The organism is Mucilaginibacter sp. NFX135 (genome assembly GCF_048565145.1).
Lineage (GTDB): Bacteria > Bacteroidota > Bacteroidia > Sphingobacteriales > Sphingobacteriaceae > Mucilaginibacter.
Map to the genome: position 1 here is coordinate 230687 of NZ_CP183412.1, position 230686 is coordinate 461372.

The 230686-nt window shown below is 43.4% G+C and carries 198 protein-coding genes and 1 tRNA gene (1 of these 199 only partly in view); 101 read left to right on the forward strand and 98 right to left on the reverse strand.

The window, feature by feature from the left end; translation table 11 throughout:
- Positions 1–170 precede the first annotated feature (170 nt).
- The 9 genes from ACNURT_RS00965 to ACNURT_RS01005 all read left to right on the forward strand — a co-directional run bounded on the left by ACNURT_RS00965 (position 171) and on the right by ACNURT_RS01005 (position 7424).
- Complete coding sequence (locus ACNURT_RS00965) at positions 171–1118, forward strand: FAD:protein FMN transferase (RefSeq protein ID WP_419700152.1); 948 nt, start codon at positions 171–173, stop codon at positions 1116–1118.
- A gap of 191 nt (positions 1119–1309) precedes the next feature.
- On the forward strand, positions 1310–1639 hold the full coding sequence (locus tag ACNURT_RS00970) for a hypothetical protein (protein ID WP_370998401.1): 330 nt from the start codon (positions 1310–1312) through the stop codon (positions 1637–1639).
- A 27-nt stretch (positions 1640–1666) separates the two neighbouring features.
- The gene (locus ACNURT_RS00975) at positions 1667–2545 is read left to right on the forward strand and encodes a hypothetical protein (protein ID WP_419700153.1); all 879 of its coding nucleotides are present in this window, start codon (positions 1667–1669) and stop codon (positions 2543–2545) included.
- Positions 2546–2551: 6 nt separating this feature from the next.
- Positions 2552–3235 carry a response regulator transcription factor gene (locus tag ACNURT_RS00980; protein WP_370998399.1) on the forward strand — a complete coding sequence of 228 codons (684 nt, stop codon included), beginning with the start codon at positions 2552–2554 and terminating at the stop codon, positions 3233–3235.
- A 3-nt stretch (positions 3236–3238) separates the two neighbouring features.
- Positions 3239–4573: a sensor histidine kinase gene (locus ACNURT_RS00985; protein WP_419700154.1), complete on the forward strand. Its 1335-nt coding sequence runs from the start codon at positions 3239–3241 to the stop codon at positions 4571–4573.
- A 232-nt stretch (positions 4574–4805) separates the two neighbouring features.
- Complete coding sequence (locus ACNURT_RS00990; RefSeq protein WP_370998395.1) at positions 4806–5486, forward strand: OmpA family protein; 681 nt, start codon at positions 4806–4808, stop codon at positions 5484–5486.
- A 147-nt stretch (positions 5487–5633) separates the two neighbouring features.
- The gene (locus ACNURT_RS00995) at positions 5634–6023 is read left to right on the forward strand and encodes an HYC_CC_PP family protein (RefSeq protein WP_419700155.1); all 390 of its coding nucleotides are present in this window, start codon (positions 5634–5636) and stop codon (positions 6021–6023) included.
- A 78-nt stretch (positions 6024–6101) separates the two neighbouring features.
- The gene (locus ACNURT_RS01000) at positions 6102–6602 is read left to right on the forward strand and encodes a heavy-metal-associated domain-containing protein (protein WP_419700156.1); all 501 of its coding nucleotides are present in this window, start codon (positions 6102–6104) and stop codon (positions 6600–6602) included.
- Positions 6603–6623: 21 nt separating this feature from the next.
- The gene (locus ACNURT_RS01005) at positions 6624–7424 is read left to right on the forward strand and encodes a hypothetical protein (protein ID WP_419700157.1); all 801 of its coding nucleotides are present in this window, start codon (positions 6624–6626) and stop codon (positions 7422–7424) included.
- Positions 7425–7523: 99 nt separating this feature from the next.
- Here the strand turns inward: ACNURT_RS01005 and ACNURT_RS01010 are convergent, their stop codons facing one another.
- Positions 7524–8438 (reverse strand): hypothetical protein, encoded by a 915-nt coding sequence (locus ACNURT_RS01010; RefSeq protein WP_419700158.1) that lies wholly within the window; start codon positions 8436–8438, stop codon positions 7524–7526.
- A gap of 350 nt (positions 8439–8788) precedes the next feature.
- Here ACNURT_RS01010 and ACNURT_RS01015 point away from each other — a divergent pair, with 350 nt between their 5' ends.
- Positions 8789–10351: a glycoside hydrolase family 10 protein gene (locus ACNURT_RS01015; RefSeq protein WP_419700159.1), complete on the forward strand. Its 1563-nt coding sequence runs from the start codon at positions 8789–8791 to the stop codon at positions 10349–10351.
- Positions 10352–10372: 21 nt separating this feature from the next.
- On the opposite strand, the gene ACNURT_RS01020 is transcribed toward ACNURT_RS01015, so the two are convergent.
- From ACNURT_RS01020 to ACNURT_RS01030, 3 genes are all read right to left on the reverse strand, one after another.
- Positions 10373–11161 (reverse strand): DUF1835 domain-containing protein, encoded by a 789-nt coding sequence (locus ACNURT_RS01020; protein ID WP_419700160.1) that lies wholly within the window; start codon positions 11159–11161, stop codon positions 10373–10375.
- Positions 11162–11359: 198 nt separating this feature from the next.
- A complete protein-coding gene (locus ACNURT_RS01025) occupies positions 11360–12100 on the reverse strand; it encodes a carboxypeptidase-like regulatory domain-containing protein (protein WP_419700161.1) in 741 nt (246 codons plus the stop codon).
- A 1259-nt stretch (positions 12101–13359) separates the two neighbouring features.
- The gene (locus tag ACNURT_RS01030) at positions 13360–16686 is read right to left on the reverse strand and encodes a vitamin B12-dependent ribonucleotide reductase (protein ID WP_419700162.1); all 3327 of its coding nucleotides are present in this window, start codon (positions 16684–16686) and stop codon (positions 13360–13362) included.
- 272 nt (positions 16687–16958) lie between these two features.
- Between ACNURT_RS01030 and ACNURT_RS01035 the strand changes: the two genes are divergently transcribed.
- A complete protein-coding gene (locus ACNURT_RS01035; protein ID WP_370998381.1) occupies positions 16959–17453 on the forward strand; it encodes a thioredoxin family protein in 495 nt (164 codons plus the stop codon).
- 326 nt (positions 17454–17779) lie between these two features.
- Positions 17780–19231, forward strand: a complete 1452-nt coding sequence (locus ACNURT_RS01040; protein ID WP_419698415.1) for an IS1182 family transposase — start codon at positions 17780–17782, stop codon at positions 19229–19231.
- A 218-nt stretch (positions 19232–19449) separates the two neighbouring features.
- Here ACNURT_RS01040 and pyk read toward each other — a convergent pair whose 3' ends face one another.
- Both pyk and ACNURT_RS01050 read right to left on the reverse strand, forming a co-directional pair.
- Positions 19450–20886: a pyruvate kinase gene (gene pyk / locus ACNURT_RS01045; protein WP_419700163.1), complete on the reverse strand. Its 1437-nt coding sequence runs from the start codon at positions 20884–20886 to the stop codon at positions 19450–19452.
- 70 nt (positions 20887–20956) lie between these two features.
- On the reverse strand, positions 20957–21376 hold the full coding sequence (locus tag ACNURT_RS01050; RefSeq protein ID WP_419700164.1) for an IPExxxVDY family protein: 420 nt from the start codon (positions 21374–21376) through the stop codon (positions 20957–20959).
- 154 nt (positions 21377–21530) lie between these two features.
- Here ACNURT_RS01050 and ACNURT_RS01055 point away from each other — a divergent pair, with 154 nt between their 5' ends.
- The 3 genes from ACNURT_RS01055 to rnc are packed head-to-tail and all read left to right on the forward strand — an operon-like array spanning position 21531 to position 23778.
- Positions 21531–21767 (forward strand): acyl carrier protein, encoded by a 237-nt coding sequence (locus ACNURT_RS01055; RefSeq protein WP_031266521.1) that lies wholly within the window; start codon positions 21531–21533, stop codon positions 21765–21767.
- A gap of 19 nt (positions 21768–21786) precedes the next feature.
- Positions 21787–23040 (forward strand): beta-ketoacyl-ACP synthase II, encoded by a 1254-nt coding sequence (gene fabF, locus ACNURT_RS01060; RefSeq protein ID WP_419700165.1) that lies wholly within the window; start codon positions 21787–21789, stop codon positions 23038–23040.
- 12 nt (positions 23041–23052) lie between these two features.
- Positions 23053–23778 (forward strand): ribonuclease III, encoded by a 726-nt coding sequence (gene rnc, locus ACNURT_RS01065; protein ID WP_419700166.1) that lies wholly within the window; start codon positions 23053–23055, stop codon positions 23776–23778.
- Positions 23779–23958: 180 nt separating this feature from the next.
- Here rnc and ACNURT_RS01070 read toward each other — a convergent pair whose 3' ends face one another.
- Complete coding sequence (locus ACNURT_RS01070) at positions 23959–24756, reverse strand: hypothetical protein (protein WP_419700167.1); 798 nt, start codon at positions 24754–24756, stop codon at positions 23959–23961.
- A gap of 236 nt (positions 24757–24992) precedes the next feature.
- Between ACNURT_RS01070 and ACNURT_RS01075 the strand changes: the two genes are divergently transcribed.
- The 9 genes from ACNURT_RS01075 (at position 24993) to ACNURT_RS01115 (ending at position 31796) form a co-directional block, all read left to right on the forward strand.
- Positions 24993–25868: a YicC/YloC family endoribonuclease gene (locus ACNURT_RS01075; protein WP_370998374.1), complete on the forward strand. Its 876-nt coding sequence runs from the start codon at positions 24993–24995 to the stop codon at positions 25866–25868.
- A 90-nt stretch (positions 25869–25958) separates the two neighbouring features.
- Positions 25959–26528: a guanylate kinase gene (gene gmk, locus ACNURT_RS01080; protein ID WP_419700168.1), complete on the forward strand. Its 570-nt coding sequence runs from the start codon at positions 25959–25961 to the stop codon at positions 26526–26528.
- Between the two features lie 87 nt (positions 26529–26615).
- Positions 26616–26933, forward strand: coding sequence for a four helix bundle protein (locus ACNURT_RS01085; protein ID WP_419700169.1), 318 nt, complete (start codon positions 26616–26618; stop codon positions 26931–26933).
- Positions 26934–26983: 50 nt separating this feature from the next.
- Positions 26984–27556, forward strand: a complete 573-nt coding sequence (gene nadD / locus ACNURT_RS01090) for a nicotinate (nicotinamide) nucleotide adenylyltransferase (protein WP_419700170.1) — start codon at positions 26984–26986, stop codon at positions 27554–27556.
- Positions 27557–27720: 164 nt separating this feature from the next.
- Positions 27721–28320, forward strand: coding sequence for a tRNA-(ms[2]io[6]A)-hydroxylase (locus ACNURT_RS01095; protein ID WP_419700171.1), 600 nt, complete (start codon positions 27721–27723; stop codon positions 28318–28320).
- Between the two features lie 69 nt (positions 28321–28389).
- Complete coding sequence (locus ACNURT_RS01100) at positions 28390–29586, forward strand: sensor histidine kinase (RefSeq protein ID WP_419700172.1); 1197 nt, start codon at positions 28390–28392, stop codon at positions 29584–29586.
- Between the two features lie 2 nt (positions 29587–29588).
- Positions 29589–30290 carry a LytR/AlgR family response regulator transcription factor gene (locus ACNURT_RS01105; protein WP_419700173.1) on the forward strand — a complete coding sequence of 234 codons (702 nt, stop codon included), beginning with the start codon at positions 29589–29591 and terminating at the stop codon, positions 30288–30290.
- Positions 30291–30417: 127 nt separating this feature from the next.
- Entirely contained in the window at positions 30418–31155 is a 738-nt protein-coding gene (locus tag ACNURT_RS01110) for a hypothetical protein (protein WP_419700174.1), read from the forward strand.
- A 107-nt stretch (positions 31156–31262) separates the two neighbouring features.
- A complete protein-coding gene (locus tag ACNURT_RS01115) occupies positions 31263–31796 on the forward strand; it encodes a hypothetical protein (RefSeq protein WP_419700175.1) in 534 nt (177 codons plus the stop codon).
- A gap of 69 nt (positions 31797–31865) precedes the next feature.
- On the opposite strand, the gene ACNURT_RS01120 is transcribed toward ACNURT_RS01115, so the two are convergent.
- Both ACNURT_RS01120 and ACNURT_RS01125 read right to left on the reverse strand, forming a co-directional pair.
- A complete protein-coding gene (locus tag ACNURT_RS01120) occupies positions 31866–33464 on the reverse strand; it encodes an FAD-dependent oxidoreductase (protein WP_419700176.1) in 1599 nt (532 codons plus the stop codon).
- A gap of 7 nt (positions 33465–33471) precedes the next feature.
- Complete coding sequence (locus ACNURT_RS01125; protein WP_419700177.1) at positions 33472–34182, reverse strand: SAM-dependent methyltransferase; 711 nt, start codon at positions 34180–34182, stop codon at positions 33472–33474.
- A gap of 56 nt (positions 34183–34238) precedes the next feature.
- On the opposite strand from ACNURT_RS01125, the gene ACNURT_RS01130 reads away from it, so the two are divergent.
- The 13 genes from ACNURT_RS01130 (at position 34239) to ACNURT_RS01190 (ending at position 44413) form a co-directional block, all read left to right on the forward strand.
- Entirely contained in the window at positions 34239–34955 is a 717-nt protein-coding gene (locus ACNURT_RS01130) for a hypothetical protein (RefSeq protein ID WP_370998364.1), read from the forward strand.
- 166 nt (positions 34956–35121) lie between these two features.
- Positions 35122–35502, forward strand: coding sequence for a glycine cleavage system protein GcvH (gene gcvH / locus ACNURT_RS01135; RefSeq protein WP_370996865.1), 381 nt, complete (start codon positions 35122–35124; stop codon positions 35500–35502).
- Complete coding sequence (locus tag ACNURT_RS01140; RefSeq protein ID WP_370996866.1) at positions 35503–35898, forward strand: VanZ family protein; 396 nt, start codon at positions 35503–35505, stop codon at positions 35896–35898.
- A gap of 406 nt (positions 35899–36304) precedes the next feature.
- Entirely contained in the window at positions 36305–36520 is a 216-nt protein-coding gene (locus tag ACNURT_RS01145; protein ID WP_370996867.1) for a FeoA family protein, read from the forward strand.
- A gap of 11 nt (positions 36521–36531) precedes the next feature.
- Positions 36532–38646 (forward strand): ferrous iron transport protein B, encoded by a 2115-nt coding sequence (gene feoB, locus ACNURT_RS01150; RefSeq protein WP_419700178.1) that lies wholly within the window; start codon positions 36532–36534, stop codon positions 38644–38646.
- A gap of 158 nt (positions 38647–38804) precedes the next feature.
- Positions 38805–39416, forward strand: coding sequence for a SprT-like domain-containing protein (locus ACNURT_RS01155; RefSeq protein ID WP_419700179.1), 612 nt, complete (start codon positions 38805–38807; stop codon positions 39414–39416).
- A 160-nt stretch (positions 39417–39576) separates the two neighbouring features.
- The gene (locus ACNURT_RS01160; protein ID WP_419700180.1) at positions 39577–40215 is read left to right on the forward strand and encodes an MBL fold metallo-hydrolase; all 639 of its coding nucleotides are present in this window, start codon (positions 39577–39579) and stop codon (positions 40213–40215) included.
- Between the two features lie 67 nt (positions 40216–40282).
- The gene (locus ACNURT_RS01165) at positions 40283–41509 is read left to right on the forward strand and encodes an FtsX-like permease family protein (RefSeq protein ID WP_419700181.1); all 1227 of its coding nucleotides are present in this window, start codon (positions 40283–40285) and stop codon (positions 41507–41509) included.
- Positions 41510–41608: 99 nt separating this feature from the next.
- On the forward strand, positions 41609–41986 hold the full coding sequence (locus tag ACNURT_RS01170; protein ID WP_419700182.1) for a hypothetical protein: 378 nt from the start codon (positions 41609–41611) through the stop codon (positions 41984–41986).
- 113 nt (positions 41987–42099) lie between these two features.
- Positions 42100–42471, forward strand: coding sequence for a 30S ribosome-binding factor RbfA (gene rbfA, locus ACNURT_RS01175; protein WP_172333987.1), 372 nt, complete (start codon positions 42100–42102; stop codon positions 42469–42471).
- A gap of 8 nt (positions 42472–42479) precedes the next feature.
- Complete coding sequence (locus ACNURT_RS01180) at positions 42480–43166, forward strand: peptidoglycan DD-metalloendopeptidase family protein (RefSeq protein ID WP_419700183.1); 687 nt, start codon at positions 42480–42482, stop codon at positions 43164–43166.
- 63 nt (positions 43167–43229) lie between these two features.
- A complete protein-coding gene (locus tag ACNURT_RS01185; RefSeq protein ID WP_419700184.1) occupies positions 43230–43901 on the forward strand; it encodes an energy transducer TonB in 672 nt (223 codons plus the stop codon).
- 26 nt (positions 43902–43927) lie between these two features.
- The gene (locus ACNURT_RS01190) at positions 43928–44413 is read left to right on the forward strand and encodes a hypothetical protein (RefSeq protein ID WP_419700185.1); all 486 of its coding nucleotides are present in this window, start codon (positions 43928–43930) and stop codon (positions 44411–44413) included.
- An 18-nt stretch (positions 44414–44431) separates the two neighbouring features.
- Here the strand turns inward: ACNURT_RS01190 and ACNURT_RS01195 are convergent, their stop codons facing one another.
- Positions 44432–44998 carry an RNA polymerase sigma-70 factor gene (locus ACNURT_RS01195; RefSeq protein ID WP_370996876.1) on the reverse strand — a complete coding sequence of 189 codons (567 nt, stop codon included), beginning with the start codon at positions 44996–44998 and terminating at the stop codon, positions 44432–44434.
- 243 nt (positions 44999–45241) lie between these two features.
- Between ACNURT_RS01195 and ACNURT_RS01200 the strand changes: the two genes are divergently transcribed.
- From ACNURT_RS01200 to ACNURT_RS01215, 4 genes are all read left to right on the forward strand, one after another.
- Positions 45242–46303 (forward strand): FecR family protein, encoded by a 1062-nt coding sequence (locus tag ACNURT_RS01200; protein ID WP_419700186.1) that lies wholly within the window; start codon positions 45242–45244, stop codon positions 46301–46303.
- A gap of 234 nt (positions 46304–46537) precedes the next feature.
- Positions 46538–50011 carry a TonB-dependent receptor gene (locus ACNURT_RS01205; protein WP_419700187.1) on the forward strand — a complete coding sequence of 1158 codons (3474 nt, stop codon included), beginning with the start codon at positions 46538–46540 and terminating at the stop codon, positions 50009–50011.
- Between the two features lie 23 nt (positions 50012–50034).
- Positions 50035–51816, forward strand: coding sequence for a RagB/SusD family nutrient uptake outer membrane protein (locus tag ACNURT_RS01210; protein ID WP_419700188.1), 1782 nt, complete (start codon positions 50035–50037; stop codon positions 51814–51816).
- A gap of 105 nt (positions 51817–51921) precedes the next feature.
- Complete coding sequence (locus ACNURT_RS01215; protein ID WP_419700189.1) at positions 51922–53052, forward strand: acyltransferase family protein; 1131 nt, start codon at positions 51922–51924, stop codon at positions 53050–53052.
- A gap of 63 nt (positions 53053–53115) precedes the next feature.
- On the opposite strand, the gene ACNURT_RS01220 is transcribed toward ACNURT_RS01215, so the two are convergent.
- A complete protein-coding gene (locus tag ACNURT_RS01220; RefSeq protein WP_419700190.1) occupies positions 53116–53478 on the reverse strand; it encodes a hypothetical protein in 363 nt (120 codons plus the stop codon).
- 267 nt (positions 53479–53745) lie between these two features.
- Here ACNURT_RS01220 and ACNURT_RS01225 point away from each other — a divergent pair, with 267 nt between their 5' ends.
- The 3 genes from ACNURT_RS01225 (at position 53746) to ACNURT_RS01235 (ending at position 57249) form a co-directional block, all read left to right on the forward strand.
- The gene (locus tag ACNURT_RS01225) at positions 53746–55194 is read left to right on the forward strand and encodes a circularly permuted type 2 ATP-grasp protein (RefSeq protein WP_419700191.1); all 1449 of its coding nucleotides are present in this window, start codon (positions 53746–53748) and stop codon (positions 55192–55194) included.
- Positions 55195–55332: 138 nt separating this feature from the next.
- Positions 55333–56268: an alpha-E domain-containing protein gene (locus ACNURT_RS01230; RefSeq protein WP_076373942.1), complete on the forward strand. Its 936-nt coding sequence runs from the start codon at positions 55333–55335 to the stop codon at positions 56266–56268.
- A gap of 15 nt (positions 56269–56283) precedes the next feature.
- Entirely contained in the window at positions 56284–57249 is a 966-nt protein-coding gene (locus ACNURT_RS01235) for a transglutaminase family protein (protein ID WP_419700192.1), read from the forward strand.
- Between the two features lie 96 nt (positions 57250–57345).
- On the opposite strand, the gene ACNURT_RS01240 is transcribed toward ACNURT_RS01235, so the two are convergent.
- The 13 genes from ACNURT_RS01240 to ACNURT_RS01300 all read right to left on the reverse strand — a co-directional run bounded on the left by ACNURT_RS01240 (position 57346) and on the right by ACNURT_RS01300 (position 72604).
- Positions 57346–57834 carry a TlpA family protein disulfide reductase gene (locus ACNURT_RS01240; RefSeq protein WP_370996884.1) on the reverse strand — a complete coding sequence of 163 codons (489 nt, stop codon included), beginning with the start codon at positions 57832–57834 and terminating at the stop codon, positions 57346–57348.
- A gap of 41 nt (positions 57835–57875) precedes the next feature.
- Positions 57876–58895: a Gfo/Idh/MocA family oxidoreductase gene (locus ACNURT_RS01245; protein ID WP_419700193.1), complete on the reverse strand. Its 1020-nt coding sequence runs from the start codon at positions 58893–58895 to the stop codon at positions 57876–57878.
- A gap of 523 nt (positions 58896–59418) precedes the next feature.
- The gene (locus ACNURT_RS01250) at positions 59419–60003 is read right to left on the reverse strand and encodes a DUF4142 domain-containing protein (protein WP_370996886.1); all 585 of its coding nucleotides are present in this window, start codon (positions 60001–60003) and stop codon (positions 59419–59421) included.
- A gap of 210 nt (positions 60004–60213) precedes the next feature.
- Positions 60214–61470, reverse strand: a complete 1257-nt coding sequence (locus ACNURT_RS01255) for a pyridoxal phosphate-dependent aminotransferase (RefSeq protein ID WP_419700194.1) — start codon at positions 61468–61470, stop codon at positions 60214–60216.
- A gap of 343 nt (positions 61471–61813) precedes the next feature.
- Entirely contained in the window at positions 61814–62548 is a 735-nt protein-coding gene (locus ACNURT_RS01260; RefSeq protein ID WP_172334005.1) for an acyl-CoA desaturase, read from the reverse strand.
- 315 nt (positions 62549–62863) lie between these two features.
- Positions 62864–63874 (reverse strand): LLM class flavin-dependent oxidoreductase, encoded by a 1011-nt coding sequence (locus ACNURT_RS01265; RefSeq protein ID WP_419700195.1) that lies wholly within the window; start codon positions 63872–63874, stop codon positions 62864–62866.
- Between the two features lie 217 nt (positions 63875–64091).
- Positions 64092–64553 carry a MaoC family dehydratase gene (locus ACNURT_RS01270; protein ID WP_419700196.1) on the reverse strand — a complete coding sequence of 154 codons (462 nt, stop codon included), beginning with the start codon at positions 64551–64553 and terminating at the stop codon, positions 64092–64094.
- A gap of 64 nt (positions 64554–64617) precedes the next feature.
- Entirely contained in the window at positions 64618–66234 is a 1617-nt protein-coding gene (locus tag ACNURT_RS01275; RefSeq protein ID WP_419700197.1) for an ATP-dependent DNA ligase, read from the reverse strand.
- Positions 66231–67349, reverse strand: coding sequence for a ligase-associated DNA damage response exonuclease (locus ACNURT_RS01280; RefSeq protein ID WP_419700198.1), 1119 nt, complete (start codon positions 67347–67349; stop codon positions 66231–66233). The genes ACNURT_RS01275 and ACNURT_RS01280 overlap by 4 nt, the downstream gene beginning before the upstream one ends.
- A gap of 183 nt (positions 67350–67532) precedes the next feature.
- The gene (locus tag ACNURT_RS01285) at positions 67533–69674 is read right to left on the reverse strand and encodes a carboxy terminal-processing peptidase (RefSeq protein WP_370996893.1); all 2142 of its coding nucleotides are present in this window, start codon (positions 69672–69674) and stop codon (positions 67533–67535) included.
- Positions 69675–69859: 185 nt separating this feature from the next.
- Positions 69860–70483 (reverse strand): tetratricopeptide repeat protein, encoded by a 624-nt coding sequence (locus ACNURT_RS01290; protein ID WP_370996894.1) that lies wholly within the window; start codon positions 70481–70483, stop codon positions 69860–69862.
- Positions 70484–70639: 156 nt separating this feature from the next.
- The gene (locus ACNURT_RS01295) at positions 70640–71482 is read right to left on the reverse strand and encodes an isoaspartyl peptidase/L-asparaginase (RefSeq protein ID WP_419700199.1); all 843 of its coding nucleotides are present in this window, start codon (positions 71480–71482) and stop codon (positions 70640–70642) included.
- A 201-nt stretch (positions 71483–71683) separates the two neighbouring features.
- Positions 71684–72604, reverse strand: a complete 921-nt coding sequence (locus ACNURT_RS01300; RefSeq protein ID WP_419700200.1) for a cyanophycinase — start codon at positions 72602–72604, stop codon at positions 71684–71686.
- Positions 72605–72871: 267 nt separating this feature from the next.
- Here ACNURT_RS01300 and cphA point away from each other — a divergent pair, with 267 nt between their 5' ends.
- Positions 72872–75505, forward strand: a complete 2634-nt coding sequence (gene cphA, locus ACNURT_RS01305; RefSeq protein ID WP_419700201.1) for a cyanophycin synthetase — start codon at positions 72872–72874, stop codon at positions 75503–75505.
- A gap of 79 nt (positions 75506–75584) precedes the next feature.
- Here cphA and ACNURT_RS01310 read toward each other — a convergent pair whose 3' ends face one another.
- On the reverse strand, positions 75585–76232 hold the full coding sequence (locus ACNURT_RS01310; RefSeq protein WP_419700202.1) for a DNA-3-methyladenine glycosylase family protein: 648 nt from the start codon (positions 76230–76232) through the stop codon (positions 75585–75587).
- A 198-nt stretch (positions 76233–76430) separates the two neighbouring features.
- On the opposite strand from ACNURT_RS01310, the gene ACNURT_RS01315 reads away from it, so the two are divergent.
- The 3 genes from ACNURT_RS01315 to ACNURT_RS01325 all read left to right on the forward strand — a co-directional run bounded on the left by ACNURT_RS01315 (position 76431) and on the right by ACNURT_RS01325 (position 80097).
- Entirely contained in the window at positions 76431–77711 is a 1281-nt protein-coding gene (locus ACNURT_RS01315; RefSeq protein WP_419700203.1) for a replication-associated recombination protein A, read from the forward strand.
- Between the two features lie 159 nt (positions 77712–77870).
- Complete coding sequence (locus ACNURT_RS01320) at positions 77871–79346, forward strand: DUF5687 family protein (RefSeq protein WP_419700204.1); 1476 nt, start codon at positions 77871–77873, stop codon at positions 79344–79346.
- 1 nt (position 79347) lies between these two features.
- The gene (locus tag ACNURT_RS01325) at positions 79348–80097 is read left to right on the forward strand and encodes an ABC transporter ATP-binding protein (protein ID WP_419700205.1); all 750 of its coding nucleotides are present in this window, start codon (positions 79348–79350) and stop codon (positions 80095–80097) included.
- A 154-nt stretch (positions 80098–80251) separates the two neighbouring features.
- Here ACNURT_RS01325 and ACNURT_RS01330 read toward each other — a convergent pair whose 3' ends face one another.
- Both ACNURT_RS01330 and ACNURT_RS01335 read right to left on the reverse strand, forming a co-directional pair.
- On the reverse strand, positions 80252–81496 hold the full coding sequence (locus ACNURT_RS01330; RefSeq protein ID WP_419700206.1) for a peroxiredoxin family protein: 1245 nt from the start codon (positions 81494–81496) through the stop codon (positions 80252–80254).
- Between the two features lie 330 nt (positions 81497–81826).
- A complete protein-coding gene (locus ACNURT_RS01335; RefSeq protein ID WP_419700207.1) occupies positions 81827–82966 on the reverse strand; it encodes an acyl-CoA dehydrogenase in 1140 nt (379 codons plus the stop codon).
- A gap of 400 nt (positions 82967–83366) precedes the next feature.
- Here ACNURT_RS01335 and ACNURT_RS01340 point away from each other — a divergent pair, with 400 nt between their 5' ends.
- Together ACNURT_RS01340 and ACNURT_RS01345 are read left to right on the forward strand one after the other, a co-directional pair.
- On the forward strand, positions 83367–83609 hold the full coding sequence (locus tag ACNURT_RS01340) for a helix-turn-helix domain-containing protein (RefSeq protein ID WP_076373966.1): 243 nt from the start codon (positions 83367–83369) through the stop codon (positions 83607–83609).
- Positions 83610–83693: 84 nt separating this feature from the next.
- A complete protein-coding gene (locus tag ACNURT_RS01345) occupies positions 83694–85745 on the forward strand; it encodes a M13 family metallopeptidase (protein WP_419700208.1) in 2052 nt (683 codons plus the stop codon).
- 374 nt (positions 85746–86119) lie between these two features.
- Here ACNURT_RS01345 and ACNURT_RS01350 read toward each other — a convergent pair whose 3' ends face one another.
- The 3 genes from ACNURT_RS01350 to pepT form a co-directional block, all read right to left on the reverse strand.
- Positions 86120–86677 (reverse strand): hypothetical protein, encoded by a 558-nt coding sequence (locus ACNURT_RS01350; RefSeq protein WP_370996907.1) that lies wholly within the window; start codon positions 86675–86677, stop codon positions 86120–86122.
- 63 nt (positions 86678–86740) lie between these two features.
- Entirely contained in the window at positions 86741–87235 is a 495-nt protein-coding gene (locus ACNURT_RS01355; protein ID WP_419700209.1) for an N-acetyltransferase family protein, read from the reverse strand.
- Positions 87236–87245: 10 nt separating this feature from the next.
- Positions 87246–88496: a peptidase T gene (pepT, locus tag ACNURT_RS01360; RefSeq protein WP_419700210.1), complete on the reverse strand. Its 1251-nt coding sequence runs from the start codon at positions 88494–88496 to the stop codon at positions 87246–87248.
- Between the two features lie 78 nt (positions 88497–88574).
- Between pepT and ACNURT_RS01365 the strand changes: the two genes are divergently transcribed.
- The 5 genes from ACNURT_RS01365 (at position 88575) to ACNURT_RS01385 (ending at position 92555) form a co-directional block, all read left to right on the forward strand.
- Positions 88575–89327 carry a hypothetical protein gene (locus ACNURT_RS01365; RefSeq protein WP_419700211.1) on the forward strand — a complete coding sequence of 251 codons (753 nt, stop codon included), beginning with the start codon at positions 88575–88577 and terminating at the stop codon, positions 89325–89327.
- Complete coding sequence (locus ACNURT_RS01370) at positions 89324–89677, forward strand: MmcQ/YjbR family DNA-binding protein (protein ID WP_370996911.1); 354 nt, start codon at positions 89324–89326, stop codon at positions 89675–89677. Before ACNURT_RS01365 ends, ACNURT_RS01370 begins: the two co-directional genes overlap by 4 nt.
- Before the next feature lie 33 nt (positions 89678–89710).
- Positions 89711–90112: a ribonuclease E inhibitor RraB gene (locus tag ACNURT_RS01375; protein WP_419700212.1), complete on the forward strand. Its 402-nt coding sequence runs from the start codon at positions 89711–89713 to the stop codon at positions 90110–90112.
- A 67-nt stretch (positions 90113–90179) separates the two neighbouring features.
- Positions 90180–91925 carry a M14 family zinc carboxypeptidase gene (locus ACNURT_RS01380; RefSeq protein ID WP_419700213.1) on the forward strand — a complete coding sequence of 582 codons (1746 nt, stop codon included), beginning with the start codon at positions 90180–90182 and terminating at the stop codon, positions 91923–91925.
- A complete protein-coding gene (locus tag ACNURT_RS01385; RefSeq protein WP_370996914.1) occupies positions 91926–92555 on the forward strand; it encodes a rhomboid family intramembrane serine protease in 630 nt (209 codons plus the stop codon). It abuts the gene before it with no gap.
- On the opposite strand, the gene ACNURT_RS01390 is transcribed toward ACNURT_RS01385, so the two are convergent.
- On the reverse strand, positions 92524–93513 hold the full coding sequence (locus ACNURT_RS01390) for a hypothetical protein (protein ID WP_419700214.1): 990 nt from the start codon (positions 93511–93513) through the stop codon (positions 92524–92526). The two genes, ACNURT_RS01385 and ACNURT_RS01390, sit on opposite strands and share 32 nt — an antisense overlap.
- A gap of 22 nt (positions 93514–93535) precedes the next feature.
- Complete coding sequence (locus ACNURT_RS01395) at positions 93536–93736, reverse strand: hypothetical protein (RefSeq protein ID WP_419700215.1); 201 nt, start codon at positions 93734–93736, stop codon at positions 93536–93538.
- A 109-nt stretch (positions 93737–93845) separates the two neighbouring features.
- Between ACNURT_RS01395 and ACNURT_RS01400 the strand changes: the two genes are divergently transcribed.
- Complete coding sequence (locus ACNURT_RS01400) at positions 93846–94856, forward strand: dipeptide epimerase (protein WP_419700216.1); 1011 nt, start codon at positions 93846–93848, stop codon at positions 94854–94856.
- A gap of 261 nt (positions 94857–95117) precedes the next feature.
- On the opposite strand, the gene ACNURT_RS01405 is transcribed toward ACNURT_RS01400, so the two are convergent.
- The 5 genes from ACNURT_RS01405 to ACNURT_RS01425 all read right to left on the reverse strand — a co-directional run bounded on the left by ACNURT_RS01405 (position 95118) and on the right by ACNURT_RS01425 (position 98419).
- Positions 95118–95912 carry an alpha/beta hydrolase gene (locus ACNURT_RS01405; protein ID WP_419700217.1) on the reverse strand — a complete coding sequence of 265 codons (795 nt, stop codon included), beginning with the start codon at positions 95910–95912 and terminating at the stop codon, positions 95118–95120.
- Positions 95913–96016: 104 nt separating this feature from the next.
- A complete protein-coding gene (locus tag ACNURT_RS01410) occupies positions 96017–96868 on the reverse strand; it encodes a helix-turn-helix domain-containing protein (RefSeq protein ID WP_419700218.1) in 852 nt (283 codons plus the stop codon).
- 133 nt (positions 96869–97001) lie between these two features.
- On the reverse strand, positions 97002–97904 hold the full coding sequence (locus ACNURT_RS01415) for a prohibitin family protein (RefSeq protein ID WP_419700219.1): 903 nt from the start codon (positions 97902–97904) through the stop codon (positions 97002–97004).
- A 9-nt stretch (positions 97905–97913) separates the two neighbouring features.
- Complete coding sequence (locus tag ACNURT_RS01420) at positions 97914–98102, reverse strand: DUF6358 family protein (protein ID WP_419700220.1); 189 nt, start codon at positions 98100–98102, stop codon at positions 97914–97916.
- Between the two features lie 2 nt (positions 98103–98104).
- On the reverse strand, positions 98105–98419 hold the full coding sequence (locus ACNURT_RS01425; protein WP_370996922.1) for a rhodanese-like domain-containing protein: 315 nt from the start codon (positions 98417–98419) through the stop codon (positions 98105–98107).
- Positions 98420–98627: 208 nt separating this feature from the next.
- Here ACNURT_RS01425 and ACNURT_RS01430 point away from each other — a divergent pair, with 208 nt between their 5' ends.
- A complete protein-coding gene (locus ACNURT_RS01430; RefSeq protein ID WP_419700221.1) occupies positions 98628–99746 on the forward strand; it encodes a DUF4407 domain-containing protein in 1119 nt (372 codons plus the stop codon).
- 70 nt (positions 99747–99816) lie between these two features.
- Here ACNURT_RS01430 and ACNURT_RS01435 read toward each other — a convergent pair whose 3' ends face one another.
- The 9 genes from ACNURT_RS01435 to ACNURT_RS01475 form a co-directional block, all read right to left on the reverse strand.
- Positions 99817–100161, reverse strand: coding sequence for a four-helix bundle copper-binding protein (locus ACNURT_RS01435; RefSeq protein WP_419700222.1), 345 nt, complete (start codon positions 100159–100161; stop codon positions 99817–99819).
- A gap of 156 nt (positions 100162–100317) precedes the next feature.
- Positions 100318–101400: an SGNH/GDSL hydrolase family protein gene (locus ACNURT_RS01440; RefSeq protein ID WP_419700223.1), complete on the reverse strand. Its 1083-nt coding sequence runs from the start codon at positions 101398–101400 to the stop codon at positions 100318–100320.
- Positions 101401–101558: 158 nt separating this feature from the next.
- A complete protein-coding gene (locus ACNURT_RS01445; RefSeq protein WP_419700224.1) occupies positions 101559–102647 on the reverse strand; it encodes a DUF6515 family protein in 1089 nt (362 codons plus the stop codon).
- Between the two features lie 162 nt (positions 102648–102809).
- A complete protein-coding gene (locus ACNURT_RS01450) occupies positions 102810–103382 on the reverse strand; it encodes a thiamine diphosphokinase (protein WP_419700225.1) in 573 nt (190 codons plus the stop codon).
- A gap of 232 nt (positions 103383–103614) precedes the next feature.
- Positions 103615–104238 (reverse strand): thiamine phosphate synthase, encoded by a 624-nt coding sequence (locus ACNURT_RS01455; protein ID WP_419700226.1) that lies wholly within the window; start codon positions 104236–104238, stop codon positions 103615–103617.
- 110 nt (positions 104239–104348) lie between these two features.
- Complete coding sequence (gene pafA / locus ACNURT_RS01460) at positions 104349–106022, reverse strand: alkaline phosphatase PafA (RefSeq protein WP_419700227.1); 1674 nt, start codon at positions 106020–106022, stop codon at positions 104349–104351.
- A gap of 167 nt (positions 106023–106189) precedes the next feature.
- The gene (locus ACNURT_RS01465; RefSeq protein ID WP_419700228.1) at positions 106190–107275 is read right to left on the reverse strand and encodes an acyl-CoA dehydrogenase; all 1086 of its coding nucleotides are present in this window, start codon (positions 107273–107275) and stop codon (positions 106190–106192) included.
- Positions 107276–107440: 165 nt separating this feature from the next.
- Positions 107441–108061, reverse strand: a complete 621-nt coding sequence (pnuC, locus tag ACNURT_RS01470) for a nicotinamide riboside transporter PnuC (protein ID WP_419700229.1) — start codon at positions 108059–108061, stop codon at positions 107441–107443.
- Between the two features lie 197 nt (positions 108062–108258).
- Positions 108259–110715: a TonB-dependent receptor gene (locus tag ACNURT_RS01475; RefSeq protein WP_419700230.1), complete on the reverse strand. Its 2457-nt coding sequence runs from the start codon at positions 110713–110715 to the stop codon at positions 108259–108261.
- A 422-nt stretch (positions 110716–111137) separates the two neighbouring features.
- On the opposite strand from ACNURT_RS01475, the gene aspS reads away from it, so the two are divergent.
- From aspS to ACNURT_RS01510, 7 genes are all read left to right on the forward strand, one after another.
- Complete coding sequence (gene aspS, locus ACNURT_RS01480) at positions 111138–112883, forward strand: aspartate--tRNA ligase (RefSeq protein ID WP_419700231.1); 1746 nt, start codon at positions 111138–111140, stop codon at positions 112881–112883.
- A gap of 85 nt (positions 112884–112968) precedes the next feature.
- A complete protein-coding gene (locus tag ACNURT_RS01485) occupies positions 112969–113430 on the forward strand; it encodes an FKBP-type peptidyl-prolyl cis-trans isomerase (RefSeq protein ID WP_419700232.1) in 462 nt (153 codons plus the stop codon).
- A gap of 114 nt (positions 113431–113544) precedes the next feature.
- The gene (locus tag ACNURT_RS01490; RefSeq protein ID WP_419700233.1) at positions 113545–114024 is read left to right on the forward strand and encodes an FKBP-type peptidyl-prolyl cis-trans isomerase; all 480 of its coding nucleotides are present in this window, start codon (positions 113545–113547) and stop codon (positions 114022–114024) included.
- 92 nt (positions 114025–114116) lie between these two features.
- Positions 114117–115421, forward strand: a complete 1305-nt coding sequence (locus ACNURT_RS01495; protein ID WP_419700234.1) for an amidohydrolase — start codon at positions 114117–114119, stop codon at positions 115419–115421.
- A gap of 27 nt (positions 115422–115448) precedes the next feature.
- A complete protein-coding gene (locus ACNURT_RS01500; protein WP_419700235.1) occupies positions 115449–115961 on the forward strand; it encodes a nuclear transport factor 2 family protein in 513 nt (170 codons plus the stop codon).
- 25 nt (positions 115962–115986) lie between these two features.
- Positions 115987–116652 carry a hypothetical protein gene (locus ACNURT_RS01505; RefSeq protein ID WP_370996942.1) on the forward strand — a complete coding sequence of 222 codons (666 nt, stop codon included), beginning with the start codon at positions 115987–115989 and terminating at the stop codon, positions 116650–116652.
- Positions 116653–116666: 14 nt separating this feature from the next.
- Positions 116667–116981, forward strand: coding sequence for a low molecular weight protein tyrosine phosphatase family protein (locus ACNURT_RS01510; protein ID WP_419700236.1), 315 nt, complete (start codon positions 116667–116669; stop codon positions 116979–116981).
- Between the two features lie 544 nt (positions 116982–117525).
- Here ACNURT_RS01510 and ACNURT_RS01515 read toward each other — a convergent pair.
- The 4 genes from ACNURT_RS01515 to ACNURT_RS01530 all read right to left on the reverse strand — a co-directional run bounded on the left by ACNURT_RS01515 (position 117526) and on the right by ACNURT_RS01530 (position 123421).
- A complete protein-coding gene (locus ACNURT_RS01515) occupies positions 117526–120420 on the reverse strand; it encodes an SNF2-related protein (protein WP_419700237.1) in 2895 nt (964 codons plus the stop codon).
- Positions 120421–120578: 158 nt separating this feature from the next.
- Entirely contained in the window at positions 120579–121697 is a 1119-nt protein-coding gene (gene dinB, locus ACNURT_RS01520; protein ID WP_419700238.1) for a DNA polymerase IV, read from the reverse strand.
- Between the two features lie 201 nt (positions 121698–121898).
- Entirely contained in the window at positions 121899–122462 is a 564-nt protein-coding gene (locus ACNURT_RS01525; RefSeq protein WP_419700239.1) for a DUF922 domain-containing protein, read from the reverse strand.
- Between the two features lie 20 nt (positions 122463–122482).
- Positions 122483–123421, reverse strand: coding sequence for an SPFH domain-containing protein (locus ACNURT_RS01530; RefSeq protein WP_419700240.1), 939 nt, complete (start codon positions 123419–123421; stop codon positions 122483–122485).
- 91 nt (positions 123422–123512) lie between these two features.
- On the opposite strand from ACNURT_RS01530, the gene ACNURT_RS01535 reads away from it, so the two are divergent.
- Positions 123513–123698, forward strand: a complete 186-nt coding sequence (locus ACNURT_RS01535; RefSeq protein WP_419700241.1) for a hypothetical protein — start codon at positions 123513–123515, stop codon at positions 123696–123698.
- Positions 123699–123999: 301 nt separating this feature from the next.
- On the opposite strand, the gene ACNURT_RS01540 is transcribed toward ACNURT_RS01535, so the two are convergent.
- The 4 genes from ACNURT_RS01540 to ACNURT_RS01555 all read right to left on the reverse strand — a co-directional run bounded on the left by ACNURT_RS01540 (position 124000) and on the right by ACNURT_RS01555 (position 129306).
- Positions 124000–124995: a glycoside hydrolase family 5 protein gene (locus tag ACNURT_RS01540; protein ID WP_419700242.1), complete on the reverse strand. Its 996-nt coding sequence runs from the start codon at positions 124993–124995 to the stop codon at positions 124000–124002.
- Between the two features lie 12 nt (positions 124996–125007).
- Entirely contained in the window at positions 125008–127353 is a 2346-nt protein-coding gene (locus ACNURT_RS01545; RefSeq protein WP_419700243.1) for a DPP IV N-terminal domain-containing protein, read from the reverse strand.
- Between the two features lie 77 nt (positions 127354–127430).
- A complete protein-coding gene (locus ACNURT_RS01550) occupies positions 127431–128621 on the reverse strand; it encodes a CapA family protein (protein ID WP_419700244.1) in 1191 nt (396 codons plus the stop codon).
- Positions 128622–128718: 97 nt separating this feature from the next.
- The gene (locus ACNURT_RS01555; protein WP_076376454.1) at positions 128719–129306 is read right to left on the reverse strand and encodes a C40 family peptidase; all 588 of its coding nucleotides are present in this window, start codon (positions 129304–129306) and stop codon (positions 128719–128721) included.
- Positions 129307–129803: 497 nt separating this feature from the next.
- On the opposite strand from ACNURT_RS01555, the gene pdhA reads away from it, so the two are divergent.
- Positions 129804–130799 carry a pyruvate dehydrogenase (acetyl-transferring) E1 component subunit alpha gene (pdhA, locus tag ACNURT_RS01560; RefSeq protein WP_419700245.1) on the forward strand — a complete coding sequence of 332 codons (996 nt, stop codon included), beginning with the start codon at positions 129804–129806 and terminating at the stop codon, positions 130797–130799.
- A gap of 120 nt (positions 130800–130919) precedes the next feature.
- Positions 130920–132590 (forward strand): 2-oxo acid dehydrogenase subunit E2, encoded by a 1671-nt coding sequence (locus tag ACNURT_RS01565; protein WP_419700246.1) that lies wholly within the window; start codon positions 130920–130922, stop codon positions 132588–132590.
- 71 nt (positions 132591–132661) lie between these two features.
- On the opposite strand, the gene ACNURT_RS01570 is transcribed toward ACNURT_RS01565, so the two are convergent.
- On the reverse strand, positions 132662–133192 hold the full coding sequence (locus ACNURT_RS01570; RefSeq protein ID WP_419700247.1) for a DinB family protein: 531 nt from the start codon (positions 133190–133192) through the stop codon (positions 132662–132664).
- Positions 133193–133435: 243 nt separating this feature from the next.
- Here ACNURT_RS01570 and ACNURT_RS01575 point away from each other — a divergent pair, with 243 nt between their 5' ends.
- The 6 genes from ACNURT_RS01575 to ACNURT_RS01600 all read left to right on the forward strand — a co-directional run bounded on the left by ACNURT_RS01575 (position 133436) and on the right by ACNURT_RS01600 (position 139330).
- Positions 133436–133864 carry a cytochrome B gene (locus tag ACNURT_RS01575; protein WP_370996958.1) on the forward strand — a complete coding sequence of 143 codons (429 nt, stop codon included), beginning with the start codon at positions 133436–133438 and terminating at the stop codon, positions 133862–133864.
- A 232-nt stretch (positions 133865–134096) separates the two neighbouring features.
- Positions 134097–135506: an anthranilate synthase component I family protein gene (locus tag ACNURT_RS01580; RefSeq protein ID WP_419700248.1), complete on the forward strand. Its 1410-nt coding sequence runs from the start codon at positions 134097–134099 to the stop codon at positions 135504–135506.
- 62 nt (positions 135507–135568) lie between these two features.
- Positions 135569–136138, forward strand: a complete 570-nt coding sequence (locus ACNURT_RS01585; RefSeq protein WP_419700249.1) for an anthranilate synthase component II — start codon at positions 135569–135571, stop codon at positions 136136–136138.
- 193 nt (positions 136139–136331) lie between these two features.
- Positions 136332–137114 carry an indole-3-glycerol phosphate synthase TrpC gene (gene trpC / locus ACNURT_RS01590; RefSeq protein WP_419700250.1) on the forward strand — a complete coding sequence of 261 codons (783 nt, stop codon included), beginning with the start codon at positions 136332–136334 and terminating at the stop codon, positions 137112–137114.
- Between the two features lie 368 nt (positions 137115–137482).
- Positions 137483–138220: a DUF4184 family protein gene (locus ACNURT_RS01595; protein WP_419700251.1), complete on the forward strand. Its 738-nt coding sequence runs from the start codon at positions 137483–137485 to the stop codon at positions 138218–138220.
- Positions 138221–138484: 264 nt separating this feature from the next.
- Positions 138485–139330 (forward strand): NmrA family transcriptional regulator, encoded by an 846-nt coding sequence (locus ACNURT_RS01600; RefSeq protein ID WP_419700252.1) that lies wholly within the window; start codon positions 138485–138487, stop codon positions 139328–139330.
- Between the two features lie 696 nt (positions 139331–140026).
- On the opposite strand, the gene ACNURT_RS01605 is transcribed toward ACNURT_RS01600, so the two are convergent.
- Positions 140027–140929 carry a M57 family metalloprotease gene (locus ACNURT_RS01605; RefSeq protein WP_419700253.1) on the reverse strand — a complete coding sequence of 301 codons (903 nt, stop codon included), beginning with the start codon at positions 140927–140929 and terminating at the stop codon, positions 140027–140029.
- Positions 140930–141160: 231 nt separating this feature from the next.
- Between ACNURT_RS01605 and ACNURT_RS01610 the strand changes: the two genes are divergently transcribed.
- Both ACNURT_RS01610 and ACNURT_RS01615 read left to right on the forward strand, forming a co-directional pair.
- Positions 141161–141574, forward strand: coding sequence for an SRPBCC domain-containing protein (locus tag ACNURT_RS01610; protein WP_419700254.1), 414 nt, complete (start codon positions 141161–141163; stop codon positions 141572–141574).
- 129 nt (positions 141575–141703) lie between these two features.
- A complete protein-coding gene (locus ACNURT_RS01615) occupies positions 141704–142462 on the forward strand; it encodes a hypothetical protein (protein WP_419700255.1) in 759 nt (252 codons plus the stop codon).
- Here ACNURT_RS01615 and ACNURT_RS01620 read toward each other — a convergent pair.
- On the reverse strand, positions 142437–142727 hold the full coding sequence (locus ACNURT_RS01620; RefSeq protein ID WP_419700256.1) for an EamA family transporter: 291 nt from the start codon (positions 142725–142727) through the stop codon (positions 142437–142439). The two genes, ACNURT_RS01615 and ACNURT_RS01620, sit on opposite strands and share 26 nt — an antisense overlap.
- A gap of 173 nt (positions 142728–142900) precedes the next feature.
- Between ACNURT_RS01620 and ACNURT_RS01625 the strand changes: the two genes are divergently transcribed.
- Both ACNURT_RS01625 and ACNURT_RS01630 read left to right on the forward strand, forming a co-directional pair.
- Positions 142901–143722 (forward strand): SDR family oxidoreductase, encoded by an 822-nt coding sequence (locus tag ACNURT_RS01625; protein ID WP_419700257.1) that lies wholly within the window; start codon positions 142901–142903, stop codon positions 143720–143722.
- 89 nt (positions 143723–143811) lie between these two features.
- Positions 143812–144702 (forward strand): helix-turn-helix domain-containing protein, encoded by an 891-nt coding sequence (locus ACNURT_RS01630; protein WP_419700258.1) that lies wholly within the window; start codon positions 143812–143814, stop codon positions 144700–144702.
- On the opposite strand, the gene ACNURT_RS01635 is transcribed toward ACNURT_RS01630, so the two are convergent.
- From ACNURT_RS01635 to ACNURT_RS01655, 5 genes are all read right to left on the reverse strand, one after another.
- The gene (locus ACNURT_RS01635) at positions 144699–145280 is read right to left on the reverse strand and encodes a TetR/AcrR family transcriptional regulator (protein ID WP_419700259.1); all 582 of its coding nucleotides are present in this window, start codon (positions 145278–145280) and stop codon (positions 144699–144701) included. The genes ACNURT_RS01630 and ACNURT_RS01635 overlap by 4 nt on opposite strands.
- A 172-nt stretch (positions 145281–145452) precedes the next feature.
- Positions 145453–146202, reverse strand: coding sequence for an SDR family NAD(P)-dependent oxidoreductase (locus ACNURT_RS01640; protein WP_419700260.1), 750 nt, complete (start codon positions 146200–146202; stop codon positions 145453–145455).
- A gap of 308 nt (positions 146203–146510) precedes the next feature.
- Entirely contained in the window at positions 146511–147809 is a 1299-nt protein-coding gene (locus ACNURT_RS01645) for an HlyD family secretion protein (protein WP_419700261.1), read from the reverse strand.
- A 130-nt stretch (positions 147810–147939) separates the two neighbouring features.
- Positions 147940–150117, reverse strand: a complete 2178-nt coding sequence (locus tag ACNURT_RS01650) for a peptidase domain-containing ABC transporter (RefSeq protein WP_419700262.1) — start codon at positions 150115–150117, stop codon at positions 147940–147942.
- 309 nt (positions 150118–150426) lie between these two features.
- Positions 150427–150957 (reverse strand): dihydrofolate reductase family protein, encoded by a 531-nt coding sequence (locus tag ACNURT_RS01655; protein WP_419700263.1) that lies wholly within the window; start codon positions 150955–150957, stop codon positions 150427–150429.
- Between the two features lie 203 nt (positions 150958–151160).
- On the opposite strand from ACNURT_RS01655, the gene ACNURT_RS01660 reads away from it, so the two are divergent.
- Positions 151161–153791 (forward strand): DUF5686 family protein, encoded by a 2631-nt coding sequence (locus ACNURT_RS01660; protein ID WP_419700264.1) that lies wholly within the window; start codon positions 151161–151163, stop codon positions 153789–153791.
- A 160-nt stretch (positions 153792–153951) separates the two neighbouring features.
- Here ACNURT_RS01660 and ACNURT_RS01665 read toward each other — a convergent pair whose 3' ends face one another.
- The 7 genes from ACNURT_RS01665 to ACNURT_RS01695 form a co-directional block, all read right to left on the reverse strand.
- Positions 153952–154332: a VOC family protein gene (locus ACNURT_RS01665; protein ID WP_419700265.1), complete on the reverse strand. Its 381-nt coding sequence runs from the start codon at positions 154330–154332 to the stop codon at positions 153952–153954.
- A 297-nt stretch (positions 154333–154629) separates the two neighbouring features.
- Positions 154630–155679, reverse strand: a complete 1050-nt coding sequence (locus ACNURT_RS01670; protein ID WP_419700266.1) for a metallophosphoesterase — start codon at positions 155677–155679, stop codon at positions 154630–154632.
- A gap of 72 nt (positions 155680–155751) precedes the next feature.
- On the reverse strand, positions 155752–157290 hold the full coding sequence (locus ACNURT_RS01675) for a RagB/SusD family nutrient uptake outer membrane protein (RefSeq protein WP_419700267.1): 1539 nt from the start codon (positions 157288–157290) through the stop codon (positions 155752–155754).
- A gap of 28 nt (positions 157291–157318) precedes the next feature.
- Positions 157319–160711, reverse strand: a complete 3393-nt coding sequence (locus ACNURT_RS01680) for a SusC/RagA family TonB-linked outer membrane protein (RefSeq protein ID WP_419700268.1) — start codon at positions 160709–160711, stop codon at positions 157319–157321.
- A 128-nt stretch (positions 160712–160839) separates the two neighbouring features.
- Positions 160840–161784 carry a FecR family protein gene (locus tag ACNURT_RS01685; protein WP_419700269.1) on the reverse strand — a complete coding sequence of 315 codons (945 nt, stop codon included), beginning with the start codon at positions 161782–161784 and terminating at the stop codon, positions 160840–160842.
- A gap of 71 nt (positions 161785–161855) precedes the next feature.
- Positions 161856–162446: an RNA polymerase sigma factor gene (locus ACNURT_RS01690; RefSeq protein ID WP_419700270.1), complete on the reverse strand. Its 591-nt coding sequence runs from the start codon at positions 162444–162446 to the stop codon at positions 161856–161858.
- 206 nt (positions 162447–162652) lie between these two features.
- Positions 162653–163315 carry a hypothetical protein gene (locus tag ACNURT_RS01695; protein WP_419700271.1) on the reverse strand — a complete coding sequence of 221 codons (663 nt, stop codon included), beginning with the start codon at positions 163313–163315 and terminating at the stop codon, positions 162653–162655.
- 898 nt (positions 163316–164213) lie between these two features.
- Here ACNURT_RS01695 and ACNURT_RS01700 point away from each other — a divergent pair.
- The 6 genes from ACNURT_RS01700 to ACNURT_RS01725 all read left to right on the forward strand — a co-directional run bounded on the left by ACNURT_RS01700 (position 164214) and on the right by ACNURT_RS01725 (position 175142).
- Positions 164214–168242 (forward strand): PKD domain-containing protein, encoded by a 4029-nt coding sequence (locus tag ACNURT_RS01700; RefSeq protein WP_419700272.1) that lies wholly within the window; start codon positions 164214–164216, stop codon positions 168240–168242.
- A 32-nt stretch (positions 168243–168274) separates the two neighbouring features.
- Entirely contained in the window at positions 168275–172021 is a 3747-nt protein-coding gene (locus ACNURT_RS01705; protein WP_419700273.1) for a DUF6443 domain-containing protein, read from the forward strand.
- A gap of 6 nt (positions 172022–172027) precedes the next feature.
- Complete coding sequence (locus ACNURT_RS01710) at positions 172028–172423, forward strand: hypothetical protein (protein WP_419700274.1); 396 nt, start codon at positions 172028–172030, stop codon at positions 172421–172423.
- A 316-nt stretch (positions 172424–172739) separates the two neighbouring features.
- Positions 172740–173717, forward strand: coding sequence for a hypothetical protein (locus ACNURT_RS01715; RefSeq protein WP_419700275.1), 978 nt, complete (start codon positions 172740–172742; stop codon positions 173715–173717).
- A 7-nt stretch (positions 173718–173724) separates the two neighbouring features.
- Complete coding sequence (locus ACNURT_RS01720) at positions 173725–174138, forward strand: hypothetical protein (RefSeq protein ID WP_419700276.1); 414 nt, start codon at positions 173725–173727, stop codon at positions 174136–174138.
- A gap of 362 nt (positions 174139–174500) precedes the next feature.
- Entirely contained in the window at positions 174501–175142 is a 642-nt protein-coding gene (locus ACNURT_RS01725) for a hypothetical protein (RefSeq protein ID WP_419700277.1), read from the forward strand.
- Positions 175143–175881: 739 nt separating this feature from the next.
- Here ACNURT_RS01725 and ACNURT_RS01730 read toward each other — a convergent pair.
- The 3 genes from ACNURT_RS01730 to ACNURT_RS01740 all read right to left on the reverse strand — a co-directional run bounded on the left by ACNURT_RS01730 (position 175882) and on the right by ACNURT_RS01740 (position 179373).
- Entirely contained in the window at positions 175882–176781 is a 900-nt protein-coding gene (locus ACNURT_RS01730) for a HEPN domain-containing protein (RefSeq protein ID WP_419700278.1), read from the reverse strand.
- A gap of 68 nt (positions 176782–176849) precedes the next feature.
- Positions 176850–178301, reverse strand: a complete 1452-nt coding sequence (locus ACNURT_RS01735) for a hypothetical protein (RefSeq protein ID WP_419700279.1) — start codon at positions 178299–178301, stop codon at positions 176850–176852.
- A 241-nt stretch (positions 178302–178542) separates the two neighbouring features.
- Positions 178543–179373 (reverse strand): HEPN domain-containing protein, encoded by an 831-nt coding sequence (locus tag ACNURT_RS01740; RefSeq protein ID WP_419700280.1) that lies wholly within the window; start codon positions 179371–179373, stop codon positions 178543–178545.
- 172 nt (positions 179374–179545) lie between these two features.
- Here ACNURT_RS01740 and ACNURT_RS01745 point away from each other — a divergent pair, with 172 nt between their 5' ends.
- Together ACNURT_RS01745 and ACNURT_RS01750 are read left to right on the forward strand one after the other, a co-directional pair.
- Positions 179546–179965 carry a helix-turn-helix transcriptional regulator gene (locus ACNURT_RS01745; RefSeq protein WP_419700281.1) on the forward strand — a complete coding sequence of 140 codons (420 nt, stop codon included), beginning with the start codon at positions 179546–179548 and terminating at the stop codon, positions 179963–179965.
- A 31-nt stretch (positions 179966–179996) separates the two neighbouring features.
- Positions 179997–180383, forward strand: a complete 387-nt coding sequence (locus ACNURT_RS01750; RefSeq protein WP_419700282.1) for an RNA recognition motif domain-containing protein — start codon at positions 179997–179999, stop codon at positions 180381–180383.
- Positions 180384–180694: 311 nt separating this feature from the next.
- Here the strand turns inward: ACNURT_RS01750 and ACNURT_RS01755 are convergent, their stop codons facing one another.
- The 8 genes from ACNURT_RS01755 to ACNURT_RS01790 form a co-directional block, all read right to left on the reverse strand.
- Positions 180695–181621: a DUF5712 family protein gene (locus ACNURT_RS01755; RefSeq protein WP_419700283.1), complete on the reverse strand. Its 927-nt coding sequence runs from the start codon at positions 181619–181621 to the stop codon at positions 180695–180697.
- Positions 181622–181633: 12 nt separating this feature from the next.
- Positions 181634–182188, reverse strand: coding sequence for a BfmA/BtgA family mobilization protein (locus tag ACNURT_RS01760; protein ID WP_419700284.1), 555 nt, complete (start codon positions 182186–182188; stop codon positions 181634–181636).
- Positions 182189–182539: 351 nt separating this feature from the next.
- Positions 182540–182857 carry a hypothetical protein gene (locus tag ACNURT_RS01765; protein ID WP_419700285.1) on the reverse strand — a complete coding sequence of 106 codons (318 nt, stop codon included), beginning with the start codon at positions 182855–182857 and terminating at the stop codon, positions 182540–182542.
- Positions 182854–183123, reverse strand: coding sequence for a helix-turn-helix domain-containing protein (locus ACNURT_RS01770; RefSeq protein WP_419700286.1), 270 nt, complete (start codon positions 183121–183123; stop codon positions 182854–182856). Before ACNURT_RS01770 ends, ACNURT_RS01765 begins: the two co-directional genes overlap by 4 nt.
- 207 nt (positions 183124–183330) lie before the next feature.
- Positions 183331–184092 carry a hypothetical protein gene (locus ACNURT_RS01775; RefSeq protein ID WP_419700287.1) on the reverse strand — a complete coding sequence of 254 codons (762 nt, stop codon included), beginning with the start codon at positions 184090–184092 and terminating at the stop codon, positions 183331–183333.
- A 168-nt stretch (positions 184093–184260) separates the two neighbouring features.
- Positions 184261–185229 carry a hypothetical protein gene (locus ACNURT_RS01780; RefSeq protein ID WP_419700288.1) on the reverse strand — a complete coding sequence of 323 codons (969 nt, stop codon included), beginning with the start codon at positions 185227–185229 and terminating at the stop codon, positions 184261–184263.
- A gap of 6 nt (positions 185230–185235) precedes the next feature.
- A complete protein-coding gene (locus tag ACNURT_RS01785) occupies positions 185236–186414 on the reverse strand; it encodes a hypothetical protein (protein WP_419700289.1) in 1179 nt (392 codons plus the stop codon).
- Positions 186415–186447: 33 nt separating this feature from the next.
- Complete coding sequence (locus ACNURT_RS01790) at positions 186448–186852, reverse strand: hypothetical protein (protein WP_419700290.1); 405 nt, start codon at positions 186850–186852, stop codon at positions 186448–186450.
- A 229-nt stretch (positions 186853–187081) separates the two neighbouring features.
- On the opposite strand from ACNURT_RS01790, the gene ACNURT_RS01795 reads away from it, so the two are divergent.
- Genes ACNURT_RS01795 through ACNURT_RS01810 form a run of 4 tightly spaced genes read left to right on the forward strand, consistent with a single transcriptional unit; the run spans position 187082 to position 190100 of the window.
- A complete protein-coding gene (locus tag ACNURT_RS01795; protein WP_419700291.1) occupies positions 187082–188014 on the forward strand; it encodes a hypothetical protein in 933 nt (310 codons plus the stop codon).
- A gap of 14 nt (positions 188015–188028) precedes the next feature.
- A complete protein-coding gene (locus tag ACNURT_RS01800) occupies positions 188029–188697 on the forward strand; it encodes a hypothetical protein (protein ID WP_419700292.1) in 669 nt (222 codons plus the stop codon).
- Entirely contained in the window at positions 188670–189455 is a 786-nt protein-coding gene (locus tag ACNURT_RS01805) for a sensor histidine kinase (protein WP_419700293.1), read from the forward strand. Before ACNURT_RS01800 ends, ACNURT_RS01805 begins: the two co-directional genes overlap by 28 nt.
- A 3-nt stretch (positions 189456–189458) precedes the next feature.
- Complete coding sequence (locus tag ACNURT_RS01810) at positions 189459–190100, forward strand: response regulator transcription factor (RefSeq protein ID WP_419700294.1); 642 nt, start codon at positions 189459–189461, stop codon at positions 190098–190100.
- Positions 190101–191223: 1123 nt separating this feature from the next.
- Here the strand turns inward: ACNURT_RS01810 and ACNURT_RS01815 are convergent.
- From ACNURT_RS01815 to metG, 5 genes are all read right to left on the reverse strand, one after another.
- A complete protein-coding gene (locus ACNURT_RS01815; RefSeq protein ID WP_419700295.1) occupies positions 191224–191877 on the reverse strand; it encodes a nucleotidyl transferase AbiEii/AbiGii toxin family protein in 654 nt (217 codons plus the stop codon).
- Entirely contained in the window at positions 191835–192341 is a 507-nt protein-coding gene (locus ACNURT_RS01820) for a DUF6922 domain-containing protein (protein WP_419700296.1), read from the reverse strand. The genes ACNURT_RS01815 and ACNURT_RS01820 overlap by 43 nt, the downstream gene beginning before the upstream one ends.
- A gap of 102 nt (positions 192342–192443) precedes the next feature.
- Positions 192444–193739, reverse strand: a complete 1296-nt coding sequence (locus ACNURT_RS01825; protein WP_419700297.1) for a site-specific integrase — start codon at positions 193737–193739, stop codon at positions 192444–192446.
- Between the two features lie 259 nt (positions 193740–193998).
- Positions 193999–194070: transfer RNA gene (locus ACNURT_RS01830), tRNA-Arg, on the reverse strand.
- Positions 194071–194213: 143 nt separating this feature from the next.
- A complete protein-coding gene (metG, locus tag ACNURT_RS01835; RefSeq protein WP_419700298.1) occupies positions 194214–196286 on the reverse strand; it encodes a methionine--tRNA ligase in 2073 nt (690 codons plus the stop codon).
- Positions 196287–196843: 557 nt separating this feature from the next.
- Here metG and ACNURT_RS01840 point away from each other — a divergent pair.
- Together ACNURT_RS01840 and ACNURT_RS01845 are read left to right on the forward strand one after the other, a co-directional pair.
- The gene (locus ACNURT_RS01840; RefSeq protein WP_419700299.1) at positions 196844–197800 is read left to right on the forward strand and encodes a S66 peptidase family protein; all 957 of its coding nucleotides are present in this window, start codon (positions 196844–196846) and stop codon (positions 197798–197800) included.
- A 344-nt stretch (positions 197801–198144) separates the two neighbouring features.
- Complete coding sequence (locus tag ACNURT_RS01845) at positions 198145–198552, forward strand: DoxX family protein (RefSeq protein WP_419700300.1); 408 nt, start codon at positions 198145–198147, stop codon at positions 198550–198552.
- Between the two features lie 83 nt (positions 198553–198635).
- Here ACNURT_RS01845 and ACNURT_RS01850 read toward each other — a convergent pair whose 3' ends face one another.
- The 6 genes from ACNURT_RS01850 to ACNURT_RS01875 all read right to left on the reverse strand — a co-directional run bounded on the left by ACNURT_RS01850 (position 198636) and on the right by ACNURT_RS01875 (position 210734).
- The gene (locus tag ACNURT_RS01850; protein WP_419700301.1) at positions 198636–200075 is read right to left on the reverse strand and encodes a SusD/RagB family nutrient-binding outer membrane lipoprotein; all 1440 of its coding nucleotides are present in this window, start codon (positions 200073–200075) and stop codon (positions 198636–198638) included.
- Positions 200076–200080: 5 nt separating this feature from the next.
- Entirely contained in the window at positions 200081–203401 is a 3321-nt protein-coding gene (locus ACNURT_RS01855; protein WP_419700302.1) for a SusC/RagA family TonB-linked outer membrane protein, read from the reverse strand.
- Positions 203402–203907: 506 nt separating this feature from the next.
- On the reverse strand, positions 203908–204861 hold the full coding sequence (locus tag ACNURT_RS01860; protein WP_419700303.1) for a carboxypeptidase-like regulatory domain-containing protein: 954 nt from the start codon (positions 204859–204861) through the stop codon (positions 203908–203910).
- Between the two features lie 173 nt (positions 204862–205034).
- Positions 205035–205982: a DUF1735 domain-containing protein gene (locus ACNURT_RS01865; protein WP_419700304.1), complete on the reverse strand. Its 948-nt coding sequence runs from the start codon at positions 205980–205982 to the stop codon at positions 205035–205037.
- A 19-nt stretch (positions 205983–206001) separates the two neighbouring features.
- Positions 206002–207495, reverse strand: a complete 1494-nt coding sequence (locus ACNURT_RS01870; RefSeq protein ID WP_419700305.1) for a SusD/RagB family nutrient-binding outer membrane lipoprotein — start codon at positions 207493–207495, stop codon at positions 206002–206004.
- A gap of 11 nt (positions 207496–207506) precedes the next feature.
- Complete coding sequence (locus ACNURT_RS01875; RefSeq protein WP_419700306.1) at positions 207507–210734, reverse strand: SusC/RagA family TonB-linked outer membrane protein; 3228 nt, start codon at positions 210732–210734, stop codon at positions 207507–207509.
- A gap of 183 nt (positions 210735–210917) precedes the next feature.
- Here ACNURT_RS01875 and ACNURT_RS01880 point away from each other — a divergent pair, with 183 nt between their 5' ends.
- The 3 genes from ACNURT_RS01880 (at position 210918) to ACNURT_RS01890 (ending at position 215993) form a co-directional block, all read left to right on the forward strand.
- A complete protein-coding gene (locus tag ACNURT_RS01880; RefSeq protein WP_370996992.1) occupies positions 210918–211250 on the forward strand; it encodes a PadR family transcriptional regulator in 333 nt (110 codons plus the stop codon).
- A gap of 24 nt (positions 211251–211274) precedes the next feature.
- Entirely contained in the window at positions 211275–212948 is a 1674-nt protein-coding gene (locus tag ACNURT_RS01885) for a PspC domain-containing protein (RefSeq protein ID WP_419700307.1), read from the forward strand.
- Positions 212949–213542: 594 nt separating this feature from the next.
- Positions 213543–215993 carry a TonB-dependent receptor domain-containing protein gene (locus ACNURT_RS01890; protein WP_419700308.1) on the forward strand — a complete coding sequence of 817 codons (2451 nt, stop codon included), beginning with the start codon at positions 213543–213545 and terminating at the stop codon, positions 215991–215993.
- A gap of 121 nt (positions 215994–216114) precedes the next feature.
- On the opposite strand, the gene ACNURT_RS01895 is transcribed toward ACNURT_RS01890, so the two are convergent.
- Complete coding sequence (locus tag ACNURT_RS01895) at positions 216115–218619, reverse strand: M14 metallopeptidase family protein (RefSeq protein WP_419700309.1); 2505 nt, start codon at positions 218617–218619, stop codon at positions 216115–216117.
- A 204-nt stretch (positions 218620–218823) separates the two neighbouring features.
- Between ACNURT_RS01895 and recQ the strand changes: the two genes are divergently transcribed.
- Complete coding sequence (recQ, locus tag ACNURT_RS01900; RefSeq protein ID WP_419700310.1) at positions 218824–220161, forward strand: DNA helicase RecQ; 1338 nt, start codon at positions 218824–218826, stop codon at positions 220159–220161.
- Positions 220162–220214: 53 nt separating this feature from the next.
- On the opposite strand, the gene tnpA is transcribed toward recQ, so the two are convergent.
- Positions 220215–220655, reverse strand: a complete 441-nt coding sequence (gene tnpA, locus ACNURT_RS01905; RefSeq protein ID WP_419699343.1) for an IS200/IS605 family transposase — start codon at positions 220653–220655, stop codon at positions 220215–220217.
- 49 nt (positions 220656–220704) lie between these two features.
- Here tnpA and ACNURT_RS01910 point away from each other — a divergent pair, with 49 nt between their 5' ends.
- On the forward strand, positions 220705–221550 hold the full coding sequence (locus ACNURT_RS01910) for a helix-turn-helix domain-containing protein (protein WP_419702105.1): 846 nt from the start codon (positions 220705–220707) through the stop codon (positions 221548–221550).
- A 137-nt stretch (positions 221551–221687) separates the two neighbouring features.
- Positions 221688–223040 (forward strand): UDP-N-acetylmuramoyl-tripeptide--D-alanyl-D-alanine ligase, encoded by a 1353-nt coding sequence (locus ACNURT_RS01915; RefSeq protein WP_419700311.1) that lies wholly within the window; start codon positions 221688–221690, stop codon positions 223038–223040.
- Between the two features lie 78 nt (positions 223041–223118).
- Here the strand turns inward: ACNURT_RS01915 and ACNURT_RS01920 are convergent, their stop codons facing one another.
- Positions 223119–223859, reverse strand: a complete 741-nt coding sequence (locus ACNURT_RS01920) for an SDR family NAD(P)-dependent oxidoreductase (RefSeq protein WP_419700312.1) — start codon at positions 223857–223859, stop codon at positions 223119–223121.
- Between the two features lie 94 nt (positions 223860–223953).
- Here ACNURT_RS01920 and ACNURT_RS01925 point away from each other — a divergent pair, with 94 nt between their 5' ends.
- Positions 223954–224346 (forward strand): winged helix-turn-helix transcriptional regulator, encoded by a 393-nt coding sequence (locus ACNURT_RS01925; protein WP_370997000.1) that lies wholly within the window; start codon positions 223954–223956, stop codon positions 224344–224346.
- Between the two features lie 138 nt (positions 224347–224484).
- On the opposite strand, the gene ACNURT_RS01930 is transcribed toward ACNURT_RS01925, so the two are convergent.
- Positions 224485–225624, reverse strand: coding sequence for an NAD(P)/FAD-dependent oxidoreductase (locus tag ACNURT_RS01930; RefSeq protein ID WP_419700313.1), 1140 nt, complete (start codon positions 225622–225624; stop codon positions 224485–224487).
- A gap of 144 nt (positions 225625–225768) precedes the next feature.
- Between ACNURT_RS01930 and ACNURT_RS01935 the strand changes: the two genes are divergently transcribed.
- Positions 225769–226497 carry a zinc metallopeptidase gene (locus ACNURT_RS01935; RefSeq protein ID WP_419700314.1) on the forward strand — a complete coding sequence of 243 codons (729 nt, stop codon included), beginning with the start codon at positions 225769–225771 and terminating at the stop codon, positions 226495–226497.
- A 496-nt stretch (positions 226498–226993) separates the two neighbouring features.
- Here ACNURT_RS01935 and ACNURT_RS01940 read toward each other — a convergent pair whose 3' ends face one another.
- Positions 226994–228670, reverse strand: a complete 1677-nt coding sequence (locus ACNURT_RS01940; protein WP_419700315.1) for a GMC oxidoreductase — start codon at positions 228668–228670, stop codon at positions 226994–226996.
- A 368-nt stretch (positions 228671–229038) separates the two neighbouring features.
- Between ACNURT_RS01940 and ACNURT_RS01945 the strand changes: the two genes are divergently transcribed.
- Positions 229039–230070 (forward strand): YXWGXW repeat-containing protein, encoded by a 1032-nt coding sequence (locus ACNURT_RS01945; protein ID WP_419700316.1) that lies wholly within the window; start codon positions 229039–229041, stop codon positions 230068–230070.
- Positions 230071–230174: 104 nt separating this feature from the next.
- Here the strand turns inward: ACNURT_RS01945 and apaG are convergent, their stop codons facing one another.
- Both apaG and dusB read right to left on the reverse strand, forming a co-directional pair.
- Positions 230175–230561 carry a Co2+/Mg2+ efflux protein ApaG gene (gene apaG, locus ACNURT_RS01950; protein WP_166095331.1) on the reverse strand — a complete coding sequence of 129 codons (387 nt, stop codon included), beginning with the start codon at positions 230559–230561 and terminating at the stop codon, positions 230175–230177.
- Positions 230562–230607: 46 nt separating this feature from the next.
- A protein-coding gene (gene dusB, locus ACNURT_RS01955; RefSeq protein ID WP_419700317.1) for a tRNA dihydrouridine synthase DusB crosses the window boundary here: on the reverse strand, positions 230608–230686 show its end. It continues 914 nt past the right edge of the window; only the last 79 of its 993 coding nucleotides appear in the window; the start codon falls outside the window, past its right edge; its stop codon occupies positions 230608–230610.

Sequence of the window (230686 nt, forward strand, 5' to 3'; positions counted from 1 at the left end):
GAAAACTATCGCGGTGCGATAATTACGCCCCCTTTTTCATCTTATTTTCATATAAGGGGGCTACTTTAGTTTTTGTACAGCGATAATGTAGCGCTTTTAAGAACAGGTTCGTATTGCTTTTAGCGCTTTGTAACACTGTTTATTTTTTTGACAATAACTAAATTTTATTTATGCTGGCAGTAAAAACTTTAACCAATAATTTAACCACTTACAGGCGTAGTGTACGCTTAATGGGTGATAAATTTGAAATTAGTGTAGTTGGGAATGATCCTCTACTGGCCGATGAACAAATTGATATTGCCATTAACGAAATTAACCGCGTTGAAAAATTACTGTCGGCTTTTAGCGAAGACAGTAATATTAACCAGATTAACCGTAACGCGGGTATTGAACCCGTAAAAGCGAACGCTGAAATTTTTAGACTGATTGACAGGGCGCTTCAAATATCAGAGCTTACACACGGAGCATTTGATATGACTTACTTTACCGGCACTGGCTATACCGGTGATGATACCGCGTTTGCCGAAAATGCCGATGTTAAAATAGCACCATCGCCGGTAATGCTTACCAACTATAAAAATGTGGTGATTGATGCCGCTAAACAAACCGTTTTTTTAAAGGAAAAGGGTATGCGTATTGGCTTTGGCGCCAACAGTAAAGGCTATGCCGCCGACCGAGCCAAATATATTTTGCAAATGAACGGTGTAAGCAGCGGGGTTATTAATGTGGGCGGCGATCTGCTAACCTGGGGCACACAGCCTAACCAAAAACCATGGACGGTGGCTGCAGCTGATCCTGAACAAAAGAAACAACCATTTGCTCATTTAGATATCAGCAATATGGCTTTTGCTACATCGGTGAATGCCGAAAAATATGCCAGCATCAGCAACAAAAAATTTGTAAGCGTGATGACTGCCAAAAAAGGCTTTCCCGTAAGTGAGATCACCAGCGTAAGCATCATCAGCCCAACAGCCGAACTATCAGATGCCATGGCTTCACCACTGATCAACATCGGTGTTAACGCGGGCCTGTATATGATCAACCAGCTAAATCAAATTGCCTGTATTATTATTGACGACCAAAACCGTATTTATACGTCAAAGGATGTTAGTATCTAATACAAGCATTTATACAAAACATATCATAATTATTCTGGCCAACCTACAGCTTCATTACTCATCTGCCCTAACATTTTGTGTGCAAAATATTAAGGCAGATGTTATTTTTATTAACAGCATCCCCTCCCCTCGGATTTAACTGTTTAAATTGACCGATATTTGACAACAATTTTAAGTTTTTCTTCCCCTCAATGATAAAGTGGTTTGCGTATATTGTCCTGATATTAATATTTGCACCATGTTTATCATTTGCCGGCGCTAAAAACAGTCTGTCAGACCCCGTTTATAGTAAAATCGTAATCATTCAGCACAATAAAATTCCTGTAGATACGATATTGGCAAAAAACGCGAAGGATGAAAAAAATAAAATTAAAGAGGTAGCAAAACCAAAAAAGCAGGCTAAGCCCACAAAGGTTGATGATTCAGGGGAACCCGTTACCTCTAAACCCAAACCCAAAAGACAACGCCGGCCCGAGGGCATGGAACGCCCGCCGGAGATACCCCGAAGAAATGGCAATTAACAGGTTAATAAAAAATTTCAATTGTTGATGAAGTACCTTTGCTTACTTTTTTTTATCGCCGGCAGCAATGCCTTATACGCTGCAGGTATTGACCGGAACCTTCTGGTGACAGGTCGCGACTACCGGCTTACTGCCGATACCGATACCATTGTCAGAAAAAAATCGGTTTCTGTAGGTGTAAGTTATGGCAGCGACGCTTTGTTTTTCGGTCGCACAGGGCCTATCAAGTATCCGTTTGTTACGGGTGATGCCATATATAACAGTAAATCGGGCGTGTTTGTATACGGTTCGGTGCTCAAAGTATTAGGCTATGCACCGGTTGATGAGGTTGATTTGGGCGGTGGTTACTTTTACAAGTTTTCAAAATCATTTTCGGGCGCCGTTAGCTACACGCGGTTCATATTTAACAAAAATGCCAATGTGATCAAGTCGGCATCATCAAATGATATCAACTTCAAAAACGCTTACGACTGGAAACTCTTTAAAACCACCGTTGTTCTGGATTATCTTTTTGGAAAATCGAACGACTTTTTTACCACTGTAAGCACCTCTAAATATTTCGAAAGCAGCTGGAGCATTTTTGACGATAATGACTATCTATCGTTCAACCCTTCATTTAATGTGATCCTGGGAACACAGAATTTTGTGCAGCGTTATGAAGTCGATCACAATTATCAGCATGTTTTACCTCCTTCTGTATTAGAGAATCTCAACCTGAGCGCCGCGCGCCGGAACAGGGTATTTAACGTACTCAATTATAGCTTTAAGGTACCGGTTGCCTATAACCGGCCGCATTATACGCTGGAAGCTTCCTGGCGATATTCTATGCCTGTTAATGTGGAGGGAACGCTCGAAAACAGACGCGAATCATTTTTTAACTTTACATTTTACTACCTTTTTTATTAACGGCGCATGAATGTACTGATTATTGAGGACGAGCGGGCACTTGCACAGGAATTGGAAATATTTTTAACCAATTATAACTATATCTGCGATGTATGTTTTGACGGCTCTTCGGCTTCTGAAAAGATCGCGGTTAATCTGTATGATTTTATTCTGATAGATCTGGGGTTACCTGATTATGATGGCCTGGATTTGTTAAAAGAAGCCAAAAAGATAGATTCTGAAGCCGCATGCATCATACTCACCGCCCGTGCCGAAATTAATGACCGTATTACAGGGCTTGATCTGGGAGCCGACGATTATTTACCCAAACCATTTTCGCTGCTTGAGCTTCAGAGCCGCATGCAGGCCATTATCCGCCGCAAATTTGGGGTAAAAAATAACACCATTGAACTGGGAGATTTTCTGATCGATCTTACTAATCGTACTATATCGCATGGTAACAACGTTGTAAATACAATCACCAAAAAAGAATTTGACCTGATAGCCTATTTAATTTTACACAAAAACAGGACCTTAACCCGTATGCAGTTAAGTGAGCATATCTGGGGCAGCGTGGTAAATAACGATTACGACTCCAATTATATTGATGCACATATCAAAAACATACGGAAAAAGTTAAACGCCTTTGGCTCTCCTGATTGGCTGGAAACTGTAAGGGGTTTAGGTTATAAAATAAAGATCAACGCTTAAGCATTGAGACTCAGAACAAAACTTACGCTTTTTAATGCCATATCAAAATTGGTTATTGTAGTACTGTTTGTATTGCTGTTACCCGTATTGATCAAAAATATAAGCAGTAATTATGTTGACAATAAACTCATTAAACAAAAAAACAAGCTGCTGCAAATAGTAAAAAGCCGGGGAATTGAAGCCTACATCGAAAACGGCGAAGCTTATGGCAGCTACCTCCCTCTTAAAGAAGAGTTCATCAGCTTGGATGAAGTTGAACCCGATTTCTTTTTAGATACCATTAAACTGGGCAAACGCAAGTTTACCGAAGGTGATACACTGGAATATCGTATCCTAAGCCATACTTTTAAAGTTAAAAACCACAACTACCTGCTGGAGATAGGTAAAAGTGTAGATACGCTTGATGAAACCAGCGCCCCGTTGCAAAATATCGCGTTCCAGGTATTGCTGGGTATGATATTATTAACCATTCTGGCCGATCAGTTTTATTCAAACTATGTACTTAAACCATTGCGGCTCATTATTAAAACCAAGCTTGTTGGTCAAAAGTTTCCCAACTTTAACTCCTACCGAAAGGTGCGAACTACTACAAGCGATTTTGAATACCTGGATATCAGTATCCACAAAATGGTGGAAACCATTGCCGATAAGTTCCAAAAAGAACGTGAGTTTATATCCAACGCTTCGCATGAGCTGATGACCCCGATATCTATCCTGCAATCGAAGATCGAAAACATGTTTGAAGAGGAGGACATCAGCGACGACCTGAAGGTGCGTTTGATCGAGATGCAAAAAATATTGAACCGTTTAAAAAGCATCACCAAAACCCTGTTGCTGATATCACAAATTGAAAACGAACAATTTTTAAAAGAAGACAAGGTTACAGTAGTTGAATTACTACAAGACGTGTATGACGAAATTTCTATACGCCTGCAGGATAAAAACATCGATTACAGTATCGACATTCCTGAAAATTGGAACCTGGTAAATATTAACAAGTTCCTATTATTCAACCTATTTTTTAACCTCATCAATAACGCCACCAAATACAATAACGAAGGCGGCTATATCCAAATAACCGGAACAGCGGGCCATAATAACTTTATTATCAGCATAGCCGATAATGGTATCGGCATCAACGCAGAGGCCATCCCTTTTATATTTAACCGTTTTAAAAAGTTCAGGCAATCGCTTCAGCAGGATAGTTTTGGTTTGGGTTTGCCCATCGTAAAGTCCATAGCAACTTTTCATGATATCGATATTGAGGTAACCTCTGTTAAAGATACCGGCAGTACCTTTAAATTGATATTTCCAACTACGCTCATTGTGGTTGGTTAAATTACTCGCCGCCACGATGCTTGTATCGACAATTTTACATTCCTTGTACTAAAAATAAGCCATTTTTTCGGCTTTAGCCAAAATGGCCGCTGCATGGTCGAAAATTACTTTCCTAAACATTAAAAAAATATAGCGATAGTACGCTTTTACGTGCTTTAAAAAACAATCCCCGTTTTTTGTTGTTTTTGGCATTGGCTTTGCCAATGATATATAAAACATATCATAATTATATATGAAAACTCTTAGAATTAAGGTAGCCACCCTGAGTTTGGCTTTAGCCACTGTCGGTATTTTAGGCTCAGGTTGCGATTCATTGACCAAAACACAAAAAGGTGCGGCAATTGGTGCAGGTGCTGGAGGTACAATAGGTGCTTTTATTGGTAAAGCAGCAGGTAATACCGCACTGGGGGCCATTATTGGTGGCGCTGTAGGTGGTACTGCGGGTGCGTTTATAGGTCGTAACATGGACAGACAGGCTGCCGAAATAAAACAAACCGTTCCTGGCGCTACTGTTACGCGTGAGGGCGAAGGTATTTTGGTTAAGTTTGATTCAGGTATATTATTTGACACCGATAAGTCTGACGTTAAACCAGCCGCGCAAGCCAACCTGCAAAAACTGGCTACTTCATTACAAAACAATCCTAATACCAACATTTTAATAGTAGGCCACACCGACAATACCGGTTCTGATTCCTATAATATGAATCTTTCTGTGAAGAGGGCCGAATCTGTAAAATCATACATTGTGGCAAATAATGTGAGCTCATCACGTCTAACCACTTCCGGCAAAGGCGAAAGCGAACCTATTGCGGATAATACAACAGTTGAGGGCCGTGCTCAAAACCGCAGGGTGGAGATAGTAATTGTAGCCAATGATCAAATGAAACAGCAAGCTAAACAAGCTGCCCAATAATAACCATATAATAAGATCAAGTTAATTTATTAAAGAACCCGGCCGCGAGGGCCGGGTTCTTTGTGTTTATACCAACCGGTTGGTCATATTTTCATAATATCTAAAAACAATTTGTAATCAAGGAGTTAATCCATTATTTTTGTTATTATGATAAAAAGATCAGGAGCTTTATTATTGACCTTACTGTACACCGTTACAGTGCTGGGCTTTGCTCTAAATCTGCATTATTGTGGTACACAGATAGCTTCTGTTAAAATTGATTCGCCCGCCATTAGTTGCAAAATGGATCAGGCTTGCGGCAAAACTAAATGCTGCAAGAACAAGCAACTACAGATCAAAGTAAAGGATGCACACCAGATTGAACCGGTTTCTATTCTCTCCAAGCTTTTTGGATTTGATGTACCCCGTTTATCATTTAATGGACTATTTACACCATCCAGGCAATCATTCGCCAGCCCATCCCTTGAGCGCGGGCCACCTGGTATGCCCTGGCAAGGTATAGCTACATTTATTAAAAACTGCATTTTCCGTATTTGATCAACATTAATTGTATACTGCTTACCCGGTAAAAACTACCGGTAATTTATTTTTCCAACAATTAATTAAAAGATCAAAATGAAAACTTTAAATATATTCATCGTACTTTTTGCACTTACTATTACAGCTGCAAAAGCTCAGTTTACCAAAGCCGAACTGCAAGTTAGCGGCCTTACCTGCGCACTATGTGCAAAATCAACCGAAAAAGCATTACGAACCCTTCCCTTTGTAAGCGAGATCAAAACAGATCTGATGCATAATTTATACCTCATTACTTTTAAAAGTGATGTACCGGTAAATTTTGAGCAGATCAGCAAAAAAGTTCAGGGCTCAGGATTCTCGGTAAATAGCTTAAAGGCCACCTTTAACTTTGATAATACCAAAATTGCGGATAACGTTTTCAGCTATGGAGGCGATACCTACAGGCTGTTGAACCCTGCAGATAAAGCCATCACAGGCAATGTAAATTTCACTATAGTTGATAATGGCTTTGCCCCAAAATCTGTATCCAAAAAATATCTGGGTCAGGTTACTGATACTGCTCCGGCAAGTGGCCGCATCTATCATTTAGCTATATAATCTTCATTAAGTAAAACGATCATGAAGAAATTGATATTGGCTATCGGCCTCATGGCTTTGGCATGCTCCGCGTTTTCGCAGGAACTGTATGTAAATACCGAACCGGCCAGCAACATGGCCACCGGCTCATTAGGCCTCCGTTTAGAAAACCAGGGATTTTTTAAACCCGATTATAAAAACCGTACAAGTTTTGAAGCGATGTACGGTGTAAGCAGGCATTTAATGGTGCACGGATCGTTGTACGCATCTGATTACTATAGCAATAACCAGCATTTTGAAGGCGGCAGCATATATGCTAAATACCGTTTTTTATCAATAGATACCGTACAGAAGCATTTCCGTGGAGCTTTTTTCCTGAAAGCATCCAGCATCAATAATCCTATCGTTAACCAGGAAATAACGTTAGAAGGTGATAACTCCGGCCTGCAAAGCGGTGTGGTGTTCACTCAGCTTTTGCATAAGTTGGCGTTATCCGGCTCGGCAAGTTATCTGCGTGCTTTTGATAATCGTGGTGGATATGACCTTACACCCTTACAGGCCCGCAACGCGGTAGCCTATACTTTATCGGCCGGATATCTGCTGTTCCCTAAAAATTATAAGGACTATCAGCAAACCAATGTTAACCTGTATGCCGAGCTACTGGGTAAAACTAATCCAGGTCACGGGCAAAGCTACCTGGATGTGGCACCGGCAGTCCAGTTTATATTTAACAGCGTTTGCCGCCTGGATCTTTCATACCGCGCCCCACTCTACAACGATATGATCCGCAATAGCAAGAATATGTACCTGGTAAGGCTGGAGTATAATTTTTTTAACCTGTAAAGCCCTGGCTTTTGCTATCGCTCTGATGACCTAAGCAAACAAAAAGCCCTGTTCCGGATATCGGAACAGGGCTTTTCTATTTCTGTTAAATAAGCAAGCTTATTTAAGTGTAAAACCTGTTTTACCCATGGTACCGCCATCTGCATAAAGCAATACGGTGTAAGTACCTTTTTGGAAAGGCAGGTTAGGGTTCACCCAATCAATAGTGTACTGGCTGCCATCATCCTTAAAGTCAATAGATGTTTTATAGGTATATTGCAGATCCTGATTATCAGCGTTAAAAGTTCCGCCATCGGCAGGAGTTATCAGGTTGCCGGTTGGGTCAATAATACGCACATAAATATCATGCAGGCCCTTTATGGCAATGCTATTGCTGGCCACTGTAAAGTTGATCTTGATCTTTTTAGCAGGACCGGCGCGGGTAACATCAACTTCCTTACCGCTGTTTTTAACCTTATAGGCAACTACATTTGCCTGAGCCAGCTTGAGCGCCTGCGCCACTTTCACTTTGGCATCCAGATCCTGGTTTTGCTTAGTGAGCGTATCGGCCTTTTTAGCTACCGTAGCCAGGTTGGTTTTTAGCGTATCCCTTTCGGTTGTTAACGATTGATTTTGTTTTTTCAGCTCCTCTATATCAGCGGTATATTTGGTTACAAAATAACGTAGTTGTTTTACATCTTCCTGAGCTTTAGATAATTCGGCTTTAGTTAATTTACCTTTAGCCAATTGGGTTCGTAATACTTTGATCTTGGCGACCAGCGAATCGTTTTTGGCCTGCATTTGCTGTGACAGCTTGGCTTTTCCTGAATTTACCTGCTGAATTTGCGACTCCAGACTGTCCAATTCTGTTTGCAGGCGGGTTTGTTCATCATGCTGGTACACAATTTTAGTGTCCGACTTGTTTTTTTGCAAGTACAGATACACATCAGTACCCAATAGAGCCAATACCACCACGATGAGGAAATAAATGACGTTGGAGTTTTTCTTAGATGGTTGACCGGATTGATTTTCCATAGCAATTAAATGTTTAATGTTTTAATACAGTTAAAAAGCAAAGCTGTTTTAAAAAAATGCAGCTATTTAACTATTGTGATTAATTTACAAGCAAATCTAAACAGATAGATATTGCGCGCTTTACCTGTATTTACCCTTTATCAGCACTTTCATGCCCAACGATATTTAAACGTTGAAACACTAAAAATATGATTTTTAAAAGAATTTCAGGTAAACAAATACAGTTGGCAACAGTTAAAAGTAAATACAATATGCTAAAATCACAATAAACCATCAAATTTTATACTTCATAATAAAAATGCAACGTTATGAGTTTTATATCTTTGCAACTTTTACTTTAATACCCATTAATGCATATATTTCGCCGCTTTATACTACTGATCATACCCCTGCTTACCATCGCAACTGTTTATGCGCAACCCGCCGAACCTGTTTCTGATGAACCAATAGTTAAAACCGAGCCCAAACGGGAATTCAGAGGAGTATGGATAGCAACAGTAGTCAATATCGACTGGCCCACAAGCACTAAGTTTACAACCGACAAGCAAAAACAGGAACTGATAGATATACTCAACTCGCATCAGGAAACAGGTATCAACGCGGTAATGCTGCAGGTAAGGCCTGCCGCAGATGCTTTTTATGCCAAAAGCCGCGAACCCTGGTCGAAATATTTAACCGGTAAACAGGGTCAGGGGCCCACTCCTGCTTATGACCCCCTGGAGTTTGCCATAACCGAGGCCCACAAACGTGGGATGGAACTGCATGCCTGGTTTAATCCCTATCGGGCTACATTTGATGGAAATTTTGCTGCTCTGAGCCCGCAGCACATTACCAAAGTAAAGCCCAATTGGTTTTTTACTTATGGCGGTATCAAAACTTTTAATCCTGGTTTGCCGGAAGTGCGCGAATATATTGTACAAGTTATACTCGACGTGGTTGATAATTATGATATAGATGGTGTGCACATGGACGATTATTTTTATCCGTACCCTATTGCCGGTCAAAAGATCAATGATGAGGAAACTTTTAGGCAGTATGGCCAGGGATATGATAATATTAAAGACTGGCGCCGCCACAATGTAGATCTGCTGATAAAAATGATAGGCGACAGCGTACACGCGCACAACCCTGATATCAAATTCGGTATCAGTCCGTTTGGTATATGGGCCAATAAGGCGCAGAACGACGAAGGCTCTGAAACCAGTGGTGGTTCTTCTTTTTATGAAAATTACGCCGATTCACGCGAATGGGTAAAACAAGGCTGGATAGATTATATCAATCCGCAGCTTTACTGGCCCATCGGGAACCGGGCGGCCGATTTTGAAAAGCTGCTCGACTGGTGGAGCGACAATACCTATGGCAGGCACCTGTATATCGGGCAGGCGGCTTATCGCATCAATGAGCGAAAAACAGCTGCCTTTAAAAACCCTAAGCAACTACCCGACCAGATTAATATGATGCGTGAGAATCCGAGGGTTCAGGGTAGTGTTTACTTTAGCTCCAATTCATTAACCAATAATCCTTTGGGTTTTACGGATTCACTTCGCGAAAATTATTACAAGTACCCGGCCCTGCCGCCCGTGATGCTTTGGCGCGACTCCATTGCCCCTAATGTACCCCGGGAATTCACCGCAAAACCTGTACAGGGCCATGTACAATTAAAATGGATGGCACCCACGCTGGCCCGCGACGAACAGCCTGTTTATGGCTACGTGATCTACCGGTTTACCGATGGCGAAAAGATCAATATCGACGATCCCAAGAACATACTGCGTATTCAGTATAATAATGGCTTAGCCTTTGAGGATGCCACGGTACAAAGAGGCAAAACCTATATGTATGTGATCACCGCGCTCGACAGATTAAAGAATGAGAGCGACCGATCGCCGACTATCGCGGTAACGGTTCGCTAAGCAGTTGTTCATTATCATGTTTTATAAACTAATGAATTGTTTTTGCTGTAAACGATCAAGGTAAATATCTATCTCCGCATCGCCCATACCGAATATTTTATCCTCGTTCCAAAAGGTGGCGTATATGGACGAACGCGTTTTAGCACCGCTATTGTAAATATCCAGCAGTCGTTGTTCAATATAACTCAGGCCAGCTTCATTCACCTGCAAGCGTTTCAAATGGGCCTGTAAAGCAGGCTTTAGTAAGGGTATGCCGCCCCAAAAATTATTTTTGTTGAGCCATTTTTCCAGTTCGGCGGCATCACCCTGCACATATAACTGCCAGGCTTCGGTGGCCAGCTCAAACTCCCATTCGTTCAGGCGTTCACGGCCATCATATAGTTCCTCAAACTGCTCACCGTTGAGTTCGCCCAGGCCTTTGGCAAAATTAAACTGTACACAATCAGCCAGGCAAATCAAATAAATAGCCGGTGCCGACATATCAGTTTTGCGGCTAAGCATCTGTAAAACACCCAGTAAATTCACCTGGCAATGCAGGTCGAACTCAAACCAGAGGTTAATTTCAGTATAGTCGCTGTTGAGTTTGCCCAATTCCTCAATTACTTTATGCTGATAGGTATCAATGTCCTCTTTAAACGTTTGGCTGATCCATTGGGCACGCGCGCTCCAGAAACTGCCCGAGAGGATATTTTCCTGCAAAGGCCCCTCAGAAAGCACTTCGCGCCATACCAGTACATCACCATCCAGGCCGGTTTCGTTAAATCCCGACAGAGCGGCATCTCCGTTTAAAATATGCAATATGTTACTCATAGGTTTTTGGAATTAGTAGCGAGGCAACAGCTTTAATGGCCGGAGCATCCTGATGGTAAAAATAAATTTAAAAAATCAGCAATTATATTTCGCCAAAAATTTAAAGAAAATTCTGAAAATAAAATGACGCCGACCTATTAGGATAAACTTCTTCTGTCCTGAAAACTTTTTTAAAAATGCTGGGATGGGAAGGAAGGCCTACTTAGTTTTTCCCAAACTATCGTCCATAAACTTTTGCTGGCTGGTTTTGATATATATCCTGATATCATAATCAGACATTTTTTTGATGTGTTCGATACCCGGGCGGTATTTATCCATAAAATCCAACAGGGAATCGCCTTTAAGGTTGGTGATGGCGCTGACCAGGTTTTCGCTGAAGCGGCTGTCGATGTACCTGTTTTGTTCGTCCCTGATGAGTACTTTTTTAAATTTATACTCCCGGCTGTGTTTGTAAGTTAAGGCCCGGATAAACTGGGAGGGAACAATCGTGACACCAGCCACCGGTAAAAGTCCCGCATTACTACCAGATACTACGATGATGTCCTTCAACTTTGGCGCAGAGGCATTAAACTCCTTCGCGAACATTTTACGGTTATTCAATGAATCTTTAACGCGGTCTCTTTTGGCGGTTACATGAACTTCATGGAGTTCAATAATCGCCGCTTCTAAACCGACCCGGATATTTTTATTATTTGCCAGATTAAGCGGCAGTACACATAATTTATACCCCTGCATTTTTACCCAAAGCGTATCATTTGTTTTGGCTCCAACGACACTAAATTCACCTTGTATACCAGTAATTACATTCGCTTTAGATGTGGCTATCCAGGCGCCGGTAAGTGGCCGTCCTGTTCTTTCATCGGTCACAACACCGTTAACTGTTTGCCCGTAGGAGCATAAGCAGACATATATCAGGAGCAGGGTAAGCAGGCTGCGCATTAGTTTATATGTTTTGATAATCAAATCATTACAAACATAACTACCATGCGGGGCTGATGAAATTAGTTTAACGTTTTTTAACTTATGGCGTTAAATTCCCTTCCCATGGGAAGCGTGCGCGGGTTTGTGTTGTGGCAGGAAGGGAATCGCACCAAGCCAACGCTTCGTATAGGAAAAGTATATGGTAAAGTGTTAAAGATGGTTTAAAATATGAGGTAATTGATTGAAATATTGGTGGTTGATGGCTAAAAATTTCCGATATTTAATCACCATCAAAAAACCAAAGCCATGAAAAGTATCTATATCACGATCGTATTCCTTATGGCGACTGTACCATTGATATTGGCACCGCCGTCACCTACTACGAATAAAAAAGGTATACATCAATCCACCATTTGTAAAACGGGTATGATTTTGAAAAAAGGAGGAAAATCTGGGTGTTGCAAACATCATTGCCCAAAGACCCAGCATATTTAATAATAGCTCCTTCGCTTCGCACGGGGAGGCCGCGTTTGAAGTCCTGCCGAACTCGGCCCCATAAGCAGAGTGTATAACAGGGCTGTAAGCTTGTCCTGTGGAATCCTGGATAAGTTCAGGATGACTGGGTTTGTTTGAACCTATCGCGTGTAAAAGATCTCTCCTCATACTTCGTTCGGGATGACAACCGTTTTAATTTACTTTCCTCTTTTCTTCCGTCAGCAGAGCAGCTTCGGGCGGTTTTTAATTATTGAATTACTGATTTAGTGAATTATTGATTTTTACGCTATTAAGTAATTCTTCTTTTCCCCGTCAGTAGAACAGCTTCGGGCGAAAGCGGGCAGAACGATGGTGGATTGTGCGGCTGTAGGGGCATTGCGAACCTTACCTGAAGGAAGGATGATGAGCAAACGAAGTAGAGGTAAGGTTTAGCAGCCTGTGGTTCTGCCCACTTTGCAGCGTAGAGGCCCGTGCGGCAAAGAAGCATTTCTGCTGAAAGCCCTTTGGTTACTTTGTGGCTACAAAGTAACTGGCCCCCCGCAGCCAAGAGCGGGTATACGCCAGGTAAAGCGCCTCTGTAATGGTGAGCTTCGTGAGGAGATTATTAATGCTGTTAATTTATTTTATTCGTATTAATGAACTCTCTCCGGTCGGTTGTCCACGCTACGCAATGACAAGGTAGTTATAGGATGATAGTGCTTAAACAAAAAACCCTGCCTTACGACAGGGTTCGCACATTTAACTATTTATACTGAACAAAAACTTCATGGGTTTAACCCAACTTACGAACAACCCATGGAGTTGCCGCAGTTAAGGCATTTGTAACAGGTGCCCGAACGCAGGGTGGTGTGCCCGCATACGTTGCAGCTGGGAGCATCGCTTTGTACACCCATACTCAAATCGACGGAAAGGCCTTGTCTTTTGCCGTTGTTAAAACCAGCCGGGTTATTAACCGGTACGTATATATTACTTTCATCGGCATTAAAATCCTCATCACCCATTTGGGGGTTGCCGAGAGTAGCATTATTTTCGGTAAGCACGTGTACCAGGTCGGTACGGTTTTGGTATTCGTAGCCCAGCATCCTGAAAATATAATCGATAATACTCGTGGCGCTTTTGATATTGGCATGTCCCGATACCATACCAGCAGGTTCAAAGCGGGTAAAAGTGAATTTTTCTACATACTCTTCCAGTGGCACGCCGTACTGCAAGCCCACCGAAACGGCAATGGCAAAACAGTTCATGAGTGAGCGGAAGGTAGCGCCTTCTTTGTGCATATCCACAAATATTTCGCCCAGGGTACCGTCCTCATATTCGCCGGTGCGCACAAATACGGTTTGTCCGTCGATAATGGCCTTCTGCGTAAATCCACCACGTTTAAAGGGCAGGTTCTTTTTCTCTACCACGCGTGATAGCTGCCGCATAAAGTTGGTATCCTTCGATCTTTCCATAATGGCCATGGCCGCTTCGATCACCTGCTCGGGCGTCAAATCGCTTAGTTTTACGTTAGCGGCTTCGCCCAACACCTCCTCCACGGTTTCCAATTTATCATCGACCTCTTCCTTAGCATCGGATTTGGTGGATAGCGGCTGACTCAGCTTGCAGCCATCACGGTAAAGTGCATTGGCTTTCAGGCCCAGTTCCCATGATAGTTGGTAACAATCCTTGATCTCGTCAACTTTGGCCTCATTAGGCAGGTTAATGGTTTTTGATATAGCGCCAGACAGAAATGGCTGTGCGGCGGCCATCATTTTAATGTGGCCATGCGCGTGAATATAACGCTCGCCTTTGGCGCCGCACTTATTGGCGCAATCAAATATGGGGTAATGCGCTTCTTTTAAATAAGGGGCTCCTTCAATGGTCATGGTACCGCAGATGTATTCATTGGCTTCGGCTATTTGTTTTTTACTGAAACCGAGCGCGCGCAATACGTTAAAGTCGGGCGCGTTGTATTGGTCGGCAGTAATACCCAGGCGTTTCAGGCACTCTTCGCCCAGCGACCAGATATTGAACGCGAAGCTGATCTCAAAGGCCGATACCAGTCCTTTATCGAGCTTTTCCAGTTCATCATCGGTAAAACCTTTGGCTTTCAGGCTGTCGGTATTCACATGCGGCGCGCCTTTTAAGCTGGCCGAGCCTTTGGCATAGTTTACAATGGCCGTAACTTCATGCTCGCGATAGCCCAAATTACGCAGTGCTTCCGGTACAGCCTGGTTAATGATCTTGAAGTAACCACCACCCGATAGCTTTTTGAATTTTACCAGCGCGAAATCAGGTTCGATACCGGTAGTATCGCAATCCATCACCAAACCAATGGTACCAGTTGGGGCAATAACAGTGGTTTGGGCATTACGATAACCATATTTCTCCCCTATTTCCACTGCCTTATCCCAGGCATTGCAAGCAGCAGACAACAGGTAATCGGGACAATATTTAGGGTCGATGCCCGGAGGAGCGATCTCTAAATTCTCGTAATTTTCGATAGAGTTATAGGCCGCGTAGCGGTGGTTGCGCATCACGCGCAGCATGTGTTGTTTGTTATCATTGTATTTGCGGAAAGGCCCCAGCTCACGTGCCATTTCGGCCGAGGTGGTGTAGGCTGTACCCGTCATAATAGCCGTGATGGCTCCGCCAATAGCACGGGCTTTGTCGCTGTCATAAGGGATGCCGTTCACCATTAAGGCCGAACCCAGGTTGGCATAGCCCAGACCCAGGGTACGGTAATCATAGGATAGCTGCGCTACTTCTTTAGATGGGAATTGCGCCATCAGCACCGAGATCTCGAGCACAATAGTCCACAAACGGCAGGCATGTTCAAAACCCTTTACATCAAATACGCGGGTTTGCGGATTAAAGAAATACGCCAGGTTAATAGAGGCCAGGTTGCAGGCCGTATTATCCAGGAACATATATTCTGAGCAGGGATTGGACGCGTTGATGCGGCCACCCTCCGGACAGGTATGCCACTCGTTAATGGTGGTATCAAACTGCACACCCGGATCGGCACAGGCCCAGGCCGCGAAAGCGATATCGTCCCAAAGTTTTTGCGAGGCTACGGTTTTGGTCACCTTCCCGGTAATGCGACTGGTGAGTTCCCAGGGCTTTCCACCTTTGAGGGCATGAAAAAAGCTATTGGGTACACGCACCGAATTATTAGAGTTTTGGCCCGATACCGTACGATAAGCCTCGCCTTCATAATCAGATGAATAACCGGCGGCAATCAGCGCGGCCACTTTCTTTTCTTCCTCTACTTTCCAGTTTACAAAACCTTCTATCTCGGGATGATCCAGATCAAGGCAAACCATTTTGGCTGCACGGCGGGTAGTACCGCCCGATTTAATGGCACCGGCGGCCCTATCGCCTATTTTGAGGAAGGACATTAAGCCCGATGAATAGCCGCCACCGGCCAGCTTTTCTGTTTCGCCGCGAATTTTGGAGAAGTTGGTACCCACGCCCGAGCCATATTTAAATATGCGGGCCTCACGAACCCATAAATCCATGATGCCGCCCTCATTCACCAGGTCGTCATCAACGGATAGGATAAAGCAGGCATGCGGCTGCGGGCGTTCGTAAGCCGAGGTTGATTTACTCAGCACTTCGGTGAGCGGATCCACAAAATAATGCCCCTGCGGCTTGCCGGTGATGCCATACGAGGTATGCAAGCCGGTATTGAACCATTGCGGCGAGTTTGGTGCAGCCAATTGCCCAACAATGGTGTAAACTATTTCATCATAAAAAATATCAGCGTCTTTTGGGGTAGCGAAGTAGCCGTAACGTACGCCCCAATCTTTCCAGCAGTTGGCCATGCGGTGGGCCACCTGCTTAATGCTTTTTTCGGATCCGGTACTGCCATCAGCCTGTGGAACACCGGCCTTGCGGAAATACTTTTGTGCCAAAATATCAGTTGCCACCTGGCTCCAGGTGGTCGGCACTTCTACATCGTTCATTTCAAACACGGCATCGCCTGATGGGTTACGGATCACCGACGATCGTTTATCGTATTTGAATAGATCAAATACGTTAGTTCCTTCTTTAGTGAAGTAGCGTGTTGTTTTAAGCCCTTTCCCGCTGCTGGTGGCGGACATTTTGGAGGTAATGTTTTTGGCCATAGTATAATAGATTGGAGATAAGTGTGGTATTTCCAAAACACTAAGGGTGTTTTAATCAAAGCTATTAGTATAGGTATTATCTTTTATTTCAGAGTTTTCCACACATGTCAGTTAATAGGCCTTCACATTGTATATTTATTTTTAAATAGCTAATTATCAATAATTTATACGTGTTAATAATTAAATTTTTACCATTTTATATCATTTTTTTGTAGCTTACAGGGTATTGGTCAGCTATATTAAACTGTCAATTAAATTACCAATCCCTACACATGAAAAAATTAATTCTGATAGCATTTATCTCCGCTTTTACGCTGAGCGCCTACGCGCAGGAGCAACCAAAAATATACAACCCAGATGCCGATGCCAAAGCAGAGATCACAGCCGCCGTAAAACAGGCGGCGCAGCAGCATAAAAACGTGCTTTTACAAATTGGCGGTAACTGGTGCGTTTGGTGCCTGCGCTTTAACGACCTGGTGACTAAAGATGCCGATCTGAATAAATACCTGAATGATAATTACGTGGTTTTGCATGTAAACTACAGCAAAGAAAACGAGAATAAAGCTGTACTGGCCGGGTTGGGCTATCCACAGCGTTTCGGTTTCCCGGTATTTGTGGTGCTTGATGGTAAGGGCGCCCGCCTGCATACCCAAAACTCAGGCTACCTGGAAGAGGGTAAGGGCCATAGTAAAGAAAAGGTGATGGACTTTTTGAAAGACTGGTCGCCTACCGCTCTTGATCCTAAAACTTACGAAAAGGCGAAGTAAGACCTCTCCCAACCCTCCCCCAAGAGCAATAGCCGAAAAAAGAAAAACGCGAAAAAAGTGGGTGTCATCCTGAGCTTGTCGAAGGACGCGCGCAGAGGCTTCTCACCATGCTTCGACGGGCTCCACCATGACGCCTTTTTTGGATAGCTGTCTCTTCATGAGCTACTACTCTCCAAAGGATAGGCTGTGATTAGCAGATCAACCAACAAAAAAGGCTCACCATTACGGGAGGGCACTGAAAAAGTCCATTTAGGCTATAGGGGTAGAAAATTTAGTTTTTCTGCCCCATTTTTTGTATCTTAAAGTGTCGAAAGAAAGATACCAAGATGCTTATTCAACAACAGCAGATCCAGTTCAGTGCATATTCAGGGTTATACGATCTGATCGTTCCGAAAGACAATCTTTTGCGGAAGATCAATGACCTGGTCGATTTTACCTTTATCTATGATGAACTGGTTAGTAAGTATTGCATTAATAATGGCAGGACAGCAGAAAGTCCTGTACGGATGTTCAAATATCTGCTATTGAAAACGGTCTACACCGTTTCAGATGTTGATGTGGTGGAACGTTCGCAGTATGATATGTCCTTCAAATATTTCCTGGATATGTCGCCCGAGGAAGGGGTTATCGATCCCAGTTCATTGACCAAGTTTAGAAAGCTGCGACTAAAGGATAATGATCTGTTAAACCTGCTCATCAATAAAACAGTCGCAATAGCCATTGAAAAAGGGATCATCCGTTCCAAGTCCATTATCGTCGATGCCACGCATTCCCTGTCAAGGTCAAATCCCTATTCAGCATTGGAGGTATTACGGGAGCGTTCAAAGCTGCTCCGCAAAGCGGTGTATGCCATAGATGAAGATATGAAGGCCGGTATGCCGGAAAAGAACACCACGGGCGAATTGGAAAAAGAACTGGCCTATTGTAGTGCATTGGAAAAGTATATTGAAGCCGATGGGCCGTTAAGCCAGATACCTGCGGTAAAAGAAAAGCTGAACCTGTTGAAGGAGACGGTGGCAGATACGCAGGAGCACTATACGTTATCCAAAGACAAGGATGCCAAAACAGGCCACAAATCGGCTGATAGCTCTTTCTTTGGTTACAAGACCCATTTGGCGATGACCGAAGAACGCATTATTACCGCTGCGGTGGTCACATCTGGTGAAAAGGGAGACGGCCCGGAACTTTCCAAACTTTTGAAGATCAGCCAGCAAAATGGCATTGAAGTAGAAACGATCATCGGCGATTCGGCTTATTCGGGAAAAGAAAATCTTGAAATGACAGGCGAACAAGATATCAAGATGGTGGCTAAACTAAACCCATCCATCACTCAGGGGGGCAGAAAAGAAGAAGACAAGTTCGATTTCAACAAAGATGCTGATATGTTCGTCTGCCCGGCAGGGCACCTATCCATTAGGAAATCGCGCGGAGGCAAAAAACACACCGGTACGAATCAAGTACATACCTATTACTTTGATGTTGAAAAATGCAAAGTCTGCCCATTGAGAGAAAACTGTTATAAACCCGGGGCAAAAACGAAGACTTATTCGGTCAGTATCAAATCAGACACACACCTTGGGCAAATGGCTTTCCAGGAAACGGAAGAATATAAAGCGGGCATCAAACACAGATATAAGATCGAAGCCAAGAACAGTGAGCTAAAAAACGTTCATGGTTACGACCGGGCGATAGCCTATGGCATTGAAAATATGCAGATGCAGGGTGCATTGGCTATCTTCACAGTCAATCTGAAAAGGATCATCAAACTGATAGCTTAAAACCCTTGAACAGAGATGATTAGCCATCCTCCAGCACCAAAATTGGCCCATATCAGCCTCAATGAATTACCTCCGCAAAATAATCAAAACAAAAAAAGCGACCAAGTAAAAGTTGCCTTTCTCTTGATCGCCTTTAGTGATCTTTATTATTGTATTACTTTTTCAGTGCCCTCACATTACGGCGAGCCTTTTTCCATTAAAAGTATATTTAAATAAGGTTATTCAACAATGCTTACTTTAAGCATATTGGTTTTACCTTGTTTAATAATAGGCACAGCGGCAGTGTTAATCACTACGTCGCCGGCTTTGATGAGGTCTTCTGATTTCAGCATAGCGTTTACATCGGCAATGGTTTGGTCGGTACTTTCCAGTTTATCATAGAAAAAAGCACGTACACCCCAAACCAAACTCAAAGCATTTAGTAGTTGCTTGTTGGATGTAAATATATAGGTACTTGCCTGTGGTCTGTGGCTCGAGATCTGGAAAGCGGTATAACCCGATGTAGTCATGGATACGATACCTACCGCATTAGTATGCTGCGCCAGGTGAACCGCCGATTCGCAAACCGCGTTGCTCAGGTAATCTGGCGATGATGGGTCGGTATCATTTACCTTAGCGGTATTAAAGCTGTAACCAAATTCTTCTACGTTACGCACAATTTTGGCCATCGTTTCAATAACAATAACCGGGAACTCACCAACCGAGGTTTCGCCGCTAAGCATCACCGCGTCGGCGCCATCCAGTACAGAGTTGGCTACGTCATTTACCTCAGCACGTGTCGGGCGCGGGGTAGTGATCATAGATTCCAGCATCTGGGTAGCCACAATTACCGGTTTTGAAGCCGCACGACATTTAGTAGCGATCATTTTTTGCAGCAATGGCACTTCTTCCAATGGCATTTCCACGCCAAGGTCGCCACGGGCTACCATCACACCGTCGGTTGCGGCAATAATTTCGTCAATGTTATCAATAGCTTCCGGTTTCTCCACTTTAGCTATAACCTTGGCTGCTTTGCCGCTTTGAGCAATAATACGTTTCAGTTCTATAATATCCTGACCGGTACGTACAAATGATAAACCTATCCACTCCACATCATATTTCAATGCGAATTGCAGATTGATAAGATCTTCTTCGGTTAAGCTTGGGATAGATACTTTGGTGTTGGGCAGGTTAACGCCTTTACGTGAAGTTAAGATACCGCCGTGTACCACTTCGCAGATAACCGTGTCTTTTTTGTTGGTTTCAATAACGCGCAACTGCAGTTTGCCGTCATCCAATAAAATAATTTCATTGGCCTGTACATCCTGAGGGAAGGTATCATAAGTAATGTAGATCTGCTCGTCGTTACCGATACATTCCTGAGTGGTAATTTTAATATGAGTTCCGTTAACCAGGTGTATGCCCCCATCTTTTACCAAACCAATACGGATTTTAGGGCCCTGCAAATCGGCCAGGATGCCAACGTTGGTTTTGTATTGTTCGTTAATTTCGCGAATGATGTCAATTACGGCTTTATGATCCTCCGGTCTTCCGTGCGAAAAATTAAGGCGGCAAACATTAACACCGGCTTTGATCATGGCTAATAAAACATCTTTTTTAGCTGAGGCCGGGCCCATGGTGGCTACAATTTTAGTACGATTATAGTATAGTTTCATATTGTTCGGGTTAAACTGGCTTACATTATATATTTAGTGTAAAACCAACACTCTTTTTTTAAATTTTGCGCTAAAATAACAGATTTTCCCGTGATTTTATTTTTTTCGGATCAATCTTTACGGCGGCCACAACTTCGGGTATCTTATTAACGGTTGATATCAGGGTGTCCAGGTCGTCGTCGTCAATGTAATTGCGGATCATGATAAAGTAATCGGCGCTCCTTATCTCGGGCACCAGATAACCATCAGATCCCTTATTACCAATAAAATAGAAGTCGGTTTCGGTGGTTTCCCACTGGTAATGGAACAGGGAGAACAATACAGGTTCGGCCCCTTGATAAATATCAACGGCGAGATCGTTTGACCTGGTGAAATTAAAATTTAAAGATTTGTTGATAAGGTAACAAATGCGGTAATCTTTTAATGATGTGGTTATCGCGATAAGCACAAAATCAAAATCGATCTCAAACTTTAAAAATTTCCTGTTCAAAATCATTACTTTTACAAACGTCAAAATTACGAATACAAACCGTTTGAATAAAATTTTGTTACCGAAATATATTGTAAAAGTTTTAGATTTGATAATTGACAGAATTTATTTTTCTTTGCACTGAATTTTTATTAATCATTAAACTATAAAGACTATGTCTGATATCGCTTCAAGAGTAAAAGCTATTATCGTAGAAAAACTGGGTGTTGACGAAAGTGAAGTTACACCAGAAGCGAGTTTCACCAATGATCTTGGTGCCGACTCGTTAGACACCGTGGAACTAATCATGGAGTTTGAAAAAGAATTTAACGTGGCTATTCCTGACGATCAGGCAGAAACTATTGGTACTGTTGGCCAGGCAGTTGCTTATCTTGAAAAAAACGTTAAATAAGACTCCCTAACTGGATTAAATGGAGTTTAAAAGAGTTGTAGTAACCGGGCTTGGAGCACTTACTCCAATTGGCAACACGGTTTCAGAGTACTGGAACGGTTTGATCAATGGGGTAAGTGGCGCTGCCTTAATCAAAAGTTTTGATACTGAAAAGTTCAAAACTAAATTCGCATGCGAAGTAAAGAACTTTGATGCGGATGGTTTTTTGGGTCGTAAAGACGCCCGTAAATTAGATCCCTTTGTTCAATACGCTCTTTTTTCAACTGAAGAAGCCGTAAAAGACGCGGGATTGGATTTTACAAAATTAGATACCAGCCGTATAGGAGTTATCTGGGGGTCAGGTATTGGTGGTTTAAAAACGTTTTTGGATGAAGTAGTTAACTTTGCCAAAGGCGACGGTTCACCCCGTTTTAACCCCTTCTTTATCCCTAAAATGATAGCAGATATTGCTCCAGGCCATATTTCTATCAAATATGGTTTACGTGGGCCAAATTTCTCAACCGTTTCTGCCTGTGCTTCATCAAACAATTCCTTGATCGATTCATTTAACTATATCCGTCTGGGTAAAGCCAATATGTTCATCAGTGGTGGTTCTGAAGCTATTATTAATGAAGCGGGTATCGGAGGCTTTAACGCCATGCACGCTTTATCAACCCGTAATGATGATCCGGCAACGGCATCACGTCCGTTTGATTTGGACAGGGATGGTTTTGTGGCCGGCGAAGGTGCAGGTACCATAATTTTAGAAGAACTGGAGCATGCAAAAGCCCGTGGCGCTAAAATTTATGCCGAAATGATGGGCGGAGGTATGAGCGCAGATGCTTACCACATGACAGCACCACACCCCGAGGGGCTTGGCGCCGCATTGGTTATGCGTGCCGCTTTAGAAGATGCCAACCTTACCCCTGAAGATATTGATTATGTAAATGTTCACGGAACATCTACACCAATTGGCGATCCTCAGGAAATTAAGGCTATACATGATGTTTTTGGCGATGATATTTACCGTATCAATATCAGCTCAACCAAATCAATGACAGGCCACTTGTTAGGCGCGGCTGGCGCAGTTGAAGCGATAGCGTCAATATTAGCTTTAAAAAATGGTATCATCCCCCCTACTATTAACCATTTTACAGACGATCCTGCTTTTGACCCCAAAATCAACTTTACCTTTAACACCGCCCAAAAGCGCGAAATAAGGATAGTTCAAAGCAACGGATTTGGTTTTGGTGGCCATAATGCTTCTGTTATATTTAAAAAGTACGAAGATTAATTGTGGTTGTGAATGCCTATCAGTCAGTTTTATAAGCTATATCTATCCCCCAACAGGAAATACGTTAAGATTTTAAAGAATTTGCTCGGTTTTGTGCCGGGCAATTTGTCTTTATACCGTTTGGCTTTCCGGCATAAGTCGGTTGCCCAAAATGTAAAAAAAGGGGTAAAAAACAGTAACGAACGCTTGGAGTTCCTGGGTGATGCCGTGCTGGGCAGTGTAGTGGCCGAAGTGCTTTTTAAGCTGTATCCTTATGAAGATGAGGGCTTTTTGACCGAACTCCGCTCCAAAATAGTAAGCCGGGTAAACCTTAACCAGCTTGCCCGAAAACTGGGTTTTGATAAACTGATTGAGTATGATAGCCGCATGCTTAACTCAAGCCGACAGGGATCATTACTGGGCGATGCCTTTGAAGCACTGGTTGGTGCCGTTTATCTGGATAAAGGGTATGATTTTACCAAAAGCTTTTTGATTAACCACATCATTAAATCGCATATTGATATCCATAAACTGGAGCAAACCGAAACCAACTTTAAAAGCAAGCTGATTGAATGGTGCCAGCGCCATGGCCGCGACATTCTTTTTGAATTAGTGACCAACCAGGATGGCGAAAATGCCAAACTTTTTACCGTACAAGCCAGTGTTGATGGCGAAGTAGTAGGTGAAGGCAAGGAATTCAGTAAAAAGAACGCCGAAAAACTGGCCGCAGAAAAAGCCTGTGAATCCTTGGGGATTTAAGGGACTTGGGAGCAAAGACTTTGGGATTAAGGACTTTTAGATCAATCTTAGGATTAAGAAACCCTCGTCTAAAAACCTTTAATTAATTATTCCTCTTCTTTTTCTATCCTTACTCTTTGCTCTAAAGATCTTTGTTCTATCGCATCCTTGCTCTTTGTTCCCAAGTCCTTACTCCCAAAATCAATGTTTTTCTTTTTTCAAGGTTTCACCGGGCTGTGACAGTTGCAGTGTGCTGTCCCTCTTGATAAATGTTGGCGAGTTCAATCCCTCCAGCATATCTTTTTCGCCGCTGTTTTTATAATACTCATACGACTTTTGCATGTGTTTGATCAAGTCATAATCAGTCCAGCCTTTCAGGTCTTCGTATGATGGGGTATAGTAATTCATAAACCGGCGGGCAGCACTGTCAGTTGGCAATTTGGTATACTGTTTTACAAAATAAACATTGTACCGTCTGTTAATTTCGGCCTGCTCGGCCTCGCCTTTGGCAAAGTTGGCAAAACGACGTGCACGGCCCGGGGTTTTGCCAAAAAGTTCATAAAGCCCCGTGATCGGACTGCTTAAAAATGAGAGTACAGGGGGCTTACCATTGTAATAAGTACCCTGTTTACGGTAATCCTTCATCACATCATTAAGTTCCTGCTTTTTGGTTTGGCCAAGCACTTTTACTTCGGCCAGCTTAATAACCGGCTGCATATATACCGGCATATCGCTGTTATTCAACACTACAATTTTTTGTGGGGTAAACTCATCTTTAGTAAAAAGCAAGGTATCGCCGGCAGAGGCCTTTATCGAAAACCAACCCAGGTCATCGCTGATCATCAGGCTGCTTGTTTTGAGATTTTTGATCAAAACCTGCCCCATACGTTCGGGCGTGTTCTTTTTTGAGATCACTCCTTTGAGCGTAAATTCCTGAGCTGAGGCTATTAAAGCAGAACAAATACAGGCAATAAGAAGCAGGGGAAAACGATAATGCATGTGTGATATTGAACGCAAAGATACCAACAGTATTTTACACCAAATGTAAAAAAGTGTTAAAGTTCTGTGATAAAAAGAGTCCGAAAGTGGGGAAAGTCAGTAAAGTCCGAAAGTTTTAACACGTAAGTATTATTCCAGCTAAATATATTTTCAGCTTTTCGGATTTCTCGGACTTCCTGACTTTCGGACTTCTCCCTCCCCTTTCAAACTTCAAAACAAAAACCCTATCTTTGCACATGATAAAATCCATGACAGGGTATGGAATTGCCAGTTTTGACTCCGGTAATACTAAATATACCGTTGAGATCAAATCCCTGAACAGCAAATTTCTTGAGTTATCTCTCCGCTTGCCCAAAATATTCTCCGAAAAGGAGTTTCAGCTGCGTAATGATTGCAGTAAGCAAATTGAGCGTGGTAAAGTAAACCTGTCTATCAATATTGAGCAGGTAAATGCCGCGGTAAAGGCTGCAGGTATTGATAAAGATCTGCTTAAACAATATTATCTGCAGTTAAAAGAGGTAAGTCAGGAGCTTAATGAACCCACCACCAACCTGTTGCAACTTGCTTTGGGCTTACCAGAAGTGGTAAAATATGATGATGAAACCGCATCAGAAGATGAATGGAAGCTGGTTGAAAAAACCTTTCAGCAGGCTTTGGCTGCTTTTCAGCAATTCCGCGCAGATGAGGGAAATGTGCTCGAAAACGATGTAAAACACCGCATCAATATCATTCTGAAAAACCTGGAACTGGTAGAATTGGAAGACCCTAAACGCGTACCCCTGATACGTGAGCGCCTGAATACTTTTTTAAGTGAAGCTGCCGACAGGGAAGCTATCGACCAAAACCGCTTTGAGCAGGAGCTGATTTATTATATTGATAAACTGGATATCACCGAAGAAAAAATACGCCTGAAAACACATTGTGAATATTTTATCGAAACCCTGAAAAATGCCGACGCCAATGGTAAAAAACTCGGTTTTATCTCACAGGAAATCGGTCGCGAAATAAATACTCTGGGCTCCAAAGCCAATGATGCCAACATTCAAAAGCTGGTAGTAGGCATGAAAGAAGAGCTCGAAAAAATTAAAGAACAACTGTTAAACGTTTTATAGTTTACTGGTTAATTGGTTCATTAGTTCATTGGTTTCATGCTGATGGAAAACTGCACCAATGAACTAATAAGCAAATGAACTAATGAACTAATGGCCAAAGAAGGTAAACTCATTATATTCTCAGCCCCGTCCGGAGCGGGTAAAACCACTATAGTACATCACTTACTTGGCAAAATGCCCGAGTTGGAATTTTCCATTTCGGCAACTACCCGCGAATGCCGCGGCGAAGAGGTGAACGGGAAAGATTACTACTTTATCAGCAAAGAAGAGTTTTTGCACCGTATTGCCAAAAAGCAGTTTGTGGAGTTTGAAGAAGTTTACTCCGGTACATTTTACGGCACACTGCGTACAGAAATTGAACGCATCTGGGAAAAAGGTAAAACCGTGATATTCGATATCGACGTAGAAGGCGGCATGCACCTAAAACGTAAATACGACGGGCAGGCACTGGCTATATTTGTACAACCGCCATCATTGGAGGTTTTGATAGAACGCCTTACCGGCCGGGGTACTGATAGTGAAGAAAAACTAAAAGAACGCTTTGCCAAAGCCGAAAAAGAACTAAAGTACGCCCCTCAGTTTGATATTATCCTTAAAAATTACGATCTTGATACGGCTTGCAAGGAAGCTGAACAACTGGTAAGAGATTTTATTGGGTAGATTGCAGTTCTCTGTTAGCAGTTAGCAGCATTATAATGGGAAACTATAAGGATTTACTATTATAATAAAAAGAGTTTCTCCCTTGCTATGGAAATCTATGTTGTTACTAAACAATTTCCAAAAGAAGAAACATATTCGCTAACAGATCAAATTCGCAGATCATCGCGCTCTGTAAATATTTGCACTATTGAGGCCTACCGGAAACGCAGGTACCCAAATCATTTTGTGAGCAAGCTAACAGATGCTGATATGGAAAACAGCGAAACCCAAGGATGGCTGGAATTTGCGTTAGCTTGCAACTACATCACAAAAGAACTTTATGATAAGCTATACGCTCAGTCTGATGAGGTTGGGCGAATTGTACAATACATGATGAGCAATCCCGAAAAGTTTGGAGCCGCTTGATTAGATAATAAAAATTCAACTGCTAACCGCATACTGAAAACTGCTAACTGATGAAAATAGGCTTACTGTTTGGTTCATTTAATCCCATTCATATTGGGCACCTGATTATTGCCAATTATATGGCCAACCATACCACACTGGATAAAGTTTGGCTGGTGGTATCGCCGCAAAACCCGCTTAAAAAGTATGGCGACCTGATTAATACTTACGACAGGCTGGAAATGGCGAAACTGGCTACAGACCATGCTACCAATATCAGCGTAAGCGATGTGGAATTGAAACTGCCTCAGCCATCCTACACTATTGATACTCTTGCTCATCTAAAAGAAAAATATCCGGAGCACGAATTTGCGCTCATTATGGGATCAGACAACCTGGGAACACTGCACAAATGGAAAAATTATAAGCTGATATTGCGCGATTACAAAATATATGTATATCCCCGCCCCGGTTATGAAAACGCCGAACTGGCCGATCATCCCGCGGTCACCATTACCATGACACCGCAAATGGAGCTATCGGCAACCTTTATCCGCAAATCTATCGCCGAAAAAAAGAACGTGCAATATTTTGTACCTGACCCGGTTTTAAATTTTATTGAAAGCAAGGGACTATACAAATAAGCTTAAAGCCCAAAGCAAAAAGCTTAAAGCTTTCTTTTACTTTGTTGATCTTTCATAGCTTTCAGCTTTGAGCCTTTCGCTTTCAGCTTTCTTTACCTTGCTCATCTTTCATCGCTTTCGGCTTTGAGCTTTTTGCTTTCAGCTTTTCCCCCTATCTTTGCCCTGTGAGCGAAAAAACCATACTTAAACTGCAGCTGCCTACCGATCCGCTTTGGGTTAAAAACGTGGTGGAAAGCAATATTGAGGAGCTACTGACCGATCATGCTTTTTGCGAGCAAAAGGCGGCCAGCAATGCCATTACCCTTATTGTGCAAAACCCTAACCTGAATGATCTGGTACAGGAAATGGCCCTGTTGGTTCAGGAAGAAATGGATCATTTTAAACGTGTACACGATATTATACTACAACGCGGTTTTGTACTGGGCCGCGAGCGCAAAGATAATTATGTGAACGAGCTACGTAAATTCATCATCATAGGTGGCGGTCGTGAAGCTCAACTGATCGATAGGCTATTGTTTTCGGCTATGATCGAGGCCCGCAGTTGCGAACGGTTCAAGGTACTATCAGAAAATATAGGCGACACTTATTTATCTCAGTTTTACCACGAATTGATGGTAAGCGAAGCCACACACTATGCCATGTTTATTCGCCTGGCTAAAAAATACGCTGTTGAGATAGATGTGGAAAAACGCTGGAAAGAATTTCTGGAATATGAAGCACAAGTAATTCAGAATTACGGCAAAAGTGAAACCATACACGGGTAATTCATCTATACAAACAGGCTAAATACCGATACATTTTTTATTACTGGCTTTGAATGCGTTACTTTATGTATGTCGCGCTTTAAAGCTTTTTCTGTTATCATACATATTGCCGGCTGGCTGCTGTTCATGGCCTTCCCGCTGTTGTTTCTAAATAACCGTGGGCAAAATGATATTACCTGGTCGTTGCTGCAAAAGCACAGTTACTGGTTGTTTTGCTATACCTATATTTTTCTTTTTTACAGTAACGCTTACTTTTTTATCCCTCAGTTCTTTTTAAAAAGGAAGTACGTGTTATACAGCGTTATTGTGCTGCTGCTATTTGGCGCGGTGTATTATCTGCAACCATTTGACAAGCTATTGCACAGTATAGGGAACCGGGAAAGAGGCTTTTACAGAAATAACCGACCACCATTTGAATCATTCGCCCCAGGTTATCCAGGCCCCGGGACTCCGCCCCCTGATGGAAAAATGGGACCGCGCGCAGGATCTCAGGCCGATGGACCAGGGCAGTTCCCTCCACCCACACCGTTCAATGGGCAAGGCCTCGGTAAGCACCGTTTGCTGCACTTACGACCAATGGATAGCATCAGTCTGTTCATATTTATGATGATCATGGCACTAAGTACCGCTATCAGGATCATACAGCAATGGCGGCTCACCGAACGACGCGCCATACAAGCCGAGGCCGATAAAACCACCGCCGAGCTTTCCTTTTTAAAGGCCCAGATCAATCCGCACTTTTTATTCAATACGCTCAACAATATTTACACGCTTGCCGTTATAAAGGATGATCATGCTGCCGATAGCATCATGAAACTATCAAACATTATGCGTTACGTAACCGATGATATAGTGGCCGATCAGGTACCACTGCAAAACGAAGTGGATTGTATCAGTGACTATATTGAATTACAGCGTTTACGTATTGGTAGTAATACCAGGGTAAATTTTATTGTGACGGGCGATGTTGAGAACAAAAAAATAGCGCCACTTGTTCTGATGACCTTTATTGAAAACGTATTTAAATACGGTGTAAGTAAACATGAAAAAACAACCATCGATATTAAGATCGGCGTAAGTGATACGGATATTTCCTTCTTCTGCAGAAACCACATTTTTGTGCACCGGGAGGCAAATCAGCGTGGCGGAATAGGCATCAGGAATACGCAACTGCGCTTAAATCATTTATACCCAGACAAGCATTTACTCAACATTTGGAATGAGGATAATGAGTATTCGGTACAGCTAATAATTAATCAAATATAGTTATGACATTGCAATGTATAGCTATTGATGATGAACCACTGGCCTTACGGCTCATAAGCGAATATGTATCACGTTTTCCGGCATTGCAGCTGATCAAAACATTTGATGATGCCATATCCGGCGCCGAGTTTTTAAAGACCAAACCAATCGATCTGCTTTTCATCGATATTAATATGCCCGATATTACAGGTATCGACCTGGTGCGGTCCCTACAGGTAAAACCCATGGTAATATTTACCACCGCTTATAAAAACTTTGCTTACGAAGGCTTTGAACTGGAAGCGTTGGATTACCTCCTGAAACCCATTGATTTTAAACGCTTTGAAAAAGCAGTAGAAAAGACCATTGATTATCACCGTTACAAGAGTCAGACAGACACCGAACAGCCCGAAGAGAGCCTGTATGTATATTCAGAATACCGCATGGTAAAAATTGACCTGAGCGCCATTGAATATATTGAAAGTATGGAAGATTATATCAAGATACATCAAACCAATGCACCAACGGTACTTACACTGTTGTCATTAAAAAAAGTACTTGAAAAACTGCCTGCCGATAAATTTCAGCGCATACACCGCAGCTATATTGTACCGCTCGGTAAGATCCGTTCTATCCAGAACCGCAAAATTAAACTAACCGACGTAGAGCTTCCCGTAAGCGACAGCTATCATGAAACCATCCGTAACTGGATGAAATTCAGATGAAAAAAACGTATCTATCGGCACAAAACCTCCATTTACCGATACATTCCGCCTCCAGATAGCTTCGTCACCTACATTTACTGGAGTTAATAAAACACATTGTTTAACCCCTTATTAATCCCTGTAGATCATGGAACGTAAAAGCTTTCTTCGCACCTTTGCAGTAGCCGCAGCAGCTGGCCCTTTGCTTATTGAAGCCTGTAAAAAAGACGCCTCATCAACCCAAACAGAAACCACCACAACTACCACATCAACTAATGGCACTACGTGCATTACTACGGCAACAGAAGAAGAAGGTCCGTTTCCTTACCCCAGCGGTGAGATCAACAATCCGCTTAACCGGGTAGATGTTACCGGCGGACAAACCGGTGTACCTCTATCTATCAGCTTTGTGGTGGTGAACACCAATGACAATTGTAATGTGGTAAGCGGGGCACGTATCGACATATGGCATTGTAATAAAGATGGTTATTATTCTGGTTATGGTAACCAACCTGGTATACTGGGCACCAAAAGTTACATTGGCGAAACCTGGTTAAGGGGTTATCAGCTTACTGATACTTCTGGTGTGGCCAAATTTACCACCATTTACCCGGGATGGTACTCCGGGCGGGCCACCCACATCCACATGGAGGTATTTATCAATAACGTGCTCAAGAAAATAACGCAGATGGCTTTTTCAGAAACCATATCTGACGCAGTACATGTCTCAACGCTGTACGCCGCGCATGGTATAAATACCACCCGAAATGCTACCGATCAGGTTTTCAGTGATTCAGCGACCGACCTGGCCAATGAAACCATCGCCTTAACAGGTAGTGTCTCTGCCGGCTATTCCGGAACCTATACTATTGGTGTAGCACTTTAAAGTAATGAGTTGTGGGTAGTGAGTTTTGAGTATAAAAAGAAATTTCTGCTCAATCTCCAATAAACCCAACTCAAAACTCATCACTTATAACTCAAAACTAAAGGAAAATGGCACTCATCAAATTAGCATACAAACAGATCATTGATGCATCGGCGCAGGGCCGGTTTGAAAAAAGCATATTACAGGCATCATATCAGGAGTTTTTACTCAAAATGCAGACTTACAACCCTAACCGGGAGTTTAAAACTTTTACCGCGTTAAAGGCACATGATGGCAGGGCCAATTCGTTGCATTACAAATTGAGTTTCGCGGTTGGACATTTTATACAGGCTCTGGATAATAAGATACCCGGATTGACCGATAACCTGGGTAATCCAGTCAAATTTGAGCAGCCGCAATTTGAACTGATTGAATCGCACATCGATGATATTTCATCGCACAAGGTGGCTATCATTTATACCACCGGTATTTTAACACTGGTCAATCAACTGGCGGAGTTTATGGTATTGGCAGAGGGTGATGTATCCGAAAAGTTTGTAGCCGATACCTTTATATTAAAAATGCAGCAGGGGCTTTCCATCACCAGTTACCAGGAATATCAGCCCGAGCCTATCTTTAAAGATACTTTTCAACAGGCTTAATCTTATTTATCCCCTTTTTTTCATCATGTCAGGTTGGCGTCTGTGTGTTTACATGCAGGCGCTTTTTGGTTATGCTTTTACAAAGCCTACCACGTTTTGCAGGTAGTTATCCATCATATCAATATCTACCACATCATTAATAAAACCGATATGCATATCCGGGCGAACGATGATAGCTTTCTTCTGTTTCTCTTTAATACCAAAGGCATCAAATACGTGCTGGTTTTTAGCTGATGGCGGCAGGTAAAAAAAGTTAAGGGTTCCCGTATAGTTTTGGGTGATCCATTTGGCCAGGGTAAACAGATCGAGCTCTTGTAATTTACCCAGGGTTATCATTGTAAAACCAGGCTTACTGCACCACTCATGCAGGTCAGTTTCCTGCTGTTTCTTTTCGTCGAACACTTTGAGGTACGGCAACCTGTCGCCTGCTTTTACGGGTGAATCATGACTCAGGTGCAAATTGATCTGACTTTCGCAATAGTTGATACCGGTTTGAGATATCCGCTTAAAAAAAGCTTCACGTAAGGCAGGTTTGCCCCAAACATTCTTCAGAATAGCCGGCAATGCCCATTTTTTGAACAGGCCCACAAACCAATTTCGCGATAGTATCAATTTAAAAATACGATCGGTGGTGTTCAGCAGGTCTTTGGCTACAGGCATCCGCTCAACAGCATAGCTGTCCAGTATTTTTTCCTGCAGTTGGTTATTTACTACGCCTGCCAGTTTCCAGGCCAGGTTATAGGCATCCTGCAAACCGGTGTTCATGCCCTGCCCGCCTACCGGCGAATGGATATGCGCTGCATCACCAATTAAAAAGCACCTGCCTTTCCTAAAACTATCGGCCATGCGGTGATGCAGCCGATAGGTAGTAAACCAGTTGGTTTGTTTTACTTCGATAGTTTGCCCGGTAATAGTATTCAGAAAAGGCAATATCTCTTCTATCTGTAAATCTTCATGTTGATCGAGTCCTACGGGTAACTGGCCAACAATGCGATAGCACTGCTCCTCGGGCATTGGGAAAAACGCCGCGAACTCTTTTTGGGCTAAAAACAAATTCACCTTATCGCCAAAAGGGTTGGCTATTTTCACATCGGCCAGGTAAAACTGGTGCTGATAGGTATCGCCATTAAATGGTATGTTTAATTGTTTACGCACCAGGCTGTGTGCCCCATCGGCGCCGATGAGCCAGTCGCAGGTCATGTGCCGGGTTTCCTCAGCGCTTTGTAATTGCACTATCAGCTTACCGGCTTGCTGTTCAATCGTCAATAACGAAGTATTCCAGTAAACGGGGCAGCAGTTCAATGTTAAAAAATCGAGCAAAAGACGTTCGTTCTTGTTTTGCTGATACAGATGCACAAATGGGAAGGCGGTTTGCCCCCCGCCCACATTACTTAATGATAAGGAGGCTACCTCTTTACCTTCCTGGTTGAATGCAACCCCTGAAGCTTGTTTGCCCCCTTTTATAATGGTATCAATAACGCCCATTTGCCGGTAGATCTCCAGCGAACGAGCCTGCACAGCCAAGGCTTTGGAATGGGTGGTTGGTCCCTGTTTACTATCAATAATTACAGGCTGCACACCATAACGCAATAATTGGGCGGCCATCATTAAACCCGATGGGCCTGCTCCTACTATCAATACGCTGGTATGCTGCTGCGTAACCGTCATTGTTTATTTATGGATGAAAAAGCAGGAAAATTGTTGGCCGTTTATGCAACTCGGGTACTTTTTTCTGCCACTCGGCAATGGTTTTGGTTTGTACAAATTCTGTAGGGGCTGTCAAATCTGCGGCTATGCAAAGTTTTGTTTTAGGGTTGGCGGTCTTTAATATTTCTTCCAGCATAGGGTTATTGCGGAACGGCGTTTCAATAAACAACTGCGTTTGATCGAGCTTAATGGCTGCAGCTTCCAGCTCTTTGATCTTTTTGCTGCGTAGCGCTTTATCAATGGGCAAATAGCCGTGAAAAGTAAAACTTTGCCCATTAAAGCCAGAAGCCATCAGTGCCAGCAAAATAGAACTTGGGCCTACCAGAGGCACCACTTTAATACCCATGCGGTGTGCTTTATCAACAATTTCGGCACCGGGATCGGCTATGCCGGGGCAACCTGCTTCGCTCATTAGTCCCACATCATTACCGGCCTGCAAACCTTTAAAAAAATCGGCCTTACCCATATCCCGGTTATGCTTGCTATAATCGTGAATGAGGAGTTCGCTTTGCGGCGTTTTTAAACCGGCCAGCTTTAAAAATTTGCGGGCGGTTTTTTCATTCTCCACAATGTATTCTTTGATACTGTTAATGGTATCAACCAGGTAAGGGGTAAATGATTGGGCAGCCGTTTCTTCGGCCAGCGGTACGGGTATTAAAAAAAGGGTTCCATAGGGCATATTGCAAAGTTGGTGTTTTTTGTTTAATTTAAGCTATTGAAAGGAGCCTGAAAAAAATGAATTCATTAGGCGTAAACTGGTTTATTGAGGGATATATTGATTTTGAGCAAAAAAAGTATGTCCTGCTGAGTTACTTACAGGAAATTAACCGCCATTTTGATAAGAGCCGGCTGTATCCCAACCTGGCCGATCTTATTTTTCATTACAACAACCTGATTGATTTTAGAAAGAACAAAACGGTGTTGCAACAGGCCTTCCCGCAGCGCTTAACGCAGGCAGACATCGACGCGGTAAAGCTCACTTACCAAAAGATCGTTCAAGACGATCAAAACATGCAGGAGATTGAACAGATTATTGCCTATGCCTTGTCAAAAATGGATCCTGCGATACAAACCGGTAAAGAGATATATGACTTTGTGGAGAGTCGCCTTAATATCGACCCGGTAGGTATTGTGCCCCTGATGCCCTATCATGGTTATTTTTCGTTACGGAATGGCAAGGAACGCACCAACCGGATATATGAATATCACCTTACTATTTTCGAGGATAAAGATGATAAGTACCGGGGCATCAACATATCGTTTATTGATACCTACGAGCACAGCATCACCAACACGCCCGAGGCTATGAAGCTGAGCCTGATCAACCGTAACAAATTTTTACCCAATCCGGCGGTATATTATATGCATTGCGATATTACTTTTCCGCTGGAGCAAACCTTGTTACCGATAGCCAAAAGATGCCTGGTAAAATATATTTCGAACGCGGCGTAAATCGTTTCTGAACCATAATTTCCCGATTTAAGGATTACCAAGATGGCGGTTAATGAAATCCAGTAATCATGTGCATCATGGTTCAGACAAATCCCCGGTACAATAAATCTTAAAATATTGGGATAGCCCAAAGTTTTACTATTTTTGGGCTCACAAAATTAACGATATGAATTTTCCAGCTGAGTTAAAATACACTAAAGATCATGAGTGGATACGGGTTGAAGGACAGGAAGCAACTGTAGGTATTACCGAATTTGCACAAGGCGAGTTAGGTGATATTGTTTATGTTGATGTTCCTACCAAAGGAAAAGCACTCGAACAAGATGAAGTTTTTGGAACGATAGAGGCTGTTAAAACAGTATCCGACCTGTTTTTACCCGTTGCCGCTACCATTATAGAAGTGAACCCGGCTTTAGACGGGGAACCCGAGCTGGTGAATACAGATCCTTACGGCGACGGTTGGATAGTAAAGGTTAAACTTGCTGATGCAAGCGCTGTTGATTCACTTTTATCGGCTAAAGATTACGAGGCTTTGGTAAATGCTTAAATGAAAATATTTCTAAAATTTCATGGGCTCACTATTTTGTGGGCCTTATTTGTTTTTACGATGTGCGCGGTTAATTTAGGCGATGTAGATAAGGAGCCCATGTTTTTTCCGGGCTTTGATAAACTGACGCATACCGGCTTCTTTTTCACGCTGGTAGTACTTTTTTGCAACGGAATAATAAGGCAACAAAAACCAGAACGATTCTCGTATAAACAAATAGTTTTAGTTACAATAGTTGCCATTTTTTTTGGTGGGCTGATAGAGATCCTTCAGCTCACCATTTTTACTTGGCGCAGCGCCGATTGGAGTGATCTTTTTGCAGATACCCTGGGTACCTGCATGGGGATGTTTGCGGTACTGGTTACATTAGGAGCAACGGGTTATGGTAAAAAATAAATTCATTGTATTAGGGGCACTCTTATTAGTGACGAGCCTGTCATCATGCGGCATATTCAAAAAAAGCTGTAATTGCCCCCATTTTTCTGACGTGCAGATGTGCAAATATGCAGATGTGCAGATGATGGGATAGATTTTACCCATCTTAGACGGCTTTTACCTCGCGATTCGTCATTGCGAGGTACGAAGCAATCTCTATACTGTACAGAGTGACTCTGCCTATCGGGGATTGCTTCGTACCTCGCAATGACGCGTGTATGTAATCTGAAATCCGCATTCCCTTGTCATCATTTTATCATTTCGCATCTGCATATTTGCACATCCGCACATTTGCACATCAATTTCACTGTTGTTATTTGGATTTAATATAAATAAGATTACATTTGCTGTGGTTTAAAATTATACGATGACACTTTCACAACTTGAAGTAGGCGAAATAGGAATTGTAAAGGAATTTACTGATCTGGAAATGTCGGTAAAGCTGATGGAAATGGGTTGCCTGCCTGGCGAAGAGATTAAGATTTCACGCATTGCGCCGCTTGGCGACCCGATTGCTATCCATGTTTCGGGCTACCAGTTAAGTCTGCGTAAATTTGAAGCCTCCACCATCGTGTTGCAGTAGTTTTGTAAAAATTGAAAGCCGATATAAGAGTTGCACTTGTAGGAAATCCCAACACCGGTAAATCAACTCTCTTTAATATACTAACCGGTCTTAATCAAAAAATAGGAAATTTTCCGGGGGTTACTGTTGATAAAAAAACAGGCTTTTGCCAGCTGCCTGATGGCCGTACTGCCGAGATTATTGACCTCCCAGGCACTTACAGCATCTATCCTAAAAGTAAAGACGAATCCATCGTATTTTCGGTTTTGGCGGATAAAGCCAAAGGACTGACACCTGATCTGATCGTGGTGATACTGGATGCCTCCAATCTTAAACGCAACCTATTGCTTTATACTCAGATAGCCGATTTGAAAATACCCATAGTGGTAGCTTTAAACATGATCGATGTATCTAAAAAAGCGGGTATTGATATCGACATTGATCAGTTCGCTAAAAAATTAGGAGTGCTGGTTGTTCCCATTTCGGCACGCAAGATCAAAGGGATCGATCAGCTTAAAAACGCGATCGCCTACACCAATAAAATTGCACTGCAGCAAGATACCATTGATGTTGAAGCTATTGCCCCGCAAATTATAGCACAGATCAAGAACGATCTGAAAATCGATAACCCATATCTGGCCCTGCAGCTGGCGCATCAGCATGAAACGCTGAGCTACCTTTCGGCCGAGCAAAGCGACCGTATTGAGAAACTGGAACATGAATTTTCTTTCCATTCGCAAAAATCACAGGCGGCAGAAACCATTGCACGGTATAGTTTCATCAACGATTTACTGTATGATACCGTTAAAAAGCCCGAAACGGCTCATGACGAAACCGTAAGCAATAAAATTGATAAGATACTTACGCATAAAGTATTCGGCTTTGTGATCTTCTTTGCCATATTGATGTTCATTTTCCAGGCTATTTTTTCCTGGTCGGCCTATCCTATGTCATTGATCGAGGATCTTTTTCTCTGGCTGCAAAGCCTAATCACTAAGGTTCTGCCGGCCGGTCCGCTGGTAAGTTTAATAGTTGATGGTGTGCTGGCGGGGTTAAGCGGCGTAATGGTATTTATACCGCAGATAGCTATTCTCTTCGCCCTGATATCTATACTGGAAGATACCGGCTACATGTCGCGTGTTACATTTATGATGGATAAGGTGATGCGTAAGGTTGGCCTCAACGGCAAATCGGTTGTACCACTTATCGGTGGTTTTGCCTGCGCGGTACCATCTATCATGAGTACACGCAACATCGAAAACTGGAAAGACAGGATGATTACTATTATGGTTACCCCTTTGGTAGCCTGTTCTGCTCGTCTGCCTATTTATACCCTGATGATTGCGCTGGTGGTACCCAACCGTAATGTATGGTGGATCTTTAACCTGCAGGGCCTGGCACTTACGGCTATGTATCTGCTCAGCATTGTATCGGCAGTTACGGTAGCCTTTGTTATGAAATTTATTTTAAAGGCCCGCGAACGCGGTTACTTTATCATGGAACTACCCGTGTACCGCATGCCCCGGTGGAAAAATGTAGGCTTTACCATGTATGACCGTTCCAAAACATTCGTGCTGCAGGCTGGCAAGGTTATTATAGCCGTATCGGTTATATTATGGGTATTGAAATCATACGGTCCGGGGGATACTTTTGCCAGGATCGATCAAAAATATCATCAAACACAATACACCAAAACCATGACGCCCGATAGTTTGACTAAGGTTATCGCCTCAGAAAAACTGGAAGGCTCCTATGCCGGCGTATTTGGTCATGTGATAGAGCCAGTGATCAAACCACTGGGTTTCGACTGGAAGATTGGCATTGCGCTCATCAGCTCTTTTGCTGCCCGCGAAGTGTTTGTAGGCACCATGGCTACCATTTACAGTGTGGAAGGCGACGCAGATAAAATGGAATCGGTACAGCAAAAAATGCACAGTGCCACTAACCCTGATACCGGGAAGCCGGTGTTCACTCTGGCGGTAGCATTCTCGCTCATGATGTTTTATGCCTTTGCCATGCAGTGCGCCAGCACCGTTGCCGTGGTATACCGCGAAACTAAAGACTGGCGCTGGCCCGCAGTGCAGTTTGCCTACATGACGGCTCTGGCCTATACAGCCAGCTTTATCGTTTACCATTGGCTGAAATAATATTTGGTTCATGGCTGATAGATCATAGTTCATAACTATTTGATCTCCAAATCATAGAAAAAATAATCTCTTGGTAATTACTTAAAAACTTCTGGCTATGATCTATGAACCATCAACTATGAACTGATGAAATCCCTATATTTGTGTTGAGGTAAAAATTGGATAAAGTAAAAGTTTTAGAAAAGTATCTTCCGCCAGACGCTGCGCCCCTGATTGGCCGCTGGATTGATTACTTTAAATGTGAGTTTAAAATTTCGCGCAACCGTGGTAGTAAATTTGGCGATTATCGTTCACCTTACGACGGTAAAGGGCACCGTATCTCCGTTAATTATGATCTTAACCCCTACGCTTTCTTGGTAACTACAGTGCATGAATTTGCGCACCTGCATACCTGGAACGAGCATAAGCATAAAGCCAAACCGCACGGTAGCGAGTGGAAAGCTAACTTCAAAAAAATGATGCAACCATTTTTTGAAAAGGATATTTTCCCCGTCGATGTAAAACATGCCATCACCAGCTATCTGAATAATCCGGCGGCCTCCAGCTGCTCAGATCTGAACCTGTACCGGTCCCTGCGCAAATATGACGCGCCAAAAGAATCTGTGCTTACCGTAGAGAAAGTCCCTCTGAAAGCCTTGTTCAAAATAAAAGGCGGCCGTATTTTCCGTAAGGAAGAACAGTTACGCAAGCGTTTTAAATGCACAGAGATAGCCACCAAAAGAGTTTACCTGTTTAGTCCGGTTGCCGAGGTGGAGTTGGTGGAAGATTAAATTTATGATTTTGGATTCCGGATGTCCAATTTCGAATTTGCCTTTAAGACGCAGTAATAAATCAACTCTCCTTTAGTTGGAGATCATCAAGGCTCAGCCAAATAAATCCGAAATCGAACATCCGAAATCCGAAATCAAAAAACATCCTTACTTTTGCGGCATGGCAAAAGTTAAATCATTTGTAAATAACCCTTACCAGGAAAACACCTACCTTTTATACGATGAAACCGGCGAATGTGTGATCATTGATCCTGGTATGTATACCGCCTCCGAACAAAATGTGGTAACCAATTTTATAAAGGATAATAATTTAATGCCGGTAATGCTCTTAAACACCCATTGCCATATTGACCACGTACTGGGTAACAAATTTGTATTTGACACATACGGGTTAAAACCAAATTTTCATATTGGTGAGTCGGAAGTTTTGGCAGCGGTGGTAACCTATGCACCACAAATGGGCATCCGTTATGAAGTATCACCCCTGCCCGATGAGTTCCTGCCCGAAACCGGCAGCATACAGTTTGGCCATACCACACTCCATTTGATCTTCGCCCCAGGCCATTCGCCCGCCTCACTGTGTTTTTATGATAAGGAAGCCAATATCCTGATAGGCGGCGATGTATTGTTTAGATTAAGCATTGGCCGGTATGACCTGCCCGGCGGAAGTTTCAGCACATTGATGGATAGCATTACCACCAAACTGTTTCGCCTGCCCGATAATTGTACGGTTTATCCCGGCCATGGCCCCGAAACTACCATCGGTTACGAAAAACAAAACAACCCGTTTTTAAACTAAAAGTCGAAATTAAAAAGTCAAAAGTCCTTCGCAACTCATAACTTGCAACTTACAACTCCAAAACTAAGTGAACACTTCGGTATATATAGCTAAACGGTACCTGTTTTCGGGCAAAAAAATGCACGCTATAAATATCATTTCGGGTATTTCGATGCTCGGTGTTTTAATTGGCAGCGCGGCGCTGATCATTATTTTGTCGGTATTCAACGGTTTCGAAAAAGTGATCCTTTCGCTGTATAGCAACTTTACACCCGAAATAAAGATAGAACCACGTCTTGGTAAAACTTTTAATCCGGATACTATCTACTTCAATACCCTACATCAGGATAAACGCCTTATTTCCTACACTGAGGTACTGCAGGAAAAAGCCTTGATCAAATATGGCGACAAAACTTTTTTAGGAACCATAAAAGGTGTAAGTGATGATTTTTTGAAGAATAAACAATTGGATAGCACCGTACAAGTCGGTTCCTTCACTTTAAAAAGCGGAGGGCGCAACTTCGCGGTTATTGGCGCCACTATCCAAAATAACCTGGGCATTAATGTTCATGATGAGCTTTCACCCATACAAATATATTCGCCAAGGCGAGGGACAGAAAGTTCGGATAATCCACTTAATGAGTTTGTGGTTCGCTCTATAAATCCATCCGGTGTATTTGGTATACAGCAGGAGTTTGATGATATAGTGGTAACACCCCTGGAGTTTGCCCGTGATTTGCTCGATCAGCCCAAAGAAGTATCCTCCATCGAACTTACCTATAAAAAAGGTACAGATCTGACATCGATCCAAAACAAATTAACAGATGATATCGGCACTAAATTCACCGTTAAAAATCGGAAGCAGCAAAACACCGAATTATATAAAACGTTGAATTATGAACGCTGGTCGATATTCATGATACTTACCTTCGTGCTCATTATAGCAATATTTAACATCATTGGTTCGTTAACCATGCTGGTGATTGATAAGCGCAAGGACATTGCCATATTAAGCAGCCTGGGCGCCAACAAACAGACAATACAAGGCATTTTCTTTTTTGAGGGAATGATGATATCATTAATCGGCTGTATTGCCGGTATTGTTTTAGGCCTGATATTCTGCCTGCTGCAACAGCATTTTGGCTGGATAAAAATGGGCGCGCAGATGTCGGTAATTGATGCCTACCCGGTTGATATTAACCCCGTTGATGTTGGCCTGGTGTTTTTAACGGTTGGCATCATTTCTGTAATAGCATCGGGCATCAGCGCACGATTAAGTATTAAAGGTTTAGATGAAATCAAACAGGATTTGTAAATTTGTGGTATGAGGATAGTATCAAGCCAACAGTCTTTAGTCGGAAGTACTAAGCCGAAAGTTCTTTTTCCCGGGCTTCGGACTTATAACTTTAGACTTATGACTAAACATGTTGGGTGTATTAAATATTTCGCGTTCTTAGTTGTTTTAATTGCTGCATGCTCATGTAACAGAAACCCGTCAAAAACCAAAGAATCAACGGTTTATAAAGGCCTGTACAGTTTTGGCCCCGAAATAAAATCATTTAAGGATTGTGATAGTGGTCGTGAGTTTTGGGTTGCCGACAGTTCGGCCCAGTTAGAACTGCAATATTCGCAGCTTAATTTCGAAAAACCTTACGAGCCTGTGTATGTTGAGGTAGAAGGCATCAAATCAAAATCAGGAAAAGAAGGTATGGGGTCTGAGTATGACAGCACGCTGGTTGTAAAAAAAGTTATAAAAATAACCAAAGAGATACCCCAGGACATTTGCAATTAATGATTAAATAGTATCAAGTAGTTAGTATCAAGTATCGAGACTACTTTTGCTATTGATAACCTTTTAAATCTTGATACTTGATACTAACTACTTGATACTGAAAACCAATTATTATGGAATCAAAACGTCAGCAAAAATTCGCCGGAGTAATACAGCAGGACCTGGCCGCCATATTTCAGCGCGAAGGCATGAACTATTTGCCCAATACCCTGGTAACCATTACTAAAGTACGCGTAACCCCCGATTTGGCCATTGCTCGTATATTTTTAAGCTTCTTTGGCAACAACAATCTGCAGCTGGCCCTGCAAACCATCAAATCACACGCCTCCGAGATCAGGTATAAACTGGGTGCCCGCATTAAAGACCAGGTAAGGATCATTCCTCAGTTGGAATTTTTTGTGGATGATACCAGCGAATACGTAGAGCGCATGGACAAGATATTTGAAAAACTAAGCAAAGAAGAGCGCCAGCCCGATACCGAATAATATTCCGGATGGACCCGCATGCCCGTTTAAAAACTTATTTGCAAAACAACCCCACTGCCATTGGCAAAGTGGTTGACTATAATGCCGGCACCGACCGGCTTTTTCCGTTGGACTTTACCGCCGCCAACACAGAGCTCAACATGACCATTATTGCAGATACGAAGCAATTTAGTGGTTGGGTAAGTGAAAAGTTAAAAACCAATAATTGCCGCTATGGTATTGGCGGCTATATGGAACATCGCACCATTTATGCGGTGAGTCCGCATTTTGATACGGAGGATGAGCCACGCCGGCTGCACCTGGGTGTTGATATTTGGGGCGATGCCGGTACGCCCATTTATGCACCGTTTGATGGTATAGTGCACAGCTTTCAGGATAATAATAATCTGGGCGATTACGGCCCCACCATAATATTGCAGCACAAGCTTGATAGCTTAACCTTGTACAGCCTATATGGTCATCTGAGCCGCAAAAGCTTGAACGGCTTGACCATTTGTATGCCTGTCAATAAAAATCAGCAGATAGCCACGCTGGGTAACAACCAGGAGAATGGCCAATGGCCACCACACCTGCATTTCCAGCTCATGTATGATATGGAAGGTAAATATGGCGATTACCCCGGTGTATGCAAATACTCTGAAAAGGAAAAGTACAGCTTGAATGTTCCTGATCCGGGACTCGTCCTGGGATTTTAAGACCCTAATAAAAGCGACTTTTGAATTAAACTTTATATCCGTTTTATTGTCGATATTTATATTATGATAAAGCGTTTATTTATATTCGTCTTGCTCACAGCGGCCACCGCGCTTACGGCTGTTGCCCAGCCCGCTTTTACGGGCGGCCAAAATGCGCTGATGGATTTTTTAAGAACAAAAATTGTCTATCCCGAATATTCCAGCAGAAATTGTATTTCAGGTACCATCGATGTATCCTTCCGGCTTGATCACAAAGGTAATGTTACCAGTGCCAGCGTGCAACGTGGACTGGGTATTGATCTGGATGATGAGGCTCTTAGGGTTATTAAATTAACATCTGGTCATTGGACTATACCAACTGACTACAACGAGAATACCAACCTGGTACAACCTATTCGTTTTGATCCCGACAGAACCCACTGTGGCGTTATTGACGCTAACAATATGCAAGCCGCTATCGACGATTATAAGAACCGACAGGAACTGGAGAACGCCGTTACCAATTATTATATCAACAAATATAAAGGCAAGGCCGATACCAGTAAGGAGCTTACCATTATAGCCTTAAAAAAACAATTGGGTTTTGGTGACGAGTTGATCAGCGACCTGCTAAAACAAGCCGATCAGAAATTAAAACAGGGCGATAAAGAAGGCGCCTGTACCGACTGGACCTTTATCCGCAACATAGGAAGCGATAAAGCCGACAGTTTTATTAAGAAATACTGCGGGCAATAATTTTATAAAATCTCTACATTCACTGCATGGTTCAACACGAGCAGCAATTACGTAAAAAGGTAAAAATCTGGATCATTATATTCATCATCGGCTTGGTATTGAGTGGAGTAACGGCCTTCCCTATTGAAACCGAACTGGGCTTTTTTGCAGCACATGTACAGTCGTTCCCGGCATTTATGCAGCCCTGGATCATGAAGGTATACTTCGCTGTAAAAACCACTAACCAAACATACCCTTATTTAAGTTATGGCACCGATTGGCTGGCATTTGGCCACCTGGTAATAGCCCTGGCATTTATCGGGCCATTAAAAGATCCTGTAAAAAATATCTGGGTTATACAGTTCGGGATGATCGCCTGCGTTATGGTGCTTCCGCTGGCTTTCATCGCCGGCCCTATACGTGGCATCCCTATTTATTGGCGTTTTATTGATTGCTGCTTTGGCATTTTCGGCATTATCCCGCTTTACATCTGCTATCGCGATATTAAAAAGCTGGAAGCTTTAACTTACTGAAGGAAGAATAATTGTCTGCTATAGAAAAAACATGTAGGTAACATGTTTTAAGGTTTGCCTTAATTTTTCAAGCGCGATGCTCACCTGGCGTTCAACAGTTTTTGGTGAAATATTGAGTTTACTGGCAATCTCCTTATATTTCATATCGCTGAAACGGCTCATTACAAAAATTTCACGGCACTTTTCGGGCAGCGTATTGATAGCCGCGTTAATTTGGCGGGTTAATTCTTTTTCTTCATACCCGCTTTCTACGGTGTTGCGCACTTCATCAAAAAGATTATTCTTTTCCAGATAAGCCACGTATAGGTTCTCTATTTTTTGATGTTTCAAATAATTCAGACTCCGATTTTGCACCATTTTAAATAAATAAGAGCCTACGGAACTTGAAAAAGTAACCTCATGGCCTTTTTCCCATAAAAGTGTGAAAACATCAGCAACAATTTCTTCAGAAATCGAGAGGTCATTTACAAAACGGTTGCAAAAAAGCGTAAGTCGGGTATAGTAAAGTTTAAATAAAGCCTCAAAAGCTTTTGTATCGCCTTGCGTAAGATTAGTAATAAGGATTTCGTCGCTTTTAGTAATCATTTATTCATAATCAGATCAAAATGAAGCACTTTTTAAAAAACTTTAACAAGTTAGATAAAAAAATTTAAATGTTTCAAATTTAATATGGGAATAATGATAAAGTAATTATAGAACATTCTGGACAGTGTAGTACAAACACAATTATTCCGGGCTTTTAAAGCCCCCTGCCGAATATTTATAAAAAATATTTTCTAAGTCTTTGAGGGTAAGCCATTTTTTAATTGTCTTGCTATTATAACAAGAATGGATAACGAAGAGATAAAACAATTATTAGTAAAGTACATTACCCGCGAGGCTGATGAACAGGAAACAGACCGGGTAAGAGAATGGGTTAAAGCACATCCGGAAAATGAGCAGTATTTTGCACAGTTGTATGAAGCCTGGCAGAATATGATGTACCTGAAACCAGAGCTTGTTGATGAAGAAAAAGCATATCAAAAATTTTTGTCGACAATACCACAGGAAACAAAGTACAGGCAATTATATAAATGGGGTAAGGTAGCTGCCGTTGTAGCAATATTTAGCGTGCTTTCAGTTTTTTTAATAAGGTATTATTCACAAAATGCCCAAAGCATTCGGTTGGTATCTGCCAGCAAAGGGGGAATTAAAAAGATTGTTTTAACAGATGGTACGCTTGTTTGGTTAAACGCGGGCAGTAAGCTGAACTATAACACTGATTTTGGTAAAAAGAACCGGACAGTTTATTTGGAAGGCGAGGCATTTTTTGAAATAGCACCTGGCAAAAAAACTATTCCTTTTATTGTTAACACAAAAAATTATACCATCAGGGATATCGGTACCAAGTTTAATCTGAAATCATACCCGAACGACTCTTTCTTTGAAACAACGGTTGTTAAAGGAGAGGTTTCAGTTGAAGGCAATATTGATAACAATGCCCGCGAAATGAGCCGTATATATGTTAAGCCGCGGCAGGTATTGCGCATATATTATCAGCAGCAGAAAGAAAAATACACTTATAAGCCCGATGATCAGCATGATCTTAAAGATCTGAATGAGATTCAGGTTTTACAGATCGATTCGGCCAAAATGGATAAATACGATGGATGGAGAGAAAATCTGCTGGTATTTGATGGTAACACACTCGACGAAATATCCAAAGTGCTGGAACGCCATTATAACGTAAAAATAGTTATGGATGATGCCAGCCTGCAAGGCATTAGGTACTCCGGAAGTTTTAAGAATGTGGCCTCGATTGATAAAGTGCTGAATCTGATAAAGGGAAATACCGAGATTGATTATACCATAAACGGAAATACCGTAACCATTACCAAAAACAATAACTAATCAACCATAAAAACTTAACCATTAAAAAACAATATATGGCAAAAAAATAACTCCCTCGCTTTTCAATAAAAAACCCGGTGTGCGCTAACACTCCGGGCTATGTAAAAAATTAATAGCTAATACCCTACGCTTGGGGAAGCATAGTATTAACTAATTAACAAACACAAATTTATGATAAATTTTGACAGAAAATCTGTATGGCCTGCGCATGCATGGCAAAAAACCATTAAAATTATGAAGCTTGTTACTGTTTTGCTCTTTACGGGTATAATGCACATACATGCTGCTGTTTATTCTCAAAACGTTTACAATTTTAATCTTAACAACATCTCGGTAAAACAGATGTTCAAGCAGATAGAAAAAAACAGCAAATACACCGTTTTTTATAGGCTTGACCAGGTAAATGCCGATAAAAGGATAAACGTGGAGTTACAGGACGCAAGCATCGAAACGGTGATGAAAAATGTACTTCAGAACCAGCCATTAACTTTCCAGGTGGTTGATGATATCATTATTATTAAACCGGCGGATGGTAAAGTTATTGCAACAGTTACCGTAACCGGTATAGTGAAGGATGCAAGTGGCACCCCACTACCCGGAGTAAGTGTTAAATTGGCAGGCAGTTCATTAGGTACTGTAACTGATCTTAACGGCAAGTACAACCTTACGCTTCCTGATGGTAACGGCACGCTGGAATTTACTTTCCTGGGATTTACAACGCAACGGGTAGCTGTTAATAACAAAACTTCCATCAATGTAATCCTGGCAGAAGAATCAAAATCATTGAATGAAGTAGTTGTAGTAGGTTATGCCACCCAAAAGAAAAAGGACCTGACAGGTGCTGTAGCTGTTGTAAACGTAAAAGATCTGAATAAACAAGCCTCATCATCGGTAAATAGTCAGCTACAAGGCCAGGCATCAGGTGTTACCGTTACGGGCTCGGGCCAGCCGGGCGAAGAACCACAGGTGCACATACGGGGGTTTAACACTTTTGGCAATAACACTCCGCTTTATGTGGTTGACGGGGTTGAAACTTATGACATCAGCACCATTAACCCTAATGATGTTGAATCATTGCAGGTATTAAAAGACGCCAGTTCTGCTTCCATATACGGAGCTAGAGCTGCAAACGGCGTTATCATCATTACAACTAAAAGAGGCAAAGGAAAGGTAAACATCCAATACGATGCCTATTATGGCTCGCAGGTACCCAAAGGAGGCAATGTTTGGAACACTATTACTCCGCAACAAATGGCCGACCTTAAGTTAACCGCAACAAAAAATTCAGGTATTACTGATCTTACAGACCCTTTATATAACCCTTCAGGCACAGCATCAACTTTTACCCTTCCTGATTATATTACTCCGGCAGGGGCTAAAATAGGTGACCCATCTGTTGATCCATCAAAATATTACGTAAACCCGCTCTACACATCGGCCAGCGATTTTAATAATTTTTACAGGATAACCAAGGCCAATAAAGCCGGTACCGACTGGTATCATGAGATCTTTAAATCGGCCCCGATGACCAGCCATAACATATCGTTAAGCGGCAGTACAGAGCAGGCCAGCTACCTGTTCTCCTTAAATTACTTTAATCAGCAGGGTACTTTGATAGATACCTATTTAAAACGGTACAGTTTACGCTCAAATACAAATTTTAATATAACCAAACACATCAGAGTAGGCGAAAACCTTTCTTATTCTATCACCAGGAATCCACAGGTTAGTACCAATAACCCCGATGGTGTAATTGCACACGCGTTAAGGGAGCAACCCATTATACCAGTGTACGACATTATGGGTAATTACGCAGGCAGTTATGGCACTGGGCTTGGCGATGCCAACAACCCGGTAGCCATACAACAACGCACTAAAAATAATGCAACAACCAGCTATCGTTTATTGGGTAATGTATTTGCCGAAGCCGACATCATCAGGGGTCTAACCTTGCGTACAAGTTTTGGTGGTGACATTGTGAACAGTAATGACCACTCATTTACCTACCCAACTTATGAAAACGTTGAAAATTCAACCATAAATACTTATACCGAAAACGCTAACAACAACTATAGTTACAACTGGACAAATACACTTACCTATAAAAGGACATTTGGCAAGCATGATCTGACAGTGGTAGTGGGTACAGAGGCTATTGACAATCATGATAGCAGCTTAGGGGGTAGCATACAAGGCTTTTATACTTTTGACCCCAACTACGTAAGCCTTTCAACAGGAACAAACAATAAAAATACGTATAGCAGCAAAAGCTCATCGTCCCTATTCTCTGAGTTTGCCCGGTTAGATTATATTTATAATGACAAGTATTTGTTTAATGCCACAGTCCGTCGCGACGGCGCTTCTGTATTCCCGGTGAACAATCGTTATGGTTATTTCCCTGCCTTTAGCGCGGGCTGGCGGATATCGCAGGAAGATTTCATGAAAAATATCAAATGGGTTACCGATCTTAAAATAAGAGGTGGCTACGGTATCATGGGTAATCAGATCAATATGGGATTGCAAGACCCTTATATTACTTTCAGCAATAACATCGGACAATCCTATTATCCGCTGGATGGAACAGTTAATCTGACGCCTGGTTTCTATCAACAACAGATTGCTAACCCTAATGCCGTATGGGAAAAAGATGGCAATTCCAATTTTGGGTTTGATGCCACTTTGTTTGATGGCAAAATTTCTGTAACTGCCGATTACTATCGAAAAGATATTAAAGACCTGCTATTCCACGCTACCCAATTAGCTACCGCAGGTAACGGCACACTGCCTCAACAAAATGTTGGTAAAATGAAAACGGACGGTTTAGACCTTTCCATTACCGGCAACTTTAGAGCTAACAGCGATCTTAACTTTAACGCTACAGGAACTGTAACAACTTATAACAATAAAATTTTAAAAGTATCTGACGATGCCGACTACTTTACAGGCACAGCGACAAGCCGTTTCGATGGCCCTATCACCCGCAACCAGGTTGGGCATTCCATGGGCGAATTTTATGGCTATCAGATAGAAGGTTTCTGGAATAACCAAGGCCAGATAGACGCTGCTAACGCCAGCGCCCAAAAGATCAGCAATGATCCAAATGCTGTTTATCAATCAGATGTAAAAGTTGGCCGGTTTAAATATAAAGATGTTAATGGAGATGGTATGATCACATCTGCCGACCGTACTTTTATAGGCAATCCCAACCCCAAGGTTACAGCAGGCTTAAACCTGGGAGTAAACTATAAAAACTTTGATGCAAGTGTATTTTTATATGGTTCATTTGGCAATAAGATCTGGAACAGCGTAAAATACTGGAGAGATTTTTATGCTTCATTCGGAACTGCTAAAAGCTACACTGCCCTTAACGATTCATGGACACCAACGCATCAAAATGCATCAGCCCCTATACAGGAACTGGATGCATCAACCAGCAGCGGCGCTACTCCAAATTCTTATTTCGTAGAAAACGGCACCTATGTACGTATGCGTAACGCTCAGGTCGGTTACACCTTTAATCTGACTTCACTAAAAAAAGTAGGGATCCAAAAGCTAAGGATCTATGTATCGGGAACAAACCTGTTTACATTAACCGGCTACAAAGGAGTTGATCCGGAACTTGGCGGTACAACAACAGATTTTGGTATTGACGAAGGAAGCTACGCCAGTCCGCGCACTTTCTTGTTTGGAGTTAATTTTTCATTATAACATTATTACTACGGAGGATTACAATGAAAGCTAAAAGATATATATCAGCAGCCTTGTTAAGCGTTTTAGCGCTTGGCGCCTGTAAAAAATCATACCTTGATAAACCAATTACCGGAGCATTGCTACCACAATATTTACAAACCGAAGCCGGCGCTAACCAACTGCTTGTTGGCGCTTATGCAGCTTTAGATGGGCAGCAAGGCGGCGACGCAGCCATTGGCGGCGGCGGCGCATGGGAAGCTTCGCCTGATAACTGGATATACGGCGGTGTTGTAGGCGGCGACGCGCACAAAGGCAGTATAGCCGGCGACCAACAGCAGATTGAGCCTATGGCAAAATATATACCTGATGCCAGCAACGGATTTTTCAATAGTAAATGGAAAGCTGATTATGAAGGCATATCGCGTGTTAACAACACCATAAAGGCTACAAATGCTATACCTTCCATTACAGATGCGGCTAAAACCAATATACTGGCCCAGGCCCGTTTTTTAAGGGCTCATTACTATTTTGATCTGAAGAAGATGTTTAATATGGTACCTTATGTTGATGAAACTACGGTGAATATTAACCAGCCCAACAACGCCGATATCTGGCCAAAAATTGAAGCTGATTTTAAATATGCCTATGATAATTTACCCACGACCCAATCCGAGGTTGGCCGGGCTAATAAATGGGCGGCAGGTGCATACTTAGCTAAAACCTACCTGTATGAGCATAAATATACCGATGCCAAACCTATTTTTGATGCTGTTATAGCTCAGGGCGTAACCCCTACGGGCCAAAAATATGCATTGAATGCACATTTTAATGACAACTTCAGAACAGCTACTAACAATAGTGCCGAATCGGTATTTGCGGTACAGGCTGCGGCGAATACCGATCCTAACGGCCCTTCAAATGCCAATAATGGCGATATGCTGAACTTTCCATATGGTAACAGCAGCCCGTTCAGTTGCTGCGGTTTCTACCAACCAACTATTGACCTGGCAAACCATTTTCGCACCAACCCAACTACTGGATTACCTTACCTGGATGATTATAACAGCCATGCTATAAAAACTGACATTGGCGTACCTTCAAGTGCCGATTTTACTTTAGATGCCGGAACAATTGATCCCCGCCTTGACTGGACTGTTGGCCGTCGTGGTATACCTTATCTTGACTGGGGTAACCACCCTGGCGCCGATTGGGTAAGGGATCAAAAATTCGGGGGCCCATACTCGCCGATCAAAAACGTATATGGCCAGGCCGAGCAGGATGTTAACGGCGATAATACTTCATGGGCGCCTGGTTCAGGCATCAACTACAACCTTATCCGTTATGCCGATGTGTTGTTGATGGCTGCAGAAGTTGAAGCACAGCTCGGCAACCTGGATAAAGCTGAAAGCTATGTTAATATAGTACGTAACAGAGCTGCAGACCCTACCGGATTCGTACACACCTATAAAGATGACAGCAAACCAACCGGTGGCTTTACAGCTGATCCTGCAGCCAATTATAAAGTTAGCCCTTACCCGAGCGGAGCTTTCTCAAGCCAGGCATTTGCCCTTAAAGCCATTTATTTTGAGCGCAAAATTGAGCTGGCTATGGAAGGGCACCGCTTTTTTGACCTGGTTAGATGGGGCATTGCCGATACCGAGCTTAATGCGTATATAGCTTATGAAAGCACACTAACCACTGATTTAAACGGAGGTAAATTCATTAAAGGCAAGAGCGAGTATTACCCTATACCGCTAAGCCAGATAGACTTAAGTTCAAGCGGCGGCACACCGCAGCTTAAACAAAATCCGGGATATCATTAATAAAAATTCAACCAAAACTTACCGGAATAGTTCATTCCGGTAAGTTTTTTTAACCATCGCTTACCACCTTCCTGTTTTAAGCATTCAAAACCTAAATAATAAATTATGAATAAATCATCAACGCGGTTTTTGTCGCTCGATGTGTTTCGTGGCATGACTATCTGCTTTATGATCATCGTAAATACGCCAGGTAGCGGCGCTGCTCCGTTTTCGCCATTAGAACATGCTGCCTGGCATGGCTTTACGCCCACTGATCTTGTATTCCCTTCTTTTTTGTTTGCAGTGGGTAATGCCATGAGTTTCTCCATGAAACGTTACCAGGAAATGGGTAATGCCGCGGTTTTAGGCAAAATATTTAAACGTACCCTGCTTATTTTTTTAATAGGTTACTTCATGTATTGGTTCCCGTTTTTTAATTTAAAGGGTGGTCACATTTCCTTATCGCCTATTGCAGATACCCGCATCATGGGCGTATTACAGCGCATAGCTTTATGCTATTGTTTCGCCTCGCTCATGATTCACTTTCTGTCAAAGCAGTCGGTGGTTGTTTTATCTGTTCTGTTATTAGTTGGCTATTGGATCTTGTTACTGGTTTTTGGCGACCCGAATGATCCCCTGAGTATGACCGGCAATGCCGGTATTTTCCTGGACAAGTTTATTCTGGGCGATAGTCACATGTATCACGGCGAAAAAATCGCCTTTGATCCCGAAGGCATCCTGAGTACCCTGCCCGCAATTGTGAATGTAGTTATTGGTTACTACGCCGGTAAATTCATACAGCAAAAAGGCAAAGGTTATGATACCATCGCTAAAATGTTGCTTACCGGAGCGCTGTTCATATTTCTGGCCCTATGCTGGAACATGGTATTCCCGATCAATAAAAAACTGTGGACAAGCTCATTTGTGTTGGTGACTACCGGACTTGACCTGGTGATCCTTTCGTTCCTTGTTTACGCACTTGAGATCAACAACTGGAACAAAGGGAATTGGACCCGCTTTTTTACCATTCTGGGTAAAAACCCATTACCCATTTATGTATTATCCGAGATACTGGTGATATTCTTTTATATGCTCAGCGTAAAAGGAACCAGTTTTTACGATTGGATAAATACTTCTGTTTACCAGGTAATAGTTCCTGGCGCTATCGGTTCGCTATTGTTTGCTATAAGCTATATGCTTATTTGCTGGTGCGTGGGCTGGATATTGGATAAAAAGAAGGTCTATATCCGTGTTTAAATTTTCAACCTAAATATATTACTCAAAGGGTAGCTGTTAATACGGCTGCCCTTTGTTGTATTTTCATCCCCGGTTTGCCAGGAGCTTATAGCCATCAGCCATATCCGGAATTTGCTCAAAACCCAATCCTGGATAACGTTTTTCAATCCTGCCAATATGTGTACAGGCATGCTCCAGGTACTCATCGTCAATTATTTCCTGTATAGCTTCCCTTATGGTTTCATGGCCCAGACTTCTAACAATGATCATATCAGAGGCCCAGAAACTTGCCGAATTAAACTGGGCGATCATTTTTTGAATATTGGGTAATGTAAACAAAGTAGCCACAAACACATCACCGCTTTCCAATATGATGTGTACATCAATATTACCATCAAGTTCGTTGATTTCGTTATATCCCGCCGGAAAAGTGATCTTAAAATTCATCGTACATTTAAAAATGTAAAGATAAAAACTTGACCGATTATTAATTTCAACTAATCCATTCTATAACTTATCTAAAATAAAAGCCGATAACTACGTAAATAGCAAGTTAAAAAATGAAATTATTAAGTATAAATTCGTCTAAAATGAAAATTTGATATAAATAATTGATTTTTTTTAATAAAAACTTGCTTTTTTATCAAAAACACTTCATAAATTACATTTTTAAAAATAACTGATTGATATATTTCTAATTAATTGTGATTTTATATGGAGGAATCAGCTTATTTTAACCAATACAATCCCATTGGCGGCGTATGGGACGAAATGTATGGTGCCAATTGCAGCGTCCGTGACCATTATTTGAAAGTAATCGAGTATATTTCAAAAGAATCGGCCGATGACCTGAACAAAAAGGAAGAACTGGCCAAGAGCCTGTTCATGAGCCAGGGTATTACTTTTACGGTTTATAACAGCGGTGAGGGTATCGAAAAGATATTCCCTTTTGATATCATCCCCCGTATTATTACAGCAAGCGAATGGGCCTTTGTAGAGAAAGGCATCAAACAACGGCTTACCGCCCTTAACCTATTCCTGAAGGACATTTACAACAACCAATTTATTGTAAAGGATGGCATAGTACCTATTGATATTATTTACTCCTGCCCGCATTTTTTGCGCGAGATGTATCAGCTCAAAGTGCCTTATGATATTTATGTACACATATCTGGCATTGATCTGATCCGAGATGAGGACGGTACTTTTTATGTGTTGGAAGATAATCTGCGTACTCCATCCGGCGTAAGCTACATGCTCGAGAACCGCGAGATTACCAAGCGTTTATTCCCCGATCTGCTGCCGCAATGTGGGGTTCGCAGCGTAACCGAGTATCCAACCATATTGTATAAAAACCTTTTGGCGCTTTCACCCAGGCAAATATCAAACCCAACCATTGTTTTGCTGAGTCCGGGTATATACAACTCGGCTTATTTTGAGCATACTACTCTGGCCCGCCTCATGGGGGTTGAACTGGTGGAAGGGCGCGACCTGGTGGTTAATAATCATAAGGTATACATGAAAACCACTACCGGCCTGCAACAGGTAGATGTAATATACCGCCGTGTTGACGACGAGTATCTTGACCCGCTGGTGTTTAATCCCGAAAGCATGCTGGGCGTTGCCGGCATTATGGGCGCATACCGCAAAGGTAATGTAGCCATAGTAAATGCTATTGGTACCGGCGTTGCCGACGATAAGGCGGTTTATGCCTATGTTCCGGATATGATACGCTACTATCTGAACGAAGAACCCATCCTGAAGAACGTTCCTACCCACCAATTAGGTAACCCAGACGAGCGCGAACATGTATTCAAAAACCTGAATAACATGGTGGTTAAAAAAACCAATGGCAGCGGGGGTTATGGTATGCTCATGGGTCACGCCGCTACTGAACAGGAGATTGACGACTATAAAAAAGAGATCCTGAAAGATCCGCGTAATTTTATTGCTCAGCCCACCATCAGTCTTTCGGCGGCGCCTTGTTATATGCAAGGTTTATTAAAACCCCGCCGTGTTGACCTTCGCCCCTATGCCCTTTATGGTCCGGACGGCATCGAGATAGTTCCCGGTGGCTTAACACGTGTTGCCCTCAAAGAAGGCTCACTGGTAGTGAACAGCTCGCAGGGAGGTGGTAGTAAAGATACCTGGGTGCTGGCCTGATTTGGGATTTCGGAATTTTGATTTCGGATTTAATGGATATCCATTCCTTCCTTATTTAATTCCGCAATCAAACAGGCATCGTAAATAATTGAAAATAAATCCGAAATCGAAAATTCGATATCCGAAATAAAAAGATATATGTTAAGCAGGGTTGCAGCAAGTTTTTATTGGTTAAGCCGTTACATTGAGCGCAGCGATGGCATGCTGCGAATGCTCAAAATAAACTACGCCTCATCGCAGGATACCGTACAGGAATTTACCTGGGAACCGGTGATCAGGATATTTGTCGGTCTGCATGAAACCGATGCCGATACCCTGGATAACGATAGCCGGTCGGTTTTAAAATATATGGTTACGGGTAAAAACAACCCTAATTCCATACTCAATATTATTACGCTGGCCCGTGAAAATGCCCGCGGCGTTCAGGAACATATCACCAAGGATCTGTGGCAATGCCTCAATGAGTATTACCATACGGTAAAAGACCCTCGGATTGAGCGTGCCCTACAACGGGAAGACCCTATAGGTGTGCTGGATGTTTTAATAAAACAGGTAATGTTATATTATGGCACTGTGGAGATTACGATGGAGCGCGGTGAAGGCCGCAGTTTTATGAACATTGGCAAATACCTGGAACGGGCCATACAATCGGTTGATATCCTGGATACCAAGTTCAGCTCCGTAAGTGATAATCCCAACCTGCTCACCGATACCACTTATTGGAAACACCTGTTACTTTCCTTAGGCGGTTATGAGTTGTACCTGAAAACCTATCGCGAGGGCTTTGAGGCCGAGAATATCCTGGAACAGGTAGTACTGAATAATGATTTTCCGCGATCGGTTATTTATGCGGTCAACAATATTCAGCGTTACTTTGACAGATTGAAGAATGACACCAATGTGGATACCTACCGGGAAATGTCGTTCCAGATAGGGCGTTTGCAAAGCCGTATCAAATATAGTTCGGTACGCAGTATTAAACAGGAAGGCCTGCACGGTTTTTTGACCCAGATCCGGACCGAATTATACAACGTAGGGAACTCCCTGAACGAATATTATTTCGCCAATTCATAATTTAATTTGAAGATCATGCCTGAATTTAAAATACAACATATAACCCGCTATACTTATGAAGGCCTGGTACGTGACAGTGCCAATCAGATCATTCTTTTCCCCATAAAAGATGAGTACCAGGATGTGGTAAAACAGGAACTCCATATAACCGGCAACCCGGTTGTTGACACTCATATTGATTATTATGGCAACGAGGTAGGCAGTTTTACCTATAGCGAGCAGCATTCTCAGCTGCTCATCAACTCCAAACTGGATGTGATCACTCGTCAGCGCCCTTTGCCCGTGAACGATATTTTCCCCGAGCAGCAATGGGAAGATCTGAAACGCCTGCAATATATGGTGCCTTATATTGATTTTTTAAAGCAGGAATATTTTGAAGGCTTGCCCGAGCTGCAGGTTATTGTAGACCAGGAACGCTCAAAGGATGATACGCCTTACCAGATAGCCCTCCGTTTTTGCAATTATGTTTATCAGAACTTTGAATACATTAAAGGCGTTACCACCGTTGAAACCACGCTCGACGAGGTTTGGAAATTAAAGGCCGGCGTTTGCCAGGATTTTGCCCATATTTTAATGGTGATGCTTCGCCTGCTCAAAATACCGGCACGTTACGTAAGCGGCTATATCTGCACTCACAGCAGCTCCATGCGAGGTGAAGGTGCAACCCACGCCTGGGCCGAGGCCTATATCCCGGATTATGGCTGGCTGGGTATCGACCCTACCAATAACTGCATTGCTAATGAAACCCACGTACGTCTGGCTGTTGGCCGCAGTTTCCCGGATTGCTCACCTGTAAAAGGCGTTTATAAAGGATCATCAGGGCACAAACTGGAAGTTTCTGTAACAGTTGATGATGAAAACTCCCCTGCTTATGATAACCATACCCTACAGGAAACTGCTCCGCTACAACAGGTAACCGAATACACCAAAAACAGCTATCAGCGCCATATGGAGATTATTCAACAGCAACAACAGCAATGAATTGATGTGCAGATTTCAGATATGCAGATAAAAAAGTGAATGAAAATCTTCCAATCATCTGCACATCTAAAATCTGCACATTCGCACATCCGGGATTTAAACTTTTTTAAGAGCCGCCATCAGTACTGGGATTCTTGGTACCATTGGATAGGACTGCGATAATTTGCCATTACGGTTATAAATAGCAATATATGGTGTGTTTTTTATCTGGTAATATTTTTGCACCAAATAAGTATATCCTTCGGTACCTATAATGATATTGTGATATTTGGCTAAATCAAAATCGCGCTGAAAAACCTGGATTGCCTTTAGCTGCGTAACAAAAGTTATCATCACGATCTGTACATCCTGCAGGTTTTTTAACTGCGGTTTCAGATCATACATCAAGTGCTGGCAATGGCCGCAATCAGGTTGAAAGTAAATCACCATTACAGGCTTATTCTTTTTCAGGTTGGCCGGGGTAACATACACGCTATCAGTAGTCAATATATGATATGGTGGAATGCCCGTATTAGCACCAAGGGTTTGGGCCTGTGTACAGCCAGCCGCTACAAGCAAACAAAGGAACAGATATATCTTCTTCATTAGATTAATATAGATTTCATTTAAGCATATTTACGATATTTTTAACTTTCCAGCAACTCCAGCTGCCAGGCTATCTGCTCTTCGGTTATTGGGAATAACGCGTTTTCGCGCACGGTATGATAAACCGCGTCAAATAAACCATTATAATTACCCTTGTCTGACACTATCCACTCCACTGTTTTCTGATTATCAACTCCCATCAGCACCAGTTTACCTTCACTGCCTTCGGGTTCAATACCAAAACCTTCGTCGGTTGGCTTCATGCCGGCATCCAGTTGTGCTTCCTGCACATCGGTACGCAGCTTTACAAAGCTACCCAGCGTGCCGTGGATCACAAAACCAGGCAAGTGTTCGGCTATCAGCAAACCCGATGTTAAATATACGTTCAGTTGGTTAGGGTACGACAAGTGGATGTTAAAATAATCATCAACCTGCGAGCCAGGGCGGTGCGAAGCTGTTGTTTTTACATAGCTCAGCGGTTTGCCAAATATGCTGATAGCGTTATCCACCAAATGCGCGCCCAAGTCATAAGTAAGCCCATTGCCTGGAGTGTCTTTGGTTTCTTTAAAAACCTTAGGGCCAATAGGCATGCGGTATCTATCCAGCCTGAAATGCACTTCGATCAGTTCGCCCAGCCTGCCGCTTTCAATTACCTTTTTTACCGAGATAAATCCACTATCATACCGGCGGTTTTGGTAGATCATTACCTTGAGATTCAACTTTTTACCCAAGTCGAACATGGTTTTTACTTCCGCCGATGTTACAGCTGCCGGCTTTTCTATCAGTACATGTTTACCTGCGTTAAGGGCTTGTAGGGCATAGTCAAAGTGAGTATTGTTAGGGGTATTAACGATGATCAGTTCAATTTCGGCATCGTTCAGCAATTCATTGGTGGTATTGTAGCTGATCACATCGGGATATACCTTGCCGGCTTTTTTTTCATGGCGCTCAACCACTGCTTTAAAGGTAAAACCAGGTTTGGTGGTTAAAAATGGTGCGTGGAATATCCGGCCCGACATGCCGTAGGCCATAAGGCCGGTAACGATTGGTTTTGATGACATAGATAGAATTTATTCAAGCTGAAAGCTCAATGCCCAAGGCCGAAAGCTTTTGCTTATTTATTTTTTAGCCTTATTGCAAAAATCAAACAACGTGTATCTCAAAAATACTTTTCAAACCTCAAATTTTAACAAATTTCTGATCAAAACCGGTACAAAAACGGCTCAAAATTCATTCAAAACCATCGATTTTAACACTTTTTAACAAATTTCAATGCGATTTTAACGCGTTTTGAAAACTTTAAAAAGTATTTGATTATTGACAATCAATGAACTGCGTACCAAACGATCTGTTTTGAACCTTTTTATTCCTTTAACCAAACGGCCCTGCTTACAATTTTCAAAGCAAGCAGGGCCGTGGGTGTGATACACCTAAAGATACACAATTATTTCTGATTATTTTTGTCTGAATCAGAATTTACAGAATTTAGAATTAACAGAATGGCTTACATAATATGAAACTGTGAAGTATTCAATGAAGCTCATCTGCACATGCGCACATTTGCATATCTGCACATCTATCAGTTTATTTCAATCCTTTTTGAATAGACTCTATTTCGGTAAGGTGACCTTTTATTACCGGCAGGGTGTTAGTGGCAAAAGCCTTCAGATCGGCATCCTTGCAGTTTTTGGAGGCATCCTCAAATAATGTGATGGTTTTTTTATGATCATCGATCATGGCATCTACATAAGCCTTATCAAAATCGGTTGCTGATTTGGCCGAAAGATCCGACAACTTTTTTTGATTATCGTCGCTTGGTGCGGCGGGCAGGGTAATATTTTTGGTTTTGGCGATGCCTATCAATTCCTCGTTGGCCTTGCTGTGATCTTTCACCATCATTTCGGCAAATGCCTTTACTTTCGGGTTAACGGCTTTTTGTTCGGCAACTTTGGCTACGGCCACTTCGGTTAAGCCCCCGTTTGCCGCATCGGTAGCAAATTTGGCGTCGCCCTGGTCAACGGCAATACCGGTTGCTCCGGTTGTTGTGGTATCTTTGGTGGTATTTGCACTGTCAGCATTGTCTTTGCTGTCGGTTTTGGCACCGTTGTTACATGCCTGAAATATCCATGCCGATAGCACGAACATCATCATTAAACTTAATCTTTTCATAGTGAATATATGTTTATATTGTTTTTATAGTCAACAATTTTCACCTGGATAAGTTTTATTTTCTTATTTGTAGAATAATTTAACATAAAATAATGCACCATATCTGCCACGTCAATTGCGAGGCACGAAGCAATGACACGTGAAAGAAGGGGTATAAAAAAGGCCATCATGCTTGCATGATGGCCTTTTGCAACACTATAATATTATTAACTATTTCAATTTAGTCAGCGCGGCTTTTACACGCGGTATCAGTTCCTTAATATCTTCGGCAGTGATAGTACCAACCGAGGCGCGGAACCAGTTTACATCATCGCCGGTACCAAAGGCCGAAAACGGCACCAGGGCCACTTTGGCTTCCTTAATAAGGTAGAAGTTAATATCGGCAGAGTCTTTTAGTATAGTACCGTCGGGCGTAGTTTTGCCGGCGTAATCAATTTTTAAGGTCAAATAGATGGCCCCCATTGGCTGGATAGAATCTACCTGAAAACCTTCGGCTTTTAATGACTGGAAACCTTCGTGCAATGCATTCAGGCTGGATTGAATTTTGGCTTTGAAAGCGGCCAAGTAAGTACCTACAGCGGCATCGTTAGTAATGAAGCTGGCCATAGCCACTTGCTCGGCCTTAGGCGACCATGCGCCCATGTGGCCTACAATAGCCTTCATATTATCAATAACATGTGCCGGACCAAAACCCCAGCCTACCCGTACCCCTGTAGAGGCGAAACATTTGGAAGCACCATCGATAAATATAGTATAGTCCTTCAGTTCAGGACGCAGGGTAACCGGATCAAAATGTTGAAAGCTGCCAAAGGTTAATTGCGAATAGATTTGATCATACATTAGGTACAATGGCTTTTCGCCTGCTGCACGGCTTTTATTTTCGGCTATCACCAGGTCGCAAATTTCTTCCAGGTCCTTTTTGGCAAACATGGTACCGGTTGGGTTCAATGGCGAGCATAAAGCCAGCAATGCCGCGCCTTTTAAATGCGGACGGATCTCATCGGCCGTAGGCATAAAGTTATTTTCGGCAGTAGTTGGTATCATGATAGCCTCGGCACCTAACAGATCGCTGTAGTGGTTATTGTTCCATGATGGTAAAGGGAATACTACCTTTTCGCCGGGGTTAACAACAGCCAGAAAGGTAGAATAGATCAAAGGACGTGAACCACCGGAGATCAGTATTTCATTAGCAGAATAATCCAGGTTAAAGCTCTTTTTTAAAAATGTCGAAACGCTCTGGCGCAGGTCAAGCATACCATCAGCCGGTGGATAATTGGTTTGGTTGTGGTTATATGCTGCAACAATTCCATCCTTCAATTCGGCAGGAATGGGGTAAATATTAGAGTCAAAATCGCCGATGGTTAAATTGGCAATATTCTGGCCTTGTCTTTTCAATTCGTTTATCTCGCCTGCAATCTTGATGATCTCAGAGCCGCGCAGATTTTGAGCTAATACAGAAATACTCATTGGAAATATGAATTTTATGAGCGGCAAATATAGGTATTTGGGTGGATTAAGGATAGAAGGAACAAAGATAAAGGACTTTAGGAGTATGGATTAAGCAACCAGCAGTTAGACTTACCCAATCATCGCTACGTTCTTAAAAAGTCGTCATTGCGAGCGCAGCGTGGCAATCCCTGACTTACAGAGTCGCTCTGCATATCGGGGATTGCCACGTCGTTCCTCCTCCTATGACGCGCCGGGGAGGAATGCATCAGCCTTAAGTCCGAAAGCCATAAAACAAAAAAGCGAAAAGTAACATCCGGAGATCTTACTTTTCGCTTTCAGTTTTGAGCCTTCGGCTTTCAGCTTACAAATATGCTTTTCTTAATTTAATAATGCGCATCCAGTGCATCAGCTTCATTACTGGGTAAACCGGATCAATCTCAAACCATTTGGCGCCAAAGTTGGCCCTGTTAGGGTGTTTATGGTGATTATTCTGAAATAATTCGCCCAGCATTAAAAAATCGAAAGGAGTTGTATTTTTTGATTTGTCGCCATTGTCAAAATTGGCGTAACCGTATTTGTGACCACACCAGTTTACGATAGCGCCATGGATAGGGCCCATTAAAAAGTGAATGGGGATTAACAGGTACATCCACCATTGTGTGGCAAATACCACGTAAAAAGCGATATACAATATGCCAAATGAAATACGCGATACCATGGATGAACCTACGTAGTCAACAAAACGCCACTCGGGGATATTTCCTTTAAAACGCTCTTCGGGATTTGACAACCTCTTAACGTGCATGCTGTAGCTTTTTGAGGTGTAGATCATCATTTGAAAAACATCCTTAAAAAAATGCGGCGAATGCGGGTCTTTCTCGGTATCGCTGTAAGCATGGTGCTCGCGGTGCATAATGGCATAAGCCCGTGGGTTTAAAAACGAGGAGCCCTGGCAGATATAAGTAAGCAGGTAAAATACCCCTTCGTAAAACTTGTTCGTAGTGAACATTTTGTGAGAAGCGTACCTGTGTAAAAAGAACGTTTGGAAGAATAGCGACAAAAACCAGTGCGCTATAAAGAATATAATGATTACCACTGAATTGAATGAATTAGAATTTGAATGTTATTTATAATCTTTCCAAAGATACGATTAAAACCGAAATAAAGTTTTTACAGTTTCAGAATGATTACTATTTAACGCAAGAAAGGCAATTCTATGTTTAAAAGAATGGCCTTTTTTGAAATAATTCAGAATGGGTAATTGCCTCTCAGATCTTCCCTATTCTGCTATCTCTCTCCACGCGTCATTGCGAGGGACGAAGCAATCCCCGATCAGCAGAGCCACTCTGTATAGTTAGGGATTGCTTCGTACCTCGCAATGACGTGTGAAGTTTAATTGACACTCAGCGCATTATAATTCAAATTGCCGGGCAAGCAATTCGTATGATTTTAAGCGATCGTCAAAATTTTCGGTGATGGTTACGGCCATAATTTCGTCCACATCATAATCTTCGGCCAGCCAGGTTAATTTTTTCTTTATTTCCATAGGTGTACCGGTAATTACGCGATAGCTGTTTTGCCTGATGCGCTCCAGTTCGCTCGGGGTATATACCTCATCTTTTACATCGGCATAACTTAATGGTACAATGGGGCCGCCTTTTTCAAACTGTAAAAAGCGGTGGTCCATCACAGCCCGGTGCTGTTTTATTTTCTCCTCATCTTCTGAGCAAAAAACAAATATGGCTACGTTCACCTCCGGCTGCGCCAGATCATCTGATGGCTGAAAACGTTCGCGGTATAGCTTTACGTTAAGCGGGCCGCCGTTGGGATTTATAAAATGCGCGAAGGAGAAGCCCATACCAAAGTGCGCGGCAAATAAGCCGCTTTGTCCACTGGAGCTCAGCAGCCATTTGTTGGGTACAGTTTTCACCTGCGGGATGGCCCTTATCCTGGCTTGTACGGTACCTGGCTCATAAGTATCATGAAAATAATTGTTCAGATCGGTCAACTGTTCTACAAAATCATCTTCCCTGAATTGGTTTGAGGGATTGAGCACAGACGCCGTAATACGGTCGGTACCCGGCGCGCGGCCCATGCCCAGATCAATACGACCCGGAAAAAGCGCTTCCAACATCCTGAAGTTTTCGGCAACCTTTAAAGTACTATGATTAGGCATCATGATACCCCCCGAGCCAATACGCATGCGCTGGGTTTGTGAAGCCAGGTAGGCAATGAGCACCTCGGGTGTTGAGCCAGCCAGGATGCCGGTGTTATGATGCTCGGAAACCCAGTAACGGGTATAGCCAAGCTGTTCGGTATATTTTGCTAATTCGATGGTTTCTTTTACGGCCTGCTCGGCAGTAGCCCCTTTTCTTATCGGCGACTGATCGAGCACGCTTAAACGGATTTTCTTTGTGTCCATAATATGATAAACACAAATGTAATGATAGGGTTGATGCCAGGGTTTATGAGGGGCTTTTTATGGCATTGGGATTACTTTGTTAGTGTGGGAGTGGGTGTCGGTGCCAGAGCGGGATTGGGTATGAGATGCGCGACTGAATGAGAGTGGGGTGCCGGTGTGAGAGTGAGGCGCATAGCTTTCTCTTCACGCACCTGACTCTCGCACTCACACACCTCAACTAATCAATAAAATGATAAAGGAAAACCACATCGCCGGAAAAGGCGGGTTTCTTTTGGCCTTCAATTTCCAGTTCAACGGCCATGGTGGCTTTGGTAACGCCACGCAGGTTAATGAGGTTGAAAAGCCTTACCTTCAATCGTACCTTGTCATTCACCAGCACCGGCTGTGCAAAGCGCAGGTTTTCTATACCATAATTGATCTCCATTTTGAGGTTACGGATATCGGCCACTTGTTTCCACAGATATGGAATAAGCGACAGCGTCAAATAGCCATGGGCAATGGTTGTTTTGAAAGGGCTTTCGACCGCGGCTTTTTCCGGATCGGTATGGATCCATTGATGATCGAGCGTGGCATCGGCAAATTTATTGATCTGTTCCTGCGTAATGATATGCCAGTCGGATACGCCCAGTTCATTACCTAATTGCGCTTCAAACTCGTTATAGTTATTTACAATGATCATCAGTATGCTGTTATAATTTGTACAGCAAAGTAATAAATTAATTATGTGAACTGGTATAAAATTATCAATCGCCCAAAAGAGCCCTTAAACTATCTAAAGTATCGGCTTCCTCTTTGGGTTTGTCATGCCGCCATCGCAATATCCGTGGAAAACGCAGGGCTATGCCTGATTTATGCCGCGTTGATCTGTTAATCCCTTCAAAGCCTATCTCAAACACCAGCTCGGGCTTTACGGTACGTACCGGGCCAAATTTTTCGATGGTGTTGCGCTTGATAAAATAATCAACCTTGCTGATCTCGGCATCTGTAAGGCCGGAATAAGCTTTGGCAAAAGGCACCAGTTTATCTCCATCCCAAACAGCAAAGGTATAATCGGTATACAAGTCCGCCCGGCGGCCGTGCCCTTTCTGCGCGTAGATCATCACGGCATCAACCGACAGCGGATCGATCTTCCACTTCCACCAATCGCCCCGGCGGCGGCCTACCTGGTAAGCGGCGTTTTTTCGCTTGAGCATAATACCTTCGGCAATCATGGCGCGCGACTGCTCCCGGATGGTTCCCAGTTCATCCCAGGTATCAAATTTTATTAATGCCGAAATCCGGAACACTTCCGGATATGGGGTAACTGCCTGTAGCTGCTCCAGTATGGCCCGTCTTTCCGTTTGGATTTTATAGCGGATATCTTCGCCCTTGTATTCCAGGCAATCATAAGCTATCACAGCAACCGGGCTCTCTTCCAGTATCTTTTTACTCAGATTTTTGCGACCGATACGGGTTTGCAGCACATTGAAGGGCATGGGTTGCCCGTTTTGAAAACTCAGGATCTCGCCATCTATCACCGTACCATCGGGCAGGGCGTTTAAAAATGGATGCAGCTCCGGAAACTTTTCGGTAGCCAGATCCTCACCCCTGCTCCATATAAATATTTCGCCGCCTCTTTTGATGAGTTGGGCACGTATCCCGTCCCATTTCCATTCGGCCTGCCAATCAGCGGCATCGCCCAGGGCAGCGCCAACCTCGGCAGGTGTTTTCTGTTTTTCGGATGTTTCCTGTATGGGATAGGCCAGGAAAAACGGATATGGCCGTGATATATTTTCGGCAGTATCCTGTTCATCCATCAATTGGGCGTATTGATAGGTTTCGGGCATCCAGCTACCCATAATGCGGTGGGTAAGTACGGTAGCTTTCAGTCCGGAAATATCAGCAAGCGCTTTGATCACCAGGTTTTGTGATACCCCCACCCTGAAGCTGCCCGTCAGCAGTTTATTAAATACAAACCGTTCCTGGCTATCCAACATGGCCCATGAATCCAGTAGCCAGAGCTTTTTTTCGGCTTCAGTTTTATCATTCAGCGCGTTGATCTCGGCTATCCATTCGGTGAGGGTTTTATTACTGCTGTTGGCAGTTTCGGGCATAAGCAGCGCCATGGTTTCGGCCAGATCGCCCACTACATGATAACTTTCCTCGAACAGCCAGGCCGGTATATTTGATGCTTCGATGGCCCAGGTACGCACCAGGGTGGAATTGATCTGCCGCTTGGGTTTACGCCCGGTAAACAGGGCGAGCATGTGCATTTTGTCGGTATCGGGCACAGAATTAAAATAATCCTTCAATACCCTTACCTTTTCATTGGTCTTATTGGTTTCATCTAACGATAAGAAGAGTTGGGCGAAGGCTTTCATGAAACCCCTCCTAAATCCTCCCCAAAGGGGAGGATTTCATTAGCATTTTTATCAGAACTGTCAAACTCATCCTCCTTTGGGGGAGGCTGGGAGGAGGTTTCCCCTTCGGGGAGGTTGGAGGGGCCTTCATCGTCCCCGTATAAAGTATGCACCTCATGAGCATCAAAGCCTATCTCATTTAAATACCTGGCGAATGTGGCGGTATAGCCATGCGTAAGGTAAACGCTTTCGCAACCTGTATCATCGATGGCGCTGATCAACCCGTTCCAATCAGCGTGATCCGAGAGTACAAAACCGCGATCTGCAGCCCGCCGGCGTTTGGCCCCGCGAATGGCCATCCAACCCGAGCAATAGCCAAAACTATAGGGATGGAACTTGCGCATCCAGGGTGTACCCACGGATGATGGCGGCGCCAGGATAATGCCTTTTCTCACCTCCTCCTTAACAGAGTCAGGCGTAATTCTTTCTGTTGGATTTAACAATACTCCGTTACGGCGCAAGGCTTCGTTTGTATTTTCGATAACGCCATGTGTGTATACTTTGCCATTAAACAGGTCCAGGTTTTGCAGGATGCGCTGCGCTTTGCCTAACGAATAGCCTACCAGCACAGTAGCTACGCCGTTGTGTAAATTAGCGCGCCACCAGTTATTGATATCTTCAAATACCTGCACTTGCGGTTTCCAGGTATAAACCGGCATGCCGAAGGTACATTCCGAAATAAAGTGATGGCATTTTACAGGTTCAAACGGCGCCGAAATGCCATCGTCCTCTACCTTATAATCGCCGGATACGACCCAAATCTCACCCTGGTATTCAACCCTAACCTGTGCCGACCCGATCACATGGCCTGCCGGGTATAGCGAAATGGATACGCCGTTCTTCATTACCGTTTCGCCGTATTCCACGGTTTGCAGCTTTATTTCGCCCAGCCGGTAAAGCAATACTTCTTTTGATAAGTGATGTGCCAGGTAACGTTTGTTTCCCGGATAGGCATGGTCGGCATGTGCGTGAGTGATCACGGCGTCGTCAACCGGTTTCCAGGGGTCGATATAGAACTTGCCCCGGGAACAGTAAATCCCCTGGTCGGTAAACTCTAATAATGGTTTCTTAGCCATGGTGTTAACATAACCTACGGAAAGCAAATTGGTTTGCCCCTATTCCCCTGAAGGGGGAAACAAAAATGTGCAGATATGCAAAATTTCAGATATGCAGATTTTTATATTCTGCTTTTCTGATCATTTGCATATCTGCACATCTACAATCTGCACATCCCAACTCCCTTTAGGGGGCTGGTGGGCTTATGGCTTTGTGCTTGTTAGCTTGGGCTCCAGACTAATGTAATCGGTCATGATCTGACCGGCCTCGCGTTTTACAAAGTCAAGATCTTCGTCTTTTGGTTTGGCCTGTCCTTTTTTAAGAGCCGGTAATCCTAAAGCTATCCTGCGCAGGTTATTGCGTTCAAAGGCTTTCTTCTCGTCGGCATCGCGTTGTTTCTTTAAGGCCGCTTCGTTCAAGGTTACGCTATCTTCAGCATCGTGTTTTTTGAAATCGGCTATATCTTCCAGCATGTATTTATAGCTGTCGCTGGTGGTCATACGCTGATCGTGCAATTTCTGCAATTGCGGTAAAACCGTGTTAAAGTTGCCTACTTTAGTAAAGTCTGTTTTGGGAATGATGTCAAATGGCATAGCCGAAGGCTCGGTATCTTCACCATATTTATCCAGCGGAATTAATGATGGGAATGAAATATCCGGCGTTACACCTTTATGCTGTGTGGAGTTACCACTAATGCGGTAAAATTTGGCGATGGTTAAGTTAAGCTGCCCATAGGTACTTTGGCTACCGGTTGATATGGCTTTTTTCCCTCCGGTTGCCGCACCGGCCAGCTGGTTAATTTTATCGCGTATCGGCGAACCTAAGATGCGGTCTAGATCAATAGCGCTTTGAACCGATCCTTTGCCATAAGTTTGTGTACCCATGATAATACCACGGCCATAATCCTGTATCGCGCCAGCAAATATTTCGGATGCAGAAGCGCTGAAACGATCAACCAGGATACTTAGCGGACCAGAATAGGCCACTGCCGCGTCATCGTCTTTATCAACCTCTATCTGTCCCTGGGTATCTTTTACCTGCACTACCGGACCGGTTTTGATGAATAAGCCGGTAAGCTCAATAGCTTCCATTAAGGAACCACCGCCATTTTCGCGCAGGTCTATAACTACACCGTCTATATTTTGTTGTTTCAGGGAGTCAAGTATCAGCTTCACATCATGTGTGGTGCTCTTGTAATTGGGGTTACCTGCTTTATAATCGTTAAAGTCGATATAAAAAGCAGGAATGGATATTACTCCTATTTTAACCGTTTTACCGTTGCTGTTGTAAGTTCGTATTTCTTTTTTAGCCGATTGATCTTTCAAGATGATCTTTTCGCGTACCAATTCTACAACCTTAGGTTTGGCTCCTGCACTTGCACCAGCAGGTAATATCTCCAGCTTAACCACAGTTCCTTTTGATCCGCGGATGATGGCAATAGCGTTATCAACCCTCCAGCCTATGATGTTTTGAAATTCACCGGTTTTACCTTGTGCTACGCCAACTATACGGTCGTTAATGTTAACCTGGTGACTTTTATCGGCCGGACCGCCTGGTACTATGGTTTTAATGGTTACATACTCGTTCTCTGTCAGCAGCGATGCACCGATACCTTCTAACTGGCGCGACATTTCGATATTAAAGTTTGCCGCGTTTGATGGATTAAAGTAATTGGTATGCGGGTCGATAGCCTCGGTAAAGGCATCCATAAAATACTGAAAAACATCCTGGTTGGATAACTTATTGGCTTGCGTTAATAAATTCTGGTAACGCTTTTTTAGTGTTTCCTTGTTTTTAGCCATATCGCTGGTGGCCAGTTTCAGGTTCAGCAGATCGTATTTTACACGTTGTGTCCACATGGCATCCATGTCGGCTTGTGTAGCGGGCCATGGCAACTTGTCGCGGTCATAAACAAAGTTTTCGTTTTTATTGAAGTCAAAATTGTTATTGATCTGTGCCAGGGAATAATTCACATGCTCCAGATATCTTTTTTGAAAAACATTAAAGATATAAAACGCATCGTTCAAGTTGCCGCTTTTCAGGTCGTCGTCTAAAACGGTTTTATATTTTTCAAAATCTTTGATATCGGATGCTAAAAAATAGCTATGGTTCTCATCAAGCAGTTTAATATAACGGTCAAAAACAACGGTCGAAATAGAATCATTCAGATCAACCTTTTTATAGTTATGGTTTAATATCAATGAGGTGATCTGCTTACAAACAACGCTTTGCTGTTCGTCAGGTTGCAGATCGGTGGAGCCAGGGACTTTTATTGGTTTTGACGGCGACGCTTTACAAGCAAGCGCGGCAGCCAGTAGCAATACTAAATATACTTTCTTCAACATATCTTTTACTGTAGTTAAATCGGGGTTTGTGTAAAACATCAATACTTGTGCCTTTTATTAATTTGCTAATGTAAATAAAAAGAGACAGTGAAATACTGTCTCTTAATTACAATAACAATTATACGATAATGTTTTGCTTGTAGTATATAACTACCAGCATTTTACGCTATTGTTACATAAAAATTTTACTTTATAGCCGGCGTGGCGTCAGTGTCGGGGGTTTCGGCGTAGCGGATCTCGGTTTTTAAACGGGTCTTGTTCTCTTCCAGATAGCGCATTTGTTTATCAACCGCCGCTACATCCATGGTAAGGCCCAATGAATTGGCAATGGTGCGGGCCTCCAACAGATCCTGTTTGGCCTGGGGAAAATCGCCATAGCCTGTTTTTACCGCGGCCAGGTTAATGAGGTTAGTGATAGTATGCCGGTTATCATTTTGCTGGCGCGAGATCTGCAAACTTTGCAGCAAATACCATTTAGCCTCAGATAGCCTATTCTGTTTCAGATACATCTGAGCCAGATCACTAAAGTTATAACTGGCCGAATTATAAACCCTAAAACGCATATTATGCTGGGCCGTTTTCATGACTGATGCTTCCATCAGGAAAAGCGCGTACGGAGTACGTTCAATTTTTGCGTACAAGATCTTTGGTTTCGCAATCTGGGAAACAGGCAGTCTTTTGATAGAATGATCTTTCAAAAGCGCGATCTGCGGATAGCGTTCATGCTTTCTGAAAGGGTTGTACTTATACCACTGTGCAGATGCAGAAAGGCTAAGTGAACATAAGAATACAAGTAAAATGATCCTCATTTAATCTTTTTAACTGGGCTTAATTTAAATTAATCAGTAAACAAATATAATAATATAAATATTATTATATGCAATACCCTGTATGTGGGCTGTTTATGCAGACAGTTCCTTTAACGCAGTAATCCTACCTAATGTTATAATTAATTATTTTAATTTTTATTCAAAAACCTCTACATCGCCGTCATGCAGGGCCCAAACCATATAGGGGTGGGTATCGGCATGATAAATATGACCGTCGGCTGATATTCCGACGATGCCTGCAAAACCGTTAAAAGGCTTTAATTCATCCAATGATTTATCGGTGGCAGCAGATATAGGCAGACCATCGGTAACCCGGGTAACAATTTTTGAAGCGACTGAACCGCTTACAATATCTTCCCCAACACCGGTACAGGATATACCTGCATGAGCATTGGCATAATTACCGGCAGTAGTGGCCGAATCACTTACACGGCCCGGTATTTCAAAACCTTTGCCCCCGGTGGAAGTAGCTGCGGCCAAATCGCCATAAATATCAAGGGCTACGCAGCCTACGGTACCCAGGCGGATAGAATCGCGCAATTTTTGTTCATATTCATGCCTGCGCTGTGGTGTTTCAGGATTATAATACCCAATGCCATTTTCGGTAGCAAAATCACGGGCACCCTTGCCGCTCAGCACCCTATCATCATAGGTTAATAACTTTTCGGCTATACAAATGGGGTTTTTAACATCCTCGATATTAATCACGCCCGAAAAGCGCTGCGTTTTACCATCCATCAGCGAAGCACTCAGTCTGATCTTGCCATCGCTCTGGATCTGTGAACCGGTACCTGCATTAAAAAGATCACAATCTTCCAGCAGCCTAACCGTGTATACCACCGTTTCCAGCGCATTGTGTGTTTGCAGATATTTATGGCCGGCCTCTACTATTTCTTTTAAAGCCTGTTGTTTGGCCTGCTTTACTTCCTGGTTGGTTCGCGATTCGCTAAAGAAACCGCCATGTATAATGATCTTCATATTAAACTGAGTTAATTGATCAATGTTGTATAAACTATAACTCTTTTGTGATGGGTTTATTTTGGGTGTATCCGGTAAGCCTATCGGCGATCGACTCACCCGGTCGTTGCTTCGCTCGACCACCCTCTCTTCGCCTTCGGCGGAAAGAGGGACGCTTTTTTTATTTTAGCCCTCCCCCTCCGGGGAGGGTTGGGTGGGGTTTTATTGCAACAAATCGCTATCCGGAGCCTGTATAAAAACGCCCTCTTCTACTTTCACCGTTTTTTTGATGATCAAACGGTGCTGAGAAAGATCATATATATCAAATATAGACATTACGTGTACTTTGAGGTTATCGATAGATACCGGCGAGCCCATCTCTACATCATAAATATTTGTAGCTACGATATTACGGCCATCTACCAGGATAATCAATCCCGAACCAATAGCTTCCATTATATTGCCTTCAGTGATCAGCAAACCAGTATCCTCGCCCAAACCAATACCTAAAATGCCGGGATTAGTAGCTACGGCGTACATTAACCGGCCAATACGACCACGCTGTACAAAGTGTGTATCAACAATTACCGAGTCGATCAAACCCAAACCGGCAGTGATCTGCACTTCGCCTTTGATCAGGGCTTCATTACTTTGCCCACGGTATATCATGTGTGTGGAGGCCGCTGCCGCTCCCGCCGAAGTACCGGCTATCACAAAGTTTTCGTTCTGATAACGCCGCTTCAGGATCTGTAAAAATTCGGTGCCGCCAAAAATGGCTGTAAGCCTCAGTTGGTCGCCGCCACTAAACATCACCACATCGGCCTTGCGAATCCGGTCGAGATATTCAGGGTTACCGGCATCCTCCCGGCTTTTAATATGCAATACATTTACATTGGTTACATTCAGCTGCCCAAAAGCCTTCACATACTCATTGCCAACAAGCTCCGGGATCTGCGAGGCTGTGGTTATTACTTCAATTAATGAGCCTTCGTGTTTGTCAGATTCGGTAATAATTCGCTTTAAAATTCCCTGTTCAAAAAATTTAATATAGTCGGGCTGCATGATGTGCTCCTGGATGGTCACATTACTCCCCATGTCTACAGCGCCGCCTATAATGATTAGTTTTCCTTTCGGGACAGTCATAGTTCTTTTGTTTAGTTGCAGGGGTTGATTAGGCTATATCAGGCCGACCGAGTTAGCCTAAATTGGGCAATATGCCATAAATAACCATTTACTCCGTCAACTTTTTCACCTAATCAACCGGTTTTAAATACAAATTAAGATAAAAACCCCCACAAACGTAGGCTGTTGTGAACATTTAATGCTTTTTACCTTCAAAAGTTTTATTTACACTATTAAGTTTTATAGTTTTAGAGAAATTAAGCCGGCTTAAATTTTTGTAAACAAGGTATGAAGATCGAGAATATACAAGTGTTACGTGGACCAAATATTTGGAGCATCCGTCGTAAAAAATTAATACAAATGCGGCTTGACCTGCAGGAGATGGAGCATAAGCCCACCAACGAAATTGAGGGCTTTTATGACCGGCTGGAAAAACTGCTGCCCAGCCTGTACAGCCATCGCTGCTCGCCCGGCGTACCCGGTGGATTTTTTCAGCGGGTGGTAGCTGGTACCTGGATGGGCCATGTGATAGAGCATATCGCTTTGGAGATCCAGACCCTGGCAGGCATGGATACCGGCTTTGGCCGCACACGCGAAACCAAAACCAAAGGTGTATATAATGTAGTGTTTGCCTACCTGGAAGAAAAGGTGGGTGTTTTTGCAGCCGAATCGGCAGTCCGTATAGCCGAAGCCCTGATAGCAGGTGAAGATTATACCCTGCAATTGGAGGCCGATATACAGCAAATGCGCGAGATACGGGAGAATACCCGTCTGGGGCCGAGCACGGGTTCTATTGTAGAAGAAGCTATTGCCCGCGATATTCCCTGGATCAGGTTGAACAACCAATCGCTGGTTCAGTTGGGTTATGGCAAAAACCAGGTCCGTTTCCGGGCTACCATGACCGAAAAAACCAGCAGCATAGCTGTTGACATTGCCAGCAACAAGGACGAGACTAAACGTATGCTGCAGGAGCAGGCCATCCCTGTTGCCAAAGGCATCACCATATCCTCTTTGGAAGGCGTGGCCGAGGCGATACGAAAAATAGGTTTTCCATTGGTATTTAAGCCGCTTAACGGCAACCATGGTCGCGGAATCTCCATCAACATTAAAACCGAGGAAGACGCCATTGCCGCGTACCAGCATGCCGCCAAAATATCATACAAAGTAATTGTAGAACGTTTTGTTACGGGCTATGATTTCCGTGTACTGGTGATCGACAACAAAATGGTAGCAGCAGCCCTGCGCGATCCGGCCCATATTATAGGTGACGGATCACTCACCATACAGGAACTCATCGACAAAGAAAATGCCGACCCGCGCCGTGGTTACGGGCACGAGAAGGTTTTAACGCTTATCGACATTGACCGTGATACCCTCGACCTGCTGGAAAAGAAAGGTTATACACTGGAAACCGTACCAACCAAAGGCGAAAAGGTATTTGTAAAATCAACCGCTAACCTGAGCACCGGCGGCACCTCTGTCGATGTGACCGACCATGTGCATCCGCAAAATATTTTTATCTGCGAGCGTATCTCCAAAATTATTGGTCTGGATATATGTGGTATCGATATCATGGCCGAAAACCTGACCGAGCCGTTAACCGAAAATGGCGGTGTAGTACTGGAAGTAAATGCAGCGCCAGGCTTCCGGATGCACATTGCACCCAGCGAGGGCCTGCCTCGCAACGTAGCCGGCCATGTGCTGGATATGCTTTACCCTACCGGCAAATCGGCCCGAATTCCTATTATTGCTGTTACCGGTACTAATGGTAAAACCACTACCACGCGCCTCATTGCCCATATAGTAAAAAACAATGGTCATCGTGTTGGTTTTACCACTTCAGATGGCATTTACGTACAGAACAACATGATGCTGAAGGGCGATACCACCGGCCCGGTAAGCAGCGAATTTATATTACGCGACCCTACAGTTGATTTTGCCGTTTTGGAAACCGCCCGTGGCGGTATCCTGCGTTCGGGCCTGGGTTTTGGCTTTTGCGATATAGGTGTGGTGACCAACATCCAGGAAGACCATTTGGGACTGGCCGATATCCATTCCCTTGATGACCTGGCCCGTGTAAAAAGCGTAGTGCTCAATTCCGTTAAAAAAGATGGGTGGGGTGTTTTAAATGCCGATAACGAACATTGTGTACGCATTGGCAATAAGGCTGATTGTAACATCGCCTATTTCAGCTTAAACGAAAACAACCCCATCATTAAATCACATTGCCGTAAAGGTGGTATAGCCGCTATCTGCGAAAATGGTTTTATCACCATTCAAAAAGGTGATTGGAAGATCCGCGTACAGCGTACTATACTTATTCCTTTAACTTTTGGTGGCACCGTGCCTTTCATGATCGAGAACGTATTGGCTGCTACATTGGCCTCGTTTTTATGGGGATTCAAGACCGAGGATATCAAAATGTCATTGGAAACCTTTATCCCTTCTGCGGCACAAACGCCAGGCCGGATGAACATCTTTGAGTTTAAAGATTTCCGCTTTATGATCGATTTTGCGCACAATCCTGATGGCTATAACGGTATTAAAGCTTTTTTAAGTCATATCGATTCTCCGCTCAAAATAGGCATTATAGCCGGCACCGGCGACAGGCGTGATGACGACATCCGTGAGTTGGGCAAATTGTCAGCCGAGATGTTTGATTATATCATCCTGCGCCAGGAAAAACACCTGCGCGGCCGTACCGCCGAAAACATCATCGGTTTACTCAGAGAGGGCATCGAATCTGTTGATGCCAACAAGCCGGTAGAAGTAGTCCCCAAAGAAGTTGACGCGATAAAGCACGCCATGAGCCTGGCCAAACCCGGCACCTTCATTACCGCCCTGAGCGATGTGATAGATAACGCCATCGAAACCGTACAAAACTACCAGGAACAGGAACGGAATGGGCTGTTTAACGTGTAGAGCCACACCCTGCCCTCTCCAAAGGGGAGGGTTCTAATAGAACCTTGAAAGCCATTTTGTAAATAACAAAATGGCTTTTTTATAAAGTCCTCTCCTTTGGAGAGGATTTAGGTGAGGCTAAGTAATAATGCCACAATAACATACTGGCCACCGTGCGGTATGGCGCCCATTTTTCGGCTACAGCTATCAATTCTTCCCGTGTGGTTTCTTTGGGTAATGATTTTACTCTTTTCAGCGCATTTACCGCCGCCAGATCGCCTATGGGGAAAATATCGGCATGTTGCAGTACAAACATGAGGTATACATCGGCAGTCCAGTTGCCTATGCCTTTAAGGGCGGTTAATTTGGCCCGGATAACATCGTCAGGTAATTGTTCCAGTTCGGTCAGGTTGATCTGTCCGCTGATGATAGCCTCGGCCAGGTATTTGGTATACATGGTTTTTTGGCGGCTGAAATAACAGGCTTTAAATTCTTCGTCCGTTAAAAGCAATACCCTTGCCGGGGTGATCTCCTGTATGTACTCCCGCAATTTATTTAATGCTGATAAAGCGGATGCCAGCGAAACCTGTTGCTCCAGAATAATATGTACCAAAGTTTCAAAAGTATTGGGCCGCGACCATAAGGGCGGATAACCGTGCGCCTTGATGATATTGGCCAGGTCTGCATCAGCTTGCGCCAGTTTATCACAAATGGAATGGTAGTTAGAATGGTTAAACTGTTTTAACATAGGGATGTGGTGTATTAGATAGAAAGCGTGTCATTGCGAGCGCAGCGTGGCAATCCCTAACTTTACAGAGTAGTAATGCAAGTTGGCTCTACCTATCGGGGATTGCCACGCTGCGCTCGCAATGACGAATTGGATATAACGCCGATTAAATTACTAATTTTTTTAGGATTTAGCATTTAGTTTTCTGAATTTTACTTTATGAACAATCTGCCTCCTTTAGCCGAACGTATGCGCCCGGGATCGCTCGACGATTATGTGGGGCAAAAACATCTTGTAGGGCCGGGCGCGGTTTTACGTAAAGCCATTGAATCGGGCTCGCTGCCATCCATGTTATTCTGGGGACCTCCGGGGGTTGGTAAAACAACTCTGGCTTATATTATTTCGCAGTCATTATACCGGCCGTTTTTTTCTTTGAGCGCCATTAACTCAGGTGTAAAAGATGTACGTGAGGTGATCGAAAAAGCCTCGCAACTGAAAGAGCTGGGCGAAACATTACCTATACTGTTTATCGATGAGATCCACCGCTTTTCCAAATCACAGCAGGACTCGCTATTGGGCGCTGTGGAACGCGGTATCGTAACCCTTATTGGCGCCACTACAGAAAACCCATCGTTCGAAGTGATCTCGGCTTTGCTGTCGCGCTGCCAGGTATATATCCTGCAACCATTGGCCGAAGAAGACTTGCTTAACCTGCTGGACAAAGCCATGCAGGAGGATGTAGTATTAAAGGATAAAAAGATCGTCATTAAAGATCATGAGGCACTGCTCCGCCTTTCCGGCGGTGACGCCCGTAAGTTGCTCAATATATTCGAGCTGCTGGTAAATGCCTTTGATACACCCGAAATAGTTTTAACCGATGAAGTAGTATTGGAACATGTGCAGCAAAACATGGCCCTGTACGATAAAACCGGCGAACAGCATTATGACATTATTTCGGCCTTTATTAAATCTATGCGTGGTTCTGATCCTAACGGCGCGGTGTACTGGCTGGCCCGCATGATCGTAGGTGGCGAAGACCCCCTGTTTATTGCCCGGAGGATGCTTATCCTGGCCTCTGAAGACATAGGCAACGCCAATCCCAATGCACTCTTATTGGCACAAAGCTGTTTTGAGGCTGTTAATAAGATCGGTATGCCCGAATCGCAATTGATCTTATCGCAAACGGCTATTTATCTGGCTACGTCGGCCAAAAGTAATTCGGCTACAACGGCCATTGGGGCGGCTATAGCACTGGTGCGCCAAACCGGCGATCTGCCTGTACCGCTGCATTTGCGCAATGCGCCAACCAAATTCATGAAGAATATAGGCTATGGTAAAGACTATAAATACGCCCACAGCTACGAAGGCAATTTTACCGATCTTGATTTTTTACCCGATGCTATCCGCGGCACCCAGATCTATCAACCCGGCAACAATGCCAAAGAGAACGAATCAAAAGAAAAACTAAGAAAGCTCTGGGGCGACAGATATAAATATTAGTGATGAGAGAATTAAGAAATAAACGTCATGAATTAAGACAGGAGAAAAAGTTAAGCGTTTTTATTTTCACACTCTTGACTCTTATTTCTTGCCTCTAAAATATCTTGTTTCTTATTTTGTATATTGAGCCCAATCTTAACCTAATACTTTAAACAGCCCATGGTATCTACTTTCATCAGGCATGAACTAAAAGCTTTCTGGCGATCAAAAAACACAGGTAAGAGCATAGCCGTGCGCGTAGTGATGCTTTTTTTGATCGCTTACCTGTTTGGTTGCGTATTATTGGCAGGAATCGGCATGGATAAAATGCTCGAGTTTGCATTTCCTAATGAAGATCTGGTAAAATCCTTTTGCGGCATTCTTCTCATTTACTTTTTGGCCGATCTGCTAATGCGCCTGCAATTACAGGAGTTACCCACGCTTAGAGTACAGCCTTACTTGCACCTGCCTATCAAAAGAAACATACAGGTACGCTACCTGTCGGTTACTGCGGTACTATCCATGTTCAACCTGTGGCCGTTCTTATTATTTTTCCCCTTTATTTTTAAAATAATAGCAACAGACTCCGGACTTTTAGTAGCATTAGCTTTTGTTGTTGCCATTGTTGGTGTATCCGTTTTCAACAACTATCTGGCATTATATCTGAAAAGAAAGTCGAACCTTAATGGCTGGATATTCCTGATAGCCGCTGCCGTTCTAATATTGATCATCACTGCCGATTTTGCCTGGCACCTTTATTCGTTGCACAATATATCTTATGCGTTTTTTGGACGTCTGCTTACTGCTCCCGCGCTGTCACTGATCCCCGTGATACTGGGGATAGTGATGTATTATTTTAATTTTTTATACCTTAAACAAAATCTATACCTCGAAAAACTTACCGCCCACAAAGCCAGGCAATACAAAAGCAATACCGAAATTCCATTCCTCGCAAACTTTGGCACTATAGGCGATCTGGCTGCCAATGAAATTAAACTGGTACTACGCAATAAACGATCGCGGTCATCACTGATCATCGGTCTGTTTTTTATGTTTTACGGGCTCATATTTTATACCAATAAAAGTCTGGGCCAGGGATGGTTCCTTTTTGCCGGCATGTATATGACTGGGGCATTTATTATGAATTACGGGCAGTTTATGTTTGGCTGGCAGGCCTCCCATTTTGATGGCATCCTGGTGAGCAAAACAAGCTTTAGTGATTTCGTAAAAGCCAAATACCTGTTATTTACACTTGTATCTATCATTGCATTTTTACTCACAACTCCTTATGTTTATTTCGGGTGGCATATCCTGCTGGTACATTTTGTAATGTGTGTATGGAATATTGGAGTGACAACTACCATTGTACTGTTTTTTGCCAATCGCAATTATAAACGTATCGATCTGTCAAAAAGCGCTACCATGAACTGGGAGGGAGTTGGCGCTACACAGCTACTATTAACATTTCCGCTTATACTTACGCCGTATATTATTTATGCTCCATTTGCCGTTTTTAAACATCCCGATATCGGACTACTCTTACTGGCAATAATAGGATTGATAGCTATACTAACCCGTAATTATTGGATAAAACAACTGGAGGTCGACTATTACTCCAAAAGATACCAGATAGCCGAGGGCTTCAGAAATAAATAATATGATTGAGATAAAGAACTTAAAAAAAGTATATAACGACGTTACCGTTGTTGACATTCCGCACCTCAGTATAGCCAAAGGTGAAAGCGTTGGCCTGGTGGGTAATAATGGCGCGGGGAAAACCACCCTATTCCGGATGATACTTGACCTGATACTACCCGAAAGCGGTGAAATAACATCAAACGGCGAAGTAGTGGCAGGGCACGAAAACTGGAAATCCTACACGGCATCATACCTGGATGAAGGCTTTTTGATTGAATACCTTACTCCGGAAGAGTACCTGTATTTTATCGGCGGCCTACATCAGCAAAACCGTGCACAGGTGGATGAAACGCTGGCTGGTTTGGGCGATTTTTTCAATGGCGAGATATTAAACCGGGGCAAATACATTCGCGACCTGTCAAAAGGAAATCAATGTAAAGTTGGTGTGGCATCATGCCTGCTTCAAAATCCGCAATTATTAATGCTCGATGAACCTTTTGCGAATATCGACCCCAGCACACAGTTCAGGCTGAAAAATATGCTGAAGGACGCGAATAAGAATAAAGGTATTACCACCATTGTATCCAGTCATGATTTAAATCACATCACCGATGTGTGCGACCGGATCTTGTTGATGGAAAAAGGCGTGATCATTAAGGATATCGCCACCAATTCATCAACCCTAAACGAGCTGGAAAGCTATTTTGGGGTTGGACAAACGGTGGGATCTGCACCGGTTGTAGGTATTGACCAGGAAGAGAATCATTAGGAGGAGCTAAAAGCCGAAAGCATAAAGGCTTTTAGCTAAAAAAGGCCTGTCAGTCTGAGCTTGTCGAAGACTCGTGGGCAAAGGCCTCTACGAGCGCCCTTCGACAGGCTCAGGGTGACAGGCCCTAATATTTGATTGATAACAGCTTTAAGCCTTACTTTGAAGCCTCTGCCTTCTCCGCAAGCAAATCATTGGTCAGCTTCTCAAACTCGCTGATAAATTCGGTATAGTATTCGCCGGTGCCGGGGCCACTAAAACCGGTGTGAATCTTACGCACATCGCCGCTTTTGTCAATAATAATGGTTGTGGGAAAGCCTACTACTTTGGCCAGCATGGGCAGGCTTTTAGCCGTTTCGGCTTTGTTACTGGTGTAACCCGTTATCAGTAAGGGATAAGGCACATTGAAACGGCTTTTTACCTGTTGCAATGCTTTTTTTGACTTTTCAAAATCATTGGTACGTTCGTAAGCCAAACCGATAACCTCTACACCTTTGGCATGGAATTTTTTATAATAGTTTACCATAAAGGCGGTCTCATCCATACAGTTGGGGCACCAGGAACCTAATATCTGCACAATAACTACCTTATTTTTATAGCGGGCATCCTGTAGTGAAACTTCTTTGCCGTTCATATCCTTAAAGGTAAAATCTATTTTCTTATACCCCGGATTCAATGCGGTAAGGGAATAGGCATCGGGTAGTTTAGCATTAGCATCTTTCACCGCTGTCCATGATTGGGCCGACGCTACACTTACAAATTTACCTTCGGTTATAGTTTGCGCATCCTTAATAGTTGCGGTAAAAGTATAAGCATGTCCACCGTCAAAGCAGGAAAGATATAATTGATTACCCGATACCGATCCTTCCAGAAAACGATAGTCGCCTGTTGTGGTTAAAAAGGTACCGGTTAATTTGTTGCCGGTTTGCTTAAATTCGCCAACCGTAGTATCGGCCCGGTCACCCTCACCAATCACAGCAGACCATCGTCCGCTAATATCAAAGGCAGGCTTTTGGGGCGTTGCGGTAAAGCGCCATGATGTATTTGGCTCTGCCGAAAATTCGATCAAAGCATCCCGTTCGCCCAGGTGCCTTACCCAATTTCCTTTTAAATTACCGGCTTCCTGCTTCAGCTTAAATTCTGAATCGAATAGGGGCATGTGGATAAATACAGAATCGCCTTTGGTAACTACATCGGTTACTTTCAAGCGTTCGGTACTATTTAACACAAACAACTCTTGTTTGCCTGCATTATCTTTTACCTCAAAGTTGAAAGGTATATCTATACCCGACTTCGATTTAAGGGCACCACGCCATATGCCGGTTTTAAGTTTGGTTTGCGCGAATGATGCCTGTAAAATTAAAACGGGTATCAGTGTTGTAACGATGGATCTATAGTTCATCTTTAAAATAGTCTACTAAGTTGATATACTTTGTCAAAAGTATAAAAACTGGCAGCTATTTCAAAACTATTTACCTGTGGGGGACTATAGCGTATGAAAAGATATGACAAATAAGTAACGCTCAAAAAAAGAATGTCACCCTGAGCTCCGTCGAAGGGTAGAGCGCGGAGGCCTACCCACCATGCTTCGACGACGTTACTAATGACGCGTGGCCCTCGTGTCATTGCGAGGAACGACGAAGCAATCGCGAACAATGCAAGACGGCCTTGTATTCTACGAGATTGCCACGCTGCGCTCGCAAATGACATATTCTTTATAAATAATAAGGCACTACTTCAAAACTTCGCGTGAAATTACAATCCGCTGTATTTCTGATGTCCCTTCATATATCTGGGTGATCTTGGCATCGCGCATCAATCGTTCTACGTGGTATTCTTTCACAAAACCATATCCGCCGTGTATCTGCACAGCTTCTACTGTAGTGCGCATAGCCACTTCTGATGCAAAAAGCTTGGCCATGGAGCCTGCCTGGGTATATGATTTGCCATGATCTTTTAACCAGGCCGCTTTAAGGCATAGTAAACGGGCGGCTTCAATCTCTGTAGCCATATCGGCCAGTTTAAATTGGATGGCCTGCAAATCGGCAATGGTTTTACCAAAGGCTTTACGCTCCTTGGCGTATTGAACAGCCAGTTCATGAGCGCCAGAGGCTATTCCCAACGCCTGCGCGGCAATACCGATACGGCCGCCTTCTAAAGTGCTCATGGCAAACTTAAACCCGAAGCCTTCATCGCCAATACGGTTTTCTTTAGGCACTTTTACATCGGTAAACATAAGAGAGTGCGTATCAGACCCACGGATACCCATCTTATTTTCTTTGGGCCCAATCGTAAAACCTTCCATGCCTTTCTCAATAATAAGGACATTGATGCCATGATGCTTTTTAGCGGCATCTGTTTGGGCCATTACAATGTAAGTTGATGCAGAATTTCCGTTGGTGATCCAGTTTTTGGTGCCGTTAACCAGGTAATGGTCGCCCATATCAATGGCGGTAGTGCGTTGCGAGGTGGCATCTGAGCCTGCTTCCGGTTCCGAAAGACAGAACGCGCCTATCACCTCGCCTTTGGCTAATGGTACCAGGTATTTTTGTTTCTGAGCTTCGGAACCATATTTTTCCAGGCCATAGCAAACCAGCGAATTATTGACAGAAACTACTACCGATGCCGATGCATCAACTTTGGATAGTTCTTCCATCACCAGCACATAAGATATAGCATCCATACCGCTTCCCCCATATTGTGGCGAAACCATCATTCCCAAAAAACCAAGTTCCCCCAGTTTTTTTACCTGCTCGGCCGGAAATTTTTGGTGCTCGTCGCGTTCTATCACTCCCGGCTTTAATTCTGTTTGTGCAAAATCGCGGGCCGCCTGGCGAATCATTAATTGTTCTTCTGTAAATTCGAAATGCATGATATTTAAAAAAATAAATATAGTAATTACTATGCACGCATAGCAAATTTATTACATAAAAAAAGAGAGCTTTTTTCAAAGCTCCCTTTCCCCTAATTAATTTAAACTATTGATTAAACCCAAAACAAAGAACAAAAAATCTCAACTTGGGCGTCTGAGAATTCAAAAAAAGTTTTTCATTGGTAGATGATTTTTTAATTTTTTCACAGATCAAATGCAGGGCGAGTTGTACTAAACAATTTTGTTGCCACAATTTTTTATTTTCCCTAACTTAAACGTCAGTAAATATTTGTTCCGACATATATTATTATCAATATTTTTACGCAATTTTAAATACTTATAGTTATTTATTTTTTTATAAGAGTAATTTCCCAATCTACAATCCAAGCCGACACCATCTATGCTACTTACTGATTTTGAATACCTTAACAATTCTGACGAAGCTTTTAAGAAAAAAGTAGCGCTGCAAATCAAAAACCTGAGAAGGCAGAATCAGGTAACCCAGGAAAAATTCTTTACCGAAACAAACATCAATATTGCCCGCTTAGAATCCGGAAAAATTGATATCAGGCTGGACACATTAAGGAAGGTTTGTTACTATTTTGATGTTTCATTGGCAGGTTTTTTTCAAGGCATTTATTAAACAGGTATTTTTTTTATTAAATTGCTATTTCAAATTCTATTATTCCATACATCCGTTGTATTTTATAACATACACTAAATCTTTATGATCAAAAAAAAATCGCCGGTGGCCCTTATCCTATGCGCCATGAGCATGCTTGTACTTAACGCATGTAATGATAAAACTAAAATTTATGCCGACAATGACCCTGTGTTTAAAAACATGGATACTTCCGTAAAACCCGGCGATGATTTTTTTAAATATGCGAATGGTACCTGGCTCAAAAAAAATCCCATTCCTGCGGCCTATTCAGCCTGGGGAATAGGGAATGTGGTAGAAGAGGAGTTACGCAACCGCATGAAAAAAATAAATGAGGATGCGCTTAAAGCTGGCGCCCCCAAAGGCAGTAATACCCAAAAAATAGGTGATTTTTATTTCAGCGGAATGGATACTGTTGATATCGAAAAGCAAGGATTATCACCTCTTAAAGACGAGCTGGCCAAAATTGACCAGGTAAAAGATATCAAAGGATTAATAGAAGAGTTTGCACACTTGGGGACTATAGGCGTTACTACCCCCCTGGGTACCTATGCCGGGCAGGATGCTAAAAACAGCGCTAAGATCCTTTTGCAGCTTGGTCAGGATGGTATAGGCCTGCCTGATCGTGATTATTATTTTAATACAGATGCACATAGCGTTGCTGTACGGAACGATTATCAGCAAAAACACTTACCTGCAATATTTAAACTGATCGGTTTGCAGCCTGACGCAGCTACGTTGGCTACCAAACAAACATATGCCCTTGAAAAATCGCTGGCCGATAGCAGCCGTAAACTCGAAGATCTGCGCGACCCTTACCACAACTATAATAAAATGCCGCTGGCTGGTTTAAGTAAGCTGGTGCCAGAGGTAGACTGGGAGCCGACATTTGAAAAAATAGATTACAAAAATGTGGATACCGTTATAGTTGGTCAGCCTGAATATTACCGGGCGTTCAGCAAGGCTCTTCACACCTATAGTATAGACGACTGGAAAAATTACCTCCGCAAAAACCTGGTCTCCAGTTTCGGATCATTTCTGAGTAAACCTTTTGACAGGGAGCTATTTCGTTTTTACGGTACGATCCTTAACGGCAAAAAAGAACAGCTACCCCGCTGGAAACGTGTACTGGATACCGAAAACGGAGTCATGGGCGAGGTTTTGGGGCAGATATTTGTAAAAGAGTATTTCCCCGAAAAAACCAAAGAGCGCTATGTAAAACTGGTAGAAACCATGCGTGCCACCTTTAAGGAACACATTGAAAAACTGGACTGGATGAGTCCGCAAACCAAAGAAAAGGCTTATTATAAACTGAGCAAAGTAATGCCTAAGGTGGGTTATCCCGACAAATGGAAGGATTTTTCGACCCTGGAAATTAACCGTGGTCCTTATGCTTTAAATATAATGCGGGCCAATAACTTTTGGCATAAATACAGTGCCGCCAAACTGGGCAAACCGGTTGACCGTACTGAATGGGGTATCACACCACAAACTTATAATGCCTATTATAATCCATCAAACAATGAAATTGTATTACCAGCTGGTATATTTACTATTCCGGGCGCTAAGGATGAAGATATTGATGACGCGGTGATATATGGTTATGCAGCGGCCTCAACCATCGGTCACGAGATGACTCATGGTTTTGATGACGAGGGTCGCCAGTTTGATGCCGAAGGTAATTTGAAGGCATGGTGGCAGCCACAGGACTCGGTGAAGTTTACCCAACGGGCACAAATGCTGGTGAACCAGTTTAACGGTTACAGTATTTACGGCCTGCATGTGAACGGTAAAGCTACACAGGGTGAAAACATTGCCGATCTCGGTGGTATTGTGATAGGGCTCGATGCTTTTAAGAAAACCGAACAATATAAAGAGGGAAAAACTATCAACGGATTAACTCCTGTACAACGCTATTTTCTGGGTTATGCATTAGGTTGGCTTGGGCAGGATCGTCAGGAATCTTTATCTAACCAAATATTGACCAATCCACATGCTCCCGGCTTTATGCGCGTAAACGGGCCATTTACGGATGTACCTGAGTTTTATGAAGCATTTCACATTAAAAAAGGCGATAAAATGTGGTTGGATCCTGATAAACGGGTTAAGATCTGGTAGGGTAGAATATATAAATAATGTCATTGCGAGGGACGACGAAGCAATCTCCTCGCATATATAAACGCGAAGAGATTGCCACGCTATCGCTCGCAATGACATACGTTTATTACTTATAATTCCTTTCGCATTACGTAATCATTCATCCAATACGGACCAATGGCTATATCTTCTTCATAAGCAACGGTGAAGCCCATTTTTTCATAAAAGGTTTTGGCGTTCAGCTTAAGGTCGGTGTTATCACCGTACCATAAATGCGATGTTAATAACGAACGAACATAAAAGTGGTACGGTGATAATACCGATCGCGGGCTGAAAAATAATCTGATAAAGAATCGACCTTATCGGGCTATTCTCTTTTAATTTTTATAAAGTCATTATTCAACAGCCGAAATGTTTACATCAGCTTGAGGAGTCTTGTCCGTACTCAGGTTTTCAAAACTTTCACGTTCGGCATTTAAAGTCTTTCTTAGCTTTTCAATGTAGTATAACCAAGCGATAGCCACAAGGTTAATTGCTAAAACGAATGATCTGTCACTGGTTCCAACTGACAGTTGCCAAGTGGAGTTAGTAAAATTGAAATTAAAAATCAAATTGAACCCTGGTTTTTTGCTCATTCCGATTTCAAAAACTAAACCAGATACGTATTGGTAAGCGTATCCGAGCATAGAAAAATGAGCTATTTGAAGTATTTGATTAATCACAGATAAATTAAGCCCTTTATCATAGTTTGTAAATAACAGCCGACCGCAGTAAATAGAAAAACTATAAAGCCCAAAGACAATCAAAAGCAACAACAATATTAGCCCGTTTATCTGGCCGATATGAGCTAAAAGCCAAATGGTAATTAATAATCCAACGATGCCTCCTACTATCTGATACCAACCTAATATTTTTAACTTTAGTTTAGATCTTGAACTTGTGAATGGCTGCATAAAATTCAGGTTAATAGCACTAATCTATTCATTATAAGTGGCATTCCAAAAGCCTTACTTTACCTATAATTCTTTTCGCATTACGTAATCATTCATCCAATACGGACCAATGGCTATATCTTCTTCATAAGCAACGGTGAAGCCCATTTTTTCATAAAAGGTTTTGGCGTTGTTGTAGCGGTTTACATTCAATTCCAGCACTTTTTTGCCGGCATCTGTAGTTCTTTGGATCACCTCATTGATCAGTACTTTGCCATAGCCTTTGCCCTGCGTTTTGGGCAGGCAGTATAATTTATGCAATTTATAAATGTCGGCGTTTTCTTCGCGTGGCGAGTAGGAGGCAAACGCTACCGGCTCTTCCTCTTCTAATAAGAATATAAAAGTTTGCTCACCGGTTTCAATCTGCTTCCTGATCTTATCTGCCGAATAGATCTCATTCAGCATATAGGTGATCTGCTCTTTTTCTAATATCGGACCATAAGTTACCCACCACGTTTGGTCGGCAATTTGTATGATGGTTTCTACATCGCTTACGGTAGCTTTTCTTATAGTATACATATTCAATTTATTAACTTTTTTCTTCCCAAATCATACACAGGTGCAATATGGTTTCTACGGCTTTCTGCATGTCCTGTACCGATACCCATTCCTGTTTGCCGTGAAAAGCATGTTCACCGGCAAATATATTGGGACAAGGCAAACCCATGAATGATAACCTGGATCCATCAGTACCGCCCCTGATGCTGCATAATTTAGCGGTAAGGCCGGTACGGTTTATCGCTTCCATAGCATACTCCACAATTTCCGGATGCTTATCCAATACGATCTTCACGTTGCGATATTGCTCACTTACAGTCAAACTATAAGTTGATGCCGGATATTTTTTCAGCACCTCATTCGCCGTTTTACGGATTACATCAGCATGATCGTTTAGTTTTTTGGCATCAAAATCACGAATGATAAAATCAATACCGGCGGTTTCTACATGTCCCTCAATAGCTACGGGGTGGATAAATCCTTCCATCCCTTCGGTATGCTCTGGCGACAAGTCGTCAGGTAAAGCCTCGATGATCTCACCGGCAATCTTGATGGCGCTTTCCATTTTCCCTTTGGCAAAACCAGGGTGCGAACTTACTCCGTTGATGGTCAGTCTTGCGCCATCGGCCGAGAAAGTTTCGTTCTCCATATTACCCGCGCTTTCGCCATCCACGGTATAACCGGCATAAGCACCCAGCTTGGCAATATTTACATAATCCACGCCATGGCCTACCTCTTCATCAGGGGTAAACAATATGCGGATATCCCCGTGTTTTATTTCAGGATGGTTTATCAGTTGGTAACAGGCATCCATAATCTCGGCAACACCGGCTTTATTATCCGCCCCCAATAGGGTGGTACCACTGGCGGTTATAACATCATTACCCACCTGATTTTTCAGATCGGGGTGTTCCGTCTGCTTGATGACTTGCGTGCCATCATCAGGTAATATAATATCCTGTCCCTGATAATTTTGATGAACAATAGGTTTTACGTTTTTCCCGCTGCAATCAGGCGCGGTATCCATGTGCGAGCAAAAACAAATTACAGGTACTTGTTTGTTTGTATTGGAAGGTATAGTAGCGTATACATAGCCGTACTCGTCCATATGCGCATCGGCTACACCAATAGCCAAAAGCTCATCAACCAGCAGGCGGGCCAGGTCTTTTTGTTTTTCTGTTGATGGAAATGAAACAGAAGAAGGGTCTGATTGCGTATCAATGGTAACGTAACGTAAAAAGCGTTCGGTTACAGTGAAGTTTAGTGATGAATTAAAATTCATAAAGCTCTATATTAGTAAAGTTTTACCGGCAACCGTATCCGGCATGTTCCATTTGTAAATATTCATTAAAATTTAGCTTTGAAAAAATTTATTCTGTTTTTTGTTTTAACGGTTGCGGGGCTTACAGCAAAGGCGCAGGACGGATACAACTATTATGAATGGGGTATTGGCGGAGGCATTGGCTATGGCAGGGCTTATGCCGATACTAAAAGACAGGACAGTCACCCTATTTATAACTTTAACATAGCTTATAATTTTAATCCCTACGTACCTATTGCGCTGGAGTACCAGTTTGGCACGCTTTCGGGCGGTGGCCGCACGCCTGATAAAGATGCTTTTGGCCGTATCTATAAAAACGCGTATAAAGCTTTATTGATCCATGCCGATGTACAGCTGGGGAGTTTTATTGATTATGCTGATAATGGTTTTTTAAACGTGATCAAAAGTTTTTATGTAGGCACAGGGATAGGCGCTATCTCCAACAACATGAAGGATATACAACGGACCAACTTACCCGCGTATGCTCAAAATGGCCCGGTGGGCAGCACCAATGGTTTTCAGGGGAAAGACAAAAGCACCAATGTGGTGTTGCCATTGCGATTTGGCTATGAGTTTAAAATTTATGATTCTTACGAGCAGGTAGGTTATACCGTTACCCTGGGCTATGAACATAGCTATGCTTTTGGCGAAGGACTTGATGGATACAATGACCCTCCGGCCCAGTTTAAAAACAATGCCCCCGACCAATATGCTCACTTCACCATAGGTTTCCGGTACAATTTTGGTAATTCGGTGTCTTATAATAAACTTGTTAGAAACTACGGATTTTGAATATAGAAGAGTTACGTGATTATTGCCTGCAAAAGCCAGGAGTAACAGAAGGTTTCCCTTTTGGCGAGGATACCCTTGTTTTTAAAGTTGCCGGTAAATTGTTTTTACTCATCGGGCTGGGGAGCGGTAACCGGTTTAATGTTAAGTGTGAGCCCGAGCTTGCCGTTGACCTGCGCGAGCGTTATCCTGAAGTACAGCCCGGCTACCACATGAACAAAAAAATGTGGAATACCGTTTATATGGATGGTTCGCTAACTCACAGGCAACTTTGCGAAATGATAGATCACTCTTATGAACAGGTGATTCTTGGATTACCCAAAAAAGCGCAGGCCGAAATTAAGGGATCATAATAAAAATGCAAGTATATTTTTAATCGTAGATATATGGGATTATTTAGCTTTCTTAAAAAACAAAGTGACAAACAGTTTTTATCTGAAGATACTTTTGAAAATAGCAAAGCTAAGCAGATGAGTATGGCACCTCTGACTATGACTGAACTAAGGAAAATTGAAGTAAAAGACGATGATTACCTTAAACTTGAATTCTTTTTTTACACAAATACTGACCAAAAAGCGAATGCCTTAGCCAACGAGCTCCAAAAACTAAACTACGAAGTTGGATTTGGTCCATCCGCGGCTGATAAAAAACTCTTTGTCATTACCGGCTGGACCACAAGGATGCAAATGGGGGATGCTGTTGTGGTAGCCTGGACAAAACAAATGTGTGAATTAGGAAATGATTTCGACTGTGAATTTGATGGGTGGGGCACAACACCTGATCAATAGTAAAAATACCTTTGCATCTCCGCCCTCTTTTTATACATAATCTTATATTTGGGCAATAACGTACCCTATGAAAATCGTTTTCTCTATTTTATTTATTTGTTTTACTGCCCTTTCAGTTAAAGCCCAATTAAGCCCATTTGAGCAACATCAAGACCACAACTATACAGCTACCTATGCCGAGGTTATAGCTTATTACCAAAACCTGAATAAGCTATATCCACAACAAATGCAGTTGATCAACTACGGCACTACTGATGTAGGAAAACCGCTTACACTCATTGTGCTGTCGCGAGATAAGGTTTTTGATCCGGCGTTGATCAAAAAACAAAACAAACGGGTATTGCTCATCAACAATGGCATACATCCAGGTGAGCCCGAAGGTATTGATGCCAGCATGATGCTGGTGCGCGATCTGCTCAAAGACAATAAGCTACCCAAAGATGTGGTGATCTGCCTCATTGCTTTATATAATATTGATGGCAGCCTGAACCGTGGCCTTAGCCGGGTGAGTCAGAACGGACCAGTGGCTTATGGCTTCAGAGGTAACTATCGTAACCTGGACCTGAACCGTGATTTTATCAAGGCCGATAGCCGCAATGCTATGGCATTTACACAAATACTGACTACCTGGAAACCGGAGATCTTCCTGGATAACCATACCAGCGATGGTGCCGATTACCAGTATGTAATGACGCTTATTGAAACCCAAAAGGATAAGCAAAACCCACTCCTGGCTAATTATACCACCAAAACGCTTACGCCTTATATGTATAACAACATGAAAAGGGCTGGCTTTGAAATGATCCCCTACGGTGCCGGCGAAGAAGGTTTACCCGACTCGGGCATTGTAAGCTTTTTGGAAACCCCGCGTTTCGCGACAGGTTTTGCCGCCCAGCATAACATCATCAGTTATATTACCGAAACGCATATGCTCAAGGCTTTTGACAAACGGGTATATGCCACTTATAATTTTATGCAACACCTCATTGATATCAATCAGCGTGATGCTAAACTGATAGGGGAATTGAAGCAAAAGGCCGATGAACAGGTGGCGCAACAAAAAACCTTCGCGCTGAATTGGACTGTCGACCGGCAAGCTATAGATACCATTACATTTAAAGGCTATAAAGCAGATTATAAAACTAGCGAAGTAAGCGGCTTAAACCGCCTGTACTATGACCGGACCAAGCCCTACACCAAAACCATTAACTACTGGAACACCTATAAGGTTACTGCTACGGCTGATAAACCGGTGGCTTACGTTATACCACAGGCCTGGGGCAAAGTGATCGATCTGTTTAAACTGAATGGGGTTAAAATGCAGCAGCTGGTGCATGATACCACATTGGCTTTACAGATGTATTATATTGAAGATTATAAAACTCCGCAAAAGCCTTATGAAGGGCATTACCTGCACTCGGCAGTTAAGCTAAACCCGGTGGATATGCGGGTTAAATTTTATGCCGGCGATTATGTGGTGTATACCAACCAGCCCATTAACCGTTATATTGTGGAAACTTTGGAACCGCAGGGTGTCGATTCCTTTTTTGCCTGGAACTTTTTTGATTCGATACTGGGCGAAAAGGAATACTTTTCTGATTATGTATTTGAAGATATCGCTGCTGATTTGTTGAAAAAAGACCCTGAACTGAAAAAGAAACTGGATGACGCGAAAAGTAAAGATCCAAAACTGGCCGGCAGCGCCCAGGCACAATTATTCTTTGTTTACCGCAATTCTCCCTATTTTGAAAAAACTTTTATGCGCTACCCGGTGGGCCGGCTGCTAACCGATACAAAACTCGATCTTAAATAAATGGAATATCTTATAGTAACGCCTGTAGCATCTGTCATCTTTGTTATTACGCTCATCACCTCTTTATATGCGTTTTATAATCAAAACGTATATGGCAAAATGATGCTGCACCCTTATACAGTTTCGCGCGGTAAAGACTTGCATTCGCTTATCACTAGCGGACTCATTCACCGTGATACCATGCACTTGCTGTTCAATATGATGTCCTATTACTTTTTCGCTTTTAGGCTTGAGCAGCAGATGGGGCATTGGCAATTTGGGCTGTTGTATGTTGTGAGTTTGATATTGAGCGACATGCCTTCAGTGATTAAACATAAGGAAAATTACAATTATTACAGCCTTGGCGCTTCCGGTGCAATAAGCGCGGTTATTTTTGGTGCAATATTGTATTCCCCACTTGATCGAATGGGCCTGATATTTTTGCCCATCCTGATACCAGCTTATGTATTTGGTATTCTGTATCTGATCTATTGTAGTTATGCCTCCAAATACAGTAACGACAGCATTAACCATGATGCACATTTGTACGGAGCTTTAAGTGGTTTGCTGATCACCATTTTACTTAATCCTCCTGTATTACCGAAGTTTATAGAGCAAATTACCGGGGCAATTCAATCGATGCTGCACTAATGGTATTACCATCGGCGTCAAACAGGAAGCTCATGGGCTCTTCGGGGTTTTTGATGATCTCGAATAACAGGAAGCCCCAGTTTTTCCAGAAGTTTTCCAGCACCTGTCCGTAAACCTTGGGTACCCAATCATCAAACAAAGGTTTGGTACTGGTGCCGCGCAGGGGCATGGCTTCTATGTAAATGATATCTTCAACGGGTAATATATTATACTCTGGCAGGCGGTTAAACAGGTATGCCGAATAAAAAAAACGCGCGTTAACTTCTTCAAACTGTATGGGATGCAGGGTCTGGCCTTTTATTTTGTCCAAAGCAACCTGGTGATAGCTGGCATTGGCGCCATTATCCTGCAAACAAATGATCAAGCCAAAATCTTTAATCCGGAGCGAGAATGTCAGCGTATTGATCTCATCCCGATAACCAAAAATATCTTCTGAGTTATCTACCTTAAACAGAACAAGACTGAAAGGTTTAAAACCATCCAGCTCGATAGGCAGGTTCAGGCTTTGCAGCATCAGGTGCAGGTGGCTGAACTTATGAATAATAGCCTGCGACATGTTAAACTCCTCACCTTGCGCATGCTGCAATTTAATCCCTGATTGTATCTCATTAAAGATAATACCATACAGCAACTTGCCCGCCCATTGAAACAGTTTCAGTTCGTCCAACTGCTTTACAGCATCATAACCCGCGTCAAAAGCAGCAGCTATTTCGGCTTCCAGTGGCTCCAGGAATTGTTCGTTGATGGCAGCGGTGCAGGGCAGCTTCAGGTCTTTGTAGGTTGCCATGCTTTCGTCGAGCAGTTTAAAAGGTTTGTCTTCCAGGCTATATCTGCTCATGAGCCATTGCGGAAAAACCTGTATCTTTTCTTCTTCAGAATTTAAGGGCTGGCCGCTCAGGAAACACTTATTATTACTGAAATTAAAACGCTCGAACGGTGAATAAATTTGTGCCGACATGGGCGCAAAGATAAGGATGGTTTTATATGTGCGGATGTGCAAATGTGCAGATGTGCAGATTTTTTACATAAAACAGGGTTTTATAGATGTGCGGATGAACACAGATGTGCGGATGTGCAAATATGCAGATGTGCAGATGAACACCGTCTGATAAATATTCTGATAATTCTAAAAATTCTGTAAACGGCGAAGCCTTCAACGGAGTTAATCCTGATTCAGACATTATCTACACATCTAAAACCATCTGAAATTAATTTCTTATATCCTCTGCACATCTGCATATTTGCACATCCGCACATCTGAAGTTTTCACATTCGCACATCTGTTATACCATGGAACTGACATATCAACCCTTTGAACTACAATTAAAACACGCTTTTACCATAGCCAAGTTTTCGCGCACCTCTACTCCTGTTATGCTGGTACAAATTAAGCACGAAGGTTATACCGGTTATGGCGAAGCATCTATGGTTCCTTACATGGGCGAAAGCCATGAAACTGCTTCCGCTTTTTTGAGTAAGATTAATATCAGCCAGATCAGTTATCCCATTGATTTTGGCACGGTGATTAATTACCTGGACAGCATTGCTTCGGGCAATCCGGCCATTAAAGCGGCTATTGATATTGCCCTGCATGATCTGGATGGAAAGATCAAACAACAGTCCTGCTGGCAACTGCTTGGCAGCGATCCCGCAAAAATGCCGGTGACCAGTTTTACCATCGGTATTGATACCACTGAAATGATCATCAAAAAGGTAAAAGAAGCCGAAGGTTTTAAAGTGATCAAAGTAAAATTGGGTAAGGATAACGACAAAGAACTCATTACCACCATCCGCTCCGTTACGGATGTACCCCTTTATGTAGATGCCAACCAGGGCTGGACAGATCTGCAACAAAGCCTCGACATGACCTACTGGCTGCAGGAACAAGGTGTACAACTGATAGAGCAACCCATGCTCAAAACAGATCCCGACAGCAATGCCTGGCTCACCGAACGCAGCCCCATCCCTATTATTGGTGACGAGGCGGTACAACGTTTTGAAGATGTATATAAGGCCAAAGGCGTTTACACGGGCATCAATATCAAACTGATGAAATCGGCAGGTATATATGAGGCCACCCGGATGATCAAAAGAGCCCGGGAACTTAATCTGAAGATCATGATAGGCTGTATGACCGAAACCAGCTGCGCCGCTCTGGCTGGATTAGCCATTGCTCCGCAAAGTGACTGGGTTGACCTCGACGGCCCATTTTTAGTAAGCAACAATCCCTACCAAATGCCTGATTTTGCTGATGGTAAATATATATTGAATAATGATGTGGGTTTGGGGATAAGGGAATAAGCACGAATTTTTTCTAATTATTGCGAACTTCACGAATGGCCTGTCCTCCTGAGCTTGTCGAAGGATCACGCGCAGAGGCCTGCTCACCATGACAGCCTTAACTTAATTTGTCATCCTGAGGAACGAAGGATCTTCTTCAACATACTGGTCACATAACAGATGCTTCACTCCGTTCAGCATGACAATCTTTTATAAGTTGAAGGTCCAACAAAAAAGGCCGCATACCTTAACGATATGCGGCCTTTTTAATGATACTAAGATTTATTTCCCAGCAGCGTTATTTGCAGCATCAATAATTACTTTGGCAACGGCATCAGGGTGTGAGATGAATACTACGTGGCTGGCTTTTATTTCGGTTACTTTGGCGCCGGCACGTTTATACATGTTACGTTCAATATCGGGGTTAATGGCTTTGTCTTCGGTGGCTACTATACCATAGCTGGGTTTGGTTTTCCAGGCGGCTTCGGTAATTGGGGCTACAAAACCTTGTGCGGCGATAGGACCTTGTGAAGCGTACATAAAGTCGGCTAATTCTTTGCTCAGGTCGGCAGCAAAACCGGCATGGAATTTTTCTTTACTAAAATAAACAAAGCCTTTATCGTCCGGAGGCAATATGCCGTTTTCGGGTGCTGCGGGTAATGATTGAACCAGTTTTAAAGTAGTTTCGCCGTTATCTGGTGCAAAGGCGGCTATATAAACCAATGCTTTTACTTTAGGATTTGTACCGGCTTCGGTAATTACTGTACCACCCCATGAGTGACCTACCAGAATCACTGGTCCGTCTTGTTTATCGATAACACGGTTGGTAGCATCCACATCATCTTTAAGTGATGTTAAAGGATTTTGAACAACAGTTACATTATAGCCTTTTTTAGTAAGGATATCGTAAACACCTTTATAGCCAGAACCATCGGCAAAGGCGCCATGCACTAATACTATATTTTTTACGGGTGCCTGGGCTTGTGCTTTAGGAGCTGAACCAATAATAGTTGATAAAATAATAGCGGAGGCAGCTAAGCCTGTTTTTAATGCGTTTTTTAAAGTTTGAGTTTTCATTGTCGTGTATGTTGATGTTTGTTGTTTGAATCAACGATACAAAGGTGCAGCAACTATTGCACCTGCGGAATGAGTATACTTCCCGACAACTTGTAATTTTTTCCCTATGCTACCATTTTCTTACTATTCCTAAAATCAGAGGGCGATAAAGCGGTATGTTTTTTAAAGAAATTACTGAAATAGGCTGCATCGTCAAAACCCAGCTCATAGGTAATTTGCTTAGCCGATTTATCAGTGTAGAACAACAGGCGTTTAGCTTCTATCAGGATCCGCTCCTGAATGATCTGGATAGGTGTTTTATGATTATACAGCGCAAACAGGTTAGATAGGGTTTTGGGCGATTTATTTAACCTGCCTGCATAATAGCTCACACTATGTTGCGAGCGGAAATTCATCTCTACCAGTAAATTAAATTTACGCAAAATGTGGAAACGATCATCGTTAAGCTTCACTTCCGGGAAACTACCGGCTCGCGCTAATCGGGTGATCATGATAATGAGCCGCTTCAGCAACATGATAAGCAGATCGGTCTGGATATCGTCCCTGGTGTTCAGTTCTTCAATAAATACATCCAACAGCACCTTCAATTTTCGTTGCGTATCTGCATCCAGGTCGATGAATACATTATCATTCATCCCGAACAAAAAGCCAACACAGCTTACTTCGGTATCGTGGTCAACAATACAATAAAACTCGCGGTTAAACTGCCAAGCCACTACATCGGCAGGTTTATCAAAATAAAACGATTGGTTAAACATGAGCGGCAGTACCGTATTCGGCATAAAATCATAGGCCGAGCCATCAATGGTTACCGTTTGCTTTCCGCCCCGGTTCCAGGCAATGGTAAAGTATTTATAATCGTAATCACGTGTGTAAAACAAACGGTCGAGCTGTGGTTCGTTATGGTGAAGCAACAGATCGCCGCCGGTATTCTGGTCTGATACTGATAATTTCATGCCCGAAGATATTATAAAATCACAGCAATATACTTAGGAAAATAACATTGACTACTTTGCTTTGAACGGTTATATGGCTTACACTTTTATGGTTAACATGTATTTATATAATTGATAACCAACAGATTATGTATCACTTATCACTCAGCATAATCGGATTACCCTTACCGCCAATAATGATCACTTTGGCATTGGGCGAAAGCGCAATCTCTTTCTGAGCTTTGATAGCTTCGTACTGGAGTTGCTTGTCTGAAAGACCGGTTGAAAGGATCTTTTGATAGTCGGCAATACCCTGAGCTTCTACACGCTTACGTTCGGCTTCCTGGCGTTCCTTCTGCAGTACGAATTGCATTTTCTGAGCGTCCTGTTCGGCGTTGATCTTTGATTCAATACTGGCCCTTACCGAAGCCGGCAGGGTAATATTGCGCACCAGGATCTGCTGTAGTTCCAATCCCCTTTTGGCAAAATTTGCAGTAATGTACCTGTTTATTTTATCCTGGAACTCCTGTCGTTTGGTAGAGTACAGATCAACAGCGGCATAATTAACTGCATTGTCGCGTATGGCCGTCCGTGACACCGGGCGAACAATCTTATCCAGATAATCTTCCCCAATATTCTGAAGAATAAAAGGGGCTTTGTCTGCGGTTACTTTATACAATACAGAAAGATCAATAGTAACCTCCAGCCCATCGCTCGACAGCACCCGGATGGCGTCGTCACCCTCCTTCTGGCCCTCGTTACTCACGGCGCTCATAGTGTAAGTTTGGGTTTGTATATCAAAGGTGGTGATATCAACCAGTGGGTTAATGATGTGCAAACCGCTCTCGAGTACATTATCTTGTACCTTACCAAAAAGGGTTTGCACACCCACTTTACCGGGCTCAATTACTTTAAATATGGATAGCAGCAGGCCAACTGCTACTATGGCTAATCCAACAACGGTTGCCGTACCGCTAAAACGGCCGGCAGGTTCAGGTGAGCGTTTGAGCACTATACCCACAACGAGCACAATAACTCCTAAAATTGCTATAAACATGCAATGAAGTTACAGCTTTTTTTGCGAGTTCCTTACGTCTTTTAATAGTCTTATTTTTAATACAATAACAACCCCGGCCACCAATATGGCTGCGCCCAAAAGGGTGAAGTTTTTGGCCGCATTAGCCTGGTATGCCACAAACAGGCATAATACAATACCTATAGTGTACAGTACATTAAGCACTAACTTAAAGCCCATAATTAATATACATTAAGTGTAGGGTCAATTTCGGCTGCCCAGGCCAAAATACCACCCTGTAAATTGGTCAGGTTGTTATAGCCTAATTGCTGTAATTGCATAATGGCTGCCGCGCTGCGCTTGCCGCTGCGGCACATCACCACTACGGGTTTATCTTTACTTACTTTATCGGCTTCAATTAAAATGCCCCCAAGCGGTATTAATTGTCCGCCCAGGTTTGAGGTTTCATACTCAAACTCTTCCCTTACGTCAATCAGTTGAAAATCTTCGCCTTTGTCCAGTTTTTCTTTTAGTTCCTGTACGGTTATCTCATTCATGTTAATAAAATTATAATTCAAAGGTAGCTTTTTTTCTATATCAAATAATTAAGCCCGATTTTTGTAACAATCGATGTCTAAGTGCGTTTTATGTATAATATTGCACAATATTTGTGTTTTGTTACGTTTACGTGCAATAAAAAAAGAGATGAGCGCTGAAAAGGTTACATTAACCCAACACGATCGTCTATAAAATGGATCATAATAGATGAAAAAAGTAACACGCTTTTTCTGGTTTTGTTCGGGAGCGCATATTGATACCCTAAAAAAATATCCTATTGAACATAATAAATATGTGGGCATTGGTGCCACCATATTTTTCACCGCATTGTTTGCTTCGCTATCAGGCGGGTATGCTATGTACTTTGTTTTTAACGGCGATGCCTTTGCCGTAGGCTTTGCCATTTTGTTTGGTTTGATTTGGGGTACTGCCATTTTTAATATGGACAGGTACATCGTATCCAGCATTAACAAGGAGGGCAGCACCAATCAGCAGATATTACAGGCTTCACCGCGTATTTTGCTTGCCATTATGATAGGTGTGGTTATTTCGCGCCCGCTGGAGCTCAAGATCTTTGATAAGGAGATACGCCAGAAATTAAAAACCGCTTATCTGAAAGGTCAGCACCGTAAGATTGACACCCTCGAAAAAACCTATCAGCAAAAATACGCGATGGAGATGGGCAAGAACGGCGACCTTAAAAAGGAAAAGGATTCCTTAGAAAAGGATATTAACCGTTCGCGCTACCAGCTTAACCAGGAGGTTTTTGGCGACAAAACCAATCAAACATCGGGCATTACCGGCTATGGCACTTACGCCAAACAGAAGCAGGCCGTACTGGCAGAAAAAGAGAGTCGCCTGAAGGAGGTAACCCAGAATTTAGGACAGATGGACCAGTACCTGGCCGCGCGAAAGGACTATGAAGGGCTGAACAGTACCCGGCTTTTCTCGGAACATCAACTGGACAGCCTCACCAATATAGCTGGCTTTAGCGACCGTAACTGGGCCCTGGGACAGTTAACTTATAACGAGAATGGCACCCGTGACCTGGATACCTACCTGGCTATATCATTTATAGGCTACCTGTTTATCCTGTTTGAGTGTTTACCGGTATTTGTAAAACTGATGTCGCCAAAAGGGCCTTACGATGTCGCCATAGCCAAAACGGCTGAGGCCAACATCCATTTCGCAGAGCGGGATAAAGAACGAGATATCACCGTTACCGACAATATTTATGATCACTCCGTGGGTACCGATATTGAACGGCGAAAGAAGATCATTACCTCACAATCAGATTATGATTTTGAACGGCACAGTTATGAATAAGACTTTCATTTAGACAATTAATTACATTAAAAAGCCCGATTGCTGAACCAACCGCAATCGGGCTTTTTAGTTAATCCTGCGTTACAGGCGCATGATGTTCATGACAAGCATCGGCACAAATCAAACATGTTTCTGCACATTGGCGGCAGTGATCGTTATCGTGTTTGCTGCACTCATCGGCACAAAGCCGGCATATTTCCTCACATATAACCAGGTACTGATAGGCAACCGCCGAATCCCGTTGTAATAGCCTGGCCGCCTGGTTACAAATGTCGGCACAATCCCTGTCGAGCCTGATACATTGAGCCATCATTTTTACATCCTCTTCATGCAAACAGGCGTTTGCACAATGTTCACAAGCAAGCACGCAATTAAACAACTTTTGAATTAATTGCTGGTGATCATGATTTTTCATAGCTATCTTATTATTGGTATATAAATAACAATAGCCCAAAAACCGAAAAGTTTTCTTTATTTGAAACCATCATGAGCTAAGGTTCGCAAACCGGAATGAGTAAACCGGCTCATGATAGCTTCATCACCATTAAAAAACAAATTACTCCGATGAAAATTACCAGTCCTTCAACTGCTTCAAATAAGCGGTTAGTTCATCGGCAATAAACTCATGTTCTTTCATATCGGGATGTGTACCGCAGCCCTGGTAATATCGTCGCGAAAAAAAGTACTTATATACCTTTTTGTCACCGCTATTATTGACCTCGGTAGTAATAGCGGTGAGATAATTTTGCAGGGCGGCTGATAGTTTTTCATCGGCCATGGGGCTGCTCAAGCATACAATATCAGCTGCAGGATACTTCTGCCTTAATGTTTTAATAAACCTGGTATAAATATCGCAATAGCGGATAGAATCGCCGACGCCATCATTTTGCCCCAGACAAATGGTTACTACATCAGGCTGGTAATGTTTAAAATTCCAGGTAATGGAATCATTGCGCAGAAAAACTTTATCAAACACAAGGGGCATGGTGATATCCATATTGCAACAGCTGTGTATCATACCAATACCTGCCACCGAAGTAAGCTGCCATTGCGCGTTTAAGTTGCGCGATGTACGAGGTCCATAGCTCATGTAGGCATTATGCTGATCATACCATTCGCCTTTACCACATGGGGTGGTTGACTGGTCCATACCAGCCCCGCTGGTAATGGAGTCGCCAATGTATTCAATTTTTCGTGCCGGCTGAGCAGGCGGCGGCAAAAGTTTAGCGCACCTGACACCCACAAAATCAATATAACCTATCTGCGACTCGGTGTCCTTACAAATAACAACGGTATGTTCGCCTTCAGAGATTTCTTCGCCTATGGTGATCACATTGGTTTTACCTGTAGTTTGCACCCGGTATGGTGCATTATTATCAACTGCTATTTCCAGGTAATTATGGTTTTTTCCATACAGTACTTCATCATTGATCAGCACCTCGCATTTTTTGCCTTCAAAACGTAGCTTGATATAAACTCCCGGCGACCACATTCTGGGTTTTAGCGGATTTGCGAAATCAATACGTCCTACGTATTGTATGTTGGTATTATTGGCCTTGTATAATTTTAAGGCCTCTTTGGGGATAGCTGCATTGGAGCCATAGGATAGCTGCAGCAGTAGGATAAAAAATAAACCAGCTATATATTTTATCATATCGGGTTAATAGTGTAACACAAATATTAGCTTTCCGGATACCGGTTAAATATTCCTATAACGTTTTTAGCGCATGAGTGTTCCCTGAATTTATAAAAAAAACGGGCTACCCCAGTTAAGAGGCAGCCCGTTAAATGCTGTTTAAGGTAATTTATCCCTTACTGTTGATTCTGATCTGCAGGATCGTCGGCTGGTGTACCTACAATTTTGTAAGCCCTGTTACCATTATTGTCGGTAGCATCCTGGTAGTAATAACCATCAGGAGATACATACAATTTTTCGCCGTTAATCTTTATTTTTCTGCTGTCTTGTGGCAACTGGCCAACTATGTCACCTATTTGAGGTGCTTGCTGAACATCACCATTACCACCCTGGTCAGTATTCAATTCACCGTCTTTACCTGCAATTACGTAAGTGGCGGTTCCGTCGTCTTTAGTAATTGGCTGATAGTAAACACCGTTTGATTCATAATACTGTTCGCCGTTGATCATGATACTCTGAGCATCTTTAGGCAGCGTTTTAATCTCGGCACCTACAGGTGGCTCAACTACAGTATACTGATCATTGATTTGTTGGTAATACAACCCATCGCTGTAGTAGTACTGATAATCGCCCCACCAGAAAGGATAGTATCCGTAAGGTAAAAACCCTATACTGAAGCCTAATCTTGGCAGGTAATATGAATTATAGTAGTTACGGTATGGATACCAATAGTGATTGCCGAAGTAACCGCCACGGCCACCGTAACGATAGCTTGAATAACCACGACCTGCATAACCGCTACCACCAGCAGTCCTGTAATAGGTACCACGGCCACCAGCATATGCATTTCTGCTTACACTCGCATATCCACGGGTTCCGTAACCATAGGTACGAGTAGCTCCTCCAACACTAGTACGGCCTGGTGCTACTGCAACATTCCCATTAGTACGCGTTGCGGCACCATAAGTACGCTGCGGGGCAGTTGTTACGTTAGTACGTGAAGCAAAGCCGCTGCTACCATAAGTGCGCTGAGGAGCAGCTATTGCCGACCGTTGCGCACCGCCATTAAACGATGGACGGGAAAAGCTGGCATTACCACCAGATGGACGGGAATAACCACCGCCTCCGCCACCACCGCCGGATGATCTGGCGCCACCGCCTCCGCCGCCACTGGTTCTATGCTGTGCATCGGCGGTAAACGCTAAAGACAAACTCAACAGAGTTCCTAAAGCAAGTGTGAATAATTTTTTATATGTGCGTTTCATGATGAAAAATTTTTAACTAATCAGCCCGGTATTCTTTGCTGATATAGGTATATAGACTAATAAATGATTAAACGGTTTAACGCGTATTTAATTATATTTAACAAAAAGTACACCAATAAAGCAACTTGCTGTAAAAACAGCTCAATTATACACTTTTCTGACTTAATCCAACGCTTCTGCAACCCATAAAAAGGGTTGTTCAAAGCTCAGGGTGAAAAAGCCGTCTTTTATAGTTTTAAAACTTCCTGGTCCGGTTTGTTCCAGGCCTGTGTAATTTAACCCTTTTGTATTGTTTAGCACCCGTATCTGCTCGCCTGCCGGTTTCCATTTGCTAAAACCGGAACTTATGGCATAAATTTTTTGTTGTCCCTGAAATACCACCAAGTCAATTTTCCCGGTATAGTTTAACAGATCATCCAGTACCGGTTCATCTGTTATTACGTTTACAGCCGGATAATGGTTGGCCACCAGGTAACTTAATGCCGTTGCTGCCCATGTATTATCGCCGGGAGGCATCAGTTTTATATCTGATTGTACAATTCCTTCCTCCCCGTTGCTGATCACCCAATCAACCTTGATACCCAGCATGTTGAGCTTTTCGGCGGTATGCGGTGTGGTTATCACTGTCGGGCTCCACTCCAGTAACTGACCAAGCAACTCTTCCGGAAAATCATCAAGTCCCAGCACCAGTAATGCCGGCTCCTGTTTTTCTCTTACAATATGGTGAGAAGACATCGATTAAAAGTAGATAGAATAAATGAATATTTAATGAAATGTATCTTCACTATTATTGCTCTGGGTCCGTTAATTGTATAAAAACTTTTTAAACGCTGCTGCTGGCTTTCAGCCCGTAGTGAACATGGCTTCGGCTTTAACCATGCTGCCCACGAGATACGCTGTGCTAATCTCGCGGCGGCAGCGGAAATCAAAAAGTCTCACCTAAGACTTTGGGCTCAAGACTTTGTACTCAATAAACCTTCCTGTAAAACTCTTTTAACGCCGACCCGGGATTGAGCGCCAGGTTAACAGCTCCGGATACGGCTATACCATAAATACCTGTTTGCAGCAGGCGCTCTACATCGTTCAGCAGTACACCACCTACGGCTATCACCGGGATATCGATAGGTAATTTTTCCAATTGGCGGTAACCATCAAAGCCCAGCAGCGGATAATCATTGTGTTTGGTATGGGTATGCGCAAAAGGACCATAGCAACAATAGTCGGCAACGCCCAGGCTTTGTATTTTCATTAGAGTATCCGGGTTGCTGGCCGAGGCGCCTAACGTTTTTTCATCTGTTATTGTGGCGCGAATGGCTGTCAGATCGGCCAAGGGATCTTCTATGTGTACGCCCTGGGCATCTACCTTATCCAGCAAATGATAATGATTGGTGATGATGAGTGTGGCTCCCCAATCATCGCAAATGCCAGCTATTTCGTTGAGTTCATCAATCAGCTCATCTTCGGGCTTGGTCATGCAGCGGTATTGCACCCAGTTGGCACCGGCTTCACAGGCTATCTGTACCTGCTGCACATGACTACGATCGGGCAGGTCTTGCGTGAGATAGTGAAATTTGGAGATGTATTTTTTCATGGTTTATAGTCCGAAAGTCAGTAAAGTCGGAAAGTCCGGAAGAAACTCAATAAAGATAACTGTTTTAAAACTTCCGGACTTTACTGACTTTCGGACTTTCCCGACTAATGCTACAATTTCTCCTGTGTCAGGGCCTCGCTGATGGTTTTGCCAATATTGCCGTTTGGCGCCTGTATGTGTAATAACGAAGCTACGGTAGGCGCAATATCCGTCATGTGTGTTTGGCGGGTAAGGCTGCCGTGCTTAATGCCCCAGCCCATAAATACCAGCGGGATGTGCGTATCATAAGGATTCCAGGAGCCGTGCGTTGTTCCGGTACTACCGTGCCCTGTAAAATATCCCGGCTTCAGGATTATCTGTATCACACCGCTATGCTCCACATTGTACCCGTTGATGATGCGGCTGCGCAGTTCTTCGGGGATGTTAGCTGTTTGGGCCTTTTGCATATCCACAGCAAAGGCAATAGCCGGTTGTGTTTGCAGGTAATCGATACAAATTTGTTTCATCACGTCAATATTTAAACCTTCCTTTTTAATAATGGGGTTATTAAAAGTCACCTGGTAATTGGCCATACTGCGGATGAGATTTTTTACTTTGAACTTATCTTCCAGCAGCTTTTCCATATCCACAACGGCTTTTCCGTCGTCCCAAAAACCGGCCGGTATTTGATGATCGGTTAAAAAAGTAGGGTTATGCGCGGCGCCATGATCGGCAGTTAAAAAAACCGAATAGTTGCCTTTACCCACGGCAGCATCCAGGTAGCCAAAAAAGGAAGCCAGGTCTTTATCCAATCGTAAATAAGTGTCCTCAGCCTCTACCGAGTTGGGGCCAAATTGGTGACCAACATAATCTGTAGAAGATAAACTTACCGCCAAAAAGTCGGTTACGGTATTTTTGCCTAATTGCTCGCCTTCAACAGCGGCGCGGGCCAGGTCGAGCGTCATGGTGTTACCGAACGGGGTAGAACGGATCAAACCTGCTTTACCTTTGTATAACTCAGATGTTTTGATGGGGAAGGTTGGTGTTTCTGTTCCGCCAAATTTACCTTCATAACGGGGGCTGTTATCAGGAGTACTTTGTACGTAAGTACTGATCGGGTATAGCGTGTTCCAATCTTGTTTCAGGTATTTTTCGGCTATTTTCTGATCATTAAATTTCTTAACCCAGTCCGGCAGATCGTTCATATAATAAGTGCTGCTTATCCAGCTGCCATTCGCGTCATCAAACCAGTAAGCAGCATTAGCGGTATGCCCGGCGGGCAGGATACCGCCCCTGTCTTTCAGGGCTATGCCGATCACTTTGGAGCGGAAGTTGGTAGCCAGTCTTAATTCGTCGGTAACGGTGGTCACCAGTAAATTGCGGGGCGACATTTCGCCGGCTTTGGAGGTACTGCCCACTGCATGTACGGTGCTGTCGTCTGTACAATACATGGATTTTCCGGTGGCCTCTATAATAAAATCATTGCCCGCTATGCCATGCAGGGCCGGCACCGAACCGGTGTAAATGCAAGTATGGCCAGCAGCCGTTACGGTTGGTATGTAGTCGATATTGGTGTTTTCGCAGGTAAAACCTTCGTTAAGTAAACGCTTAAAGCCTCCTGCCTCATAGCGATCGTAATACCGGTACAGATAATCCCAGCGCATTTGATCAACCACAAGACCTACTACCAGTTTTGGGCGGGGCAATGATGCGGCAGCCGGAGCCGCGCTGATTTTCTTTTTTTGTGCCGATACCGAAATGGCAGCAATGCATAAAGGAACAAGGAGCAGATGTTTAAGCTTCATTTTTCATTGTTTTGGAGAAGCTCAAATATCAACAATGCTTTTAAAATGCGTTATAGTTTTTTGTTAATTATCATTTTTGTTGTAAAACTCCCTTGCTGCGCTATATGCCATCAGGAGCTTATGCACTGAGCACTTAAATTGTAGATGATCGCTGACAAATTATTGAATCAGCCCTCAAACACCAGCAACGAATGCTGACTGGCAGTATGCAAATCACGCCATACCTGATTGAGTTCGGTGTCGGGATTGGCAGCCTGCAGGCCGCAGTAAGGATACAGCTCATCTACACATTCACGGGCGGTGCGGGCCAGTTTTCGACTGCTTTGGCCAATTTGATGTAGTTGTGAGGCTTTCCCCATTAACGCGCCTTGCCAGGAGGCATCGACCGAGCTGTAAAATTTGAGGCGTACTGTGTTTAACTTATTGGTCAATTTTTCATGCAGTTGTTTGATGATCTCCCTCCGATCTTTTGTCAAGTGTTTATTCTCTGATCTTTCATCAAAAATAGTAGCACACAGATCTGTAAAATGAACCGCCATGCCCGATATGTTGGCCGCCAGCGTAGCCTCGGCCAGTTGTATAAAGGGGTATTGGTATAAAGGTCCGGCAATTACTGCGTTGTCAGGATCAATTTTAAAACACCTGTTGTTTTCCACAAAAAGATCACGCACTTCATAGGCGTCGCTGCCGGTGCCCATCATACCCATAAATTTCCAGGCAGATATCAGGGTGACATCTTTACGGTCAAAAATAAAGGGCAATATCCGCGGTGAACCATCATCATTCAACACCGTTTCATCGCCTTGTTTGATGACGCAATTAGCGGTCAAATGCGTGGCGTGGTGCACCCCGCTGGCATATTTCCAGCGGCCGTTGACGAGATACCCGCCATCGGTTATGGTTGCCGTACCCGTGGCGGCTCCACTACCGGCCAGGCATAGTTTTGGATTGTCAAAAATCCCCGGTGCCATTTCGGGTGATAAAAATCCGCCAAACCATCCTGCTCCAGCGCAAAGCGTAACTACCCAGCCCAGGCTGCCATTGGCCCAGGCCAGGCTTTCTTCCAGCCTAACCATATCTGGCAGCGAAAGTTGCAAGCCGCCGTAAGCCTGAGGCACCAGAAATTTAAACCAGCCCTGCTCGTGCACCAGCGCCAATTGCGCTGGCTGCAGCATCCCCGCCTTTTCTGCCGCGGGTACTGCTTCCCTGATGATATTTACCCATTCGGGTTTGAGGTGGGTTGATGGATGCATTTTTTTGAGCTTAAAGCTAAAGGCGAAAAGCCTAAAGCAATTTTCATATTTACAAACGTTTAGCCAATCAAAAGTCCTCTCCTTCGGAGAGGACTTTTGATTGGCAGGATCTTTCATATTTTCCAGCCCTTCTCCAAAGGAGAAGGGCTGGAATAAGACTTTTTCTTACAAACTTTCGGCTTTAAGCTTTGGGCCTTGGGCTCTTCTCCGCCAGTCAAAATATCCAAAACAGGCCACAATGAATAAAAATATGGTGAGTACGGCAAACATGGGCAGTTTTTTATAAAACAACAGCGGTACGGCAAACAGGTTGGATATGTTTAAAAATATCCAGTTCTCTATTTTTCGTCGTGCCAGCAACCACATGCCCGCCCATGCGGTTGAGGATACAAAGGCATCCCATAACGACACGTTTGATGGCGTAAAGTACCGGAGCAAAAAATACAGGACCGCCCAGCCGCCCAATGATATGGATAAGCTGATAATCCACTCTGTTCGGGTTGACCAGGTGACTTTTACGGGCGGCTGATCACGTTTTTTTACCCAGTATACCCAGCCATAAACACTCATTACGATATAATACACGTTGAGCAGCGATTCGGCATACAGTTGTGCTTCCATCAACAACAATATGGATAAAGCAGTGCCCAATATCCCCGCAGGGTAAAGCCAGATGTTATTCACCCGCGCCAGCAGCACTTCGGCAACGCCCAAAGCCACGGCAAGCCATTGCACCCAGGTAGTTTCCCGTATTTGTTCAATAAACAAATTTAATAAGTTATGCATGGTCAATTTTTTCTCAGTTCATTCAAATCCCCTCTTGAGCGGGGGCGCGTAAGACTGAGCGTTGGCTGGGGTGTGTTATTCTGCGTCGATAAACACACCCCTCCACCCCTCTCAAGAGGGGAATCGCACAAGCCCGGCCCCAATGCTTACTCCTTCCTATTCGTAAAATCCGTACTCATTCGTGCAATTAGTGTCCATTAAAAACTCAAACTTACCGAGGCCATAAAATTGCGTGGTGCCTGTGGGAAAAAGTAGTTATAATTCAGGATATTACTCCCCTTAACATTGGCATAAGTAGCGCCATTGGCTTCATATTTTTCGCTGAAGATGTTGTTCACCTGCAAGCCCAGTCCAATATTTTTTACACCCTTTACTTTAAAGTTATATCTTATCCGCACATCGTTCACAAAATAACTTTTCAGCAGGCGGTTAGCCGCATAGGTATTATCCAGGTTTTCCGGAGCTATGGTATAACCCTGCGGATTTTGGTTGGAGGTATTATCAATATACTGCTGACTTACATATTTACTGATAAAAGCGATCTCGCCACCTTTTACCGGGCTGTAGCTTATCACACTTGAACCGGTTAACGATGGTGAGAAAGCGATATCGGTTTTCTTAAAACTTTCACCTACTAAAGGGCCGCCATCTTCATCGGCAAAAAACTGTTGATAGTTCTTGATCTTGTTGGCGCTCCAGGTAGCGGTTAAGCCCCAATTGAGCTGATTGGTAATTTTCACTTTGCCATCAAACTCCACACCGACACGGTAGCTGTCCTTCACGTTGGTACGCACCGGGCTGCCTACATCATTCAAGGCACCGGTTAATACCAGCTGGTTTTTGTACAACATATAAAAGCCGTTGATTCCGCCTGTAAATATAGGGCCGCTGATACGATAACCTGCTTCAAAATCTTTCAGGTTTTCTGATTTGGGGCGATTCTGCGGCGGCGAATCGACATAGTCATCGCGGTTGGGTTCATGGTTACCTACCGCGAACGAAGCGTATACGTTGCTATGCTCGTTAAATTGGTAAGTGATACCTGCCTTGGGGTTAAAAAAGTTGAGCTCGGCGGTTTGCTGCGCGTTATTCAGGTTTTTATCTATCCCGTAAAAAGAGTAATAAATATGGCGGTATTGCATATCGGCATACAGCAATACTTTATCCAGATGCCACTCAGCACGGGCAAATATGTTAAAGTCGTTCTTTTTGGCGTTATCGCGGTAGTATTCATAATTAGATGGCAGACCGATAGGCGTAAAGACATCAATCACATCTCCATAATGCGCACCCTTGTACTGGTTATAAGCGCCGCCCAGGGTCATGTTCAGGTTGGTTTGCGGCTGATATTTGAGGGCATAAGTTACGCCATAAAAATCGTTATTGAGCCAAAGCCTGCGTACCAGATCAGTAGCGCTGATGGTATTAGGACCAACCACAACGGGAGCTATCCCATAATTTTTCAAAGAGTCGGCATTACGGTATTCCTCGTAATAGCCTTTACCTTTGGTATAATGCAGGGCCCCGCTAAAGGATAGCTTGTCTGATATTTTTTTATCGTACAATAACTGGTAATGATTTTGGGTATAATGGTCTACCTGGTTTTTATAGAACGAGTTAGTTGCATCTATATATCCCAGTTCGTTATAGGTACGGTTATCTGAGCGGGTATTATCGCCTATCACATAATCGGCAATACCGTTCCAGGCCTGATAAGTAGTTTCGTAACCCGAAAACACATTGGCCCTTAAAGTACTGTTTTTACCATACCAGGCACCACTTACAAAAAACGATTTAAGGTTTGATGTAGCCCTGTCAATATACCCATCAGAATGGATACGCGACACGCGGCCATCCAGACTAAAATGGCCGCCCAGTAAGCCCGTACCCGCGCTAACGGTAGTTTTGATGGAACCGTATGAACCTGCCGAAGCGTTGATATCGGCATAAGCGGTATCGCGGCGAGTGGTGGTTTGGATATTGATACTGCCGCCAAAAGCACCCGCACCATTGGTGGAAGTACCCACCCCACGCTGGATCTGGATATTATCTACAGATGAAGTAATATCGGGCAGGTCGACAAAGTACGAACCCTGGCTTTCCGAATCATTATACGGGATGCCATTGATAGTAACGTTGATACGAGTAGCATCCGATCCGCGGATACGGATACCCGTATAACCAATACCCGCCCCGGCATCAGAAGAAACCACTACCGACGGGGTTTGGTTGAGCATATAAGGCAGATCCTGCCCAAAGTTGTTCTTGGCCAGATCCTTTTTACTCAGGTTGGTATAAGCCGTCGGTGAATTTTTACTGGCCCGGGTAGAGCTTACGGTTACTTCTTCGGCGGTAAGCGCACCGTTGTTCAAGGTGATGTTGATCACCTCGTTTTTATTTAAGCTGATACTTTTACTGATAGTCTGATAGCCGATATAACTGGCCTTAAGCACATAAGTACCGGCTTTGAGATCGGTAAAGTTAAATTTTCCGGTAACATCAGCAACGGTGCTCAATGCGGGGTTGTTAATGGAGATAGTAGCGCCGGGCAAAACCTCGCCTGATGTGTTGGTGATCTTTCCGCTGATGGAAAGCTGGGCCGATGCCACAACAGGCAACAGCAAAGCAGCGATAGCCGCAAACAAATTTTTCAAAATAACGAATACAAAATGTAGTTAAACCATCTGCCCATCAGGGTAAATACGCAGTACACTTAACTTATTACCTATCCCTACGCCGGCATTATCCGGATCAGGTGCATGTCAAAGTCTTTAGTCGGGGGTCTTTAGTCGAAAGTCATGAATGACTTAGAACTTAGGATTTAGAACTTAAGACTTAAACAATGGGTTTGATCTCAGCCTGTCTTTCAGTTTGATTGCTCAAAGCAAGGCACCCCCTTGAGAAAATTATACGGCAAAGATAGGGTTTTAGTCCGAAAGTTGAAAAAGTCCGGAAGCCCCGGAAGAAAAGCAACTAATCATTAAAAGATCAAAACTTCCGGACTTTCCGTCTCTCGGTCTTTCGGACTTCCAACTAAAAACTTACTTTTGCAGACTTTTATAAAACTATTGCTATTATGCTTAGAACTCATACCTGCGGCGAATTAAATATCAGCAACTTAGGCCAATCGGTTACTTTATGCGGATGGGTACAAAAATCGCGCGACCTGGGCGGTACCACATTTATTGATGTGCGCGACCGTTATGGTTTAACTCAACTGGTGATCAATACCGATACCAACGCTGCCGTACGTGAAATTGGCCGCGGTCTTGGTCGCGAGTTTGTGATCAAACTTACCGGCAAGGTTCTGGAACGTACGAGCAAAAACAACAAGATACCAACCGGCGAAATTGAAATTGCCGTTGAAAATATCGAAATTCTGAACGCGGCCAAATTGCCCCCGTTTTTAATTGAGGATGAAACCGATGGCGGCGAAGAACTTCGTGCTAAATACCGTTACCTTGATCTGCGCCGTGCGCCTATCCGTAACAATTTGGTACTGCGCCACAAAATGGCACAGGAGATCCGTAAGTATTTAGACAAGCTTGATTTTATTGAGGTGGAAACCCCGGTGCTCATCAAATCCACTCCTGAAGGAGCTCGTGACTTTGTGGTGCCAAGCCGCATGAACCCGGGCGAGTTTTACGCCCTTCCGCAATCACCGCAAACATTTAAGCAATTGTTGATGGTGAGCGGCTTCGACCGTTATTTCCAGATCGTGAAATGTTTCCGTGACGAGGATCTGCGCGCTGATCGTCAGCCGGAGTTTACCCAGATAGATTGTGAGCTTTCCTTCATTACCCAGGAAGATATATTAAACATTTTTGAGGGATTAACCCGCCATCTGTTTACCACTGTAAAAGGTATTGACCTGGGTGATTTCCCACGGATGCAATATGCCGATGCCATGCGCTTGTATGGATCAGACAAACCCGACGTTCGTTTCGGGATGGAGTTTGTGGAGCTGAACGACATTGTAAAAGGCAAAGGTTTTGGCATTTTTGATAATGCTGAACTGGTAGTAGGTATCAACGCCAAAGGCTGCGCCAGCTACACCCGCAAACAAATTGACGAACTGACCGAATGGTTAAAACGCCCGCAGATTGGCGTTACCGGTATGATCTATTGCCGTTATAATGAGGATAGCACGTTAAAATCATCGGTTGATAAATTTTACAGCGAAGACGAGCTCACCAACTGGGCGGCAGCTTTCAACGCTGAAAAAGGCGACTTGATGCTGGTATTGGCCGGCAATACCGATAAGGTACGCAAGCAACTGAACGAGCTGCGCTTAGAGATGGGCAGCCGTTTGGGCCTGCGCGATAAAAATAAATTCGCGCCGTTATGGGTGCTGGATTTCCCGCTATTGGAATGGGACGAAGAAACCAGCCGTTACCATGCCATGCACCACCCCTTCACTTCGCCCAAACCGGAGGATATTGCCCTGCTGGATACCGATCCCGGAGCAGTACGCGCCAACGCGTATGACCTGGTGATCAACGGCACCGAAGTAGGCGGCGGTTCCATCCGGATCCATGATCGTGGTATGCAATCGCTGATGTTCAAACACCTGGGATTTTCGCCGGAAGAAGCGCAAAAACAATTCGGCTTTTTAATGGATGCTTTTGAATATGGCGCTCCACCACATGGTGGTTTAGCGTTGGGATTTGATCGTTTGGTATCTATTTTTGCCGGCTTGGATTCTATCCGCGACGTGATCGCTTTCCCGAAAAACAACTCGGGCCGTGATGTGATGATCGATTCGCCATCCACCATCGCCGATGCGCAGATGACCGAACTCAAGATCAAAACAACAGTTTAAGTAAAACCATCAATAAATAACCAAAGCTCTCTTCAAATTCCGCTCTTTAGCTGATATTTGGAGGGAGCTTTTTGATTAAACTATTATGACTAAATACTTTTTACTATTAAGCGCCATTGTGCTCTTTCTGACCTCATGCGGCGGTTCTATGTCGGGTCAGATGGCGCAGCAGGCCAAAGTCGATGACTCCCTGATCCGGGTATACCTGAAAGCCAATCCGCAGATCAAAGCCGTGAAAGATCCATCGGGATTATATTATCAGATCATAAAACCGGGGACAGGCATTACCCCTACCGAAGGTTCAACCGTAACCGTTAATTATACCTGTTCCCTCATGGGCGGGCAGTTGTATGATAAAGGCAGCAATTTTTCGAGACCCTTATCGAGCCTGGTTAAGGCCTGGCAAATAGCGGTACCGCATTTAAAACCAGGTGGCAACATGGTGCTGTACGTACCATCGCATCTGGCTTACGGCGCTGGCGGCGCCGGCCCCATTCCCGAAAACGCGGTGTTGACATTTGATATCGATCTTGTTAAGGTTCAATAGAAAATACGATGATCCTGTTTCAATATTGTATCTTATTTATTACTATTTAGCTTTAGTCCATAGTTAAATCTATATTAGATGCACTCAAACTACTACTATTAACGACAGATGAACATGAAAAGATACTTTTTACTATTGGGTTTGGCCATCATCACCCTGTCATCCTGCCTGAAAACAGAACAACAGAAACCACCTGTTGTGGTTGATCCTGCGGTACAGGCTGTTACCGATGATGCCGCTATAAAAACATATCTTGCCGCGCACACCGATATCACCGCTACCAAGGATACTTCGGGCATATACTATCAGATCGTAACTCCCGGCAGCGGCCCAAACCCATCTGGCGGTTCAACCGTTACCGTTAACTATACCGGTAAGTTGCTTAATGATAACCCATTCGATTCAAAAACAAGTTATCAAACCAGCCTGTCGCAAGTTATACCCGGTTGGACTATCGGCGTACCCTTTATTAAAGCCGGCGGACGCATCATTCTGCTTATCCCCTCCAGGTATGGTTATGGCCCTTATCCAAACGGTCCGATACCGGCAAATTCGGTATTGATATTTACGATAGACCTCATTAGTATTAATTAAAAACCACATCATAATATTTGTAAAAAACGATAGCATTCAACATGCTATCGTTTTTTATTGTTTATACTTATATTTAGCGTAAATAATCTGGCATGAAGCAACTTTACACCCTATTACTGTCCTTAACCAGTCTGCAAGCGCTTGCACAAACTGATGTGTCAAGCACAGTAAGCACCAAAGCCGATGCTTTGCAAAGCAAGATAGTTGCCTGGCGGAGGGATTTTCATGAACACCCGGAACTGGGGAACCATGAGGTACGCACATCGGGTATTATTGCCAAACACCTGCAGTCCTTAGGCATACAGGTACAAACTGGTATTGCTACCACCGGTGTAGTTGGTATTTTAAAAGGCGATAAACCCGGACCGGTTGTTGCTTTGCGGGCCGATATGGATGGCCTGCCGGTAGTTGAACGTACACCTGTTCCCTTTGCATCCAAAGTAAAAACCACTTATAACGGACAGGAAGTTGGTGTGATGCATGCCTGCGGGCATGATTCGCATATGGCTATTCTGATGGCCGTGGCCCAGGTGCTATCAACCATGAAAAGCGAGCTCCACGGTACCGTAAAATTCATTTTTCAGCCCGCAGAAGAAGGGGTGGAACCCGGCCAGAAAGGCGGCGCCGAAGAAATGGTAAAGGAAGGTGTATTGGAAAACCCAAAGGTTGATGCCATATTTGGTCTGCATATCAACTCTCAAACCGAAGTTGGTAAGATCACTTATCGCCCAGGCGGAACAATGGCCGGGGTAAACGACATGCAGATCATTGTAAAAGGGCGATCGGCTCACGGCGCTTATCCATGGTCGAGCGTTGACCCGATCGTAGTTTCGGCCGAGATCATTAACAACCTGCAAACCATTGTGAGTCGTAATGTTGACGTGACCCAAAACCCGGCAGTGGTAACCATCGGTGCCATTAAAGCCGGCAACCGCTCTAATATTATTCCGGAACGGGTAGAAATGCTGGGTACACTACGTTCTTTTACCCTTGCCGATGAAAAACTACTGATTGAGCGCGTTAAACAAATAGCCACCAAAACCGCCGAAGCACAAGGCGCTACCGCCGAGGTGAAGATTCCATACAGCAATCATTACCCGGTTACTTTTAATGATGTTAAGCTAACCGAAAAAATGCTGCCCAGTTTACAACATACCGCCGGAGCCGAAAATGTGCTGCTGCGCCCGCCCGTTACCGGCGCCGAGGATTTTAGTTTTTACCAGGAAAAAGTACCCGGATTATTCTTCTTTTTAGGCGGAATGCCTAAAGGTCAGGATCCGTTAAAAGCGCCATCGCACCATACGCCCGATTTTTTTATTGATGAAAGCGGATTTACATTAGGAGTTAAGGCTCTTTGTAACTTAACTTTGGACTATATGAATAGCTATGGCAAATAGTACAGATCATATTAACAGCTTCGTAAGATGAAAAACATATTTACTATAGCATGTGTAGGTTTGCTCTTAACCTTTTCGGTTGTGAACAAAACGCATGCTGCAGGTATTAATAGCGTAGACACTGCAAAAACTATAAAAACATTAAAGCCCGAAGTGTTGGAAATTGTAAATACGGTACTCAAGGCTTCGTATACTTTTAATATCGAAAAAATAGCTGAATTTTATACCCCAAATGCTGTAATAAGCGACGAGCAGCAGCCTTTTTCGTGGGCTGGCCCACTGGCAGGCGTGCAATGGATAAACTCGGTACAGAAGGCGGTAAAGGGTTTTAAAATAAAAGATTTCAAGGTTGAAGTTAAACGCATCAAGGTTTTCCAGCAAACCGAAGAAGTAGCTTATCTGGTAGTACCCGTTGAATACACCGGCACCATTAACGGCGACGCATTTAATGAGGAGGGGGCCTTTTCATTTGTGCTCCGTCTTGTCAGCGACAAATGGCTCATCAAAAGCCAGGCCTGGGTACCCAAAAACGGACTTTGATCTATGATACTTTAGCTCTACCCATATGCAACCTGACCTTATTACCTTTCAAACCTTTAATGACCCGGCTTTAGCAAGTGAGCTTACCACGCTGCTGGATCAACATCATATTCCACATGGGGTAGAAGAAAGCCAGTTTTCCTTTAATCCGGCATTTGTTAACAGCGAGCTATCTAAAGATTACATTGTAAAAATACGAGCCGTAGATTTTGAGTTGGTAAACCGCTTGCTGAATGACAGCGAGCGTACAAATATTGACCAGGCCGATCCGGATCATTACCTGTTTGGCTTTAGTAACGAAGAGCTCATAGATATTTTGGCCAAAGCTGATGAATGGAGCCCGTTCGACTATCAGCTGGCCAGAAAAATACTTACCGAACGCGGAGTTGAAATTAATGATCAGAAATTATCCGGGCTGCATAAAAGCCGGATAGAAGCCCTTAAACAACCGGAACCACCACAAACCACCTGGATTATCTTAGGATATATATTCGCTATCGCAGGCGGGCTATTAGGCATCTTTATTGGCTGGCACTTGTCATCCTTCAAAAAAACACTGCCTGATGGCGAACGGGTTTACAGCTATAGCGACAACGACCGAAAGCAGGGAAAACGAATATTTTACTTATCCATTGTGTTCTTTGTCATCAGTGTTATATTCAAATTTTCAGCAGCGCTTAGTTCAACCTGATATTAGATCACTCCTTGGCCAACTTATTTTTCATCTGCAGTAAAAACCAATGGCGAAGCCCTACAGCCGAGCTTTTATTTAAAAACCATCCGGTGCACCTGGCATACTCTGCCGGTACCAGCGATAAGGCACGTATCCGCATCAGTCAGAAAATGATCGATCGGGCCGATATAATATTCGTGATGGAGCGTAAACATCAGCAACTATTAAAACAGCGCTTTGATATGACCGGCAAGCAGCTGGTGGTACTGGATATTGAAGACAACTATCAATTTAATGATCAGGAGCTGGTTGCTATTTTGGAAGAGGTTTTGCGGGAATATTTGTAAAAGTAATCATTAAAACAACACACGCGCCATTGCGAGGTACGAAGCAATCTCTACACAGGCAGGTCAATTATGCAGGTTCATCACTTAGTAATTCTCTCTGTACAGCATAGAGATTGCTTCGTACCTACCCATGACATGTTTATATGTAATATAGTCTGCTTTTTGCAGAATATGTGGTGAGATAAAACCATAACAATCTATCTATTAGACACTTAAATACTCAGCATTTACCTGAGGGTAGGCCAATAAAAAACCACAACCGATATCAACCTCGATTGGGGACATTCAGATTCCTAAATGCCTTATTAAATATAAGCTGCACCCGAAGGAGTTTAAAAAAAATGACAGGCTACCCATCGGACAAACCCTTTTCAGGGTCGTACCAAACTTTCAGACTCTTTTCTTCGGAACCATACTCGCAAACAGGCATTAAGCACTATATTGACTTCGGCCACGCTGTACAGCTTATGCAAAGATATGTCATTTCACACTTTCAGAGGCCTAACGGATTTTTAATCTCGCAATGACGCGTGTAGAGGGAAGATTACCCCAATATCTCCCTGATATCATCAGCAGTAAGCGATTTAATAAAGCTTTCCTCGGTAGTAATGAGCGCGCGGCTCAGGCTTAATTTGCGTTGCTGCAGGGCCAGGATCTTCTCTTCTACCGTATCCTTGGTGATAAATTTGTAGATGAACACGTTTTTGGTTTGGCCGATACGGTGCGTACGGTCAATAGCCTGCTGTTCCACAGCCGGGTTCCACCACGGGTCGAGGATAAATACATAATCAGCCTCGGTTAAGTTTAAGCCTACACCACCTGCTTTTATCGAGATCAGGAAAACGCGTGTTTTCTGATCTTCCTGGAATTGTTTCACCACATCGCCACGGTTCTGGGTACTACCATCCAGGTATACATAAGGTATGCTTTCGCGCTCAAAATGCTCACGGTAAATGCTTAGTTGTTTTACAAACTGCGAAAATATCAACACTTTATGCCCACCATCCAATACGTTGGCCAGGGTATGCACCACGTTTTCAAACTTGCCACTATCACCCTCATAATCATCGTCGATCATAATAGGGTGATTGGCTATCTGCCGTAGTTTAATCAAACCTTGCAGTACCTGGATCTGGGTTCTGGCAAAGGTGCCGTCCTCCAGACTTTTAAGCAGTTCGTTGCGATATTCTGATTTTACTTTTTCGTAAACCGAGGCTTGTTCTTCGCTCATTTGGCAATAGAAAAGGTTTTCGGTTTTTGGCGGCAACTCGGTAGCTACCTGTTCCTTGGTACGGCGTAATACAAAAGGTTTTATTAATGCCTGTAGTTTGCGGGCTTTGTCCTCGTCCTTTTTCTTTTCAATAGGTGTTACAAATTCATTCTGAAAAAACTGCTGACCGCCCAGCAAACCCGGGTTAATGAATGACATTTGTGTCCACAAGTCGTTCACCGAGTTTTCAACCGGGGTACCGCTCAGTATCAGCTTAAAGCGCGATTTCAATTGCTTAACCGCCTGGAACGATTTGGACGACGGATTTTTGATATTCTGACTTTCGTCCAGTATCACATAATCAAAAAAGTATTCCTTAAACATGCCAATATCAATCCGGCTGATGCCGTAAGTAGTTATCACTACATCGTAATTGGCAAACACATCGGCCGAGCGGTAGCGCAAGGTACCTGTATGCACCATGAGTTTAAGCTGTGGCGCAAACTTTTTAGCCTCGTTAAGCCAGTTATAAATGAGCGAGGTGGGCATGATCACCAGCGATGTAGCTTTGCTGCCTGCGGCCTCGGTATCTTCTTTGTGTTTTTGCAGCAGGGCCAGGGTCTGTATGGTTTTACCAAGTCCCATATCATCAGCCAGACAGCCGCCAAAATGATAGTTCTTTAAAAAGTGGAACCAGTTATAGCCTGCCTTTTGATAGGGCCTTAAATTACCGGCAAAATGCTGCGGCATATCTACCTCTTCCAGCTCCTCAAAATCGGTTAGCTTTTGCAGCTTGCGGGTCATGGTCACGTTGACCATTTCGCCTTCGGCCAGGTCATTTACCAGGCCTATATGGTGGCGGCGCAACTTTAGATCGTTACTACCTTCAGAAAAGTGCAGCAGGTTACCATACTGCGAAAACCATTTTTCGGGTATCACGGCAATCTCGCCCGATGGCAGCGTAAATTCCTTTTTACGGTTAAGAATATGATTTCGGAGCTGGATAAATGGTATGCTGTACGGCCCGAACCATACAATGGCATGAATATCAAACCAGTCGTTATTTTCTTTTACTTCCAGGTCAATTTTGCTGTTGCCAAATACATAGCGTTTTTGGCCCTCTGGCTGCTCCAGTTCAAAACCCTGCTCAATCAACTCGTCATGATGCTGGTTAAGCCATTCAAAAACCGAAAAAGAGTGATCGGCGTCCTCATCATGGTTGTCAACCTCCAGGTTTTGGAACAGGCTCGACGTCGTTTTGAGGCCCATCTGCTCCAACTGCTGCATCTTGTTCTTTTCCCAGGTGATAGAGCGTTTAATGCGATGGAAGATATATTCGTCGCCATTTTTTTCCATCCGGACAGATACATGCCTGCCATCGCCATATGGGAAAATATAGCCGGCATATTTAAAATATAGCTGTAACTGCGAGGTACCGCCTTCAATATAAATAGGTTTCAGCGCGGCCTGCGCATCGTATTTTTCAGTATTGATGACAAAACCTTCGGCATAAACGTTATGCTTTTCAATCAACGGCGCAACAAACTTTTCAAAGTAGGATTGCTCTGACGACCGGGGAATAGCGATATATCGCTTATTAAGGAATGGCTGCAGCTTTTTACCTTCTATTTCTTTATCAAAATAATACAGGGTATCATCCAGCAGCATCCAGGCGGGGTGGTTGCAAATGATCTCGGCGTTTTTGAACATGAACTCAATGCGCATGCCCTGGTATTTGATGGTGGGGAAATACCTGATCTCCTCCTCATTACGCCTAAAATGGAACAATACCGAAGCGGCTTCGGTGGCTATCTGCAGCTTGCGTTCGGCAGGATAGCCCTCTTTGCTCATCTGGTATACCTGTTTACTGGACAGCAAAGCTAATGCTTCGGCCATACGCCTTTCCATTTTGGGGCGAATGGTATCAAAAAGCTGCTCGTTAAATATCTTAGAGAAAAACTCAAAAGGGCGGATTGGCTTTTTATAATAACGTTTGATCACGTTGCCCTGCTCCATTTCTTCGAGGATCTTGATGAGCTTGATATCTGTATCGTCCAAACAATGGATAAATTCCTTGGCTGTATTGGAGAATAAACGCTGGTGGGTTAGTGAAAATTCGCCGTTTGGATTAAGCTGAACTATATGTGGCTCAATAACGTACGACAAATACTCATGCCGGGCAATGGCATAAATGATCTGGCATGGTTTGGTACTGTCGACGCGTAACATTAACTTTTGATAAAAAATTAATAGAAGTTACATCAACAAAAAATTCAAACGTAATGAGAATTTACTTTATTTGAAAGTGTTTTCTGTTAAATAATTGTTAACACAACTCATTATTTAATTAAAAGTTGATTTTGATTCCCCTTTAGGGGCTTAGGGGGCTAAAATTCCAGTGCCAGCTGATCGCCCGGGCCGGCTTCTTTTTCCTGTTTTGATTTAACCACTGCATCACCAAAGTTTGATAGAGATATACCCAATAGTCTCACTTTGGCATCCTCTGTATAATTAGCAGCCATGATATGTTTAGCCGTTTGGCTGATGGTTTCCAAGTCATTAAATACCTCCGGGAAAGATTGGTTCCGGGTGATCTGCTTAAAGTCGCTGTATTTTACTTTGAGGGTAAGGGTACGGCCTTTAAGATCATATTTAAGCAGGCGGTTATAAACCGTGAGCGCTATTTTGTCGAGTTCGGCATCCATTTCTTCCAGCGTGGTGAGGTCGTACGCGAAAGTATCCTCAGCCCCTAACGATTTGGTTTCGCGGTGGGGCTGCACCTCTCGGTTATCCACACCCCGTACAATCTGGTAATAAAACCTGCCGGTTTTGCCAAAGTGCCTTACCAATTCATCCTCCGTCAGTTTTTTCAGGTCGGCGCCGGTATGCAGGCCCATTTGTTTCATTTTTTGAGCGGTCACCTTACCCACACCAAAAAACTTTTCAACAGGTAATTGCTCCATAAAATCTTCGATGCTGGACGGACCGATGAATTTTAAACCGTCGGGCTTATTGATATCCGATGCTATTTTGGCTACAAACTTATTGATGGATACACCTGCCGAGGCAGTAAGCTGCAATTCATCTTTGATAGCCTGCTTAATCTGTTTGGCTATTTCAATGGCCGAACCTACGTTCAGCTTATCATTGGTTACATCCAGATAGGCTTCATCTAACGACAGTGGTTCGATCAGGTCGGTATACCGACTGAATATTTCCCTGATCCTTTGTGATACTTCACCATAGGCCGCAAAACGAGGCCGTACAAATATGGCATCCGGACAAAGCTGCAAGGCTCTTTTTGATGACATGGCCGAGCGCACACCAAATTTACGCGCTTCATAACTGGCTGTAGCTACCACGCCACCCCTGCCTTGCGGCGAGCCACCCACCACCAAAGCCTTGCCCCGGTACTCGGGAAAGTCGCGCTGCTCAACAGACGCGTAAAAAGCATCCATATCAATATGGATAATTTTACGGATGATCTGAGTGAACTCGTTTGGCATTAGGACAAAGATACGTAGAGGCTTTGCTAAAATGAATAGCTGAAACGCAGCCTTTAATTTGTGTCAAATAAAAACACCCGTCATTGTGAGGAACGAAGCAATCTCTACGGAGGTCAATCCGTCATGCAAAGTTTAATACTTGGTTATTCGCTCTGTACAGCATAGAGATTGCTTCGTACCTCAATGACGTGTTGGTTGGGTTTATCGCCCCTCCCTATCCTCCACCGGCATAAACTGTAATTGCTTTTGAAAATATACATCCCAGCTGTGCTGCTGCACGCGGTCGGTCATGTGCTGGGTGTCCTCATCATAGTCGGTATTCATCTGCTTGTATTTGTTATCAATGCGATTAAACAGGTTCATGGCCTCGTATTGATAATTGCGACTAAAACGGGTTCTGCCAATTTCACGGAGTAATTCCTGCTGTTCCAGGTAGGCAATGGTATAATGCCCCTGTTCATGTTTTAATACTTCTGACAGTACCTGGTTGGATGTTATCCGGCTCCTGTCGAGCCAGGATCTTTCGGTATTTAGTATCAGCTTTACAAAGGCGTTGAGCATAAAGCCACCGTTTACCCGGTTGGCCTGATATTTAAAATCAATGGTGCAGTTGGTATAAGCAACTACGCCGCGTGCATTTACACGCGGCGCGCCGCCAAAATCGTTAATGGTTAGTTGATGGAATTGTTGTTGGGCCTGTGCCCTGGTTATCGTTATTAAAAACAGGGCGGCTATGAGCGCCTCTTTAAGCCATCTTACATTCATGAAATACGCAGGTTAAACTTTTACTTTTTGACTTTGTCATTCTGTAAAAGGTTTAAGCCCATCATTTCTTTTAAAGTATGCTGCATCTGATCGGTTGATCCGTCAAGGAATATCACGTTGCCTTGCGAATTTTCGGCGAAGTGTTTGATAGATTCTGTCCACATGGTAAACATGATCACCGAGGTATCCATATTGGCCTCGGCCATTTCTTTAGCGGCAACAGTCATACCACGGGCTACTTCCTCACGGAACAGGGCGATACCCTGACCACGTAACTGGGCTGCTTCCCGTTCGGCCTGCGCCGAGATCTTGATGGCGTTACCTTCGGCCTCCGCCGCTTTTGTTTTGGTGATCAGTAATGCCTGGCCTTCGTTTTCGGCGGCTGCTTTCAGGTTGTTGGATGCCACTACCTGGCTCATGGATTTCATGATCACATCATCAAAAGTAATATCATTCAATTGCAGATCCTGTAGGTGATATCCCCAACTCTCGAGTATCTGATCGAGCTGTTCTTTTACATGCTCTACAATATCGCGGCGCAATATCAATACCTCGCTCTGGCGCTTGGTGGCTACAAAGGCGCGAATAGAACCTTCAACCGTGCGGATAAGGGCCTGCATGAGGTTACGCTCATCAACAAATTTAAAGGCTACGTTTTTTATGGTTTCTTCCTGCTGATCAAGCACCGAATACAGCAGCATGGCCTTGAAATAAACATTGGCCTGATCAAAAGTTACTGCCTGAAACTCCAGCTCGACCGAACGGTTCTGGATAGATATTTTGGAGTATACATTTTCGATAAATGGCAGTTTAAAATTCAGGCCCGGTGTTAGTATCCGCCGGTATTTTCCAAACACCGTGATCACTACTATAGTGCCCTGTTTTACAGACACAAAAGAGGTTGATAAAACAATAAGGAGAATGAGTACAATTATTCCAAAAGTAATTTCGGCTGTCATGGTTGATAATATTTAGTAAATAAATGTAGTATTAATTATTGGTGTGTTATTTGTTTTTATAAAAATGCTTTATAAAACAGCAATAAAAACCATGAACCTAAAACGAACTTTTGGAGCCATATTAACTGTACTCGGTATTATTGGCTTAATTTATACCGGGCTGGGTGTCATCAATCACAGCAGTCAAACCACAACATTGGTTGTTGTAGGTATTATATCCATACTATTTTTCTTTACGGGGATAAGCCTCATCCGTAATACCAAAGACGAAGCTTAGGCTTCGTCTTTGGTATTCTGCTTTTTTTAGTTTAGAAAAACCCGAGTGTCATTTCGAACGGTACGAGGAGAAATCTTCTGCTGAATAAAGGGAAAGCGTACAGATAGAAGATTTCTCTTTCGCCCCTCTCTTTTGGCGCAAGTCTTGCGTTGCAGTTTTGTGGGTAAAGGCTGACTTGTGATTTCAATACAGCCCGATGAACGAGCACAGCTCATCAGCCTACTAACAACCGCATAAGACTTGCGCTAAAGGAAGAATGGACAACACCAACAAAGCAAAAATACTAATATCGCTAACCCAACTACTGGTCACCGGATGATGATGTTATTACCTCTTGTACACCACCAATCCATTTACGGCCCGTCCTATCGTAAGTTTTGAAATCACCCCCATCGTCCCACGCAAAAGACCCAAAACCATGCGAGCGGATATTTTCGACGTAAGTTTTATAAAATAATACACGCCACTCCTGCAATTTACCTGCCGGACAACCATATTCATTTACCATAACCGGTATGCCTTTAGGAGCAAAAAAGTTATGGACCCTGTCAAATATTGCCTTAATCTCGTTCTTCTCGGCTGGTGTGCCCCAGGAAATATTCTTATCTTTTCCAGAAACCCAGGTCCAGGGGCTATAGCAATGAAAATTCGCGATCAGATATTTATCCTTAGGAATGTCGGCCTTTAATAACTCAGAATCACTGCTCCATTCTGTGCCCGCATAAACGATGATGCGTGTAGGATTGCTCTTTCGGATAACTTTAAAGATGCGCTTATTCAGATCATTAAGATTTGCCAAACTGAGCGGGTGTGGCTCATTCAATATTTCAAATAATAAATGATCGGATTTATCTTTAAAACGAGTGCCAATCTGGTTCCATATAGCTTCAAAACGGGCAACATTTTTAGGCGAATAATCCTTTTTAATGAGATCCTCGTGGTGACAGTTTAATATGATATATAAGCCCCTGCTCAAACCCCAGTCAACCACCTGTTCTACGCGTGCAATAAACTCAGGATTGATAGCATACGGGGCTATGCTATCAACATGTCTTTCCCAGGTAACCGGAATACGAATTGCCGTGAATCCGGCAGCTTTGTAATCATCAAAATAATAAGGTTTAATCAGGGGTTGTCCCCAACTGGTTTCACCGCCGGGAGCATCTAATGTATTACCTATATTGATCCCTTTCTGTAAATGAGCAATAGCCTGCTGCGGCGTGATTTGAGCATTAACCCGCTCAATCTGAAAATACGCCAGCAGTAATAAGAATACCTTTAAAAATGTTTTTTCCATTTTTTTGAATGTTTATTTCATACTATCCCGTGGATCAGTTTTAGCTTTTAGCAAATACTCCTGCGGTGGCTCAGCGCCTGCCAGGTTCTTCACAAAATAATCCCAGCGGCGGCGCATCATATAGTATGAATTCTGACCATAACCATGGGCGTTGTTCGGGAATACCACCAGGTCATAATCTTTATTGGCTTTCTCCAGGGCTTCAATAACCAGCAAGGTATTGTAGGGTGGTACATTATCATCCATTAAACCATGGGCAAGCATGAGTTTCCCTTTCAGGTTTTTAGCATAATTTTGATTGGCCTGCGCTTCGTAGTTGGATGTACCATCAGCCTGCGGGGTTAACAAACCAATATAACGTTCGCCCCAATCATCCTCATAATTACGGTTATCATGGTTACCCGATTCGGATATTCCCACTTTAAAAAATTCTGGGAAACGGAACATAGCTGCGGCGGTCGCAAAACCACCACCGGAATGGCCCCAGATGCCTGCTTTATTGATATCGATATATGGATATTTTTGAGCCAGTTGCTGCATGGCGGTAACCTGGTCGGGCAGCGTATTTTCAGACATGTGACCATAATTCATATCATGGTAGCTTTTGGAACGCAGCGGATTACTGGTGCCTTCTATTTTAACAACCACAAAACCCAGTTCGGCTAAAGCCTGGCAATCGCCATGGGCTGATAAGAAGCCCCAGCTGCCTACACTTCCGCCCTGTGGGCCTGGGTAAATATTATTAATGATGGGGTATTTTTTATTGGGATCCAGATGGGTTGGCACAAACATTACTCCATAAATATCGGTTTGGCCGTCATGTGCTTTAACCGTTACCTGGATAGGCGCTTTCCAACCCGAAGCCAGTAGCCTGCTAATGTCGGTTTTCTCCAAGGTGCTGATCAGCTTACCATTCAGATCGCGCAGCACGGTTACTGGCGGCGCATCAGTTTTCGAATAGCTATCAATAAAATAGTTCTCATCTGGCGACAAAGTAATCTGGTGAGTGCCTTCGCCAGGACTAAGCAACGTTAGCCCCTTGCCATTAAATCCTACTTTGTACAGATAGCTAAAGTACGGGTTACCGGGTTCACGGCCATCAGCCAGGAAATAGATCTGGCGATTCTTTTCGTCAACTTTTAACAGTTCGGTTACGGCCCAATCGCCTTTGGTGATCTGGTTTTTAACCTTGCCGGTTAGCGCGTCATATAAATACAGATGCCCCCAGTTGTCGCGTTCAGAAAACCAGATGATCTCGTTAGTTTTAGCCAGATATTTCCAGTTGATAGCACCCTGGCCCGACTCATATTGCGTAGCTACGGCTTCCTCAAAAACCTCTTTTACGGCACCAGTGGAGGCATCGGCAATACGGAATTTTTCCTGTTTGTGATCGCGTGAGGTGGATACAAAAGCCAGCTTGGCAGCATCTTCTGTCCAGTCCACATCATCAAAAGTACCGCTGCTGGCAATATCGTCGCTCAGCGTAGCACGGTGCGGATCAGGCGCGACCTGGATATTGATCACTTTGGGTTCATCTACATTAATGATCACCCGTTGTATAGTGGCTATTTCCTTATCCCCCGGCAACGGGTATTTCCAGGATTTCAATGTAGGATGGCCAACATTGGTAGTTACCAGGTACATATCGCCCACATTACGCTGATCCTGCTTAAAGGTGGCTATCTTTTTAGAATCGGGCGACCAGCGAACGATAGGTCCGTCTGATGATTTCCAGCCGGCATTATCAGTAGCATAACCAAAATCCTTTACTCCATCGGTAGTGAGTTGTGTCTCTTTCCCTGTTTTTATATTACGTACCCAAAGGTTATAATCTTTAATGTAGGCTACCTGGCTACCATCCGGAGATGCAACTTCGTCATCGCCGCCCCTTCTACGGGAATGTGCGGTATGCTTACCAATTATGGCATTATCTGGCGTACATTGATAAGTTTGCAGATCACATTTCCAGGATTTTCCATCGGCCGCAAAAGAGATCGATTTCAGATCGTCTGAAAAACTGAAGGTCTGAAATGGCAGCTTATCCGCTTTGTAAGTTTTACCTGTAGCGGTTGATATAGCCACTGCTAGTTTTTGCTGGTCAAATGCCCCTACACGTGTTTTTTTTGCAGGATCAACTAAAATAAATTCGCTTCCTTGTGGTGTTAGTATCCGGTACCAGAATTTATCGCCCAGAAGCCAGTTAGGCATCACTTTGCCATGATCAACTAATTGCTCGGTATTATAGCTCAAGAAGCTTTCGGCATGGGCATAATCTTGAGCGGTTAAGGTTGGGGTTTGCTGTGCATTTGCTGTCCAAACAAATGCCGCGGCAGTTAATGATAATAAATATTTATTCATACGCTGTTGAAGGTGCGGAAAATAAGATGTTAATAGTTAAAGTTTAAACCATGCAAATTAATGCTTTTTTTAATAGGCTATTGATTGGGCTCTGTAACTTTTGTGAGTGAATTATCAAAGTGGGGAATGGTGGTTATTTCTCCGCTATCGGCAATGCTTAAACCGGCATCAGGAAAGTCTGTTTCAGTTAGCATGCGGATGCGGCGCGTAGCTTGGTCCAGGGTATCTCTTACCAATCCTTTATCATGTGCCTGTTTAAAGGAAATAATACGACCACTTAAAAATTCACCCCGCTTATTTACGTAAACCTTAAGCAAGGGAGCCATGCCGCAAATACCGCTTACGCTTACACATTTGTAGGTACAGAAATTGCCAAGACTATAGGCTATCAGCCTGTTCTTATACATTTCCATTGCGCGGTTCACGTGCGGGCCGTTACCAAATATCAAATCGGCACCGGCATCAATGGCATTATGGGCAAAGGCATGCACGTCACCCCGCTTTTCGCCAATGAATGACTCTACCGCAAAAGGCACATGCTCATAATCTACTCCTTCGCCGCCACCATGAAATGATACGATAACAATATTGCAACGCTGTTTCAATTCTCTGATGATCCGCGCTGCACCTTTCAAGTCATGTATAGATACGGTATTAGCATTGGGTGCGAAGGAACAAAAGCCATAGCGCACACCATTTACCTCAAATACCGTTGAAGGCCTGATCTGTAATCCGGCATAGTTTATACCCAGGCTGTCCAAAGTTTTGGTAGTGCTTTTGCGACCATGCGCGTCAAAATCATTAATGTGGTTATTAGCCAGGCTCAGTAAATTAAATCCCGCGTTTTTTAAAACCGAGGCGTACTGGGTAGGCATCCGGAATAAATAGGCTTTACTTTTTTGATGAAGCTTGAAATGAGCCGGTCCCCCGGTATCAACAAGTGCGCCCTCCAGGTTTCCAAATGCTACGTCTGTATTCTTTAATTCGGCGGCAGCAGCCTTAAAACTGTTACGGGCACTATCGGGGGGAAGCGTGGTGCTATCCGGATACGAGGTACCCAGCATAATATCGCCAACGGCAGCAATACAAAGTGAGTCGTGTTGTATGGGGGTTATCTGAGGTGTTAAAACTTTGGCTGCGTGATGCTTTTTGTGTTTAATAACCTGCTGCCTATCTTGGGCCGGGCTTTCACAGGCCTGCAAAAACAACAACAAGCAAGCTGTTAAAAGCAAGATCTGTAACCTTATGGCAAAAAAAAATCCCCTCATGTTCATGAAGGGCCTAAATTAATTTTTTTATTTCGGATTGTTAGTAATGCGTTTTTGGCCAAATCCGAAATCGAACATCCGAATTCCGATATCGGAATTAATTATTCTTATCGTCGTCCGTTTCTGTAGCCGATCCGGTAAATTCATTTTTGAATGATGCCAGCAAACGACCGCCTTTGTAAAAATAACGGCTGTAGTAATTGTCATCCAGGCTGCTGATAGCTACACCTTTTGATGAAGCGTGTGCAAAACGGCCATTACCCAGGTAAATACCCACATGAGAAATTCTGCGGCTGTGGATCTTGAAGAAAACCAGGTCGCCTTCTTTCAGATCATCTTTACCAACAGGGTTTACCATGCTGAAAATATCGCGTGAACTTCTTTTAATATCCAGGTTAAAAACCTCGCTATATAATTCTTTTGTGAATGCCGAGCAATCGATCCCTCTTCTTGACTCGCCGCCGAAATGGTAAGGAGTACCTATCCAATCGTAAACAAAGTGAAAAAGTTTCATGTTTGAGGTGGCGGATAACGCGACACCCATAATCTGAGATAAATAAGTTTTAGCTAAACTTTCCTGCTCATCAGGAGCCTTGTCGGCAGTGGTGTTCGGAGTACTTGCGGTTTGAGCTTGCGAAGCTAAAACGCTGAAAAGTAGTACTATAGCAAGAGTAATTTTCTTCATTTAACGCGTTAGTTTGTTGTTAGGGTCAACAAATTGTTTATTAAATCAGACACTTATGTCCACCAGTAGCTACAAAACTATCTATATTTTTTAAAATTGCAAATAAATGGCACTTTTTTTTCAAAAAATATAAATATAGCATCTATACTAAAAATCTTATCAATCAAAGCCGGTCACTATTACGCTTATGATACTTTCAGGGTTACCCTTTTGGCCTATTTCTTTCGTTTTTTGTAAAAATTACATGTCACAAACACGTTAAAAACGTTTTAAAATACCGTTAAACTGTGCTATAGGGTCAAAAAGGCTTCGGCAATATGAACATAAAGCCATATAATGTTTGGTTAAACTTACAAAACACGGTTAAGCCTGCTCATTTATAGCTCTTTCTTAAAATAAAAGATAAAACATCACAACAAATTCGCTCCAGTTTCGATATTTTCACGGATATATTTAGATTTGCGCTTTACTCCAAGATTATTGATTGTTTTAATTACATGAGTTCAATCGAAATTAATAAAGACACTTACCTGATGTGGTACGAACAAATGCTGTTAATGCGTAAGTTCGAAGAAAAAGCAGGACAGTTATACGGACAACAAAAAATAAGGGGCTTTTGCCACCTATATATTGGGCAGGAGGCTGTATTGGCCGGAGCCATGTCTGTAATTAAACCCGAAGACAGCATGATCACCGCTTACCGCGACCACGCTCATGCGCTTGCCAAAGGTGTAACCCCCAATGCGGTAATGGCCGAGTTATATGGCAAAGCTACCGGATGCTCAAAAGGCAAAGGTGGTTCTATGCACATGTTTGACAAGGAAAAACATTTTTATGGTGGCCACGGCATCGTAGGCGGCCAGGTACCACTGGGTGCCGGTATCGCCTTCGCCGAGAAATATAAAGGTACCGAGTTTGTGAACATTGCCTATATGGGCGATGGCGCTGTACGCCAGGGTGCATTAACCGAAACCTTTAACATGGCTGCTTTATGGCAATTACCGGTAATTTTTGTTTGCGAAAACAATGGTTACGCCATGGGTACTTCTGTTGAACGTACTACCATCCAAACAGATATTTATAAATTAGGCTTGCCTTACGGCATCCCGTCACAAGCTGTTGACGGTATGGACCCAGCCGCGGTACACGTAGCTATGGACGAAGCCGTACAGCGTGCGCGCCGTGGTGAAGGACCAACCTTTTTGGAAATGCGTACCTATCGCTACAAAGGTCACTCCATGTCCGATCCTCAAAAATACCGTACTAAAGAAGAACTGGAAAGCTACAAGGCTAAGGACCCAATCGAAACAACCAAACAAGTTATAGTAGAAAAAGGTTATGCTGATGAAAAATGGTTTGAAGAGATCGATGCTAAGATAAAAGACCTGGTTGATGAATCAGTTAAGTTTTCTGAAGAATCACCATGGCCGGAAGCTTCTGAGCTATACACTGATGTTTATGTTCAGGCAGACTATCCATACATCAGAGACTAAGTATTAAGTTCTGAGTCTTGAGTTATAAGTTTTAAGTCTTTTTTGACTCATAACTTAATACTTCAGACTCAAGACTAACTATTATATTTATAAGAAATTTTTAAAACATATAAATAGTATATGGCCGAAGTAGTTAAAATGCCTAAAATGAGCGATACCATGACCGAAGGGGTATTGGCAAAATGGCATAAAAAAGTTGGCGATAAGGTAAAATCCGGCGATGTACTGGCCGAGATCGAAACTGATAAAGCTACCATGGATTTTGAATCGTATCAGGACGGTACCTTATTATACTTAGGTGTTGAAGAAGGTAATGCTGTTCCGGTTGATGCTGTTATTGCTGTTTTAGGCAAAGAAGGCGAAGATTATAAAGCAGCCCTTGCACAAGCTGGTGGTGGTTCTGAAAAGAAAGAAGAAAAACCTGCTGAAGCTACCCCTATAAAAACCGAAGATAAACAGCCTGCGCCAGTTGCGGCCGCAGCACCAAAGGTTGATCTGTCAAGCATCCCGGCTACCGTAATACGTATGCCAGCGCTTAGCGATACCATGACCGAAGGTGTTATTGAAAAATGGAACTTTAAAGTGGGCGATAAAGTAAAATCTGACGACTCACTGGCTGACGTGGCAACCGATAAGGCTACTATGGAAGTTGTAGGTTACGAAGCAGGTACACTTTTATATATAGGTCCAAAAGAAGGTGAAGCCGCACCGGTTAATGGCATTATAGCCATTGTTGGTAAAGAAGGCACCGATATTACACCTTTATTACAGGATGCAACAAGCGCACCAGCCGCTGCCGCACCTGCAGAAGAGGCAGCCCCTGCTACGGCAGAAACACCGGCAACTGCCGATGCAAGCCCGGCTTCATCTGCTGATGACAGCCGTGTTAAAGCATCTCCGCTTGCCCGTAAAATAGCAAAAGATAAAGGCATCAACCTGAATGATGTAAAAGGCAGCGCAGAAGGCGGCCGCATTATCAGGAAAGATGTGGAAGGATTTGTAGCACCGGCTAAAACTGCCGCGCCTGCTGCCGCTCCAGCCAGCACCGAAGCAGCCGCTTCATCTGCTCCGGCAAAAGCACCCATCGTATTGCCAACTTATACCGGCGAAGAGAAATTTACCGAAAGAGCAGTTACACAAATGCGTAAAGCCATTAGCCGTCGCTTAAGCGAAAGCTTGTTTACCGCTCCGCATTTTTATGTAACCATGAGCATTGATATGGATCAGGCGATTGCAGCCCGTACCCGCATCAATGATATTGCCCCGGTTAAAATATCATTTAATGATTTTGTAGTTAAAGCTGTTGCCGTTGCCTTAAAACAACACCCGGCCATTAACTCTTCATTCCTGGGTGATAAGATCCGGACCAATGAGCACGTACACATCGGTGTAGCCGTTGCAGTTGACGAAGGTTTGCTGGTACCGGTAGTTAAATTTGCCGATGGTAAATCATTAAGCCATATCTCTGTTGAGGTAAAAGAGTTTGCCGGCAAAGCTAAAGCTAAAAAACTACAACCGGCAGAAATGGAAGGCTCAACCTTCACCATATCAAACTTAGGCATGTTTGGGGTTGATGAATTTACAGCCATTATTAATACACCAAACGCTTGTATCCTTGCAGTTAGCGGTATACAACAGGTTCCGGTTGTTAAAAACGGTGCGGTAGTACCAGGCAACGTAATGAAAGTTACCCTAAGCTGCGATCACCGTGTGGTTGATGGCGCAACAGGTGCCGCGTTCCTGCAAACCCTGAAATCATTACTGGAAGAACCAGTAAGATTGCTGATTTAATTTCAGAGTTCGGAATTTCGATTTATCATAAGAAAAAGCGGTGAAGAAATAACTTCATCGCTTTTTTATTTTTATGACAATTGCAGATGATCAATGATATTCCTGAGTTGCTGTGTATGCCTTTGCGCGTGGTAAACAGCCTGATAAGCCCACTCCAACCGGGTAAGGTAACCGATGGTGGGGAATTCCCAAAGCAGACATGTATCGGTCAGGTCCTTTGTTTCCACCAGGTAGATCAGGCTGTTATATACCGTTCTGAGTTTTTTGATCAATATATCCCTATCATAAAGTTTCTTAGCTGGCGTGATGGACGGCGCTGATTTAAATTTCAGGTCGAAATTCAAAAACATATCTTTTACACGCTGTACATATTGATCGGGAGCTCTGTCGGTATCGCGGATGGGGCCGCTCAATACATCCACAGAGCTCGATATGGATAATACCATATGCTCTATCAGTTCGGCGGCCGTCCAGCTACCTTCAAAAGGGATGCGGTTAACTTCGCTTTGTTTAACGGGTTCAAATAAATTCAACTGCGCCTGTGCTACAGATGCTATCAGCACCGGTAAGGGTTGTACCAAAGCATTTTTTTGTTGTTCCATATTTTTCTTTCCTGATAATGTTCTTTGATATTTCAAAGTTCGGCACATTGGCTTAGATACGTAGGTGGCAATAAAGACAAATTCAGGGTGATTTGCGACAAGGACGCCCCCCTCTTTCGGCACGCTATTTATTTTACCCGGCAACCACCTCTGAATGGTAATAAATCCGTTAATCAATTGTCAAATAACCACCTTGCTTTTACACCTTTTGCTTTTATTGTATATTCACAAAAAATTTATGTTATGACGCTTTATAGCTTTCTTCAGCATCTTCATTCCGGTTTCAGGTACATTGTAGTGGTGCTTGTTATTGTGGCCGCCCTGTTGGCGCTTCTTGGTCTTACAGGTAAAAAACCTTACACCGATGGCAACCGCAAACTTAACCTGTTTGCCATGATCTCGGTGCATACTCAACTGCTCATCGGTATTGTGTTATATTTTGTAAGCCCGTTTGTACAGTTTACTAAAGACACGATGAAAAATCCCGCTACCCGTTATTTTACTGTAGAGCATTGGGTTATGATGGTTATTGCCATTGTACTAATCACTATAGGTCATAGCAAATCAAAAAAAGCCGCTACCGACGAAGAAAAGCACAAAGCTATTTTTGTATTCTATATATTGGGTTTGATCATAATTTCGAGCGGTATCCTATTAATTCCACGTGGCTAATAGGATTTAGCAAATAAATAATTTCATAAAAAATTTGACAATTCAAATTTCTTTCTAAATTTGTGACCACGATGATTAAAAGCACTCATAAAAACAGCTGGTGGCTCCAATTAAATTTGGCAGCCGGTTGCGTTTTTAGTCAGAGATAACTAATCAATTGTAAACCTAAATAGGAAACCCGGCGACCCCAATTCGCCGGGTTTTTTTGTTTAATACACTTTTTGAATATAACATGAACAAATTTAAAATAACTACTACCCATAAAAAGCTACTTGCTGATACCACTACGCCGGTAAGCATTTATCTGCGTCTGCGCGATGTGTTCCCGAACTCGCTGCTGTTGGAGAGCTCCGATTATCACAGCCGCGAAAATAGTTTAAGCTACATTTGCTGCGAGCCCATCGCCGGTCTGGTACTCAACAACAGCATCCTCAAAAAAACATATCCCGATGGCAGCCAGGAAACCCACGAAGCAGGATCTTTTGACCTCATTGATCAGATCAATCAGTTTATAGCGAGTTTTGATACCGATGCCAATCCGGGTAAGATCATATCAAACGGGCTCTTTGGTTATTTTACCCACGAGGCCGTAGAACATTTTGAAACCATCAAGCTCAAACAAAGCAGCGATACCACCCGGCAGATCCCCGTGATGCAGTACCATGTATACCGCTACATCATCGCGATTGATCATTTTAAGAACGAATTGTACATCTTCCATAACCAGGCCGAAGGCGGCCCCACCAACGGTGGTATCGAAAAGCTGGAATACCTTATCAAAAACAAAAACTTTCCCGAGTATAATTTTAAGAGTAAGGACGCCGAGCAATCAAACCTCACCAACGAGGAGTTTATCGCCATTGTAGAGAAGATGAAACAGCATATTTACCGCGGCGATGTTTTCCAGATCGTGCCTTCGAGGGCATTTTCGCGCACCTTTCAGGGCGATGAATTTAATGTTTACCGTGCCCTGCGCTCTATCAATCCTTCGCCCTACCTGTTTTATTTCGACTTTGGCGATTTCCGTATTTTTGGTTCATCGCCCGAGGCACAGATTACCATCAAAAACAATGTAGCCAGTATTTTCCCAATCGCCGGTACCTTTAAACGCAGCGGGGATGATATAAAAGATGCTGAAATTGCCCGTAACCTGGAGAATGACCCCAAAGAATCGGCCGAACATGTAATGCTGGTTGACCTGGCCCGTAACGATCTGAGTCGCCATTGCGAGCAGGTTCATGTTAAGGCTTTTAAAGAGGTACAATACTATTCGCACCTCATACACCTGGTATCGCACGTAAGCGGCAAATTGCTGCCGGGCGTATCATCCTTTAAAATTGTAGGTGATACTTACCCTGCCGGTACGTTGAGCGGCGCGCCAAAATACCGGGCCATGGAAATTATTGACGAGAACGAAAAAGCCAAACGCAGCTTTTACAGCGGCGCCATAGGCTACCTGGGTTTCAATGGCGATTTTAACCACGCCATCATGATCCGCTCGTTCCTCAGCAAAAATAATACGCTGCATTACCAGGCCGGTGCTGGCATTGTGGCTGGTTCCGTAGCCGAAAGCGAGCTTAGGGAAGTAGATACCAAAATATCGGCACTAAGAAGGGCTGTAGAACTGGCGGAGGAACTGTAACTCATTTCGGAATTCGGACTTTCGATTTCGGATTTCGTGTTTAGAATTTAGAATTTAAGAAAATGAACAAGATATTAATAATTGACAATTACGATTCCTTTACCTATAACCTGGTGCATTTGGTTAACGAGCTTGGCCTGCAATGCGAGGTTTGGAGGAATGATAAATTTGCCCTGAGCGATGTGGACACATTCGACAAGATCATCCTTTCGCCGGGGCCGGGCATACCATCCGAAGCTGGTTTGCTACTGGAGGTGATCGAAAAGTATGCCCCCACCAAAAGCATATTTGGTGTGTGCCTGGGGCAGCAGGCCATTGCAGAGGTGTTTGGCGGTAGTTTGTACAACCTGAGTCAGCCGATGCATGGGATAGCAACTCCTATCAAGGTAACCAACAGGCAGGAGGAGCTTTTTAAAGGCCTGCCAGACAGCTTTAAGGTTGGCCGCTACCACTCATGGGTGGTGAGTAACGAAGATCTGCCAGAGACGCTGCAAATAACCGCTATTGATGAGGAGGATAACTCCATCATGGCACTGGCCCACTGTGAATATGATGTGCGCGGTGTGCAGTTTCACCCGGAATCTATACTTACCGAGTACGGCAAGGAAATGATGCACAACTGGATGAGTTAATACAATCGCAAAAATGATAACTTTGCGTTAACACAAATCCGCGCGTCATTGCGAGGCACGAAGCAAAAGCCTCCTCTAAATCTCCCCCAAAAGGGGAGACTTTAAAAAGAGCTTTAAAGCCCTCTCCTTTGGAGAGGGTTGGGTGAGGCTCTTGCTTCGTACCTCGCAATGACGTTTTTTAGTTTTTTACCTCATGAACATACTTGATAAAATAGTTGCCAATAAAAAAAAGGAAGTAGCATCTGCTAAAAAACGCGTTTCCTATGTTGAACTGGAAGAGTCGGAATATTTTCATCGTGATACTTACTCCTTCAAAGAGTTTTTACTGGATCCGGAACGCAGTGGCATTATAGCCGAATTTAAGCGCAAATCGCCCTCCAAAGGCGTTATCAATGATAAGGTGAGGGTTAGCGCCGTTACCAATGGATATGCCGGTGCGGGCGCTTCGGCCCTGTCTGTTTTAACCGACCGCAACTTTTTTATGGGTCGCAAGGCTGACCTGATCAAGGCCCGCTCGGTAAACAATATCCCTATCCTGCGTAAGGATTTTATGATAGACGAGTACCAGGTTATCGAAGCCAAAGCATTAGGTGCCGATATTATTTTGCTGATAGCCGCTATACTTACTCCTGCCGAAATTAATACCATGGCCACACTGGCCAAAAGCATTGGTTTAAATGTGCTGCTGGAGGTGCATAACCTGGAGGAGCTGGAACGTAGCATCCACCCCAAACTGGATGCCATTGGCGTAAATAACCGTAACCTGGCCGATTTTACCGTATCGGTAGAAACCTCTTACCAACTGGCCAAACATATCCCGGCAGAGTTTATGAAAATATCTGAGAGTGCCATCAGCGATCCGGAAACCATCCGCCATTTGAAACTGGCAGGGTTCAACGGGTTCCTGATCGGCGAAACTTTCATGAAACAGGCGGACCCGGCCCAGGCCATGCGCGATTTTGTAGCCAAGTTATAAACAGGTGCAGTAAAACTTTTTAAACCTTAAATTTTAACAAATTTATGTTCAAAAACGGAGTAAAACAGGTCGAAAATCGCTTCGAAAATCCTCGTTTTAACACATTTAACAAATTTCAATGCGATTTTGATGCATTTTGAAAACTTTAAAAAGTATTAATTAAACAGCCCGGTTTTTTGAGTAGAAAGCCGGGCGGTTTGGTGTATATAAATATACAACTTTTTGGAGCAGGATTTGGAAGTAAAGACTCGCGTCTATTCACGGGACATTTCCCGCACGTCATTGCAATGGCATGTGGTTTTATTTTATCTTTAGGAAATCAACAGATAGATTTCAGCAGCCTAAAAACCTTTTTTAGTTAAAAAGTCATGCCCTTTACTTTCGCACACCCCGCCTTGGTTTTGCCGTTGAAGTATCTCCCCAAGACCTGGATCTCCATGATTGGCCTGGTAATCGGGAGCATGACGCTCGATTTTGAATATTTTTTCAGGATGCGGGTGCGCAGTATTTATAGTCATACCCTACCCGGATTATTTTGGTTTGATTTGCCTGTGGGATTATTACTGATTTTGATCTACCGTAAGATATTAAAAGACAAGCTGATCGATCACCTGCCTGTTCAGCTTAATCAGCGACTTTCTAAATTTAAGGGTAATACTGAAAACCGCATTTCACCGGGATACATCGCCGTAATTATTGTTTCGATCCTTGTTGGCAGCGCCTCTCATTTACTATGGGACAGCTTTACCCACCCCACCGGCTATTTTGTTACAAACATTTCAGCTTTAACACATACGATCCATATTGGGAGCCGTCAGTTTTATGCATATAAATTAGCACAACATGTCAGCACGTTATTGGGCGGTTTAGCCATTTTTTGCGTCCTCTATCGGTTGCCCAAAGGCCTAAATACTAAGGTTAGTAATATTGCTGCTTACTGGCTAAAGTCGGTTGGCATTGCTGTTATAGTAACGGCCATTCGGTTGACATGTGGGCTGAATTATCATGAGTTAGGCAATCTGGTAGTTACCACTATCGCTGGTATGTTTATTGGGTTGACGATTGTATCTGGTATATACTCCACCGAAGTCTCACAAATCAGGTAAGAATTTATTTTTGTCATGCTAAACGGTTGAAGCATCTATTAGGCAACATACATAGCTCAATAATAGATCCTTCGTTCCTCATGATTACAAATATATATTGGTCTTTTTCCCACCTCCTCTTTCCAGCGAAGCTGAAGAGAGGGTGACCGAGCGCAGCAATGGTAGGGAGAGTCGGCTCTTGAACTTTTCAATTTTCGCCCCCCTGTCGGTTTTGTTCTATTTTCCCTTTTCATGATCCTATAATTTTGATAAAAAATTACGACCATGAAAAATCAGGAAAACACCAAAAAACAAATACTGGTACTGGGTGGTACCGGAAAAACCGGCAGCCGTGTTGTTAGCAAGTTACAGCAAATGGGTTGGCCCGTACGTATTGGCAGCCGCAACGCTGCCATACCTTTCTACTGGAACGATCAAAGCACCTGGCCTGCCGTGCTGCAGGACATCGATTCCCTTTATATCTCTTACCAACCAGATTTGGCCGTTCCGGGAGCGGCAGACTCTATCCGTGAACTGTCCAAATTAGCCATAGCAAAAGGGGTTACCCGCCTGGTGCTACTATCGGGCCGGGGCGAAGAAGAAGCGCAGGCCTGTGAAAAAATAGTAATGGATTCCGGTGCCGATTGGACCATTTTACGGGCCAGTTGGTTTTGTCAGAATTTTAACGAGGGCTTCCTGCTTGACCCTATTCAGTACGGACAGGTTGACTTACCCGTGGGTGATGTTCCAGAGCCTTTTGTTGATGTGGATGATATTGCCGATGTAGCCGTGGCTGCATTGACTCAAGATGGCCATGCCGGGCAATTATATGAACTGACAGGTCCACGCATGCTTACCTTCAGCGATGCCGTACAAGAGATAGCCATTGCCCTTAACCGCCCCATTCAATATAACCAAATTTCAATGGATGATTATAAGGCCATGATGCGGGAGTACCAGATTCCTGATGACTATATCTGGCTCATCACCTACCTGTTTACCGAGGTGCTGGATGGCCGAAATGCCAGCCTGGCCGATGGCGTTCAACGTGCCTTGGGTCGTAAACCCACAGATTTTTCGGAATATATCCGCAAGGCCATTGCCGCTGGGGCGTGGCAGGTTAAAGCGTAGAGAGATGTTTAGAATAACCCAACGATGCTGATCAAATTCCCTCCCCACGGGCTACTGTGTGGACACATCTTTTCAATGCACTAATAGTTAAAAAAAGCTGCTCCGGAGGAGCAAAATGTCGGTAGCAATAATAAAAGTTAACCTCTTTAGTGCCATAGGTACTCCACTAATCGACTTAGGGTCTATTAATGCACTATTATTTGACCCACGAAGTTAAAAAGTGACGTACCTACGGCAAGTAAAAATTTCTTTTGATCCTTCTTCTACCGACATTCAGCCCCTACAGGGCATATTAAAAGATGTGTCCGCACAGTAGCCCCACGGGAGGGGTGTGGCCGGACGTGTTGTGGCAGGGAGGGGGTTCTCTGCATAATCCAATAAACCCCTCCCTGCCCTTCCCAAGGGTAATAGCCCATGAGTAGACATAACGGACAAATAATATTAAAAAGGGGGCTGTCACCCTGAGCTCCGTCGAAGGGTCGCGCGCAGAGGCCAGCCCACCATACTTCGACGGGCCCTACCATTATGGATCCTCCCTTATGTCATTGCAAGGAGGAACGACGAGGCAATTTCGTAGCTATTCCTATCCATGAGAACACGAGGAGATTGCTTCGTACCTCGCAATGACATATCTTATAATTTAAAAACTTCCGAAATTTTAAAAATTTCGGAAGTTTCATATCCGCTGCATGGGTACTATTTCTTCATCGGGTAAAGCGATTCGATAGCCACTACATCGCTTGCCGTAAACGGACGGTCGGTACCATCGCTGCAGGCCAGCATCCATGATCCGGGTTCGCCTCCTATGGGGGTGCCTGGGATATAAAAAGCAAGGCCGCCTTCGTCAACGGGCAATTTAAAGAAAGCCTGTAATATCCCTATCCATGATGACGTATCATAACCGCAGCTATAGGCTCTGTTTTGGAAATCGGTATGCCTGAAACCAATTGCGTGGCCAATTTCGTGTGCAATAACGGTAGTCAGCTCTCCCTTATCCACAAAAGTCTTGGTATATCTGGAACTATTAAGCGCGATAGGCGTTGCCGGCCGGCCATCAGCTCCGGGAAACCCCGACGACTGACCCAGGATGTTGGGATCGCCAAACTGCTGCCCCTGGATCAATATATCCTCTTTTTCTGCTGAGGCCGAATCCAATAGCGTAAACGTTAATGTTAAGCCCAGGTCGTTATACCGTTTTATGGCATTTTTAGCCGCCATGGTAAATACCTGCTGCGACGCACCCGCGCTCACCTTTACCTTGATCGCATTGGTTAAGCCGGTAACGATAAACAAAGTGCGGTACTGCTCGGTAACAGGTTTTTTAAAAATGATCTCACTCACATGCTGGCTCTGAAAATCGAGATCTGACTGTTTTAATAAAATATCCCCTTCAACAATAAAGCCTCCTTTTACCCGCACAGCGTTTGTGGGCGAAAACCCGGCTTTGGCAATACTTAACTGCTCGTCCTGGGTAAGTGCTGTGCTTACAACCGGTGGTTCGGTGGTATTACTATTCTTTTTGCAGCCAACAACCGCCGCGATAGTTAATAAGATTGCCAGAATAATTGTTTTTTGATTGAGTAAGGATTTGTTTTTCATTTTTAGTCGGTAAATAATAATTCGTTATAGTAAATAGATGATTGCCTATAGAGCAATAAACATAACGATTATTATTACACACATTTAAAAATGCACAAATTGAATAAATATTATAACCAATAGTTAATAATAGAGACGGATCAGCTGCGTATGTGCATAAAGCCCGGCAACGCTTATTGGTAAATATTTACCAAATGCAATTATTCCTATATTTATATAAATACTATACCTATGGAAAAAACAAAAGTAATTGGACAAACCAAGGACGCCGGCTTTGAAATAGGCGTCCGGAAAACATTCCCGGTTTCTGTGGAGCAGGCCTGGAATTTCTTGTTTTCGGACCAGGGACTTGCTATCTGGCTCGGGGGAATAAATCCTAATGAGTTTGACATTAACCAGGGCTACAAAACAGCCGAGGGCACAGCAGGTAAACTAACCATTTTTAAACCGTACTCGCACACCCGCTTAACCTGGCGAAGAAAAGATTGGAACAATACATCAACCCTTCAGCTTCGGGTGATCAATGCCAAAGGCAAAGCCCCCTTAAGCTTTCACCAGGAAAAACTCCTCAACAATAATCAGCGCGATGAAATGAAGGCTCATTGGGATGCGGTAATAACGCAAATAGGCAGCTATTTGAAATAAGCATATGGGGCTTAAATCGTAGTAAAAGAATAAATTCGGCCTGCTTAAACTATCTTTGCGGTTTATGGTCCTATTGATATAATGGATGTGCTATTAACATCCATTTTTTATATACCCAAATCTTGCATCGTGAAACTTAAACCGATATTTTTATTACTTCTCTTACTAAGTACTACCCTGTTTTGCAAAGCCCAAATATTTAGTGGCGGCCGGGAATTGAGTGTAAAACCTGTCGATATTAATAATGAACAGATCATCCTGTTCTTGTTGCTCAACGGAAATATTCCTGTTGATAATAATTTAAATGGCAAAGCCCTTTACCGCGATCAGTTTGATGGCTTTGATAATACCGGTAAATTAAAATCTATCGGCAGCACCACTTTTACCTATTACGATCGCTTTGACTGGGAAGAAAATTTTGGCAAGGTCAAATCCATCAACAAAACACAGATCACTTATTACGACCGCTTTGACTGGGAGGAGAATAAAGGCAAGATTAAAACTGTGGGCGGTATCCGCATCACGTGGTATAACAGATTTGACCGTGCGGAGCTTTTGGGTAAGCTTAAATCGGTAGGCGATATGCCGGTAACTTACTATGATGCATCGGATGGTCGTGAAAATGCCGGCAGAATAAGATCTATTGGGGATACGGTGTTTACTTATTATGGCAAATTTAATAGCGACTATACAGGAAAGCTTAAATCCATCGGCAAAAATTTGATCACTTATTATTATAATGGCACCGATAGCAATGCCATATACGGCAAATTAAGAACCATCGGCCGCGCCAGGATCATCTATTTTGATGAGTTTGACGCTGACGAAAGCAAAGGCAGAATCAAAGCTATTGCCGGACCGTTTACCGATCCGGAGAACCAGTTTTAAAGCGCAGGTTCATGGCGGCTATGGCTATAATGATGAGCGCCACACCGACCCATTGAATAGGTGTCACGCTTTCGTTGAGTATAAAGTGTGCAAATAAGATGGATACTGGTATCTCTACAGATGACACAATGCTACCCAGACCAATACCTGTTTTAGGCAAACCTTTGGTAAACAGCAACGGTGGCAATATGGTACCGAACAGGGCCAGGAAAGCGCCCCATTTCCAATGGCACTCAAGCGTAGACGCTTGAATGGGCGGGTTCAAAAATCCTTGTTCCCTATTCCCAGATATTCTTTGTTCTAAAAACCCTTGCTCCTTGCTCCCAAAATCCTTGTTCACTATTCCGCAATCCGTATCATTATTACCTTAATCTGTATAAATTATCCCGTGCTGGCCCCTATACCTTTGTTGTATAAATTAATTCAATCATTAAAACAATGTCAAAGACAATTTTTATAACCGGAGCTTCCCGTGGATTTGGAAAACTTTGGGCCGAAGCATTTTTAAAACGTGGCGATAAAGTAGTAGCCACCGCACGCAACCTGGACACCCTGGCCGACCTGGTAAGCACTTATGGCGATGCCATATTACCTATACAACTTGATGTAAATAACCGTGAAGCCGACTTTGCCGCAGTGGAACAGGCTAAACAACATTTTGGTACTATAGATGTATTGATCAACAATGCGGGTTACGGCCTGTTTGGTACTATTGAAGAAACCAGCGAACAGGAAGCCCGTGAGCAGATAGAAACTAACGTATTTGGTTTATTATGGCTTACCCAGGCCGTATTGCCGGTGATGCGCGCGCAAGGCCATGGCCACATTATACAAGTGTCAAGCGTGTTGGGTATAGCTACCTTACCTGTTTTAGGTTTATACAATGCCTCTAAATTTGCGGTAGAGGGTCTGAGCGAAACCCTGGCAACCGAGGTTGGCGGTTTTGGCATCAAAGTTTCTTTAATTGAACCAAACGGCTTTGCGACCGACTGGGCAGGAGCCTCGGCTACCCATACCCAGGTTTTACCAGAATACGAGGGTGTAAGGGCCGCCTTCCAGGCAGGGTTGACAGACGCCGACGCATTTGGCGTGCCAGAAGCTACGTCAGAAGCGGTGCTTAAACTGGTAGACAGCGCTAACCCGCCATTGCGCCTGTTCCTGGGTAAAGTAGCTTTGCCATGGGTAAAACAGGTTTATGAACAACGCCTGGCATCGTGGGAAGAATGGCAGCCTGTAGCAGCTGCCGCACATGGAAAATAAGCGTTGTTAATTTTACTTTAACTCAACTAAATAACCTGGCATAATTCATACTTTTATTAGTGTGAATTATGCTTTAATTATTTCTGCTCATGAAACATTATAAAAGCCTGGCCCAGTTAAGTCACGACAATGGTTTTCCTCCCCCGGAAAACCCTTTACTTGGCCTGGTGCATTGCGACAAATCCTGCCATATTGTGGAACAGGAGTTTACCAGTGATTTTTATCTGATCGGATTTAAAAAGCTGATATCGGGTATGTTTTTATATGGCCGTACCAAATACGATCATGATAATGGCTCCATGTCGTTTGTGAAACCAAGGCAGGTCATTGAGTTCAAAAACATGAAATTTGAGGAAAAAGGTTTCCTGATCCTGATTCATGAAGACTTTTTAAACGGTCATCCGCTGCATACCGAAATCAAAAAGTATGGTTATTTTGAATATGAAACCAACGAGGCACTGCACCTTTCGCCAAAGGAAGAACAGATCATCTGGGGTTTGTTCAATGAAATTGAAACCGAATACAACAACAACCAGGACGAATACAGCCGCGATATTATCCTGGGACACATCGAGTCGATACTCAAATATTCACAGCGTTTTTATAAAAGGCAATTCATTAACCGCATCACCGTAGCCGGCAAAGTGGCTTCTAAATTCAATGAGGCGCTTTCGGTATATTTCGACAAAGGCTATTTACTGGAAAAAGGCCTGCCTACCGTTAAATCAATGGCTGCCGAACTCAATCTGTCACCCAGTTACCTGAGCGATCTGCTGAAACAGGAAACCGGCAAAACGGCCATGGAGCTGATACACATTTACCTCATATCCGAAGCCAAAAACCTGCTCAAAGGATCGGACAATAACATTGCCGAAACTGCTTACACGCTGGGCTTTGATAACCTGCCTTATTTTTCGCGTTTGTTTAAAAAAGAAGTGGGCATTAGTCCTGTTCAGTTCAGAAAACAGATCATGAATTAGTTTATCATAGCCAGGGTTAGCCTGATAATATCGTCAAAAACGGTTTTTTCGCTGGTTGATTTGGCGGTTACCTGCATGCCTTTTACCGTATTGGAGATAGCCCGGGCAATTGCCCTGCCGTCTTGCGTATGGGCGATCTCCCCGTTATCTTGCCCTTTTTTAACAACCCGGTAAAAAATATCTTCCACCTGCTGGTCGTTCCGGCAAATCATTTGTTTCACCACCGCATCATGTGGTGCAATCTCCACTTCGGCATTCACCATGAAACAGCCTTTGCGGCTGCTATCACCCAATAATTCATCGGTAATAAACTCCAATATCTGTTTAATGGTTTCTTTGGCTGGCAGGTTATTCTCAACAATCTGGATTATTTTACCAGAGGATGTACATTGATAACTTTCCAGGGCCTTGATGAACAGTGTGTGTTTATCGCCATAGGTATCATACAAGCTTGACCGGCTGATGCCCAGCCCATCCACAAGGTCCTGCATGGACGTACCATTGTACCCCTTTAACCAAAAAAGGTCAATAGCCTTGTTCAGCACCTCATTTTCATCAAACTCTTTAGTCCTTGCCATAATTGCGAATAGCTTTGCCTAATAATTAAGCAAAGCTATTAAAAAGCTATTAACTTGAACGCCAGGAATCAAGAAACAAGAGTCAAGAATCAAGAAAAAACTTGCTTTACCTTGAAAAAGCTCTTCAGAAAATGATTCTTGACTCTTGATTCTAATATCTTGACTCTAAGCCTTACCGTACACCGCCACCAGCCAGCAGGGTTTCGCCGGTTAACCAGCGAGACTCTTCCGAAGCCAGGAATACCGCTACCAGCGCAATATCTTCCGGCTGCCCGATACGGCCAAGCGGTGCGGTACGTTCGGTTTCAGCCTGGAAATCGCTGCCGATGAAGCCTGCGGTATGTGTACCTTCGGTTTCTACCATACCGGGGTTGATAGAGTTTACACGGATCTTTTTAGGACCCAGTTCTTTTGAAAGCACGTGGGTAATAGCATCAACCGCGCCTTTGGTGGCTGTGTAAATAGAGCTGCCAACCGGGGCGATATTACTCACCACCGAACCAATGTTGATGATACTGCCACCATCGGCATTAAAGCTTTTCAATGCGCCCTGTGTGGTCAATAATAAACCCAGCACATTGGTGTCAAACTGATTGTGAAAATCTTCGGCACTAATTTCTTCAATGGCGCCAAATTTGTAGACCCCGGCATTGTTCACCAGGATATCAACCGCGCCAAAAGCTTTGGTAGTTTCTTCAAACAAACGGTTGATGTCACCTGCTTTTGAAACGTCGCCTTGTACAGCTATGGCTTTACCGCCATTACGCACAATTTCCTCTACTACTTTATCGGCACCGGCTTTTGCCGAAGCATAATTAACTACTACAGATGCTCCTGCTGCTGCCAGACTTTTAGCTATGCCTGCGCCAATACCTTTTGATGCTCCGGTAATTACTGCTACTTTATTTTCTAATTTTTTCATTTTAGGGATGATTAATTTTTCTTATTTGGAATAATCGTTCCGCAAATGTATAACATAACGGAACAAACGTTCCGTTTTAATTGCAATATTATGCTGGCATGACAAATGAGAAAAAACTGATATCAGAAAAGACCTTTCGCCAACAGGTTTTTAGCTTATGATTACTGGCTCCTTACGGTCAGGGTGGGTGTTTGTGTTAAAACTCAAACTAACTGGCATGGGATGCCAGCCAAATATCAAGCGACAGTTTTTTCATGGCATCCCGTGTGCAAGCATGGTAATATTTGGACGGGCTTGTATAATAAGATCTAATTACTCTTGAGTATCTTAAATACACTCCGGCTTATCCTTTGCAAAATAGTGGCATCCTGTGTAATGATCTCGGCATCGGCCATCATACCTTGTTTAAGGTGGATCGGTTTTCTCATATCCGATGCGCTTCTTACCTTAAAATCAACCTTGGAAACAAAAACACTGTCTTTATACGGAACATCCGCAATGTAGCTGATCTTGCCCCTGATCATACCATACTCTTCAAATGGATAGCTTTTCAGTTTTACCAAGACCTCCTGCCCTTCTTTAACTTTACCCATATTATCCTGGGGGATAGCCATTTGACCAAAAAATGCTTCGTTACCAGGGTTTATAGCAAAAACTTCCTGACCAGCAGTGAGTACCTGGTTTTCCTGAACAATACCGGCATAAGAAAGCTTGCCCGACTGGGCTGCTGTTAAAATATATTTGCTTTTCCAATCCTCGGCCTGGCTTATCAGGCTGTTGAGCGCCTGCAAAAATTTGGCCTTTTCTTCCCTGATCTGGTTATCCAGCTCCAATATATCCTTTTGTTTGGCAGCATAATTATTATTCGCGGTGATCAGGGCTGATTCGGTTTGTACCAGGGGTTCTTTCTGGGCGAGGTATTTGCTTTCCTGCTGCCTCAGTTCTGCCGGGGTTTCTACCTTCTCTTTTTCCAGCTTTTTATGCATTTGATAATCATCATCGGCTATGGTAAAATTGCGTTGCTGGATCTGTTTTTGCTGATTAAGTTGCTGTGCCTGTTTGGTAAGATCCATTAGGTCATTTTGCAAAAACGCTCGCTTCTTTAAATAAAAGCCGTCATTAACAGCCGATTTATAATTCAAATATTCCTGGTAAAAAGTTTGATAGGCCGATTGCAGTTCGCCTAACTGAATGTTATCAGATTCCGGAAAAAGCAGCGGACTAACCGGTTTATTTTGTAACACCTGGCTTTGCAATCCTTTTAAATTTGCCGCCAAACGCCAGATCTTATCATGATCGCCGGTGCTTTCCATATAGGCTAATGCCTGCCCGGCAACAACGTTGGTATTTTCCTTCACCAGTAGTTTGATCAGTTTACCCGGTACTTTAGAAACTACCGGCTTCGGAGAGTTTGGCGACTCTATTTTTAGTTGCGTTTTAACAATATCGGGATATTTTACCATTGCCGACAGGGAAACGATCAGTACGAGGATGCCAAAAAACAAGGTGATACCCCAGCGCAGTATCCACGAGGGTACTGTGGTAATAATATCCTGCATATCGTCTGTATGCCGCTCTTGTCCGTTATTAATATATGTTACCGGCATTTTATCCTATGATTTTTTGTCTGAACCCGAATTAAACGAATCTAAAAATTAACAGAATCCTATCATTTGCATATCTGAAACAACGAAGTTAATTCGCACATTTGAAATTTGCATATCTGCACATCTAATCTCATGCTCCCAGCTCCAGTTGATTTTTAACTAACTTGTAATAATCACCTTTTAGCGCGGTTAGCTCATGATGTGTTCCCTGTTCAATAATGCGCCCTTTATCCAGTACGATAATATTATCGGCATTGCTCACGGTACTTAACCGGTGCGCTACAATAACCACCGTACGCCCTTCAAAAAACTCATCCAGGTTATCCATGATCACTCTTTCATTATTGGCATCCAAAGCGTTGGTGGCCTCATCAAAAAATATATAATGCGGATCTTTGTAAACAGCACGCGCAATCAGCATCCGCTGGCGCTGGCCCTGGCTAATACCGTTTCCTTCAGCACCAATCTTGGTATTCAGGCCTAAAGGCAGTCCGTCAATAAAATCCTGAATATTGGCTATTTTTATAGCGTGTCTCAATTTAGCCTTATCCGGATAATCATCGCCTACGGCAATATTACGCTCTATAGTATCAGAAAAAATAAATCCATCCTGCATAACAACGCCGCAACCGCTGCGCCATGTTTTAAAGCCAATATTACCTATTTGCTGCCCGCCAACTTTAATATCTCCTTTTTGAGGCTCATAAAAGCGTAAAAGCAGTTTTAATATGGTTGTTTTCCCGCTGCCGCTCATGCCTACAATGGCTGTGGTTTTACCCTGGGGAATAACCATATCTATATTTTCCAGCACCGGCTCATTCCCTGCACCCGGATAACGGAAAGTAAGGTTATTGATGGATAAACTTTTGTTTTCAGGCAGGCTGTGGCTCCATTCCTTATCTACAGGTTCTTCATCATCCATCTGGTGAATTTCATTCAAACGTTCCAGGCTGATCTTGGCATCCTGAAAACCTTGAATAAAACCTAATAATTGTTCAATCGGGCTACTTAACTGGCCAACAATGTACTGCACGGCAACCATGGCCCCCAGGGTTAAGTTTCCGGTGATTACGGCCTGCGCACTTAAAAAGGTGATCAATATATTTTTACCCTCATTAATAAACGTTGCCCCGCCTTGCTGATATTGATTAAGGGCCAGTGTCTTTACACTGAACTTAAATAGCCGGGCCTGGATATGCTCCCATTCCCAGCGTTTTTGCTGCTCACAGTTATTGAGTTTAATTTCCTGCATACCGTTTATCAGCTGCACAATGCTGCTTTGGTTTTTGGCCGAAATTTCAAAACTTTTGTAATTAAGCGCCCTGCGCCGTTTTAAAAAGATCACGATCCATGCGGTATAAATAACGCTGCTAACAGCAAATACAAAAAATATAGTCGCATGGTAATAAGCCAGCACTATTGAAAAAACAAGCAAATTAAACATGGAGAACAGCGTACTTAATGTGGAGCCCGTTAAAAAACTTTCGATCCTTTTTTGGTCGCTCATGCGCTGCAGGATATCACCGGTCATTTTGGTATCAAAAAAACTCATGGGCAGTTTCATCAGCTTGATCAAAAAATCGGTCAGGATAGAAACATTAACCCTGGTGCTGATGTGCAGCAGGATCCATGAGCGTATAAAATCAACGCTGACACGGCCTATAATAAGTGCCGTTTGCGCAAACAGGATGATATAAATAAAATTAAGGTTGCGGGTATTGATACCAATATCAACAATTGACTGCGTTAAAAAAGGGGTAATGAGCTGCAATAAACTACCAATACCCAGACCAAATAACAGCTGAATAACCAACTTACGATAAGTAATAAGATATCGCAACAGGAACGACCACCGAACTTCATTGCCTTTCTCGTCCTCCTGCTCATAAAATTGCGGAGTGGGTGAAAGTAGCAGCGCAATACCCTCCAGGCTTTCCGCATCACTTTCCCAATTGCGCTTAAAATCCTCTTCACTAAGCGTTATCAATCCGGCAGCCGGATCGGCTAAGTAATATTTGTGGTTTTTTATTTTGTATAATACCACAAAGTGGTTTTGCCGCCAGTGCAGGATACACGGCAGCTCGGCCTCTTTTAACTGGGCTGTATTTAGTTTAACACCTATTGACCGAAAGCCGATTTTTTCGGCAGCATCGCTGATACCCAGTAAGGAAACACCTTCTTTATTGATCTCGCAAAGCCGCCTTAAGGTTTGTACTGTAAAATTGCGGCCGTAATGTTTCGCCACCATTCGCAGGCAGGTAGGGCCGCAATCCATTTGATCAGGTTGCTTATAGAAAGGAAAGGCCATTAATCTTGGGGTTATTATTTTGTATTATTTTTTTATATGAAGATAAAGATAAATGTAATATCTAAGGAGGTAAATTAAAACATGATCATATAACATCCTCCTTATAAATATACTTAACAAGGATTATATCTTAAACAAAAAAATGATTGCATTAATTGATGAAAAGCTGCTCCTGATTAAGCAGTTCCAATCAAAAACTATTTTGGTGTATGAAGGAAGTACCCCTGATGAATGTTCTTTATATTAAGGGTGTATCAGGGGCACACAGGAGCAATAATTAAATTAAACACATCATCCAGGTGCATGCTATTATTTTCTTATTTCGTAACATAGTTCAACCATGCCGGTTTTGTATGCTGTTACGTTTTTCAGGTGCAACGTCTGTTCTTTTCCTATCCGGTCAAAAAACGGTATCCCGTTGCCCAAAATAACAGGCAAAATTGACTGTCGTATTTCATCAGCTAAGCTTAAACGAATGAAATCTTTAGCAAGCTCAGCACCGCCTACAAGCCAAACATTCTTGTAATATGGTTTTAGCCGATCATCTACAAAATGGTTTAGATCGCCAGCATAAAATTCGATATTAGGCCTGTCAACCGGCAGTTTCCTGTGCGTTAAAACTATAGTCGGCACATCCCCGTAAACCCATCCATATGATTTTGAAAGTTCCAGCGCGTGTTCATATGTCCGTGCACCCATTATATAACAGTCTATTGTTTTAAGAAACTCCTTAGCATCCTGTTCGGTAATATGAACTCCTTTCTCGTAGCTGTCGGGTGTTTCAAACCAGGAAACACTATTGTCTTTTTTGGCAATATAGCCGTCGAGACTCGAAACCATATGTATGGTTATTTTAAATATGTCTGTCGCCATCTGGGAATATTATTTGCGGATATACATTGTGACAATTTGTTAAATATGTTAAAGCCCAAGGCTAAATACAGATTAAAGTGTTAAATTAGGGCAAAATTTAAACGCCCTAACGTAACTGAATGACTGAATAAATACCCATTTAATTTTTTATTAATAAATTATTTATTCAGTTGGCATTTATTTTTTGGAATCCGCTTATTCGATTGGCTTCCGCTGTGTGGGCGATAATCCCATCGCAAAGCGTTTACAAACTTAAGAAACTAAGTTTTTTATACTTTATTTTTATTTCGCTAAGCGCATCAGCACAACAAAGCAATACCATAGTGACACAGGTAAGCGGGCGTATTTCCGACGCCGTATCCGGAGCACCACTTCCATTTATCCGTATTAGTTTTACCGGCAGCTCTTACAGCACCGCTTCTGATAACCATGGCAATTACTTATTAAGCGCTCCCGGTTCTTTTAGCCAGGTAACCTTTTCGTCAATGGGATATATGCCGGAAACCAGGAAAATTAATCCAGGGCAGCTCAATAACGTATCCATTAAACTCAAGTACGCCGAAAACCAGCTAAAAGAAGTTAAAATAACATCGGGCAAAAAAGGCCGGTACCGCAATAAAGGCAACCCCGCGGTTGAACTCATTCAACAGGTTATTGATCATAAGGAAAGAAACCGGATGCAAAGCTCAAACTACCTGCAATATGATTTGTATGAGCGTATCGGGCTTTCGGTTTTCAATCTTTCAAATAAATTCATTAACGGGCGGTTTTTTAGCAAGTACAAGTTTATGCTCGATACAACTTCAAAAGTAAACGGGCATACGCAAACCACGCTACCCGTTTTTTTCAGCGAAAAGTTGTTTCAAAACTATTATCGCAAGGAGCCTTCAAAATCTATCCAGATCCTCAACGCTCAAAAGCAAACCAACATCATTAAGTTTATAGATACAGCGGGGCTCGATATTTATGTCAACCGTCTTTACGGTAATAGTATCGATATCTATTCCAATAATATCTTTATTATCAACCGGCAGTTCTTGAGCCCGATCGCCAACCACGCCCCAGACTTTTATAAGTTTTTTATCACCGATACCATTAAAGCAACCGCCGAAAAATTAATAGAGATCAGTTTTACCCCACGCAATAAGGGCGACCTTTTATTTGAAGGCAAATTATATGTAACGATGGATGGAAATTATGCTGTCAAATCGTGCGAGTTGAATGTAAATAAAGAGATCAATATCAATTTTATGCGCAGCCTCAAGGTCCGGCAGGATTTTAATAAGCAGGATTCGGGCCGCTATTTCCTGGTAAAAAGCAATGTTAAAGCTGATTTTGGTCTTTTAAAGAATAAAGGGATAGGGATATTAGGTGAACGCACTGCCGTATTTTCCAATTATAAATTAAATACCCCCCAGCCCGACGCTTTTTATGAGGATAAAAGCGAGCAGGTTGCAGCAAATTCATACCAAACCGATACCAGCTATTGGGCTCACCATCGCCCGGATACGCTAAGCCATCAGCAAGCTACAGTATACGCGCATATTACCCGGCTGGAGAAGATGCCTTCATTTAAAAGAGCCACCTGGATAGCCTCGGCATTAACCGGGGGCTATGCCAATATCGGACCGGTGCAGTTAGGGCCTCTTGGTTCTACTTTTGCTTATGACTCACAGGAGGGCGCCCGGCTGCAGCTGGGCGGAAGGACAACACCCCAATTTAACAAGACCATTTACCTGGAAGATCACGTGGCCTATGGCTTTAAGGATAAACAGGTAAAATACAACCTTAACACTTATTTTTCGCTAAACAAGGTATCTCCTTTCCGGTATCCCCGCGACTATTTTAAGTTAAGCTACCGGTATGATGCCGACCTTCCGGGGCAAAGCCTCACCGTTATTCCGGAACAGGCCGCGCTTACATCATTCAGTACAGGTAAAACAGATTACTGGCTATACAACAAAACTTATACAGCAGCTTACGTAAGGGACTTTGAAAATCATTTTTCCTTTAACATTGCCCTCAGAAACTGGAACCAGCAACCAGCGGGTACGTTGGAATTCATATCAAACAACGCTGACAATCATACCATACATAACTTAACTACCAGCACGGTTGAGCTGAACCTAAGATATGCGCCGCACGAGCAAATAATACAAGGTACAGAAGTACGGCATACTATCCATAGCCGGTACCCGATCCTGAACCTGCAGTTTAGCCACGCGTTTAAAGATGTACTTAACAGCTCATATACCTATAATAATATTACCGCTAATATTTACAAACGCTTTTACCTTTCCCAGTTGGGCTACTCGGATATTACCTTATTGGGTGGAGTTACCACCGGGAAAGTACCGTTCCCCCTGTTGAGCATTCTGCGGGCCAACCAATCCATAGCCTATGATCCCGATGCGTATAACAAAATGAACTATCTGGAATTTGTTAGTGATCATTATATAGGCATCAACTTTACACATAGCTTTAGTGGGTTCATCCTTAATAAGATCCCGCTGATCAGGCATTTGAAATGGAGAGAGTTCCTTTCTTTTAAGGTATTATATGGCGGTTTACGTAATGAGAACAACCCTTTGCCTTCAAAAGACCTGTATCAATTTCCGGTAGCTTCAAACGGATCAAACGGCACCTTTGCGTTAGGAGATACACCGTATATTGAAGGAGGCGTGGGTATTGGAAATATCTTTAAATTTTTAAGAATAGATGTGATCAAAAGGTTCAATTATCTTGATCATCCGGCAGTTTCGCCCTATGGTGTAAAACTTAGTTTTGATCCCCATCTTTAAATTAGTTTGATAATTTGTTATGCCTATTTTATTAATTGAAAACCAATATTTAACGGCCGATGGGATCGCCTTTAACAATACCGCCTTTTGAGTATTAAAAAAACAAAGGCAACCGGATCCTTATGCCTGGTTGCCTTAAAAGTTCTTAGGTTATCCTGCCCTACTCGTCCTTCGGTTCCCAAAGTTCAATAATGTTGCCTTCCGGATCCAGCACATGAACAAATTTGCCATAGTCATACTCGGCAATTTCATCAACAATGGTCACGTTTTCTTTTTTTAGCTCGTCAACCAGCGCCACCAGATTTTCTACACGGTAGTTGATCATAAAAGGTTTTTCAGACGGATTGAAATATTTGGTATCCTGCGGAAATGTGCACCAGGATGTTGATCCTTTTTTTTCCGGATCATCATCTTCCCTCCACTCAAACGTTGTTCCGTACTCGCTTTGGGGCAATCCCAGATTTTTAGCATACCATTCGTTCATTGCTTTAGGGTCATTGCATTTAAAAAATACGCCACCCAGGCCGGTTACTTTTTTCATATTTAATCAGTTCCTTGTTAGGTTTTAAATCTTAATCAAAATTATATTATCTAAAAAACCCTATGGTCATACTTTAGAGTGAATTTTAAAAAAGAGGCTCTAATACTTTGTTGTTCAGAAATAACATTCTAAAATACAGCGATTTAATTTGATATAAGAATAAAAGAATCATTGATAAATGACTGATTACCTTTCTGATACTGGCACACTCAGGTCCATATTCCCAGCCAACGGGGTTTAGCGCAAGGCTTGTGTTGCAGAGGGGGGTATGTTTCGGCGATATGTCAATGGTTAGATTTACTTTATGGGTTTATCAAACAAAGGAACGGTGAACTGGCTATCGGCATCGGTTTCACTTGTATTGGCATAAGGCGAAAATGTTTTGACCGATAACTCATTATTTTTAACGGAGAATTTGTACAGACGCATTAAACCATTACCACCGTTTGGCCTGCTTTGATAATCGTTAAGGAAAGTTTTAATGGTATGTCCGTTGAAAGTTTCGGTACGATAACCCTCGCCATTGTCGCCTACGTGCCCGCATAGCATCATAAACAGGTTTGGATTGCCCTTAAGGCTTTCGTAAATGGCTTTACCCTGCGCGTTAAACGGAGCCTGTGGTGTATTGGAACCGGTTACCGGATTAAAATGTAAAATGGAATGGCTCACCACAATTGCCTTCCGGGCTACATATTTAGCTAAGATCTGGTTGGCCCAGCTGTACATACCTGCCTGGTCCTCGTTAAAGGCATCAAATTCCAGGAACAGCACCATAAAATCAACACCGCCAGCGGTAAACAGATCATAGTGACTGTCGTTATTATTACCGTAATGACCACCGTAATAAGACCGACCCTCAAAATGCTTTACACCAAAATATTGGTTATACCCATTGGTGGTACCCTTAACCGGGTATTGCGACGGGAACTGGTCATGGTTACCAACAGCCAAACCGTAAGGGATGCTTACCGGATTTTCCAGGCCGTAAAGCGCGGTTTTAGCCAGATACCATTCGCTTTTTGCCGTAACCGGGTTATCGCCATGCTCTGTAATATCGCCCATGTGCGCTACATAAGTGATGTTTTCCTTAACCTGGTTCTTTTTTATCCAATCAATCTGGGCCTTGAACATATCAAAGGTTCCGCCAAGCTGGGCCTGGGCCAGGTAATATTGAGTATCGGGCAGTACCGCGATGCAAAAATCACCCGGTTTAACCACCGCGTCGGGGCCGGGAGCATTTAAAACCGTATCTGCCAGGGGTAAATTGCTTTCGGCACTTGCATGATAATTCAGTAATAACAGGCCAAGGCACGCCGCGGCTATGAATGTTTTTCTGTAATTCGGCATTATATTTTTTGTTTAAAGATTAATAACCCCCCCTCCTGCCTTATGTGCACGAGGAGATGTAAAAATATCAGATCAATAACCAGGGTTTTGTGTAAGCAATGTATTCAAGCCTATTTCAGCCTGAGGTAAAGGATATAACAGTTTATTACTATTAACAATATATGAATCAGGCGAGATGTAGCTGATCTGGGTTTTTAGTTTAACACCAAAAGCGTTCATTACATTAACTGCATTACCGGTGCGCACCAGATCGTGCCAGCGCTTGTTTTCGAATGCCAGCTCAACACGGCGTTCATGCAAAATAGTATTGCGCAACGCTGTCTGATCAGCACCGGTAACCGGCGCCAGACCTGCGCGGACCCTAACCGTATTTAAAGCCGACAGCGGTGATTTGCCCTGTTCGTTTTGGGCTTCGGCCAGTAATAGTAAAGCCTCTGAATAACGGTAGATCGGAAAATCATCCGCAGAGCCGGTTATGGCGCCTGGTGTGTGTTCATATTTTTTGATATAAGGCACTGCTGTTTTTCCACTTGGAGGCCCACTGTAATTCACAATGCTCTTAACGGCCGAATAAGTAAAATAGCTACTGCCATCATATGTACCCTCGGCCATACCGATAGAGGCATCCAGGCGCTTGTCGCCGGTTTCATAATCACTGATCATGTCCTCGGATGGTGTATTCCAGCCACCGGTAGTAGTATTGTCAATAGCCAGTGTAGTAATTAACGATGTATTTTTACTTCGGGGCAGGAAATGAAAGCACAGTGGATTGGGTGTGGCGCCGGTAATGGTTCCATCCAAAAACTGCACTTCAAACAGCGACTCCTTGTTGTTTTTATTGGCGGGTAAAAAAGCGTCGGCATAATTGGTGTTCAAACCGTAGCCCATGGCCGCTAAGGTGTTTAGTTGCGCTTCTGCATCAGCCCAGCGTTTTAAGGTTACGTATACATCGGCCAGCAGCACAGCTGCCGAACCTTTGGTAGCAATTCCCGTTTGCGGAAACTTTGCCGGAGGCGCCAGTTCGTTCAAGGCGTCGGTGGCATCGGCAATGATCTGCTTGTACACATCGTCAGAAGACGAGCGCGGCAGGAATGCGTCATCAGGCGTAGTCACTTCCTTAACAAAAAGCGGAACGCCGCCAAACAGCCTCACCAATTTAAAGTACATCAGCGCACGCAGAAATTTACAGTGCCCGTCATAACTTTTCACAGAAGCATCGGCAATACCTGATGCTGTTTTAAGCCTCGAGATCACAATATTTGCCCTGGATATTACCAGATAAGCATTTTGCCATTCGGTAGCGGTATAACTATCGGTTGAGGCATCCATAAAATCCGCAAGTTTTTCACGATCTGTATATGCTGTACCCCGGTTATTTAAAAACGACTGATAAATGGTGTTATCTGAGCGCATCTCAGAAAACAGGTAATCCGTTGTTACTACGTCGCGCAGGCCTGCATAAGCAGCTATAACCGCCTGCCCAAACTGTGCATCGGTTTTATAATAATTCTGATCGCTGTATGACGATTGGGGTGTTAAATCAATAAAGCTTTTTTTACATGAGGCAGCTGTTAGTAATAATAACCCCATCAAAATATATATTCTTTTCATTGTGCTCTTTTTAAAGTTTTGCTTTTGATTATTTTATGGAGGCTGAAATGCCTAATGAGAAAGTCCTTGGGATGGGATACGCATTTTCATCAACACCAATACCCTGGGTTGGATCCTGCCCGCTCAGGTTAATTTCGGGGTTCATGCCCGAGTAACCGGTAAATACAAAAGCCTGTTGCACCGAAGTATAAACACGGAGAGATTTAAACGCGAAATTATTTTTGAAGTGCACCGTGTATCCCAGCGAAATGTTTTTTATGGCGAGGTACGAGCCGTTTTCGATCCATTGGGAGTTTACAGCACGTCCAAGCGCTGTAGTGCCCGTTTCGGTGCGAGGATAAATGCCTGAACCCGGGTTCTCAACTGAACGCCAATGATCAAGCGCCGCAGCAAGCGGCACACGCGAACCATCCATGTTGGTTTGGTAAGCCCATTTTGCTGCATTAAGGATCTTACCGCCCACAGAAAACGAGGTATGGATATTCAGGTCGAACTTCTTATAGGTAAAGTGGTTGGTAAAGCCGCCGGTAAATTTAGGTGTAGGATCACCTATAAATGTACGGTCGTTCACATCGTCAATCACGCCATCACCATTGATATCTTTAACCTTGATAGTGCCTATATCTGATACTCCCTTAGGCGAGGTAGCCGTAGCCTGATATTTTGGAGAATTGGCCAGATCGGCCGCGTCTTTATACAAGCCTTCAAAAACAAACCCGTAAAACTCACCTAAATGATGACCAACCTGTTGCCTGAAGTAATCGGATGATACCGTGTTATTTCGACGGATGTAACCTGGCGATACCAGGCTCTTGATCAGGTTACGATCAAACGACACATTGAAAGAACTGCTCCAGTTAAAATCACGCTTGTTAATATTAACCGTATTGATCGTGATCTCATGGCCCCAGAAGGCCAGCTTACCCACATTATCGTAAACAGTTGTATAACCCGATGATGTGGGCAGCGCCCTGGCTTGAATCAGGTGGTCAGAAATTTTGTGATAATAATCGTAAGTCAAACTGATACGATTTTTCAGCAAACTCAGGTCAAACCCTAAATCAAGTTGTAAACTCCGCTCCCATTGCAAATTGGGGTTACCCAAATTACTAAGTGTAGTACCCTGGGTAATGGTATTATTATAATTGTAATAGTAATTTGAAGTAGTAGATTGTGCTACATAATTATTCGAAAAGAAGTTATTACCTGTTACCCCATAACTGGCGCGAATTTTAAACAGGTCAACAACTTTTAAACGCTCCATAAATTTCTCGTCACTTGCTATCCAACCGGCCGATACAGAAGGAAAATTACCGTACCTGGAATTTACACCAAAGCGGGAAGACCCGTCGTTACGGAATGCTCCCTGCAGCAGATACTTACCTTTATAATTATAGTTGATACGGCCGATAACCGACAATAAGGAATAAGCTGTGTAGGAACTATTACCGGTTACGCTGGTGGCCGCGGTCAGGTACGGGATATCATCGTTCGGGAACCCCAAGCCGGTTAGCGTATTTGAAGTTGATGAATACTTTTGGACAGAATATCCACCTAATATTTCGAAATGATGATCCTGATGAAAAGTTTTAGTATAGTTCAGATAGCCCTCTGCTGTATATGAACCATTATCCACCGAGCTGCTGGTACCCGTGGGATTATTAGCTGTAGAAGTTACAATACCAGACTGGTAATAGTTACGTGTTTCGCCTCCTTTATCAATGCCTACGTTTACTTTTAACAGCAGATCTTTTATAACCTCATAATTGAGGTAAGCATTTCCAAGTATGCGCGTAGTTTTGTAATTATCATTAGTAAGATTAAACTGGGCCAACGGATTAACATAAGCTACCATGCCTGGTGAACTCACATTGCGCTGATAAGATCCATCGGCATTGAAAGGAGAGATCAGCGGGCTGGCTTCGAAGATGCGCTCAAATAAGCCGCCAACACCATCCGTTGTTAAACGGTTGTTATGATCCAAACGGTAGCTTGGTGCCAAATTAATCCCTGCTTTTAGTTTGCCATTGGCTACAGACAGATCTTTATTGAAACGTGCAGAAAATAAACGTGTTCCCGTGTTAATTAAAACACCTTGCTGATCCTGGTAACTTACTATGGCAGTAGAAGATGATTTTTCGGTTGCCGATTGTATCGCTACATCGTAACTCTGAATAGGCGCGGTGCGCGTAAGCAGTTTATACCAGTTGGTTCCGGCACCATAGCTTGAAGGGTCGACATCGAGGTACGCGGCTTTATAATCATTGGCGATGGTATAATTCTTTTCATATAACAAACCATCCTGTGCCCGCTCTCTCATAAATTCGGCAAACTGCTCGCCGTTCATCACTTTTGGAACCCGGTTACCGGGAAGTACCTGCACGCCATAGTTAGCATTAAACTCCACCGAAGTGCCTCCTCCCGGTTTAGCATGGCGGGTAGTGATCAATACTACCCCGTTAGACGCCCTTGAACCGTACAAAGCCGTGGCAGACGCATCTTTCAGGATACTAAAACTCTCAATTTCATCGGGGTTAATATTGTTAATGCTACCGGTTACAGGCATTCCATCAATTACAAAAAGGGGCTGGTTATCCGTAAAAAAAGATGCAGCGCCACGAATGCGGAAATCTATCCCTCTACCTGGCTGACCACTGCTTTGCACAACCGATACACCAGCTACCTTACCTTGCAGTTGTTGCGCAAACTGCATTACCGGCATATCCTGCAATGGCGCGGCATTAACCTGTGCTATTGAACCTGTAATTTCGCGGGCGCGCTGCTTACCATAACTTACCGTAACCTCTTTAAGCTGATTATCCGCCACCAAACGGATATTTAACACCGTGGCTTGATAAGCAGTAACTTTTACATTGGCCGATTCAAAACGGTTGTAACCCACAAAGGTGACCGCTACGGTGTAAGCGCCTTCGGGTAAGGTGAGGTTATATTTGCCATCAAGATCGGTTATCATACCGTACGAGGTACCCACGATACTGACCGACGCGCCTGGCATGGGTTCTCCGTTTTCATCGGTGACCCTCCCGTTTATCTTCCCGGTGAGTTGCCTGTAAAGTATGATATTACCGGCCTGCTCTTTAAAACCAATCTCCTGCCCCTTGAACAAGGCCATAAGAATGTTTTTCAGGCTTTCATTTTTATAGTTCGCCGCATCTACATATTTGCTGGCGAGTTTTAAAAATACATCGTCATAGGCAAATACCACATTGGCCTTTTGCTCCAGCTTTTTGATAACCGAAGAAAGATCCTCGTTGCCGAAGCTGATATCTACCCGGGTATTCACCCCCTGTGCGGCTAACTCAGTGGCCCGTACCGATACCAGGCCAATGGTTAATGATATGGAAATAAGTAAAAAAGAGATACGCATAAACTGTCTGCATAACTGTGTATGGAAATTCATATTTTTGATTGCTTTGTAATGAGTCAAATAGTTGCTGAGCATGGCAGGCGGGGTCGGCAAACCTTCATCTGCTAAAAATTAAAGCCGGCTCCTGCTGAAACAGGGACCGGTTTCTTTATTAATTAGGGCTAATAAATAATTACGTTAGTGCCCTCCTTTCTGAAATGTGTGTTATGTATCGCACTAATGAGTTTTAGTGTTTCTGAGGCTGGTATGCTGCGTTTAATCCGCAAGCTGAACAGATAGTCATGTACACGTTGATTATCTGCTTTTAAAGTAAGGCCGTACAGGTTTTTAAAAACAAGTGATAGCTCTTCAAATTTTACGCGGTTCAAATATGTATCGCCGTCTTTCCAGCTTTGGCTCTGACTGGCGTCCGCTTCTTTTTGCTCAAAAGTACCCTGGGCGGTCAGATAAGTGATCTCATGCCCCGGTGTAAGAAATGACAGTACTTTTGCGCCCTTACTCACGCCCACCTTACCGGTAACTACGGTGACCTTAACATGGGGCAGGCCATGATAGGCATTGATATTGAACGAGGTTCCTAAAACTTGTACCTGCAATGGGGAGGTAATAACCCTGAATGGTTTATGGCTGTTGTGTTTTACTTCGAAAAAAGCTTCACCTTCATCTAAATAAACCAGGCGTATGTTTTTATCAAAATTAGAAGAGATACGCATCCTGCTTTGCGCGTTTAACCATATCACCGAGCTATCGGGCAAGGTCAATTTCCTGATCTCGCTGTTAAGCGTGCGTAAAGTAGTAAAGGTTTCCTGAGCCGGAGCCGCAGGCCTAAGCACGAAATATATCAATAAGGATAAAGCGCATAATAATAAAACACTTGCCGCAATGCGGTATTTGGGCCATAAAGGACGTGCTGACGTATGGATAGATTGGTGGATGTTTGTTTGCATGGCATTTCTGACATGCGCACGTTCTTCCGCTGATAAAGCTTGCTTTTCACTTTCTGCGCCGTATGAATCATACCAGGCTTCAATGATGGCTTTTTCAGTTTCATTAGTTGTACCTTGCTGGTACCGGCGAAGTTGTTTTATAAATTTACGTAGCTCCATGTTGGGGTTTTCAACAGTAAGTCGCCAAAAAGCCACGGAGGTACTTATAATTTACATCAACATTTTGTTAATTAATTGTAAAGCGCCAATAATATCAGAGCGATATAAGCGGCTCTTTGTTCGGGATGCTTTTCGGAAACCACAATACGCAACCTTCGCAATACTTCGGAGATATAGTTCTTAACCGTTTGTTCGGCCAGTCCCAGCTCACTGGCAATTGCTTTTACCGATTGATTTTCGCTGCGTAGCTCATAAACCCTTTGCAGCATTTCGGGCATATGTTTAACGGCTTGTTCGAGTGTCTGCTCCAGCTCAAGATAGCCGGCATGGTCATGGATCGAATTTTCAAGCAGCTCTACCCGTTGTAAGGCATCCTCCATACGAACATGCGTAACTTTTTGCGATCTGAAATAACTGATCACGCTAAAGCGCACAGCGCTTAGTAAGTATTGCTCCAGCGTGGTTTGAATGGATAAGGTATGCCTCCGCTGCCAGAGTTTAATAAAAATCTCCTGTACAAGGTCTTGTGCCTGCGCTTCATCATTAAGCCTGGAAAGGGCAGCTCTGTATAATCGTTCCCAATAACATTCAAACATCTGGTCAAAAGCCGAATGATCGTCTTCCCGGATATGTGAGAGTAAAATGGCATCAGCAGTTTCCATGATTTAATGGTACAAACCTACGCTACTAATGTTAACTGAACTTTAAGAAAGCAAGTATGGCATGGTTGTTAAGGCCATATTATGGATTGGATACGGCGTATGTGAATGCTCAAAAAGTTCCCGTACAAAAATCCATTAAAAAATTCGGTGATATGGAAAACTATCGAGCTTTTTAATGATCCTTGGGCTACAAGACTCGGACTCTTTTATGGTTGATTGTGTTGTGCTGGGAGTTTGGAGGAATTAAACTGAATTTTTTCAGGAATCCATTTACCGCTCTTTGACTTTTTCCACAATCGCCAGGAGTATTTAGAAAACTTGAACGGCAATAGCTCTTGGATACCTTGTATATATAATAAGTTATCTGCTGTCAAACTACTAAACGGAAATGCGAACCAAGCAGATGCTGTTGACTTTAGTGCAGATAGAGAGAGATATACCTGTGAATTGCTCTGCCGAATATCAATATTAGGGATCTCATTTTGTCTGGGCAAAATCTCTTTACTATTAAAGTCGATAAATTTAAATTTCCATAATATATGCAAACTCAATTCATCGGTGTCGTCAATATGATTAATATACTTATCTAGATTCTTACTATAAATCGGCCAATAAACAACTTTTAAGCCGTTCGCTAAAAAATTATTCCATTCAAAAGAAGGCACGCCAAATTTTAATGAATACTTCGACGCAGCTTTAAGGTTAAATTTTAATTGTTGTATATAAACTTTATCAGCATAAATACTATCCGTGTATTTTTCTAAAAAAGTAAAGGTCGAAGCATATATTTGATGAGGTGATTTTGTCCGTAAATGATGGGCACCACCTGAGCTAAGTGGTAAACCATCATATGTAATAAATGCTTCCATTATTGGCTACAAAATTTTCATAAATTTAAAAATAGTTTCCAAACAAAAAGCCTTCAGACTTTCATCTAAAGGCTTTTCAATTTTATTCCCATACTTGGCATACGGTGGGTCATTTTGTGGTCCCGACGAGAATCGAACTCCATCGGTCAGCTATACTTTAAAGGCTGATTTTGCCTGTTTTTACTTCAAAAACTCACCAGTGATCATAAGCCCCGGCTGTAAATGTTATAGCCAAATTTAAGGATTATTTTTTAAAACACTTTCAAAAAAGATTTAGATATAGATTGCTTCTTTACTAATGATGACCATATTGTTTTGCAGCCTCGGCAGGTGGAAGATTGCCCGAATCAATATCTGAAGCGTCTGAAAGGCACCGATTGCGCCCGGGATTTTTAGTAGCTTACCGGAGATATCTGAGTTATCATTAATGTAGATTTTAGTAGAACAATTGGCTCAATAACCGATGAGTCTTATTTTAAGGCTTTTGCCTATATAATAGGGGGAGGGCCGTTTTTCCATTTGACAAAACAAGTTCTAGTAACTTTGATAGTTCACAAGCCGACTTAGTTACCAAGCCTTTCACAATTGCATTCGTTATAGTGATAAGCCAGAAATTAAAGGTGTCGAATTCTTTTAAATGTGACTTATTATCACATAGCATCAATTCTGACAAACAACTTTACTGTTTTAAGAAAATATATCAAACGAGAATATAATTAAATTGCCTCCTGCATAATATATTCCAACCAAAAGTTAATTGAAAATAATATTTTTCTCCGTGTAATAAAAATTAAATAATATGACTATTATTGGTTAATTTAATTCACTGAAGACTATCGACTTACCTGCTCCCTAAGCCGATAATCTCTTGTGCAAAGGCCGCTGTTTGCAGGTGTTTTTGCAGAAAATAATCATAGTACCTGAACTTTTCATCAATTCCAACATGGGTAAAAATTTACTTTCGTTTTTCACGGTCGGCTTTTCCTTAATCAGCACCGTAGTTTCCGCGCAGAACATGGTCAGTGTGAACCCACTGACGGGTGCCTCCACAGTCAGCATTCCGGTTTACACGATGAGCGCCGGGCAAATGGCCCTGCCGGTCAGCCTGAGCTATTATGGGAACGGGATCAAGACCAAAGACATGGAAGGCACAGCGGGCATGGGCTGGCAGCTCAACGTCGGCGGACAGGTGTCCCGGATGGTTAAAGGCCTGCCTGATGATGTGACCAAAGATGACGCTGGCAACCCGCGGCTGGGCTGGATGAGCAGCCTGGATACCGCGGCTAATAGTATCGCCGGTTTTACTATCGCTAATAACGGCAGCACCTGTGCGAATGAAACGACGGATATCAGTTATATCAACAGCCATTTTTCGTACCGGAATGACTCCGAACCAGATCGCTTCTCGGTCAATGCCCCTGGTTTATCCTGCCAACTGGTGTATGACCGGGCCAGCAATACTTTTAAACCGGTAAATTACCAGGACCTGACGATCACTTACCTGACCGATCCCACATCCCACCTGATCACTTCTTTTACCATTACCAATGACAAGGGAATCTCCTATTTTTTTGGTAATGATATCGATACTTTTCCCGCCAATAACAAAGTGACCCGGAAAACGATCGCCGGGACCAACGTTTACTTGAAGAACAAATACCTGCAATACCAGTACGGCATCAGTTATTACGATACCTGGAGCCTGATCAACATGACCGACGTCAGTGGTAATACCATTGTGTTAAATTATACCACACCTTCACCATCCAAGGCTACGACGGATACGGTCGCCCTTTTTGTCGGTGGGGCCACATCCGCCGCGCTGCAATACCGCGTCAGTGAAACCAATACACCATATACCCTGCTGTCGATCCAGGCCTATAGCGCGTATGGGGTGTCGCCTACACAACTGAATTTTAACTGGACAACCAGTACGACCGGGCAAACGGCGATCTCCTCCATTAACTTAAAGAATGGCAGCCTGGTTGCCCGGAACTTCCAGTTCGGATATAGTTATGTGACCTATACGCCCACTGGTTTCAACCGTCTGTTTTTAAGATCATACAGTGAGCCCCTCTGCGGTTCGCCGGTTAATTATCAATTCGCCTATGCCGGGGAAACAGTTAGTGGCAGTTCCTATACGACCACGCTGCCCGACTCTTCGCAAAATAAATATGATTACTGGGGCTATTATTCCACCGCACCGGGCAGCAGCACGTCAAGGCTGCCTACTATTTACGTCAATCCTTCCACAACGACTTATCCGCGTTACCTGGTCCGGGCTTCCGCTTCAGCCGGTACGGCCTATACCTATACGCTGAGCGGGGTCAGTCGGGCTGTCGACCCGGCCAATATAGCGGCGGGATCGCTGACCAAAGTCATTACGGCCGAAAAAGGGAATTCGAATATCATCTACGAACCCAATGACTATTATGATGTCCCCTCGGCAACGACGGTACAGGGGGGCGGTATCCGGGTAAAGCAGATCATTGATTCAGTCGGCACCGGCTCTACGAATAATATTATCCGAAATTATGCGTATACCAATCCGGCCTCCGGCGCTTCCAGTGGCAAGCCGCTATCCCTGCCGCAATTCGGTTTTACCACACCCTATGGCGGCACCAATACTGGGCTGGCCTTATGGACCAGTGCCAGCGTCCTGTCATCGCATGACCTGTCCGAAGAAGACCATACCATCCTGTATGAATACGTCAAATTCAGCCAAACCGGGGCGGGCAGTACCGTATACCGCTATAGCATACCGGCTACTTACTGGGATGCCAGCGCGGTTCCGGTGTGTAGCGGCTGTAGCACGATAGACTGGACGCCGACGGTCAATGATGTAGCCCGTACCAATTGCACTTCCACCTATGGGCCGGTCAGCAATGCAGTATATGCCTATCCCTTTATTCCCAATGCCAATTATGATTTTGAGCGGGGTCTGCCGATCAGCACGATCAGCTATAACGGGGATGCCACACCCAAAAAAGTAAGTGAAACCTATTATACCTATCAGCGCTCCTTTACACCCACCGCCATCACCGCTTTCCGGGTGGAGGATAATGTGAACGGTGCCCTGCTGGTCAAAGCCTATAACAAATACACCGTTTATTATAATACGGGTGAACTGACCACCAAGGTGGTCAATAAAGTGTACGACTCCCCGACGCTGAGCCAGGCCCGGGCGGACAGTACGATGTATACCTATGGCAGCACCAACCATAAGCTGCTGACCCAGCAGCAATCCACGAACAGTGATGGCAGTGTGATCACCAGTAAGATCAGCTATGTTAAAGATTACACCGCGGCTTCCGGGACGAATGCCAATGTAACGGCGATCTATAACCTGCAGCAACAACATATCAATGCGCCGATAGAAAGTTACCAGCAGGTAACCCGTGCCGGAACGACCAAAACGATATCGGCTTCCCTAACGCTGCTTAAAGGCGTAACGCCGGGAAGCAAGACCCTTTACCTGCCTTCCCGCCAGTATCAGATGGTCCAGCCGGACGGCCTGTCGGGTTTTGCACCGATGACGATAGCGGGCCAGGTGCTCAACTTTGATTCGACCCATTATGTCCGCACGGCCAATTATACCGCTTATGATAAAACGGGTTTCCCGCTGACGGTAGATGATAACTTTAAACATATCAAAACGACGCTGCCACACCATTTCGCGGGCCAACCCATCGCGGTCTTCAACAACGCCGCATACGGGGAAATCGCCTACGAGAATTTTGACAGCGACCAGCCCGGCGCCACGCCCTATGGTTTTACCATCGCGGGTACCAGTTCTTACAGCCCGGTGGGCAGTCACGCCGGTAATGCCGCTGGACTAAGCTCCGGCATGCAGACCGTGAGTTCCATAACACTGACCAGGAATGCTGCGGCCGCTAACTATATTTTCTCGATCTGGATCAATGCGCCAGCTTCCGGGACCCTGAGTCTGACATTAACCGGTATCAGTACCCATCCCACGATCAGTTATCCAGCCGGTGGCTGGACCTATTATGAGCTAAAAATTCCGGTGAGCACATTATCTTCCAGCTACACGGTCAGCTTTACCTCAAGTACGAATATCTCCATAGATGACATCCTGTTCTACCCGGATGTATCCAGTGTGGCAACAGCAACCTATGACCCGGTTTATTATTATAAAATCGCCGCGACCAATACAAATGGCGTTTCGGCCTATTATACCAATGATAACTGGGGCCGGGTCTTGTATGCCTTTGACCAGGATAAAAACATCGTGCAGAAAAATACGTTTATTACCGCCCAAGATGCCGGTGCCCATTATACTTATCAACCCAGTATCTACGGAAGTACCAGCGTCACCAATACCACGCCGGTCTCTTTCAGCATAACCGGTTCGGATCCATGTGCGGCAGCGGGAACAACGGTATCCTGGGATTTCGGGGATGGCACCAAAGCGTTGACCGCAGGGCTGATCAGCCCAACACATACTTATCATGGCAGTGGGACCTATACTTTGCGGGATACGATCCATTCCCCCCTGTATGGCAATATCATCACCGCGCCGAAGACTATCACGGTATCGCCTATGCTGGTTCCGCTCACCTACAGCAATTTTACCACCAGTGGCGGCAACATCACTTCGGTCATTTTTACGCCCGTCGGTGGCGGCACCAGTTACAATTTTACCGGCAGCACCTTGCAGGGCGGCCAGGTATTGCAGGGTAATTACTCGGTACAGATCAATTTGACCGGTGCGACACATTTTAATGCCGGTACAGGGGCGGGATATAACGCCTTGGTCCTGAGTACGCAGGCTGGTGTCTATTCCTGCGCAGACTGGGTTTCTTCCAATTCCTATACGTTCAGTATGGACCTGCGCAATGCGACGACGCTGGATTTCCAGGTATCCACCTTTGACTGCTCCCATTTCTCGGGGGGTATCGAATAACCATCACCCAAACCATCAAAGAGGACCGAACCATGAACCGCAAGCTATATCACACCTTTATCATATACACGATCCTGCTCCTGGCAGGCATTGGAAAAACAGTTGCCCAGACTCCTCACGGCTTTGTGCAGCAGGAAAATATCAAAGTGCCCGGCATCACGACCGACTCGGCACTGTATGCGCTGACCAATACACAAAAACAAACCACCCGCGTTTATACCGATGGTCTCGGCCGTACGCTGCAAAGCATTGCCGTACAGGCCAGCCCTGCACAGCGCGACCTCATACAACCGATGGCCTATGATAATCTGGGCAGACAGGCCATCAGTTATCTGCCTTATGCGGGCCAGGCCACAGATACTTCCGGCAGCTACCGCTCTACAGCGATCAGCACGGCGCAACCCAATTTTTATAACCAGAGCTCGCAATACCAGATCGCTACCGACGCTAACCCTTATGCGCAGCAAGTGTTCGAGAACAGCCCCTTACAACGCGTATTGCAGGCCGGTATGGCCGGGAACGGTTTTCAGCCAACCAGTGGCCAGCATTACAAAACGGTCAGCTACCGCTTTAACAGCAGCGCTACGGATGGCAATATCCTGGCCTGGAACTTCGACGGTACTTTTACTACAGGTACCTATTACGCCAACAACACGCTGGCCGTGACCGATGGCAAGGACGAAGACAATACCGAAACGCTTAGCTTTGCGGATGCTGCCGGCCGGACCATTTTAAAACGGCAGGTACTTAGCAGCGGTAACCTGGATACCTATTACGTGTATAATTACGCGGGGATGCTGAGCTATACCATCCCGCCGCTGGCAGTCAATAAGTTGGCGACCAATAGTTATAACCTGACTACCGCACCGCTCAAAAACCTGGTGTTCCATTATCTTTATGATACGATGGGCCGCCCGGTAGAAAAAACGGTACCAGCCCAGGGTAAGCTATTGATCGTCTATGATCCTTATAACCGCCCGGTGCTGATGCAGGACTCCAATATGCGGGTAAGCAACCAATGGAACTATGTCAAATACGATATCAAAGGGCGGACGGTGAGCCAGGGCATTTATGGCGACGCCACGCATATCGGCCGTGTAGCCATGCAAACCTGGGTCAGCGCCAACTATGGTACCAACTGGTATGAAAGCCGTTCTACATCCGGTTCAACGGGTTATTACACGAATGTGGTTTTCCCATCCAGCAGTATCGCGGCATTAGCTTATGCTTATTACGATGATTATGACGTGGATATGAACGGTACACCCAATTTCAGCTACGCGGCCCAGGGCTTACCCGGTGAAGGTACCGCGACCGCGGCGGCGGTCAAGGACATGCCTACGGTAACCTCCCTGGCAACGATCGGTAGTGGGATTGCCACAGGCACCTGGATCACCAAAGCCACTTTTTATGATAAAAGAGGTAACCCCATACAAACCCAGAGCAATAACCAGTTGTACAATACCGGCATTTTGACCCAGACGGATAAAAGCACCACTGTACCGGATTTTACAGGTGTACCGCAGGTGACTAAAGTCTCCAAACAGAGCGGGGCCAGTACTACGACCACGGTACAAACCAGTTTTACCTATGACCACCGGAACCGGATCACTTCGGTGAGCCAGGCCTATAACGGCGGCAGTTCTTCCGTAGTAGCGGCCTATACCTATAACGAACTGGGCCAGGTGATCAAAAAAGGCCTGGGTTTCGTGAGCGGCAGCACCTACCTGCAGAATGTGGATATGCGCTATAATATCCGGGGGCAGTTGCTGAGTATCAATAACAGCAAGCTGAACAATGATGCCGGGGTGACCAGCAGCGATGCCAATGACGTATTCGGCCTGCAGTTGCTGTACGACAAGACGGATGCTAACCTGGGTAATACGGCTTACTATAACGGTAAAGTATCGGCGGTCAAATGGATGAGCAGGGATGGCAGCGGCACCAGTAGTTATGAACGGGCTTTTAAGTATTACTATGATGCCCTGAACCGGGATACCGCAGCCATCTACGCCGAACGCACTACGGCCGGTACGGGAGCTTTTACGACTACCCACGGTTGGGATGAGGACCGGATCAGCTATGACCAGAACGGGAACATCCTGAGCCTGTACCGCAACAGCGCCACGCAGGGGGCAGGCACGCATACCGGTATCGACAACCTGGCCTATACCTATAGTAGTACGAATCCTAATCAATTACTATCGGTGGCTGATGGCACAACTGCCAGTTACACCGGGGCTGGTTTCCGCAACCTGACTGGCGGCTCAGGCAGCTATACCTACGATGGCAATGGCAACCTTACTTCCGACCCCTATAAAGGCTTTTCGGGTATCGCCCATAATGTACTCAACCGCACGGACAGGATCTACTTCAGTTCATCAGCTAACCGCTATATTGATTATAGCTACAGCATGGACGGCACCTTGCTGAAAAAACGGCAGTATGATAATGTGGGCGGCGTAGCGACTTTGCAGGCCACGACGGATTATATCGATGGTTTTGTATATTTGAATGGAACCTTACAATATTTCGCTATGCCCGAAGGACGCGTATTAAATAGTGGTGGTACCCTGACAAGGGAATACACCATTGCCGACCAGCAGGGCAATGTACGGGTCACTTTTGACAATACGGGTACGGGCGGTATAGCTAAAGTAAGGCAGGAGAACAGCTATTATACTTTCGGGCTCATCATGCCGGGCAGTACGGTAGCGACACCCACGAACGACAACAAACACCTGTATAATGGCGGCAGTGAATGGCAGAACGATTTTGGTAACCTGCCCGATTATTATCAGACTTTTTACCGAAGCTATGATGCTGCCCTGGGACGATGGACCGGCGTTGATCCTTCTGCCGAAAGCGCGGAAAGTATGACGGGTTATCAATATGCGATGAACTCGCCCATGACAATGAATGACCCCCTGGGAAATATGGCGGAGTTTCAGGATTACGCAAAAGCAGATCAGTTAGGCAATACCGTGCAATCCAGGATGGATGACTGGTTGAATACGGCTGCGGGTGCAGCAGCTGCAAGGATGGATGCTGATTACCAGCAATCTGTGCGAAGCCAATATTGGAGCACCGTTTTTTCGAAAATTGATAACCCTCTTGGAACTACAGGGATACATTATACGTATGATAATGGGCAGATTGTGAGTCAAATGCCAAACGGATTTGTTTATAATAGTTATTCACAAGTACAACATTATATTGAATCCTATGATGACGGGTTAGGACGCCGTTATGAAGTTGATCATCAATCAGAAACACAAATAACGGGTATTGATATCAATACAGGTAATCGGAGTGGAGATAATTCGTATGATGCTATGTTTTATGCGAATGCGATAATTGGCTATCAAGGCGCCGAATTGTCCTTTCTTTCTGATGCTCACATTGCAAATGACATTTATCATCTACAAGCAAATGGAGTTGTCAGAACAGTTTTAAGTAGTTTTATAAATAATAATTTTGTTAAAAATTCATGGAATAAAGCTTTAAACGCCGGATCGAAATTTGAGGTATATGGTCAAGGCCTAGCAGCTGTAAGCGCCGGACTAACGGTATTGAATGTAATAAATAACAGGGGGGTTAAACCCTCCGACGTTATTAACTTGGCAATGGCTGGACTATCGGTTTCCGGTTTTGGAAGTTTGATTGCTGGAGGCTATTTTGTAACTGATATAGGTTTGAAATTTTTTACAGGAAAGGGTATAGGAGACCGAATTGACGAAGCGGTAAATACACCTGATCATAAATTAATAAGTTGGTAGCAAATAATGAAAGAGATAATAAAATATTACTTGGTTAGTTTTTATTTCTTATTTAAAAGAAAAGACAATAATGTAAGGGCAATTAATAGTGCTTTTTACTATTATTTTTTGCATTGGATTTTAATAGGAGGAATTATTTTAGTGGGTCTGTTAAAGGTTTTTCCGGGATATAAACAATTACAGGCAAAAGAAAATTATAAAACATATTTTGAATGTTTTAAATTAATAATTGGAGTTGTAATTTTTAGCCTATATATATATACATATAATAAAGCGAGAAAAATTATCATGCCAGATGAAAATATTGAGCAACCCAAAAGGCTTCAGAAGTGGATATGTTATTCAACTTTACCAGTATTGGTTATAATATTGGCATTAGTTTTAAAATATTTAAAATATTAATTAAAATTTCTGCGATAACAAAAGCGAAGAAGACATTGTGATATTTGAGCTGATAATACACCATTGCTGATCAGCAGGGCAAAGTACGGGTCACTTTTGACAATACAGGTACGGGCGGCACGGCCAAAGTACGACAGGAAAACAGCTATTATGCTTTCGGCCTGATCATGCCGGGCAGTTCTGTAGCGACCCCGACCAACGACAACAAACGACTGTATAATGGTGGCAGTGAATGGCAGAACGATTTCGGTAACCTGCCCGATTACTACCAGACTTTTTACCGAAGCTATGACGCGGCTTTAGGTAGGTTTACGGGGTGGATCCTTCTGCGGAAAGTGCGGAAAGCATGACCGGTTACCAGTATGCGATGAACTCTCCCTTGATGATGAATGATCCGTTGGAGAATGCGGCCAGGCTACCGGTGGAAATACCGGCGCCGGGGTCACCTGGTTTTAGCAGTAACGGGACTTCGCCAGATATTACAGCTGGAGATATGGCCAATGAATTTGGGACCGGATTTGGGGGGATTCCGATGGGGTTTGGCGGCAGCGGTGGAGGAGGCAGTGGCGGTGGTTATTCGGGTATTTTGGCAGGTACGTTTGAATCCCGTTTAGGGGCCTGGGAGCAAAGCTCCACGGCTGCAGGGTTAGCAGTCAGTCAAATTACTTATGAAAACCCTAATGCTAGAATCAGCTATCACCAGGTGCTTAATAGTTTTGAAAATGGACCTAACCCTGTAACCGGGGGCTATTCGTTTAATTATGACACACCGGCGCCAGGGGGATGGGGTGTGGTTGGGCATACGGTTAATGCTTCTTTTAATTATGGTGATGCCAATCAGGGGGGATGGCCATGGTCTAGTAAATCGGATCCAGCATCATGGGTCTTTACCACTGCGTCATCAAACAGGAATGTTCAAACAGCAGGTGTTACTGGAATAGATTTTAGTAGACATGATATAAGATATAGCCTAAGAAATGATGAGTTAACTGTAATAGCTGTACACGTACGACTCCCAACATTATATTTTGAGTATCCTAAAATCACTAATATGTTCTTCAAAAACAATGAAGTACTAACATCGGGATTTGCAGCATTAATAATGGCCCGCGCTACAGACAGGGCCGTAGATCAACTAAGAGGTTGGTTTGATGAACAAGAAAACCCAACGGAGTGGAGTACTCAAATCCAATTTATGAAATTTTTAACCGGACAGGTCTTAAGAGATGGAGGACGGGTAACACCTGCTCCAAATTACGCACCAGTAATTGTTACACCTTACAGAAGATTATAAATCAAGCATGAAAGAATTACCTTACTTCCTGTCACTTATAAAGAGCAATGTTCTTTTGTGGACAATAATAACAACTCATAGCCTTACAAATATCAATTTAGAAGGAACTACTCATGGATATTGGTCAAACCAATGCTTAGAATTTAGAGACTATTCGCTGAACAAGACCGAAAAATTTAAAAGCATAAGAATAACGGATAATGAGTCTAACATGATGCTTGACTTTTATACAGATAGTGATAAATACATACGAAATGCAAATTATTATTTCGGAGATGCTTTAAAGAATCAGGATACTTCAGCTGTTAAGCGCTTTGAGAAATTAGATATTGGGTTAGATATGCCGGTTGATGTTGAGATTACAAATTATGGGGGTGAATATGGAACGGTCATAGGCATAACAGTTCACAAAAAGAAATAAGGAAGTTCCTTAATTAACTCAAAGTCCGGCCACACCAGCCGGGCTTTGTTTTTTTAGATCAGGCTATCGGTATAGCTGTATATACAACTATCTGTATCCTGTTAATGTGTTTGTTTTTTATGCTGCAAGTTGTGTTTTGTGGCACCCAAAAACCTACTTGCCTTTGCCGGTAGCAAAGGGATTGGCAAACCTGCGCGACTTGGTTTGCCTTATTTAGCCACAGGGAGTATTCAGTACAAATGTGTCATATAGGTAGCAAAAGTGCATTATATGGTACATGAAAAAAGTTTTCCCTATTTGCAGTACTTGGCCTGCGAACCTTTAAAATAAAGGCGTTAGATGGACTTACGCATGAAATTCATTTGAGCCATGAAGTTGGAGATCAAAAGTTAGTAATAACAAGTTTAAATGATAGGATAATTATAGATGATTTTATAGGATTTAGTGAAGAGATATTTATTTTAAAAGAAAGCTTTTTATCTGTACACTATACCGTCCGATCCGGCTCAAATCAATCACGGGAACACCTGTTATTACTATGCATAAACAATAACAAACTCTATGAAGCACTTCATGCCATATCCCTTTCAACGTACGATGTTGTTAACGTATATGATAAAAAGGCTGATTCGCTCAAACTATTCGATGAACATGGGAAATATGGGCTGAGTACAAAATTAATTTGCATTGACAAAGATCATTATAAATTAAGCGTTAATATTCAAGATGAGAGCAAATCCAAACGAGATCCCAAAACAGATCACAATTATAATAAATTAACAAATTTAAATTTTGATATGAATCGAGGCGTTTTTTACAGCACTTTTAAAGACATCTCAAAATACTTTACGATTTATGACCCTAAAGCTCGAAAGGAAATAAGACAATATATAATGGGAAGATATCCAGCGATAGAATTGGGAAAAAATAATTACTATTACATAAATAATGGATGGTACGAGGAGGGTTATGATGATCACTTATTTAAATATACTTATAAATGAGTAATGTCTATCCTTTGCTGGCACACATGGAATAGATTAGAGTGTATCTCCCGCCGCAAGCACAGCGTCTGTAGGGGTAGTGTATCACTCGGGTAGTTATTAAGTTAATAGTTTGATAATCAACGTTAATAAGAATGTACTACATGGGAGACCTCAAAAAGGATCGTACTTAAGTATCATCCTTTTTTTATTTTGGTGAATATTTAGGCTGGGTAATGTGTTAATCGGGTTTTTACTAAATTAATAATCTGATAATCAAGATGAATAAAGTTGTACTACATGGGAAACCTCAAAAAAGGATTGTACTTAAGTACAATCCTTTTTAATTTAGGCAATTATTTAGACTGTAATTGGCTGGAAACTGAATACGTATATTAAAGCTGTTGTTAGTTCAAACTGTTACCATTGCTTTGGACCAATCATTAAGTTAACTAGATATGACACCCACATCTCGCGTGTGTCATATAGTTTCTGCGCGTTTGTATGGATGTTGCCTGATATAAATTAACAATAGAATCAAATACATATAAATAGCTTAATGAAATACCGGCTGGACTGGGAATATATATTTCCTTTTGCCCAAACAGCGATTGTAAATAATAGAATTTATTTAAGATTCAATTACGTCCTCTAAAACTTTCAAAATGCAGATATAGTGTATTATAAGTATATCCATTTTGTGTAAAGAATAGGACAGGACTCTAACACCTATTTGAATAAATTATCTAAATGTGTGTTTTCAGACTCCCCCAACAGCCGGCCTATAATCCGCGTGGCTGGCTGCTACCTTCTGCGCCGCTTTAGTCAACAGTCCTAACTTCCGGAAACTGACAACATCAACCTCGTCCACAAATACAGTAACCAGCTCATACAACTCACAAACATCATCCTGGTCAGCCTTAAAGTCACTGCGGTAACGGGTTGTGGAATAGCTTTCTTTCAATAATTCGAATAACTGCCTTTGCCGTGTTGTTTTGCGTGGAAATAATAAAGTTAGTTCCGGAGCAAAACATTTGATCAGATCCAAGAGCCGGTCTAGGTTATGGATCTCGCAGCGGTAACTCAGATATAACCTGATGGCCTGGATACAGGCCTGTTCCGTTGCCTGGTGCAACTGGAAAAGGGCATTGTTGTGAAATCCTATTTTCATACAATCTTTGGCTGCATACAGAAATCCCCTGGCCATATCTTTCCTATGCCGATAAGCGCTTTCGGCCAGTTGGAGAGCGAAAGCATGGTCAATGTCCGGCGGAACATATTGATCACTTCCCTGGTCATCCCTAGTGTATAATACCACACCATTCCGCAAAACATAGTTATAAAAAGTCTTACCTTTTTCCAGGGACACCTGAATAGATTCCCAGCTTTGGGCGACTATGGTGATTCGTCCCTTATTAAAATGCCGGTTAGCATAATCCTGAATTTCATGCATCAGGCTGGCGCGGGCGTCAGGCAAGATGATCACCAGGAAAAAATGGAAGGACTCGTTCAATGCTGATTTTATAAAACAGCCGGAAGTTGACCTGCTTTCCTGTACAGATCCAAAGCAAATGATCTTTTCCGGATTATACTTCCCGATAAGGCCGGGTAGGAAATTATTCAATACCTGGCTCCCCTTGTTGATATGTTCATTGGTCATGATCTATATATTATGCGTTGTTTGTTGTTAATGAAATGTTATGGGCAAAAGGGTACGGAAGTTAAGGGCTATATACCATCCCCGGCCAGGTTTTCTATGATCATAAACAGGTTCTCTGCCATGCCTGTTAATTGCACGGCATCTGTTTCTTTGATCACGAGTTTTTGCCGTTCTTCCTCCGGGTAAACGTTCCATAGTAAATGGTACAATTCCGGCTTACCCTCGGCAAGCGTTTCAAAGAAGTGGTTTATCTGCTCCGTGAAAAGCAGCGTCATTTTTATTAACCGTTGAAACTTCGGGATAGTCGTCTGAAACCCTGTTCTTAACTGGATCAACCCTAAAAGCGATATTTCCAAAGACTGATGTAGGCTATATAAAGCCATGTGGTAATCCTGCTGCCGGATATAGTGATGGCTGCTTTTAAAATACGGCTGGCTTATCTTTTTCCAGGAGGCCCATGTATGTTTGGTATCGGTATCAGCTATTGAACTGCCTGCTTTTTGCTTTTCTATTGAAAAACCATCGGCCTGGTAAATGATAACACCATGGCTGAGTACATAATCCAGGAAGCATCGGTCCTGATCATTAGTTCTCTGTGCAATGCGGGCACTTTCCATGATGATAAAGACAGGCACTAAGGCGGCATTTGCACGTTCCAACTGTTCGCTGAGCTTATGATTCAGGAAATACCGGCTGTTGTCAATTAAGATGTATAGGAAATAAGTAAAAGGATCTTGCAGCGTTTTGATATGAACGATAGCGTTAATCATGGGTTCCTTTTTGAGGATCAGGTTGATGACCTCTTTTAGTCCCCATTTTTCAGCCGGTGTCTGACTTAACTGTACAGGACTTGATGCGATATCAGAAACTACTTTAAGGGAATCTTCAGGATCATCATTTCCGGGATGAGTTTTGTTTTCCTCCCGGTATTCCATTTTTAAAACCGGTTTTTCCCGATTCCGCTGATTGATCAGCCAGGCGGAAGCATATAATTTATTCAGGTGTTCGTAAACCGTAATCACGTCTGCTGGGGATACGGATTCATCTACGGGACCTTTAGTCAGGGCAGCGTATATCCAAATGGACAAATGATCCCGGAATTTTTGGAGTTTGATCTTTTTGAAGGCAGCTTTGACAGGAATATAAGGATCTGCCAGTTCTGCTTTGGTCAGGTTATCCGGGAACCAGGACCATTCTTCTCTTTCTTTATCCAGTTGCTCGACGCTTATCATTTTAGGACGGGGGAAAGCATCCTGGTAAGCCAATAATAACAGATAAAGACCTTCTATTAACTTGACATGCAATTCATAGATGTACAGCAAGTTTTCTGGACCGAACATTTTGTTTTTGTAATGTTTGGCAGTAATCACCAGATTCCGCCATTTTTTTAATTGTTTAAAATGCCCCTTTGGAAAATCATAGCTATAAAAATCCCGTATAACATTCAATGGATTTTGTACTTCAGAGAAGCGCAGGAATTTTGGATAGTGATCCCAGGGAGCAGGTTTATCGCTATACATACGATTAGTATTTACCCGGCCTCCATTGACCGGGTATCACAAAGTTGAAGACATGACCTTTGCTAACCTATTCTTAAGGCTTCTAACGAAGAACGTTAAGCGAATAATTTATCTCCTGCAAATGCATTATAAATAGAACAATCTTAATGAATTGTCGCCCAGCATAAATTCACAGGGTAGCAGGCACGGCCGGTATGTATCCCGGCCGCTGCCTGTTTGTTCCCTGTGTCCTTAGCGGTCCTTATGTACGGTTCTTTAATGACAATTGGAGGGTAAGGTCCAGAAATGTTTTGATCAGCGTGCATAGCCTGTCCGCATCATGATCTGTTACCGTATAGCTGTCTGTGTACCTTACTTTGCTGTCGCTGTTTGCCAATAAGTTAAACAAACGTTTATCCTCTTTAAAATAACGACCGAATAAAATTGAAGGATCATACGAAAAGCAATTGCAGAAGGTGAGCAAACTGCTTAGACTATGCATTTCGGAACGGTAGCCTGTGTATAGCCGGATCAGGCCTCGGCAAGCTTGTTCTGTTGCCTGGTGAAGCAGAAACAGGACATGATGATAATGGCCTTTTTCATAGCTATCGGTGGCGCATTCATAAAAACCATGGGCTAGATGATAGATATGTTTAAAAGCATTTTGATCTTTAACCATCCTTTGTCCTATTCCCCCCAGGACGATCTCTGCTGGTATAGAATGGCTTTTTGAAGTGTGGAGAAATGTACCATTGCGTAAGGTATTGACAAAAAAACGATCTTTTTGACTAATCGCCTCTGTTACCGCTTTAAGCTCATGCACGATCAGGAATACGGACGTCTTATATTTGTTGTTGATCAGGTCCTGTATCTTGTAGCCCGCAAGGGTATCATCCGCAATGATCACCAATAGATAATAGAAATTCTCTGTTTCCGTATATGGTATGAGAAAACAAGTGTGATTATTCGTATGAGAATACAATACGCCAAAACAAATGATCGCTTCGACCTGAGCGCGGTTTTTCAATAATTGCAATATTGGCTCCAGTTCCGCCATTTGCTGATCATGAAGTCGGATTTGTATATTTTCCATGGGCCTATTGTTTGAACAGATCAAAACTCTGCAATCGAGAGCTTCTATATCATACCCAAGGCCAAGTAAAAAGAAAAACATGCGCCTATATTATCCCCTTATTATTTCTATTTTAGGGAAAGAAGGCCTTCTTATTATTTTTCTTAATTTTGAACAAATACAACATTGACTTATGACCACTACAGCAGATAATACCAATCATATTCACCAGGGCCGCAATATTAAACGTTTCCGGGAAATGCTCGGCTGGAAACAGGAAGCACTCGCTTACGCTCTTGGTGATGACTGGAGTCAGAAAAGAGTATCTCTTCTAGAACAGAAAGAGGTTATTGAAGAAGATATTCTAAACCAGGTAGCTCAGATCTTGAAAGTTCCTGTTGAAGCTATTAAAAACTTCAATGAAGAAAGTGCTTTAAATATTATCTCAAATACATTTACAAGTAATGACACATCAACTTTAAATGCTATTAATTACCAGCCGACATTTAATCCATTAGATAAGGTTATCGAGCTATTTGAAGAAAACCAAAAGCTATACGAGCAATTATTGGCAAGTGAACGAGAAAAGGTTGAAATACTAAAAGGTAAATAACCTTACTCTAACCACCTACCTACCTAAACCTATGATCAAATTATTTATGAGCGGTTTCCCGCTCGACATCAGTGAGCTGGACATAGCCAGGCTCATTGCCCCGCATGGCGATCTGGAAACGATCAAGATCGTCCGGGACCGAAAATACGGAAAATGCAAAGGCTATGCGTTTGTAGAAATGAAAGATGAAGCCGGAGCCAACCGGGCCATCGCGGCCCTGCATGACCAACCATCAGGCGACCGATTGCTAACCTTAAAAATTGCTACCGAACCGCAGGTTATATCCATCAAAAGCAAAACGAACGCGGAGAGACCTGCGCATCCATATGTCAAAGTTGCCCGGCCCGGAGAAACCATCAGGAATAAACGTCCCAGAAAAGTTTTCCAGGTAACAGATCCCAGCCGTAAGGCTTTCTGAATCCAAAATCATTAAACACAGCGGGTCATTGCTCCGCTTAAACAACCGGAGCTGTTAGCAGGGAAACTGTCAAGGGCCCCGATTCTATCATCGGGGTTCATATACCCTTGACCGTTTTCCTGCGCGGCTAATTTTGTGACCGCGGTGCTGTGACGACTAATCTTAGACAAAGGAGAGGGAAAACAGGTGTGCCGAGGTGACGAAGGCACGCCTGTAGCGCGATGGCGAGGCTGGCGGTGGAATGCAGCCCGGAGCGAAGCCCGTGGTGGTATTTCACCGCATGCCGCAGCCATAAGGCCAATAAGCATCTATCACATCGATTGACCATGACTTTGATCCAGGTTATGCCCGCGCTTCTTTTTTCTCTTGCGCTTTTTATCCTCATCCTGTGCAGGCACAGCATGAACACTTTGCCCATCCAGTAAGGTAGCTAAAAGTCCTTTCCCCTGATGATGGCTTTGCTGCCTTTCTATTTTAACCGCATGTTCCTGCTTCTGCTGTTCTTTGACCTCCTGCTTTTGTTCATAAGAACCATGCTTTAAAGTATTGGCATATTTAAATGATTCTTTGATCTCCCGGTCATATCCAAACCGGCTGTCAAATAACTTTTCCGTAGCCTCCTTAAAAGCTACCCGGTCAAACTGGCCCACTTGCTGACTATGCACGGCATTGGTACCCCTGGAATTATTCAAAGGGCTTAACTTGATACGATTACTGGCGTCCTTCCTGCTGACAATGATCTGGATGTGCATTTGTTCTCCCGGCTTCCTATCACCTCGCTTTACTTGTCCTTTTCTTACCTCCAGGTCTTTATACGTGTAGTATCTGTAATTCTCCAGCTTCCCGTAATACACCAGGTCCTGGTTACCATCAATGCCATTTCGTTTAAAATTCTTAGCGTAGGCGTCCATCACCTCGTTAGCATAACGTTTTAATTGCTCTTTAGCACCCTCTTCTCCCAACTGGGATTTCAGATAAAGCAGCTCTTTTTTACTCGGGCTGATATTGATGAGAAAAAACTTGGCATCATCTCTGGACAGCTTAGCTATATTGTTATCGATGCCTTGCCTTACTTCGTAAGCCTGAATATTATCTCTTTCGGGGTTGAACCAATATTCCGGCCGATAGCTTTGCTTTAACTGTTCTGCTAGGCGGTTTTCTTTTTCCAGATAGGCTACCAATTGACTGCTGCTGCCTTTGTTATTCCCTGTTTCGCTTTTGGTAATATTCACATACATGCTATCAATTCCTTATAAGTTCCTCAACATACTCCTGACATATTTGATCAGCTCATCTTTTTCTACCTGCTTGGTCAGCATATTCATTTGCTCCCTGTTTTGGATATAGTGCTCCAGTATCTCTGAGAACCTGCTTTTGAGTGTCTTTTTATCATACTGAGCGGTATCCAATCCTGACAGGTATTTGGCGATCTGATTAATATTTTTTGACTGTTCTGCATAAGCAGCTTTTTGCTCGTCATTATACTTCAGGATATGATGATTAAAGAAATCTACGATCTTACCTTGTACGGTAATGATCCGCTCCGAATCTTTCTTCATGGGGATCAATAATTCCTGCTCCTGTGTTTTGATAAAAGCCACGATATTATCAGTCTTGCGATTGATCGCATTTTTAAGCAGCTCATCATTCAGGTCCCTCGGATCTTTCTTGCTCTTGTAGAAATAATCCACCATATAGATAAACAGATCCAGCTTGGTCAAGCCGTTCTTATTGGCAATAATTTGCAGCTTTTCATCTGTTTTAACCGGGAACCTGATGGTTTTTATATTTTCATCTTTGGTCATACTCTCTCTTTTCTTCAAAATCAGTATACCGCCGGGTATACTAAAAACATAACCTATCGTATTAAGCGGGGGGTAAAGTATACCGCAGGTATACGCGAATCGGCTCTGCCCCGCAGGGCGAGCGGAAAAAGTCGGGTGTGCCCGACTTCCGCTCGCTCACTTCGCTTTCGCGAAACGACCGCCGCTTTTCTTCCTGATTTGCGAAGCAAATCATTACCGGTGCAGCCCTTTGCTGCACCCGGACTTATATATCTGTATAGCTGCCTATCCGTATATCGGTATAACCATTTATACCGATATGTCGCTATCGGGATAGGCCGATATACAGATCTACCGATACAAAGTATCGGGCTACACTTCCCAACTGGCAGGCCAGTAAACCTGGCTGCCGAGTTTCGGATGGTATGATGGTTCATAGTGGATGTAACCATATTCATCAAGTTCTCTGATACACTTGTGATATGTTGCAATGGATGCTATCCGGCTAAAAGCCATCAGTGTCTTTCTGGTAATTGAGAATGGGCTTTTAAAACCACCGCGCTGCCATTGGACGAATAAAGCGCTGAACAAGCCGATATGGGTTGCATTCAGCCGCCCATCCATGCTCATGCGTTTGAGCAGCTTACTGTAACCGGCAAGTTCACTGACCGCAATTCTACTAGTACTCATTGCATACCTCCTTCAAGTAACTTGTTGATGTCTTCGAGCTTGTAATACATGATGCTGCCGATACGGGTATAACTCAGTGTCCCGTTGATGCGCAGGTTCTGTAACGTGCCTGGTGATATTTTTAGCAGCTTTCGTACTTCGTTACTTTTGAGCCATTTTTTGGACTGGCCTTGGCCGTCCAGTTGAACGAGTCTTTTAATTTCTGTTAACAGTTCGCTTTTAAATTCATTCAGATCTTGTTTAGTGATCAGTTCACTTGCATTCATAATCGCCTCCTTCGTTAAATCGTTTATTTGTTTTCCGAATGTGCCGGATACAGAAACAAAGGTGTGGGTAAAGCGATATTTTTCATTACCATAGGCCAAGCTATGGTAACGGCAGGCAAAGCATAGTGCTGAAATAGATTGGAGTGAATAGTTTAGAGGCAATTGTTAACGTTTGCTTGCAAAAGAAAACCTATGTGAAGCACTCGATTAGATTGCCCTGCTTTTTGCGGAAATGATGCTGAAGTGCTGATTTTCGGAAGGAATAACAGATGACCTGCTACTCGGTTTACTTGGGTCACGCGGGTAATAACGCCGTACACGGTCAAACTTTATCGGTTCACCGTCTTCCTGAAAGTACCGGCAGATCAGTTTGGCCCAAGTGATGGGCATCTGTGAAAATACGAGTTCCTTATCGTTAACTTTCAGTTCCGCGATCTTTTTGAACAGGTCAACTACGGTAAGGAAATGGCCGCTGGCAATATTGATGGGAAAGTCGGTGTCCCATTTCTCAGCCTCCCTGCGTTCATCCATCAGGCGTTGCAACTGTTCTTTGAGTATCTTGATCTGACCTTCCTTCTCTGCAATAATCTCAGCGTGGGTACGGCCGAGGTTCCATTCATCAATACTTTGAAGATATTCTTTGAATCGATTGAGGTGAAATTTATACCGGAAGTTGCGAGAATGGTCGGAGGTATACCTGTCTTTATGTCTTAATTGTGCAATTGCATCCTGTATGACTTCCCATACGTACCTAAAGAACTCCTGCTCGGTTGCATCATCATACTTAGGTAGAAAGAATTGCAAGTGATATTTATACAATTCATTGAACTCTTGTTCCTTCTTTCGATAAAGCCGGTTAAGAAAGTGGTTGTCCTCAACTTGTTTATTCCAAAAAAATGGGCGGCCTATATCATTGGAGTCTTTGTTAAAATCGAACGGTGCTCGGTGTTTAAAGTATTGTTCTCTCATAAGCTGAACTTTAACCTAAAGTTAACAATTTAACTGAATAATTGCATTATGAAGACGAACAAGATCGCAGTATCTCAAACAATAGGTTTACACCTATAGAAGATATTCATGTAAACAAAAAACCGTGAATGAAGAATGACTGATTATCCATCATTCACGGGTAGGTTCCTAATTATACCGTTTTTTTGTTTTGAATTTCAGGCTAAGCAAGTAATAGTGCTGGTTTGCCAGCCCATTAAGCGGATCCGATCCGGCATTATAGGAAAAACCAACAGAAAAATTCTCATTCCTGGTCGGGTATAAGATGAATTCCGCTTTGAATAATGGCAGATAACCTTCGTTATGTGCCGTCGACCCTGCTAACTGGTAACGCCCCACATAACTGACACCAAGTTCCGTAAAAGGTACAAATGGGTCTGTGTTTGTGTTAGTATTCACGCGCCTCCTTGCCGTATCAGGATCAGATGCACGAAGGGCAAGGCGCAGTATCCCATTGTGATAGTTCCGGAAATTATACCCTTTCAGCGCGGGATCGTCTGCCTGAAAATGATCCTGCAATTCAAAGCCCGCGTTATAACCGATAAAGGTCTGCCATTTCCCTTCGCCATGGTACTTGTTGATATTGAGGTGACCTTTCCGGTTGTCCATTAGTTCCTGGGTTAGATAAAGCGTGTAGACAAGTGAATGTGTCGGTGTTTCCAGATCCCGAACATATTCAACAGTATGGTTCATGCTGAAGTAATTGGTGCGAAAAACCCTGATCAGGCCACTCTCATCCACTCCCGAGGTATTCTTGCCGACCAGTAAGGAAAAATTACCGCCGGCCTTATAATTCCGCTGCTTGTCGGTTACGAGATTGTTATAGTTCCCCACGACGAAAGGGCTCAATATTTTTTTATAACTGTTCTCGTCGCTTGCACCAACTTTTATCCAGGTCAATTCATAGCCAATACCTCCGTTGATCAGGAAAGACGATGGCTGACCGGCCGGGATCGTCAGGGAGCCAATTGCTGGCTCCGTTTTCTCATCATTGGATTCAAAAGACTTGCTGATCAGTAGCTCGCTATGCAATTGGGCGAACGATACCGGCATACCGGCGAAGATGGTCAATACCACCCAAAGACTCAATTTTTTCATTTTCTTTTATGCTAAAGTAGTTTCAACCAGATCGACAATATCACCAACAGTACTACAGCCATTGAGTGCTTCTTCGTCCAGCGTTTTAGAACTGTCGATGTCACCGATATAATTGGTCAGCTCCACAAACAGGCTAAAAAAGGTAGTATCGTCGTACTGAAGATTAGTGCTCAGGCTAAAGGCTCTGATATTCGGGGTAGTTTCGGGAAGAGAAAAGCGGCCGGCAATATCGAGCGCAAAACGAATGACCTGGAGCGGATTATAACCGGTTACTGCGGCCTGCGGCCCCTCCAGAAAACGGGCGTTCTCCAGGTTTTTGAGGTACCCCGGGTTCACGCTTTTCAGTATGCCGGCAATATCACTTTTAAGCTGGCCGGCCTTCCCCTGTTTGGCAGCGGCATGGGCACTGCTGGCAGCAGCAAATAAAGCATTGCCGGTAATCTGCAGAGCGCCGGCATTTTTGGAGCTCTCCCTACCCTGTACGGAGCGGGGCTGGGTCATGCTGTCGATGACTTCACGCCATGATCTACCGTCCTTTTCCAGTTTACCTACCGGGTTGATCTCCAGGGTTTCACCAAACTGATTGGCCTGCCACCATTCACCTGTTTCCGGCAGCATCCAGGACAGGTATCCGCCTTTTAATACTTCACGGGGACCGCTGATGGCACCTGAAAAACTATAACGCACACCAGGAGCAGCTAACGGGTCCATGTAATGCGGTGTATAAAAATCTGACACCACGATGCCATTGACCTGGTAAGCAAAAGATTCGTCTTCGCTTGGGTCGCAGACCTCGACCAAATAGTTGACCCTGCCTTGCCCTGCTTTCAGCGATTCGCCAGCAACGAAACGATCTCCAAAAGGATCTGCGATCATTTCGAGCGCTTCATGGCTTACAGTAAGTGATATGACACCTTCTGCCTGAACCAAGGAATAAGGCTGCCCGTTACGGTCCAAATGGATACCAGCCGCTCCGGGAAAATTGATGTCGTCCATAATGAGGATCGGCCAGTAATCAGTAGGCATATCTTCCAGTGATTGGAATGCCTGAATGGTTGCGGGGATGTTCCAGAGCGGCTGAAAGTCCCGGGTGAGCTGCTTTTGTATGGCTGCAGCGATTTGTAAAACCTGTGCCATAGGCACCTTGCGGGTCTGACTGATCAGACCGATATATTTGGTCAGCATGATAAATGAGGGATTATAGTTTAAAAGATTTGTTTAGTGCTGAGGGTGTTCATCTGCCAGCAAAGCTGCACGCTGCCTGTCCGCCAGTGCTTGTTTCTTAGGGAGGTCGGCGTTGAACTTGGAGGTAGCGGTGTTGAACACACTTTCAATAAAGTCTGCGCCGGAATAACCGGCGGCGATAATCGTGGTGACCAGCGCGGCATCCGTTTCCACTGGTTTTAGATTACTTTTGATCAGCAGCGCAATCGCACCGGCTACGAAACCAATAAAAATACTGATCAGGAGCCGGGAAGCGCTGAACTCGTTGGTAGGCTCGCCCGTAACGGTGTTCGCAACGTTACTGTTCGACAGCTTTTTCAGGCCGGCGAGGATACGGATTCCCTGTCCAAGCACGCCCAGGAGGCCGCCCGTAAAAATAAGATTGATGATTAGTGACATACTGATTGCTTTAGTGCCTACTCTTTATGCCCTTTTCGGCTTTCCGGGCTATTTGATATCCTAAAGCAAATCTGGCGAATAGCGCATTTCAGCAACCACGTGAAAAGACCTATTCTTACAGGGTGATTTTACGGTAAAAAAATGAGTTAAACACCTTGGTTTAGTGATAGTTATTGTAGACTTTTGAGACGATAAGTCAACAAAAAATCAAAACTTAAACCCCCGCTTTATGAAAAATCCGATCATCTCCGTCTTTTCAATGTGCCTGATATTATTATTTAATTTCAACGGCCACGCCCGCCCTGCGGAAAAACGCGTTCACAAACATCGTTTATCTATTAAGCGCAGCGCCCCCTATCATTTTGCAAAAGATTCCATGAGCACCTCGGAAGAGAATGCGAGACGGATGGTGCGCGCCTTCAGAAGTAAAAAAGGACTTTTTAACAGCAAAACAAGTGTATGGTTTCCCTATCGATACCTGGAATTACTCGAAAAAAAGCTTATTGAGGATAAAAAGACAAAAAAAGCCGATGGGGTAAGGATCTACCTTGCCAGGAGAAAAGGTCTGAACACTTTTCTATTGGTGCCAACAAAAGACGACGGACAAAATCCCGATTTTGAAAGTGACCCCACTAAACGTGTTCATCTGGACTATTATGATAAACCAATTACTCTTTCCTGGAAACCGGTGGGATGCGGTCATGATGATCAGGAGATCGGAGACGAAGGTGCGACGCTCGATAATCCTAAATGCCCCAAGAGTTCGGCCATCGTTTTCGAAAAACATGATATCACCTGCGAAGAGGCCAGTGCGTATGTCAACAATAATAAGCCACAGGATAATAAAGATATCATCAACACGACCAGTGAATGGTTCGAACTTGATTTCATCACCTATCTGAAAAAGCAGATATTGGCCGCCCGCGCCAAGACGGTAGATGCAGATGGCATTCGCATTTACCTGGCAAGGCATCTGCCGACTGACCCTGGAGATCTGGCAAACAGACATGCTTTTATCATCGTTACCACAAAAAAGGGTAAAGGCGGGAAAAACGTGCACCAGGATTTCTATGAAAATTACTCTTCTGAGAAATTTTTCGCGACCTACGACAATGGCGAACAATGTCTTAACAATTGTCATGGCGTCACATTAATGGACTGATCAAAAAACCGGCAATGCTGAAATATTTAACCATCAATACTGGCTCAGAACTCATCTGCCTGTTGGTGGCCCTGGTCTGCGTGACCAGGGCACGGCAGGCGCACTGGCGGAGCATGACGGCGTACATGCTGCTGGTCTGCATTGCAGAACTCGCAGGCATCTACGTAGAGTACAGTATTCCGGGAACCTACACCCGCAACGAATGGATCTACAACCTGTTGCTGATCGCCCAGGCAGGCCTGATCAACTGGATGTTCAATCAACTGCTGAAAGCCTATCTGCCCATGAGCTGGATCATAACGTCAGCAGGTGTACTCCTGCTGGTATTGTACGGCTATGAGATCCTTGATCATGGCATCGCTTACTATAACCAGCTGACCAATACGGTCATGCTGGTTTTCATCAGCTTGTTTAGTCTGCTGTATTATTACTTCCTGATCAGGGATACTCGATATGTTAGCCTGGCCAGGCATGCGGACTTCTGGTGGGTGACCGGGATCTTCTTTTTTTACTTCGGCACGACGGCTTGCAATGTCTTTTACCACCAGCTGGCCCCAGGCGCAAACAATATGATCAAACACCTGACCTATTACATATACAACGCGTTTATTTTTGTTTTATATGGCTGTTGGAGCTATTCATTTATCTGTAAAAAATGGGAAGTAAGGACTTTACCGGCTTAGTACTGATCACCACCTTGATTTTTTCACTGGCTTTGGTGTTTATCCTGATATATATCATGAGTTATAATAAGCGCAAGCGAGATCATGAAGAAGAAAAGGCCCACATGAAACAGGAGTTTGATATAGAAATGGCCCGGACCGAGCTCGAGGTGATGGAACATACCATGCAGACCATCGGGACAGATCTGCACGACAATATCGGACAACTGCTGAGCCTAACATCTTTCACTCTGAATTCTATCGTAACTTCGGATGTGGAACGCACGCGGGAAAAGGTGGACTCAGCCATCGCCCTTACTAAAAAGTCCATCCGGGAGATGCGCCTGCTGGGAAAACTACTGCAGGGTGAACAACTGCTGGGCCAAGGTCTTCAGGCAGCCGTTGAACAGGAAATGGAATGGCTTGGGCGTTCGGAGCAATTCCATGTTTCCTGTGATGTTGACGGCGTATTCCTGCCGGAGAACAACCAGGAGAAAGACCTGATCATTTTCCGCATCCTTCAGGAGATTCTTAACAACGTGATCAAACACGCTCAGGCGAGCCTGATCGAGCTGTCGCTAACAGAGAAAGATGGACAGCTTACGTTGGAGGTCAGCGACAATGGAATCGGTTTTGAAATGAGTTCCGGGCGCTCAGTGCACGAAGGCATGGGCCTTAAGAACATCAGCAGGCGAGCGAGACTCATCGGTGGGAACACGACGATCAGATCCATCCCCGGCAGCGGCACCACAATCACCATTCATATACCTTATTTATAATTCATGCAAAGAGATCCCATTAAAGTAGCTATTGTCGACGATCATACCCTTTTCAGGAATGGCGTAGCCGGTCTCATGAACGAATTTCCTGAGATCGATGTCCTGTTTGAAGGGGCAAACGGCCAGCAATTACAGATGCTGCTGCAAAAGCACCCCTTACCGGATGTGATCCTGATGGATATTAATATGCCTGTCATTGATGGCTATACGGCTACGGCATGGCTAAAAGCTAATCACCCCACTGTAAAGGTTCTGGCACTGAGCATGTTTGAGGATGATAAAGCGGTCCTAAAAATGATACGAAGCGGTGCCTGCGGTTATGTGCTGAAGGAGGCTTCTCCGTTGGAATTGCTGGAAGCAATCAAAACAGTAGACTTGAAAGGTGTTTATATCAATGAACTGGTGACAGGCAAACTGATGCGCTCTGTACGAAATCCAAGCGAAGATGCCGGTCTGACTGCAAAGGAGACGGAATTCCTCAAGCTCTGCTGCTCCGAACTTACTTACAAAGAAATGGCTGACCAGTTATTCGTGAGCCCAAGGACTGTGGATAATTACAGGGAATCCCTGTTTCTGAAATTGCGGTTAAAGTCCCGGAGCGGGCTGATCCTGTTTGCTATACAAAATGAGATCTTTAAATTCTGAATGTATCGAGGTGTCAAAGACCAGTTACGATAATGCGTACAGGCATCAGGTAAATTGTTCCAAGGCTTGGTTCTGTCGGGATTAAATTGATAGGCGATATATAAAAGTACATTTTTAATATCAAATACACTTTGTGATATTAATCGAGCAGGCCCTGATGATAATAAATAGTTATCTGTTTTTGAAAACGAACTGATCTGCTTCGGTGGATAAATACTTGAAGATTATTTACTGACGTTAAATGAATACCAAAGAGAGGAAAAGATTGTGAGTCTTCCAGCCTAACCGCCCTTATATGAGGTAAAATGTGCTTTGCTGACTTACGAAAACAATTTACGAGCTCTTTTTTCAAACCTCAAAATATTGCTCCGTTACGTATTTCCTCCAGGTTGAGATAGCAAGAAATGTATTGCGTTAATCCTGGCAGCCACTTAACTCAATAATATTTTTTCTTTAAATTGAAAGATGGCAATTATTTGATCCTGTATTATTAGTTGTTTTATATGGTCTTCATGGCTAGACAAATCCAAAACAGAACCGCTTAGTTAATGCGGTTTTATATAGTTCAAAGAAGTGTATCTTTAGGTATTTAATTCCAACTCATAAAAAGGTTGGGGGTCGACACCTAACGGACTTACTTTTCTGAATGTGACTATGGAACTAATTTACTTATACATTGGAGACGATGGAAAGAATATAAAAGACTGCGAGTTCAATTTTTCTCCTGCGTATCGAATTTCATACGATCAAAATAAACACTTCATCAACGTTCGTAAAAATGAGGCATACTTGCCCAATTTTTGGGAAGCTGACAACATTTCCAACATCACTGCGATCATAGGGAAAAATGGAGCGGGGAAAAGCAACCTGTTGGAATTTATCTTCAGATATTATGCAAGCTCCTCTGGGCTAAGCCATATACCCAGGATGAATTTAATTCATATCTATCAGTTAAATGGAAACTTATATTCAAATAGAAATGATGTTGCCAGTAACTATGACTTGCATGATAAACATTACATTCAATATCCACTGAACAATTTTCGGAAGGATGTGACTACAAAATTCCTATACTATTCTGCTCATTACGAAAAGAATATTCTGTTTGACCTTGGCGGGGGAATCACGTCTGAAGACGGACGATATTCTTATTTAAAATGAGTTCATGTTCAGCAATGGCAGCTTTGATCGACTTTTCGATAATCGGCCATTTAAATTCATCCTTGATAAGCCGGATCTCGGTTGTAAAATCTATATCTTGGTGATGAAGCAGTGACATCCTTACTTGATAACTATCCGTGTTAGGATATTTAATAGAGTAGGCATCGACGATCTGCTGATAGGGCATTTCTTTCAATAGGTAATGGATATCCACAAAATCTTTTACCCGTGTACCATTGCCCACTATAGCGTTGATCTTCATCGCAGCGATATCTTCTAAACCAAGCATTCGGATACCTTCAGGATCGAGTACTGGGTTTACGTGAGGGTAGTTGTGCAACAACATATCCAGCCTTACGCCACTAATATGACCAGTTAAAAAATTGTTACGTGCATTTAAGATAGTTGCCTGATGATTATCGTTTAAGTGCTTAGCCAATTCCAAACCATTAAAATTATCGGCCGTAAAAAGATCTATATCGATAGATAACCGGTGCCCAAGCATTAATGATAGCGCCGTGCCTCCTACTAAATAAAATTTTTTTAATTTTTCATCATCCATCAAACGATGGATCAATTCCAGTGTTCCTGGCGTAACTGTTTCCTTGTGTAGCATTTGAGTTGAGTTTTACTCAACTGAAAATAGGTACAAGCGGCTTCCATGCCGTGGTCGGTTAAATAAGGTATATCTTCTGTTAATGCACTAATTACGCGGTTCCTGGTGTAAAAGTTGATCATCGCTTCCCATTCTGCGGGTAGCCCTCTTTCGATGACACGTTCTATTACCGTCCGATAACTCCGCTGCCAATCCATTTTATCATAGTCAAACTCCCAGAATAAATGTTTCGGCAGGTCGGGTTTAGCGGATCGTTGTTGCACCGGTTTTCTTTCTATGCGGATCTCATCATTTTCAAACGGGATCTTTCTCTTTGACAGGTAATTATTCAGCGTGTTATAGTTATAAGCGGGATGATTTTCACAGAAATTTTTCAGGCTGGAGAATACTTCCAAACTATGCTCAGCCAGTTTTTTCCACTGAACTACCAATACGCGCCGGTTTTGATCTGTCTGTTCCTGCATTATACAAAGATATGTAAAATAACTTTTCAACCAATATTGTACAATATTTGTCAATTGAAGTGTTAAATAAAGATTCTAATATGATATCCGGTCGTGTGTTTCTTAACGAAACATGCTGACTACACGCCCCATTTCAATTTGTTCCGGCCCAGTAGCCTCAAAGTTGCTGGTCGTTATAGCCTTATCATATAGCCGTTCTTGAAGCTTCTGCATATCCTCGCTTGTTTTGCTATCTAGCACCTTTGCGTAATGTTGCGTTGTCTTAATACTATTGTGTCCGAGCATTTTTGAAACAGTTTCCATTGGAACTCCATTAGATAAAGTAACTGTAGTGGCAAAAGTGTGCCGGGCCATATGAAAGGTCAACGTTTTGTTGATCCCACACAAGTCGCCAATTTCCTTTAGATAACTGTTCATCCGTTGGTTGGTCAGTACCGGTAAGAGCAGTGACCTGCGTACGCAAACAGGATGGTCTTTGTAATTTTCTATAATTTCCAGTGCCTCTTTCAATAAGGGGATATGTGATGGGGTATCCGTCTTATGTCTTTTGGTAAACACCCATAACATATCGTCGTCGCCTTTAGCTATCTCACCTGGAGTCAATTTCTGCACATCGATATAGGCCAGCCCTGTATAGCAGCTGAAAATAAAAATATCCCGCACGAGATTCAGCCGTTCGACACTTAACGCTTTATTTCGGATAAGGTCCAACTCATGCTTTGTTAAAAAAGTTCTTGGCGAAGGCTTAGCGGTCGATTTATAATGTAAAAAAGGATTGGCGACGATCCATCTGTTGGCAAGGCAAATCAAGATGATCTTTTTTAAGTGTTTGACATATTTGTCAGCTGAAATAGGGATACAATTCTTTTCGGTCCGCAAATAGAAGTCATAGTCTTTTATAAAATTAAAATCGACTTTCCGCAATTCATAGTCCGGTCGTTTAAATTTCCATTCGATAAATTCACGCGCATGTTTAAAAGAGCTTTTAAAGGTTTTGAGCGTGTTAGCCCCAAAGCCTCTACCAATCAGGGATTCCATTTGTTTATTGTGATCGCTGAAAATCTCCAACAACATTTTAGATTTTTTTCCTTTCCCGTCCAGTTCGTTCCGCAAGGTATCGGCAGTGATCTCTTCTTCACTGTCCAACAGGCGGGTATGGATACGTTTCAGCTTCGCCAGAATACTATCCAAATGGGCATTTAAACTCCTTGCATCCTCCGTATTTCCACGGGCTTTTCCGCGTTTTTCGTCCCATTTTTCAGGTTCGATTCCCCGCCCGATAGTTGCTTCACTCCTTTTTCCGTCCACGGAAATGCGCAAATAGATAGGCTGACTGCCTGATTCATAGCCTTTTACCTTCTTTAGATAAAAAAGCAGGTTAAAATTTTTCGTCTTCATTTACTCACCAGCTTTGATTAAATAATCGTTACAAACCTACATTTACAGGCCCCAAAAATCAAGATGTTCAAATTTTGAACTGGTTGACAATCAGTTATTTACGACACTTTTGGTGAGTAAATCGGTAATCGACCAAAAAACGCTCTAAAACTCACCTGAGTAGTGAAAAAAGGTGCATAAAATGGTCATTTTACCAAAATCAAAAAGCCTGTAAATATTTGATTTACAGGCTTTTGATTGTTTTTGAATTAAGCGTATGTGGTCCCGACGAGAATCGAACTCATATCTAGAGTTTAGGAAACTCCTATTCTATCCGTTGAACTACGGGACCTTTATGGTTTGCCGAATGGTACATCCGCAAACAGTTTGCAAAGGTGCAAATTATCAATGAAAAATCACACCCTCACCTGCAAAATTTGTTAGTGACCTGTTTCCATATCTGCAAATTTGAAATATGCACATCCGCATATCTAATTACCTGATAACCGCTCCGTTATGAAAATCATCTACAGGGGTTACAAAGCTAAGCTTGCCTGTACTGTCTTCGGCCATCAGGATCATTCCCTGCGAAAAGATACCTTTTATTTCACGGGGCTCCAGGTTTACCAGTATGCTCACTTTTTGACCGATAATAGCTTCTGGTTCATAGTATTCTGCAATGCCAGAAACTACTGTGCGTACGTCAATACCTGTATCAATGGTCAGCTTGAGTAGTTTTTTAGTTTTAGCTATTTTTTCGGCCGCCAGAATAGTACCTGTACGGATATCCATAGTGGCAAACGTTTCGTAATTGATACTTTCTTTAGCCGGTTGCACATCTATTGATTTTGGTGGCTCTGCTGCAGTCTTTTTAGCCTGTAGCTTTTCCAATTGATACATTATCACTTCATCCTCTATCTTTTCAAACAGCAGCGCCGGCGGGTTTAACTGGTGCCCATTGTTAAAATAGATCTCCTGGTCATAATGGATCACCTCATTGGGCCAGTTCAGCATACCGATGATCTTTTTAGCCGTTGCAGGCAAAAATGGCTGTGCACAAGTTGTTAAATGCCCTATCAGCAGCAGGCAATTGTGCAGGGCCTGTTTAGCTCCATCCGGATCCGTTTTAATGGTTTTCCAGGGCTCTTTTTCAGTCAGGTAACGGTTACCCAGGCGGGCTATATCCATTACCGCCTGCAGGGCCTGCCGATAACGGTAAGCCTCCAGGTTCTTTTCTATTTCATCATAATAACCACCTAATTCAGTGTTCAGCGCCTGGTCAGTTAGTTCAATACGATCGGTTTTCGCCTCTATTTTGCCCTCATAAAACTTGTGCATTAATATCATCACCCGGTTCACAAAGTTGCCTAATATAGCTACCAGTTCGTTGTTGATCCGGGCCTGATAATCTTTCCAGGTAAACTCGCTGTCGCTGGTTTCAGGCAATATGGAGGTTAGCACGTAACGCAATTCGTCCTGCTTGTTGGGCAGCTCTTCCAGGTATTCGTGAAGCCAAACGGCATGATTGCGCGAGGTGGAAAGCTTATCACCTTCCAGGTTCAGAAACTCATTGGCAGGCACATTCTGTGGTAAAATATATTCGCCGTGTGCATGCAGTATGGATGGGAAAGTGATGCAGTGGAACACGATATTATCCTTCCCTATAAAATGGATCAAACAAGAGTTATCCTGCTCGTCGGCTTGCTTTTTCCAGTATAATTTCCAGTCTTTGTTGTTATCAATAGCCCATTGTTTGGTGGCAGATATATAGCCGATAGGCGCGTCCATCCAAACATATAGTTTTTTGCCTTTGGCATCTGCCAGCGGAACGTCGATGCCCCAGTCCAGGTCGCGGGTCATGGAACGTGGTTGCAGCCCTTGTTTAAGCCATGATTTGCATTGCCCAAATACGTTTACCTTCCAGCTGCCTTCTTTGGTATCAATCCATTGCTCCAGCCAGGGCTGATATTTATCCAGCGGCAGGTACCAGTGTTTGGTTGGTTTCAAAACCGGCGGTTTTCCGCTCAGTGTTGATATCGGGTTGATCAGGTCGGTTGGACTTAGAGACGTACCGCACTTTTCGCACTGATCGCCGTAGGCATTCTCATTATGGCAATTAGGGCAGGTACCAATAATATATCTGTCGGCCAAAAACTGGTCAAAATCCCCATCATAATACTGCTCGCTTATTTTTTCAATAAACTCATCTTTCTCGTACAGGTTCAGGAAAAACTCCTGCGATAGCTCATGATGTATCGGTGACGACGTACGGTGATAAATGTCAAAAGCTATCCCAAACTGCTCAAAGCTATCTTTTATCTGCTCATGATATTTATCTATAATAGCCTGTGGCGTAGTACCTTCCTTTTTGGCCTTAATGGTTATGGCGGCGCCATGCTCGTCAGAACCACAAACGTATACTACATCTTTTTTTTTGAGCCTCAGGTGGCGAACAAAAATGTCACCGGGGATATATGCCCCGGCCAGGTGGCCAATATGCAGCGGACCATTAGCATAAGGCAAGGCAGATGTTATAGTGAAGCGTTTGTATTTGTTGAGTTGTGACATGAATATGCGGCAATGTAAATAAACCGCAAAGATAATTCATTTATGTCGGAAAGTCCGGAGCTGCGGATTTCTTTGCCTTAAAATCTTTTATCAAACTTTCAGGATTACTTGATGAGCCTTATTGTGAAATTCAAACAACCCAAAACTTCTTAAACCTTAATTTTAACACTTTTCAGCTCAAAATCAGGGCAAAAACCTCTCAAAAACTGTTGAAAATTGATTCAAAACCATTGATTTTAACACTTTTTAACAAATTCCTGACAGGGTTTATAGAATTTAAAAAGATTCATAAATTGATTATCAATACTACATACCAAACGGTCGGTTTTTTGCCTTATTCTGACCTTTAATCAAAAAGCACCGATTGCAATTTTCAAGCAATCGGGGCCGTTCGTTCGGTGTACTTAAAGATACGAAAAATGTTTGGCGCCTGTAATAGAGAGGGCCTCACCCCAAGAGCGAGGAAGTTAAAACAGGTTTGATAAAATCCTCTCCTTTGGAAAGGATTTAGGTGAGGCGCCGCTCCAACGAAAGCAAAACTTTTATTATAATTGTCTATGCATAAATCTGCTGACGCCGCTTCTTCCGGACTTACCGACTTCCCAACTTCCGGACTACTACCTCCTTACTTAAAAAAGGGCGATAAGATAGCGATCACCTGTCCGGCTAAAAAACTGCCCAGGCCCATGACCGACGCGGTGATCCTGTTACAATCATGGGGGCTCGAAGTGGTTTTGGGCGATACCATAACGGCCTCCTATCACCAGTTTGCCGGCGATGACGATCTGCGAGCGCAGGATCTGCAACGTTTTATTGATGATGACAGCATTAAAGCCATTATAGCGGCACGTGGGGGCTATGGCACTATCCGGATGATTGATAAGGTTGATTTCAGCCGCTTTGCTCAAAACCCCAAATGGCTCATTGGCTTTAGTGATATTACTGTGCTGCATACCCATCTGTTTGCCAACTATGGGGCACAAACCATACATGGGCAAATGCCGGTTAATATCCCGGATGCTTCCACGCATTCCCTCGATACATTGCGCATGGCCCTGTTTGGCGAAGCCTTAAGTTATCAATACCATGTCCATGGTTTAAGCCGCAACGGCGAGGGCTCGGGAATATTGGTAGGCGGTAATTTATCCCTACTGGTAACCGTATCCGGCTCGGTGTCTGACATCGACTATAGCGGTAAAATATTATTTATAGAAGATGTTGGCGAATATCTTTACTCGGTTGACCGTATGCTGCGCAGCCTGAAACGGGCAGGCAAGCTTGCCCAGCTTGCGGGCCTCATAGTTGGCGGATTTACCGACATGAAAGATAACGATATCCCCTTTGGGCAAACCGTACCCGAAATTGTGATGGACATTGTACAGGAGTATGATTATCCCGTATGTTTTGATTTCCCAGCCGGGCACATCCCCGATAATTGCAGTTTAATTTTTGGCAAAAAGGCGCGGCTATCCGTGCAGGGGCAGGAGGTAAGCTTAAAATTTGTTGGACGCTAAGCGAACAAACTTTTTAATATCGACCACAGAATTCCTAATATCGAATGATGAATGGAGATCCATGTTCGATATTTAAGATTCATTATTCGATATTATTTCTTCCATTCCCTGCCCACAGGAGGGGGTGCGGATGGCATGAGTGCTAAGGCAGGAGGGGTTTATACGAGCAACAGAATTATCAAGCGATGAAACCCCTTCCTCCCCCTTTCCGAGGGAAGGAATCGCACGGGGCCGGCTTTTAATGGCGTGAAGGCCTCTCTTGATATATATCATTTCCTTCCCGAAAAGAATTTTATATATTAAATCAAAATTCAATTATATTAAATAAAACACCCCTATAATTTATGGCTATACTGAGCAATTTAAGCAATTACAAAAACTTTGGTCTGCTGATCATCCGTTTGGGCCTGGGCATCACTTTTATTACATACGGCTACCCCATGCTGATGGGCGGCGTAAACGGCTGGAAAGACCTGGGCCATTCTACCAGACACATCGGCGTACATTTTTGGCCGGTAGTGTGGGGATTTCTGGCCGCGGCCACAGAGGCTTTCGGCGGCTTCCTCATCCTCATTGGCTTTGCCTTTCGCCCGGTATGTATACTGATGACACTGACGCTTATTGTAGCCGCAGCCACTCATTTAGGCGAAGGTGAAGGATTTAAGGGCGCCTTGCATGCTGTAGAAGATGCGCTGATATTTGCGGGTTTATTATTTGTTGGCCCGGGCAAATACAGTGTGGATAAAAAATAAGTCGTTTGATTTTAATCTGCAATAAAAAAGGGATTTGCCGTAATGGCAAACCCCTTTTTTATTTATTTAAACGTTATAGTTAACTATTTAGGCATAACATTTTTATCAAAAAACAGCCTGGTTGTTACCACATCGCCGCCGATTGCCGCTGATGCAGCTTTGTAATTGGTAGGGTTTACACTCGACTCATCAACCGGATATTTGAAACGAACCGGAAAATCAGAGAAAGCTCCAGTTGCTGGTTTATGAAGTACCGGAAAATCTAATCTCCTGGTTTCAATCCACGCATCCCAGCCTCTGTTATAATTGGCAACCCATTTTTGAATAGCCAGGTTGTTAAGGCTATACGGATTAAGAGCTAAATAAGCAGTTGCATCTCCCGCTTTCCAATAAGCAAATGATTGCTGGACGCCTCTTGCATAATAAATGGCAGCGGCATCTCCGTCTGTTAGTAACCCTTTTTCCTTTGCTTCGGCCAAATAAAACTGAACTTCAGCGTTGTCAAGTAATAAACCGGGGGCTGTAGTTGTTGTTATAGTAGGACCTACATGCGAAAAGCTTTCGTAGTTTGCTTTTACACCAGGATCAGCACCTAAATATATTCCCGGATCAGTCGGTTTTGCCTTATAAAGGGTAAAAAATACTGCTGCACGAGGGTCAAGGATCCCATTACTGTTATTTAACTGGTTAACTAATGTAGCATTGGCCACAAAATCATTCCTGCCGCTTTGAACAAGGTCAACCCATATTGGATTGGTATTTGGTGTAGCCGCCTGGTATACCAATGTAGCATTATCTGCATTATCTGTGAAAACACCAGCCGCAAATGCTGCCTTAACGGTTGTGCTGGCCAAAGCTGCGTCATAATCAGCAATGGTCATACCCATTTTTAATTTAAATGAGTTACCAAATTTTTTCCATTTAGCTACATCACCACCGTAAATAATGTCAGCACTGCCCAAACTGGTTGTACCACTTAATGCAGCAATATCGGCATCTAAACGTTTTAACAGATCTTTATAAACTGTTGCCGCGTCATCATATTTAGGGAAGTTGTTTTTAGGATCAAATGCCTGTGTATACGGAACATCACCATAAGTGGTAACCAGGTAATAAAAGGTATAAACCTGTAATATATCCGCGATAGCGATATCATTCTTTTTTGCAACATCGCCCACTATGGTTGGGTCGCCAGGAATAATGTCTTTAGCTAACTTTAAATTGTTTGCTACATCCCTGAATAAGCTATTCCACATAGCTCTGTTGATGTTACGGGTATCAAAGTTATAAAGACTTTCGTCGTTATAAGTGGTTTCCTGCCATTGTTGTTCTACCAACCTAAAAACGTTATTATTTACGTTTGCTGATGTAAGCGCATTTGAAAGCACCCGCTCGGCCTGCGTAATCAATGTTGGGGCAGGTACAGTAGGGAAAAGCTTAGGGTTGGTATTGAAGTTTTCAAAATCCTTTTTGCACGCTCCCAGCATAACCAGCGGAAGCAGTGCCCATATATATTTTTTCATATTGGTTAAAATCTTACTTTTAAGTTCAAGATAAACGTTCTTATTGTTGGGAAAGCACCACTCTGATAACCCTGCAGGTTACCGGCGCCTAAAGTTTCTTCAGGGTCAGAATATGGAACATTTTTGTGGATGATCCATAAGTTCCTGCCGCTTACAGCAAGATCTACACCTTTAATCGGGCCCCATTTAGATGTAAGGCTTTGAGGGAACGAGTAGTTCAATGACGCTTCGCGCAGTTTAACATAGCCTGCATCATAAACAAAACCAGCTGCCGGGTTATGCTCATAACCATATAAACCGGTAGCGTCATTACGTACCCTGATCGCGTTTTTTACTCCGGCTGGAGTAATACCCTGTATAATTACACCGCCACCGGTAGCCAATGAGTTTCTTGAGGGGTTACCCAGGTCATTGTTGCCAACAGTTTCAGGATATAAACCTGTATCCATACCATAATAGGTATCTAATGAAAATACGTCACCGCCTTTACGAATATCGATCAGGAAGCTTAAAGTAAAGTTTTGCACACGCACAGAGTTGGTAATACCACCTATCCAGTCGGGGTTAACATTACCTATAGTGCTATTACTTGGTGATTGCTTGTAATATCCGGCATTGTCACCAGTTTGATCAACTACACGGCCTCCATCTTTTTTGGTGTACGGCTTTCCGTTAATGTCAGTATAAGCGGTACCGCGAATATCACCATAAGCATGACCCAATGTAGCATTCAATGATACGCCACCCTGGAACGGAGATAGCAACAAGTTTGTTGATTGCTGACCTGTAGGATCAGTATACAACTCCACAACTGTATTGTTGTTCTTGCTAAAGTTAACACCAATTTTCCAGGTTACCAGTTTACTGCTTACCGGAGTACCGTTCAGTGAAACCTCGATACCCTTGTTGCGTAAAGTACCTGAGTTGATGTAGGTAGCGTTATATCCTGTAGCTGTTGATATAGCAACAGGCAATAATCCGTCAACCGTTTTATTATCATAGTAAGTGAAATCAAAACCTAAACGGCTGTTAAAAAACTGCATCTCTAAACCAGCTTCTTTTGCCTTTGAACGTTCCGGTTTTAAGGATGCATTATTTTGTGTTGTTCCGATAGACGATTGTGGGTTTGAGCCAAATGGTGTTCCAAATGCATAGAAGTTTTTGGTATTTTGAGCCTGGCCGCCATTGCCTACTTCGGCATAGTTAACCCTTACTTTACCATATGATAACCAACTGTATTGTTTAAGTAATTCTGAGAAGGTAAAGCCCAGGTTTATTGATGGATAATAAAACTTGTTACTGTATGATGGTAAAGTGGAAGTGACATCACGACGTATTGTTCCGTCTAAAACCAGCATCTTTTTATAAGTAAAAGTTGCATCGGCAAATAAACCGTCTACCTCGTACCTGATATCATTTTCAGTTGGGGCAGCCGGCGCGTTTTTAGAGTTTGCCAAAGCATAAACGTCCGGGATGATCAAACCTCCATTGGTAGCTGCTGAAATTAACTCAAAACGGTTTTTACGGACGTTAACACCCGCCAAACCTTTAAAATTCAAGTCAGGATTAATATTTTTGTCAACCGTTGCCAGGAAGTCTAAATTGGTTTCGTTGAAATTGATATTTCTCCTGGTATAACCAGATACGCCCTGCGAACCAAAGGCACGTCTTTCTTCCTGTAACGTTGAATAATTATCAACTGTTATACGGCCCATTAAATTTAACCAGTCGTTAACTTTATAATTCAAACTCACATTACCAAAATAACGGTTAAGCCTGTCTGCTTCGAAGTTTTTATAACGGGTCCAGTATGGGTTATCCTGGAAATTAGGAACCAGGTTGGTTGGGCTTTTCCAGTTCCAGGTTATATCTTTTCCACCAGATGCAAAATAGGCATCTTTTTGCGCCAGAATATCCGTATTCATCTGCCACCACTGCCTAAAGTTGCGCACAACATTCTCAGCCTGGTAACCACTGCCATAGCGCCCGATACCATCGGTCCTGGTGTAGTTAATACTTGCACTAGCGGTTAACTTGCTGTTTATTTTGTAAGTACTTGCAAAATCAAGGCTATTGTTCAGTATATTACTGTTTGGCAAAACACCGGTTTGGTTATTACGGGTATAGCCTAATTTAAAGCTTCCGTTATCGGTACCATTGGTTATAAATAAGCTTTGATTATTGCTCACCTGAGTTTTGAAGAACTTAAGCGGATCATTTGCGGCCGCAACCCATGGAGTTGCTTTTCCAAAATTTGGAGAAGTAGGAACAAAAGAATCCCATTGATAAACCAATAAATTAGGATCAAACCTATGGCCATAAGAGGCATCTTCATGCATTGGAGAAGCCAGGTCAATGGTTCCATCGCCGTTAACATCCTGTGTCAGGAAATAGCCGCTTGGGTCAATACCATCTTTTTTATTATAAATTGGACCATAACCTGCACCATATTCGTGCTGATAGGTTGGTAATGTTTTCTTATCGACACTACCTATACCAAAACTGCTATTAAAGGAAATGCCTAAACCCTTATTTGGCTTTTTAGTAGTGATCATGATTACACCGTTGGCACCGATAGAACCATATAAAGCGCTGGCCGCTGCACCTTTAAGTACAGTAACTGATTCAATATCATCCGGATTAATATTGGCAATTGGCGAGCCGTAATCATAACCGCCCCTGCCTTGTTCAACATTACCTGTGTTAGCTCCGGTATTGGCGCCGGCATTGTTGGTACCGGCATTACCTGCACCAGGGCCGCCATTGTTCATAGGCACCCCATCAACAACAAATAATGCCTGGTTTCCGCCTAACAATGATTTTGTACCCCGTAAAACCACATTGGTTGAACCACCTAAGGCATTGTTTTGCCTGATCTCTAAACCGGCAACCTTGCCCGATAGGCCGCTTACAAAGTTTGAGCCACGCTGTTTGCTCACCTCATCACCGCCAACCTGCTGGGCCGCATAAGCCTGTTGGTTACGGGTTCTGTTTAAGCCTAAAGCGCCGGTTACAACAACTTCGCCAAGCTGCTTGCTCGACATGGCAAGCCGTACGTTTACAACAGGGCCCCTTACCTGTACCTCTTGTGTTGCATAGCCAATAAAGCTAATGATTAGTGTTGAACCCTCCGGAACACTTAACGTGTATTTTCCGTTGACGCCGGTTTGGGTACCGGTTGTAGTTCCTTTCACCTTGATGGTTACTCCCGGGATAGGCAGGCCGTCTTCCAGGCCTGTAACCGTACCGGTAACTGCACGATTTTGTGCAAATGTTTGTGTAATTGACAACAGGAAACACAAACTTACTAGTAGAAGTTTTTTCATTTTTTGTGAATAAGATCAATTAATAGTTAGAACTAAGTGAATTTTGGGGTTGTATTATAATATATTTTGCGGGATTATAACACAACGCCGGGCCTATATTACATAAAATATTAGAGAAAGCCGATTATTTTTCCAAATTATCAATCCTTATTTATTGCATATATCACCTATAATGTCTACCTAATATATATTTTATTACGGCTGTTTTTTGGGCACAACTCCATGTTGTATTTTTGTGTAAAATGGACACTCAGGTGATGTTTTACCGGCCATGTGACGAGTGTTGTATTTGCAGGTTTGTAATTGGTTGGAGGGCTCCTCTACCTCGGGGCTTCCAGCCCCTGGTAAACGTAGGTTCAGCTTTCAGCTTAACTAAAGCCGGAGGCTTTAACCATGCAACCCACGAGATACGCTACGCTAATCTCGCGGGAGCAATGAGCAATTGTTTAATAAACAAAAGAGGCCGGCTTATTATGATAAGCCGGCCTCTTTTGTCTTAATAACTGTTACTGGTTCAAATAATCACCCAGCGCTTTCAGGTAATTATCGTCAATCTCTCCTTCATTATCTGACAGGAACTTTTTTACTTTATCTGCATCCGCGGCAAAGGCCAGCTTTATTGCTTTCGATTTAGGCTCCATTTTTTGAGGCTGCCCTCCCTGCTTTACAACGTAATAAACACTTTCGTCCTTGTATTCATCATAGTTATTACCGCTTGAGGTAATACCGTTGGTTACAAAATTGGCTTTTATAAAAGTTGTGCCCAGGTCTTTGTATATTTTGTATTTTTTTCCGGCAGATAATACCTCCACATAGCGTTTGGCATTTATGGCGGGCACATCCTCAAAAACATAAGGCACTGCATTTTCATCAAACAAGGTAAAACCCTTTATTTCCTGCTTTACTACCAGCATGGCGGTGGTTTTATTGCGGGTAAATACGAGGTTACCTCCTACTTTATCATAGTTAAATAAGTATACATCGCTTTGTTTAAGCGAATCCTGGGGCGTTACGGCAAAACCATGTACCCAATCATTAAACAAAAAGCGACTACCATGCAGGCCTTCTTGGCCGGTACCTATGCGGTTAATAGACACGTTATGATCAACCAGGTTTTCATCGGGTTTAAAAAAGTTAGCCACGGTTGTTTTGGTTGTTACATCTTGTTTGGGGGCTTCCCCGGCAGTCATCACCACTTTAACATTGGCGGGGTTATCCAGCTTAACCCGCGCTTCGTTATGAAAATTGGCGGTTACAATGAGGTTAGAGGCAGGATCGGCCTGTAAGCTGAACGCTCCACTCTGATCTGAATAAGTGGCATAGGGATGCTGAGAATCACTTACAAATGCAAAAGCAACTGGCTTACCGTTTTGATCTGTTACCGTACCGTTTACGGATACCGTTTGGGCAAAACTTATTTTGCCAATGATTAGGAGAGCAAAAAGAATTATTTTTTTCATAAATAGTAATGTCAAATATCAATCCTAATATAAGAGATAAAACCTGATTACCAACGAAATAATATGGTGTGCCGATCTCTTATAATATCAGCTTTTCTCAAGAAATATATATTTAAAAAAAGCCGCCTTACAATTGCTTGTAAGACGGCTTTCCAAATATTTAAAATAAAGTTCTATGGTCTTGAACTCTTCCAGGTAAGTGTTTCATCAAAGAAAGTCCTGTCAGCGCCGCTGGCCACTAATACGTACTTCACTTTAATAACAGAACCTGCTTGTCCTGGTGTACCGGATAAGGCATTAATTCCTGTAACATCTAATCTTGCAGAACGACCATTACCTGCAGGTTGGCCATAATAGTTAACCACACTTGTAATTTTATTAGTCGTTAAGTCAAAGTTAAATACAGGTGCAAAACTTCCGTATGTAGTTACTGTACCACTACTTATGATGGAGTGCGCATAGCTTCCATTATCAGAATAACCTACCGAATTTCCTCCCTGGGTTATCAGATTAACCGTACGAGGATAATTACCGAGAATTGTGGGAACGCCCGTATCATTCATTGTTCCGGTTACGGTATATGTTCCGTCATATATGTTTTTTGCCTGGATGTTTAACAAAACAGTTTTATAGTTACTGATCTGCTGTCCACCGCCATTGGTAATGGTTAAAGGCAAAACATAAGTGGTTATTGACGGATCGATCAAACTTGATTTTACATTGATCACTACATTAGCCAGGTTTTGACCAGCCGGTATAGTAGCCGATAAGGTGCTGGTATAATCACTGGCTGGTAGTAATAAGTAATTTTTGCCATTAGCGGTATTGTAAGCCGTTAATGCAGCCTGATCTACCGAAAGCGTAACTGTTGTTGCTGAAGTCAATGTGTGAGGCGATGCCAGGTTAACCGCTAAATTCACCGGTACTGATGGTGCATTATCAACAACCACTGGTTGAAACAAACCGCCCGATCCCCCAACGTTGGCCACCGAAGGGATCTCAATCAAAGGTTTTGCGCTTGCAAAATCCACGTAATGCTTATCATCCTTCAGGCATGAGCTTAAACTTGCCATTGACACCAGCGCGACAAAAGCTGTTTTAATATATAATTTCGTTTTCATTTTTCTTTTCGTTTAAGTGTTATTTAGCCCAAAATATTTTAGAGGTAAATACCGATATATTGCCTTCTGCTCCTACGTTAGCCGCGTTGGTTTGATACTCAATAGCAGGATAAGGTATACGGGTAACCTGGTTTGGAGGATTAGCTCCCGGGTATACAGAAAGCGGGATATTATTAGGGTAACCGGTTCGGCGGAATTCATTGAATGCCTCAAATGCGCCATAAATAGCCAGGGCTTTCCATTTTTCGGTAATGATGGCTTGCTCCTGCTGTGCATCGGTACCGGCCGTTGGGTACGGGTTAGCCGCAAGGTAGGTAGCCGCCTGTGTGGTTGTTAAACCCAATTCGGCATAAGAAGCATTGATACCGGCATTGTATAATGTTTCGGCACTACCAGTAGTAATATATCCGCTTTTAACACCTTCGGCCTGTAAAAATAGAGCTTCAGAGCCCGACATGATCACCGCATCCATGGTAGCAGATTTCAACAAGCCTGTTCCAACTTTACTTGGGGCAACCGCCGGCGGCTGTGTTATACCCAAAGCAGTTGCGCTGATGGCACCTGATGTTGTTGTATAAACCACGAAACCACGAACATCGCTATTTGCCGTAAGCACAGTAGCACCGTAACTATTAGCCTGGTATTGATTTTTGTTAGTTTGTGCGCCGCCATTTTGCGTTGTACCGTAGTTTCTCCAAAGCGGGCTTTGCTGACCATTGAATGCATCGCTATTCAGGTAACCAGGGTTTACGTTACCTGGCATGGTAGCATCAATATAACCGATGCTTTGTGTTGCTGCTACAGCTGCTTTAAGAGCTGCCGTTTTTGATGCAATATTACTTTGGCGTATAGCTAAACGCAATTTAAGGGTATTGGCAAATTTTAACCATTTGGTCATGTCGCCCTTATACATGATATCTGCAGTACCAGGAGTGGCTGGTGGTGTAGCCGATTTCTGAGCGGCTTGTATAGATGCCATAGCCGCATCTACACGTTTCAACAGGTCGTCATATATAGCCGATCCTTTATCATATTTAGGGTTCAGCACTGCTGTTCCTTTTAAAGCGTCGGTATATGGGGCATTATTATAGTTATCAACTATCGCCTGAAAATCAAACGCGATCATGATATCAGCAATGGCCTGAAAGTACGGATTTGTAGTTGAAGCCTTTAATGCGTTATAATTGGCTACATTCAAATATAGCGGTGTCCAGTAATTATAATTGGCAGAGGTTATCTGGTATGACAACAGTGCCACATTGGGCTGATAGCTTGTGCTCCAGCTCAGGTAGCCCATCCAGCAGGCATAATTAACGTAAGACGTTACTGATCCTCCTCCCGGACCAACATTGTTGGTAATATCGGCAGTGATCTTTAAAGCGCCTGATAATGCCAGGTTGGGTGTTGTTGTTACGGGCTGGTTGGGGTTAGTTGATAACTCCAGGTAATCCTTTTTGCAACTGCTTCCCGCTAAAGCAAGCGTTGCAAATATTATAGATAAATACTTTTTCATCGTTTTGTTAGTTAAAATGTCACTGTTAAGTTAGCTCCGTAAAAACGGCTTGCCGGCATTTGCTGGGTGCTGTTAACACCAATATCGCCGTTAGTAGCACTGTTAGCAAACTCAGGGTCGACCCAGTTATTGGTTTTTGGCCGCCACATAAACAGGTTACGACCAATAAAAGCAAAATTAGCACGTTTGATAAATCCGGTTTTTTTGATCCATCTGGAAAGATCGAAGGAAAGGTTGGCTTCACGCAATTTCCAGAATGCGCCGCTGGTTATATAAGTACTTCCGGCCTGATAATACGCGCCGTTATCCCAGAAGCCTAAACCACCATCCTGAACACTTACAGTAGTATTAGGGGTATAAACCGGGTTATCAGCCGTACCTGTGTTGATCACTGAATTCGGGAAAATAAAACGCTGACGATCTGAAGATACAGAGAACTGAGATACACCTGCTGCTGTAGCTGCCTGTAAACTTTGGCTATAGATGACGTTACCTGCGCGGTATTCTTCCGTTACAGCTAAAGTGATAAATTTATAGCTGATGGTTTGTGTTAAACCTAATACGTATTTAGGTGTAGTTTGACCGGCATTTACAAGGTTACTGTTTAATGAAGGATAGCCTGTAACCGGATCAACAATGGCATGCCCTTGCGGATCGCGGTTAAGATCAGTTACGAATATAACACTATATGGCAGGCCTACTACTGCACTGGTAGTGGCATTGGTATAACCACCTAAAGTCAGTTGCTTGGTTTGGCCAAACAGCGATAATACTTTTGAATTTTGGATGGCAAAGTTGCCGCTTAAACTGATACCAACGCCATTTGCTGTTTTTTGCAGCGGGGTTACGTCCAGTTTAAACTCGTAACCGGTGTTTTGTGTTTCACCAATATTAAGAATTGTACTTTGGTAGCCGGTTGTTGGCGAAACCGTAATAGGTAATGTTTGATTTTTAGTGTGTGTATTGTAATAGGTAGCACTCAGGTTAATACGGCCATCAAAAAAGCCCAGGTCGGCACCAACCTCTACCTCTTTTGTTAACTCAGGTTTTAGGTTCTGATTATTTAGCTGCGTGCTCAGGTTCAATCCGCCAAGGTTACCATAAGGGAAACCGCTTGTTGATGTAAATGTATTGAGCAGGCTATAGGGGCCAATGTTTACATCACCCACCTGGCTATAACCACCTCTTAATTTGGCGTAGTTAAGGATTTTGTTGTTTTTTAAGGCATCAAAAGCAGAGGTAAGCACAAATGATCCTTTTACTGATGGATACCAGATAGAACGGTTAGCTGCAGAAAGTCTTGAATCATGGTCGTTACGTAAAGTACCTTCCAAAAACGCGAAATCTCTCCAGCCTAATGAAAGATCACCAAAGTAGGCTACCTGGCGGATCTTGAATGTTCCGGCCGAAGCGCTTGGCACACCCAATAAAGACCCTACATTATAGAAATCTTTTACCAGGAGGTTATTTGATCCGTTTTGAACAAAGCTGGCATATTCCTGCCAAATGGTATTACCTACTAATAAATTAGCTTTCAACTGATCATTCAGAAATGATTTATGAAAGTTGGTTAAGATGTCCTGTTGTAAACGGTTATATCCTTGAGGACCGGCAAAAACACTATTGGTTGGAAGGCTACCGTCGCCAAAAACTTTAATATTATTTACAGTTCCGGGGTTGATCAACGCGCCATAGCTTGAACCAACGGTGCTGCCACCATGCGTAGGGTCGCTAAGTGCATACGGGGTATAATCAATCTCGGCGCGGGTATCTGTTTGCTGATAAGTACCGCCATTATAACTTAAGCGATAAGTAGCATCAAACCATTTGGTTGGGGTTAAAGTACCCGAGAAACTACCATTAAATACATCAGTACGTCTTATTGATCTTGAATTTTTGATACTCCAGTATGGATTAATACCATAAGAGTTAAAATAAGTGCTTGGATCGGCAAATGGCTTAGTTGGGTCCTTAAAGTTTTGAAGCGGCACCCAACTTGGGGTATTGAATATGGTGCTCAATATGTCGCCATAGTTACCGTAAGTGTCGGTATTTCCTTGTGAAAAACTGGCTGTTCCTTCGGCTCTAAAAATACCAACCGTTTTGGTTCCAGAGATTCGCACCTGTGTTTTATTATACTTATCATCCGGTACAATGCCTGTCTGATCTACGCGAAAAGCGGTCAGGTTAAAGGAGTTAGTGGCATCGCCAGCCGCATATGAAAGGCTATGCTGATCCTGGTTACCGGATACAAAGAAACGGCGCGCATAGCTTTTTCCTGACGGAGACTGATATGGATATGACTGTGTGGTACCATCCTCCAACGGAATACCCAACATTTGCATGTGACCATCATAAGCAGGACCGTATGACTGGTTTTCATAAGGTACAGTAGTAGTAATAAAACCGGTTACCGCATCCTGATAAGGAGTACCTTCACCCCCATAACCGCCAAATTTATTTTGCAAAGCCGGCATGTAAGCAACAGACTCGCGAAGATACGTATTGGAGTAGGTGATGGTTGGCTGGCCACTTCCGCTTCCATGTTTGGTGGTAATAACCAAGGCGCCGTTTGATGCTTCAGATCCATAAAGGGCCGCTGCACCTGCACCATTCAGCACGTTCACGCTTTCAATATCATCAGGGTTAATTGTGGTAACCTCATTTGGTGATATCGGCGTACCGTTTAATACCACCAACGCATAGTTGTTACCTGTAATGTGACGGTTACCGCGCAATGTAAAACGGGTATCGGGATTAAGACCGTTGTTTACCGTACTAATAACCAAACCTGCAACCTTAGCAGTTAAACCGTTAGTAAAGTTGGTTGGACGGGCTTCGGTAAGTTGCTTATTGGAGATGTTTGTAGCGGCATAACCAAGCTCTTTAGCCTGGCGCTTAACACCTAACGCACCTGTAACCTGAACCTCACCAAGGCTTTTAGCCGAAGATTCCATCACAACAGTAATAACACTTTTAGTACCTACAGAAACTTCCTGTGGGGCATAGCCAATAAAAGAAAATAAAAGTTTGCCGTTTGCCGGTACATTAAGAGTAAACTTTCCGGAGGCGCTTGTTTGGGTACCTGTTGTGGTCCCTTTTACCCTTACTGATACTCCCGGAAGGGGTAAGCCATCATCTTTGGCCGTAACCGTACCAGTAACTGTACGGTTTTGTGCAAAAACCTGCGTAATAGAAAACAGCAGAATGCACAAACTTGCTAGTAGAAGTTTTTTCATTTCGTTAATAATAAGATCAGTTAATAGTTAATTAATCATAAAAGTAATGTTACATTATCAAAAAGTCAAGTAAATTCTTACAATTCAATGATTTTTTTTTAAAAATTCAATTTTTAGTAGTAAAATTACTAATTATAGTACTATGTATTGCATAATACAATTTAAAACATATATCTTTGTATTATGATTGTAGAAAACACACAAACCCAAATGAGGAAAGGCATACTGGAGTATTGCATCCTTTCCATCATATCCCGGGGCGAAATATATGCATCAGACATTATTGCTGAACTTAAAAAAGCCCAACTACTTGTAGTTGAGGGTACTCTGTATCCTCTGCTAACCCGTTTAAAAAATAACGGCCTGCTCACTTACAACTGGGTGGAGTCGGTTTCGGGCCCACCGCGAAAGTATTACGTGCTATCGGAAGAAGGAAAAAATGTATTGGAACAGCTGGATAAAACCTGGCAGGAACTGGTTTATGCCGTGCAAACCGCCATCGGCGAGAGAAAATAAAAACCTATAAAAAAATCACAGATCATGAATAAAACTATCATCATAAATATAAATGGCATCGTATTTCATATAGAAGAGGATGCTTACGAGGTACTCAAAGCTTACATGACCGACGTAAAACGTCACTTTTCAACGTCGGCCGACAGTCTGGAGATCACCACCGACATCGAAAACCGTATTGCCGAAATGTTTAACGACCTACTGGCCAACCAAAACAAACAGGTTATTGTAGAGGCCGATGTTAAAGTGGTTATTGAGCAAATGGGTTCGGTAGAAGATTTTGAATCGGCCGATGATGAGGCCAAACCGGCTGGAAGCAACCCTTTTGGTTATAATACAGAACGCCGCCGTCTTTTCCGTGACCCGGACGATCACCTGGTGAGCGGGGTTGCCGCGGGTATAGCCAATTATTTTGATATCCCGGCTGTATGGATCAGGTTGGCTTTTGCGCTCTCTTTAATTTTTGCGGGCAGCGGCCTTATATTGTATGTTATATTATGGATAGTGGTACCCAAAGCTACCTCGCGGGCCGACCGTATGGCCATGAAAGGCGAAAAACAGGACCTGAAAGGTTTTAAAAAGAACTTTGAGGATGAAATGAGCCTGGTAAAAGAAAACCTATCCAATTTTCGCCACGAGGCCCGCCCTTTTGTTTATAAAGTGCGCGATTTCCTGGGCGATTTTTTTGATCACCTGGGTACTTTTTTAAGAGGCACCGGCAGTTTGCTGGGTAAACTCATTGGGATTGCCATTTTGCTGGCCTGTTTTGGGTTAGCCATCGCGCTTATTGTAGTGTTTGTGGGTTTTGTCGCCTTCGGTAAAACGGATATATATCATATATTCCCATTCAATATTGTTAACGAGAATACTAACCTGATATTCCTTGTAGGTGGTTTCCTGCTTTTAGCCATACCTTTATTAACACTTATATTAGTTACCATTGGTTTTTTATTCAAAAACGCCACCTTTAACCGCTCCATTGGTACTACATTATTATGCGTATGGCTGGCTTCGCTGGGCGCGGTTGTATACTATGGTGCAAGAGCTTCGGCCGATTTTAAGGAAGGCGCTAAACTGAGCAAAACCATCAACATTAAGGCAACACCCAACAACACCTATTATTTACAGCTGAATGATGCCAAGTATTTAACCAATGAAGATAGTACCCGCCTGCGCATTAAGGAAAGGTTTAATGGTATGATCATTCTTGACGATGATTATAACGGCGACGATTTTGATCATCAAGATCGTGTACATATCGATATAGAAAAGAGCGATGTGCCGCAGCCGATCCTTGTGGAATCATTCACCGCGAGGGGCCGTACCGATGAAGACGCGCTGATCAACGCCCGCAACATTAGTTACCGTTTTATACAAAAAGATTCGGTATTAAAATTTGATCGTCACCTGGAAAGACTTGGACGTGCCATGTGGCGCGGACAGGAGCTGCACATCACCCTGAAGGTTCCACTGAACGCCAAGCTGATTATTGACGAAAAGCTTGACCGGAATCTTGACCTTAACATATATGACTGCGGACAGGCCAATACACCAAAGAACCCTAACGGCTCTGTATACATTATGGCTGCTGATGGCTTACAATGTAAAATAGATACCGCGGCCATTGCTGCCGCTGCAAAAGCCGATAGCATCAAAAATCATTTGGTACCTGATACTGCGAAAACCCAGGATCAGTAAACGACTCTACCTAAACCTATTATTATATCATGAGAGCCTTGATAAAATACATAAGCCTGCTATTATTTAGCGGGCTTATTATTCCCTTTTGCTTTTCTCTAAACACAAAAACAGCCGTTACGTTAAAATCAAAACAGTTTATATCAGCAACAAATATTCCTTCTGTAAACCATAGCCCTGTTTTTATATTTCTTAGTAATGTTATTAAAAGCAGCTTCCCGGTATTAAAAAGTTTAAATACTCTGTAACCTTATCTCCACTTTTAGCATCTTAATGTAAAATCCACACAAAGCCGGGAATTTAACCGGGCTGGGTAACATAAAAGTAAAAGAGTTGTAATGTTCATCGGTGTTTTCAGGCCGTTTACCGGAAGTTTAGACGTTTTCGCCTAAAAGCATTACTCAAAAACCGGATCTGTTTGCACATTTGAACTATAAAAACAAACACAATGAAAAAATCGGCCTATATAAAATAATATACTAAAACTATGACCGGTAAACGCCGGATAAACTAAAACATTTCATTCACAAATTTTAAAAAGAAGCAAACTCTTTGATGGCTTTTTACTGCCCAAACATTTTTAATACCAAAACCATGAAAACTTTTATAAACAACATATTTTGCACCCTCCTGCTTGTAGTTATCAGCTGGAGCGCTTCCTTTGCCCAGGGGGGTAAATCTGGAGGTGCCAGGGTATCTGGCTCATTGCTTAATGAGCAGGGCAAACCGATGGATTACGCCACCGTAAGCCTCATCAGGGCCGCCGACTCAACCGTAGTTAAAGGCGCTTTGAGCAATGACAATGGCGTTTACACCTTTGACAACATCCGTTCAGGAAAATACCTGGTTAAGGCTTCTGTTGTGGGTTACCAAAAAGCGGTAACCACCCCTTTCGTCGTTCCGGAGAGCGCCGCAACCGTTACCGCACCCGCGCTAAGCATGCATGTAGGCAGCACCGAGCTTAAAGGTGTAACCATTACCGGCACCAAACCACTCATCGAACGCAAAATAGACCGTACGGTAATGAATGTGGAAAACAGCGTACTGGCAGCAGGCAACACCGCATTGGAGATCCTGGAGAAAGCGCCTGGCGTTACCGTTGATAAGGATGACAACATCAGCCTGAAAGGCAAACAAGGTGTAACTGTGATGATCAATGATAAGCTTACTTATTTAAGCGCGGCGCAATTGGCTACCCTGTTACGCTCAACAGATGGCAATACCATCAAATCCATCGAGATCATTACCAACCCGTCTGCCAAATATGATGCTGCCGGTAACTCAGGTATCATCAATATCAAGCTAAAGAAAAACAGCCAATCGGGCACAAACGGCAGTATCACTGTTGGCACAGCCCGCGGTAAATACTGGAGAGATAATACCAGCTTAAACTTAAATCACAAAGAAGGCAACCTGAATGTGTTTGGAACCTTTAGCCGTGGCGATAACAAAAATACCCGCGATATTTATATTGACCGTGTTACCAGGGACAGCACGGGCAAGCCTACTTATTTTAACCAGCTCACCAGCATGCCACACGTTTATCATTATAACAACTACCGCATAGGTGCCGATTATGATGTGACCTCTAAAAATACCATCGGGTTTGTAGTAAGCGGATATTCAAATTCAGAACTGGACAATAATAACGGCAGTACTAAAATTGGCGCGGCACCTAACCTGGTCGATTCCTCTTTAACTACCGTATCAACTATCGATCAATCTTACAAAAACTTTGCAGCCAACCTGAACGACAGGTTCAAGATTGATACCAGCGGCCAGGAATTAAGCGTCGACCTGGATTACTCTAAATTTAAAAACAACTCTATAGCTCAATATAATACTAATTATTTCCTGCCAGATGGCAGTACACCACACGCGCCTCAATTGCTGCGTAACCAAACACCATCAAACATTACCATATATACCGCTAAGGTTGATTATACCAAACCGCTTTCTAAAACCGTAAAGCTGGAAACGGGTGCAAAGTTCAGCAGTGTTAAAACCGATAATAACCTGCAAGCCCAGATATTTAACGGCAATAGTTATGTGAACGATACCACCCGTACCAACCGCTTTATATATACCGAGAAAATAACTGCCGGTTATCTTAACCTGAATAAACAGTTCAAAAAAACATCCATACAATTAGGTTTACGTGGTGAGTATACCCAATCAAATGGTAACCTTTTGGGCAGCACCCCGGTTGATCGCAGCTATTTTAATCTTTTCCCAAGCGTGTTCGTCAACCGTACATTGAATGATAAAAACGAGATCAGCTTCTCTTACAGCCGCCGTATCGACCGCCCGGGTTATGATGACCTGAATCCCTTTGTGTATTATCTTGATCCGTACACCTTTTCAAAAGGTAACGCCTTCCTGAAACCACAGTACACCAACAACTTTGAGTTTAACTATACCTATAACAAAAGCATCAACGTAAGTTTAAACTACAGCCGTACTACCGATGTAATTACCGAGATTATATTAACAGAAGGCCAAAAATCTTTTCAGACCAATCTGAACCTGCAAACCCAAAATTCTTACAGCCTTAATATCAACGCGCCATATACCATTACTAAATGGTGGAGTGGTAATGTTGACGTGAACAGCTTTTACCTGGGCTTTAAATCAGACTCCGTTGGAACCGGTAGACTAAGCTCTGGCCAGGTAACCGTACAGGTAAAAGCCACTCAAACATTAACCTTTGGCAGCTACAAGTTTGAAATCAGGGGCGATTACCAATCACCGCTTACCTATGGCATCTACAAAATAAAACCACGTTATGGTGTTGATGCTGGTGTAAGTCACTCATTCGCCAACAAAAAGGCTAACATTAAACTGGCTCTTGATGATATATTCTTCATCCGTCGTAATAACGTAAGCAGCCACACACTGGGTAACGATTTTGACATCCGCCAGATCAACGATTCACGGGTTGGCCGCCTAACCTTTACCTACAACTTTGGTAACAACAAAATTAAAGCCCGCGAACACAGAAGCGGCGCCGATGATGAAAAAGGCAGGGTGAAAGGAGCGAATTAACCCCCCAGCCCCCTGAAGGGGGAGCTATAAAACAAAATGGCCTGCATTGTAAAGATAATGCAGGCCATTTTTTTATATTGAATTTGCTAATCAAAAGTTCCCCCTTTAGGGGGTTAGGGGGCTACTGCCCCACCATAAATACCGCGTTGCTGAACAGCAGCTTGCCGTTTTCCCAGAAACTGCGGAACAGCGGATCATCAACCATATAGATTACTGAACCCCGGCCCAGTGATTGTACACCCAGTAGCAAGCCGTTATTAATTTTTTGTTTGGATTGTGCACCTACAAAGCCCGATACATAACTGTTCTTTTTCACTGTGCCTACGTTCCAGCCATCCTCGCTGCCTAAATAATCATAAATATCGTCATTCAGTTTTAATGAGTAATAATAGTTGGGTAAACCGAAGCCAAGCGGATGGGTATTATCCATCGTGAGTTTAAATATAGCGCCGGGAATCATGGAGCGAATGGCATCACGATCACGGTCGCCATATATTTTAATGTTTTCCTTTTCTTTAGCTTCCGCTTTCTCATCCTTCTTCTCTTCTTTCTTTTTCAGGGCGAAACCTTTTTTGTCGGCCAGTTGCGCTACCGCATTGTCCAGGGCAATTAACCTGCCACCCTCGCGGATCCAGCCTTGCAGCTTTTCTGATGGAAAATCATCATAATTACCATCCGGGAAAATAGCCACATCAAAATCAGCAAGGCGGGTACGACCAAGACTTTGGTAGTTTATTAGCGTAATGGGATAGCCCAATTGCTGTTCAAACAAATGCCAAACCTCGCCCATCGCTTCGGCGTTTACACCATCGCCTGATATGAGCATTACCCGTGGCTGCCGGATATACCGCACCGCGTCTGACCCCAGGTCTGAGCCTTTATCAACAAAGCCTGATGCTAAAGGCGTGAGCCCTTCATTAAGGGCTGCAGCCGTTTGGGTAACCACCTGGTCAAAATCGGCCCTATCATTACTGGCGCGGGTGATGAGCAATGAGCCAGCCGTGAATTTTTTACCGGCCGCTTCAAAAGGTTTTTCGGAGTAGCGAACTTTAATATGTTTTTTGAGCAAAGCGGCTAAAAACCGCACATCATTAACCGATTGCCAGCTGGCCACATAAGCATAAGCATGAGTGTTAGCCAAGGGTTGCGGCTCAACAATACCCGAGGTAGTAGCCGCTGGTTTTAACGACTCTTTTACGCCATAAGTTTTTAACCCATAAGCATAAGGGAGTGCCCAGCCTGTAATATCATAGGTGTTGGAGTCGGCAATAAAGGTTTTGGGTTCCAGCAATACATGTAGCAGCACAGCTTTGGGCTGATGCGCGTTGATCACCATATCATTTGGCCCTACTTTATATTGCTCGGTTTTGCCTGTAAAATAATCGTACCCGATAACGGTTTTATTGCCTAAACCGAAGCCATACTGGATGCCGTTACGACCCAACATTTTGGCCAATGTATTGATGTTATTGTTATTATCGTTTTTAATAACATAGGTTTTATACTCGCCCGGAGGGTTGGTGCGACTATTATCATAAAACTTTTTAAACTCATCCAGCAATTTTTGAGCATTGGCCGATGCTATTTCAACCGTACTTAAACCGGTGGTATGGTGATGCGCTATACGCTGGGCAAAAGTAAGCGTATCGCCGCTGCGGGTAAGTACAGCCAGCCCGGCGCTGATACCGCCCTGCTCATAAGTCATGCCGATGGAGCCATTGTACAAAGGATAGGTATCACCGTAAGATGGATAAAGCAGATCGAACTCCTGCTTGGTAAAATACATCCAGCCATTCTGGTCAAAATATTTGGCATTGTTTTTACCAATGGTCACCTGGAAATCGCGCTGCCATTTGGTGATATCCTTATGATAGGGCTCGGCAGCGGGTGCAAAATAATAGGGAGCGTTGTATCCCTGTTCATGATAATCTACATGAACCTGGGGCAGCCATTGGTTAAACAGGCCCACACGTGCCTGTGTTTCTTTTTGTGCCTGCCAGGCCCAGTCGCGGTTCAGGTCAAAATAAAAATGGTTAACGCGTCCACCGGGCCATGGCTCCACGTGTTCCCGCGCAGTGGGGCTGGCATCGGGTACGACGCCCCTTACTGAGTTATAGAAATGCACATACCGATCTCGCCCATCGGGGTTTAAACATGGATCGATAACCACCACGGAATTTTTGAGCCAGGCTTTGGTAGCCGTATTGGCTGGGTCCACAAGATCATACAAGGTCCACATAGCGGCCTCGCTTGATGCCGGTTCGTTACCGTGCACATTATAGCTCAGCCAGGTAATTACAGGGGCGTTAGCTATAACGCTGCCGCCTTCCATACCAGCCAGGCGCAGGTTGTTGTGCCGTATCTCTTCCAGGCGACCAATGTTCTCGTCCGAAGCAATGAACATGGCCAGCAGCGGGCGTCCTTCGTTGGTACTGCCAAACTGTTGTAGCTTTACATTTTTTGATGCCTGGGCAATGTATTTAAAGTAATCAACAATACGATAATGCGGCGTAAACTGGTCGCCCAGTTTATACCCTAAAAACTCATCGGGCGATTGTATTTTTTGCGCAAAAGCAGCCGATGTCGAAGCAACGGCTATTAAAATAAGGATTAGCTTTTTTATCATAGTAAAAATATAGTTATGAGATACGCTAATATGGTGATTTTTTGTCTGAACCGGAATTTGTAGAATTATTGAATTAACAGAATATAATCCGATTATTCTGTTAATTCTTAAATTCTATTGATTCGAGTTCAGACATCATCCAAAATTTGCACATTTGCATATCTGCACATCCGCACATCTAAAAACATCTGCACATCTAATTATATGACCCCATTACAGGCTCTTCAAAAATATTTCGGTTACAGCAATTTCAGGCACCAGCAGGAGGCCATTATTCAGCATGTTTTGAACAAGCAGGATGTGATGGCGCTGATGCCTACCGGGGGTGGCAAGTCCCTGTGTTATCAGTTGCCTGCGATATTACTTCATGGGCTTACCATCGTGATATCGCCCTTGATAGCCTTGATGAAAGACCAGGTTGACAGCCTGAATGTAAGCGGCATCCCGGCAGCGTTTTTGAACTCGGCCCAAACACCCGAGGAGCAGCGCCAGTTAGTGGAACGATTAAGAAACAATCAGATCAAACTGTTATACCTCGCCCCCGAGCGTCTTTTCGGCCAGGAAAACAAACTGGTACCTTTTTTAAAAACGCTCAACGTAGTACAGATAGCCATTGACGAGGCGCATTGCATATCCCAATGGGGCCACGATTTCAGGCCCGAATACCTGATGCTTGCCCAACTGAAAAACGAGTTCCCGAATGTGCCGGTGATCGCTTTGACGGCTACTGCGGATAAGCTTACCCAAAAAGATATCCTCGAAAAACTGAACCTGCACCAGCCGGCGGTATTTGTATCCTCATTTAACCGGGCTAATATCACGTACCGGGTTACGCCGAAAAAGAGCTGGTTTAAGCAACTTATCACTTTTTTAAAGGAGCGCCCGGATGAATCGGGTATTATCTATTGCCTTTCGCGTAAATCAACCGAAGACCTGGCGGCCGACCTGAAAGACGAAGGCTTTGCCGCCGAAGCCTACCATGCAGGCCTTAACAATGAGGTTAAAGCCAAAAACCAGGAAGCTTTTTTACGGGACGATGTCAAGATCATTGTGGCTACCATCGCTTTTGGTATGGGCATCAATAAATCAAACGTACGTTATGTGGTGCATGTGGATCTTCCCAAAAATATCGAGGGCTATTACCAGGAAACCGGTCGCGCCGGGCGTGATGGTTTAGCTTCCGAGGCACTGTTGCTTTATTCGCCGGGTGATGCAGGTAAGCTGCAACACTTTGCCCGCATTGAAGGTAACGAAGAGCAAAGCCGCATTATGCTCAACAAACTGAACGATATGGTGAAATACTGCCAGCTGCAAACCTGCCGCAGGCAATATCTCATGAATTATTTCGACGAGGCTTTCCCGCCAAACTGCGGTTCCTGCGATGTTTGTTTGACCGAGTTTAAACGTTTTGACGGTACGTTGATCGCCCAAAAAGCATTGTCGGCGGTATCCCGGTTGAATGAGCGGTTCGGTGTAAACTATGTGATCGATTTTTTACGCGGCTCAAAGAACGAGAAGATCCGCGAAGAGCATAAGCAGTAAACAACCCCCACCTGAGGTGGGGGCTTTTGCTTTACCCCTGAAGGGGACATTCATTAAAATAGTTTCAGATCTGTTGAGCCATCTTCTTTCCGATCTTCATCCTCCTGATATTTTACATAGCGCTTGATCCGTTCTTCGTCAACTCCTACTGTGCTCACAAAATATCCCCTACTCCAAAAATGATTCCCCCAGTAAGGTTTTTTTCGTAACGTCGGATAACTCTTGAACATCATCATCGCCGTCTTACCTTTGAGTATCCCCATAAACTCACTTACACTCATCTTCGGCGCTATACTACACACTAAATGCACATGATCTGGAATGATATTCATCTCTAATATTTCTACATCTTTCCATGCACAGAGCGAACGTATCTTATCATCAAGGGCATCTGCTACAATATCACGCAAAACCCGGAAACGGTATTTCGGTGTCCAAACAATGTGATAGACACAATAGTAAAAGCTATGTGATAATTTTTTATACTTCGTCACTATGCTAAGTTACGAAAACCGGCTTAGCCTTTGACCATGACCTACCGCCATAGGCGGTGGTTTTTTAGGTCAATTAAAAACCTACGGCATAGGTGCCGACATCAGCAAGGTCGACTGGCAGCGCTACATCCGTGAATTGATCACCCTGGAGTATTTACAGGTAACTGATGATGGCTACCCGGTATTAAAATTAACCAGCCAAAGCTCGCTGGTGCTCAAAGGCTTGCAAAAAGTTGAATTTATTGAAACACAAACCACCGAAGAGCACCATACCGAAGTTGCACCGCCACATGAGGCAGAACTGCTGAGCAGGTTAAAAAATACCCGCCGCGATATTGCCGAACTGGAAAATGTACCGGCATATATCATTGTTTCTGACGCTACCTTACTGGAAATGGCTACTTACCTGCCCCAAAGTTTAGATGAGCTGAGGCTGATATCCGGCTTTGGCGATGTTAAACTGGCCCGTTATGGCCGCGAGCTTTTACAGCCGGTTAAGGATTATTGCAAAGCCAAAGGCCTGGAATCGAAGATCGCCTATAAATCGCCCAAACGGGAGCGCAAAACCAAAACGGAGCGCCCGGCACGCACCCCCCGAAGCGGAACAGACACCCGTACCGAAACTTTTAACTTATACCGCCAGGGTAAAAACGTTACAGAAATCGCGGCGGCGAGGGGTCTTTCGCAGGTAACCATCGAAAGCCACTTGAGCTATTTTGTACAAACCGGCGATCTGGATGTTAAAGAACTGGTGGCAGAAACCAAATTGCCCATAATTATAGAAGCCGTAGAAAATTATGGCGCTGAACGCCTGGCCCCTCTTAAAGAAGTTTTAGGCGATGCCTACACCTACGGCGAAATTAAAGCCGTAATAAGCTGGATGAATAAAAATTAGTTATTTAGTATCAAGTAGCGAGTATTAAGTATCAAGACAAAAAAATGCATAATTTTAAAGCGTTTTAATATGCCGGTAAAGATATCCACTTCTAAAAAAAGTCTTGATACTTGATACTCGCTACTTGATACTAAAATATGACTACTGAACAACTATATCAGTTATACCTGCAACACCCTGTAATCAGTACCGATACCCGGAAAATTGGCAGCGGCAGTTTATTTTTTGCCCTCAAAGGCGCTCAATTTGATGCTAATACTTTTGCCCGGCAAGCCATAGAAGCCGGGGCAGCCTATGCTATTATAGATAATCCGGAATATCAATTGGGTGAGCGATATTTATTGGTTGAGGATGTATTAACCGCTCTGCAGGACCTGGCCAGGCACCATCGAAGGCAATTACAAATACCAGTCATCGGGCTTACGGGTACCAATGGCAAAACCACCACCAAGGAGCTCATCAATGCTGTACTATCCCAACATTTTAAAACCCAGGCTACGCAGGGCAACCTGAATAACCATATTGGTGTGCCGCTCACCCTACTAACTATTGATGCCACGCATGAGGCGGCGGTAATAGAAATGGGCGCCAATCACCAGAAGGAGATCGAACTGCTTTGCAGCATCTCGCAGCCCTCGCACGGGTTAATTACCAATGTGGGCAAGGCGCACCTGGAAGGCTTTGGCGGTGTTGAAGGTGTAAAAAAGGGTAAAGGGGAATTGTATGATTTCTTCCGAAAGTCCGAAAGCCCGAAAGTCGGCAAGTCCGAAAGCAATCCTGCTGTTTTTATCAATAGCGACGATGCGGTGTTAATGGAAATGGCCGAAGCCCGGCATTTAAAGCATGTGGTTTATTACGGCACGCAGGATATTGACAACCTCATCAGTGGTGAGATCATCGAGAACGCGCCTTTACTTACTATTCAATGGACCAACAATACAACCGGCGAAAACTATAAGGTTAAAACACAACTTACCGGAGCCTATAACCTGAATAATATTTTGGCGGCAATCAGCATCGGTACTTATTTTAAAATTTCAGCACAGGAAATAAACGCGGGCATCGAGAATTATCAACCTAAAAATAACCGCTCGCAGATTGTGCAAACTGTTACCAATACGCTCATCTGCGATTACTACAACGCCAACCCCAGCAGCATGGCCGTAGCCATCGAAAACATGGACAAAATTGATGCGAAACGAAAAGTGCTTATCCTGGGCGATATGTTTGAGCTGGGCCATGAATCGCCGGCCGAACATCTTACCGTTCTTCAAAAAGCGTTGGATACATCTGTTGATGAAAGGATATTTATAGGCAAGGAGTTCGAAAATCAAAAGTCAAAAGTCAAAAGTCAAAATCTGGTTGCAACTTTTTATTTAACAGCCGAAGATGCCATTACAGGGCTTAAAAGTCATCCGATAAAAAACTCCACCATCCTGATCAAAGGTTCCCGCGGAATGGCTTTGGAAAGATTGGTGGAGTTGTTTTGAGTCATAAGCACTAAGCCATGAGTCCTAAGTCAAAAAATACCATCCAAGATTTTCCACTTAAGACCCAAAACTTAAAATTTAACAATTAAACCCACCATCAATAGTCATGATGGAGCCCGTGGTAAAGCTTGCCAATGGGCTGGCCAGGTAGGCTACAACTTCAGCTATCTGCTGCGGATCGCCATATTTGGGAATGGCCATTAAGCTGCGTGCATGATCAGCATGACTACCTTCTGCCGGATTCATATCGGTATTCACAGGGCCGGGTTGTAACAGGTTTACCGTAATGCCTTTCGGACCCAAATCTCGGGCTAAACCTTTAGTAAGGCCAATTAACGCCGATTTACTCATGGAGTACAATGTGCCCTGCGCCGCAACAACCCTATCGGCCATATTACTACCTATAGTAATAAATCTGCCTGCTTTTTCCAGTTTTTGCGCGGCGAAAATCGCTGCCTCAAAAACTGCTTTCACATTTACATCCATAGTAAAGCGGTAATCATCCAGTGTATGTTCTTCCATCGGTTTACCCGCATAAACTCCCGCATTGTTGACCACGATATCCAGTTTACCAAACTTTTCAACCGTTTGTGTTAAGGCTAAGGTTATTTCACCATCCACCGCGTTATTCGCTTTAACTGCCGATACGCTTAATCCTTCGCCGGTTAATTCGTCTACCAGGATATGTGCTTTTTCTTTTCCGTTTACATAAGTAAAAACCACCGTGGCGCCTTCCTGTGCCAGGTGTTTTACTATTGCCGCGCCCATACCCCGGCTGCCTCCGGTAACCAAGGCTATTTTATCTTTTAATTTTTGCATGTGCTGTTTGTTTTAATACTGTTGCAAAGCTACCACCAAACCCATACATTTGTACATACTGATAAATTTGTATAGTACTAACATAAATGTAAGTATGAGAAAGGAAACCTCCACCAACCTTGAAAATGAAAAGCTGATCCTGGCCGGTTGCGGCACCTCTTATACGCTCGACCTGATAGGCGGGCGCTGGAAACCTCAAATTTTATGGCGATTGTTATTGCAGGGTTGTATGCGTTACAGTCAGCTCAAAAACTCACTGCCTAATGTTTCTGAACGGATACTGATTTTACAACTACGTGAACTGGAACAGGACAAACTCATCAGCAGACAGGTTTATCCCGAAGTACCACCAAAAGTAGAATACCGCTTAACCGAATTAGGTCAAAGCCTGAAATCAGTGCTTTACTGCCTCTCCGAATGGGGCGATGCCAACAGGCCGAATAGAGTTGTAAGTTCAGGAGAGGAAGTCATGAGTTCGAAGTCTTGAGTCTTCAGCCAAAAGTCACAGGTTTTTCTCAGTCAGCAGATAAACGGGGCTAATTATTGAATTAGTGATTTAGTGAATTATTGATTAAAGTACCGCATTCTTCTTGCCTTCCGTCAGCAGATAAACTATTGAAATGATTTATCCTTTCAAAGTCAGCTCCGCTACTTCCTCACCAACCAAACTTCCCATAGCCACCCCCATGCCGTTGCAGCGTACGGCGCAAAATATGTTGGGTTGTATTTGCTTTACTATCGGGGTAATTTCTTCGCCAAAACCCATGATGCCGCTCCACCAGTAATCAACTTCCACATCCTGGTTTGGCAATATTACTTCATGCAGATAGCTGATCAGTTTTTCTTTTACCGTATCGGTATGTCCAAAATCCCAGGTTTCTTCGGCTTTATAGTCCAGGTTGCGGCCGCCGCCAAACAATACGCGGTTATCAATATTACGGAAGTAGTAGTAACCCTCGTTAAAGTGATAAGTGCCTTTCAATTTTAAGCCGGGAATGGGTTTGGTGACCATCACCTGCCCCCTGCCCGGAATCACATTGAGTCCCGGATACAACTGACTGGCAAAAGCATTGGTAGCCAGTATCACTTTACCGGCCTTAAAGTTACCTTGCGAAGTGGTCAGCCTGATGTGCTTGTCTTCCTGTTCAATGATTGATATTTCGCAATTGTTTAACACCAGCACGCCTAAATTATATACCTTATATAATAAGGTACGCATCATTTTACCGGTATGTAGTTGTCCTTCAAAGCGGTTATATATTAAATGACTAACATTACCAAAGCCAAAATCTGCAATTTTAGCATCAGCTACTGCATAAATGTCAGGTTGGCCAATAGCTTGTTGTAATAATTTATTGAGATGATTGATCTGTTCTATACAGTTTTGAGCGATATATTTTTCATGGCTCATAAAAAGTTCGTGACCGCCATGCTGATAATAATCCATGTAGGCATCGCCCAGGTTTTCCCGTAATTGTTGCAGGCCGCGCCATTTATAGGCTACCAAACGCATGGCTTCTTCTTCGGACGATTGATTGATAACAGAAACTTGCTCGGAAACTGTACCAAAACAGGCAAAACCTGCGTTTTTAGTACTGGCGCCCGATGGTAAAAAGCCACGCTCCAACACCAATACTTTTAAATTAGGTTGCTGTTTTTTTAAATGCAGCGCGGCACTCAGGCCAACAAGGCCACTGCCAACGATAATCACATCAGCCTGATCAATAAACGCGGTGTGCTCCCAGTATGAAAATGAAGGTTCCATTTTAAGTCAAAAGTAAAAATCAAAATAGAACATTACACAGAATAAGGTCTTTTAATTTGGCTTAGTAAATGAATCGGAATAGTTTTTGAATAATAAAATTGACAAGCGTTTTGACTTTTTAATTTTGACTTTTGACTTAATAAAATGAATCACTTATCAATAATTATTGGATATATTGGCTACAATTCGGCCTGGTTCCTGATGATCGCGATCGCCTTGATAAGCTTTATTGTGCAGTGGCGGTTCCGAAGCAAGTTTAAACAATACTCAGAGGAGGCATTATTGTCCGGCCTTTCTGGCCAGGAAGTGGCTGTAAAAATGCTGCGCGCACACGGCATATTTGATGTACAGGTAATTTCTGTTGAAGGACAGCTCACTGATCATTATAACCCCGAAACAAAAACGGTTAACCTTAGCCAGGATGTTTTTTACAGCCGGAGTATTGCCGCGGCTGCTGTTGCTGCGCATGAGTGCGGGCACGCCGTTCAGCATGCACAGGCTTACGGATGGCTAAGTTTCCGCTCGGCTATGGTACCTATTATCAATGTGGCCTCAACCCTAACCCAGTGGACCTTGTTTATCGGTATCATACTGTTATTTTTTGCCAACAACCCGTATGTATTGGCGGTAGGTGTTGCCGCGCTGGCATTGGTTACCTTTTTTAGTTTTATAACACTTCCCGTTGAATTTGACGCCAGCAGACGGGCATTGGCCTGGCTGGATAACAATTACAGCATTATGCAAACCACGCAGGAGCATGAGCAAGCCAAAGATGCCCTCTGGTGGGCTGCCATGACCTATGTAGTTGCCGCCCTGAGCGCGCTGGCTACACTGGTTTATTACGCTTCGTTTTTGTTTAACAGAAGAAACTGAGCCCCCCAGCCCCCTGAAGGGGGAGCGATAAGCAAGTAGAATGCCGGGCCTTTTTTGGTTCCTCTGTCAGTAGAACAACTTCGGGCGGTTTTTAATTATTGAATTACTGATTTAGTGAATTATTGATTTTTACGCTATTAAGTAGTTCTTCTTTTCCCCGTCAGCAGAACAGCTTCGGGTGAAAGCGGACAGAACAATAGTGACTTGTGCGGCTGCAGGGGCATTAGCAAACCTTGCCGAAGCATCGGGAATTGAGCGAACGAAGTGGAGGTAAGGTTTAGCAGCCCGTGGTTCTGCCCGGTTTGCTGGGTAAAGGCCTTGTGCGCAAAGAAGCATTTCTGGTGACTTGATCTTTTGGTTACCTTTTGTATCAAGACAAAAGTAACTGGCTTCCCGCGGCCAAGAGCGGGTCTACGCCAAGTCAAGCGGCCCTGTATAGCTTAGAGATTGCTTCGTGCCTCTCAATGACGACTTTATTAACATCACCCTTTATCTATTACAAATTCCCCAGCTTTAACTCATTAACAGCAAAATGTGCAGCCCGCGCAGTAAAGGCCATATAGGACAGCGATGGATTTACGCAGGATGAGGACACCATGAATGATCCATCGGTAACAAATACGTTTTTAGCATCCCAAACCTGGTTCCACTTATTAAGTACCGATGTTTTGGGATCGTGTCCCATGCGTGCAGCGCCCATTTCATGTATAGCGCCTATATTTTTGCGGGCTATAAATCCTTTTACATTTTTCAACCCAGCCTTTTCAAGCATTTCCACCGCATCATTTAACGATTCGGCTTCCATCCGGCGTTCATTTTCCTTCATCTCAATATCGACAGATAAAGTATTAAGTCCCCATTTGTCTTTAACCTGCTTATTTATGCTGATCTTATTTTCATGATAAGGCAGTACTTCGCCAAAACTTGCCATAGACATAACCCAGTTTCCCGGCTCTGTCAACGCATCCTTAAAATCAGAGCCTATGCTTAGTTCGGCAATTTCCCTGCTCCATCCTTCACGGCCTGCCGAACCCTGGTAACCAAAACCCCGCAGATAATCTCGCTTGTCGCCAAATAAATTACGGTAGCACGGTATGTATATACCATTGGCCCTCCGGCCAAAATAATATTTATCCTCATAGCCCTCCATAATCCCCCGGGCTGCACCTCCTACATGATGATCCATCACGTTATGACCCAATTCGCCGCTGCTGCTGCCCAATCCACCGGGCCATACATCTGTAGCCGAGTTCATCAGGATCCAGGCACTGTTAAAGGTGGATGCATTTAAAAAAATGATCTTCGCAGTATAAGTATATGTTTTATTGTTTTCCGCATCCAGCACTTCTACACCTGTTGCCTTTTGGGTATCCTTGTTATACAATACCCGGGTAACTATCGACCATGGGCGAACCGTAAGGTTTCCCGTAGCCATAGCCGCCGGCAGTGTGGATGATTGGGTACTGAAATATCCCCCAAAGGGACAACCCAATGCGCACTTATTGCGATACTGGCAATTGGTTCGGCCCGGCAATGGCTTGGTAATATTGGCCGTGCGGCCTATGATCATGTGACGCTGCCCATTGTATTGTTTTTTTATACGGGCCGATACTTCTTTTTCTACACAATTCAACTCCATGGCCGGTTGAAACTGCCCGTCGGGCAGGTGCGGTAAACCTTCCAAAGAACCGCTGATGCCGGCAAAGCGTTCTACATGATCGTACCAGGGCGCTATATCTTTATACCGAACCGGCCAATCGATAGCTATGCCTTCTTTGGCATTGGCTTCAAAATCAAAATCGCTCCAACGGTAACTTTGCCTGCCCCACATTAAGGAGCGGCCGCCGACGTGATAACCTCTCCGCCAGTTATAGGGCTTAACCTGCGTATATGGGCTTTCCTGCTCGTTCACCCAGTAATCCATATTGGCTTCATTAAGGCCATGCGCCTCCTGTTGTACCGTATATTCCTTTATTTTTGATTGCGGAGCTACATCGCGGTGCGGCAATTCCCATGGTGCTTTATTGGCATTGGTATAGCCTTTTATATGTTCTATATTGCGGCCCCGCTCCAGCATCAATACTTTTAAACCCTGTTCGCTGAGCTCTTTTGCCGCCCATCCCCCCGAAATTCCTGAGCCTACAACAATGGCATCATAATGGTAATTGTCCATAAGCTTTATAATAGCATTAATTGGTCTTTGCTAAAATAAAAATACGGTTTGTATCTTTTGCATGTTACATGTGTTTAAGACACATATTTAAAGTCTTATCAAATTTTAAAAACTTCGGCAAGTCTTACTATCTATCAACCCAGATGCGCTCAAAGCATACTAAACTGACTATCAATACCTTACAATTTATGAAGCTTTTATGAAGAGTAATGAAGCCACTGGTAAATCTTAATGTAATATTCATGTTACCCCGATAGGTTTGGTTAAAATTTATCGACATGAAACCATCATGACCTACCACCTCCCCGCAAGGGCATAAATGTGAAGATCATGATAGCTTCATTACCATTAAAAAACAAATTAATCCAATGAAAAAAACCATTAAAATATTAACGCTGCTTTTGGTTACCACATTAGCAACCGTTAAAACTTACGCGCAGGTAAGTATAGGCTTATCGGTACATATAGCGCCACCTGCCCTGCCGGTTTACACACAACCTCCATGCCCCGTTGACGGCTATTTATGGACCCCGGGCTACTGGGCATATACCGATGATGGTGGATATTACTGGGTACCCGGTGTTTGGGTAGCTCCTCCGCGTGTTGGTTTTTTATGGACACCTGGCTACTGGGGTTATGATGGCGGCATCTATATTTTTCACCAGGGTTACTGGGGCCGGCACATTGGCTTTTACGGCGGTGTAAACTATGGCTATGGTTATGGCGGTGCAGGTTATGTTGGCGGCAGATGGGCAGGCAACTCCTTTCAGTACAATACCGCTGTGGTTAACGTAAATAATACCGTGGTACACAATACCTATGTCAACAAAACGGTTATCAATAACAACGTAACAGTAAATAACAACCGTACTAGTTTTAATGGACCGGGCGGTGTAAATGCCCAGGCCAGACCAGAAGAACTGGCTGCCGCCCGCGAGCAGCACGTACAACCTACCAACGATCAGATCAATCACCAGCAGGTGGCGGGTAAAGATCACAACCAGTTTGCATCAGCCAATAACGGTCATCCGGCTACAGCAGCTATGAACAAGGTGGGTGGCAACCGTTTTAATACCGAAGGCCGCAGGGCCAGGGCCTCATCGCCGGATGCCACAAATAACAATGCCGACCGGGGTAATCGTCAGCAAGTGAACAACAACGCCGATAACCATGCTAATCAGGATAATGTAAATAGAAATGCACCATCTGCCGATCAGACGGCAAAAGCCCCGCATCAGTGGCAAACGGCAAATAACCTTAATGCGGGCAATAACCGGCAACCTGCCCAAAACCAGCAACGTAACAACATGGCGCGTGCACCGAGGCAGTTGGTACGTCACCCTGCACCCGGAAGACCTCATAATAATCCAAGGCCGCAGGAGCACGAAAGGCACCGGTAATCGCTTTCCCCAAATTCAATTCTATATATACGCAAAAGCCCGGTTGGTAAATCAACCGGGCTTTTTATGTTTTCTAATTCCCCCTTCAGGGGGTTAGGGGGCTTCTAATTCATCCTGTACGGGGCGATCAGGTAAAATTCGGGTATTTGCACGTTAAAAGAGGCGTTATCCAACAAACGGTTCATCTGATACTCGCCTTTCATGCTGCCCATATCGGTTTTAAGGTTACAGCCAGATACATACTCATGCGCGTGACCCGGCTCAATAACGGGTTGCTGGCCTACTACGCCTTCACCTTCCACTTCACGTTTAGCGCCGTTCGAATCAAAAATATACCAATGCCTGCTGATAAGCTGTATGGCATAGTTACTCATATTTTCGATATTCACCTTGTAGGCAAACATAAAGTGGTCATTAGCCGGGTTTGAATATTCGGGCTGATATACGGTCTCGATAGAAACCTTAACACCCTCAGTTATAGTAGTAACCATGTGAATTGTTTCTGTTTAGTTCCAAATATAAACATCTAAACAAATATTACGCCATTTCAACAGTATATTTTTCGTCAATTTCTGCTAAAATTTCGTAGAGCTCCTCTAAAGTACCGGCGGTTACC

Excerpts from the sequence above, each read along its gene's own strand:
- ACNURT_RS01105 (WP_419700173.1), top strand. The coding sequence starts at position 29,589 with ATGACATTGCAATGTATAGCTATTGATGATGAACCACTGGCCTTACGG.
- ACNURT_RS01030 (WP_419700162.1), bottom strand. The coding sequence starts at position 16,686 with ATGGCCAAAAACATTACCTCCAAAATGTCCGCCACCAGCAGCGGGAAA.
- ACNURT_RS00990 (WP_370998395.1), top strand. The coding sequence starts at position 4,806 with ATGAAAACTCTTAGAATTAAGGTAGCCACCCTGAGTTTGGCTTTAGCC.
- ACNURT_RS01280 (WP_419700198.1), bottom strand. The coding sequence starts at position 67,349 with ATGGCTAAGAAACCATTATTAGAGTTTACCGACCAGGGGATTTACTGT.
- ACNURT_RS01635 (WP_419700259.1), bottom strand. The coding sequence starts at position 145,280 with ATGGCAAGGACTAAAGAGTTTGATGAAAATGAGGTGCTGAACAAGGCT.
- ACNURT_RS01110 (WP_419700174.1), top strand. The coding sequence starts at position 30,418 with ATGGAACGTAAAAGCTTTCTTCGCACCTTTGCAGTAGCCGCAGCAGCT.
- ACNURT_RS01200 (WP_419700186.1), top strand. The coding sequence starts at position 45,242 with ATGGATAACGAAGAGATAAAACAATTATTAGTAAAGTACATTACCCGC.
- ACNURT_RS01220 (WP_419700190.1), bottom strand. The coding sequence starts at position 53,478 with ATGAATTTTAAGATCACTTTTCCGGCGGGATATAACGAAATCAACGAA.
- ACNURT_RS01750 (WP_419700282.1), top strand. The coding sequence starts at position 179,997 with ATGATCAAATTATTTATGAGCGGTTTCCCGCTCGACATCAGTGAGCTG.
- ACNURT_RS01915 (WP_419700311.1), top strand. The coding sequence starts at position 221,688 with ATGACTACTGAACAACTATATCAGTTATACCTGCAACACCCTGTAATC.
- ACNURT_RS01525 (WP_419700239.1), bottom strand. The coding sequence starts at position 122,462 with ATGAATGTAAGATGGCTTAAAGAGGCGCTCATAGCCGCCCTGTTTTTA.
- ACNURT_RS01930 (WP_419700313.1), bottom strand. The coding sequence starts at position 225,624 with ATGGAACCTTCATTTTCATACTGGGAGCACACCGCGTTTATTGATCAG.
- ACNURT_RS01595 (WP_419700251.1), top strand. The coding sequence starts at position 137,483 with ATGCCCTTTACTTTCGCACACCCCGCCTTGGTTTTGCCGTTGAAGTAT.
- trpC (WP_419700250.1), top strand. The coding sequence starts at position 136,332 with ATGAACATACTTGATAAAATAGTTGCCAATAAAAAAAAGGAAGTAGCA.
- ACNURT_RS01395 (WP_419700215.1), bottom strand. The coding sequence starts at position 93,736 with ATGTCTGAATCAGGATTAACTCCGTTGAAGGCTTCGCCGTTTACAGAA.
- ACNURT_RS01115 (WP_419700175.1), top strand. The coding sequence starts at position 31,263 with ATGGCACTCATCAAATTAGCATACAAACAGATCATTGATGCATCGGCG.
- ACNURT_RS01210 (WP_419700188.1), top strand. The coding sequence starts at position 50,035 with ATGAAAGCTAAAAGATATATATCAGCAGCCTTGTTAAGCGTTTTAGCG.
- ACNURT_RS01670 (WP_419700266.1), bottom strand. The coding sequence starts at position 155,679 with ATGCCGAATTACAGAAAAACATTCATAGCCGCGGCGTGCCTTGGCCTG.
- ACNURT_RS01485 (WP_419700232.1), top strand. The coding sequence starts at position 112,969 with ATGACTAAATACTTTTTACTATTAAGCGCCATTGTGCTCTTTCTGACC.
- ACNURT_RS01530 (WP_419700240.1), bottom strand. The coding sequence starts at position 123,421 with ATGACAGCCGAAATTACTTTTGGAATAATTGTACTCATTCTCCTTATT.
- ACNURT_RS00980 (WP_370998399.1), top strand. The coding sequence starts at position 2,552 with ATGAATGTACTGATTATTGAGGACGAGCGGGCACTTGCACAGGAATTG.
- ACNURT_RS01425 (WP_370996922.1), bottom strand. The coding sequence starts at position 98,419 with ATGAATGAGATAACCGTACAGGAACTAAAAGAAAAACTGGACAAAGGC.
- ACNURT_RS01025 (WP_419700161.1), bottom strand. The coding sequence starts at position 12,100 with ATGCGCAGCCTGCTTACCCTGCTCCTGATATATGTCTGCTTATGCTCC.
- ACNURT_RS01765 (WP_419700285.1), bottom strand. The coding sequence starts at position 182,857 with ATGAGTACTAGTAGAATTGCGGTCAGTGAACTTGCCGGTTACAGTAAG.
- ACNURT_RS01795 (WP_419700291.1), top strand. The coding sequence starts at position 187,082 with ATGAAAAATCCGATCATCTCCGTCTTTTCAATGTGCCTGATATTATTA.
- ACNURT_RS01745 (WP_419700281.1), top strand. The coding sequence starts at position 179,546 with ATGACCACTACAGCAGATAATACCAATCATATTCACCAGGGCCGCAAT.
- pnuC (WP_419700229.1), bottom strand. The coding sequence starts at position 108,061 with ATGCATAACTTATTAAATTTGTTTATTGAACAAATACGGGAAACTACC.
- ACNURT_RS01055 (WP_031266521.1), top strand. The coding sequence starts at position 21,531 with ATGTCTGATATCGCTTCAAGAGTAAAAGCTATTATCGTAGAAAAACTG.
- dinB (WP_419700238.1), bottom strand. The coding sequence starts at position 121,697 with ATGCCAAACGAGTTCACTCAGATCATCCGTAAAATTATCCATATTGAT.
- ACNURT_RS01870 (WP_419700305.1), bottom strand. The coding sequence starts at position 207,495 with ATGAAAAAGTATTTATCTATAATATTTGCAACGCTTGCTTTAGCGGGA.
- ACNURT_RS01145 (WP_370996867.1), top strand. The coding sequence starts at position 36,305 with ATGACACTTTCACAACTTGAAGTAGGCGAAATAGGAATTGTAAAGGAA.
- ACNURT_RS01435 (WP_419700222.1), bottom strand. The coding sequence starts at position 100,161 with ATGAAAAATCATGATCACCAGCAATTAATTCAAAAGTTGTTTAATTGC.
- metG (WP_419700298.1), bottom strand. The coding sequence starts at position 196,286 with ATGTCACAACTCAACAAATACAAACGCTTCACTATAACATCTGCCTTG.
- ACNURT_RS01335 (WP_419700207.1), bottom strand. The coding sequence starts at position 82,966 with ATGCATTTCGAATTTACAGAAGAACAATTAATGATTCGCCAGGCGGCC.
- ACNURT_RS01265 (WP_419700195.1), bottom strand. The coding sequence starts at position 63,874 with ATGGACACAAAGAAAATCCGTTTAAGCGTGCTCGATCAGTCGCCGATA.
- aspS (WP_419700231.1), top strand. The coding sequence starts at position 111,138 with ATGCTTAGAACTCATACCTGCGGCGAATTAAATATCAGCAACTTAGGC.
- ACNURT_RS01455 (WP_419700226.1), bottom strand. The coding sequence starts at position 104,238 with ATGAAAAAATACATCTCCAAATTTCACTATCTCACGCAAGACCTGCCC.
- ACNURT_RS01225 (WP_419700191.1), top strand. The coding sequence starts at position 53,746 with ATGGAGGAATCAGCTTATTTTAACCAATACAATCCCATTGGCGGCGTA.
- ACNURT_RS01410 (WP_419700218.1), bottom strand. The coding sequence starts at position 96,868 with ATGAAATTATCAGTATCAGACCAGAATACCGGCGGCGATCTGTTGCTT.
- ACNURT_RS01690 (WP_419700270.1), bottom strand. The coding sequence starts at position 162,446 with ATGGAAACTGCTGATGCCATTTTACTCTCACATATCCGGGAAGACGAT.
- ACNURT_RS01350 (WP_370996907.1), bottom strand. The coding sequence starts at position 86,677 with ATGCAGCCATTCACAAGTTCAAGATCTAAACTAAAGTTAAAAATATTA.
- ACNURT_RS01505 (WP_370996942.1), top strand. The coding sequence starts at position 115,987 with ATGCAACCTGACCTTATTACCTTTCAAACCTTTAATGACCCGGCTTTA.
- ACNURT_RS01570 (WP_419700247.1), bottom strand. The coding sequence starts at position 133,192 with ATGGAACAACAAAAAAATGCTTTGGTACAACCCTTACCGGTGCTGATA.
- ACNURT_RS01790 (WP_419700290.1), bottom strand. The coding sequence starts at position 186,852 with ATGTCACTAATCATCAATCTTATTTTTACGGGCGGCCTCCTGGGCGTG.
- ACNURT_RS01100 (WP_419700172.1), top strand. The coding sequence starts at position 28,390 with ATGTCGCGCTTTAAAGCTTTTTCTGTTATCATACATATTGCCGGCTGG.
- ACNURT_RS01580 (WP_419700248.1), top strand. The coding sequence starts at position 134,097 with ATGAACAAATTTAAAATAACTACTACCCATAAAAAGCTACTTGCTGAT.
- ACNURT_RS01775 (WP_419700287.1), bottom strand. The coding sequence starts at position 184,092 with ATGAGAGAACAATACTTTAAACACCGAGCACCGTTCGATTTTAACAAA.
- ACNURT_RS01240 (WP_370996884.1), bottom strand. The coding sequence starts at position 57,834 with ATGAAGAAGATATATCTGTTCCTTTGTTTGCTTGTAGCGGCTGGCTGT.
- ACNURT_RS01275 (WP_419700197.1), bottom strand. The coding sequence starts at position 66,234 with ATGAAAGCCTTCGCCCAACTCTTCTTATCGTTAGATGAAACCAATAAG.
- ACNURT_RS01125 (WP_419700177.1), bottom strand. The coding sequence starts at position 34,182 with ATGCCCTATGGAACCCTTTTTTTAATACCCGTACCGCTGGCCGAAGAA.
- ACNURT_RS01315 (WP_419700203.1), top strand. The coding sequence starts at position 76,431 with ATGAACAATCTGCCTCCTTTAGCCGAACGTATGCGCCCGGGATCGCTC.
- ACNURT_RS01390 (WP_419700214.1), bottom strand. The coding sequence starts at position 93,513 with ATGTCGGCACAAATTTATTCACCGTTCGAGCGTTTTAATTTCAGTAAT.
- ACNURT_RS01705 (WP_419700273.1), top strand. The coding sequence starts at position 168,275 with ATGAACCGCAAGCTATATCACACCTTTATCATATACACGATCCTGCTC.
- ACNURT_RS01235 (WP_419700192.1), top strand. The coding sequence starts at position 56,284 with ATGCCTGAATTTAAAATACAACATATAACCCGCTATACTTATGAAGGC.
- ACNURT_RS01810 (WP_419700294.1), top strand. The coding sequence starts at position 189,459 with ATGCAAAGAGATCCCATTAAAGTAGCTATTGTCGACGATCATACCCTT.
- pafA (WP_419700227.1), bottom strand. The coding sequence starts at position 106,022 with ATGAAGCTTAAACATCTGCTCCTTGTTCCTTTATGCATTGCTGCCATT.
- ACNURT_RS01185 (WP_419700184.1), top strand. The coding sequence starts at position 43,230 with ATGATAAAGCGTTTATTTATATTCGTCTTGCTCACAGCGGCCACCGCG.
- ACNURT_RS01195 (WP_370996876.1), bottom strand. The coding sequence starts at position 44,998 with ATGATTACTAAAAGCGACGAAATCCTTATTACTAATCTTACGCAAGGC.
- ACNURT_RS01935 (WP_419700314.1), top strand. The coding sequence starts at position 225,769 with ATGAATCACTTATCAATAATTATTGGATATATTGGCTACAATTCGGCC.
- gcvH (WP_370996865.1), top strand. The coding sequence starts at position 35,122 with ATGAATTTTCCAGCTGAGTTAAAATACACTAAAGATCATGAGTGGATA.
- ACNURT_RS01205 (WP_419700187.1), top strand. The coding sequence starts at position 46,538 with ATGAAGCTTGTTACTGTTTTGCTCTTTACGGGTATAATGCACATACAT.
- ACNURT_RS01940 (WP_419700315.1), bottom strand. The coding sequence starts at position 228,670 with ATGGACAATTACCATTATGATGCCATTGTTGTAGGCTCAGGAATTTCG.
- ACNURT_RS01445 (WP_419700224.1), bottom strand. The coding sequence starts at position 102,647 with ATGAAACGCACATATAAAAAATTATTCACACTTGCTTTAGGAACTCTG.
- ACNURT_RS01270 (WP_419700196.1), bottom strand. The coding sequence starts at position 64,553 with ATGATCATTGTAAATAACTATAACGAGTTTGAAGCGCAATTAGGTAAT.
- ACNURT_RS01730 (WP_419700278.1), bottom strand. The coding sequence starts at position 176,781 with ATGACCAATGAACATATCAACAAGGGGAGCCAGGTATTGAATAATTTC.
- ACNURT_RS01695 (WP_419700271.1), bottom strand. The coding sequence starts at position 163,315 with ATGGAAGCATTTATTACATATGATGGTTTACCACTTAGCTCAGGTGGT.
- ACNURT_RS00995 (WP_419700155.1), top strand. The coding sequence starts at position 5,634 with ATGATAAAAAGATCAGGAGCTTTATTATTGACCTTACTGTACACCGTT.
- ACNURT_RS01010 (WP_419700158.1), bottom strand. The coding sequence starts at position 8,438 with ATGGAAAATCAATCCGGTCAACCATCTAAGAAAAACTCCAACGTCATT.
- ACNURT_RS01720 (WP_419700276.1), top strand. The coding sequence starts at position 173,725 with ATGAAAGAATTACCTTACTTCCTGTCACTTATAAAGAGCAATGTTCTT.
- ACNURT_RS01850 (WP_419700301.1), bottom strand. The coding sequence starts at position 200,075 with ATGAAAAAATATATATGGGCACTGCTTCCGCTGGTTATGCTGGGAGCG.
- ACNURT_RS01820 (WP_419700296.1), bottom strand. The coding sequence starts at position 192,341 with ATGCAGGAACAGACAGATCAAAACCGGCGCGTATTGGTAGTTCAGTGG.
- ACNURT_RS01190 (WP_419700185.1), top strand. The coding sequence starts at position 43,928 with ATGGTTCAACACGAGCAGCAATTACGTAAAAAGGTAAAAATCTGGATC.
- ACNURT_RS01945 (WP_419700316.1), top strand. The coding sequence starts at position 229,039 with ATGAAAAAAACCATTAAAATATTAACGCTGCTTTTGGTTACCACATTA.
- ACNURT_RS01540 (WP_419700242.1), bottom strand. The coding sequence starts at position 124,995 with ATGGAAAAAACATTTTTAAAGGTATTCTTATTACTGCTGGCGTATTTT.
- ACNURT_RS01600 (WP_419700252.1), top strand. The coding sequence starts at position 138,485 with ATGAAAAATCAGGAAAACACCAAAAAACAAATACTGGTACTGGGTGGT.
- ACNURT_RS01645 (WP_419700261.1), bottom strand. The coding sequence starts at position 147,809 with ATGCCGGTAACATATATTAATAACGGACAAGAGCGGCATACAGACGAT.
- ACNURT_RS01640 (WP_419700260.1), bottom strand. The coding sequence starts at position 146,202 with ATGAAAAAATTAGAAAATAAAGTAGCAGTAATTACCGGAGCATCAAAA.
- ACNURT_RS01515 (WP_419700237.1), bottom strand. The coding sequence starts at position 120,420 with ATGTTACGCGTCGACAGTACCAAACCATGCCAGATCATTTATGCCATT.
- ACNURT_RS01415 (WP_419700219.1), bottom strand. The coding sequence starts at position 97,904 with ATGTTTATAGCAATTTTAGGAGTTATTGTGCTCGTTGTGGGTATAGTG.
- ACNURT_RS01885 (WP_419700307.1), top strand. The coding sequence starts at position 211,275 with ATGAATAAAACTATCATCATAAATATAAATGGCATCGTATTTCATATA.
- ACNURT_RS01490 (WP_419700233.1), top strand. The coding sequence starts at position 113,545 with ATGAAAAGATACTTTTTACTATTGGGTTTGGCCATCATCACCCTGTCA.
- ACNURT_RS01815 (WP_419700295.1), bottom strand. The coding sequence starts at position 191,877 with ATGCTACACAAGGAAACAGTTACGCCAGGAACACTGGAATTGATCCAT.
- ACNURT_RS01290 (WP_370996894.1), bottom strand. The coding sequence starts at position 70,483 with ATGAGGATCATTTTACTTGTATTCTTATGTTCACTTAGCCTTTCTGCA.
- ACNURT_RS01130 (WP_370998364.1), top strand. The coding sequence starts at position 34,239 with ATGAATTCATTAGGCGTAAACTGGTTTATTGAGGGATATATTGATTTT.
- ACNURT_RS01180 (WP_419700183.1), top strand. The coding sequence starts at position 42,480 with ATGGACCCGCATGCCCGTTTAAAAACTTATTTGCAAAACAACCCCACT.
- apaG (WP_166095331.1), bottom strand. The coding sequence starts at position 230,561 with ATGGTTACTACTATAACTGAGGGTGTTAAGGTTTCTATCGAGACCGTA.
- ACNURT_RS01070 (WP_419700167.1), bottom strand. The coding sequence starts at position 24,756 with ATGCATTATCGTTTTCCCCTGCTTCTTATTGCCTGTATTTGTTCTGCT.
- ACNURT_RS01375 (WP_419700212.1), top strand. The coding sequence starts at position 89,711 with ATGGGATTATTTAGCTTTCTTAAAAAACAAAGTGACAAACAGTTTTTA.
- ACNURT_RS01450 (WP_419700225.1), bottom strand. The coding sequence starts at position 103,382 with ATGTCTTCTCACCATATTGTAAGAGAAAAACAGGAGCCGGCATTACTG.
- ACNURT_RS01585 (WP_419700249.1), top strand. The coding sequence starts at position 135,569 with ATGAACAAGATATTAATAATTGACAATTACGATTCCTTTACCTATAAC.
- ACNURT_RS01040 (WP_419698415.1), top strand. The coding sequence starts at position 17,780 with ATGCTTATTCAACAACAGCAGATCCAGTTCAGTGCATATTCAGGGTTA.
- ACNURT_RS01655 (WP_419700263.1), bottom strand. The coding sequence starts at position 150,957 with ATGGTTTCGAGTCTCGACGGCTATATTGCCAAAAAAGACAATAGTGTT.
- ACNURT_RS01440 (WP_419700223.1), bottom strand. The coding sequence starts at position 101,400 with ATGATAAAATATATAGCTGGTTTATTTTTTATCCTACTGCTGCAGCTA.
- pepT (WP_419700210.1), bottom strand. The coding sequence starts at position 88,496 with ATGAATTTTAATTCATCACTAAACTTCACTGTAACCGAACGCTTTTTA.
- ACNURT_RS01860 (WP_419700303.1), bottom strand. The coding sequence starts at position 204,861 with ATGAAAAAAATAATTCTTTTTGCTCTCCTAATCATTGGCAAAATAAGT.
- ACNURT_RS01345 (WP_419700208.1), top strand. The coding sequence starts at position 83,694 with ATGATCAAAAAAAAATCGCCGGTGGCCCTTATCCTATGCGCCATGAGC.
- ACNURT_RS00975 (WP_419700153.1), top strand. The coding sequence starts at position 1,667 with ATGAAGTACCTTTGCTTACTTTTTTTTATCGCCGGCAGCAATGCCTTA.
- ACNURT_RS01430 (WP_419700221.1), top strand. The coding sequence starts at position 98,628 with ATGAAAAAAGTAACACGCTTTTTCTGGTTTTGTTCGGGAGCGCATATT.
- ACNURT_RS01000 (WP_419700156.1), top strand. The coding sequence starts at position 6,102 with ATGAAAACTTTAAATATATTCATCGTACTTTTTGCACTTACTATTACA.
- ACNURT_RS01340 (WP_076373966.1), top strand. The coding sequence starts at position 83,367 with ATGCTACTTACTGATTTTGAATACCTTAACAATTCTGACGAAGCTTTT.
- ACNURT_RS01140 (WP_370996866.1), top strand. The coding sequence starts at position 35,503 with ATGAAAATATTTCTAAAATTTCATGGGCTCACTATTTTGTGGGCCTTA.
- ACNURT_RS01845 (WP_419700300.1), top strand. The coding sequence starts at position 198,145 with ATGGCTATACTGAGCAATTTAAGCAATTACAAAAACTTTGGTCTGCTG.
- pdhA (WP_419700245.1), top strand. The coding sequence starts at position 129,804 with ATGAGTTCAATCGAAATTAATAAAGACACTTACCTGATGTGGTACGAA.
- ACNURT_RS01385 (WP_370996914.1), top strand. The coding sequence starts at position 91,926 with ATGGAATATCTTATAGTAACGCCTGTAGCATCTGTCATCTTTGTTATT.
- recQ (WP_419700310.1), top strand. The coding sequence starts at position 218,824 with ATGACCCCATTACAGGCTCTTCAAAAATATTTCGGTTACAGCAATTTC.
- ACNURT_RS01215 (WP_419700189.1), top strand. The coding sequence starts at position 51,922 with ATGAATAAATCATCAACGCGGTTTTTGTCGCTCGATGTGTTTCGTGGC.
- ACNURT_RS01840 (WP_419700299.1), top strand. The coding sequence starts at position 196,844 with ATGCATAAATCTGCTGACGCCGCTTCTTCCGGACTTACCGACTTCCCA.
- ACNURT_RS01875 (WP_419700306.1), bottom strand. The coding sequence starts at position 210,734 with ATGAAAAAACTTCTACTAGCAAGTTTGTGCATTCTGCTGTTTTCTATT.
- ACNURT_RS01295 (WP_419700199.1), bottom strand. The coding sequence starts at position 71,482 with ATGAAGATCATTATACATGGCGGTTTCTTTAGCGAATCGCGAACCAAC.
- ACNURT_RS01120 (WP_419700176.1), bottom strand. The coding sequence starts at position 33,464 with ATGACGGTTACGCAGCAGCATACCAGCGTATTGATAGTAGGAGCAGGC.
- ACNURT_RS01755 (WP_419700283.1), bottom strand. The coding sequence starts at position 181,621 with ATGTATGTGAATATTACCAAAAGCGAAACAGGGAATAACAAAGGCAGC.
- ACNURT_RS01330 (WP_419700206.1), bottom strand. The coding sequence starts at position 81,496 with ATGAACTATAGATCCATCGTTACAACACTGATACCCGTTTTAATTTTA.
- ACNURT_RS01880 (WP_370996992.1), top strand. The coding sequence starts at position 210,918 with ATGATTGTAGAAAACACACAAACCCAAATGAGGAAAGGCATACTGGAG.
- ACNURT_RS01625 (WP_419700257.1), top strand. The coding sequence starts at position 142,901 with ATGTCAAAGACAATTTTTATAACCGGAGCTTCCCGTGGATTTGGAAAA.
- ACNURT_RS01170 (WP_419700182.1), top strand. The coding sequence starts at position 41,609 with ATGACTAAACATGTTGGGTGTATTAAATATTTCGCGTTCTTAGTTGTT.
- ACNURT_RS01075 (WP_370998374.1), top strand. The coding sequence starts at position 24,993 with ATGATAAAATCCATGACAGGGTATGGAATTGCCAGTTTTGACTCCGGT.
- ACNURT_RS01855 (WP_419700302.1), bottom strand. The coding sequence starts at position 203,401 with ATGAAAAAACTTCTACTAGTAAGTTTGTGTTTCCTGTTGTCAATTACA.
- ACNURT_RS01545 (WP_419700243.1), bottom strand. The coding sequence starts at position 127,353 with ATGAATAAATATTTATTATCATTAACTGCCGCGGCATTTGTTTGGACA.
- ACNURT_RS01920 (WP_419700312.1), bottom strand. The coding sequence starts at position 223,859 with ATGCAAAAATTAAAAGATAAAATAGCCTTGGTTACCGGAGGCAGCCGG.
- ACNURT_RS01665 (WP_419700265.1), bottom strand. The coding sequence starts at position 154,332 with ATGAAAAAAGTAACCGGCCTGGGTGGCGTATTTTTTAAATGCAATGAC.
- ACNURT_RS01800 (WP_419700292.1), top strand. The coding sequence starts at position 188,029 with ATGCTGAAATATTTAACCATCAATACTGGCTCAGAACTCATCTGCCTG.
- ACNURT_RS01325 (WP_419700205.1), top strand. The coding sequence starts at position 79,348 with ATGATTGAGATAAAGAACTTAAAAAAAGTATATAACGACGTTACCGTT.
- pyk (WP_419700163.1), bottom strand. The coding sequence starts at position 20,886 with ATGAAACTATACTATAATCGTACTAAAATTGTAGCCACCATGGGCCCG.
- ACNURT_RS01630 (WP_419700258.1), top strand. The coding sequence starts at position 143,812 with ATGAAACATTATAAAAGCCTGGCCCAGTTAAGTCACGACAATGGTTTT.
- ACNURT_RS01890 (WP_419700308.1), top strand. The coding sequence starts at position 213,543 with ATGAAAACTTTTATAAACAACATATTTTGCACCCTCCTGCTTGTAGTT.
- ACNURT_RS01710 (WP_419700274.1), top strand. The coding sequence starts at position 172,028 with ATGAAAGAGATAATAAAATATTACTTGGTTAGTTTTTATTTCTTATTT.
- ACNURT_RS01465 (WP_419700228.1), bottom strand. The coding sequence starts at position 107,275 with ATGCATCCATCAACCCACCTCAAACCCGAATGGGTAAATATCATCAGG.
- ACNURT_RS01245 (WP_419700193.1), bottom strand. The coding sequence starts at position 58,895 with ATGTCATCAAAACCAATCGTTACCGGCCTTATGGCCTACGGCATGTCG.
- ACNURT_RS01355 (WP_419700209.1), bottom strand. The coding sequence starts at position 87,235 with ATGTATACTATAAGAAAAGCTACCGTAAGCGATGTAGAAACCATCATA.
- ACNURT_RS00970 (WP_370998401.1), top strand. The coding sequence starts at position 1,310 with ATGATAAAGTGGTTTGCGTATATTGTCCTGATATTAATATTTGCACCA.
- ACNURT_RS01785 (WP_419700289.1), bottom strand. The coding sequence starts at position 186,414 with ATGCTGACCAAATATATCGGTCTGATCAGTCAGACCCGCAAGGTGCCT.
- ACNURT_RS01015 (WP_419700159.1), top strand. The coding sequence starts at position 8,789 with ATGCATATATTTCGCCGCTTTATACTACTGATCATACCCCTGCTTACC.
- ACNURT_RS01420 (WP_419700220.1), bottom strand. The coding sequence starts at position 98,102 with ATGGGCTTTAAGTTAGTGCTTAATGTACTGTACACTATAGGTATTGTA.
- ACNURT_RS01680 (WP_419700268.1), bottom strand. The coding sequence starts at position 160,711 with ATGAATTTCCATACACAGTTATGCAGACAGTTTATGCGTATCTCTTTT.
- cphA (WP_419700201.1), top strand. The coding sequence starts at position 72,872 with ATGAAGATCGAGAATATACAAGTGTTACGTGGACCAAATATTTGGAGC.
- ACNURT_RS01400 (WP_419700216.1), top strand. The coding sequence starts at position 93,846 with ATGGAACTGACATATCAACCCTTTGAACTACAATTAAAACACGCTTTT.
- ACNURT_RS01495 (WP_419700234.1), top strand. The coding sequence starts at position 114,117 with ATGAAGCAACTTTACACCCTATTACTGTCCTTAACCAGTCTGCAAGCG.
- ACNURT_RS00965 (WP_419700152.1), top strand. The coding sequence starts at position 171 with ATGCTGGCAGTAAAAACTTTAACCAATAATTTAACCACTTACAGGCGT.
- rnc (WP_419700166.1), top strand. The coding sequence starts at position 23,053 with ATGCCTATCAGTCAGTTTTATAAGCTATATCTATCCCCCAACAGGAAA.
- ACNURT_RS01300 (WP_419700200.1), bottom strand. The coding sequence starts at position 72,604 with ATGACTGTCCCGAAAGGAAAACTAATCATTATAGGCGGCGCTGTAGAC.
- ACNURT_RS01160 (WP_419700180.1), top strand. The coding sequence starts at position 39,577 with ATGGCAAAAGTTAAATCATTTGTAAATAACCCTTACCAGGAAAACACC.
- ACNURT_RS01565 (WP_419700246.1), top strand. The coding sequence starts at position 130,920 with ATGGCCGAAGTAGTTAAAATGCCTAAAATGAGCGATACCATGACCGAA.
- ACNURT_RS01035 (WP_370998381.1), top strand. The coding sequence starts at position 16,959 with ATGAAAAAATTAATTCTGATAGCATTTATCTCCGCTTTTACGCTGAGC.
- ACNURT_RS01735 (WP_419700279.1), bottom strand. The coding sequence starts at position 178,301 with ATGTATAGCGATAAACCTGCTCCCTGGGATCACTATCCAAAATTCCTG.
- ACNURT_RS01250 (WP_370996886.1), bottom strand. The coding sequence starts at position 60,003 with ATGAAAAGATTAAGTTTAATGATGATGTTCGTGCTATCGGCATGGATA.
- ACNURT_RS01320 (WP_419700204.1), top strand. The coding sequence starts at position 77,871 with ATGGTATCTACTTTCATCAGGCATGAACTAAAAGCTTTCTGGCGATCA.
- fabF (WP_419700165.1), top strand. The coding sequence starts at position 21,787 with ATGGAGTTTAAAAGAGTTGTAGTAACCGGGCTTGGAGCACTTACTCCA.
- ACNURT_RS01780 (WP_419700288.1), bottom strand. The coding sequence starts at position 185,229 with ATGAAAAAATTGAGTCTTTGGGTGGTATTGACCATCTTCGCCGGTATG.
- nadD (WP_419700170.1), top strand. The coding sequence starts at position 26,984 with ATGAAAATAGGCTTACTGTTTGGTTCATTTAATCCCATTCATATTGGG.
- ACNURT_RS01310 (WP_419700202.1), bottom strand. The coding sequence starts at position 76,232 with ATGTTAAAACAGTTTAACCATTCTAACTACCATTCCATTTGTGATAAA.
- ACNURT_RS01605 (WP_419700253.1), bottom strand. The coding sequence starts at position 140,929 with ATGAAAAACAAATCCTTACTCAATCAAAAAACAATTATTCTGGCAATC.
- ACNURT_RS01825 (WP_419700297.1), bottom strand. The coding sequence starts at position 193,739 with ATGAAGACGAAAAATTTTAACCTGCTTTTTTATCTAAAGAAGGTAAAA.
- ACNURT_RS01675 (WP_419700267.1), bottom strand. The coding sequence starts at position 157,290 with ATGAAAAGAATATATATTTTGATGGGGTTATTATTACTAACAGCTGCC.
- ACNURT_RS01405 (WP_419700217.1), bottom strand. The coding sequence starts at position 95,912 with ATGAAAACTCAAACTTTAAAAAACGCATTAAAAACAGGCTTAGCTGCC.
- ACNURT_RS01020 (WP_419700160.1), bottom strand. The coding sequence starts at position 11,161 with ATGAGTAACATATTGCATATTTTAAACGGAGATGCCGCTCTGTCGGGA.
- ACNURT_RS01610 (WP_419700254.1), top strand. The coding sequence starts at position 141,161 with ATGGAAAAAACAAAAGTAATTGGACAAACCAAGGACGCCGGCTTTGAA.
- ACNURT_RS01760 (WP_419700284.1), bottom strand. The coding sequence starts at position 182,188 with ATGACCAAAGATGAAAATATAAAAACCATCAGGTTCCCGGTTAAAACA.
- ACNURT_RS01805 (WP_419700293.1), top strand. The coding sequence starts at position 188,670 with ATGGGAAGTAAGGACTTTACCGGCTTAGTACTGATCACCACCTTGATT.
- ACNURT_RS01650 (WP_419700262.1), bottom strand. The coding sequence starts at position 150,117 with ATGGCCTTTCCTTTCTATAAGCAACCTGATCAAATGGATTGCGGCCCT.
- ACNURT_RS01500 (WP_419700235.1), top strand. The coding sequence starts at position 115,449 with ATGAAAAACATATTTACTATAGCATGTGTAGGTTTGCTCTTAACCTTT.
- ACNURT_RS01550 (WP_419700244.1), bottom strand. The coding sequence starts at position 128,621 with ATGAGGGGATTTTTTTTTGCCATAAGGTTACAGATCTTGCTTTTAACA.
- ACNURT_RS01005 (WP_419700157.1), top strand. The coding sequence starts at position 6,624 with ATGAAGAAATTGATATTGGCTATCGGCCTCATGGCTTTGGCATGCTCC.
- ACNURT_RS01535 (WP_419700241.1), top strand. The coding sequence starts at position 123,513 with ATGAACCTAAAACGAACTTTTGGAGCCATATTAACTGTACTCGGTATT.
- ACNURT_RS01925 (WP_370997000.1), top strand. The coding sequence starts at position 223,954 with ATGAGAAAGGAAACCTCCACCAACCTTGAAAATGAAAAGCTGATCCTG.
- ACNURT_RS01285 (WP_370996893.1), bottom strand. The coding sequence starts at position 69,674 with ATGTTGAAGAAAGTATATTTAGTATTGCTACTGGCTGCCGCGCTTGCT.
- ACNURT_RS01770 (WP_419700286.1), bottom strand. The coding sequence starts at position 183,123 with ATGAATGCAAGTGAACTGATCACTAAACAAGATCTGAATGAATTTAAA.
- ACNURT_RS01255 (WP_419700194.1), bottom strand. The coding sequence starts at position 61,470 with ATGAGTATTTCTGTATTAGCTCAAAATCTGCGCGGCTCTGAGATCATC.
- ACNURT_RS01380 (WP_419700213.1), top strand. The coding sequence starts at position 90,180 with ATGAAAATCGTTTTCTCTATTTTATTTATTTGTTTTACTGCCCTTTCA.
- gmk (WP_419700168.1), top strand. The coding sequence starts at position 25,959 with ATGGCCAAAGAAGGTAAACTCATTATATTCTCAGCCCCGTCCGGAGCG.
- ACNURT_RS01865 (WP_419700304.1), bottom strand. The coding sequence starts at position 205,982 with ATGAAAACGAAATTATATATTAAAACAGCTTTTGTCGCGCTGGTGTCA.
- ACNURT_RS01575 (WP_370996958.1), top strand. The coding sequence starts at position 133,436 with ATGACGCTTTATAGCTTTCTTCAGCATCTTCATTCCGGTTTCAGGTAC.
- ACNURT_RS01085 (WP_419700169.1), top strand. The coding sequence starts at position 26,616 with ATGGAAATCTATGTTGTTACTAAACAATTTCCAAAAGAAGAAACATAT.
- ACNURT_RS01895 (WP_419700309.1), bottom strand. The coding sequence starts at position 218,619 with ATGATAAAAAAGCTAATCCTTATTTTAATAGCCGTTGCTTCGACATCG.
- ACNURT_RS01230 (WP_076373942.1), top strand. The coding sequence starts at position 55,333 with ATGTTAAGCAGGGTTGCAGCAAGTTTTTATTGGTTAAGCCGTTACATT.
- ACNURT_RS01685 (WP_419700269.1), bottom strand. The coding sequence starts at position 161,784 with ATGGAGCTACGTAAATTTATAAAACAACTTCGCCGGTACCAGCAAGGT.
- ACNURT_RS01555 (WP_076376454.1), bottom strand. The coding sequence starts at position 129,306 with ATGAAGAAAATTACTCTTGCTATAGTACTACTTTTCAGCGTTTTAGCT.
- ACNURT_RS01740 (WP_419700280.1), bottom strand. The coding sequence starts at position 179,373 with ATGGAAAATATACAAATCCGACTTCATGATCAGCAAATGGCGGAACTG.
- rbfA (WP_172333987.1), top strand. The coding sequence starts at position 42,100 with ATGGAATCAAAACGTCAGCAAAAATTCGCCGGAGTAATACAGCAGGAC.